Source organism: Elizabethkingia sp. YR214, from assembly GCF_003058195.1.
GTDB lineage: Bacteria > Bacteroidota > Bacteroidia > Flavobacteriales > Weeksellaceae > Elizabethkingia.
Genome location: NZ_QBUH01000003.1, coordinates 288,356 through 519,041 on the forward strand (window position 1 = coordinate 288,356; position 230,686 = coordinate 519,041).

A 230,686-nucleotide genomic window follows, 5' to 3' on the forward strand; every position below is an offset into this window, starting at 1 on the left:
TTCAGAATTTAGGTGATGATTTAGGAAGCCTTCCAGCAAAGGCAGAAACTATTATGGTAGAATATTCATCTCCGAATACGAATAAACCATTGCACTTAGGCCACGTAAGAAACAACCTTTTAGGTTATTCTGTTGCACAGATATTAAAAGCCGCAGGGTATAATGTAATTAAAACCCAGATTATTAATGACCGTGGTATTCATATTTGTAAATCTATGTTGGCATGGGAGAAATTCGGAAATGGTGAAACTCCTGAATCAACTGGGTTGAAGGGTGATAAATTAGTTGGTAACTATTATGTAAGATTTGATCAGGAATATAAGAAGCAGATTGAAGAGCTAAAAGCTCAGGGAGTAGCTGAAGAGGAAGCTAAAAAGAAGGCTCCAATAATGCTGGAAGCTCAGAAAATGCTACTAGACTGGGAAAATGGTGATGAAAAAGTACGCCAGCTTTGGGAAATGATGAACGGTTGGGTGTATAAAGGCTTCAATGAGAGTTATGCGCGTATGGGAGTTGATTTTGAGCAGCGTCAGTATGAAAGCAATACTTATCTTTTGGGAAAAGATATTATTCAGGAGGGGCTGGATAAAGGCGTTTTGTTCCGTAAAGACGACGGTTCTGTATGGATAGATCTTACAGAAGATGGGCTGGATCAGAAATTATTATTACGTTCCGACGGAACTTCTGTATATATGACTCAGGATCTTGGAACAGCTGTGGAGCGTTTTAAAGACAATGATATCCAGCAATTAATTTATACTGTTGGAAACGAGCAGGATTATCACTTCCAGGTACTATTTTTGGTACTTAAAAAGTTAGGATATTCATGGGCAGATCATTTACATCACTTATCTTATGGAATGGTAGAGCTTCCTAATGGAAAAATGAAATCCCGTGAAGGTACAGTTGTCGATGCTGATGAATTAATGGAGGAAATGTACCTTACTGCAAAAGAGAAAGCACAGGAATTGGGTAAGATGGAAGGTCTTACAGAAGAAGAAAAAGAGAAATCTTATGAAACTGTTGGGCTTGGTGCTTTGAAGTATTATATTCTGAAGATTGATCCAAAGAAAAAAATATTATTTAATCCGGCTGAAAGTATTGATTTTAATGGTAATACAGGACCGTTTATTCAGTATACTTATGCAAGGATTCAGTCATTGCTGAACAGAGCAGAGTATAAAGAGAGTGGTATTTCTGGAAATTACCAGTTAAATGCTTCCGAGAAAGAATTACTAGTAATGACTTCTCAGTTTAATGAAGTGATAGCTAAAGCAGCAGAAACATTGAGTCCTGCTCAGGTAGCAAATTATGTTTATGATTTAGTAAAATCTTATAACTCTTTCTACCAGAATAATCCTATCCTTAATCAGGATAATGAAGATGCAAAACAGCTTCGTCTGAAACTTTCCAAAGTAACGGGAGATATTATTCAGAAAGCATTAGAGCTTTTAGGAATAGGAACAGTCAACAGAATGTAATTTCTTAGATTTGAAATAATAAAAAAACCTGCTTTTAGCAGGTTTTTTTATTTACTTTGTTTTATTAGGTCCCAGTAAGAACTCTTTCGGGTGCTTTTTCCCCAGAAGATGAGCTGTAAAATAATCCCAACGGCGTCTCATCATATAATAGGTATGTTCTCCAAAACCATGAGCACTGTTAGGAAAAGCAATAAAATCATAATCTTTATTAGCTTTCTCTAAAGCTTCAATTACCAGTAATGCATTGTATGGAGGGACATTGTCATCCATCATACCATGTGCAATGAGTAACTTACCTTTCAGGTTTTTTGCATAAAGCTGATTAGCCTGCGATGCATAGTCAGAATTTTCTACAAGTCCGTTATATCTTTCACCCCAGTCATCTTCATAATTACGGTTATCATGATTACCAGATTCTGAGATACCAACTTTAAAGAAATCCGGATATCTGAACATAGCTGCTGCAGTTGCAAAGCCTCCACCCGAATGTCCCCAGATACCAACTTTATCCACATCTATAGAATATGTTGCTGCAAGTTGTTTAATCGCAGCGATTTGATCGGGCAAAGTATTGATGGACATATTTCCGTAGCTCATATCGTGATAAGATTTTGAACGATACGGATTACTGGTCCCTTCCAAAACCAAAACATAGGCACCTAGTTCAGCAAGAGCATTGTTATCTCCTTTAGATGCAGTGAAAGCCCAGCTCCCAACGCTTCCGCCTTGTGGACCAGGGTAAATGTAATCGATAATAGGATATTTTTTCCCGGCAACAATATTACTTGGTTGGAAGAGAAGACCATAAACATCAGTAACACCATCTCCAGCTTTTAATTTTACAGGTGTTGGCGCTTTCCAACCGGTAGCTTCCAAAGCTGTTAGGTTTGCTTTTTCCAAATCCATAACTTTTATACCATCCAGTTTTTTGACTAAAGAAACCGGTGCTACATTCGGTTGCGAATATTGATCTATGAAATGAGTGCCATCAGGTGAAAGTGTAATCTGGTGAGTGCCTGTTTCCGGAGTTAGATTTTTGAAGTTTTTTCCGGAAAAGTCGATTGAACAGAAAGAAATAAAATATGGGTTTTCTTTTTGCAAACCAGCCGCTGTGAAATATAATTTTCGATTCTTTTCATCCACCTTTAATAGGTTGGCAACAAGCCAGTCTCCTTTAGTAATCTGATGTTTCAGTTTTCCTGTTTTAGCATCATATAGATAAAGATGTCCCCAATTATCTCTTTCGGAATACCATAGTACTTCATTTGTTGCAGGTAAATAACGCCAGTTGATTGCGTTGCGTCCGGATTCAAATTGTGTAGCAACGGTTTCCTCAAAAACTTCACGAATAGAGCCATCCTTAGTATTGGCAATTCTTAATTTTGCATTTTTATGATCTCTGGAAGTAGATACAAAGGCAACTTCTGAACCGTTCGGATTCCAGTCAATATCATCAAAAGTCCCACTGGCAGCAATATCATCACTTAATGTTCCTCTGTGGAAATCAGGTTGCATTTTGAAACGAACTAAACTACCGCTTTCAGTATCAATAACAACTCTATGCAACATCGGAAGAACGGTGTCGCCGGGTAGTGGATATTTCCATGCTTTTAGTTGTGGATGACCTACATTGGTTGTCACCAGATACATCTCTCCAACATTCCTTTCATCCATTTGGAAAGTAGTAATTTTTTTAGAGTCCGGAGACCATCTTAGAATAGGAGCATCACTATGCTTCCAACCCGCATTATCGGTAGCATATCCAAAGTCTTTTATTCCGTCAGTGGTCAGTTGCTTTTTATCATGTGTGGTTGTGTCTTCTATCCACAGATTATAATTATCTATGTAAGCCAGTTTTTTTCCATCTGGAGAAGTTACTCCGGGTTTGTTATTCCTTTTTACCGGAGGCGTAATAGGAGAGTTGGGATTTTTTTGACCAGTCTGAATTACTGTTTCAGTTTTAGCCTTTTTTTCAAGAACCACATTAACATTAGTGAGCTCTCCTGCCGACGAAGTCTTGGTGTATTTAAAGCTTTTACCATCTTTATCCCATATAGGGCTGTTCATTACATCCCGGACTAGGGGTGCTGTTTTGTAAAACAATCTGCTTTCTGCTCTTTTGTAATCTGCAACCGTAACAGAATCCTGAGCGTAAAACATAGAAACAGATACCGACCCTAATGCAATTAGAGCCAATTTTGAATATTTCATATTATTACTAGTTAATTAGAATAACAAATATCGTAATATGAATGCTAATAATTTAATAAAAAGCAGATTAACTGAGGTTAATTATTATTTGTGATTAATTCTAAGATTTGGATTAATTCGGACTTTTAGTATAATTCCGATTCTATTCTTATCTTTAAACTATGAAAACAGGCTTACTCGCATCATTTTTTATCATATTCAACAGTTGTTATAATGCACAAATAAAGCCCGGTCTTAAAGTTGAGTCGGGTGTATCTTACGAACTGGCTCAGTTTAGAAAAAGTAAATTAAGCGATATTAAATACGAGTTAGATCTGGATATTCCTGAAAACAAAACCGAGAGAATTTCGGGAGCAGAAAATATTACTTTCAGCTATAAGAAACAGAGTGAATTACCTTTACAAATAGATTTTAAAGAAAATGCCGCGTCTTTGTTGTCTGTGACTGTAAATGGACAAATTATAAAGCCTGTTCTGGATCAGGAACATATTTTAATAGATCAGAAATATTTGAAATCAGGGTTTAACCAGATTGCTTTTAAATTCTTAGCAGGTAACTCTGCACTAAACAGACGCGATGGTTATCTGTACACTTTGTTTGTACCGGATCGTGCGCGAACCATGTTTCCGTGTTTCGACCAGCCTAATTTGAAAGCTAACTATTCTTTAACCCTTACGATTCCTGAAAAGTGGAATGCAATGGCCAACGGAAAGCTAAAGGAAACAACCGTAACACAAGGAAGGAAAAAACTGAGTTTTGCCCAGTCGGATCTGCTTCCTACCTACCTGTTCTCTTTTGCTGCAGGAGATTTTAAAAAAATTAAAGAGAAAATAGGAGATCAGGATGCTGGTATGCTGTATCGTGAAACCGATTCCGTAAAGATTAAAAATAGTATGGATTCTATTTATAGTATTTACAGAAATTCACTTGCTTATTATGAAAAATGGACAGGTATTCCACATCCTTTCCAAAAGCATGGTTTAGTTGTTGTTCCCGATTTTCAGTTTGGCGGAATGGAACATCCCGGGGCAATCCTGTTTCAGAATTCTACTTTATTTTTAGATAAAAATGCAACACAAAGCCAGCTGAATAATAGGTCTAATCTTCTCGCTCATGAGGTTGCACATCTATGGTTCGGAGATATGGTAACCATGGATTGGTTTAATGATGTATGGACAAAAGAAGTTTTTGCAAATTTTATGGCAGATAAAAGTACAGGAGCTTCCTCAGATAAAAGTATTTATGATCTGAAGTTTCTAACAACACATTTCCCTGCGGCATACTCAATAGACCGGACTATAGGCGCAAATCCTATTCGGCAGATCCTGGATAATTTGCAAAATGCAGGAATGATGTATGGGCCTATTATTTATAATAAAGCTCCGATTATGATGCGCCAGCTGGAACTGTTAATTGGGGAAGATAACTTCAGGAAAGGGGTGAGCGAATACCTTAAAAAATATGCTTATAACAATGCAACATGGCCGGATCTTATTGCAATTCTGGATAGTCATACACCGGAAGATCTGCAAAGCTGGAACAAAGTATGGGTGAATGAACCGGGAAGACCAGTCATTGACTACAAGGTAAAATATAAGGGAAATAAGATTGGAAGCTTTATAATTACCCAACATCCGGAACATGGTGAAATACAAAAGCTTTGGCCGCAGCAGTTTCAACTCAGCTTATTTTATCCGGATAGAATTGAAAAAATTAATGTAAAGCTTTCTGGGAAAGAACAGGAAATATCTGAACTACAAGGAAAACAAAAACCATTATTTATTCTGCAAAACTCATCGGGTATTGGCTATGGAGTATTCAGAACCGGGAAGGAAGTGATTTCTGATTTTTCATTGATAAAAGATCCGGTAAGCCGTGCAAGTGCTTATATCTCTTTGTATGAAAATATGTTGGGTGGATCAGGTATTAGACCGCAAGAATTATTGCATTTTTTTACCGGACAGCTGCAAAAAGAAAATACAGAGCTTAACCTAAGGCTTATTACAGGATATATTTCCGGAATATATTGGGGATTTTTACCCGAACGTATACGGAGCAAAGAATCTGAAAGCTTAGAAAATACAATATGGAGTGCATTGCAAGGGCAAGCGGCAACAAATAATAAGAAAATTTTATTCGATTGTTATCAGGGAATTTTCCAGTCCCCAAAAGCATATGATCATTTGTATAAAATATGGAAATCGCAGACTGCACCACAAGGTATTACTTTGAATGATGAAGATTTTACAAGCCTTGCATTAGCACTGTCATTACGTAATAATAACAATAATGACCTTCTGCAGGAACAATTAACCAGAATTAAAAATCCTGATCGGATTAATCGTTTCAAAATTATAATGAAAGCTGCTGCTTCAGATAAAAAAATTCGTGATGAATTTTTTTATAGCCTCGCAGAAAAGCAAAACAGAACTAATGAATCGTCTGTTGGTGCAGCATTGGGATATTTACACCATCCACTAAGACAACAAACCTCTGTTAATTATCTACCGAAGTCTTTAGAGCTATTGCAGGAAATACAGAAAACCGGAGATATATTTTTCCCGGATAATTGGCTTCGCTCTACTTTTGGTAGTTATCAGAATCCTGAAGCGCTTACTATTGTTAATCAGTTTATCCAGAAAAATCCTGATTATAATTCAATCCTGAAGAATAAAATTTTACAGGCAACTGAAAACCTGCGAAGAGCTCAGGTATTGGTAAAATAAAAGTCATGTTGTTCTGTGTAACAGATTGCTGTAAATTTGAAATATGAAGATTGATTTTTCAAGAAGCGTTGACATAGAGAACCTAAAGCCTCAAAATGATTTTGAAGTGAAGGTTAAAGACTTTTTATCAGAATGGTTCTCCGATTCCAAAACAGTTGAAGTGCAGACCTCTGGCTCTACAGGGATTCCTAAAAAATTCCCGATTGAGAAATCCAGAATGCTGAATTCAGCAGAAATGACGTGTGATTTCCTAAATCTTAAAGAAGGAGATACTGCATTACTTTGCCTTCCTGTAGAATATATTTCGGGAAAAATGATGATAGTAAGGTCTTTTCTCCGCAGGCTGGAACTTACCATTGCAGAGCCCAAATTGGATCCTCTTAAAAATATTGAAAAATCTGTTTGCTTTTGTGCAATGACGCCTTTGCAAGTTGAAAATTCTCTGGATAAAATACATTTGATAGAGAATTTAATAATTGGAGGAGCAGCTGTATCTGAAAGTCTGAAGAAAAAGCTGAGTGATATTTTAGACAGTAAACAGGCAATATCCAAAGTTTATGAAACATATGGAATGTCTGAAACTCTTTCTCATATTGGATTGAAACGGATTTATCCGGAAGGTGAAGATTATTTTACACTTTTCGATGGTGTGGATATTTCCCTTGATGATCGTGGTTGCCTTCGTATTTCTGCACCTAAGATTAATGCTGAACTACTACAGACTAATGATATCGTTGATGTACTGAATGCTAAACAATTCAGGTTTTTAGGCAGAGCGGATAATGTTATTAACTCCGGAGGGGCTAAGATATTTCCCGAACAGCTAGAGGCTCTTGTTAAAAAAGAAATTCCTAATGAAGCTGTTTTTCTGGGAATTCCACATGAGGTGCTAGGACAGAAGTTGGTTTTGGTTATTGAGGGAGATGAAAACGAAGTACTGAGATCCCAGATTTTGGATATTAAATTTGAAAAGCCCTTTCATAGACCCAAAGAAATAGTATTTGTAGCTGAAATTCCAAGAACACCTAATGGTAAGGTAAATCGAGGAAGGCTGCTAGAACTTATAACTACATAGTCTTTTATCTTTGCTATTGATTCTTGTATCTTTATAAAATGAAAGATTTCTCTTCAGAATTAAGCTTTAAAACTGCACGGAGTAGCGGTGCAGGAGGTCAGAACGTGAATAAAGTAGAAACTATGGTTACAGCCCGTTGGGCAGTATGGGATTCTAAATTCTTTTCGGATGAAGAGAAAAAACTGATTTTCGAAAAATTGAAAAATAAAATCAGCGCTGAAGGGTATTTGCAGTTGAGTGCTCAGGAGTCCCGCTCTCAGCTTGATAATAAAGAGAAAGTAATCCAAAAGTTATTGGAATTGGTGGACAAGGCGCTCTTTGTACCGAAGAAAAGATTCAAGACTAAGCCAACAAAGTCATCCAAAGAAAAAAGGCTGACCCAGAAAAAGCAACATTCCGAAAAAAAAGAAAACCGAAAATTTAGAATGTAAATTAAATGGGGTAGTTGGATGAAGCTAAATTTCTAATTACGAATCCCTATCTTTGCAGAAATTAAATAATAATAAAAATGAGCAATAGACCCATTTCTGATTTTATAGAAAAATATTATTTACACTTTAATGCAGCAGCTTTAGTAGATGCTTCTAAAGGTTATGTTGCCCACCTTAAAGATGGCGGGAAAATGATGATTACTTTAGCAGGTGCAATGTCTACTGCTGAATTAGGTAAAATTTTAGCAGAAATGATCCGTCAGGATAAAGTAGCTATTATTTCTTGTACAGGGGCTAACCTTGAAGAAGATTTAATGAATCTTGTAGCACACTCTCATTACGAAAGAGTTCCTCACTACCGTGATCTTACTCCACAGGAAGAATGGGATCTTTTAGAAAGAGGTCTTAACCGTGTAACAGATACTTGTATTCCTGAAGAAGAAGCTTTCAGAAGATTACAAAAACATATTCACGAGATCTGGAAAGATGCAGAAGATAAAGGAGAAAGATATTTCCCGCATGAATATATGTACAAAATGCTTCTTTCAGGTGTATTAGAGCAATACTATGAAATTCCTAAAGAAAATTCATGGATGCTGGCTGCAGCTGAGAAAAACTTACCAATCGTAGTACCAGGGTGGGAAGATTCTACAATGGGTAACATCTTTGCGTCTTACTGCATTAAAGGAGAATTAAAAGCTTCTACAATGAAGTCTGGTATCGAATATATGACTTACTTGGCAGACTGGTACAAAGGTAACAGTAGCGGGAAAGGAGTTGGATTCTTCCAGATTGGTGGAGGTATTGCAGGAGATTTCCCTATTTGTGTAGTTCCGATGATGTATCAGGATCTTGAAATGCACGATGTACCTTTCTGGTCTTATTTCTGCCAGATTTCTGATTCTACAACATCTTATGGTTCTTATTCCGGAGCTGTTCCGAATGAGAAAATTACATGGGGTAAATTAGATATTCACACACCTAAATTTATTGTGGAAAGTGATGCTACAATCTGTGCTCCACTAATGTTTACTTACATTCTTGAGAATTCTTAATAGAAACAGAATATAAATTTATTAATAAAAGGCTTATCCAATAAGCCTTTTATTTTTACAATGCAGTCTCCAAACACCGTTAAATACGATGCCCTTACAGGGATGCGCGCTATTGCAGCAATTATGGTATTCGTTTACCATAACCGAAAATATTGGCGCAATGATTTGCCATGGGCTGTAATGCGCTTCATCAGCGAATGGCATATTGGAGTAACTGTATTTTTTGTTCTGAGTGGTTTTTTGTTAGCATACCGTTATCAGGACAAGCCTTTGGAAAGCAAAAAAGACTACCTAAAATATATTCTGCTAAGAATAGCGCGAATATTTCCATTATACTGGATTTTGCTCAGCTTCTATTTCATGGATACAGAGTATTCTAAGAATGTGGATACCTATTTCCTGCAGTACTCGCTACTGTATTCATTGTTTGATAAATATGTTCTTACCGGAATTGTACAGGCTTGGTCACTCAATGTGGAATTCTTTTTCTATTTGCTCTCACCTGTACTATTTCTTTTACTAAAGAAAAGCTGGAAGTATTGTATCTCGCTAATGTTGGGAGTGTTCCTTCTCAGTTGTGCTATAGGCTATGGTTTGCATTGGTACAATGCGAATCCCAAAGGTTTTCTGTACCCGCTGAACTTTATTATGAGCAACACTTTTTTCGGGAGGAGTACAGAGTTCTTCTTCGGGATGTTACTGGCTTATATGATGAAGCAGGAAAGTAAAGTAAATACATTGTTGAAACTAAAGAACCCTACATTGTACGGAGGATTTTTGATAATGATGTTTACAGTTGCCATTGCTTTTTTTGCCAGAAATAATTTTGTACATGGAGTGGAGCGCTGGGAAGGCAGATTAATTCATGAGTTGTTTCTTCCTGTTGCTATAGCATTATTCTTTTGGGGATTAATGTCCGAAAAAACATGGGTATCCAGATTTTTATCCACAAAGCTTCTGGTTCTTTTGGGAAATGCCTCTTTTGTTTTTTATCTTATCCATATCAGTTACTTTAATCTGAAATTTAAATCCTTAATTTATTTACCCGATCGCAATTTTGTGTTACTTTGGATTTGCTCCATCATCATCTATCTATGGATAGAGAAGCCTCTTTACAAGCTGTGCAGAAATCTTATTGCTAAAATTTAGTTTTCCACATTGTGACCTATGTTTCCAAATAATTTTATCTTTTCTTTAGGATAAAGAAGTATACTATTGATTGTTCACCAATAACCAGTAACTTTAACCTCTGTATGAAGGAAAAAGTATTAATGAACTGGAGCGGTGGAAAAGACTCCGCAATGGCACTGTATGATATACTCAATAGCGAAGACTATCAGGTTGAAGGCTTGCTTACTTCTGTTAATGCTGCTAACCAGAGAATTTCTATGCATGGTGTAAGCGGAAGTTTGTTAGTGAAACAAGCTGAAAGTATGGGATTGCCACTCACTAAAATTAACTTACCCGAATCCTCAGATATGGCTGCCTATGAAAATATAATGGAGCAGACATTATCCACATTTACACAACAGGGTATCAAAACATCTGTATTCGGTGATATCTTTCTGGAAGATTTACGGAAATATAGAGAGCAACAATTGTTGAAAATCGGTTGGAAAGCTATTTTTCCGCTTTGGAAAAAAGATACGCGAAACCTTGTATACGAATTCTTAGAACTGGGCTTCCGTACCAGAATCTGTTGTACCAACAAGCAATATCTGGATTCTGACTTCTTAGGATGTGATCTGGATGAATATCTTATTGATAAGCTTCCGAAAAATGTAGATCCTTGTGGAGAAAACGGAGAGTTTCATACGTTTGTATATGCCGGGCCTATATTTCAGCAGAATCTGAATATTAGAAATGGAGAACGGGTAGAGAAATCTTATAATCACGATGGGAAGTCTTACGGATACGAGTTTTGCGATATCCTATTAGAGGATCATCAGTAGGTGTATTGTTAGTAAATATTTTTTTAACTTTAGATAAACATATTCTTCATGGATCAGCAATTTAAAGATCAGGTTTTTGAGATTATCCGGATGATCCCCAAAGGAAGGGTGACATCTTATGGGGCTATTGCAAAAGCTGTGGGTTATCCAAATCATTCCCGTCACGTAGGAAATGCATTGCGACATTATGATGCAGATTTTCCGGCACATAGAGTTTGTAATTCTTCCGGGGTGATTACAGCCGAATCCTGTATTCCTGATTTTACCAAGAAACTTGCTAAAGAAGGAGTTGCAGTAAAAGGAAACAAAATCCAGAACTTCAGAAAGATCTTTTGGGATCCGTTAAACGAAATTTAATAATGTCAGACTTTCTCAGAAAACATATAGAAAATATTGTCCGCTTATCCGATGAAGAATTTGAAGAAATCCTGAGTTTTTTTCAGTTCAGAAAATATAGAAAAAGACAATTCCTGATTCAGGAAAACCAATTGGTAGATGAATTATTTATTGTGAAATCGGGGTTGCTAAAATGCGGTATGATTGACGATTCCGGTAAAGAACAGATATTGCAGTTTGCCACAGAAGACTGGTGGATTTCTGATTATACAGCCTTTTATAAACATCAACCTGCCCGATTGGCGGTAGATTGTATAGATGACAGTGAGGTTTACTCTATTACTTATGCACAAATGAATGAAGTCTGCAGAAAAATACCAAAAGCAGAACATTTTTTTCGTGTAAAAAGTAATTTAGGCTATTGTGCACTACAAGACAGGGTTTTGGCACTTATGACTAAAACAGCAAAAGAACGATACGAGGATTTTATTTATCAATATTCAGAATGGAGTAACAGAATTCCCAAACAACTTATTGCCAGTTATCTTGGAGTGTCACGGGAAACACTAAGTAGGCTTTATACTTCCTGATATGTGACTTAGATCACAACTTTTTTTTGAGATATGTCCTGTGATAATTTTTAGTGCTAACCGAACTTTGTATCAGAAAATATTAATAATACAAAAGCAAAATATTATGGAACAGAAAAAAGCATTAATCGTTGTGACAAGTGTAGAGAAATATCCTAATATGGAAAGAGCGACAGGGCTTTGGCTGGGAGAAGCTGTACATTTTTATGATAAAATGGTAAAGGCCGGAAAAGAAGTCGATTTTGTTAGCCCCAGAGGAGGTTATACACCATTAGATCCGGTCAGTATTCAGCAATTTGTACAGCCTGTAGACTGGAAGTATTATGCTGATGATATCTTTAGGGGTAAGCTGGCGGATACTTTGAAGCCTGAAGAAGTAAATGCTTCGGACTATGATGTTATTTATTATGCTGGTGGACACGGAGTTGTATGGGATTTTCCCGAAGATAAAGGATTACAAAATATTGCAAGAACAATTTATGAAAATCAGGGAATTATATCCTCTGTATGTCATGGAGCGGTAGGGTTGTTTAATATTACACTTTCCGATGGTTCTTTACTAATTAAAGATAAAACACTTACAGGATTTAGTAATTCTGAAGAGATAGCGGCTGAGCTGGCAGATCATATGCCATATCTTACGGAAGATGTACTGAAAAGCAAAGGCGCAAATTATGTAAAAGCTGAACAAGACTTTACACCATTTGCAGTAACCGACGGCAGGTTGGTAACGGGACAGAACCCTCAGTCCGGCGGAGCTGTTGGAGATCAGGTATTAGAGATTTTAAATCAATAAGAATACTTAGTATAAAAGAGTTTAAAAGCCCTGCCAGAATTATAAACCCTGACAGGGCTTTCATTACGGGATATAAATAAAAGTCTAATTTCGAGTTTTCTCCATTTCTTTTTTACCCCATTTCTTTAAGTAAGTAATAAAGGGGATAAGTTCAGCACCCGTTTCAGTCAGGTAATATTCAACTTTTGGAGGTACTTCCTGATAGACCTTTCTATGCAGCAGGTTGTCATCTTCCAATTCGCGCAGCGTCTGGGTAAGCATTTTGGGAGTAATATCACTTAATGTTTTGCGCAATTCTCCATAGCGCATAATATTCTCCAGGTGTAAATGCCATAATATTCTACCCTTATATTTTCCACCAATTCGCTTAAAAGCATAGTCTACCGGACAGGATGCTTCATCGATATATTTGTTATTTTTCATTTTTATTAAAATTTAATTTACTGATAATCAGTATTAGTATATTTTTGGTATGTAGAGTACTAAAAAGTGCATACTTGACATAAAGATACTAAATAATCTACATTTGCTCCATTAATATTTAAAATAAAACTCAGATGAAAGCAATTCTTTTAAATGAAGCGGGCGGAGTAGAAAACCTGCAACAAACAGAAATAGACATGCCAACTGTAAAAAATGATGAAGTGTTGGTAAAAGTAGTATCAATTAGTATAAATCCTGTTGATGTAAAGGCGAGACATAATGATGGAGTATTAAGCTGGCTATTTGCAGAAAAGCGTCCTGCTATTTTGGGTTGGGATATTTCTGGTGAAATTAAAGAAGTTGGTAAAGATGTAAAAGATTTTAAATCCGGAGATAAAGTATTTGGAATGGTTAACTTCTTTGGAAACGGAAATGCTTATGCTGAATATGTGGCAGCTCCGGCAGATCATTTAGCCCATATCCCTTCAGAAATATCTTATCAAGAAGCTGCAGCTACAACATTAGCAGCTTCTACTGCTTATCAGGCGCTAACAGAAATCGGAAAAGTGAAAGAAGGTGATCGCGTATTAATTCATGCTGCTTCAGGAGGTGTTGGCCATTATGCGGTTCAGATAGCTAAGCATTTAGGCGCTCATGTTATAGGTACTTCATCTGCAAAAAATAAAGATTTTGTATTGTCGCTCGGAGCAGATGAACATGTTGACTATACGAAAGAGGATATCAGAGATGCGATTAAAAATGTTGATATTGTATTGGACGGAATAGCAGGTGAAACTTTGTTGAATTCGCTTGATGTAGTAAAAGAAAGTGGTACAGTTATCACGCTGCCTTCTGCTGACATTCCGGTAGAGGCTTTAGAAAAGGCTGCACAGCGAAATGTTAACTTACAGTTCTTTTTAGTTGATTCAAAAAAAGAAACAATACAAGCGATAGCAGATCTACTGGAAGCAAAGGTATTGCAACCACATATTCATCAGGAGTATAGTTTCTCAGAAATGGGAAAAGCTCATACAGAAGTAGAAACAGGAAGGGTAGTAGGTAAAGTAATTGTGAATATTTAAAAAACATTTAGGTTAGAATTTTTACCGTTCGGTATTTGAAAATAACTGTTCGGTAATATTCTTTTTCTTTTCTATAGCCGGTAGTGTAGCTTTGAACCATAATTAAAAAATCAAATATTATGAAAGCTATCAACATTTTCTCCGCTCTTTTTTTATTCTTATTAAGTTTTGCCCATGCACAAATGGACGATAAGTTTTATCAGCCAGGTAAAAAACTTAAGCCACTTGAATTTTCAAAGCTAGAGTATATTGCTTTTCCTATTGAACAAGATACAGTGACTGCTTATATTGCAAAACCAGAGACTAAAAAAATTAAAAAAACTATTTTATTTTTTCATGGTGCGGGAGGAAATGTAACAACCTATCAGTATATTACAAAGCCTTTGGTAGATGCAGGTTTTCAGGTTGTCATGATAGATTTCCGTGGTTATGGAAAATCAACAGGAAAACCTACCCACCTGAATGTGGCTGCGGATGGTCAGATGTTGTTTGATAAATTTATCAGCAGACCAGATATCAAAAATACTAAAGTTTACATCTATGGAGCTTCTTTAGGTTCACAGATAGCGACGCATTTGGCTAAAGATAATGTGGATAAAATTTCAGGATTAATTTTAGACAGTCCAATGGCTTCGTTTACAGATATTGCTGCTTTCTATGCACCTCAGTATAAGGATATGATTCTGAAAGGTATGGTTTCTCCTTATTCTGCAAAAGAAGATATCAAAGGATTAGGGACTTTGCCTAAAATAATTATCCACAGTAAAGAAGATAAAGAAGTTCCTTATGAACAAGGGAAATTAGTTTTTGATAATGCTTCAGAACCAAAGCAATTTATTGAATCTACTGGAGCCCATTTAGGTGGTATGCAAAATAACACTGCTGAGATCCTAAAAGCTATTAATAAATTGCCTTAGTTTTTAAATAATCTATAAATGACGGATAATGATATAGTTAAATAGTGTAATTTTATAAGTGTAGTAAAGAATACAATACATTTATATAAAATAGATATGGCTAGCAGACTGTTAATTATCTTTCTGATAATGATTTTCCCGGCTTTGAATGCTCAAATAGCTAAAGCTTCGGGAAAATTATTATTAAATCAGATGCAGAAAGCAATTGACCAGAATGAATACAGCGGAATCAATTCGGTGATTATAGCCCGAGGTTCTAAAATTGTGTATGAAAATTATTTTAACGGATACACGAAAGATTCCCTGCATGACTCCAGATCTTCCTTTAAATCGGTTACGTCACTATTAATAGGCATTGCTATTGATAAAGGTTTTATTAAAAGTGTTAATCAAAAAATTTATGAATTTTTTCCAAATAACCCGGTATTAAAAACAGATGCTCTTAAAAGTAAAATAACTATTAAAGACCTGCTTGAGATGAGATCCGGAATTGATTGTGAAGAATTTAATGAAACCAAAGTATGTGAAGACAATATGAGTCTTTCTCAGGACTGGTTGAAATTTTCTCTAGAACTTCCCATGAAGACTAAGCCTGGAGAATTATGGTCCTATACATCAATTAATACAATGATCTGTAGTGGTATTATTGCAAACGCTACGGGAATGAGTGTTCCGGAATTTGCCCAAAAATATCTATTTGATCCTTTAGGAATTATAAATTACAGATGGACTATTGATCCGTCAGGAAATACAATGACAGCTGGATCTTTTTATATTCTGCCAAAAGATATGTTAAAAATTGGACAGTTGATAAAGAATAATGGAAAGTGGAAAAATAAACAAATCGTTTCTGCTGATTGGATTAATGACTCTACAAAGTGTGATATCATTATTCCTGAATTTTCTTTTATGAAATCCAGCAGGAGCAAAATAGGTATTCCGCAGCCAGCATATTATGGATTTTATTGGTACAAAGAATTGTTAAAGACAAATGATTTTGTCGAAAATTTATTGTTTGCATCGGGTAACGGAGGTCAGTATATATTTATAATCAGAGATCTTGATCTAACGGTTGTATTTACTCAGAGCAATTATGGCAGTTATAAAGCAAAACAGGCATTTGAGATTATGGCTAAATATATATTACCGGCGGTAAGAATTGGTAGATTTTAAATTATTACAGAATTGTTTAAAATAAAAACCTCATAGGAGATTCTAAATCCTATGAGGTTTCATTGAATATATATGAAAAAAAAGATTACTTTTTTAGTTGTGCAAAGCTTCTTTGAATAAAGTCAGTAAGGTCTTTTCCTTTCAGTAAGTTTTGGGAAAGCTTAGCCAGATCCAGAGCCTGTTTTACTAAAGCATTTTTATCTTCAGTATTTTCAGTTTTCAGAATACCGGTAGCCAGATCACTATTGGCATTTACAACAAGGTTGTACATATCCGGGAAGCCTCCCATTGCAAACATTCCGCCGCCACCAGTCATCTGCATGTCTTTCATACGACGCATAAATTCCGGCTGGGTTATAATAAACGGAGCATCATCGCTGTCCATATCTTCTAATTGTACTGTGTAAGCCTGGTCGTTTACAGCTTTTTCAACAGATTTTTTTAAAGTCTCCTTTTCTGCATCATTTAATTTAGCAATTACAGGCTCATCTTTCTTAATAAGATTATTGATGTGGTCTGCATCTACTCTCGCAAAAGAGATGTTTTCTTTAGAAGATTCAAGTTTCTGGATCAAATGCGGGATAATAGGAGAGTCTAATAAAAGAACCTCGTATCCTTTAGCTTTAGCATTTTGAATATAACTATCCTGCTCGTTGGTATTGGATGCATATAGAATAACCAGTTTTCCGTCTTTATCGGTTTGTAATGGTTTTATTTTTTCAGTTAGTTCATCCCATAAGTAATGCTTACCGTCCGTTGTCGGATAAAGTGCAAACTTGTCAGATTTCTCATAGAATTTATCTTCAGAAATCATTCCATATTCGATAACCACTTTTATGTCACTCCATTTCTTCTCATAATCTTCACGGTTTTCATTGATTAATGAAACCATTTTATCTGCCACTTTCTTCGTGATGTAAGAAGAAATCTTTTTTACAGCCCCATCGGCCTGTAGGTACGAACGGGAAACATTTAACGGGATATCCGGAGAATCAATTACCCCACGAAGTAACATCAGGAAGTCCGGAACAATACCTTTTACTTCATCTGTTACAAAAACCTGATTCTGGTATAACTGAATCTTATCTTTTTCGATATTAAGATTGTTCCCTAGTTTAGGGAAGAATAAAATACCGGTCAGGTTGAATGGGTAATCAACATTCAGGTGAATATTAAATAAAGGTTCTTCAAACTGCATTGGATACAACTCGTGGTAGAACTTTTGATAATCTTCACTTGTAAGCTCACTTGGAGATTTTGTCCATGCCGGATTAGGATTATTGATGATGTTGTCTACTTCTATAGTTTCAGGTTTAGCATCTTCTGTAGCTCCTTCTGGAAGAGGTAGCGTTTCTGTTTTTATTCCGAATTTAATAGGAACAGGCATAAACTTGTTATACTTTAAAAGTAGCTCGCGAATACGGGACTCTTCTAAGAACTCAGTTGAGTCTTCAGCGATATGAAGAATAATCTCAGTTCCGCGATCTGTTTTTGCGGTTGTTTCTTCCAGTGTAAATTCAGGGCTTCCATCGCAAATCCAGTGTACAGCAGATTCTCCTTCTTTGTATGATTTAGAAATAATTTCCACTTTGTCTGCAACCATAAATGCAGAGTAGAATCCTAAACCAAAGTGTCCGATAATTCCGGAATCTTTAGCAGAATCCTTGTACTTTTCCAGAAACTCTTCGGCTCCGGAGAAAGCAACCTGGTTGATATATTTTTCTACCTCTTCAGCAGTCATACCAATTCCCTGATCTGTAATATGAAGTGTTTTGTTGTCTTTGTCTATTTTAACTTCAATCTTTGGATTGCCATATTCTACTTTGGCTTCACCGATAGAAGTAAGATGCTTTAGTTTTAGTGTTGCGTCTGTTGCATTAGAAATAAGTTCTCTTAAGAAGATTTCGTGATCACTGTAAAGAAATTTTTTGATAAGTGGGAAAATGTTTTCCACCGATACATTGATATTTCCTTTTGCCATAATTATTTAGATTTTTTTTATTTATGATTTACAGACGAATTTTTTCAAAAAAAATACCATCCTGTCAAAAGTGACAGAATGGCATTTTTTAAAGCTATATGAGAAATTAAAGGCTATGAGTTTTTAACTTCAAATTTCTAATTCCAGATTGTATTATTTTTCGTTGATCTTCTCCTTGATTTTTTCTTCTAATTCTTCCTGAAGTTCCGGATTGTCTTTGATAACGTCTTTTACCGCATCACGACCCTGACCTAATTTCGTGTCATTGTAACTGAACCAAGAACCGCTCTTCTGGATAACTCCTAATTCAACACCCTGATCCAGAATTTCTCCTACTTTGGAAACTCCTTCACCGTACATAATGTCGAATTCTGCTTGTTTGAATGGAGGAGCTACTTTGTTTTTTACAATTTTTACTTTTACACGGCTACCTACAGCCTCATCACCTTGTTTTATCGGTGCACTTGCCTTACGGATGTCAATTCTTACAGACGCATAGAATTTAAGAGCATTACCACCAGTTGTAGTTTCAGGATTACCGAACATTACACCGATTTTCTCTCTTAACTGATTAATGAAAATTACCGTACATTTTGTTTTGGCAATAGTAGCTGTAAGCTTTCTTAATGCCTGAGACATCAACCTGGCATGAAGACCCATTTTAGAATCTCCCATTTCTCCTTCGATTTCAGCTTTTGGAGTTAAGGCTGCTACAGAGTCTATTACAACAATATCAATTGCTCCTGAACGGATAAGGTTGTCAGCAATTTCTAATGCCTGTTCACCATTGTCTGGCTGAGAAATAATAAGATCTTCTAAGTTAATTCCTAGTTTGGCTGCATAATTTCTGTCGAAAGCATGCTCAGCATCAATAAATGCTGCAATTCCGCCTTGTTTTTGTGCTTCAGCAATTGCGTGAAGCGTTAGGGTTGTTTTACCTGAAGATTCTGGTCCATAGATTTCGATAATTCTTCCTTTTGGGTAACCACCAACACCTAATGCAAGGTCAAGTCCTAAAGAACCTGAAGGAATAACTTCGATAGAGTGGTCTACAGAATCCTCTCCTAAAGTCATTACCGTTCCTTTTCCGTAGGTTTTATCAAGCTTTTCCAGCACAAGGGCCAGCGCTTTTTTCTTATCGTCTGTATTGCTCATCTAAAATTTAATTTTTTCAAAATTACGGAAATAAATATACTAAAACCACTCTGTGGATAAAAATTACGATGTATTTTTTAATATTGAAATTCAACCGGATAGCGGTTTTCAGAGAAGAAAGAGCGTATTTTTTTTAGGAAAAACTTGCAAAGTAAAAAATTTGTTGTAAATTTGCACCACAATAAAACAGAGACCCATGGTGTAGCGGTAACACTACTGATTTTGGTTCAGTCATCTGGGGTTCGAATCCCTGTGGGTCTACAGTTTAAGGCAAGCAATCATCTGATATTCAGGTGATTGTTTTTTTATTTTGTCTGCTTTTTCTAAAAAGGTCAAGGTTGAGGTCAAGGTTGTTTTTAATATTTTAATAATTCCTAAAATAATGATTATTACTTGTGCTATAATCATACATCACGTTTCTTGCAGTACTTTCCCAATCAATACAAATGTAAGAAGGTATATTTTGTAGAATGTCTCCCGTTTCTTCTAAAAGCGACTGAACGAAAGTTTCATCATCTGAATGTTCACCTACGTAACACTCGTTAATTCGGTCAATAACCTCGTTTAAATCGCTTATTCCAAAGCAATCAATAAAAGATTCAATAACTTCTATATCATAGCCAGAATCGCTTATTTGACTTATTAAATCATAAATATCATTTGAGATATAAGATTCACTAATTAATCCTAAAGACTGAATAAAAGAAGGACACTCATAATCCTGAAACATAAACTCTGGATCTTCTTCATCCTGATGAAGTTCTTTCATTGCTTCTAATAATTCGTCATAATCTGAATAATCAGATAGATTAAGCCATTCACCAAATAAACTTCCTTCATTGTACTTTTTGTACGTTCCTACATAGATACAGATAGTATCAAGACAATTTAATAACTTTGTCATGTCGATGATTTTTAATGCGTTTAAAGATTTATTGATTTTGCCTTGTTGTGCTCGAACACTTCAAGGCTTTTTTATGTTTATATCTGTAGAAAAGTAGAACTGAAAATGTTCTAAGATACTGTAATAAAGTCAATAACCATGCCGGTTAGCAGGGTTTTTAATCTAAAAATTAAAGTTTTTAAACAAATTTTAAACAAATTTTTAAGTAAGATGACGGATATAAAATAAATCTCATAAAATTGTCAGTTTAGACAGAAAAACAGTAAGTGGAAAAATAAAATGATGACAACAAAAAGCTGGATTGCACAAAACAACTGCTCGAAAAAGATATGTAGATTGGTAGGGGGTAGCAGAAGAAGGTAATTCTCTGGGTACTATGAAGCTTATGGTAGGCTGCGTCTTTACACACTAGTTAGAAATGTATCTATACAGATCAGTTGGTATTGGTTTGGGGATACCGTCAAAATTGTCAGATTAAAACCAGTTTACACTGGATTTCTATATTGAATTTTTGAAAATGATTTGGTAGGGGGTAAAAACAATACTCGGGTTTAGAGTCTTTCTGTATGATCTAAATAGTAAAAGTAATATAGTATTTAGACGTTGTAGTATGCTTTTATTTTTAATGAACAGATGTCCTAATTTTTGACAAAGACTACTATAGGGTTCAGTTGGTTTTTTAAGAGGGTTGGTTTGGGGTGGTTGAGTTTTGTGTATATACCGGAATCTCTCTCTTTTGAGTTAAGTGCCTTATCTTATTTGTTTAATACGCTTTTTCCGTCATACTGTATACCTATTGCAGTGTTAATATATAATACACTATCACGGGAAGTTTTTAGAAGCCCCCAAAGCCAATCAACCTTATTAACCATTCATACCCTAAACCACTCTATCTACACATTAATACATTCAAGAGCTTTATAAAAAGTATAGTTCCATCTTATCCTTGTTATGTAGATAGGAGATGGTTATAAGTATAATGAATACTGATTTAGGGGAATGTTGAGATCAGTTTGATTTAAGATTGTTTGTGATGAGCCGGCTTTGGTATGATAATTCAAAAAGACTGCTCTGAAACGCGACATCTACCTGCCATAAGTACTTAACAGATATTTTGCAATCATATAATGATATAGTATATCCTGTTATTATTATCCTACCGTGTATATGTAAGGTATGATAGGCTGGTTTAGTATAGCATATTGGATATAGTGTAATGATATAGATTGTATTGAGGGCGGCGGTTTTATTTTGACGTAATGGAAATAGTATCTATGTGAAAGTGTTTGTCCATTCGATTAATCCCATTATCCTCTAAAACCAAATTTTGGAAGTTGTGGGTATCTATATATGCCTTCAAATAAGCCATTTAAAGGCTCTTAGAGTCGGATGTTCAAGAAAAGGAATCGATCTGTCAAATGAATACCTAGAATAGCCTTAAAAGGACCTGTTTTCGACTCTTTTCTCAATGATATTCAAAGATATTGTAAAGTAATAGTCGTTCGGGCAGTCTTTTTAGAGTTGCGTTTGGGTATTGGTTGTTGGGGGGATTTCATTATCCAACATTATTTTAAAACCAACTGCCCGAAAGTAGTTTAAAATCATTCTGTTTTAACAATTTGAAATAATAAGAACTTCGGGGTAGGTAAATAATTTTCATAAACTTTATAAAAATATTATAATTAACCCGTTCTGTATTTAAATAATACAGACTTTTAAATTATTAATATTAACTTTCTGAAATTTGTTGATGAACCTCAATTTCTTCAGATATAGAAAAATTTTTAACTGTATACTTTAATATTTGTTTTCCAGAGATATTACTATTTGTAGTAATACTAAAATTAGATATGTCACTTATCGGATACTCTTTGTCGAACTCAACTTTAATATTATTAAATTTTATTATACCGGAGTATGGTTTGAATTTAATAGTATATCCCTTAGTGTCTGAGCTCCTTTCTGGGATAATTTTTTCAGTATATGTATAATCTTGTCCTTTATATTGTTTATTTGAATTTCCTGTAGCATCAGGTAAAAATGTAAAACCAGATGGTATATAGTCTAAAATAAAAGTTTCAGTAAGGGATTGCCCCTTCTCATTTTTTACAGAAATTGACACATTGTGTATCCCCGCTTCCTTTCCGACATATTCCAAAAAATTATTTTGATTTTTTAATTGATATTCCTTGTTTTTTTCTAGTATTATATTATCAAGTTTTAATTCACTATCAAAATTACTGGAATACTTAATATACATCGGGACGGTATTGAAATTATAGCTAGCATTAATATTAAATACAATATTAGTAGTCTCACCACCAATTTTCCTTTGAAAATCACTATCACGAACAATAGTAAAATTATACTGATTGTTTTCGGTTTCTTTATCGGAGCGACAACTATTAGTGAATATAGTCAATGAAAATAGCGTGAAGAAGGTTAAATAAAATGTTCTCATGTGTGTTTTAAATTTATAAATAGAAAATAATCAAAGTATTGATAATATAATTATGGTGATTATCAAATATATAAATTTAAAACGTATAGTGATTTTATTTTTAATATTAATTTTTTTACCTGTTGTGAATTTTAAATAATATAGACTTTTAAATTATTGATATTTCAATTGAAATAGAATTTGTTGATGAATTAAACAACGGTTGGCAGTGTAAAATATAAAAATATGTTAAAACTAATTTAGTCCAGATTTCAATCAATGAATTTCCAGAATCAATCTGGCCGGGGTATAAAAAACAAGCCCACATTAATAATATACTTTTCAAACTGCATATAGTATTATATAAAAGCGGGGATGTCCAAAATTATTGCAAAGACATCTAAAGAGTTCTGTTTGGTTTTTGAGAAGATTTGGTTTGGGGGATAATGATATGAAAGGTGTACCGTAGTAAGTTTATGATAATTCTTTTGAAAGTTAGAAGGAGTAAGGTTTTGGGATTAGAAAAAAATATCCACTCTATTCATGTCCTAAAGTTTTTACTCTTTAATAGTATTGAAGTGGGTGCTTCTTCTGTCGTAATACCTATTATACTGTATTTTAATATATGTTGATTACTCCTAATTTAATTAAAGATTGCTGAACAATGATTACAAGTAGTTCTATTATATAAATTTATAATATATAGCTTGTAGGCTTGAGGCATATAAAGCAAAAGTCCAGAGGAATCTCTGGACTTTTTTTAAGATTAAATTACTAGTTAAGGTTTTTAAATTCTTGATCAGAAATTGTTCCTGTATAAATATCTTTTAATTCTTTCATATGAGCTTGTATTTTTTTATCTATACTGGCATCCGGGTTGAAGTTACTATCTGTTTCAGGGAATTCTTTATATCCAAGCACATCATTATAGTATTTAGAGAAATATTTGTCAAAATCCTCTACTTTCAATTTGTTTTCACCTAATAAAAAACCTAAACGAACGGCGAGTCTTCTTTGTGTTTTGGAACCATGGGGTAGATTGCTTGTGTCACTTTCTTCTGCCGGGAGATCTTCTATTGCAAGGCTTTGTAAGTATTCAATAGATGATGTCAGCTCTGGAAACTTAACTTTATTATAGCCCTCTGGTCTTCTTAAATAATATCCAGCAAAAGCATCCGCCATAAGTTCATTAGATTGAGTCTGTTTTGTTGTTGGATATTGGTTATCAGAAATTCCCTCAAGTTGATGGCCATATTCATGAGCTAATATAAGAGCAAGAGTTGTTTTATAATCGTTGGGTAACTTTTTCTTAATATCATCAAATAAAGTCATTCCAAAATCAATTCTGCCTACATAACTGGGAACATTTATTTTATCTTGATAAATAAAAAGCGATGTCGCATTCTTTGCATATTGTGGAAGTAATGGATTGTAAACAAAATAAAGCTCCGGAGAATAGGGTACTTCATATAATTTTGCATTGTTAACAATCTGATCTTTCATGAATTTTGTATCACTTGGATTAAGAAAAATATCCTTGGTAATTATTACTGATAGATAATTAACCATTATTATTAACTGTGATTTAGTTTCTACACCTAGTTTTTTCCAATCAATAAAACTATAGATATGCGCATTGGGCTGGCTGTATGCATTAATTGCTTCAGTACGTAAAGCATCATTGGATTCCGGCATAGAGGTGATAGAGGTGACCTCTTCTCTGCTTTCCTGACATGATGTAACTAATAATATACCCATTCCAAATATTGTAATGGATAATAGTTTGAATTTGTGAATAATTTTTTTCATTGTTAAATATTTTAATTTGGTTAACGCATTAAAAATAAGTACAAATGATTGGAAATTTTTGTAAAACAGACATTACTTATACCCTACACTTATCAAATTGTTATTATCATTGATATTTTTTGGATTTATTATCATTTAATAATATAGTTATATCATGGTTTTTATATCCTATAATAGGATATTTAATAAAATATTATTTAGAAATTATATACTTAATTATTTGACATATTATACATTGCAAAGAATATTTCTTAAAAATCTCTCTTTATGTTGAGAGTTCGGGTTAGTGGTTATTAATCCTAGTTGTCTTTAATATCATTATTAAAAAAGTATTGTATCGAAAGTTTATAATAATAGAGAATATTTCTCATAAAATTTGCTATATCCCTATTAGAAGTACTTGACAGGGATTTTATAAGCATGTAATGATATGGTGTATACTGTTAAATAATTATTGTTTATAGTTCGATTGAGTATATAAATACTATAGGGTTAGTATGTTGGTGGAATATTGCAGAATAAATAGATAGTTTCAGAGAGGGCGTTTATTTTAAAATTTATCAATAACTCTTCTTGGCAGGCTTGCATAGCCCCAAACCAATCAATTATACTACCTACTCTGCACTTTTGTTATACATAATAGGAATCTGAATATAGTTTTACTTTGAGACTGTTGTAGGTTTGATAAAGGGATGTGGTATTCAAGAAAAACTGTCCTAATCTATCTTGCTAGCTTTTAATATAAAGAACTGATTTAGGGAAATGTTTTGCGATCAGTTTTGTTTTGATGTTTGTTGTAGGGCGGTTCTAGTATACTCAGTTAACAGTGATTACAAGCTGTTAGAGACTGTTTTAAAACTAAAAGTCACAAAGACATTAATCTTCTATAAAAGTTATCTTAATCGCCTTCAAACAGGGTTTCATCCATGTTGTCTTAAATGTTTCAGGCAGTTGGTTTTGATGTGGATTATTGTAGAGTGGTTTTGGGGGAGTTAAAATATTCCTGCATCATATATTATAACCAAAAAGACTGACCAAAGTTTTAAAAGTGTCAGTTTTAAACCTTTTAGATTATAAAATCAGGGTAGGTAGGTAAGTAATTTTCATAAACTTCATAAAAAATATTATAATAAAATAATTTATAAAACTTTTAGTAGTTAATATCTTCTTACCTACCCTCCTCAACAACTATATTCAAAATATATTATCAATGCACTATTTAGAGTTTAAGTGTTTTTGAATTTTAGGTTAAACATATTGCTAAAGATTTCACGAAAATTTAATATCAGGAAGTAGAATTATATCTTAATATTAACTGATAATCAATGATTTAAAAATATATAGCAACTAGGGTGTTTAATTCTTTATATTTTTTTTTATAAGCGCAATAAGATAATTGGAAGCTGAAAATTGGGAATTAAAATAATAACGAATCGAATTTTAAAATTCTGAATATTAATTAAAATAATATAGTTATGAGTGAAGAAAGCAAAAATAAGTTGATTGAAACATTCAAACCTTATTCATTCGTTTTTTTAGAACTACCTGTTGAGGTAGTTGAATTAGACCCAAATCAACCCAGAAAAGCATTTGGACATAGAGCATATGTAGGAGACTATGGGCGTCTTTTAAATTCAATTGCACATTATGGTATTGAAGATCCTATTAAGGTATGCGAAATGACAGAAGGACGTTATATAATAATGGACGGACACAGAAGGTTTACTTGTGCCAAAGAACTAAAGTTCAAAACAGTTCCTTGCCGTATCTATCCTAAGATGTCCGAAGGCGAATTTGAAGCCCGAAGATATGAAATGCAAAATAATAGAAGAGGCTGGAAACCTATTGAAAGAGCCAATTCTATCCATAAAGTAAGAATAGAATATCCAAATGCTAGCAAAAAAGAAATTGCTGATATGCTAGGAATCACACAAACATCTTTAACGCACTTCACTGAACTAAGAAACTTACGAATGGAATATCTCGAACTAATGTCCGAATATAACTTGAAAGAACATCAAAGAGTTGGGTTTATGCGTTTATTACCTAAATTAAGAAAAATAAAAGATTATGAAATCGATGATATTGTCAGAATCTTATTTGAGAAAATAGATGGTAGCTTATTATATAGAATATGTGATTTTAATTCACTCTCAAAAATATTTATGAATGCCTCAATTAATGAAGAAGAGCTATTATTCTTTCTCCAAGAGCCGAAAGTATCAGTAGATGATCTTCTCGAGATGACACAGTTGTCTGGAATATCAGCACAACTAAAAAATCTAATAAGAGAAGTAAGCATGAAAGTAAGTCTTGACATAAAATTGACTGAAAAAGAAAAAGAATTAGCTAATGATCTTTTATTGCTTATGAGTAATGCTTTACAATAATGTTAGGCTTTTCTCATCACATAAATAAAAAAGCAATTGCATATTATCGACATTCGGCAGAAGACAAACAAGAAAATTCTGTAGCCATACAACGTGAACATACAGAAAACTTTGCTCGTGAGAATAATATTGACATAATTCATGAGGAATCAGACGAAGGAAAAAGTGGGCTTACCGCTAACCGACCAGGATTTGAACGATTGTTTGCAAATTGGGTTGAAAATAATAATGCTCCTTCATTTAGTTACGTTTTGGTATATGACGTTTCAAGATGGGGGCGTTTTCAAGATGGGGACCAAGCAGCATATTTCGTTCATTTATGTAAGAAGCATGGAAAGGAAGTAATATATGTTTCCCGAGGGTTTCCAGATCAGGCTAATCAATTATTCTCAAGTCTGGAGACATCGATCCAACGGTATATGGCAGCAGAATACAGCCGTCAATTGAGTGACAAAGTATTTCATGGTTGTATAAAAGTTTCACAACAAGGCTATTCAGCAGGAGGAAGTGCAGTCTATGGTATGACACGTCTGTTATTAGACGTTAATAAAGAAATTATACGTCCTTTAAAACTTGGAGAGCATAAACAAATAGCCAATGAGAGAGTCTCATTTGCACCTAAAAATGATGAAACAACCGTAGCGGTTAAAACCATATATGATTTATTTGTGAATAAACGGTATTCAATATCCGATATTGTAAATTTTCTTAATGAAAAAGAAATATTATCAGCTAATGGTAAATTATGGGACAGATCAAAAATTATTAAGGTATTAACCCAAGAAGCTTATATAGGAACTAGAATATATAATAAAACAAAAGGCAGGTTAAAACAAAAAATACACAGCAATCCCCGCTCAGAGTGGGTAGTAGTCCCTAAAGCATTTAAAGCAACTATTGATGAACAGGTCTTTATAAAAGCTCAGGAAAGGTTATATTGGATATTACCGAATAATTGGAGAAAAGGAATCAATGCTATTAAAAAAGCAAAAAAGAATTTATACCAAGATATTTTCAGATGGTTATTAAATAAAGGATTAACAGATTTTGATATAGATGAAATAGTACATAAACTACCTATTGTTTTTGGTATTAAAGTTGAGCAAGAATCTATTTCCAGATGGTGTTTTGTTATAACTGAAGATGCAAGAAAATATGATAATATATTAGGTGTAGGAGTTGTTTCCAATTCTAAAAAAGTGATTGATAATTTCTTCCTATTTTCCACTCAGGATTTCACAAAAACAAACTTTCTCATTTTTCAAAGCAATAGTCGGCTTTACCATAATTCAAGAATTGAAACTCAAAATATTGAATTAAGCATAGGCCTACTAATTAAACAACTGAAAAATTCCAAACAGAGATATAAAACCAAATATCGGTTTATTGAATGTTTATTATAAACTATCATTTAATACCGCGTATACTAATGATAAAGAATACTTCAGATTTTCGCAAATTCAAAATAGCCTAAACCAACGTTGGCAAAGAAAATTGCAATTCAATGAATTTTAGAATCAACCCCTTTTTATTCCCCCAAAACCAATCAATTAAACTATCTACCTTATACTTTTGTTATGCATATCGAAATCTGGTTATAGATTTACTTTGTAAAATATTACAATACTGCTTTTGGCTTGATTAAAAGTACGTGTAATGTAGTGGTGCGGGATTCAAAAACAACTGCCCAAACCAATCCATACATAATCGATACCTTATTAGTTTTTAATAAAAGAACTGATTGAGGGAAACATTTTGAGATCAGTTTGGTTTTGATGTTTGTTATAGGGCAGCTCTTATACACTCAAATAACACTCATATATAAGCTATTTGAGACTGTTTAAAAACTAAAAGCAAAGGGTATTAATTCTCTATAAAAGTTGCCTTAATAGCCTTTAAACGGGGTGTTTATCCATATTGTCTTGAATGCTTCAGGGCAGTCGGATTTTGAATAGTGGTCTGGGGGAGTTAAAATATCTCGGCATCATACAGTATAATATAAAAAAGACTGACTGAAGTTTTAAAAGAGTCAGTTTTAAACCTTTTAGATTATAAAATCAGGGTAGGTAGGTAAGCATTTTTCATAAACTTTATAAAAAATATTATAATAAAATAATTTATAAAACTTTTAGTAGTTAATATTTACTTACCTACCCTCCCCAACAACCAATATCCTCTGTTTAACCAGTTTCCAATAGTTGAACCTCTCCCTACAATAAAAAATCAAAAATATTTTCAGATAAAATATAATGCGTCAAGTTCTGTCGCATTAGCGATTTACATTTGCTTCACAGATGTACCAGATCGGTATGTAAAATAAAAAATACAAAAAAATCAAACGAAAATATAATACGACAAGTTTTGATGCCACGGTGGTTTAGCTTTGACCAATAGTAAGAAACCATCGATCAAAAACACAAAATATTAAAGATGAAAGTACAGGGAAAACACAATAAACAAGCACGGAGGAATCTGAACTTATCTCAGGTTCTCAGTGATCAGGATAAAGCTGAAATAGATTTTGATTTCTATCTGGATGAAGTGGAAGAATTCTTTACGGAAGATTTTAACATTGAATTAGATCAAAATGGAGAAAATACTGATGTAGAGGAATATTTAAGAGAAAAATGAAAAAAAAATCAAACAAAAATATAATACGACAAGTTTTGACGCCACGGCGGATGATCTTTGTCCCAGAAAGGAAAACATCAAACACAAAATATAAAAGATGTACATCAGAATATATTAAGAGCAAGTTTAATTCATTAAAAAACACAATTATGAAAGATCCGCCCGCTGAAATGAACTTCAGCTTATTAAAACACCAAAAAATCAATTTTAACAACCAATTTAAAAATTTACAATTATGACATCAAAAACAGAATTAAAAAGTTATTTCGAAAACGGGGATATCCCTAACCAAGAACAATTTTGGGCATGGATGGACAGCTACTGGCATAAAGAAGAAACAACTGATCCAAATGCAGTGCAGTATACCAGTTCACAGCCCACAGTATATAAAGTAGGCGGAGTTCCGACAGGTACAACCTTTGAGAACATGCCAATAAAGCAAGTCTTAGACTACATTTTCTATGGTAAAGTAGATTTATCCAGTACCGAGATTAAATTTAAAATCAGAACGACTCAGGCTAATGAAAGAGTACCTGTTGCTATGCTAAGAACTGCCGCAGAGGTTGCGCAGGCTAAAGTAAATTATGGTGATGGAAAAGAAGAAATGGTCGTAGTTCCTACTTATAATGGTTCAGAATCATGGACGGACGGAGACGGAAATACGCATTATATTGATGTAGGCAATACATTCTATCATGTATATGAAACAGCAGGCGATTATGAAATCACAATTAATGCAGAAGCCAATGTAAGTTATGCAAGATTCTGTGAAGGACTTACCAAAAATTCACAAGGTTACTTTGAGCCTACAACAAATAATTATATTGTAGAACTTTCCAAATTCAAATCTAACTCATTAACCAATCTGGATTATACTTTTGCAGGCTTATCACAGGCTAATGTAAGTAGTGATTTCAAACTGAAAACACCTGAGGTGACTACTATGAACTCAACTTTTTACGGTTTTGGAGAAGGTAGATATTTTGAAGCTTTCCCGGCGGATATGTTATCACAGATTACCAAACCAACAGGATTAAGAGGAACATTCTTCAGAGCAGGTCTTAAAAAGATCCTACCTGGATTCTTAGACAGTTTCTTCAACTTGGAAACGGTATGGGAGTGCTTTAAGAATTCAAAACTAGGATATGGACATTATAGTGGTGTTGAAGCTTGGATTTATACAGGGCAGGCTGTAGAAGGGACTAATGACTTTATACCAGTTTCCTTATTCTGGAAAAATCCAAAACTAAAAGATATATCGCACTGTTTTAACTATGTCGGAGAAGGCTGGTTTGGTAATGTAAATTCAGGATATTTGGCTTTTCATATTATTAGAAGAGAACTTTTCTGGAATGGTAAATCAGTCGGAAATACCTCTGGTACTATTGAAAATGCCTTCTATGCTTTCGCTAAAAACAACAGAGTTTTATGTGAGCCAAACTTATTGAAACATGCTCCAAATATGAAACATTTAGGTGGAATCTTTACCCAAACGAATCAGATACAGCATAATGTAGGTTGGGCAACAATGATTCCAGTAGCAGCAAGTGAAACAGAAGTATATGAGTTTTCAGAGTCTAGAGGTAATTATACCGCAATTCCAGTAGTCGGAAAAGGGTTAACCTATGACTTGAGAGTCATGTTCCCTGCGTCAAGCTATCCGAATATTCTTACATTGAATGGAGCCTTTACGGTAGCAGCTACTGGTAGTAATATGGGCTTCCAGCATGCAGTTGACTGTACGCCTAGTGGAATACCTGCTAAATTGGATTTAGGTATGAGTGGAGCTGACTTCCTAGCGAAGTTCCCGAATGCCAAAGCCGGAAGTGTGGATGATTATGCAAAAACGATGCTTGGGCAGTCCGGTGGTTCAGAAGCTGATAAAGCAGATGGTAGAAACGGTGTGTTCTTTATGTTGGATCAGGATACCAGAATCACAGACAAAGCTACAGTGCCTGCATTAGTATTCAATAACGCGATTCCGTATTAAAAATGTAGCAATGTAATAATGTAACAATATACCAATGAGATAATACCACAATAAATCAAAATTACTCATTGCCTATTGCTCATTATTTATTATCCGTTGTCCATTTTAAATCATCAATAAAATTTTAAAGCTTCCTTAAAAATTGGTCTTAGAAAAGGTCAACAGGGAGAACTATGTCTAAAAATTAAAAACAACAGTTATGAATACTAATAATCAAAATCAGGAATCGCCTGTAGTAGTGCGGGAAAAAACTGCTCTTGCAGTGAATGGTTTACCCGCAGAAGAGGTATTTAAAGTAGGTGTTAGCAAAATAGGATATGCTTATATCTATGAAAAGAAGAATATACCCATTCCATCTGATGCTGACCTGATCTTCATGTACGACGAAGCCGGAAATCAGATTCTTCGGGAGCTACAATTACAGTAGTAAAAACAACTGAATCAAGGGAGAATAAAAAGAATGGTAAGCAATAATTACCAAAAAGTGTTCTCCCGGATTCTTCAGTAAAATTTAACGAAAACAAAAAATTAATTAAAAAATCAAATTATGAAAGATTTACAAAAAGTCGCTCTTTCAAATAGTGTGACAAATACAAATGATATCAATATAGATGTAAATTGGGATGAACTTCCAGATACCCCTTATGGAACTATTGGAACAATTCCGTTTCACGATACTATAGGACAGATAGAAGTTAATGGAGGCGGTCAATTGCAATATACCCTGCCAATAGCACTGCCTCCGGGAGTAAAGAGCATTGCACCACAAATCAACTTAAATTACGCTAGTGGCTCTGGGAATGGAATTGCTGGTTATGGATGGGGACTTTCTGGTATTACCAGTATTTCCAGAATGGGTAGAACTATTGAGAAAGATGGAGAATTAAAAGAAATAAAACTAGATTATTCAGATTTCTATCAATTTAATGGGCAACGATTAATTCTGATATCAGGAGAATATGGAAAAGATGGAGCGGAATACGTGACCGAGAAATATTCTAATGTTAAAATAAAATCAATGGGGGTAAATGGTGAAGAAACCGGTCCCATCTATTTTGAAGTTACTTTTGAAGATGGTTCTCAGGCATGGTATGGAGATGCCCCTTTTGTAGATATTCCAGTAGATGGTTCCAGATCTTCCAGAACACCAACTGAATTTAATATTGTAAAATGGAAAGATGCTCAGGGAAATTATATTTCCTATCAGTACGTACAAGGGTTTAGATGGAGTGAGAATGTAGCTTCTATAAGTAGTATTCAATGGGGTGGCAATGAAAATCTTCGTACAAGTCACTTTAATCGTATTGAGTTTGCTTATCTCTCTCGGAATTTATATGAACTTTCCTATGTAGGAGGAAAGAAACTTATGCAGGGGCGTATTTTGTCCAGTATTGATGTATTTACCAATGGTAGCTTATTTAAAAAATATGATATTGAGTATACTGGTTATGACGGGCCAAATCTTTATGAATTTATTAAATCTATTACTGAGAGCAATTCTAAGGGAGAAAAAGCTACTCCGGTATTATTTACCTACGAAAAAGATGAAAAGTCACGTGATATAAAATGGGGAGATTCCAGATTTGATGATATCTTTAAAGAAGATGTTAGCGTAGGTGATTTTAATGGAGATGGTAAGCCAGATTTTCTCAGGGGTAATAAACTTGTTCTTAATCGATTAGATGGAAATAAGGAATTTATCAATGTTAATTATCAAGGTAAGGTCTTTACGGTTGGAATGGCACTAAAAGATCATATACTATTGAATAAACAAAGTATTTTTACGTGGGAGGTAGAAGATAGTGGAGTGTTAAACATTCGTTCTTATTCTTTCAACGGTATTGACTTTGAGCTTAATTTCTTGAAAAGCATTGATACAAAACAATATCCCGAGTTATTTATCAAAAAAAGAGATGATGATAAAAATTGGTCTTATAGCTATGATATCTCTCAATCTATTACAGAAGGAGATTTTGATGGAGACGGTATTTCAGATTTTATGATTTATATTGAACATTCTGAAATTGCATACCCTATGCTATTTGATGATTGGGGAAATCCTGCTGGATATAGTAGAGATGGACAGGCTACAATAACTAAAAACATCAATTTGTATTACAATGTAAGTAAAGATACCGTTAGTATAGTCAATAAGGATCTTAATTTCCGAAAAGTAGGAAACTTTACAGGTAGTGGTAAATCGAGTCTTTTAGAATTAAAGGATAGCATACTTAGTGTTTATGAATTCAATACTCAGAATCAGCTTGTTAAAGTGTCCTCTACTCCAGTAGATGCGAATCTGGATTATCCATATTATGGTGATTTCACTGGAGATGGAAAGACAGATATTCTGGCACCAGTTGCAAAAGATTCATCGGACTGGGTGATGTATGTGGCCACTGGAAAAGGATTTGTAAAGCATAATTACCCAGATCTTTATCTTTACCAACCTGATTGGAAAGGAAAACCGAGAAGGTCAACACATGTTGTTCGAAGCTATTTTACGCCAGATTTTAACAAAGATGGGAAAAGTGACTTTTTAGTGTTTGAATCAGAAGTATGGACTAGAGATGAGTGGGATGAATTGGGTAATAAAGATTCTACATATGGATTCTATTACTTTAGGAATGATGGTGTTGATAGCAATGGGAAACCAATTTTTACAAAAACAGATTGGATAGATCGTATAGATCTTGATATGAATGGAGAAGATATTAATTATTCAAAATATGGAGAACATTATATTCCACTTATTGGTAATTTCAGAATAGCACAGGTAAATACAGAATTTTCAATTGTACATAAAACCAAGTTGATTACCTGGGACTTTGGTAAAAAGCTTAATAAGATTTCAAGAATCAAGGAAATTCAACAAGGAGGTATCAAAACAGAAATTCATTATGCGCCTGCTACTGCTGAAAATAATTTTTATCTTTCCAGTAATACTGTACAATATCCTTATGCTATTATTAAGGAGAACTATAACCAATATCTTGTATCTCAGTTACTTCAGGAAGGAAGGAAACAGGATTTTAAATATCGGAATTTGATTTCTCATCTTCGTGGGAAAGGAGTTATTGGTTTTCAGCAGTCTGCCAGATCGTCATGGTACGCCGGTGGATATGAAAATACCAAAATCTGGAGCGGTGCTGAGATTGATCCATTAAACGAAGGACTTCCGATAAAGGAGTGGTCAGTAAAGACAGTTGATGATAATAACCTGATTTTCCCAAATGATATTTCAGTGAATAACGGTCAGCTTCTCTCTTTTAAATCTACTGAATATGATGTGTCAACTTCTGTATTGGGAGTTAAAGCTATTGTTCCGAAAAAGACAATTACCAAAGACTTTTTAAAAGACATTACCACAGAAAGCAGTATGATTTATGGAGATTATTATCTGCCGAAGGAAACTGTTACTAAAGTTAATGAGGATTTAGCAGTCACAACTGCGGTCATGAATTATGTTCATAACCCAAATGCAGTTGGTAAGAATTACTTTATAGGACGCCCAGCATCGAAAACAGAAACTGTACAAGCCTATGGAGATGTTAAATCTACTAAAGAAGAATACGTTTATGAAAACAATCTTTTAAAAACGCTTAAAACATATAATGAAGATAATAGTGGTTGGATACAGGAGAGTTACAACTATGATAGTTTTGGTAATATAACAGAAATAGCAGTTTCTAATAGTGAAGATACAATGGTTCAAACCCAAAAATCAGAATATGAATCCAAGGGACGATTTGTTGTAAAGAAAACTGATAATTTGGAGCTTGAAACCATGATCGAATATAATGATTGGGGGCAAGTAAAAATACAAACAGATCCATTGGGCAGTACCGTAAGTAATACTTATGATGGTTGGGGTAAGCTTTTAATGAGTAAAACAAACTTAGGAGGTATTGCAACCTGTACCTATGAGAAATTCTCTGATGGAGGTAACAGATTAATAGAATACGCTCCGGATGGTAGTCTAAAGGAAACCTATACCAATAAGCTAGGACAAAAGTATAAGGTAAGAACTAAAGGACTCGATTCAGATGGTGTAATTCGTTCAGCCGGCGGGTTTGATTATATGGATGGGGAACGGAAGAATACCTATATTTCTATAAGTACAAAATATGATATCCTTGGTCGTAAAATTGCAGAGTCAGAGCCTTACTTTGATATTTATCCTCCGGGTATTTATAATGAAACGCCAAAGTGGAATACCATTAGTTATAATGATAGCGTATTTCCACCGGAGGCAACTGCTAAAGCCTTCAATGGTAAAGAAATAGAGACTTCAGTTAATGGTCATACTACGATAATAGAGGAGCTTAATGGTTACAAGCGTATCACTAAGAAAACGACTGATGCTTTAGATAATGTTATTTCTTCCGAAGATAAGGGTGGGGTTATTCATTTCTCCTTTAATGCAGCAGGTGAACAAATCTCAGCTAAATATGGTAATAATACTGTTACGACGCAGTATGATGTATGGGGTAGAAAATCTAAATTTCATGATCCATCGAATGGATTGTATAGCTATGAGTACAACGGATCTGGTCAGATTAAAAAAGAGATCAGCCCAAGAGGTTACAAAGAGTATTCCTACAATGATAAAGGACAGTTGATTAATCTATTAGAAAAATCAAATATCACAGGTTTAACAGAGAAGAATATTAGCTTTAATTATAATGACAAGGGGCTTCTAATTGGTAAAACAGGTACCTCGAATGGCAAATCTTATTCTAATACTATTGTTTATGATGCATTTGGTAGAGTATTGGAAAGTACTGAAAACAGTAATGGTAGAACCTATACTCAAAAGGATATTGTCTATGACAATAAATCACGTGTAGTTTCCTATAAAAAGAGCCTTACATCATCTGGTGTTACTACAATGGTAGAAATAGAGAATATATATGAGGTATGGAGTGGTCAGTTGTATCAGGTAAAAGATAAAACCAATGGCAGATTGTTATGGGAATTACAAGATTCGAATGCTAAGGGACAGGTAGTAAGAACGCAGTTAGGAGCATCAACCATTGAGAATACTTATGATGCTAATGATTTCCTGAGCCAGACATTACATAACTCCTCAAAAGGTTTAATGTTCAGTAGTCAATATTCGTTTGATGCAATAAGGAATGAGCTGAAAGAAAGAACCAGACAGGGTAATTTTGTGATGAATGAAATTTTCACCTATGATGATAATAATAGGCTGATAAAATGGACAAACCCTAAAGCAGGTGGTTTTTCATCAAATAAGTATGATGGGCAAGGTCGTATTACTGAAAATGACCAGGTGGGAAGTATTCAATTTGAAAACTCTACAAAAGTATACCAGCCAACAGGTGTAAAACTAAATACAACCGGAAAGCAAAACTATCTTAATGCCCAGACTCAGAGGATTATTTATAATGAGAATAATGATCCTTTATACATTCAGGGTAAGAAAGGAGATATTCGTTTTGAATATGGCCTTACAGGATCCAGACAAGTTGTGACTTTTGGAGCAAAAGCTACAGGAACTATTGATGATTTGGCAGTTTCAACCTGGGAAGGAACTTTTACGAAGTATTATAGTGAAGATGGTAGTTTTGAGGTTGTGCACAATAACACAACCGGAGAGGAGAAGCATATTTTATATATAGGTGGTACACCATATGAAAGTAATGTAGTATATTTGAAAGACTTCACACAGAGCAGTGGTTCTTATAAATTTTTGCACAAAGACTACTTAGGTAGTATTTTGGCAATTAGTGATGAAGACGGAAATCTTGTAGAGGAAATGCATTATGATGCATGGGGTTTGTGCGCAAAGTGGCGAAAACCCGGAGGACTATCGGATCTGGCAGAAGGAGAGCGCCTTTTAAATAGAGGCTATACATCCCACGAGCATTTTGAGGATATTGGTATTATTCATATGAATGGCCGTCTATATGATCCACTACTTAGAAGATTCTTAAATGCGGATGAAAATATTCAGGATCCATATAATACTCAGGTATATAATAAGTATTCGTATGTAATTAACAATCCGTTAATTTATAATGATCCGAGCGGTGAGTCATTTGGGGTCGATTTATTAATAGCGGTTGCAATAGCAATATTTGTTTCAATTGCTACAGATTATTATTTTAATAGACCTATCAGTTTAGAGAATATGATAAGCTCTGCATTTATGGCTGTAGCTTCTGCAGGGATGGCGTATGGTATTGGAGATGTTTTCAGAGCCACAGGAAATGTTGCTGCGGCATTAGGTAAAACAGGAACAGAGATTGCCAGAGCGTTAGCACACGGAATCACCGGAGGCTTTATGTCAGTTATCAATGGAGGAAGTTTTGCCAGTGGTTTTTTAAGTGGTGCTTTTGCAAGTATAGGAGGCCATTTTGCTAATAAATATTTAGGAGGTAGCTTTGGGGCTCAGGCAGCATCCGGTATCATTTTAGGAGGTCTAGGATCTGTACTTGTTGGAGGTAACTTCTGGATGGGAGCGGCTCAAGGTCTAATTGTAACTGTGTTTAACCATTTGAAGCATATAATTGCCAAGCCCGAGTTTGTAATAGCTGGAATTTATGGAGCTGGAGGAGAAGGGGCTAGTGGTAATCCTGATTTAAAGGCATTAGTAAAACGAAAAGGAGGTGAAATGTTTACTAGTTCTGTTGGTGGTGGCGATGATGAGATTATAAAGTATTTAATAGAAGGGCATAAGGAAGGAAAGCAAATTATTATTTATGGACATAGTCGCGGTGCAGCAGCAGCTATTAGAATTTCAAATAAATTAGGAGATATGAATATTCATGTTGCTGAAGTGAATTTATATGATCCAGTGGGAATGTATTTCGGAGGAGATTTTGTATTTAAGCATCCTAATGTAATGAAAGTAAATAATTATTATCAAAGAAATCCTGTTGATGGGATTCTCTTCTGGGCAGATAACCCTTTTATAGGAAGTCCAGTAAGTGGTAAATTTCAATGGCCAGTAATTAAAAACGTTGATTTGACAGGTCATTATTATAGCCCTGGAGTATTAATGAATCATCTAAATATAACAGATTATGCAATCAAACATCCATAAAACAAAAACAGTTGTATATATTTCTATAATGTTTTTTTTTATTTTAAGTTGTACAAAAAAAACTGACCTAGAAAATCAAATTACCATAACAATAAAATCTATTAATAGTGGAACCAAACAGTCTAGAATTAATATGTTTGATACTATTGAAGTTAGAAAAAAAGAGAATGGGTATTTAACGAAAACTTTTGAAAAAGTTGGAGAATATAGAACGGATTCTACTGGTTCTATTAAAATTAAAATTGATCGTACTAAAGAATATAGGTTTATACTGAAGGGAATAGGTATTTATGGTTCTTCAAATTTTACTAGTGCATTTACTAAGGAGAACTTAAAAAATGGAGAAGAAGTAAATATAGAAGCGGTATCTGTAGAAAAAAAATAGAGATCACGCTAAAATATGGAACCGAAAATTGCATATCCAGAATTATCACTGAGTTTATCATTTTAAATGATATATTTTTCATTTCTTTTAAATAAAGTATGAAGCTATTTAGTGTAAAAGGAATGACAACTTCTTATAAATATTGTACGTGTAGCTTGATTTACATCTTTATAGCACGGAATTTTCCGTGCTATTTTTGTTTTATGGTTACATAGATATAACATTCCATAAATATTTTTAGGAACAAATTTTGCATTTTAGAATATAGTGGATTGTAAAAAGTTATATTTTTGCAATCAATTACATATCGAAAAAATATAAAGCGTTAGCTTTTATTCTGTAAACAGAAATCTGACAGTTTCAATCATAGCACAGAATAAACAGTTGATGCTCATGCCATGTGGCGTGGGCTATTCTTGTTTGTGCTATTAGGTTTTGTCAGAACCTCTGTTTGCAAATTAAGTTATAGTTCCACGCTTTCTTTGTATACAAACCCTCACTTCGGAACTAGGTGAATTAAAAACAATTCATCTTATCATGAAAAAAACATTATTACTACTAGGTGGTGCAACATCAATCCTTTTATCTAGCTGTGGAGTATCTCCAATTGGTCAAATGGGATATTCTAACGAAGAAGTTATCAAAACAGTAGCTATCGAACAGGACTGCCCCAAACAAGACGTCAAAATTATTGACAAAATCAACAGAATGGGACATGCTACTTATTCTATAGAAGCCTGCGGAAAACATTTTGTTTATAAACGTGTAGGCTCGGTGCTAATGGAATCATCAAAGCTTAACGAAACTGTTGAGAAAGCTCAGAAACCATAGTTATGGATAAGAAAGAGATTCAGATTAACAGAGGAGTTCTTACCCTGTTTAGATTATAGCTTCCCAGCATATAAGATACCTCTCCGCCGAAATAATCTTTTGGTTTTTTAGTAACCAGATTAATTAAACCTCCGAAAGAAGTTACTGAGCCGCCATATAATGTGCCAGAAGGTCCCTTAATTACTTCTATTCTTTCTATATCCGAAGGATCTATTTCTCCGTTTGTTGTTGCCGGAACCCCATCTACCATCGAAATTTTAGTAGGGAAACCTCTTAGACTGTAATAAAAACTTCCATCACCACTTCCTCTCCCGGGACTTCCCTGCATTTTCACCATACCGGGTACATTTTTAATAGCCTCCGAAACGTCAACCGTTAATTGTTCCTTTAATATCTGATGATTGATACTGGTATAGGCTTGTGGATTTTCCAGATTTTTCAGTGGCATTTTTGCAATCGAGGTACTGTCCCTGTCCAAAAATTTATTTCTGTTATAGGCATATACAGTAACCCCTTCTAATTCATCATTGTGTACTGTAGCGTATATAATTGGGATTTCTGATGTGTTTTTTTCAATCACGATTTTCTCCTGAAGAATCTCTATATCATTCAGAACAATCTGCATTGTGTATTCACCTGGAGGTACATGATCCAGATAGAAATCTCCTGAATTATTTGTTTTTGCCTGATACGATGTATTTAGTATTCTTAAAACTGCATTTTTTACAGGTTCCTGTTTAGAAAATAATATTTTTCCATGTATACGTTCCTCTTTTTGTGCAATGGCCATAAAGGGAAGTGTAATAAGAATAAAATAAAGAACAAATGTTTTAATTGTTTTCATGTTGAAGGTTTAGTTACAATAGATAATTTTTTTGTTGAATTATTATAATGAAGAGATCAGATATAAGGTTTTATTCCCCATATATAGATATATTTGGCGGCAAAGGTAATAAATGTTGTGATTAAATTTTTATTTAGTCTAAATTAATTTAAATTAATTTTAGCCTTGCTTCAGATTGTGCTCGAGGATAAATAAAATGTAGATTGGTAATTACAATAGATAATTGGGCATTTGTTTTCTGAATACCCTCTGATTATAGGGTATTCAATTCTTTTAAAAATGCTTATATTTAATAAGTATTAAATAATTGAGCTATGAAAGAGTCTGACAGAAATATACCAAACGGACTTGTGCTTGGTGTTATTGGGATACTTGTTGTGATGATCATTGTTTATCTCGTTATGGCTTTATTTTTTCCGGATGTTTTAACTTCTATGAGTGAAGCAAAATAATACGGGAAAATAATAAGTGATCGATACAACAAATACGGCCTTTACAACGTTATTAATGATGAAAATTAATAATGAGGAAATTATTTTTTGTTTTTTTAGGGGTACTGATCTGGACAGGAGGCAAGTCTCAGTCCGCCCGTTGTTATGATCTTAGTACGGTTCTTAAAGTGGAGCCAACCCCCATTTATAAACAACATCTCGATGCTTCGGCAAAGTTTAATATTAACATTCTGGAGAACTCCAAGAGTATACATAAGTACACTAAAAAAGGAAAGCTTGTCTCTATAGGAAATCTTGGGAAAGGTTACCGGATTCAGAAACTGGATTATAGCCGGGCTTATTTGGTTCCAAAAGCCAAAACTACACTTCGGGGTATCGCTAAAAAATTTAATGCAAATACAAAAGGGAGTACACTTACAATTACTTCCCTTACCAGAACTCTGGAAGATCAATGCCGCTTGCGGAGAGTGAATCCTAATGCCTCTTTAGGAATCAGTTCTCATAATTATGGTAACTCTTTTGATATTTCTTATGTCCGCTTCAATGACAGACACAAATCTAACCCTAGATTGGAAGCAGCGCTGGAAAAGGTACTGAATGTTTACAGGGACGAAGGGAAACTCTACTATATTAAAGAAAGACAACAAAGTTGTTATCATGTAACAGTACGAAACTATTAAACGAAAACGCCTTCAGATCATCTGAAGGCGTTTTCGTGAAATTTATTTTAAAGGCTTCTTTAGCTTAATGAAATAGATTGTATTTCTGTCGATAGTATTGGATGAAGGAAGTACCTTCTGTTCGTATTTTCCACTGCCGGTTACACCGAAGTCATCGTCATTGCTAATGGCTATTGTATTTTTATCAATTACAAAAATACCTTCAGCTTTGTCGTGTGGATAAATCGTATTCAGATCAGTCATCAGATCAAGAACAAGAGTTTTCTTTACCGGAACTATATTGTTTTGTTGTAGGCCACTTAAATTAATAAGTTGCTCCAAAGGTTTTCCATTATATAGTTTTCCGTTTTCACCATTATTAGGATCAGATACATCCGTAGCACCATCTAGTTCAATCTTGTATACCTTCTTGAAAACAGAACCTCTATTTGCTGAAGTAGCATACTCTCCGTCACGTTCCAGTACAATGAAGGTATTGTTATCCACAGCAGCTATCTCACTAACTGCCTGCAGATCTTTATTCTCCATAAGATATACAAACTGTTGTGTTTTGCCCGAAGCAATATCAAAAGTAATGATACGAATAATTAAAGAACCTTTCATATCAGTCGAAGATGGATTGTACAGTGGAAACTGCATAATGCCTACCAGTGTTTTACCATCCGGGGTAATACACAGACCTTCCATACCGCGATTAGGACGTCTTTTAGCAAAGACTTTTGGGATTTTTCTCGATGTATTAAATGGATTAATCTTTTCAATAGTATTTCCGTTTTTATCGAAATGGATAATATGCGGGCCATATTCATCACTTACCCAGAATGTTCCGTCCGGAGCTATAGCAAGTCCTTCCGAATCCAGACCGTCGATGTCATTGTTCAGAACATTTCCTTTAGTATCATAAGCAATTTCACCTGTTCCTCCCGAGCCCTTAGGATTAGGTAGCCCTGTAAGATTTTTTCCGGCCGCATTTTTTAACAGGATAGCACCTATTTGTACTAATTTTCCGTCTTTTAACTGAAACTTCCCGATTTGTGGTGTAAAGTCTGGGTTAGAGAATACTTTCGAATCTTTAACGGGTCCATCAATATTAGGACCCCTGTCTGTCAGCATATAGAAAACAGATTTGTCCTGTGGATCCTGTACAAGTGAAGATCCATATCCGCCATTATAAACCTTAACACCATTGATGTCGTTAATTATTTTTGGCTCAGAAGCCTCTGCCATATCAGGATAGCTAACAGATTTAAAAGGATTGTCGTCGTTGTTGCAAGAGCACAAAGCCACTAATACGGCCATGGATAAAAGTTTTTTTCTCATTATAATAGTTAATTAAGTTGCGGCAAAAATATTTTTTTAGTGTTTACAGTATTTTAATAGAATATTATCTTTTGATGAACAAAAAGAAAATCAGGGCTTTGGATAAAAAATAGATTTCCTATTTTTGCAGATTCTTAGAGAGAATCGTTTAATACAGAAAATTATTATGCTTTCAGTACAAAGTTTAGGACTGCATCATGCCGGAAATTATCTTTTCCAGAATGTGAATTTTACCATTAAGAAGAATGATAAAATTGGTTTGGTAGGTAAAAATGGTGCAGGGAAATCGACATTACTAAAAATGCTTTCCGGCGAAATTAACTTCTATGAAGGAGATGTTGTTCCGGATGGTAGTATTACTATAGGTTTCCTGAAACAGGATCTGGACTTTGTAAAAGGAAGAACAGTATGGAATGAAACCATGCAGGCTTTTGAAAGCATCAATGCAATGAAGACCGAACTGGAAGAAGTAAATGTCGGATTGGCAACACGTACAGATTACGAAAGTGAAGAGTATGCGAAGCTTATTGACAGAATGACGGAACTAAACGATCTTCTTGTTCATCATGATGCATATAATCTGGATGCTGAAATGGAGAAGGTATTATTAGGTCTTGGTTTTAGAGCAAGTGATTTCGAGAAAATTACAGATGAGTTTTCCGGAGGGTGGAGAATGCGTATTGAGCTAGCAAAACTTCTTCTGCAGAAGAATGATATTATGCTTCTCGATGAGCCTACCAACCACTTAGATATGGAATCTATTATCTGGCTGGAGAACTTCCTTAAAGATTATCCGGGAGCTATTGTGCTTGTTTCCCACGACAAGCAGTTCATGACATCCGTTTGTAACCGTACTTTTGATATCAATAATAGGAAAGTTGACGACTATAAATCTAACTATACCAAGTATCTTGAACTAAGAAAAGACAGAAAAGAAAAATTAATTCAGGCGAAGAAAAATCAAGATGCAGAGATTAAGCATACTGAAGATCTGATTAATAAATTCCGTGCAAGTGCTTCTAAAGCTGCTTTTGCACAATCCCTTATTAAAAAGCTGGATAAGCTGGAAAGAATTGAGGTAGAAAATGATGATGTTTCCAAATTCAATATTCGTTTCGTACAGTCCGTTGTTCCGGGGAAGGTAATTTTTGAAGCCAAAAAGCTAGGAAAAGCTTATGGTGAAAAACAGGTTTTCAATAACGTAGACTTTTTCATAGAAAGAGGAGCGAAGATTGCTTTATTAGGACAGAACGGGCAGGGGAAAACGACATTGGCGAAAATTTTAGCTGGTGAAATTCGTGATTATTCCGGAGAATGGAACCTTGGTCATAATGTAAACATCGGTTACTTTGCCCAAAATCAGGAAGAAGTTTTATCTCCTAATAAAACTGTTTTGGAAGAGGCTGAAGATGCTGCTACTGAAGAAACACGTCCAAGAGTTAGAGACTTGTTAGGATCTTTCCTTTTCCAGGGAGAAGATGTACAGAAGAAAACAAAAGTTCTTTCCGGAGGGGAGAGAAACCGTCTGGCTCTTTGTAAACTGTTATTACGTCCATTCAATACATTGATAATGGATGAACCTACCAACCACTTGGATATTCAGTCCAAGGAAATTATTAAGATTGCATTACAAAAGTTTGAAGGAACTTTGATTCTGATTTCTCACGACCGTGAATTCTTACAAGGATTATCGGATAAGATTTTTGAATTCAGAGACGGAAATATGAAAGAGTATCTTGGAAATATTGACGAGTATTTGGAGTACAGACAAAAAGAAAGTATTCGTGAAGTTTCGATTGAGAAATCTAAACTTGCAGAAGCGAAACAAGAAACTCCGGCTCCAAAGGTAAAAGAGGAACCAAAGCCTGTTGAATCTAAAAAGGAATTCGTAAGCAAAGAGAAAAAGAATATTCAGAATAAGATTTCTAAAACCGAGCAAAAAATCAATGAACTGGAAAGTCAGATAGAAGCTATGGAACAAGGATTCTCTAAAGAAAATCCTACAGAAGAACAATTGGAAAAATACCAAAAGCTGAAAGAAGATCTTGATCTTGCGCTGCAGGAATGGGAATTTTTAGCAGCTCAGCTGGAGGCTGAATAAATGTGTATATCACTACAATTCATGATAAAAAGCAGATGCATCGCATCTGCTTTCTTTGTTTTTAATGTTGTATCTTTGGGAGGATATTTTATAAGATAAAATAATGAAACATCAGCCTATAGAAGGCTTTTCAAAGCTTAGCAAACAAAAGAAAATCGATTGGTTAGTTAGTACTTATCTGGAAGGCAACCAACAATACACAGATATATTACAGCAATACTGGAATGACAATGCAGACCTTCAGAAACTTCATGAAGAGTTCTCAGAAAATACCATTTCCAACTTTTATATGCCTTATGGTATAGCACCTAATTTTCTGATTGATGGAGAATTAAAAGCAATTCCAATGGCTGTAGAAGAAAGTTCTGTAGTGGCTGCAGCCTCCAAGTCCGCAAAATTCTGGTTAGATAAAGGTGGTTTCAAGACTACTGTAATCAACGAGAAAAAACTGGGACATACCCATTTTACATTTAACGGAGAAAGTGTAAAACTTCAGTCATTCTTTAACCATGTCTTAAAGCAAAGATTATTTGACGATACTGAGGATATTACAAAGAATATGCGTTCGCGTGGTGGCGGAATTCTGGATATTGAGTTGGTTGACAAAACTGCACAAATGCAGGACTACTATCAGATAAAAGCTTCTTTCAATACCAAAGATAGTATGGGAGCTAATTTTATCAACTCGTGCCTGGAACAGTTTGGTAAAACCCTGAAAAAAGAAGTTGAGATATCTGATAAATTTACACAGGAAGAAAAAGATTCCCTTCGTGTTATTATGAATATTCTGTCCAATTTTACACCAGACTGCGTTGTCAGAGCTGAGGTTTCCTGTAAAATTGAAAATCTTATCGATGATAGTGGAATTGCTCCGGAAGAATTTGCTTGGAAATTTAAACAGGCTGTAAATATTGCAGAGATCGAGCCTTATCGTGCTACAACTCATAATAAAGGAATTATGAATGGGGTAGATGCGGTTGTTATTGCTACCGGAAACGACTTCCGTGCAACAGAAGCCTGTGCACATACTTATGCTTCCAAAGACGGCAGATATACAAGTTTAACGCATTGCTCAACCGATAATGGTGTTTTCAGATTCTGGTTAGATCTTCCTATCTCTGTTGGAGTTGTTGGTGGATTAACAAATCTGCACCCATTAGTTAAATTCTCATTAGCTCTTTTAGGGAAACCTTCTGCTACAGAACTTATGAGTATTATTGCGGTTTCTGGTTTAGCCCAGAATTTTGCAGCACTTCGTTCATTGGTAACTACAGGTATACAAAAAGGGCATATGAAAATGCACTTGTTCAATATCCTGAATCAGTTCGGTGCAACAGAAGCCGAGAAACAACATTTTGTAAATTACTTCAAAGATAAAACAGTGAGTCACCACGAGGTGATTGCTGAGCTGGAGAAATTGAGAAAGAAATAAAATTATAATGAAACATATTCTATACGTTTTTTTGTTCTGCTTTTTACTGATGAATTGTAGTAAAGACAGAGACGACCAATTTGATAAAAAGGAACAATGGTATGTGTTAGAATTAAACGGAGAAAAAATATCCGGAGAAAATACGGTTACTTATACAGTGAATCCCAAACCGAAGGATCCATTAAATAAAGATGAGGTGAGGGCTTATGTTAGGGATAAAGATGCTATATTTTCAGTTTTGATAAGTAATCTTCCTGAAAAAGGGACTCAGGCTTTTTGCCGACCAACAACAGAAAGAGGATGTGGTATGGGGCAAGGGGATTTAGTGATGAATGTGAATCTCATATCAGGGGAGAATCGTCAGGTACTATTCGCATTCGATGGAGAGGTTCAAAGAATCTCAGAAAATAGAATAAAATTTAGTGGCATTGATTTGAACACAAAAATCAAAGTTGCTGGTGAAATAAAATGGATTAAAAAATGAAAACAATAACTTTATTTTTCGGTGCTTTTTATGGAATGCTTTCAGTAATACTGGGCGCTTTCGGAGCACATGCATTTAAGAAGATTCTTTCAGTAGAAAGACTTGAAAGTTTCGAGGTGGGAGTAAAGTACCAAATGTACGCAGCATTATATCTCTTGATTATAGGGTTCTTCCTGAAATTCGATACCGGAATTGAAAAAAGTGCTGGCTGGTTAATGATCGCCGGAACATTCTTGTTCTCAGTAAGTATTTATTTCCTTTCTTTTCAGGAAGTATGGAATACCAATCTGAAGTTTTTAGGTCCAATTACACCTCTTGGTGGGTTATTGATGATCTTAAGCTGGTTGATGCTGATGATTATTATCTTTAAATCAAAATTTAATTAAACATAAAAAATGAAAAAATTACTTTTTACAGCGGCTTTAGTATTATCTGTCGGAGTATTTGCTCAGAAAAATATTACTAAGACTGTTGGAGTTCCTTTTGAAATAAGTTATCCTGAAAACTTTAAACAAGTAGAAGGGGAGCAGGAAAATGTTGTTTTCCAAATCTTTGATCAGCCAAATGATTTCACATTATATGTTATTCAGGATCCGATAGAAGACTGGAGAGAGACTCCTTTATTTGGATCAGCTGAAGATGTAATCAAGCATTACAACTCTACAGCAATTGAATCTTTAGAGAGAAATTCTGCTTTAAAGATTGGTGATATTAAAACCGAAGCTAAAAACGGAATGCAGTATGCTTACCAGAATTTCGAAGGAGATTATAAGTATTCCGATTACGACGATAATGGTAAAGAACAGACTAAGTTTTCTAAGTATGCTTATGTTACTGTAGGTATTAAAACTGCTAAGTCTACCTATTCCGTATATTCCTTCTGCCCGGTAAAAGATAAGGCGAAATTTGAAAAAATATTCAAAACTGTAGTAGCCTCAATTAAAGAAAAATAAACATTTCACCCTTCTTTAGTTTCGGGTCTATTTTGTACATTTGTAAATCTAAAAAAATAAAAATATAATCAAAACAATATGAATCTTCACGAATATCAATCAAAAGAGATTTTAGCGAAGTACGGTGTAGCTATACAACGTGGTTTTGTAGCTAATAATGTGGATGAAGCAGTTGCTGCTGCTGAAAAACTTACTGCTGAAACCGGAGCACAAGGCTGGGTTGTAAAAGCACAAATTCACGCCGGTGGTCGTGGTAAAGGTGGTGGTGTTAAGTTCTCTCCAAACATGGATAAACTTAAAGAAAATGCAGGTAATATTATCGGTATGCAACTTATTACACCACAGACATCTGCTGAGGGTAAAAAAGTTAATTCTGTATTGGTAGCTGAAGATGTTTATTATCCGGGAGAAACAGAAACTAAAGAATTTTATGTTTCTATTCTTTTAGACAGAGCATTAGGTAAAAACACTGTAGTATATTCTACAGAAGGTGGTATGGATATCGAGCACGTAGCGGAAGTTACTCCTCATCTTATCCACAAAGAAGTTATTGATGCTGCTTACGGACTACAAGGTTTCCAGGCTAGAAAAATTGCTTTCAACCTTGGATTAGAAGGAAACGCTTTCAAAGAATTCGTTAAATTCATTGGTAGCCTTTACAATGCTTATGTAGGTATTGATGCTTCTCTTTTCGAGATCAACCCTGTATTAAAAACTTCTGATAACAAAATTATCGCAGTAGATGCTAAAGTAACTTTAGATGACAACGCATTATACCGTCACAAAGACTTAGCTGAATTAAGAGATACAAGAGAAGAAGATCCTATGGATGTTGAGGCTGGTGAAGCTGGTCTTAACTTCGTGAAGTTAGATGGTAACGTTGCTTGTATGGTAAACGGAGCTGGTCTTGCAATGGCGACCATGGATATCATTAAGCTTTCAGGAGGTAATCCTGCTAACTTCCTTGATGTGGGTGGTACTGCTGATGCTCAGAGAGTACAAACAGCTTTTGGAATTATCCTTAGAGATCCAAACGTAAAAGCTATCTTAATCAACATCTTCGGTGGTATTGTAAGATGTGACAGAGTAGCACAAGGTGTTGTAGATGCTTACAAAGCTATGGGTAGCCTACCTGTTCCATTAATCGTAAGATTACAAGGAACTAATGCTGTAGAAGCTAAGCAATTAATCGATGATTCAGGTCTTCCTGTACATTCTGCTATTACATTAGAAGAAGCTGCAAATAAAGTAAAAGAAGTTTTAGGTTCTTAATTACATTTGCAATCGCATAAAAAAAGCCACTTCATTTGAAGTGGCTTTTTTATTTATGATTCTTTTTCTATACTTATACTCATCGGAGTGCTTAGCAGGATATTTTCCTGGTCCAGTTTTTCTTTTATTTTCACAAGAGCATCGCTTTTGGTATCGGCAACATTAGATCCGATAGCGATCCAGAATTTTACCTGAATATTGAATGTCCCCTGTATAAGGGAGGTGAATATAACATCTGCGCTTTCCAGCCGATCTGCTTTATCCATATTTTTAATAACCTCCAAAATACAATCTTTTGCCTTCTGTATATCCTGGCTGGCCGGAATATCGAAGTCGAAAATTATTTTCCGCTGTGGAGAAGCTGTAATATTATAGAACGGAGCGTTGAAAATTGTCTGATTCGGAATATAAACCTTTTTGCCTTCATCATTGATAAGTTTTGTGGTAAGGAAACCTATCTCGGTTACAGTACCGGAATGAGCGCCTAATGTAATGTAATCACCAACCTTAAAGGATTTATCTATGCCAACTAACATTCCGGAGAAAATACTGGATACAAGATCTTTTAAAGCAACCCCGGCAATAACCCCGGCAACTCCTAAACTTCCTATAAATTTCCATAAGAAACCACTAAAGTTCATTATTTCCAGGGAAATAAAAGTCCCCATCAGAATAATCAGAAAACGAAAAACCCCTACCAGGGCAACAGCTGTTCCCTGTTTACTGCTATCCGGGAAAAAGTTATTAACAAGTTTTACAGTTACCTTGCTTAGATACCTGCTTCCTTTTAAGAATAATATAAAAACCAATATCCCAATAATTAACCTTGGAGATAATTCAGCAAATTTCACATACCAGCTCTTCAATACAGCCAATACAATATCAATGTATTTCAATCCTTCGTTCATAATTGTAAATTTATGCAAAAATAAAAATGCCAGCCGGATTAGGGCTGGCATTTTGTATTAAAATATAAATTTTATTGTTCTCCTCTTGTAACTTGTTTTACTTTAGATGTCGGAAGATAAATCTGGAAACCTACATTAAAGCCAATGTTAGAAGTTGTACCATTATTTCCGAATCCGAAATCACCATTGTATTTTACAAGACCTTCTACAGCAACGTTAGGTGTAATGAAGTAAGCATAACCTGGACCAACTCCTAAGTTAAGACCAGTTGTAGAGTTACCTCCTTTAGTAGTACTTGTACCACCAATACCTGCATTACCTTCTACGAAGAATCTTCCGTGCTTCAATAGGCTGTCAACCTGATCATTGTTAAAATAATATCTAGCCATTGGACCTACACTGTACTTGTAAGTTGTAGGGCCATCCTTGGTTCCACTAAAACCAAAAGTAACCTGACCTCCAAGTGCAAAGTTATCATCAATAAAATAAGCTGCTTTTGGCTCTAAAGTAAAGTTGTAACCACCACCAGTGTTTAACCCGAAGCTGGAAGTGATAATGTTACCACCTACCATCCAGTTTCCTTTCTGTAGCTGAGCTTTTGTAACTGAAAATAATCCTGTTGCTAAAATAGCTGTACTTAAAATTAACTTTTTCATTTTTGTATGATTTTTTGTTATAAAAATAAATTTTTGAATTTTTTTGATTTGGTCATATACCAACTTTACAGGTTAAATATCTGCCGTTGGTATATTTATAACTTTTTAACGAAAATTATAAATACAATTATTGTTCCATTACATTATATTTTCAATAAAATGAGTTTGGCATTATAAACAAAAAAGCAGCAAATCTAGAATTTGCTGCTTTTTATAACTGAATAGAATCAGGATGTTTTTCCTAGAGTCTGTATGTTAAAGTAAAATAATAATTTCTCGGTGCAATAGGGTTTACAGAATAGTTTTCGTGTACATTGTAATTAACCGTATCGAATAAATTGTTCACCTTTGCCTGAATAGAAAACTTCTTCCAGTCGTATCCTAAAGAAAGTGCAAAAGTTGTATAATCTTTTAATGTGAAAATTCTGGATACACCGTTTCTGGTATTGTTGGTTGCTTTCGTATCATTCCATCCGGCAAGTCTGTCTCCAATGTAATAGAAACTTGTTCCTACTTTAAGCCCTTTAATATATTTTGGTAATGTATAGAAAGCTGAAAGGTTAGCAGTTGTAGCCGGAGTTCTTACAATTCTCTGCTTTTCTACATAACCAAAAGTATCCGGAGTATCTAAATAAACAGAGTTGTTATAAGAGATTCCTCCTATTAATGAAAGGTTTTTTGACGGGTTTCCTGTAATATCCAATTCTACACCACGGCTGCGCATTTTTCCGGCAAATTCTTTTAAGTCTGTGTCTATAGAAGCTCCATTTTTGTCCAGTATATTTTGGTAATAGTTTTTGTATAAAATTTGGTAAACACTCAAATTAATTGCGATTGCATTTTTCCACAGATTCTTTTTTACACCTATTTCGTACTGATCAATTGTGGTTGGAGTCAAGGCTACTCTTGGTAATGCACGAACTTTATTTACATAATCATTATTACTCAGATTAGGATCCAGATTTTGAATGCCATCTACAGTATATCCTGTATTTGCTGAGAAAGAGTTGGTATAAGTAGCAAATACTGATAGATTTTCATTTGGAGTATAAACTAAACCAAATTTTGGAGAAAAAGCATGGTCGCTGGTTGCAGTTCCTGTAGGTCTTGGATCTGAGTTGGTTACAAAATTCTTTGTTTGGGTAACTTTATTTTCTATATATGACCATCTTACACCGGCAAGTACTTTAAACTGATTTGTAATACTTATAAAATCCTGAATGTAGACTCCGTAACGGTAAGTCGGAATTCTGTTTCTTATATTTTTAGTCGCAGGAGGAATTATACTGCCGCTTGTCCAGGTACTCGGATCATCCAGATAAACTGATGGATCATTTGTATTTCCATTTGTTCCATACTTTGTAGGATTATTGAAAGTATATGTATCTGCTTGGTTGTAATCACCATCTGTTCCTACCAATACCTGATGTTTTAAAGATCCGGTATTGAACTCACCATTTATATTGATTTGAAAAGATGTATAATTCTGCTCAGTATATTGTTTATTTAATGGTCTGTCCCATTTTAGTCTTCCGTTTTTGTCATACCCCCACTGTACTCTTTCGGTCGAATAATAATCGCGGGTATAATTCTGATAAGATAGAACAGAGTTTAATGTCCATCTATTAGAAAACTGATGGTTGAATATAATGTCTGTAGATGCCTGCTTTACATCCTGATATTGCCAGCTTGCTCCAAGAAAAGCATTTCTTGGTAGCAGATTGTTCATAGAGTAACTACCATCTTTATTGGTAATAGCTCCAATACCAAAATCTGGAGTGAAATTATTGATTAAGTAATCACCTTCTACAATCAACTGAGATTTTTTTCCAATGTTGAAAAGTAAAGATGGGTTGAAGTAAATTTTTTCTGAAGAAACTCCATCTCTGAAGCTGTCAGCAGTTTCATAAGTTCCATTCAAGCGGAATGCAACACCTTTAGAAATTGGACCATAAACGTCGAAGGTTGGTTTATAAGTATTCCAGCTTCCTCCACTTAGACTAAAGCTTCCTCCGGTAGTAAATCTCGGTTTTTTTGTAACCATATTAATAATCCCGCCGGCAGCAGTATTTCCGTATAACATGGCATTAGCTCCTTTCAAAACTTCTACACGTTCTAAACCACTTACTTCAGGAAATACACCACTATTTACTCTTGCACCATTCTTGAAAATATTATCGTTCCCAAGGCTAAAACCTCTTCCTCCAAAGCTGTCCTGAGAATTACCTCTGGAAGATGTTACATAGATTCCGTTTACATTTTGCAGCACATCACTTAATTGCTTTGCCTGTTGTTGTTCTATGATTTCATGAGTAACAATAGCAATGGGTTGTGGTGTTTCCATTACCGTAAGGTTAGATTTGGTAGATAATGGTTTTGCCTTATTAGGATTTCCGGTTTTATGGAGATTAATATCTTCTATCTGCTGAACTTTAATAGTGTCAGTCTTGATGAATTTTCTTTTCTGTGCATGAGCAAAAGTAGCGCACAATAGGAGTCCCAGAGCAATAGTGCTTTTATTCATAAGTTGTTGAATTAAATCTATTTAGACTTATTTAAAATAATTTTGCAAAAGTAGAAATTTTTAGCATTAAAGCAATATTTTATTTAGAATTATTAAAAAAAATAGCATTTAATTTGTATTTATTTGATTTACAGTATTATATTTTTATTTATCGATAATTTTGCATTATTCTGTAATATCAGACAGTTGAATATGTAATATCTTTGATAAAAAATTGAAATGCAATTAGTAAAAGTTGGCCTTTGTGCATTCGGAATGAGTGGGAAAGTATTTCATGCACCATTTCTGAAAGAACATCCCGGATATTTTATGTCTGCGGTAGTAGAGAGATCTAAAAACGATTCAAAAGAGAAATATCCTGATGCAATTATTTACCGTTCGGTAGAAGATATGCTTGAAAATGCAGATATAGATATGGTGGTTGTAAATACACCTGTACAGACGCATTTTGAATATGCTAAAATGGCTTTAGAAGCAGGTAAGAATGTAGTTGTGGAGAAACCTTTTACAGTGAATACTTCCGAAGCCGAAGAGTTGGTAAAACTGGCAGAAGAAAAGGGATTATTTTTGAGTGTTTATCAGAATCGGAGATTCGATCGGGACTTTTTGCAAGTGAAAAACATTATATATGAAGGAAAACTTGGAAATATCAAAGAGGTTGAGATACGTTTTGACAGGTTCCGTACTACTGCAAGTGGTAAAGTACATAAAGAAAATCCGGACCTACCTGCATCAGGGGCATTACATGATTTGGGGGCACATCTTACAGATCAGGCTATTCAGCTTTTTGGAGCACCAGAAAAGCTATTTGCAGATGTATTCTCAATGAAAGGAACTGAGTATGCCAACGATTATTTTGAAATTCTTTTGTACTATCCGGATAGTCTGAGAATCCGTGTAAAAGCTTCTGTATTTACCAAAGAAGATCATTATGCTTATAAAATCCATGGAGATAAAGGAAGTTTTCTTCAGGAAAGAACAGATAATCAGGAAGCCGAACTTGTCGCTGGTGCTATTCCAGAGTATAATAAAGACTGGCAAAAACCTCTTAACGGAGATGATAGTATCCTGAATTATCTGGATGAAAGTGGTAATACAATTCGTATAACACAAAGTAGTAAGGCCGGAGATTATATGGATTATTACCAGGAAATATATGAACATGTAGTATTTGGTAATCCTTTGCCATCTCCTGGTAAAGAAGTTATACAAAATATGAAACTTATAGATAAAGCTATGGAAAGTGCAAAATCCGGACAGATAATTAATTTCTGATAAAAAAAATATTATTTCTTATAGAAGTGAATTAAAAATGTTTCTATTTTTATGCCAATAAATTATTGTAGTAAAAATGAAGCATTTTTTTTCTGTATCATTACTTTTTGTGATGGTTCTGTGCTTTTCCCAACAGAAAGTAACTGTTATTAAAGCAAATTCCAATAAGGCCAGAATCTATGAAGAAGATAATATGATATCTGGCTGGGGTATTAATCCAAAGGTAAAACCCGATATTCATACGACAGGTAGAATTACTAAGAGTAAAAAAATAGTATTCAAAACCGATATAGATTCTATAGTGGTAAACCTAAAACCCGGAGAGAAAAAAGACTTTATTGTTCTTTTAAATGGCAAAGATTCATGTTATACGAGAATTCAGGCGCCGGAAGTAAAAGACTTTAGTAAAACAAATCCGGAAATTCATGATACAATTCCTTTTATTGTGAATAAGTATAATACTAACCTTGTCAAGACATTCTTTAACCATAAAGATTCTCTTACTTTTAATTTTGATACCGGCGCTACGGAAATGTCTGTTACAAGAGATGCCTTGAAAAACAGAATAAAATCTAATCCTCAGCTTTATAATACGCATTACGATATACAAATTGGTAAAAGAACTTATAAAAGTGAGATCTACGATCATGAAATGGTAGGTCAGGAAGCTGATGGTTTATTGGGATGGAATATTTTCGATGGACTGTTAGTAGAATTGAATTATGATAAAGAGAAAATGATAGTACATTCTAAGATGCCTAAAAATATATTGAAGGATAAAGGTTATTCAAAGTTTAAAATCTGGTATTTTAACAACAAGCCTTTTATAGAATGCGATATGTGGGAAAATGGCACTTGGTATAAAGAATGGTTTCTTTTTGACTTAGGGTATCAGCGTTCTGTAATGTTGGATAATGACCTGCTGAAAGAGAAAAACTTTCCTGTGGAGAATTTGAAGATTATAAAGAAAACAAGCCTGCGTGGGGTTAGCGGAAAAGAAATTCCGGTAATAACAGCTAATTTACAAAAGATAAAGATTGGGAAAGCTGAGCTAAAAAATATTCCGGCACAGCTTCTGACAGCAAACAAACCTATGGGATCTGCTAAAATCCATATACTTGGAAATGATATGCTGAAGCGATTCAATACAGTACTTGATTTTCAAAATAATATAATTTATCTTAAACCAAATACCTTATTCAATAAAGAGCTAATAAACTAAGATAGAATTCGATATAAAAAAGCTGCATAACTCTGTTATGCAGCTTTTCTATTGTTAGTAACTATTAATTATAGTTTGATAGCTGTTTCTAAAGCTAACTCAATCATTGGCTTTAAAGCTCTTTCTCTTTCATTTGCAGAAATCTCTTCTCTTGTAGGAATAATGTCTGAAACAGTTAATATCGTTGCAGCATTTTTTCCTAAATGTTTAGCATTCGCAAATAAAGCAAATGCTTCCATTTCTACAGCAGAACAGTTGTATTTCTCTGCAACAGCAGGAATAGCAGGATTCTTGCGGTAGAAAATATCACTTGTATGGATATTTGTATTTTTAGTAATGATAGACTGAGCAGCAGCAGTTTCGTTGATCATATCAAAAACTTTCCCCTGGTGCGAAAGAATATCTCCTTCAATTTCCCACGCATATTTAGCATAAGTACTTTCACTTGCTGCATTTTCAACATTAAGAATATCGAAAAGTTTCAGATCTGTGTTGTAAGCACCACAAGTTCCGATTCGGATAATAGTATCCACATCATATTCAGTAAATAGTTCATAAGAGTAGATTCCGATGCTTGCACAACCCATTCCGCTGGCACCAACTGATATTGTTTTTCCTTTATATTCTCCGGTAAAGTAGAATATGTTTCGGGTTTTACTTACCAGTCTTACGTTTTCTAAAAAATTCTCTGCAATATATTGGGCACGTAACGGATCTCCCGGTTGTAATACAACTTTTGCAATATCTCCTTTATTAGCACTAATGTGAACGCTCATAATTTTATTTTTTGAAAAGACAAATATAGTGACTTTGATCGTATTGGGCTAAACAGAACTAGTTGCCGGAAGCTTCCTGTAGCTCTAGCCAACGCAGTTCATAATTCTCCAGTTTTTCCGAAACTTTCTCTAAATCAGCAGATAAAACAGATATCTTTTCATAATCTGCTTCATTATTTAATTTATCTAATATGATATTTCTCTGCTTTTCCAGTTCAGGCATTTCTTTTTCTATTGTTTCCAGTTCACGCTGCTCTTTAAAAGAAAGTTTCTTTTTAGCAGATGTCTGGTTGTTGATAACAGGTTTCGGTTCCTGAGGTTGTACTTCCGGAGTTTTGTCTGTTGTATCTTGTTTTTTATCCTGATTCTTTTTCCATTCTCTGTATTCAGAGAAATTACCAATAAAGTCTTTAATTTTTCCTCCACCCTCAAATGCCAAAACATGATCCACAATTCTGTCCATAAAGTAACGGTCGTGAGATACGATAATTAAACTCCCCTGAAAGTTTAATAAAAAGTTTTCCAGAACGGTAAGTGTTGGTAAATCCAGATCATTGGTAGGCTCATCAAAAATTAAGAAATTAGGATTCTGATAAAGCACATACATCAGGTGTAGTCTTCTTTTCTCTCCACCAGATAATTTAGATATTGGTGAATATTGGGTTTGATCATCAAATAAGAACAAACGCAAAAACTGAGATGCAGAAATTGTCCGGCCATTGGCAAGCGGGAAATTCTCGGATATTTCTTTAATAAAATCTATAACCCTTTCATCTTCCTTGTATTTTAAACCTTTCTGAGAGAAGTAACCGAATTTTATAGTTTCACCGGTTTCTATTTCACCAGAATCTTTAGGCTCTAATTCCTGAATAATATTGAGTAATGTAGATTTTCCGGCACCATTTTTTCCGATAATTCCAACCTTTTCACCACGTTGAAACTGATAACTAAAATCTTTCAGTAAAACTTTGTCTCCGTAGCTCTTATTGATATCTCTTAGTTCAAGAATCTTTTTCCCCAAACGTTTCATATCAAAATCAAGCTCCAGAGACTGTTTTCTGGTATCTGTTTTTGCTACTTTTTCAGTTTCGTAAAAAGAATCGATTCTGCTTTTGGACTTTGTTGTACGAGCTTTAGGCTGGCGGCGCATCCATTCCAGTTCTTTTCTGTATAGGTTGTTGGCTTTATCAATTGTTGCATCCAGATTCTCTTCACGGATCATTTTATTTTCCAGATAGGTAGCATATGAACCATTGTGAAGGTATAGTGCCTGATCTTCCATTTCCCAAATGGTATCGCATACGCTATCCAGGAAGTAACGGTCGTGAGTTACCAAAAGTAAAGTGATCTTGGCTTTACTCAGATAATTTTCCAACCATTCCACCATATCCACATCCAGGTGGTTGGTAGGCTCATCCATAATAAGAAGAGTGTGGCGGTGCTCTGCACGGGTTTCCGTAAGCAGCTTGGCAAGGGCAACTCTTTTAATCTGCCCTCCTGATAATGTTCCCATTTTAGCATCAAGATCTGTAATCTTTAGCTGAGAAAGAATTTGTTTCATTTCGTTCTCCAGATCCCATGCCTTGTGAGCTTCCATTTCAGCAAGTGCTTTTTCTATAAAATCATGATCTGTGGAATGAAGTGAAGCGTGGTAGTTTTTAAGAGCCATAATAGGCGCTGAATCCAGTGTCATCATAAACTCTTCTATAGTCAGGTCAGACTCAAAGTCTATCTCCTGATCGAATAAAACTACCTGAATGTCTTTGTTGATAACTACATTTCCGCTGTCAGCAATTTCTTTTCCCATCAGGATTTTCAACAATGTAGATTTTCCGCTTCCGTTTTTAGCAACAATAGCAATTTTATCTCCTTCATTGACGTTGAAAGAAATATTTTTGAATAAAACTTTAATCCCGTAAGATTTGGTAAGATTTTCTGCGGTAACGTAATTCATTCCTGATTCTAAATTTGAACTGCGAAAATACGAAAACTAAGAAGAAATTCAGGCTTTCTTAAGTTTTGTAAGAAAGCTTTGTTTTCCGATATTCGTAATGTAATTATTAGAACAAAATAATGAAAAAGAGAATTTTAGTAGATATGGATGGAGTACTGGCAGATGTATATCACCAGTTTATAAAATATGAAAAAAGAGATTCTGGTATCAGGATAGAAATAGAAGATTCAAAAGGACTTGATGAAACAATTGCTTTTCCCAATGTTGATAAACATTTGCATGAGCCTGGATTTTTCAGAAATCTACAGGTAATGGAAGATAGTATAGAAGTAATGGAATATCTTAATTCTAAATATGAGGTTTTTATTTTGTCTGCGGCAATGGAGTTTCCTAATAGCTTGCGGGAGAAATATGACTGGCTTGCAGAGCACTTTCCGTTTATTACATGGGAACAAATTATATTCTGTGGGAGCAAGAAAGCGGTAACGGGAGATTATATGATAGACGATTATCCAAAGAATCTGGAGACTTTCCAGGGAGAGAAATTACTTTTCACACAACCGCATAATCAGTCTGTGGATAATTCTGATTATAAAAGAATAGATTCCTGGAAAGAAATACGAACTATCTTGTAGCAATTTGTTATTTTGAATAATAGGGAAAATAAAAGTGAAGCTGACAGGCTTCACTTTTTTCTTTTATAAATCTAATATTTTAATCCAAGGTAAGGCCTTTTAGCTGCCACATATTTCCATTGAAGACATTAACATCTACTTTGGTATTGATACCATTAACAATGCCTTTTTCTGTAAACTGCCAGAATTTCCATTCTGCTTTATCTGATGGAACATCCACATCATTGTAATTGGCCAGCCAGAGAGGATAATCTTTAAAATCATCCTGAAGATAATCTCTGTAAAAATAATAATAGGTGTATATAATAGGTTTCTCACCATAAGCCTCTTCTACAATTTTTAGCCAAACTTTAAGGTCGTTTCTGAATTCGTCAAGACTCTTATTTCGGGGGATTTTTTCAATATCCAGAACGGGACGCATATCTCCGGATTCTAATTTTACCGTTTCAAGAAAATTATTGGCCTGTTGAACAGGGTCTTCTTTTGGACGATAAAAGTGATAGGCGCCGCGGATGAGCTCGTTCTTTTGAGAAGTTTTCCAGTATTCATCAAAATGTTGGTCTTTACCATCTTTGCCCATGGTTGCACGAAGGAGTATAAACCTTATATCTATCGATCCATTGGCTATAGTCAGTTTTTTCCAGTTAATATCTTCTTTCCGCTGGTAATGGGAAATGTCGATGCCGAAAACTTTATCCGAGTAAAGCGAAACAATTCTGTTTATCCGCTCTTCTTCTGTTTTAGGGTTTCTTAGGGAATGTTTTTCTTTGCCTTTGAAATGCATGGCATAGTAAAAAACAACCTGATCTTTCATATAGAAACCAATTCCGATAAGAGACAGAAAAAGAATAATAAATAATACCCAAAGTTTCTTTCGGGCATCTGTACGCTTTTTTGCAATAGTTTTTCTTCGCTTCTGTGTTACTTTTTTTGGCATAAATTCTGCTGCAAAACTATTAAAAGCTTTTTGTTTTTGGAAGTCTAAATAGTGATTTATTCCTAAAAACATCCTTTTTATTTTTGTAAATTTGATGCATATAAACAGTTTTTCCCCATACTTATGAGTGAAAAAATCCTTATTATAGGTGGTGGCTTCGCAGGGCTTCGTCTTGCCAGAACGCTAAACCAGAAAAGAGAAAAACGTATTACGGTGATTGATAAGGTAAATCATCATATGTTCCAGCCTTTATTTTATCAGGTTGCAAGTGGACGTATAGAACCTTCTAACATTTCGTTTCCTTTCCGAAAAATATTTCAAAAATCTAAAAATATTCAGTTTAGGATGACTGATATTGTAAAAATTGTTCCCGAGGAGAATAAGGTGATTAGTGAAGATGCGGAATTCAAATATGATAAACTGGTTATAGCAACCGGATGCAAGACTAATTTTTACGGAAATGAAGTTCTGGAAGGAAATGCATACGGAATGAAAAACACCCAGGAAGCAATTAGTATCCGGAATCATGTGCTCATGACTTTTGAACGTCTGATTATTGAAAGACAGAGAAGTGATGATGGTGACTGGAATCTGGTTATTGTAGGTGGGGGACCTACAGGAGCAGAGTTGGCGGGTGCTTTTGCAGAAATGAAACGCGATGTTCTGCCACGGGATTATCCTAAAATGAGCTTCAAAAACCTGAATATTATTCTTATTAATGCTACAGAGAAACCTTTGGCATCGATGAGTACAGAAGCACAAGATAAATCTGAAGAATATCTAAAGCAACTTGGAGTAATATTAATGAATAATACCCGGGTGGATGCTTATGATGGTGAAAATGTTACTTTACACGACGGGACTGTTATCCCTTCTAACAACGTTATCTGGGCGGCAGGAGTTACCGGAAATATTATAGACGGTATTTCGCAGGAGCATATTATGCGGAACCGTTATATTGTGGATGAATATAACAAAGTAAAAGGATACGATAATATATACGCTATAGGAGATATTGCCTATATGGAAACAGCAGAATATCCTCAGGGACACGCGCAGCTGGCCAGTGTGGCAATTGCTCAGGGAGAGCACCTTGGAAAAAATCTGTTAAAAACATCAGCGTGGGAACCTTTTAAATATAAAGATAAAGGTTCTATGGCAACGATAGGAAAACACAGAGCTGTAGTAGATCTCCGGGATTTTAAATTTCAGGGAAGGCTAGCCTGGTATTTCTGGATGTTTTTGCACCTCATGCTTATCCTGAGCGTAAGAAATAAAATTGCCATTTTTTATAACTGGGCGTGGGCTTATATAAATAAAGATTCGTCTTTAAGACTTATCATCGTTCCGCACAAAAAGAATAATACTGAACAATGAGAATTGATATAATATCTGTTTTACCAGAGTTAATGGAGAGTCCTTTTAAGGCATCAATCCTTAAAAGAGCAATGCAGAAGGAAATAGCGGAAGTACATTTCCATCATTTAAGAGAATGGGGATTTGGTAAACACCGCCAAATAGATGATGAACCATATGGAGGAGGAGCCGGAATGGTTATGATGGTAGAACCCATAGATAACTGTATTTCATCATTAAAAGCAGAAAGAAACTATGATGAGGTTATTTATCTGACACCTGATGGTGAAACACTGAATCAGAGAATAGCTAATACACTTTCCATTCAGGAAAATCTTATTTTTCTGTGCGGACATTATAAAGGAATAGATCAGAGGGTAAGAGAGCTGCATGTAACCAAAGAAATTTCTATTGGTGATTATGTTCTTACAGGCGGAGAGCTTGCAGCATGTGTACTTGCGGATTCTGTGATTCGTCTTATTCCGGGGGTACTGAATGACGAACAGTCTGCACTGACTGACAGTTTTCAGGATGACTTACTCTCCCCGCCAATTTATACAAGACCAGAAGAGTATAAAGGATTAAAAGTTCCGGATATCTTGCTTAGTGGGCATACGCAGAATATAGAAGATTGGCGATATGATGAGGCAGTAAGAATTACACAGGAAAAAAGACCTGATTTATTAAACAAATAAAAAGCATAATTTGGAATTATCCCCTGCAGTTTCGGAACTGGTAATGTTTTATAATACTGAAAATTTTTTTTCTCCACAGGAAGAACGGTATCATCGGAATTATATTCCAAAATCTGGTTTAAAAAACTGGAATGAAGAACGTTATCAGAATAAAATATTTAAATTTTCCAGAACTTTTGAATATATTCGTGAAGAAATTGGACAATTTCCAATGCTTATAGGTCTTGCAGAAGTAGAAAATGATAAAGTACTTCAGCATATAACAGAACAGGAGATCTTTGAAGGGAAATATGATTTTGTACATTATGATTCACTGGACGAGCGGGGTGTAGATACTGCATTATTGTATGATAAAAGTAAACTCGTACTGTTGCATTCCGAAGTCTATTCCGAAATATTTGATATTGAAGACGGACTACCCAACACATTTGATACAACAAGGGATGTTTTGTATTGTCAGTTCCGGTACGGAGTTACAGAGCTTAATGTTTATGTACTGCATTTACCTTCCAAACGGGAAAAAGATGTAAATGCTCCGAAACGTAAAATTATTCTGGACAAACTGAAGAAAAAGATACAAGATAAACTCTCTCAGAACCCTCAGGAAAATATTCTGGTGATGGGAGATTTTAATGAAAATCCTGTCGATGCTAATGTTCAAAACTTTATCCATTCCGGTGAGGAAAATGAAAAAATATTAGTAAATTCTTTTGAAGAATTATATAATAAAAGAAAATATTCTACGTTTCATAGAAGCGAAGGCCTATTATTTGATCAAATAATTTTATCGCCTTCATTTTTTAACTTAGAAAGTGATGTTAAGTTTATAAATGCTCAAGTTTTTAATTCAGAACATCTTAAAGAAAGAAGCTATCGATATCGGGGTCGCCCATTTAGGACATATGTAGGAACCCGTTATCTGGGAGGATATAGTGACCATTTTCCGGTGTTGGTAGCGCTAAAGTTGACAAAACAAATAGGAAATATATGAAAAATCTAGCAAGCGCAGGATATCATCTTGATGCTATTGACAAGGAAATTATCTACTTATTGATGGATAATGCCAAAACTTCTTTGGCACACATTTCATCTCACGTAGGTATTTCTACAACAGCAGTACATCAGAGGATAAAAAAATTAGAACAGGCAGGTGTAATTGAAAATTCGATTTCTTTCCTGAATCCGAGAAAAGTAGGGTACAAAGTAACTTCTTATATGGGAGTTTATCTTGATCAGCCTAGTCACTACAATGAAATTATCAAATCATTAGAACAAATTAATGAGGTTGTTGAGGCTCATTATACAACAGGAAACTATACTGTTTTCCTTAAAGTTCTTGCAAAAGACAATGACCATTTAATGGAGATCTTAAGCAAAATTCAGAAGCTTAAAGGTGTGATGAGAACTGAGACTTTCATATCTTTGGAGCAAAGTATTTCAAGACAGCTTAAAGTATAATAAACGTAATGAAGAGCATAAAAGATTATTTAGATTCTACTTATCTTAAAACATCTCAGCAATCTGGTCTTACAGAAGAGCAAACCCGTAAAACCGTACACAATCTTACACAAGAGGCTATAGATCACCAGCTTTTTGCTGTTATGATCCGCCCTGAATATGTAAAAGAAACAAAAGAGTTTCTTCAGCAGCAGGGAGCATCTGTAGTAGTAGGAACTGTTATTGGTTTTCATGAAGGAACTGCTTCGGTTGAGGAGAAAGTAGCGGAAGCCCAAAAGGCAATTGAAGACGGAGTAGATGAGCTGGATTTTGTAATCAATTATGAAGCTTATAAAAATGGAAATATCGATTTGGTACAGGAAGAAGTAATTACTTGTACCAGATTAGCATTAGAAAATGGTAAAATTGCAAAATGGATTATAGAAATTGCTGCATTAAGTAATGAACAGATTGCGGATATTACTAAAAAAATTGCTACATGGACAGAAGAAAATTTCTCTGAAAATGCGGATAATGTTTTTGTAAAATCCTCTACAGGTTTCTATAAAACCGAAGGCGGAAAGCCTAATGGTGCAACTGTAGAAGGTATCCAGATTATGTTGGAAAATGCAGGGAGATTACCAGTGAAAGCTGCCGGTGGAGTGAGAACTCCGGAGGAAGCTGAAAAAATGGTAGAGATGGGAGTTCAGCGTATCGGAACATCTTCAGCTTTAGCATTAATCGGAGAAAATACTTCGAAAGGAGATTATTAATATCCGTAAAGAATAAAAAAAGCCGCTTCTTAGAAGCGGCTTTTTTTATTCTTTCACAAGTTGTATTACCTGATCAATATTGTTGCTGAGTGTATACTTTATAAGATACTTTCCTGGTTTCAGTTGTTCTGTTGGTAATTTTACCATACTCAGATTAATATTCTTTAGCTCCATCACCGGTTTACCTATTACGGCATATATAGTAACCGATTTTAACTTGAAATGGGAGTCTTCGATTTGTAAATTTAGTTCATGATTGCCTGTAGGGATAAGGTTAACAGGGACACTTCTTTTTGAAGAATCATTTAATGAAGATGCCTGTTGTTTCTCAGGGTCACTATATACCAGATGTGGAACAAAGGATAAAACGGCAAACAGAAATAAATAAAATAAAAATACTCTCAAATGTCATGTTTAATTATAACGAAATTAGAAAAAACAAATCACAAAATAATAGGTTTACGGCTCTGGTATAGTTAAATTTGTATTAAAATTTTAAATAATTCATTCATGAATTTTAATAGAAACAGAAGACTGCGTACAAGTCAGTCTGTTAGAGATTTAGTGCGTGAAACTACACTAACGACCAACGATTTTGTGCTTCCTATTTTTGTAATGGAAGGTAGCGGAAAGAAAGAACCTATAGCTTCTATGCCAGGTGTGTTCAGGCACTCTTTAGACCTTTTGAAAGAAGAGATAAAAGATCTTTATAAACACGGTATAAAAGCGGTTAATGTTTACGTTAAAGTAAGCGATAACCTGAAAGATAATACAGGAAAAGAATCGTGGAATCCGAATGGTTTAATGCAGGCTGCAATTAAGCTTATTAAAGATACTGAACCTAATATGATTGTTATGCCAGATGTTGCTCTGGATCCATATTCAGTTTATGGTCATGATGGGATTATAGAAAAAGGAGAGGTTATTAATGATGCTACGGTAGATGCACTAGTAAGAATGAGTCTTTCTCATGCTGAAGCAGGTGCTGATTTTGTAGCTCCGTCCGATATGATGGATGGTCGTACTTTTGCAATACGTCAGGCTTTTGAAGAAAACGGATTTACCAATGTTGGTATTATCTCTTACGCAGCTAAATATGCAAGTGCTTTTTACGGACCGTTCAGAAGTGCTTTGGATAGTGCGCCGGTAGATAATCAGGAAATTCCTAAGGATAAGAAAACTTACCAGATGGATTTTGCAAACTCTCGTGAAGCTATCCGCGAAGTTTTGGATGATGTGGATGAAGGTGCTGATATTATTATGATCAAGCCGGGAATGCCAAATCTGGATATTGTAGCAAAAGTAAGAGAGATTATTACTCAGCCAATTGCTGTATATCAGGTGAGTGGAGAATATGCAATGCTAAAAGCTGCTTCTCAGAACGGATGGTTAGATAATGACAAAGTTATTCTGGAAAGTTTGCACAGCATTAAGAGAGCTGGAGCAGATTTAATCTTTACATATTTTGCTAAAGAAGCTTCATTACTTTTGAATAAATAAATCTGAGATTTTAAGATAAAAAAAGCTGTTTCATTTGAAACAGCTTTTTGTTTATAGAATGTTAACTTCTCTTTCTAATTCTATTCCGAATTTTTCCTTTACGGAATTAATAATCTGTGATGAAAAATCGAATACTTCTTTTCCTGTAGCCTTACCTGTGGCATTAATAATAACCAATGCCTGTAGTGGATGACAGCCAACATTATTAATTGTTTTCCCCTTCCAGCCACATTGTTCGATTAGCCAGCCGGCAGGAACCTTTACTTCAGCTCCGCTAGGATAGCTAGGGATATTTTCAAATGCTATTTTCAGACTGTTGAACTGTTCAGCCGGAATAACCGGATTTTTGAAAAAGCTTCCCGCATTTCCAGTTATAGCAGGATCTGGAAGTTTGCTCTGTCTTATGGCAATTACAGCATCCGAAATATCTTTTATAGTAATTGTAGTGATGTTATTCTTATCTAATTCCTGTTGAATAGCTCCATAAGTTGCAGAAATTTTGTGCTCATGGGTGGTAAGAAGGAAACTTACCTCCAGAATAATATAACGCCCTTTTGCCGTGCTTTTGAAGATAGAGTCGCGGTAATCAAAATGACAGTCTTTCAGATTTAGTATTTTTACGCTGAAATCTTCAGTATCCAAAACCTTACAGGAATGGAAAGTATCTTTTATTTCGGTACCATAAGCACCAATATTCTGAATAGGTGATGTACCCACATTACCCGGAATCAGAGAAAGGTTTTCCAGTCCGCCATAATTTTTAGAAATACAATAAAGAACGAACTGATGCCAGTTTTCACCTGCCTTTGCAGTAATCAGAGTATGGTTTTCATCGGTTTTTTCTTCTGTAATTCCTTTCAGGCGTAAGGCAATGATCAGGCCTTCATAATCCTTAGTTAAAAGCATATTACTTCCACCTCCAAGTATCAGATAGGGAATGCTTTTCTCTTTTGAAAAATAAAGTGCCTCTTTTAATTCTTCAATGCTATGAACTTCAATGAAAAATAAAGCTTTGACTTCGACCTGAAATGTATTGTATTGTTTTAATGAAAAATTTTCCTGTAACTGCATTATTTTTTTTGGATTAATTCCTCTAGCTGCGAATATACTGCTTCTAAAGATTTGTAATTATCTGTGCCCTTTTTTCCGTTAATAACACGATAAGTACGGGTGGAAGTTTTTATTTCCCATATATCATCTATTCCGTCAAAAGGCTGATAACTTGGACCATTTTTAATTTTTGATACTGAGGATAGATTAATTTCCGAAATTAATTTATTCCATTCTGTGGGTGTAATTGCTCTTTTGTGAGATTTATTCAGATTTTCAGTATCAGCTTGTCTTTGTATAGATGAAACAGAATCTTTATTTACTCGGATATTTCTGAAATAGCCTAAATTGCCACCTTCAGTTGTAATACTTATAGATTCTATTTTCTCAGAAGGGATTGCTATATTTTTTGAAATTTTTTCTTCTTTACATGAAAAAAATATCAGCAATAATGCCATTAATAATATGGTTTTCCATTTATAAAGCCTTATTGCTGACATCTTAAGTTTTATTTAAATTAGTCTTTGTAGACCTGAAGAGCATTCCTAAGAACCTCAACAGATTTTCTAAGATCTTCTTCTTTTAGCACGTATGCCATTCTTACCTGCTTTTTACCTAATGCAGGGTCAGAATAGAATCCTCCGGCAGGAGCAACCATAATAGTCTCACCATTGAAGTTATAAGATTCAAGTAACCATTGTGCGAAATCGTCAGTATCTTTCACCGGAAGCTCTACCATACAATAGAAAGCTCCTTTAGGATTAGGACAGATAACACCAGGGATGCTGTTTAACAAATCAACTAAAAGGTTTCTACGTTTTGTGTATTCTTCACGAACTGAACGGATATATGCATCATCATCAACGTGTGCAGCAGCAGCAATAATCTGACCGATAAGTACCGGGCTAAGTCTTGCTTGTGCAAACTTCATTGCTGCATCTAAAATCTTTTGTGAACGGGTAACCATGAAACCAATTCTTACACCACACATACTGTAACGCTTGGATTCCGAATCGATAATAATACAGTTGTCTGCAAGTTCAGGGAAAGCAAGCATAGATACCTGGCTTTTTCCGTCATATACATATTCACGATAAACTTCGTCGGAGATAACTACAATGTCATGTTTTAATGCAATCTCTGCAAGTTTAGCAAGCTCTTCTCTTGTGTAAAGATATCCGGTAGGGTTACCAGGGTTACATATAAGAATAGCTTTAGTTTTATCAGTAATTTTCTTTTCAAATTCTTCAATAGGAGGCAATGCAAAACCTGTATCGATAGAAGATGGGATAGATTTTACCACTACTCCTAATGCATTGGAAAATCCATTGTAATTTGCGTAATAAGGTTCAGGTACAATAATCTCATCATCCTGATCACAAAGTACAGAGATAGCAAAATTTAAAGCTTCAGATCCACCATTGGTAACAATAAAGTTTTTAGGCGTGATATCTGCAAAACCGATTTTGTTGTAATATTTTGCTAATTGTTCACGGTATTCAATATTTCCTTCGGAAAGAGAATATTCCAGAACTTTTAAATGAATATCTTTTAGAGCATCCAGTGCAGATTGAGGTGTTTCAATATCCGGTTGTCCAATATTAAGGTGATAAACTTTTATTCCTTTTTGCTTAGCAGCAATAGAGAAAGGAACCAATTTTCTGATTGGTGAGGCCGGCATATGTTCGGCTCTGTTCGATATTTTTGGCATTTCTAAGATTTATTTTCGAGTAACAAATTTACTAAATTTTAAAGGAAAAACTTTTCATTGTTCAACGAAATAAATTTGTTTATTTTTAAGAAAAATAAATAATGATGAGTAACCTGATACAAACATATCTGGAAAAAGTCCCTGATGAGAGAAAAATAGCTTTTGAGAAATTGTTTAATGCAATTCATGATAATCTACCTAAGGGATTTGAATTAACTGAAGCTTATGGAATGCTTACATGGGTGGTTCCATTGTCTTCATATCCTGCGGGTTATCATTGTGCCCCGGGTACACCGCTTCCTTTTCTGAGTCTGGCCAGTCAGAAGAATTTTCTGGCATTTTATCATATGGGTATATATGCGGATAAAGATCTGTTGGAATGGTTTCAGGAAAGTTATACACAATATGCAAAATTTAAACTGGACATGGGGAAAAGTTGTGTACGGTTCAAAAAAATGGATGATATTCCCTATGGCATAATTGCTGAATTGAGCGCTAAAATATCACCAGAAATGTGGATTGAAAAATATGAAACTGTTTTTAAAAAATAATTAAACTAAAAATAATCTTATGATTGCACTTATTGTTGTTATTGCACTTGTTGCTATCGTTTTGTTGTATGGAGTTTCTGTGTACAATAAGCTTGTTAAATTCAGAAATTTGGTTCAGGAAGCCTGGAGTAGTATCGATGTAATGCTGAAAAAGCGATATGATCTTATTCCAAATTTGGTAGAAACGGTAAAAGGATATGCTACACACGAAAGAGAAACATTGGATAGTGTAACACAGGCGAGAACTATGGCAAAAAATGCTGGTTCTGTACAGGAGAAAGAAGCTGCCGAGAAAAATCTTAATCAGGCTATGATGAATTTATTTGCTGTGGCCGAACAATATCCGGATCTGAAAGCTAATACAAATTTTCAGCAACTGCAAAATGAACTTTCTTCTTTGGAAAGTGATATCGAAAAATCCAGAAGATATTATAATGGTACCGCGCGGGAGAATAATACACTTGTGGAATCCTTTCCAAGCAATATTATTGCTAATATGTATAAATTCGAGAAAGCGCCTTTCTTCGAATTGCAGAATACCGCTGAAAGAGAAGTTCCTTCTGTAAAATTTTAAAAATTGAAGCGGTTATTTATATTTGTATTATTCTCTTTTTTTCTGCTTTTTAAAGCCCAGGAACAGGCTGAGGCTGCAGCTGCAGCCGCAATTGCAGATGCAGTAGGAGATAGTATAACAACAGAAAGTACAGAACCGACTGAACGGATTTTATCTTTTCATTCAGATATTACAGTTCATAAAAATTCATCACTTACAGTTACCGAAACTATAGTTATCAACAGTCTTGGGTATAACTTTAAAAGAGGAATTTTCAGAACATTTCCCTCTGTAAGAAATCTAAATGGGAAGACGAAAAAAGTAAAGTTTAAAATACTTTCTGTAAAGAAAGACGGAGTGACGGAGCATTATTCTACTACATATGAGAGCAGTCAAAAGACAATATATGTAGGGAATGAAGATACTTATCTGGATCCGGGAAAATATACCTATCAGATTACATATGAAACACCAGATCAGATAGGGTTCTTTCCTAAGTATGATGAGCTATACTGGAATGTAAATGGGATGGCCTGGGATTTTCCTATAGACAAAATTTCGGCAACAGTTCACTTACCTCAGGGAGCTAAAATGTTACAAAATGCTTGTTATTCAGGAATAGAGGGAAGTACGGCACAGAATTGTTCTTCAAAAATTATTTCTGATAATGAAATTGAATGGCAGGGTGGAAGTCTCTTGAGTCGGGAGAATCTGACTATTGCTGTTGGATTCCCTAAAGGAATTGTGATGCCACCACCACCGCCATCATTTTTAGAGAAATATGGGGTCAGTATATTTCTGTTATTGGTCTTTGGAGGTTTGTTGCTATATGGATATAATTCCTGGAAGAAGTATGGAGTGGATCCGGAAAAACCTGTAGTTTATCCACAATTTAATGCGCCAGAAGATATGTCTCCTGCAGAATTAGGATATATACATCATGAAGGTTACAATACCAATTACCTTACGGCGTCACTTGTAAACCTTGCTATAAAGAAGTTTGTTGTAATAAAAGAAATTACAAAGAAATCTCTTTTAGGAATGTCTTCCGGGAAAGAATATGAAATTACCAAGCTAAAGGAACCAAGTCCGAAATTGGCAAAAGAAGAGATTGGATTAATGAACGATCTTTTTAGTAAGTCTTCCACAGTAACCTTGGATGGCAGCTATAGCAGTAAAATAGAAAAAGCTGTGGGCAACTTTACCCATAATATGACTTTTCAGTACAAAGCCTTTATTAAAGAAGGGAATAATGCTAATAAAGTTGTACTTCCGGCTATAGTTGTTTTTGCAGTTTTTATATTGACGTTTATTGTAAGTAGTATTATCGGAGATTCTACAGAGCAATTGGTAATCGGAATGTTCGGACTAATCTTCGTTATTATTTTCTTTGTGGTTACAATGGTTCTTATCTCTAAAATGGAAGGACTGAATAAAGGATGTATTGTAGCTTTTATTGCAATATTTTTTCTCCCGTTCTTTATTGGTTTTATCGTATTTTTTATTGCAGGGAATTTTGATCAGAATACAAGATCTAGTTTTCTTTTTCTGATCGCTGGTATAGGTTTTCTTTTTGTTTACCGGTACCTTATCAAAAGACCTTCTGAAGAAAAACTACGTAAACAGTCACTTATAGAAGGCTTCAAAATGTATATGGGTGCTGCGGAAAATGAGGTGATTAAGTTCCACAATCCTCCGCAAATGACACCGGCTATATTTGAGACTTACCTACCATACGCAATGGTATTGGGTGTGGATAAAATTTGGGGTAAAAAATTCCAGGATATGTTGACGCAGATGTCTGTGGATTATACCAACGACTGGTATACCGGAAGTACGATTGGATTTGCCAGTCTGGGACATACACTTAATTCCAGCTTAACCAACTCTATCTCCTCAGGTTCAACTCCGCCCTCCAGTAGTAGTTCATCCGGAAGCAGTTCTAGCTTTAGTAGTGGCTCCAGTGGTGGTGGATTCTCCGGTGGCGGCGGTGGCGGTGGCGGTGGTGGCGGTTGGTAACCTCGCACATAAAAAAAGCATTCAGAGAATTCTGAATGCTTTTTTATTTGTTATTATATTCTCTGGATATCTGCTCCCAGAGCCTTTAATCTTCCGTCTATATTTTCGTAACCTCTGTCAATCTGCTCTATATTATGAATAATAGATTTTCCTTCGGCTGATAAAGCTGCAATAAGCAGTGCGTTTCCGGCACGAATATCCGGTGATGTCATTGTTGTACCTCTTAGTGGAGCTTCGTGATTTAGTCCTACTACTGTTGCTCTGTGCGGGTCGCAAAGGATAATCTGTGCTCCCATATCGATTAATTTATCCACAAAGAACAAGCGGGATTCAAACATCTTCTGGTGAACCAAAACAGTTCCCTTTGCTTGAGTAGCAACAACTAAAACAATAGACAATAAATCCGGAGTGAAACCTGGCCACGGAGCATCGGTAACTGTAAGGATAGAACCGTCAATAAATTTCTGTATCTTATAGTGTTCCTGTGCAGGAATGTAGATGTCCTCTCCGCTTCTTTCTAATTGTATTCCCAGTTTTCTGAAAGTATCAGGAATAATCCCTAATTGATTCCAGTTAACATTTTTAATAGTGATTTCAGACTTTGTCATCGCTGCAAGTCCGATCCATGAACCTATTTCTACCATATCCGGAAGCATTGTATGCTCTGTTCCGTGAAGATGATCAACACCCTCAATAGTTAATAAGTTTGATCCTACACCGGAAATATTAGCGCCCATTCTGTTTAGCATCTTACAAAGTTGCTGAAGGTAAGGTTCGCAGGCGGCATTGTAAATTCTGGTTTTTCCTTTAGCCAGAACAGCAGCCATTAGAATGTTCGCTGTACCAGTTACGGAAGCTTCTTCCAATAAGATGAATTTACCGTGAAGTTCTTTGGCTTTTAATGAATAAAAATATTGCTCTTCATCATAATGAAACTCAGCTCCTAGTTCAACAAATCCCTGAAAGTGAGTGTCTAGTCTTCTTCTTCCGATTTTGTCACCACCCGGTGTTGGCATATATGCCTCACCGAAACGTGCTAAAAGCGGGCCTAAAAGCATAACAGAACCTCTTAGCTTTGCTCCGTTCATTTTGAATTCCGGAGACTTGATATAATCGAAATTAATGTTATCTGCTTTGAAGGTATAGTCACCTTTACCATTTTTTGTAATAATAACGCCCAGGTCTCTTAATATGTCAATAAGCTGATTAACATCTTTAATGTCCGGGATATTCTTAATTCTTACTTCATCACCTGTTAAAAGCACAGCGCAAAGAATCTGCAATGCTTCATTTTTTGCACCTTGTGGAGTAATTTCTCCGGATAAAGGCTTTCCTCCTCGTATTTGAAATGCGTTACTCATTAATTCTTTCGGTTGTTTTTATGATTATTCTGGAAATTTCTTCTTTTCTGCTGGTTGTTTTTATTATTTTGATTCTGGTTTTGGTTTTTGTTTCTGTGGTTGTTGCCAGAATGATAAATCTTACTCTTTTCTAAAGAGTCAACACCTGTAATGTCTAGTTGTTCGTTGGAAAGCGTTTTTAGATGTCTGAAGATTACTTCATCCTGTACATGCTCTTTGTTATAAACATTATATGACTTCTTCATATTGTTAGCAATAACCTGAATCAAAGCCTCTTTTTCTTCACCTTCCGGAAGAGAAATTGCTTTATCTATAAGTTGCAGAATACTTTTACCATAAAACTTATACTCATTATCATAAGAAGGGTACTCCAATTTTTTAGGTTTCTGTTGTAATTCTTCAGCGGTAGGAATCGGGTATGGAGAATCTACATCCAGATTATAATCTGCAAGGATAAAAAGATGATCCCAAAGTTTATGATTATAATTTTCTTCATCACGAAGATGCGGATTTCTTTGCCCGATGAAAGCGATGATGGCATTTGCCATTTCGTTTCGTTCTTCTTTGGTAGGAAGTGCTTTACAATGCTCTACCAGAGATTGTATAAGGCGCCCATATTCAGGCATATATAGTGGTGTTCTTTCTGTATTGTATTCCATTGATAGACGGATGTAAAATAAGGGTCAAAGATAGTGTTTTTATTTTGGTTTTTATATTCCCAAAAGTATTCCGACTTAGGTCAGGAATGGCTCAGTTATAAACTTTTTTCTCTCCTCAATGGTCAGAATAGGGCAGGCTTCAACGTCTACTTTTTTCCGGTTTCGGGAAACAAAATCATAAACAGTATCAGAAATAAATTCGGGTATAAACTTCATCCATGATAATGGACGATATATACCACCTAGTAAAGAAAAGATCTTAAAGATTGCTTTAGATCTTACCAGATAGTATTGCTGAGGTTTTAACAGGTAAATTGTATTGAATACGATGTGGTTCAAGTTTCTCTTTTTTAGAAAATCCTGTCCGAAATCTGATTGGAGTGCAGCAAACATAAATTTGTTTTTATCGTCGCGTTTCAGAATAAAATTTACCCAGTAATTGCACATCGGGCAATCACCATCATACAGAACAATATGTTTATTTTGTATATGCATTTTTTTGTTACGGCTGTTCCTGTTCAGTCGTATTGTATTTGATTTCGGTATCTGTTCTGGCGTTTTTCAGATATTTGATCAGCATCTTTTTATCCGTGTCACTAAGTCTGGCATTTTGATGGGCCAGAAGGTAGGTTTCCAGAGGCATTTTATCTTTTTCAATCATCTCCACAGACTCGTCCAGCTTTTTGAGTTGTCTTTCTGTGTCATAAAGTGCAAAGGTAGAAAAATTAAGATGTTTTCTGCCATCAATAATATGATCTTTCATCCACCAGGATACAGGAGCAATATTACTGTACCATGGATATTTAGTTTCATTGGAATGACAGTCATAACAGGAATTTCTAATAACCTTACTGACTTCTTCAGGAGTTTTCTTTATAGTAAGAAAATCCATCCTTTCATTCACAGGTGGGTTGACTTTATCAATCGGAAAAAACTGAATGATAATGAAAGCAACCAGTAGTATAACCAAAAATTTTTTCATTGAAAGTGAAGTTTCCTTATCAAATTTATAAAAAATATTGCTTATATGTTCATCTTCAATATATAAACTTGTTCCCCTGTAAATATAAAGCTGGTAACAACAAACTAAATTCGTATCTTTGCAAAAATTTTTGGGCTCGGAAAGACCGGGTAACCCATTCTTTAACGTCTTCTTTTTCGCTCAGATTATACTATACGCTGAGTGAGGCCGAAGAGAAACAAAATTTTATGTCAAATATTGTTGCAATCGTTGGGCGTCCCAACGTTGGAAAATCCACCCTTTTTAACAGACTTTTAGAGAGAAGAGAAGCTATCGTAGATTCTACAGCCGGAGTAACCCGTGACCGTCATTATGGCAAATCGGAATGGAACGGAGTAGAGTTTACTGTAATCGATACAGGTGGTTATGATGTAGGTACTGATGATGTATTTGAAGAGGAGATTCGTAAGCAGGTACAGCTTGCAGTAGATGAAGCGACTTCCATTATCTTTATGATGAATGTTGAAGAAGGTCTTACAGATACAGATTATGAAATCTATCATTTGCTAAGAAGATCGAATAAACCTGTTTATATTGTTATAAACAAAGTTGATTCTTCGAGAGAAGAGCTTCCGGCAACGGAATTTTATCAATTAGGAATTGATAAGTATTTTACACTTTCATCTGCTACCGGTTCTGGTACAGGAGATTTGTTGGATGATGTGGTAAGAGATTTCCCTACAACAGAATATAAAGATCCGTTTGAAGGTCTTCCTAAAATTACAATTGTAGGTCGCCCGAATGTTGGTAAGTCTACAATGACGAATGCTCTTTTGGATAACGAACGTAATATTGTTACTGATATAGCAGGTACGACAAGAGATAGCATCCAAAGTTTGTATAACAAATTTGGACACGAATTTGTATTGGTAGATACTGCAGGGATGCGTAAAAAGAACAGAGTTTCTGAAAACCTAGAGTTCTATTCTGTAATGCGTTCGGTAAGAGCCATTGAGAATTCGGATGTGGTAATTATTATGGTAGACGCTGAATTAGGATGGGAAGCTCAGGATATGAGCATCTTTGGTATTGCACAGCGAAACAGAAAAGGTATTGTAATTCTTGTTAATAAATGGGACTTGGTTGAAGATAAGAAAACCAATACAATGCGTGATTTTGAACAAGCGATCCGTAATAAGATTGGTCAGTTCTCCGATGTTCCTATTCTTTTTGTTTCTGCTCTTACAAAGCAAAGAATTCTGAAATCTGTAGAAACAGCAATGGAAGTCTATGAAAACCGTCAAAAGAAAATCAAAACCTCTAAGCTTAATGAGGTGATGTTACCAATATTCGAAGGAACGCCACCACCAGCAATAAAAGGTAAGTACATAAAAATTAAGTATTGTGTACAGTTGCCAACACCTTCTCCACAGTTTGTATTTTTCTGTAACCTTCCACAATACGTGAAGGAGCCTTATAAGAGATTTACCGAAAATCAGCTGCGTAAAGAGTTTGGTTTTACCGGAGTTCCGATAGAAGTATATTTCAGACAAAAATAATAATGAAACCCTTGTTAAGATTAATCTTAGCAAGGTTTTTTTAAAGGGCTAAATAAATTAAATACTTTGTCGGATTGTATATGGGTTAATGATCAGAACTTTTTTCACAAACGAAGTTTTTATTTCAGAGCTTTATAAAGTTTTTGTAGCATCAGAAAATCCGTCTGAAAAATCGACATATACAATAGATCAATTGGTTAAACCTCTTCTGGAGGTAATTGCTATTTTCTTTTTTCAAATAACCATTTCGGAATCTCATCATTCAGTAGAAAAGGAATCATAATATTATTATGGTTAAGATATGTGTAAGTGGTAAATAAAAGATTTTTATTCCCAGTAAGTTTTTTGTAAAGCACCTCGCTTCCAGCATATGGATTTTCATTATCCTCACCTCCGTGAATCAGCCATATCTTTTTGTTTCTTATTTTATTAAGATTCGAAAAATTCGGAACAGCTGCAATGGAAACGATGGCTGCAAATGTTTCGGGAGCAATATTTAGTAGATCCTGAGCTGTAGAGGCGCCCATAGAATAGCCTATCAGGTATATTCTGTTCTTATCGATTTCCGGATATTCGGTTGTTATTTTCTTAATGAGTTCTGGTAATACCAATACTTTTTCGGAAGGTTTTGAGAAAAGAGTGCCCTCATTGTTTTCTGTATAATTAGATGAACGTTCTCCAAACTGAGGTGCCATAACAAAGCAATTGTATTGACTATAAATATCGTTCCTAAGCCATATTCTTGCGAGGTGTTCTAACTGATTTTCATTGTCGTTGCCAATTCTGGATGAATTGTGAAATGTAATAACCAGAGGATATTTCTTTTTGTTATCAATATTTTGAGGTATCAGAAATCTGTAAGGCAATTCTTTGTCTTTGTAGCTGAAAACCTTTTTTTGAAAATTCTCTGTAGAAAGATTATTTAATGCTTTTCTGGTATTAACAAATGTAAGACTGTCTATTTTAGTGTTGTTATATAAATGTGTTTGTCCCCACATTATACCCGATGTAGAGAGGCAAAGAAAAATAGTTCGCTGAATGATTCGGAAATATAGTCTAGTCATTTTTTGTATTGTAATTATATCCATTTTTCATATAAAATCCTTACAGGCTGAAGCCTGTTCATTCATCTCTCTTTTGGAGAAATGAAGTTCTCCTACCAACTCATCTACAATAGACAAATGCTCGTTAATTTTTATTTTCCCCTTACCGGGCTTCCGTGCCATGATGTATTATCGGAAAGTATTTCTCCTTTCATCACTAAAGATAAAGCGCCTACATGTGCATTGTCTCCGATTTCAGTATCATAGATAATAATACTTATGGGCTAATATCCATAAAAATCTGGTGGGGAAAGAATTAACTAAAGGTAATATTTTTTTGTGTCTGTAAAGCTTTTGATTCAGTTTTTTTAATCGTATTTTTGTTTAACTCAAAATAAAAATTCATGCTTTATATTTTATCAGAAAACTTTTCCCTTGTCAATTCGTGGATTAATGATTTAAGAAATGTTGATGTTCAAGGAGATAGGATGAAGTTTCGTAGAAATATGGAACGTATCGGAGAGATAGCAGCATTTGAAATTAGTAAGCAGCTTGAACAAAAAGAAGTTGAGATTGTAACACCATTGGAGACAATCACATCAAAAGAAATCGCAGTACAACCAGTGATTACTACAATCTTGAGAGCCGGAGTTCCATTATTTCAGGGAATTCTGAATTATTTGGACAAAGCTGATTGTGGCTTTGTGGCAGCATACAGAAAACACGACGCAAACGATTATTTTTCTATAAAGCAGGATTATCTTACTTGTCCGAATTTAACAGGTCGCCCATTAATTATTGCAGATCCGATGTTAGCAACCGGAGCATCTCTTATTGAAGCTATAAAAGATTTATTAACCCACGGTACACCATCACAAATGCATATTGTAGCAGCAATTGCAAGTAAAGAGGGAGTTGAGGTTATTCGTAAAGCTTATCCTGAAGCACATCTTTGGGTAGGTGTTGTAGATGCTGCCCTTACATCCAAAGGTTATATTACACCAGGATTAGGAGATGCAGGTGATCTTTCTTATGGAGAAAAATTACAACGATAAGCAAATTAATCAATTGCCATAACTAAAACGCTCAGCTTGCTGCCGGGCGTTTTTAATATCTCCCAGGCACAGGAAGTCAAAGTGCTTCCGGTAGTACATACATCATCGACAAGAAGAAAATGAATATTTTCAACAGGATTAGGAACTGTAAATATATCGCTGTTCTCCTTTCTGTGTATCAATTTTTTTCTGGCCTGGGCAGTACTATAAGCAGTTCTTTTTAAATAATGGTGATTGTATGGAATATCCCATTCCTTTGATAATACTTCTGTAAAGCGATGTAACTGATTGTAGCCTCGTTTTTTTAATTTTTTGAAATGTAGCGGAATATTAATTAGTATATCGGGTTTTGATTTTAGATTTATTTTTTCCACTGTCCACCGGGCTAGTGTATCCCCTATAATTTCTCGATTAGCATATTTGAGATTATGGATTAATTTTCTGCTAAGGCCTTCCTTCTCAAAATTCATCAAAGCATAAGAATTTTCGATAGGGAAAAGAGAAGATAATTTGCGTTGCAATGGTGCCTCCGGGAATGCCTCCCAATGGGTGAAATCTACTTGATCATAACATTCTTCACAAATAATGTCTTTTCCACCAATAATGTGATTGCATTGGAGGCATCGGTTTGGAAACAATATATCTGTAAATAAATTCATAACTCATATTGAGTCATTAATTTATGATTTATTTTTCATTTCTCTCAGTTTCTTTTCAACAGAGATTTGTATCTTTTCATTAAGTTCTTGCTTTTCCAGCTTTATAGCTGGAGCCTGACGTACTTCACAATCTTTTATAGAGCAGCTTTCACATGTAACTCCTACACTTTCTCTGGATATGTTTTTTAGAAATTTTATTTGTTTTGTCGTTTCAGGATTTAGTAAAATTCCCAGACAATAGCTTCTGTTATTACCATCGGCAAAAGGATTTTTTTGAGATGTGGATATCACCAGATAATTGAGACCTGAATTTTCGTATTCCGATATCTGTATAGCTGTCAGGCTCTTGGAATCGGAAAGGTTCTGCATGTTTTTTATAGCAATCCATCGGCGGCAATAATGTTCGTTGGTTGTATTGGCATGTGGGGCCTGATGCCTGTTGAGGTGCAGTTCTTTCAGGATATCTATTTTATCACTATTTTTTCTTTTTACAAAACACAAATAAAAGATGTCTTTCATCCCGAAAAATTCAGGAAGAATGTTAGTAAGCCTGTAAAAAAGTGTTTCTGGAGACTGTGTATAGTTTTCTATAAGGTGATCAAACTTTTCATTATTCCATTCCTTATCAGAAAATATACTTTTTGTTTCCTGTATCAACTGATCTTTCGGAATAAGAAGGCAGCCTGCAAAATAAGATGCATAAAAGTTGTTAACAAGACTATCAAAGTTGGTGAACTTTACCCAGGTATAAGTATTTGGACGAGATTGCAGATTTAAATACTGAAATCCGATTTCCTTTGCCAGAATAAAAAGTTTTTGTTGTTCCCCAAGTTTCTGATTAATAGAAAGAACTTTATGATCTGTAGAATATAAAGAACGCAGATGCTTTAGCTGTCCCTGTTCTTCGTAGTCTTCATAGTAAATCTGGTAACCTGATTCTTGCTTCAGTATATCCTCTAAAATCTGAATACTAATTGTCGTAAGTCCATATTTTTTTTTGAATTCGATGGCTTTTTCTTCAATTTCCGGGAAATAATTATTGTAAAGCTCCTGGAAGGATCGTAGTACTGAAAGATAGAAATGATCTTTATCAAAATTATATGTCTGTGCAATTTCTATAAGAGTGTTGATAAAGGCATTTACTTTTTTGGGCGCTTCACTTACAATGTTGATAAGTGAATTTTTATTGATTCCGAAAAGTTCCAGGGGAAGTTCTCTAAAGAAATCTTTTTGCATCAGTTCTCCAATTGGGGCCAGATTTTTATCGAGCTGGATAGAGACTAATTCATCGAAATTACAATCCAGAGCATCTGCCAGAGCTAATATTTTGTCGTGCTTGGGATATTTTTTTCCTTTTTCTATTTCGTTCAGGTAAGATTTGGACATGCCCGTTTTTTCAGAAATTTCCTGTAGTGACCAGTTTTTCTGCTGGCGGAGCTGTCTCAGCTTTACCCCGAAAATAGTACGTATATAATCGCTCTCGATATTCATAAAATAAATATAAAAAATAAAAGCGATTATTCGCATAATAATTTATTTTTATTTTTAGCGAAAATTCGCTGTTGGTGAAAATTTATTTTTACATTAGCAAAAAAATCAGACTCATGGAAAAATTTAGTATTCAACATTCAAAAAAGTATGAAGAGATCTACTCTGCTGAATTACAATCGTTTTTAACAGAGTTGCATGAGCATTTTAATGCTGAGAGACAAGCTCTTTTAGATAAAAGAAAGGTTTTGCAGAAGGAATTTGATCAGGGGATTTTACCTCGATTTTTGAAAGAGACCGAAGAAATAAGGGATGGAAACTGGGTATGTGAACCGCTGCCAGATTCTTTACAGGACAGACGGGTAGAGATTACTGGTCCTGTTGACCGTAAGATGATTATTAATGCTATGAATTCCGGAGCTAATTGTTTCATGGCTGATTTTGAAGACAGTAATTCTCCTACCTGGGAGAATGTAATGGATGGACAGGTGAATCTCAGAGATTTGAATAACAGGAATATTGATTTTGAAATCAAAGGGAAGCAATATATTCTGAATGATAAGCCTGCAGTTTTGCTGGTACGTCCGAGAGGACTTCATCTAAATGAAAAGCATATTCTTATTAATGGAGAGCAGGCGTCAGGTTCTTTAATTGATTTTGGAATCTTCCTTTTTCTGAATGCCAAAAAGCAATTGGAAAATGGAGTTGGGCCTTATTTTTACCTTCCGAAGCTGGAGAGCTATCATGAATCGGCATGGTGGAATAAAGTTTTTTTGTTCTCACAAAATTATCTTGGGATCCCACAAAATACGATTAAGGCAACTGTTTTAATCGAAACTATTACAGCAGCTTTTCAGATGGATGAGATTATTTATTCTCTGAAAGAGCATATGGCAGGACTGAACTGTGGGCGCTGGGATTATATTTTTTCATTTATTAAAAAGTTCAGAAAGCTCCCTGAATTTATATTACCGGACAGAGATCAGGTGACAATGACTATCCATTTTATGAGTTCGTATTCAAAGCTTTTGGTAAAAACCTGTCATAAAAGAGGTATTTCTGCAATGGGAGGTATGGCTGCACAAATTCCTGTCAAACATGATGAGAATGCCAACGAAGTAGCTTTTGCAAAAGTGAGGGCAGATAAAGAACGCGAAGTGAAGAATGGTCATGATGGAACCTGGGTGGCGCATCCGGCTTTGGTAAGTGTTGCCAAAGAAGTCTTCGATGCCGGAATGCCTACTCGAAATCAGATTGATCAGAAAAAAGAAGAATACAATATTGCTGAAGCAGATCTGCTGACTGTTCCACAGGGTACAATTACTGAAGCAGGTGTACGCAAGAATATCAATGTAGGAATTCTCTATATCGAATCCTGGCTGGTAGGAGTTGGTGCCGCGGCTATTTACAATCTGATGGAAGATGCTGCAACAGCAGAAATTTCCCGAACCCAATTGTGGCAGGTGTTCCATTCACAAAAGCCTTTAGAAGACGGACAATATCTTACAAAAGAAAATTATCTGAAATGGCAGGATGAAGAGTTGGTGAAAATAAAAGAATATGTAGGAACTGCACGATATGCTGATGGAAATTTTGCGCTGGCAACACAACTGCTACAGGATATGGTTTTTGAAGAAAATTTTGAGGATTTTCTAACATTAAGAGCCTATAAATACATCTGAAATCAAAAAATAAATCAAACCGAAAAATAAATATTATTATGAAAACTATTCAGAAACTACAACAGGACTGGAGTGAAAACCCAAGATGGAATGGTATAATTCGCCCGTATACACCGGAAGATGTACTTCGGTTACGTGGAAGTTATAAAATAGATTATACCATAGCACAGCTGATGGCTGAGAAGTTTTGGAACAAACTTAATAGCCAGGAGTACGTAGCCGGATTGGGTGCGTTAACCGGAAATCAGGCTGTACAGGAAGTAGATGCCGGACTGGAAGCAATTTATCTGAGCGGTTGGCAGGTTGCTGCAGATGCAAATCTTTCCGGAGAAATGTATCCGGATCAGTCATTGTATCCTTCCAATTCTGTTCCGGCAGTTGTGAAAAGAATTAATAATGCCTTGCTGCGTGCAGATCAGATTCAGTCTGTTAACAGAGTAAACGGAGATCAGTCGAAGCAGTACTTGGTTCCTATTGTGGCTGATGCTGAAGCAGGATTTGGAGGGAATCTCAACGCTTATGAACTGATGAAGCAAATGATAGAAGCCGGAGCAGCAGCAGTACATTTTGAAGATCAGCTTTCTTCTGCCAAAAAATGTGGTCATTTGGGCGGTAAAGTATTGGTGCCGACTCAGGAAGCGATAAATAAACTAATTGCAGCGAGATTGGCGGCAGATGTTTGCGGTGTATCTAGTATTATTATTGCGAGAACAGATGCTGATGCTGCAGATTTGCTCACTTCTGATATTGATGACAGAGACAAGTCTTTTATAACAGGAGAGCGTACCTCTGAAGGCTTCTTTAAAGTAAATGCAGGTGTACCGCAGGCAATAGCCAGAGGATTGGCTTATGCACCATATGCAGATTTGTTATGGATGGAAACCTCTCATCCGGATTTAGAAGAGGCACGGCAGTTTGCTGAAGCTATTCATGCTGAATATCCGGGAAAATTATTGGCATATAACTGCTCTCCGTCTTTTAACTGGGCTTCTAAGCTAAGTCAGCAGGAAATGGAGACATTCCGTGAAGACTTAGCAGTGTTAGGATTCAAATTCCAGTTTATTACACTTGCTGGATTCCATGCCCTGAATTATTCTATGTTTGAATTAGCAAGAGCATATCGTGAACATGGGATGGCAGGATATTCTCAATTACAAGAGAAAGAATTTGCATTGCAGCAGGAAGGTTTCCGCGCTGTAAAACATCAGTCTTTTGTGGGAACAGGTTTCTTCGATGAGATTCAGACTATCGTTACAGCTGGAGAAGCAGCGACGGTAGCTCTAAAAGGTTCTACAGAAGCTGCTCAATTTTAAAAAAAATAAGTGAGGGTAATGCCATCATTTCATGCAAGATAGGTTTTGTAACAAAAGCAAAAACACTATGGTTTGAATGTTAAAACAGCATAACATCTATCAGGATTGCAGAATATTTTTTACATTTGATAAACAAATATTAAAATATTAATGAAATGAAAAAATTATTCGCTGAGTTTTTTGGCACCTTTTGGTTAGTATTCGGAGGGTGTGGTAGTGCAGTATTTGCAGCCGGTGTTCCCGACATTGGTATAGGATTATTAGGTGTGGCATTAGCCTTCGGGTTAACAGTTGTTACAATGGCATATGCTGTTGGTCATATTTCCGGAGGACATTTTAATCCTGCCGTTTCTTTCGGGCTTTTAGCGGGCGGAAGATTTAGTGCAAAGGATCTTGTTCCTTATATTATTGCTCAGGTATTGGGAGCGGCAGCGGCGGCTGGTTGTCTTTACATTATCCTGAATGGTGCTGGTGCATTTTCTGCTGAAGGACCGGGAGCATTTGCAACCAACTTCTACGATATGCCAGGCTATAATGGAAGAAGTTATTCTATGGGTGCAGCTTTCCTTGCGGAGTTTTTACTAACCGCTTTCTTCCTGATTATTATTATGGGAGCAACAGATAAATGGGCTAATGGTAAATTTGCAGGATTGGCAATTGGTTTAGGATTAACACTGATTCACCTGATTTCAATTCCAATTACCAATACTTCTGTTAACCCGGCAAGATCTACTTCTCAGGCTTTATTTGTAGGTGGAGTAGCATTACAGCAATTATGGTTGTTCTGGGTAGCGCCAATTCTTGGTGGTATTGCCGGTGGACTGATCTACAAGTTTTTGCTTCAGCGCGACGGTGGAGAAGAAATTGCTAACTAAGCAGTAACAAAATATTGAATATCAAAAAAGACCTTCTGAAAAGAGGGTCTTTTTTGATTATTTGTCATTCTAATAATCAAATATTTTTTAGCTAACCAAAAGACTACAGCCTCTGATATCTGAGTGGTCTATTCTTCCCAGAACCTGAAATTTTCTTTTACCAGATGAATCAATATCAAAACGTCCCAAATCTTGTGTGGCAATAAATGCACAGCTATGCTTATTGGCTAGGTCAATAATATTGATAGCCCCGGTACGTCTCTCATCTATATACGAAAACGGATCTTCTGTATTACGGATCAGAATCCGCATCCAGTTCGGTGTTTCATATTCATTATTCCCTTTTGAATAAGCCTGTGATAATAATTCTGTCATGCTATATTCGGAGTAAATTTTCTCAGTACCAAAACCTGTTTGTAATTCCTGAAGAAGCTGATCTTTTGTGATCTCTTCTTTTCTACCTTTCATTCCTCCGGTCTCTATAACAATACCATTGGGGATTTTAAAGTTGGTTATATTAAGTTGTTGCAGGGTATCTAAGAAGTCCAATAAAGCGAAAGAAACTCCAAATACAATGTATTTTTTCTGTTCCTTTTCCAGATGCTGAATCTGCTTTAGAAGGTCTTCATGATTATATAAGAAGTAACCATTCTCAGGCTGATTAGAAACCTTCATCAGATAATCTACCATATAAACCAACGAAGAGTTTTGTCTTTCCAGATAATTGGGCAGAAGCCCCAGGAAAACAAAGTCTTCAGGTTTACCAATAAATTGCTCAAAGCTTTTATAAAGACTTTCTTCGTATAGCCTGGCATCATAAATCCAATGTTTGGAAAGGTTCATTTGTGTGGTACCACTACTTTGAAAATAAAATTGAGGTTTTTTGTTTTGATCAACTACTGTATGATTTTTAAACATTTCTATTGGTAGAAAAGGAATATCCTCTATCTGAGTAATTTCCTCGGGTTTGATATTCAGATAGTCTGTAAATTTTCTGTAAACTTCAATATTTTGATACTGATAACGAAATGTTTCCAGACAAGCCTGTGTGAAATCCTCTTCTGTTTTTATATTAAAAATGTCTAACTTCATAATACTAATGTCAAAAACGCTACAAATTTACGAAGTTTTTGTGGGAGCTATGAGGTTTTTAGAATTTCCTTTATTCCTTGTTTATAGGTTGTCGGTGTAAAGTTGAATTCCTGAACAAATTTTTCACTGTTAAAGAAATAGTCTCTGTCATTCTGGTATTGCATTTCTATAAGCTCTTTTATTGTTTTAGAAAATAAGCCTGCCAGTCTTAGCATAAAAGAAGATAACAAAGTATATTGAGGCTTTGTATTTAGTTCTGCCGCGACAAGTTCTATAAATTGTTTGCCGTTTAATCTTTCCGAAGAAGTTGGGAGGTGCCAGTTTTGCCCGTATGCGGAAACTGTATTACCTAATAATGCAAGGCCTTTGGCTGCATCAATGGTATAGGTGAAAGAATGAACTTTGGTAGTATCAGATTGCCATTGTGCCTTTTTACCTTTTTTAAAATTATCTATAACTAAAAGATTCAAAATACCATTTCTTGAATCAGGTCCATAGAAGTCAGCACTTTTAGCGATAATTAATTTTAATCCGTTATTTTTTTCAGCTTCATGGAGTTTTTTGATGAGTTGTTCCCTTATTTTTCCTTTTTTAGAAGGAGGATTAATGTGGCTGTCTTCATGCATGTTTCCGATTTCTTTTTCAGAGTATGCATATACATTGTCCAGAAAAACGAGTTTTGTACCATTGGTAAGGCATGCTTTTATTACATTTTGTATAATAACTGGCCACTGTTTCTCCCAAATTTTATAATCATAAGGAAGACCCACGGTAAGGTAGGCTACATCTGTGTTTTCCAAAGCCTGAATAACATTTTTTTCATCAAGTAAATCGGCGGCAAATAATTCATCATCCTGATTTACTTTTTTGGGATTTCGGGCAACAAGTCTGACTTTGTCAGTGTATTTTCTAAGTTCTTTTGCTAATGGAGTTCCTATATCTCCGCCGGCACCAAGTATTGTCTGCATAATTTTTTTGTAAAAATATTAGCAATGTTATACCTAAAACGATGACTTGGGTTAAGGTTTTAGGATTGTATCAGTCTTTTCCTGATTCTGCTCAGGCTTTCCGGGGCTATTCCCAGATATTGTGCAATATATCGTTGCGGAATTCTCTGCAGGATTTGTGGTTTCTCCTGTATCAGTTCCAGGAATTGTTTCTCCGGAGAAAAGGAGAGTAGTGATTTTGTTCTGCGCATACTTTCTGTAGCTACATTTTCAACAATAACTTTAAAGAAAGTTGCAATATTCTCAGACGCTCTCATTGCATTTGCAAGATTAACACAGCTGGTAACAAGGCAGGTAGTTTCTTCTTGGGTAATAATAAAGGATGTGGCCGGAATCTGTCTGGAAAAACTTTCTAAATCTGTCAGGAATTCATTTTCAAAAGCGAAATAACAGACTCTTTCATGTCCTTCTTCATTGATGTAGTATTGGCGTAAAGCTCCTTTGATAACAAAAAAGGCTTCATGAGCTGTTTTTCCGGCCTCCAGCAGAAGTGTGTTCTTTTTAAATTTTTTCTCTTCAAAAACAGATAAAAACAATCTGATATCTTCCTCCTCAAAAGGTGTTGTTTTGTTGATAACTTCTATGAGGGGATGATTTTCCATATTTTATCCTTCGTAGGTTTTTAATTCAAAATGATCTCCATCGAAAACACCATAAGTGAAATAGCCAATCCAGTCACCAAGGTTAATGTATTTTGATTGTCCGGCATTCAGATCCAGTACCATTGGCAGATGTCGGTGGCCAAAAATGAAATAATCGATCTTTTCAGTTTTTAATTTTTCCTTGGCGTAGATAATTAAAAACTCTTTTTCTTCACCCAGAAATTCTTTGTCTTCTTCACCGCTGATCATTTTATTTTTCTGAGAAAGGTATAATGCTATTCTCATGGCGATATCAGGGTGTAGCCATTTGAAAAACCATTGTGCTACAGGATTGGTAAAAAGTTTTTTCATTCTTTTATAGCCTTTGTCTCCGGGACCTAGTCCGTCGCCATGGGCTAAAAGAAAGTTCTTACCTGAAATTTCGTAGTATTTTTTTGTGAAATAAACCGGAACTTCCAGTTCGTCTTCAAAATAAGATTTCATCCACAGATCGTGGTTGCCTACAAAAAAGTAAAGTTCTATTCCGCTGTCTTTTAATTCGGCAAGTTTGCCTAAAAGTCTTACATAACCTTTAGGAATTACATGTTGCCATTCGTGCCAGAAATCGAAAAGGTCACCCATTAGGAAAAGAACCTGTGCATCCTTCTTTATTTCGTCCAGCCAACGGATGAATTTTGCTTCACGAACTTTGCTTTCTTTAGGAGTAGGAGCTCCAAAATGCTGGTCGGAAGCGAAATATATTTTTTTACCTTCTTGTAAATCAATTTTCATAAAAATTAATTTTCAGATTGATCCTCGGCAAACCATTCTCCATAAGAGTTTTCGGTTTCATGAAGCTTAAGATAAGCAAGAGAAATTTCCGAAGGAAGTTTTGCCTGTACTTTTGCAGCAATTTCATACAGCATGTTTTCACATGTAGGCTGAAAACCACAGTAAATAACTTTATGCCCTCTTCCTTCAAGCTCATTCCCCAGCTCCTTATGTGGAGAATTTGCATTGATTAGTACTGCGTGATCCCATATATCTACAACTTCTTCATTTACAATTTTTTTGATATCGCCGAAATCTACAACCATACCATTTTTAGGATTGTCTAAATCGTTAACAGGTTTCCCTTTTACGGTAACAAATAACTTGTAGGAATGTCCATGCATGTTTTTACACTTACCATCATAATTGTAAAGTACATGAGCAGTTTCAAACGTGAAAATCTTAGTAATACGAATCATGTGGCAAAGATACGAATATGAGTTGAGAGTTGACAGTAAAGCCTGTAAGTTACATGAAAGTGTTGCCCTGAATATAAGGGCGGGGTAATGTCATTTGTTTTTCCATGTATCCGGACTCACTGTCAACATCAACTCGCTCAAACTAATAACTGAAAACTAACTTCAAAGCAAAGTTCCTTCCCATATTATAAATGCCTCTGTGTCCTGTATTTATTGTTTCCTGTGGTTCAAAATATTTTAATCTGCTAAGATGTGATTGATAGGCTCTGTCAAAAACATTATTGACCTGTAAATTGCACATCAGACTGCTTTTGTTTCCCACTTTCCATTCTGATGAAATTCCGATGTTCATCAGGAAATATGACGGAGTATAAGATTCAGTCTGATTCAGACCAAGATATCTGTTCTGTTCAGCGTTATATTCTGCTTCTACCATCGGAGTAATATTTTTCCAGTTATTTTTCTGGAGCGTGAAATTTTTCTCCAGTTTACCCAGCCACTTTAAAGGTGCTATTAATGGTAGATATTCTCCGTTTGTGCCTTTATCTTTGAATTCCGGATTTTTATTAAAACCATATACCAATGCGATACTATTGCTTAGTGTCCATCCTTTTAGAGCTTGAGGGTGCAGGGCAAAGTATGCTTCTAATCCATATAGTCGGGCTTTTGCCTGTTGGTATTGGTAAGTACGATTTCCCTGTGCATCGGTTTGTGGTTTCCCATCTTTGTCCAATAGCATAGTAAGGTAAATAAAGTTGTCCATATTATTATTGAACGCATTAATTTCTCCGGAGAAATCACGGTAGCTGGCTATAAGGCTTAAATCCTGTTGGAATGAAAATTCGGGATCGAAGTTTTTATTTCCTAAATAAATGATGTGAGCACCCGGATCCAGACCGTTTGAAGCCATTTCTGTAATATTCGGCGCACGGTATGCTCTACCAATATTGGCTTTTATGTACAACTGTGAAGCCAGTTTGTAACTTGCTCCCAAACTTGCCGATACACCATTAAATTTTTTCTGGTACGCACTAAACTGATGATTTGCGTCTGGTGTCCCTGCAGAAACCTGTCTGTCAAAACCTGTAGTGGGATTAGCCGCAACATAGAAGTCATCCCAACGAAGATTTCTATGATCATATCTAACACCTCCACTCACATTCCAACGGTTTTTGGACCATTTTGCGTAAGCAAATACACCTGTATCTGTCAGGTTGTAATTGGGAATAGGAAAATCGGTTGCATCTTTATTTTTGTTGTTTTGCAACATTCCGTTTGCACCAAAGCTGAATTCAAAGTTCCCGGTATTGTTCGGAATAAACCTAAAACTATAATTTAAGGTGTTTAGTCTTACAAACATTCCGGCCTGGGATGTCTGAGTAGGGTGATTATATTCTATTCTGTTATTTCTTTGGTAACCAACGTTAGCATAAAAATCACCAATGGATGTCTCATAATGGTTATTGGTATAAATTCTCAGATGTCGTATGTTCTGGTGTAATGGTGACAAGCTGTAGGAATTTAGCTCTTTGTTGCTTACTATAGGTCTTTTCTCCATTACATCTTCTTCGGCCTCGTGAATCTGTTTTGTAAATTGTCGTGTTTCCGGATTTCTACTGCCATCAGGAATTCCCTGCTCATTGTCATAATAGGTTATATTGAAATGAGAATAATTATTCCCTTTCTGATAACCTAATAATAATGAGAAGTTCTTCTCATTAAATCCGGTATTATAAACTCTTCCGTCTACACTATTTCTATAGTTTTTTGCAAATCTTAGTGAAGTTGAAGTAGCAATAATCCAGTTGTTTTTATTAGCAGCCCAACGAAAACCTGCTCCCACCATACCATTGTTGGTCTGATATTCTGATGTGGCCTTCAGAGACTCTGTATTGGGTGTAACGGGAATGTAAGGGAAGAAACTAATAATTCCGGCTATGGCATCTGATCCGTACATTAGGCTGGATGGTCCTTTGATGACTTCTGCCTGAGCAATGTTGTAAGAGTCTACCTCTATTCCGTGCTCATCTCCCCATTGTTGTCCTTCCTGTCTGTGCCCATCATATAGAGTAAGTACTCTGTTATAGCCTAAGCCTCTTATAAAAGGTTTTGATACATTCGGTCCGGTTTTTACTGCTACCAGCCCGGGAGTGTTTTGTACCAAAGCATCTATAATATTCGTCTCATTTGTTTTCTCCATCATTTTGGCCGTAATTCTTTTGATAGGTAACGGATTATCTTTTACAAATGTTTTTTTGGAAAGCCCTGTCATTACAACAGCATCTATACTATTTTCTTTAAGACTGTCTTTTATAGAGCCTTGTGAAAATACATATTGACTGCATAATGCCAAAACTGAAACATAAAACTTCTTCATTGTTATATCTGTGTAGTTAAAAAGTTAGACAAATCTAACAAAAATATTTTAAAAGAAAAATTTATTTTTTTTTAATTTGAAATATTGAGATATAAAAAGAAAAAATGGCTTTGAAAGTTTTGTTCTATGGAATAAAAAAAACGCTTCCGAATGGAAGCGTTCTTTATCTGAATTCTGATCTTAATTATAAAGAAGCAGAGTGGATTAACATATCTGTTAACTTGTTAGAGTAACCAGTTTCGTTGTCATACCAAGAAACTAATTTTACGAATGTTGGAGATAACATGATACCAGCATCCTTATCGAATACTGACGTTCTCTTTTCTCCTACGAAATCCTGAGATACAACAGCATCTTCAGTATAACCAAGGATTCCTTTTAATTCACCTTCAGCAGCAGCTTTAATAGTAGCACAAATTTCATCGTAAGTTGTAGCTTTATCTAATCTTACAGTTAAGTCTACTACAGAAACGTCAGCAGTTGGTACTCTGAAAGACATACCTGTAAGTTTTCCGTTAAGAGAAGGAATAACTTTACCTACAGCCTTAGCAGCACCAGTAGAAGAAGGGATAATGTTGTTCAGTGCAGAACGTCCACCTCTCCAGTCTTTCATTGAAGGACCATCAACAGTTTTCTGAGTAGCAGTAGCCGCGTGAACAGTAGTCATTAGACCTTCAGCAATACCAAAGTTATCGTGGATAACCTTAGCTAAAGGAGCCAAACAGTTAGTTGTACAAGATGCGTTAGATAAGATTTTGATATCATCAGTTAGTTCGTTGTGGTTAACACCCATTACGAACATTGGAGTATCATCTTTCGGAGGTGCAGAAAGAATTACTTTTTTAGCACCAGCGTTAATGTGAGCTTGTGCACTTTCTTTAGTTAAGAATAAACCAGTAGATTCTACGATATATTCAGCCCCAACTTCATTCCACTTAAGGTTGTTAGGATCTTTTTCAGCAGTTACACGAATTCTGTTTCCGTTTACAACAAGGTCGTTACCTTCTACAGAAATCTCTCCTTTAAATTGCCCGTGTACAGAGTCATACTTTAACATGTAAGCCATGTACTCTGCATCGATTAGGTCGTTGATACCAACTACCTCAATATTGTCTCTTTCAGTCATTGCTTTGAATACAAGACGTCCGATTCTACCAAATCCGTTGATACCTACTTTGATTTTTGACATTTTAAAATAAATTTAATTGATTAGTAAATAATTTATATGGCAAGGATTTCGGCGATCTTCATTAAATCGCCATTCATTTCATTATGTTTTCTGATGGCTTCCTCTATAGGAGTATAAACCAATTCGTTGGCTCTTATACCAGCCATTACATTGGTGTAACCCTGCATAAGTCCTACTACAGCACCATATCCCAGACGACTTGCAAGAACTCTGTCTGCGCAGCTTGGAGAACCTCCTCTTTGGATATGCCCTAAGGTTGATACTCTGATATCGAACTCCGGGAATTCATCTTTTGTTTTCTGAGCAAGATCATATATGTTACCCAGTTTTTCTCCTTCAGCAACAACCACAATACTTGAAGACTTTCCGGTTCCTTCAGCTTTTCTGAAGTTTTCAAAAAGATCTTCAATTTTATCTTCTCTTTCAGGAATCAGAATATCTATAGCTCCGGTTGCAATACCACTGTTTAGCGCTATAAAACCAGCATCACGCCCCATTACTTCTACAAAGAATACTCTGTTGTGAGAAGTTGCGGTATCTCTGATCTTATCTATAGCCTCCATTGCAGTGTTTAGTGCAGTGTCATATCCTATAGTATTATCGGTACCGAAGATATCATTGTCAATGGTACCCGGTACACCGATTACTTTTATACCAAACTCTTCACAGAAGATTTTCGCTCCGGTAAAAGTACCGTCTCCACCGATACAGACCAATCCGTCTATACCAGCTTTCTGACATTGCTCAAAAGCTCTTTGTCTCCCTTCTTTAGTTTTAAATTCCAGAGAACGGGCAGATTTTAAAATAGTACCGCCCTGGTTGATGATATTTTTTACGGAACGGGCACCCATCTTGGTAAGATTGCCTTCCATTAAGCCTGAATAGCCTTCACGGATTCCGAAACATTCTAAATGATAATAATTAGCAGTTCTGACTACAGCACGAATAGCTGCGTTCATTCCCGGAGAATCACCTCCGGAAGTCAATACTCCGATTTTTTTAACCTGTGATTCAGTCATAAAAAAATATATAATGCGAATTTACGGATAAAAAAGGAATTTTTTTACACATTCCTTTGTCTATTTTGATGATTGTTTCGGTAAATATAGTGAAACTTAATTTATATACAAAAATATAAAAGTTTGGGTTTTGTATTGTCTATATGGCATTTTTGGGGATTTATTTTTTGCTAAAATGCATAAAATTGGTAAAAAACAAGAATATATGAAAATTGGGATATTGTTTTTTAGGCCATTATTTCAGGGGTTTGAATTTTACTAAAACGTTTTCGTAAAAAGTTAACGTAATGTTAATATTGGGGTTCGAATTTATTTAGATTGCGTTTAAAATTAACAAACTAATTAACCTAAAATTAACGAATTATGAGAATTCACCCAATGGTGCCTTCAAATTACCTGAAGGTTGCTATCGCCTTTTTTCTCTCTACTTCAGGAGTACAAATGGCCATGGCTCAGCAAACTCCTAATCGAAAAGAAAGTACGAAAAAATCGGACACTACTACGAAAGCAAAAACTATAGATGAAGTGGTTGTCGTCGGATATGGAAAGCAAAAAAAGACTAATCTGACTACTGCAGTTTCTACAATTGATAGTAAAATGTTAGAAGATCGACCGTCACCAACAGTTGCTAATATGATACAAGGTGCAGCACCAGGATTAACAGTAACTAGGACATCAGGGAAAGTTGGAGGACAAGGATTAAACTTACAAATCCGAGGTGTTACGTCTGCTAGTGGCAATGTTAATCCGCTATATGTAATAGATGGAGTTGTGAGCTCAGAGTCAACATTTGTTTCTCTAAATCCGGATGATATTGATAGTATTAGTGTGTTGAAGGATGGAGGAGCAACGGCTATATATGGAGCACAATCAGCTGGTGGTGTAATAGTAGTAACAACAAAAAGAGGAAAGAGCGGAAAAGCAAGAATTTCTTTTTCGAGTAATATGGGATTCCAAAGCCCTATGAATCTTCCAAAGCGTTTAACGCTAATAGAAGAAATGGAATACATGAATCTTGCAAGAAAAAATGCAGGATTGGCACCAGAATATAAAGATGATGATCTTGATTATGCTCGTAGGGGGATAGAGTTTGTTTTAGACCCTACAAATAACTTGTGGAGAACGTATAATCAGCAAGATTTTATAAAAGCTACCCTAAGAGATGTTTATACATTGATAAACAATAATGTACAGATCTCTGGAGGGAATGAAAAAGTTACTTACATGGCTTCCATTGGGAATATGCAACAAAATGGAATTTTTAAAGTAGGAGAGGATTTATTTTCCCGTTGGAATGCTAGAATTAATGTTTCTGCTAAAGTTAATGATTATCTTAAATTTGATATTAGTAGTGCTTATACATCACAAGCTACCGATAATCCACAAGATGGAGGTAATGGGTTAGAAGGTGGTGGAAATAGTATTTTTAGACAGATGTATAATTCAAGATTAAGATTTCCTATTTTTAATCCTGATGGTAGTTATTATATAAGTGGAACTTCATCTTATTTTGGATATGCCTTACTTAAAGATGGTGGATTTAACAGAGATAGAAAGGAAAACTTTTTTAATAATATCACTGCTACTATTACTAATATAGCTAAAGGTCTAGATTTTAAATTAGTTTATGGTAGAGAAACTACAGATCAAGAAAATAAGAATTTTAGAAGAACACTTTCTTATTATGCGGGACCAACAGCAAATTCTATTAAAAAGTTAAATGATCCAAATAATTATTCTGTTACTAATTATAAGACTGTTACCGAAAATTTTCAGGGAATGGTTGATTATGATTTGAAATTACAAGGAGGTCATAATTTCCACATTTTGGGAGGCTATCAATTACAGAAATATAGATATAGCTACTTACAGGGAAGTACTAAAAATCTATTTGTTAATGATAATCCAAGTTTAGGATTTACATCTGATGCTGCAAATAAGTCTAATGCAGAAGGCGTAAATTCTGATATTATGCAGTCTTATTTTGGTAGATTTAATTATAACTATAAAGAAAAATATTTATTCGAAGCAACGATAAGAAGTGATGAAAGTTCACGATTGACAGATGGTGATCGAATCAAAATTTTCCCATCATTTTCATTAGGCTGGAATATAGCAAAGGAATCCTGGTTTGATAAAATTTCTGGAAATATATTGAATGAGTTTAAGCCAAGAGTTTCTTGGGCAAAAGTAGGCTCTAATGTTGGTATAGGCTATTATGATTATATATCACAATTGTCTACAGGAACAAGTTTAGTTTTAGGGAATGGAAGGCAAACTTATGTATATCAAAATAGCCTTCCTGCATTATTACTAGGATGGGAAACTATTGAGACCAGAAATTTAGGAATCGATTTTTCTTTATTGAATCGCAAGTTAACAGGTTCTTTTGATTATTATAACAAGTATAATAACAATATGTTGGTGCCTGTGAGTTTGCCGGCAACAATTGGTATTAGCACTCCAAAGCAAAACTCAGGGAGATTAAAAGTTTGGGGCTGGGAAGCTACTTTAAACTACAAAGATAAAATCGGAAAAGATTTTGGGTATAGTATTACTGCAAATGTATCTGATAGTCAAAATAAATTATTATGGTATGGAGGAACAAGTAATTCAATTAACGCAGGTGTTAATAGTTTAGTAGAAGGGTACGCATTGAATTCGGTTTGGGGGTATAAGACTGATGGGTATTTCCAAAATCAAGGTGAGGTGGATAAAGCTCCTAGTTACAAAAAACTATTGAATAAAGCTGGAGTACCAGGAGTTGGAGATGTTCGTTATATAGATATCGATGGAAATGGGGAAATTAGTCCTGGAAAAGGAACACTAGCTGATCATGGAGATTTAGTTTATCTGGGAGATACAAATCCAAGATATCAATTTGGATTTAATGTTGCCATGAATTATAAGAATATTGATTTTAGTTTCTTTATTCAAGGAATTGCTAAACGGAGATTTAAACCTGGGAATGAATTAATGCAGCCTGCAATTCAACCTTGGAATTTACCAATGACATTCCAAATGGACTACTGGACACCTGATAATCCTAATGCTGCTTTCCCAAGACCTTATCTTACGGGGGATCATAATTTTGTAAATTCTGATAAATGGTTTATTAATGGAGCCTATGCAAGACTGAAGAATGTTCAATTGGGCTACTCTTTATCCAAAGAGGCATTAAAGAATATGCCGATTTCCCGTATGAGGATTTACATCTCTGGTGAAGATTTATTAACATTTTCTAAACTGGGGGTGTTTAAAGGAACTATTGATCCAGAACAACCTCAAGGAGTTGTTGGAGGCTATCCTTTCGCCCAAACAGTTTCTCTAGGTGTAAATATTGACTTTTAATTAGAAAAAAATGAAAAAAAATATTATATATATAAGTTTATTGACATTACCATTATTAACTTCGGTAGTGTCATGTAATACAGATAGATTCCCTGAAACTTCGGTTTCAGATGGTAACTTTTGGAACTCGGCATCTGATGTTAGGTTAGCAGCAAATTATTTTTATACAACGTTGCCAGGGCTTGCAGAAACAAATGATAACTGGTCTGCAGATGCCTATCCTAATAATAATGCTAATAATATAAGTGATGGGTCCAGAGTAGCTCCTACTACTACTGGTGACTATAGTTATTATGGTATTTTTCAAGCAAACAATTTAATAGAAAAAGCACCTAAAGTCATTGCTAAAGGTGCTGATGCTACAGTGGTGAATCAATATGTTGGAGAAGCTCGTTTTTTCAGAGCATGGTATTATTTTGAAATGTTTAAAAGATTTGGAGGAGTGCCTCTTATTACTAAGACCATGCAGATTGATGATCCCGATGTGTTTAAACCTCGTGCAACAAGAGATGAAATTTTAGATCTCATTTATAGTGATCTGGACTATGCAATAAGCGTTCTTAGAACGCCGGATCAGCTAAATACGGCGGGCGAATATGGTAGGATTTCGAATACTGCTGCTTTAGCATTCAAGGCTAGAATTGCATTGTTTGAAGGTACAAGAAGTAAATATCATGGCTATGGAACTCCCGCAAAACACTTGAATATTGCGAAGGAATGCGCTGAAAAGGTTATGAACTCCGGGCAGCATACTTTATTTAGTACTCCAACAGTTGGTACTAATGGACAGCAACTAAATGATGCGTATTATAATCTTTTCCAAGAAAAAGGAGATGGAAGAGCCAATAAAGAGAATATTATAGTACGTATTTATGGTGTGGATGCTAGTAATAATGTAGTTTCTCATCTTACACAACGTATTTATGAAGGTAGTTATATTGTGCCAACAAATAATTTTGTAAGCCGGTATTTAATGGCAGATGGATTGCCAATTACAAAATCATCTTTATATAAATCACCAGATGCAACGATGACACATGCTGATTTTTTTAAGAAAAGGGATCCTAGAATGTCATTTACACTTTTTAAACGCGGTGATGAGTTTATTGCAACATCTGATTATACAACTCCAAACCCAACATATCAGAGAAGTGGTTATGGTATTCGTAAATATGCTAACAAGAATGATTGGACTTATCAAAGATCATTCATAGATCGTCCGGTATTACGTTATGCTGAAGTACTATTAACTTATGCCGAAGCCATTTATGAACTTAATGGGACTATTTCGGACTCAGATCTTGATAGAACGGTTAACCAGCTTCGCGCAAGACTTCCACAGGTCAATATTGGAACAGATGCAGTTCCTAATTACGTTTCTATGGCTAAATTAAGCAATGCTTTTGTAACGGCTAATGGGCTAGATATGAAAGAAGAGATTAGGAGAGAAAGAAGAATAGAATTAGCCTATGAAGGTTTTAGTTATTGGGATCTAATAAGATGGAAAACAGCAGAAACAGAACTTCCTCAGACTTTATATGGTAGTTACTTATTTAATGAGTATATTACAACAGGAGGGTGGGATACATCTACTATCGTGGATTCAAATAAGTATATTATATTACAACCTTCTAGTGCAAGGAAATTTGACCCTAAGAAAGATTATTTATGGCCTTTACCAACAGTTGAAATTGCCAAAAATCCTAAAATTGAACAAAACCCAGGTTGGTAATTATAACAAAACCGCTTCTTTTGAAGCGGTTTTTATTTTTGATGTATTTATTGACTTATAGGTTTCTTCATAACTTCATCTAAAAGAGCAGCAAGTTCTTTTACCTTTTCGGAATGCTTTGCCGCAACATTTATTTTTTCTTCCTCATCGATTCGGAGATCATAAAGCTGAGGCTGGGGATTGTTACCTAATTCGGTTTCCGTTTCTTTTAGATACGAACTTCTGTTATTAGGCTTAATATACTTCCAGGAGTCTTTAATAATAGCAATTCCATATGCATCTTCTATCAGATATGGTCTGTTTTCTTTGCTTTTTCCTAATAACTGATTTAGCATATTGAAGCTATCAAAAGCCTGTCCTTGTTTCAGGTTTTGTTTATTCAGAGATGCAAAAGATGCGAATAAATCAATCTGACTGATAAGTGTGTTGGTTTCTCCTTTTTTTATTTTTTTAGGATAATTTACAATAAAAGGAATTCGGGTTCCACCTTCGAATATACTATACTTACCACCTCTAAGGTTTCCTGCCGGGCGGTGGTTGCCTAAAAGTTGCTTTGCCTGATCATTGTATCCGTCATCTATTACAGGACCGTTGTCACTACTAAAGACAATAAGTGTATTATCTCTAATGCCTAAACTATCCAATGTTTTAATTACCTGACCTACGCAATAATCCAATTCCAGAATGACGTCACCACGCGGCCCCATTCCGCTTTTTCCGGCAAACTTTTTATTTGGAGTTCTGGGTACATGGATATTCGGAGTAGCATAGTACAGAAAGAAAGGTTCATCTTTGTGTTCGGTAATGAATTTACTGGCCTTGTCGGCGAAATGCTCATTCATACTGTAGTCATCCCATATTGCAGCTTTTCCTCCGGACATATAACCAATACGTCCGATTCCGTTTATAACTGAGTTGTTGTGCCCGTTAGAAGAAGTCATCTCCAATAACTCCGGATGCTCTTTATAGGTTGGTATGTTAGCGTTCGGAATTGGACCTTTGTAATTAACCGTAATAGGATCGGCAGGATCCAGATTCTCTACCTGATGTCCATCTATATACACACATGGTACACGATCCTGAGTTGCAGCCATAATATAAGAATAATTAAAACCCAGTTCTAAAGGACCTGGTTTTAATGTACCGTTCCAGTTCGGTCCTTCTTTATCACCTATCCCGAGATGCCATTTACCAATAACTCCTGTAGCATATCCTGAATCTCTGAAGAGATCGGCTAATGTATAAGTGTCCTCGTTAATAATGAGAGAAGCATCACCATTTGCCACTCCGGTATCATTCCTGCGCCAGGAATATGTTCCTGTAAGAAGTGAGTAGCGTGATGGTGTGCAGGTAGCATTTGTAGCATAAGCATTAGTGAACTTTAGTCCATTATTAGCAAGAGCATCGATATTGGGTGTGTTAATAGATTTTGCTCCGTATGAATGGAGGTCTCCATAACCCAGGTCGTCTGTATAAATAATAAGGACATTTGGTTTTTTGCTTTTCTGGCCATTAACATTAGCTATTGTCAATAGGCCTAAAAGCAGAGTTAAGATTTTATTCATGGTTAATTAGTTTTATTTGGTTTCGAGATCTTTTACTAATCTGAAACCTGTGTGTACCATACCTGTGTCTTCTGAATAAGGCATTCTTGCTGAAACCCGATAGCTGGCACAGTAAGAATCATTACACAGGAAGCTTCCGCCACGTACGACTCTTTTGTTCGCAAAAGGTTCAGAAGGGTAATAAGGTTTCGATGGTCCTATAGGATTGTTGGTTATTTGATTTCCTTGCAAAGACTGATAGTAATTTTCACTAAACCAATCTGAGCATATTTCCCAGGCATTTCCGGCCATATCGTAAAGGCCGTAAGCATTTGGAGCATATGACCCAACCGGGGCAGTATAATAATAACCATCTTTTTCTGTGTTCTTTATCGGGAATGTACCTGTCCAGTAGTTGGCTTTCTGAGAGCCACTGCTTATGTGCTCATCGCCCCACGGGTAAATTTTGTTATCTAAACCACCACGTGCCGCCCATTCCCATTCAGCCTCAGTAGGGAGACGTTTTCCTATCCACTTTGCATATGCAACAGCGTCATAGTAGGAAACATGTACAACCGGATGATTCTCTTTACCTTTTATATTGCTTCCCGGACCAAGCGGATGCTGCCAGTCAGCTCCTTTTACCCAACGCCACCATTGTGAGTAATCTTCTAATCCGTTTACCGATTCAGGAGAAGCAAAAACCATAGATCCAGGCATTAAATCTTCATCTGAAGGTTTAGGAGTATCGGGCGGCAGTTCTTTTTTCAACGCTTCCCAGTCAACAGGTTTTTCAGCGGTAGTAATATAGCCAGTGGCAATTACAAATTTTTGGAATTCAGCATTGGTAACTTCATGTGTATCCATATAAAAGGATTTTACCGAAACTTTATGCTGAGGTGACTCCCAGTTACGGGACCATTCATCACCATTAGAACCCATCATATAAGTGCCGGCAGGAATTAAAGCCATTTTGTTCGTTACGTCTGCGGAGCTTTTATCTTTTAATGAAATTGTTGTAGCAGGTGAGTTTGCTTTTTTTTGTGAAGTAATTTGCCGGGCTTTGCTACCGGAAACTTCGCAGCAAGAAAGCTTTGTAGTATTTGTTTGTCCCATCGCAATGCCGGAGTATGCAACTCCTGTCAAGCTTATACAGACATAGATTAGCCGTTGAATAGAGGTCATGGTTTTTTTTCAAAAATAGCAAATATTCTATTAAATCTTGTTTTTCTACTTATCCACATTTTCAGGCTGTACATACTAAACTACGGTTAAAAGTGTTATTTTAGTAAAGAAATTTAAGTATGAAGAAAGGAATGCTCATCTTTTGGGGACTGTATCTTTTATTTTTTTGTATACCATTTCCCATTATTATCTATATGGCAACTGATGAATCATCAGATACCTATATGCCGGAGAGTTCATTGTTTTGGTCATGGTTCTGGTTAGGATTATCAGTTCTTATTTGGGGATATATCCTCTGGTTTTTCATTAATCAGTCTTTAATACAGCCTGTAAAAGATAAGAAAGTCATACAGAATATTGCTAAAAACGGTATTGAAAGAAAGGCCATTATTACAAGTCAGATTATACTGAAAAATGAAACATTAAAAAATCAACAATTACTACAGCTAAATCTTCGTTTTAATAATCTCAATAATTATCCTATTGAAGATAGTCATTTCTTTGTGGATATTAAACCCGAAGAAAACAGATTTGCAAAAGGTAAAGAAATAGACATTCTGCTGAACAGAAATGTAGAACATACACCATATTTTATTCTGAAAGGACAACAGACAAAATATAACAACAGCGGTATGCTGTATAGGTCACTGGGCTTTGTCTTATTGTTGGCTTATGTTGCGGGATTGTATATTTATTTTTACGATCGGGATTCAAAAGGACACGAATGGCAATTTCTTACTTTCATGCATCCGATTATTTTTACAGGTTTTATGATTTTGCTTTTTGTTGCTGTCTATCAGTTTTTACTCAAACCTTTGATGTTTGGGAAGAAATGGGAACAAAAATTATTGTATGCCGGCAAAATGGTTTCTGCAGAAATAAGAAATGTAAGACAAACCGGACTTCTGGTAAACGATCAGCCGGAAGTACGATTCGATGTTTCATACACAAATGAAAAAGGCATTGTTTATCAGGCTATTTACAAAAAGGTTGTACAACTGATTGATATACCAGCACTACGTCGGGAAGGCTATACTGATATTATGTATAGTGATGAAAAACCTGAAAAAATTGTAATTCCGAATATATTTAATCATTAGATTCTTCCGCAGATAGATATTACTCATATAAAGTTATTATATTTGTGCAATGCAAAAAGATTCCGGGCAATATAAAAAGCTTGTAGCAGGGATTATCGTTGGCATATATGCCTTCGTAGTTTTCTTTGCGGGATTTTTGCATACTCATAAAGCAGATATCACGTTTGGTACAGGAACGAAAGTGAAAATGGAAAAATCTTTCCAGCCAAATGTTAATGACTGTCTTTCTTGTCATCTTATGGGAAGTCATCAGATTTATGAATCTTTTGATTTTTCATTAGAGTTATTCAGTTCTCAGATTTTTGCAGAGCAGATTTATTTCTATCAGCAAAAATTCTTCTTAGAAGCAAAAACTTATTTTTCTTTACGGGGACCTCCATTTGTTTAGCGTATATAGCGGTTTGTATTCTTATAGTCGCATAAAGTAGAAACGTTGAATTGTGTATTGGTAAGATGTATTCATGTCGTAGTGTATGAATATGTAGTTTGCTCATTATTTCTATGAGTATAATAACATGGTTGTATACTCTAAATCAAATAAGCTATCACTAATGCTGGTGAATTTGATGTACATCATTACAACAGGCACATTCTAAAACAAATTAAGGTAAAATTATGTCAAAATTTATGACGACATTCCTGCTGCTATGTGGTATGGTAATGTCTTATGCGCAAAGTAGCTTTACTGTACAGGGGACGGTAAAAGATTCAGATAATCATTCTCCGGTAGGTCAGGCACAGATTAATATAGGAGGAGTTAAAGCGATATCTGATGCTAAAGGCGTTTTTTCTCTAAAAGTAAATAGTGGAGAATATGCAGTGGTGGTTACACATCCGAAATTCGATGCATTTAAAGAAAATCTGAAAGTAGATAAGCATCTTAAACTTGAGATCAATCTGGAGCATAGAGCTGAAGATATAGAAACAGTAGTACTGAATGTAAAACATCGTACTCCTGGTGCTATGATTGTGAGCTCTCTGGATAAAAATATGATTTCCAGAAACGTGGCTAGTAATTTGGGAAATTTGCTAACAAATATATCCGGAGTCGAAGGATTGAAAACTGGTAATAATATTGTAAAGCCTATTATCCATGGGATGTACGGAAGCCGTGTTGCAATCCTTAATAACGGGGTAAAGATGGCTGAACAGGAATGGGGTGTAGAGCATGCTCCAAATGTGGATATTAGTAATTACCAGCATATAGATGTTGTAAAAGGAGCTTCGGCGTTAAAGTTTGGTGGTGATGCTATTGGTGGAGTTGTATTGCTGGAACCAGCAATATATCCTAAAAAAGATACACTGGAAGGAAGTGTAACGCTGAATGGGCAGTCTAATGGCCGAGGCGGTGGTGTTAATGTAAACCTTTTGAAGCTATGGAAAAATGGCTGGGCAATTAATACTAACGGAGCCTATAATAAATTAGGAGATCTTAAGGCGCCTGACTATGGGTTAATGAATACCGGATTGGAATCGAGTTCTTTTAATTTCGGAATCCAGAAGAAAAATGCACATAGAGGATTTTCTATAGATTACTATCTTACAAATCAGAATATTGGTATCCTAAGAGCTTCACATATAGGAAGCCCACAGGATTTTTATGAGGCAATTAATGCACCTCGTCCAATCTTCGAAAGAAATTTTAGCTATGATATTGATAATCCTAAACAGGTTGTAGAACATCATCTGGTAAAGTTTAATGCTTATAATGATTTTAAAAACTTCGGTAAACTGTCTTTAACCTATAGTTTCCAGTACAATCACAGACAGGAGTACGATATTCGTCGTGGAGATCTTAAAGCGTTGCCAGCTTTGGATATGGAGTTGATTACAAATCAGGTTAATATTAATCACTTACTGAATAAAGACAACTGGAGTCTGGAATCCGGAATTGACGGGACCTATCAGAACAATTATTCAGATCCGGCTACTAAAGCCAGAAGATTGATTCCTAATTATGATAAATATGCTGCTGGTGTTTATTCCATATTTAAATATAAATTCAATTCAAAATGGAATACAGAAGCATCTGCCAGATATGATTTTAACAGATATGATGTAAACAAATGGTACGATACTTCAGATTGGAATAATCGTTATGCGGCTTTATATCCAGAATTTAAAGTAAAAGAAAAAGCAAACCGTACACTTACAAATCCGATTCTGAATTATCATAATTTTTCTTTCAGTGCCGGGGTAGAATATAAACCCTCTTCAACACTTAATTTGAAATTTAATTATTCCAGAGTAAGCAGAACACCAAATATTGCAGAACTATTCTCCGATGGATTACACCATTCTGCATCAGTGATAGAGGTTGGTGATATGAGTCTGAAAAATGAAACTGGTAATCAGTTTAATTTGTTAATCGAAAGCAAAATTAATGCTCTGCAAGGATTACAAATTTCACTGAATCCATATTTCTTTTATACCAAAAACTATATCAACGAAGTTCCTACAGGAATACAGAATACAATTCGTGGTGTTTTCCCAGTATGGAGTTATCAACAAATTGATGCCAAAATGTTTGGTGCAGACTTAGATGTTAACTGGAAGCTTACTTCTAATTTAACATATAAAGGTCGTGCAGCTTATTTATACGGACAGGATATGACGAATAATGTTCCACTAATCCTGATGGCTCCAACTAACGTTTACAATGCTATCGAGTTTAATAAACCAGAGTGGAATAATTTCTACTTCAATGTGAACAACAGGCAGGTATTCCGCCAGAACAGATATCCGTACAATCCTGTATACATTACTTTGTACAATGCAGAAGGAGAAGCTTATGAAGCTACACTGGATCTTTCAACTCCTCCAAAAGCATATAATCTTTGGGGGCTGCAGGCTGGAGTTGATATTTATAAGAACTTCTCTGTAGGGCTTACTGTAAATAATCTTTTAAATACTAACTATAAAGATTATCTCAATAGACTGCGTTTCTTTAGCTATGAAATGGGACGCAATTTTATCTTAAATATTAAATACAACTTTTAACCTCAGTTAAAGATTAAATATACACAGAGGTTATGTTAATTATAACCATGCATATTTCTTTCGATAACAAAAATAAATTTATAACAAAATGAAAAATATATTCAGAATATTCAATATCAGTGTTTTATTAGCAATTTTAAGCTTAGTGTCTTTGTCATGTAACAGAGGTTCCGTGGATGAGGATGATCTTCCTCAGGAAGAACTTTCCAATATTGTTTTGAATGTAACAGATGTTGCGGATAAAACAACTGCTGTTTACGATTATCAGGTGAACGGATCAGCTCTTCCGAATATCAAATTACAGGATGGACATACTTATGATGTATCTGTTGTTTTCTTAAACGGGAATGAAGATGCTACCCAGGAAATTAAATCAGCTAAAGATGAACACTTCCTGATTTATAATTTTCCAAAATCTGATATTACATTAACCAGAACAGACGATACTTCTTCAACACGTAAGGATGGTGCGAAAGTAGGCCTTAAAACACGTTGGGTTGTTAACAAGGCTCAAACTACAAATGGATCTCAGCTTATCTTAACATTGTATCATGAACCTAAAACAGTTGCAGAATCTAAAAACGGTACTGAATGGGGAAAACAAACCGGAGGAGAAACCGATGCTGTAGGGCAATATAATATTGTAAAGTAGTTTAATAGTAAATATATTTATGGTACAGGGTATGAAACATAGTTTCATACCCTTACTTTTTACCAGATGTTTCAAATTCGTATCTTTGCAAACTGAAAATTGACAAATGCGGACAAAATCTTCTAACAAAAAGAAAATTAATATTGTAACACTCGGGTGTTCCAAGAATGTATATGACTCCGAAGTATTGATGGGGCAACTTAAAGCCAATGGCAAAGAGGTGGTTCATGAAGACAAGGGAGATATTGTTGTAATTAATACCTGTGGATTTATTGATAATGCTAAAGAAGAGAGTATTAATACAATTCTGGAATATGTAGAACTTAAAAACCAGGGTGCTGTAGAAAAAGTTTTCGTTACAGGCTGCCTTTCCGAAAGATATAAGCCAGATTTGGTAAGAGAAATTCCGGATGTGGATCAGTATTTTGGTACCCGCGATCTGCCAATTTTGCTAAAACACTTAGGAGCAGATTACCGCCATGAATTGGTAGGAGAGCGTCTTACCACAACACCGAGACATTATGCTTACCTTAAAATTTCTGAAGGCTGCGACAGACCATGTACTTTCTGTGCAATACCTTTAATGAGAGGTAATCACATTTCTACTCCGATAGAAAACTTGGTAAAAGAGACTGAGAATTTAGCTAAGAATGGAGTGAAAGAATTAATTCTTATCGCTCAGGATCTTACCTTCTACGGATTAGATATTTATAAAAAACGTGCATTAGGTGATCTTCTGAAAGAGCTTGTAAAAGTGGAAGGAATTGAGTGGATTCGTCTGCACTATGCATTCCCTACTGGTTTCCCGGAAGATGTACTGGAAATTATAAAAGAAGAGCCTAAAATCTGTAACTATATAGATATTCCGCTTCAGCATATTAATAATGATGTTCTAAAGCGTATGAAGCGTGGAACTACTTTCGAGAAGACTAATGCTTTATTAGATAAGTTCCGTGAAAAAGTTCCGGGAATGGCCATTAGAACTACTCTTATCGTAGGTTTCCCTGGTGAAACTGAAGAGCATTTTGAAGAATTGAAAAACTGGGTAAGAGATCAGCGTTTTGACAGATTAGGCTGTTTTACCTATTCTCACGAAGAAAATACAGGTGCATTTATTTATGAAGATGATGTTCCTGCAGAAGTTAAAGAGCGTCGTGTAGAAGAAATTATGGAAGTTCAGCAGCAAATTTCATATGAGATAAATCAGGAAAAAATTGGTAAGACCTTCAAATGTATATTTGACAGAAAAGAAGGAAACTATTTTATCGGAAGAACAGAATTCGATTCTCCGGATGTGGATAACACTGTTTTGGTACCTGCCGAAAATATGTATATCAGTGTAGGAGAGTTTGTTAATGTGAAAATTACTTCTGCCGACGATTTCGATTTATACGGGGAAGTTGTAGACTAATACTTTAATCTGCATTTAAATAATAGAATCAAGGGATAGCCCTTTACCATAGCCGGAAGATTAGTCTTCCGGCTTTTTTGTTTGCTGTAAACGGTATGTTTTTTTTAATGAGAAGCCTGATAATCAGTTTCTTTATATGTGGACAAAGTGTGTGAAAACCTGTCAAAATAAAAATGCTTATTTTTGGCTCCTGTATGAAATTGATAAAACGAATGAGTAGAGTTATATTTCTGTTAACCCTGCTGCCGGCAATTGCTTGTAGTACGGTTAGTAATATGAAGTTAGGCGAAGAAAAGTCAACAACAGTTTCTTATTACAGCGATACGTTTAACGGACGCAAGACTTCCAGTGGTGAAGTTTTCGATAATGGTAAACTGACCGCTGCGCATGCAAATCTTCCTTTCGGTACCAGAGTATTGCTTACCAATGTTGCCACAGGAGACACCGTAACCGTAAAAGTAAACGACAGAGGATATCTTCATAAAGGAAGAGCCTTCGATATTACGAAGTCAGCTTTTAAGAAATTAGGAGATGTACGTAAGGGTGTGCTGAAAGTCACTTATAGGGTATTAGAATAAAGAAAAGCCTCGTATACAGAGGTTTTTTATTTAATACATACTAAATCAGAACTACAAGAAAATTAAATTATATTTGCAGGAGAGACAATTTTATGAAAGGACAAAATAAACTTTTTATTTCTATTATCGCTGCCCTTGTATTGGGTGTAATTATAGGAGCCATTGTTCACTTTAACTATCCAAAGGAAACTATTGATACTTTTTCCAAAAACATTAAACTTTTAGGTAGCTTATTTATTCGTCTGGTACAGATGATTATTGCGCCATTAGTATTCTCTACATTGGTAGTAGGTATCGCTAAAATGGGGGACATGAAAATGGTTGGACGTGTTGGTGCTAAAGCAATGACATGGTTCATTACAGCATCTTTAACATCATTATTAATAGGTCTGGTACTGGTTAACATTATGAAACCAGGTGAAGGAACTGATATTGTAATGAATGTAAGCGATGCAGGAGACTTATTAAAAACGCAAAGTGACTTTACGTTGGAACACTTTGTAAACCATATGGTGCCAAAGAGTATTTTCGAAGCTTTTTCCACAAACGAGATTCTGCAGATTGTAGTTTTCTCTGTAATTTTTGGGATTGCATTAGGTGCTTATGGTGAAAAAGGACAGATGGTAACAGATTTCCTGGATAAAATAGCTCACGTTGTATTAATCATGGTAAACTATGTTATGTGGTTTGCACCTTTAGGAGTATTGGGAGCCGTTGCAGCAGCCGTTGCAAAATATGGTTTCGAAATATTTACCCTTTATGCCCACTATTTACTGGCATTCGTTCTGGGGATTGCAGCACTATGGGCCGTACTACTTGGGGTTGGTTACCTGGTATTAGGAAAGAGACTAAAAGACTTATTAAGACATATAAAAACACCTTTATTAATTGCATTTACGACAACTAGTTCTGAAGCGGTTTTCCCAAAACTTGTAGAAGAATTAGAAAAATTCGGAGCACAGAATAAGATTATTTCATTTACACTTCCTTTAGGTTATTCTTTTAACCTGGATGGTAGTATGATGTATATGACTTTTGCATCTTTATTTATTGCTCAGGTATATGATATTCATATGCCTATTGAAAAGCAGTTACTAATGTTATTGGTACTAATGCTTACCAGTAAAGGTGTTGCAGGTGTGCCAAGAGCATCACTAATTGTTGTGGTTGCTACATGTTCTATGTTTGGTATTCCACCAGAAGGTATTGCCTTAATTCTGCCAATCGACCACTTCTGTGATATGGCGCGTAGTATGACCAATGTATTAGGAAATGCTTTGGCTACAACAGCTGTAGATAAGTGGGAGGGACACATTGCAGTAGAGCAGGAAAATATACATTAATAAATTAAAAATAATCATGTTAACACCGAAGAAGTGGTTGCTGGGAGTTCTTGTAGTATCAGGAATGCTGGGAGCCCAAAAAACTAATGCTGTACCAAGACCTAAACTTGTTGTAGGACTGGTAGTTGATCAGATGAGATGGGATTATCTTTACCGTTATTATAGCAAGTATGGTGAAGGAGGTTTTAAGAGAATGCTGAATACCGGTTTTTCGTTAAATAATGTTCATATAGACTATGTGCCTACAGTAACGGCAATTGGACATACCTCAATTTTTACAGGTTCGGTTCCTTCCATCCACGGAATTGCAGGAAATGACTGGTATGATAAAGAATTAGGGAAAAGTGTTTACTGTACATCCGATGAAACAGTACAACCGGTGGGAACTACTTCTAATGCTATAGGACAGCATTCACCAAGAAATCTTTGGTCTACAACTGTAACGGATCAGTTGGGGTTGGCAACAAACTTTACTTCTAAAGTTGTTGGTGTTTCATTGAAAGACAGAGCATCGATTCTGCCTGCAGGACACAACCCGACAGGAGCATTCTGGTTCGATGATACTACAGGTAAATTTATTACCAGTACATACTATACTAAAGAATTACCTAAATGGGTAAACGACTTCAACAATAAAAATGTTCCGGCTCAGCTGGTAGCTAATGGCTGGAATACATTATTGCCAATTAATCAGTATACAGAAAGTTCAGAAGATAATGTAGAATGGGAAGGCTTACTAGGAAGTAAAAAAACACCTACATTCCCTTATACAGATCTGGCTAAAGATTATGAAGCTAAAAAAGGATTAATTCGTACTACACCATTTGGAAACACTTTAACTCTTCAGATGGCAGATGCTGCTATTGATGGTAACCAAATGGGAGCTGATGATATTACGGACTTCCTTACAGTAAACCTGGCTTCAACGGATTATGTAGGACACAATTTTGGTCCAAACTCTATAGAAGTTGAGGATACTTATCTGAGATTAGACAGAGATTTGGCTGATTTCTTCAATAACCTTGATAAAAAAGTTGGAAAAGGAAACTACCTTGTATTCCTTTCTGCCGATCACGGTGCGGCACATTCTGTAGGCTTTATGCAAGCGCATAAAATGCCAACAGGCTTCTTTGTAGAAGATATGAAAAAAGAAATGAACGTTAAGCTGAAACAAAAATTCGGTGCTGATAATCTAATTGCAGCTGCAATGAACTATCAGGTTTATTTCGACAGAAAAGTTTTAGCAGATAGTAAATTAGAACTGGACGATGTACGAGATTACGTAATGGAAGAGCTTAAAAAAGAGCCATCTGTTCTGTATGTTCTTAGTACAGGAGAAATAGCGGAAGCTTCGATCCCGGAACCAATAAAATCCAGAGTGATCAATGGTTATAACTGGAAAAGAAGCGGAGATATTCAGATAATTTCTAAAGACGGATATCTTTCTGCGTATTCCAAAAAAGGAACAACACACAGTGTATGGAACTCTTATGACTCACATATTCCTCTACTCTTTATGGGATGGGGTATTAAGCAGGGAGAATCCAATCAGTCATACCATATGACGGATATTGCACCAACTGTTTCATCTTTACTTAAAATTCAGTTCCCCAGTGGTGCTGTTGGTAAACCAATTACCGAAGTTATAGGAAGATAAGCGATTAAAAATATTACTAAAATCCTGATGAGATATTTCTTATCAGGATTTTTTTATATTTAAATAACCAAATAACAGATAACGATGAAATATTTATATATTATTATAATACTATTATTGATTTCCTGGGCGCCGCAAGGCGAAATAAGTAATAATAAAGAGAAAGAGCAGCTGGACTGTTCCTGTTCAGAATATGATAATCACTCAGTTATCGGAACCAATATACATTTTGGCAAAAATGGAGTTTTGCTTCAGTGTGCTACTGTTATCCGTGCTTATGTGACAGATGAAAACGGGAAAAATGAACATGAAGAATCCCACATTAGCTGTATTGCTAAAAAAAATAAAACCTATAAGTTGGCAGACAGTATAACTTATTTTAATAAGAAGGATTGGGTAAAAGTACCCAAAGAAACATTTCTGAACAGGAAACAAACAATTATTGATAAACCTCATAGCAGTTTTTATCAGTTTGGATTGAATGAAAAATATCAAATAATTTCTGTAAATGAGTTTTATATCAATAAACGTTGATATATTTGGTTCTTAATTATTTCTACTTATTATATAAAACTAGACAAGACATCATATGAAAATAAAAAGTTTATTAGCTTTTCTTATCATCAGTATTATACTGGGATCATGCTCCAGTAAAGGAATTGAAGATATCGAAACAAAAGCTGATTATATCCAATCACGCTCCGGAATGTCTCAGAGCCAGTTGAAAGAGCAGCTAGATAAAGACGCAAAGTTTATAAAAAGCGTGATAGATACGGCTAACAGTGTTGAACTTTCCAGTAGTTTTTCCATGAGTGCCAAAGTCTCCGGGTCAGGAACTGGAGCTGTCAGAGATACTGCAAAAGCTTTTGGTTTGGGCTCCCCCGATTCTATCCGAAAAGATTTTAATGATATTAAAGAAGTCAATGCAGTTCAGTCTTTCAGATTGCCTGCTTCAGGATTTTCTTTTAATCCTTTGAAGGCAATGCAGAAAATAGACGCTTATGATGTCAAATACAAAATCAACAAAATCTTTGAAGGAAACAAAGAGATTACACCCGAAAACCTGAAATTAAAACAACCGGACAGTATAGCGGTAACGGCCAGCTATTCTTTTCCTGTAGCTTATGATACTTTGGTTATTAACAAGTCTAATCTTAAAGAGGCAACCTACAAGGGAACAAAAATTGAAATCGATAAGTTTGATGGGCAGTCAGCTGAAATTAGCATTCCAATCGAAATAGGTGCTAAGATTATTGGGCAGCAAGGCGTAACATCAAATGGTGTTTTGGTAGCAACCAGTAATTATTCGAGTTTCCCTTCTACAGGAATAAGCAATCAGGTGCTGGGAGAATTGCAGAAAATGCTAAATACTTTAAAGAAAGCAGGCGGAGAAGTTAATAAAGAAGCAGCGGTTAAAGACCTGCAGGAGCTTTCCGAAAAAGCCTTTACCTATAAAAACAAACTTCAGCAACTTACAAAAGATATTGATGAATTTGCCAAAGCAGACGATAAGAAACTGTCTTTTGCAAAAATAATGCGCATCATAGAAGAATTTACAAAAAAGTATAAGGATCTGATCGCTCCAAAAACCTCGAAAATAGAATTAGGATTTCCAGCAGAAGTAGACAAAATCTATTTTTATGTTGCTACAAAAGAAGAGATAATAAGTAAAGATTTAATGGCTTCTGCTTTGGTAAAACCTGAAGGCAATGAAGTATTCTTTGATGAAAAATCCGACCGATACGGAATCATAGACAAAAATTCCAATATTATCATTCCGGCAACTTATGAACAGTTAGAGAGAAAAGATGATCTGTATTTTACGAATCGTATAGATACAATAGAAACTTCTTATTTCCTGGATCTGAAAAATAAGAAATTGGAAAAACTGCCAGATGGTATGAATTATAAAAGAACCCTGAATAATGATTTTTCGTTATTTAACAATAAAGAGGATTATACAGGAGTTTTGAGAAATAATAAAGATGAGATTATTCCTTTCAAATACGATGATATTACAATGGCCGGAAATGTTTTTATAGCAAAAGCTACAAAAAGAGGACGACCATACTATGATTTCTATTCTATAAAAGGGAAAAAACTGGAAACACCATTTACCAAAGAAGTATCCACGACAGAAGGAAGTCCTAATATCGTTATTAAAGGAAAAGACAATAAGTATGGAGTGATAGATGAGAACGGAAAGCTGACGGTAGAAATGAAGCCTAATGAATTGCGGAGTATAGGACAAAATATGATTGCTTACAGAGAACTTCCGTCTAAAGAAATGGAGTATATGGATATTGAAAAGTTAGGAATTATGACAGGTGAAGGAAAAGTAATTTCACAACCACAGTACTCCTATGTTGGTAACTTCTCTAGTGGACTGGCTCCGGTAGCAATTTATGACTCGGGTAATTCTCCTTATTTCTATGTTAACACCAAAGGACAGCCTGTTTTTAATTATAAATTTGATGAAGCTTATCCTTTCTATAAAGGTTATGCACTTATTTTATCCAGCGGCGAATATTATTTAATCGATACCAAAGGAAATAAAGTTTTAACCTTCCCGGGAGGTGCCAATTACAAAGCAGATATTATAAATCATCCTACTGCACATTATAATATTAATGGGCAATACTACGATTACAAAGGAAATCCAGTTAAAATATAAAACATACTGAAAAATGAAAAAGATATTTATTATAATAACAGCCTTATTTCTGCTTGGTTCATGTAGTAAGGCTCCAGAGTATGGGAAGAATGTTTTAGATCTCAATAATTTTGACTTTAAATTAAACCTTGATAAATTTTTCAAAGATGAAAACGTATTTCGGGGTAAAACCGATTACTCAATTTCATCAGAAGAGCAAAGTATTAAAAACAGCACTGTACAACAAGACTATATTCAGTACAGTACAGTATCTATGAGTAAAAAGCGCCCGCTAGCCTCATTTGCAAATGTAAATTTTGAATCTTTAGGTCTATGTTCAGACGAAAATGATGAAAAGGTATTGTTAGTAAGTGCTCAGACTGATTATGCAACGTCAGCTGATATTATTAAAATTATTGATCAGCTGAACAAGGATTTTGGTGAAGCAGAGATTAAAGATATTGGTGGAAATGGTGATGAACTGATCCTGAGATGGGCAAAAGGAGATAAGGTAAGTATTTTCTCCGTGCGTATTCCGTTTACTCTGGAAAGTGCTTCTAATGAAGATAACACTAATAATTATTACAGTCAGAGCAATGAAGATAAAAAGAAAGAAATGTTCAATAATTCGCTATATCAACAGCTAAAAGATAAAATAAAAGAAGAGAAAGAGGTAAAATGTACACTTTTCTTTTCCAAGGCAGATTTTGATAAAGCTTTAGATCAGGCTTCAAGCTACTCAGGAGATTTAACTTCATACAGATAAAAAACGCCCCGGTTTTCCGGGGCGTTTTTTATACTCAAAAATTATGAATTATCTTTTGTTCTGCATCTGTTGCGGAGGATAATTTTTCAATACCTCAGTTACCATATTAGGGATTTGTTTAGCTTTGGTTTTAGGACTGTCTACATTCAATCCGCTACCGATTCCCTGCCATACTAATTTGTTGGTACGAGAGTCAACAAAATCCATTACCAGTGTACCTCTGTTATAGTAGTCTGTGTAGGTTCTGTTGTATCCCCAACCCATTCCCCAGTAAGGACCTCCCCAGCCCATTCCCCAGCCGTAGCCCCAAGGTGAAGTGGTTTGGATATCCTGGATTTCTTTATGTGTAGCTTTCAGATTAATTACAAGGTCTGCAGGAGAAGCTTCTGTCATTCCTTTAGCGTTCATCTGTTGTCTGATGGAGCCAATAACACGCTCCCTGTCAATATCATTCAGTTTAAGATCGTTCTGACGGATTTCATAAGTCCGGTATTGGTTGAAACTGGCACTCTGATCATAATCAGATCTTACATTGAAAGGACTACATGATCCTAAAGTAAGTATTGCTGCCAGAGCTATGATTACGTAATTTTTCATAATAGAGTCAATTATTTTTTCTTTTTGTTGAACGTATCTGTTTTTTTATCATACCCATACGGGCAGTGTTTACAACCATTCTTACAGCAATAACCACGCCTTAAATGGAATTTTTCAGTAAAAACTTTATAACCTTGTTCGTTATAATAAAAGTCTTCATTTTCTTTGATTGTATTCTCCTGCATAAGTTAAAATCTTAAATGATTTTTATCTTTGTCAAATGATTTTGGTATGTAAATCTTTACTCAAAAATACAAAAATTACGGCGATAACGTTATTCCCTTTTATTCTGTTGAAAAAAAAAGAATTGAAGGAAGATTTTGTATTGCTCAATCATGAGAAAATTCATCTGCGGCAACAGTTGGAATTGCTGATATTGCCGTTCTATATTTTGTATATGATAGAATACGGAATCAAGTATTTTAAACTGAAAAATGCACACAAAGCTTATCTTGCTATTTCCTTCGAGCGGGAAGCTTATGCAAAAGAAGATGATTTTGATTATCTGAAAAAAAGAAAATTCTGGAATTTTATAAAATACTGGTAGCATGCTGACACTTCCAAAAACTGAAATACCGATTCAGAAAATTAAATCCGGAGATGTGGAAATCTTTTTGAAAAGAGAAGATCTTATTCATCCTGATATTTCCGGAAATAAATACTGGAAATTATTTTATAATGTCAATGATTATTTAAATCAAAAAATAGAAAAGCCCTTTATCATTACATTCGGAGGTGCTTTCTCAAATCATATTGCTACAGTTGCAGCGTTTGGCAGGATTTTTAGTATTCCTACTATGGGGATTATCCGGGGGGAAGAACTGGAAACCAGATTTTTAGAAAATGTTACACTGAGAAAAGCGCATGAAAACGGAATGGACTTTAGATTTGTAAACCGAACGGGCTACCGGGATAAAGATGCAATAACAGAAAAACTCAGAAAAGAGTTTCCGGAAGCACTAATTGTACCGGAAGGAGGAAGTAATCTGCAAGCTGTTGAGGGTATGAAGTTTATGTTGACAGAACATACAAAAGATTTTGATTACCTTTGCACGGCTGTTGGTACAGGCGGAAGTATTGCGGGGATTTCTAAGTATGCGGAAGAGAACCAGAAGGTTATCGGATTTACGGTTGTCAGAGATGTTAGTCTCGAGCAAAGGATCAGAGAACTGAGTACTAAGAATAACTTTAATCTGATTGAAGCAGATTACGGTGGCTATGGTAAAATATCCAATGAAATTGTACGTTTTATAAACGATTTTTGGAAGCAATACAATATCCCGCTGGATCCTGTGTATACAGGTAAGATGATGATGAGACTCTTTCAGTTAGTCGAAGAAAGATTTTTTCCTACCGGCAGCAAAATATTGGCTTTCCATACAGGAGGTTTGCAGGGAATTGAAGGAGCCAACCAGTTATTAAGAAATAAAAACAGAAATACGATAGAGATTAGGTTATGAAGAAACTTTTAAGTATATGTCTTGTTGTTTTGGCATTTGCAGTAAAAGCCCAAACGTGGAATACAGAAGAGCAATATATCCAGAGATTTGCTCCTTATGCTGTAGAAGAAATGGAATTGTATAAAGTACCTGCAAGTATTACTCTTGCTCAGGGGCTTATTGAAACAGCTGGAGGGCAAAGCCGACTAGCTCAGGAAGGAAAAAACCACTTTGGTATCAAATGTAAAGAAACCTGGACAGGTAAGACAATGTCCCATACAGACGATGCTCCAAACGAATGCTTCAGAGTTTATGAATCTCCCAAAGATTCTTACAGAGATCACTCTCTGTTTTTAACAACCAGAAAGCATTACAGTCCACTTTTCCTTTTAGATGTTAAAGATTACAAAGCATGGGCTTACGGACTTAAAAGATCCGGATATGCAACTAACCCTAGCTACGCCCCGGCGCTAATCAGAAAAATTGAACAATACAGACTTTATGAGTTCGATAATATCTCGAGTGATAAAGTTTATGCAACCTTACTAAACAGATATCCAGACCTTAAAAATGATGCTGTATTTATGGCTCAGGTATCTCAGAATAAGAAAAATAAAGATATTCCTGTTCAGACAGTAGTTTATCAGGAACCTAAAAAGAAAGCTGAAGAAACAAGACTTGTTACACCTCAGGCTATCTTAGATAATATTCTGGTGAAAAATCACCCTAACGGAGATCTTAAATTCATCGTAATTCCTGAGAAAATAGATCTTTCTTATATTTCTCAGAAATATGGAGTTTCTGTGTCCAGATTAATGAAGTACAACGAATTGGACGGAACTCAGCTACAGAAAAACCAGATCGTATTTTTAGAATCTAAAAACTCTTCCGGAAATCAGAAAACTTACAATGCAAAAACAGGAGAAACGATGTATGATATCTCCCAGAAGTTTGCAATAAAATTGGCAAAACTTTATAAAAAGAACAGAATGTCTTTTGGAGAGCAGCTAGTAGCCGGTCAATTAGTGTATTTAGATTCTAAAAAACCAAGAAATTAATGTTATACCAAAGAAGTAGTGCTCTTTTTGATGAAGCACAACGCTATATCCCTGGAGGAGTTAACTCTCCCGTTAGAGCTTTCAGATCAGTAGGAGGAGTTCCGGTATTTATGAAGTCAGCAAAAGGAGCTTATCTTACCGATGCAGATGACAGACAATATGTGGATTATATCAACTCATGGGGGCCTGCAATTGTAGGACATACCCATCCTGTGGTATTAGAAGCAATTCAGAAGCAGGCAGAAAGTGGTTTTTCTTTCGGAGCACCGACTGAGTTGGAAACCGAAATTGCAAAACTTATTACAAGTGTTGTCCCGAATATAGATAAAATCAGAATGGTATCTTCCGGAACAGAAGCATGTATGAGTGCTATTCGTTTAGCACGTGGTTATACCGGAAAAGATAAATTTATAAAATTTGAAGGATGTTACCATGGGCACTCAGATTCATTCCTGATAAAAGCAGGAAGTGGAGCTGCAACCTTTGGAGATCCAAACAGTCCTGGAGTTACAAAAGGGACAGCTCAGGATACTTTACTGGCAAGATATAATGATATCGGGCAGGTAAAAGAATTGTTTAGCCAGAACGAAGGTCAGATTGCTGCGGTTATTGTAGAGCCTGTTGCCGGAAATATGGGGTGTGTACTTCCTGAAAATGATTTTCTGCAAAAACTAAGACAGGTTTGTGATGAACATAAAGCTTTGCTTATTTTTGATGAAGTAATGACAGGTTTCCGTCTGAGTATGGGGGGTGCACAGGAAGCTTTAGGTGTAAATGCTGATATCGTAACTTTTGGTAAAGTTATCGGAGGTGGGATGCCGGTAGGTGCATTTGCTGCACGTAATGAAATTATGGATAATCTTTCTCCTTTAGGAAGTGTATATCAGGCAGGAACTTTAAGTGGTAATCCGCTGGCAATGCGTGCAGGTTTAACAACATTGCAATTGATTAAAGAAGACAAAGACTTCTTCAACAGGATTAACAAAACAACAGAAACTTTGGGTCAGGAGATTACCAAAATTCTTACTGAAAAAGGAATAGCACATCATATTAATCGTTTTGGCAGTATGATGTCAGTATTCTTCAATACCAATAAGGTTTCTGATTTTGATGAAGCTGCACAGGCAGATCATACTACATTTAATAAATTCTTCCATCATCTATTGGCGGAAGGTATTTATTTGCCGCCAAGTGGATACGAAACATGGTTTATTTCTGATGCAATTAAAGATGCAGAAGTAGATAAAACATTGGAAGCAATCAGAAAGTTTTAAGATTAATACTTTATTGATAATAAAAACGAGCCTCAAAAGGGCTCGTTTTGTTTTTTTTGTTAGAATATACTCATTGCTTTCTCACATTGGATTTGCAGGGTATCTATAAGGTTCACCGAGCTATCCATTTGTTTGTACAAAAGGGGAATTTCTGTACAGCCTAATATAAAAGCATCCAGATGGCTGTATTTTTCATTAAGTTTTTCAAAATAAGCTATAGATTCTGGTGTTACAGGTTTTCCTGAGGAAAGCTGAATTTGTATTTTCTGGATTTCCGTTCTCTCTTCTTCGTCCGGAATTACAACATTAATATCAGCCTGAATGAGAGGTTCCTTAAAGAAATCGCTTTCCATTGTATACTTGGTACCGAGAAGTAAAACATTTTTATAGTTATTATTTAGAATATATTCTTTGGTAAGTTCTATAATATGGAATACCGGAACATTGATTTCTAATTCATGTTTTATAAGATCAAAAGCTTTATGTAAAGTATTGTTAGCAATCATCACACAAGATGGATTGCTATCCAATAATACCTGAAGTTCCTTTTTTAATAGTTGTGGAATTATGTCCCAACCGTCATTATAATTACTTTTGATTTCGTTGTAATCGATACTGTAGAGTAAAATCGGACATGAATGGAACGCTCCGAACTTTTGGTTGTAAAGCTTATTGAGGGTTTCATAGTATAATATTGTAGAAGGATAACTTGTACCTCCTAATATTCCTATTTTTTTCATTACTGAAGGGTATTTTAATTTTATGGTTAAGGTATAAAAACTTTTATAATCCGTTACTTTTCCCGAAATTCGGGCAGCAAATATAAGACTTGGAATTATCAACTCCTATAGAATACCTTAAAGGCATTGGGCCTGAGCGGGCGAAGCTCATTAAAAACGTTTTGGATCTCCATAAGGTAGAGGACTTTCTGACCTTTTATCCCATTCGTTATATCGACAAAAGTAAACTTTACAAAGTTGGTGAATTAAGAGAAATAAACAATGAAATTCCGCTGAAAGGCAGGATTACCGATATTCAGGAAGTAGCGTATGCCAAGGGAAGGCGTATGGTGGCCAAATTCAGAGATGAAACCGGAACAATGGAGCTTGTCTGGTTTAAATACTCTAAATGGCTAAAAGAACAAATTCCGCTCAATACAGAAGTTGTAATCTTCGGAAGAGTACAGGTTTTCAACAATGTATTCTCTATGCCGCATCCTGAAATTGAAAAAAATGAGAATAAAGAAAATTCTCCCACGCTTTTACCTGTCTATCCAAGTAGTGAAAAACTGACAAAGCGAGGGATTAATAATCGCTTTTTTCAGCAGATATTACTCGAAATTATCTCGAATGTTCCCACATTTATTGACGAAAATCTTCCTTCAGGTTTATTGAAGGGGCTTAAGCTTATATCCAGGGTAGATGCTTATCAGAATATTCATTTTCCTAAAAATAGTCAGTGGCAGAAGGCAGCAGACAGAAGGTTGAAATTTGAAGAAGCATTCTTTTTTCAGTTAGGTTATGGTTTGAAAAAGAAACATAACAAAACCTCATCTCTGGGTAATCCTTTTCCGTTGGTCGGAGATTATTTTACCGGATTTTATGAAAATAACCTTCCGTTCGAGCTTACAAATGCTCAGAAAAGAGTTCTGAAAGAAATAAGAAACGATATGAAACTTCCGGTGCAGATGAATAGATTGCTGCAGGGAGATGTTGGATCCGGAAAAACAATGGTTGCTCTTTTATCAATGCTTATAGCATTGGATAATGGGTTTCAGAGTTGTTTGATGGCGCCGACTGAGATTTTAGCTCAGCAGCATTTCAACGGAATCTCAGATCTTTTATATGGGACCGGCATCAAGGTAAAGTTATTAACGGGATCTACCAAAACATCCGAAAGGAAAGTTATCCACGAAATGCTGGAAAATGGAACTCTGCCTATTATTGTAGGTACACATGCATTACTGGAAGACAAAGTGAAGTTCAAAAAACTGGGGCTGGCTATTATCGACGAACAGCACCGCTTTGGTGTTGCACAGCGGGCAAAATTATGGGCAAAAAATGTGATACCACCACATATTCTGGTGATGACAGCAACACCAATTCCCAGAACATTGGCAATGAGTTTTTATTCGGATCTCGACGTTTCGGTAATTGATGAAATGCCAGTTGGAAGAAAACCTATTGTTACAGCACATCGTAAAGAAAAGGACCGTTTGTATGTTTTTAATTTTGCTAAAGAAGAGATTGCTAAAGGCAGACAGATTTATTTCGTTTATCCTCTGATCGAAGAAAGTGAAACACTGGATTATAAAAATCTGAGTGACGGTTTCGATGTTGTAAAAGAGTTTTTTCCGGTACCCGATTACGATGTGGTTATGCTTCATGGTAAAATGAAGCCCGATGAAAAAGATGCTGCAATGCAATATTTTGCCAGCGGTAAAGCACAGATTATGGTTGCCACTACTGTAATAGAGGTAGGGGTAAATGTACCAAATGCCTCGGTAATGATTATAGAAAGTGCTGAAAGATTTGGCCTGTCTCAGTTGCATCAGCTACGTGGCCGTGTGGGGCGTGGTGCCGAACAAAGTTATTGTATTTTGATGACGTCTGATAAGATGACACAGGACAGTCGGAAACGTATCAAAACAATGGTAGAAACTAATGACGGGTTCAGAATTTCTGAAGTCGATATGGAACTCCGAGGACCTGGTGACATATTGGGAACACAGCAGAGTGGCGTTATTGATTTTAAAAAATTAGATCTGATCCAGGATTCTAATATTATTAAAGCAGCAAAAGAATGTGTGGAAAAGTTATTGGAAACAGATCCGCTATTAGCTTTCCAGGAGCATCAGGGAATGAAAAACTATTATGTCCGCCAGTATAAAGGGAAAAATAAGTGGGCGAAAATTAGCTGATGAAACTGTAACCTATTTTACATTCAGCAGACTCTTTCGTCTTAAATAAATTTTTTCAAAAATCTTCGACAGGCCCAGAATGACTGAGTAACAGTATCTGTTATATTATATTGTCAGGCTGAGCCTGTCGAAGCTCTGTTTATTAAAAGAGTAGAAAAATATTTTATTCTACTTCAAAAATAGCCTGTATTTCTACAGAAGAATTTACCGGCAGGGAAGATGCTCCCAAGGTGCCTCTTGCATGTTTGCCTTTCTCTCCAAACACTTCAACAGTAAGATCAGACGCAATGTTCATAAGATCAGCATGCTTGGTATAATCATTTGGAGTATTAAAAATACCGGTTAGCTGCACACATTGTTTAACCTTGTTCAGATCACCGCCTGTAGCCTCTTTTAGAACGGCTAATACATTCAGCATCGTAACTTTTGTTGCTTCTTTTACCTGCTGTTCGTTTACTTCTGTTCCAAGTTTCCCGGGATTAACAATTTTGCCGTCTTTCAGGGCAACCTGATTAATGAATATTAGATTACCTGATCGTACATAGGGCTGATAATTTCCTGCAGGTTTTGGAACCAGAGGCAAAACAATTTGTTTTTGCTGTAGTAGAGTATTGATATCTATACCTTCTTGTTCTTGGGTGATCTCCTTTTGGGAAAATGTACCTTTTAGCGCCAATGACGCTTTTGCTATAGTTTTTCCTTGTAGCTCTGCCAGATAACGTTCACTTTGACTTGGACGTTCTGTATTTTTTACCGAACTAAGACTTGTAGTTCCTAATACAGTGTTTCCTTGTGGAATTTTTTTGTCAATATTTTCATTTCCTCTTATTCCGGTAGGTATCAAAATCATTCCGTGTACAGCAAGGCTATTCCAGAAAGATTGTATCGCCAGTTCTTTACCGGCTCCGCTGCCTGCAGACATAAATACAGTGGCAGGAATTCCTTCCAGGGCGTGGTTGGTCCACAGACTAACTGTTTTTGAAAGAAATTCACTCATTCCGGTACTTATATTACCAAAGTAAATAGGGGAACCAAAAGCAATACCATCGTATGAAGATAACTCGTTTACTGATGCTACGGGTATATTATTTAGTTTAGGGTTTGAAGATGCTTTTACTTGCCGTATTACCGCTTGTACATTTTTTACACTTTCAATACCTCTGGCTACCTCTTTTGCCAGTTCATAAGTGCCACCGTTATCCGAGTAAAATAAAACCAGTACTTTGGCTTTATGCTCTTGTGCTATAGAAATATTTATAGCGAGTATAGTGAGAATACCCGCTAAAATAATATGTAGCTTTTTCATTTTTTGTCTGTTAAGATTAGATTGCAAAAATAGCAACGCTGCTTTTATTAATTTTGACAAAAAATATATTTAAAACGACAAATGTGTTTATAATAACATTCCGGCTTTATTATATGCCTTATGAATAAGAGCCAAATATTTATTCGAATGTAATATTCTAAACAAAAAATTCCATTAGGTAATCGTCCATTACATAACCATTTCCGATGTCGAATACTCCTTCTTCATAAACTTTGAATCCCTGGGATTCATAGAAGTCTTTAGCGTTGTTATATTTGTTTACATTTAGGATAATACGCTCATTGTCATTGTCGGATACATGGTTCTTTAGATAATTTAGTGCAAACTTTCCCAGACCTTTACCTTTAGCTTCAGGTACCATGTATATGCGGTGAAGTTTAGTCGTTTTGGGTTCATAGTTGAACTGATATCCTATAAAGCCACCAAAATTCTCCTCATCATCTTTTATCAGAAAGTATCTCCAGTTAGGATCTTCCATCTGGGATGAAATTTCTTTTTCAGAATACATTTCGGCCATCATATAGCTGATTTGTGCAGGGCTAAGAATTTTTGAATAGGCCATTTCCCATGATCTTTTAGCCAAATCCTGAATCAACGGAATATCCTTTGGTGTAGCTTCTAATACTTTCATTTTGTTGTTATTTTGTTACGACGTATTTTCCCCATAGAATAGCGAGAATCGAAGCATAAAGATATAAAAAAAAGCACCCGGTGGATGCTTTCAGATAAATGTTTTTATTACATCAGATGACTAGATTTTAGTCATTTCTGCTTTTATTTTTTGTTCTAAACTTTCAGATGCAGTTACCAATGGTAATCTTAGATAGTTTTTAACAATCCCCAGTTCTGCAAGTACATATTTAACTCCTGTAGGATTTCCTTCTGAAAAGATCAAACGTGTAATTTCCACAAGCTTGTTATGGATTTTATATGCTTCCTTAGCATTGCCTTCGATACCTAATTGGATCATCTGTGCAAACTCTTTAGGGTAAGCCTGTCCAATTACAGAGATCACACCATCTGCGCCAGCTAAGGTTACAGGTAATGCAAATTCATCGTCTCCGGAAACAAGACTAAAGTTCTCAGGTTTTTGACGAAGGATGTCAAAATACTGGTTGATATTTGGAGCTGCTTCTTTAATCATTACAAGATTAGGAAACTCATTCGCTAAACGAAGAGTAGTTGATGCTTCAATGTTTTGTCCGGTTCTTCCCGGTACATTGTAAACAATAATATTTTTTCCTGTAGAAGCTAATGCTTTATAATGCTGATAAAGTCCTTCCTGATTAGGTTTGTTATAATATGGAGAAACTGAAAGGATTGCGTCGAATGCTGAAGTATCAGCTTCGTTAATTTGTTTTACAACTTCTGCAGTGTTATTCCCTCCGATTCCTAAAACCAATGGTAAACGACCATTGTTAACCTTTATAACGTGTTTGACTACCTTATCCTTCTCCTCATCATTAAGTGTAGCAGCTTCAGCTGTTGTTCCTAAAACTACTAAATAACTGGTTCCGTTTTCGATATTGAATTCTACTAATCTTGTAAGTGAATCAAAATCTACGGACAAATCTTCATTGAAGGGTGTGACTAGTGCAACACCTACTCCGGATAATTTATTCATAGTACGTTAAAAATTAAGTATTCAAATGTAGGGATTTTTTCTGTGTTTTCAGGTTATACGTGTATAAAAATCTATTATTAACTCCTATATTTGCAATCGGTTACTTGGCTATAAAGTAAAGAATAATGGTACAGGAGAAGGGTTTTCTTATTTCATATCTTAAATACGGAGAAAATGATGCCGTCCTTCATATTTATACACATAATGAAGGATACAAAAGCTATTTTCTGAAAGGAATTTACTCCAAAAGAAATAAAAAGAAAGCACTGTTACAGTTCTTGTTCGAAATACAGTTTACGACAAGCCCTAAAGCATCCGGTCTGCCATTAATTTCGGATTTGCAAGCTTATGGCCAACTTCCCGAATGGAATATTAAAACGAATGCTTTGCAGTTTTTTATTGCTGATGTACTGAGCAATATCCTCCGGAATGAAGCTCAAAATGAGAGTATCTATTCCAAAATTTCTGATTTTATAGACCAGCTGAAAAAAGAGAATATATCCGCACATGTTCATTTTTTAGTTATTCTGACAGAAGACTTCGGAATAAAGCCATTACTGAATGATGCTACCTATCTAAATCCTGAAAAAGGAGTATATGAGCCCTTTTCTTCACACCATTGTTTTGATGATAGTACTTCAGGATTGTGGAAAAGTATTTTAGAAGAGGGTTATTCCATAAAGCTGACGAATGTGGAACGAAGAAGACTTCTGGAAAGTATCTTGGTATATTATAGTATTCATATACCGGAATTTAAAAATCCAGCCTCACTGGAAGTTCTTCAGCAAATCTGGGCATAAAAAAACCTGCTGTATTAAGCAGGTTGTATTTTATTTCTGAGATTAATCTATTCTTCAGAAGATGTTCTTTCTTTGGATCCGTATAATTGGAAGTTGAAGAAGAAGCTGTAATCATTAAGAGATGCCCCTACATAGTTGTAATGAGGATCTTTAGCAAATGCCGCTCTGGAAGGGACGATAATTAATCCCTGAAGGTTATAATTATCTGTAACTTGTTTAGTAAAAGATTTGAATAATTTGATAGCCTCCTGAAAGCCTTCGATTTCGAAATAGCTATTTGTAACTTTTACCGTATTATTAGTAGTGGCAGCATCCAGTCTCTTTTGTTCAGAAGCAATTAATGCCTTTTTAGCATAGAACCATAATGGGTCATTTACCGGAACTCCACCCTGATCTACAGTATTGAAAAATGGAAGAGAACCTGTAAACATAATTTTATCGTCTGTACCTTTAATTGCGCGGGTTGCGAAACCTACCTGCATAATTTGTAATACATTTTTATCTTTTACATCAGTAGCACCATCAGTAGGTTGAGCATTTGGACGGATTACATAGATTACACCAGATGGTAATGTTTTCGCCAATGTGGATAACTTTATATTTTTGTCATCCGGCTTATTGGTATCATCAAATGTTTTGATCTTTCCTCTTTCATCAAAGTAATGGGTATCTAAGTAATCTTTTATCGCAGTATCATCATAGGAATTTTGCGTAGCCTGATCTACATTCGGGATAAGATTTTGATTGTAGTAATTGTCATTTCTACATGAATTTAGTACAGTAGAAGCTACCAACAAACCTAATAATAATTTTTTCATTGTATCTTTATAAAATTATTGACTATTCTTAAACGTATATAACTACGCAAAAGTATAAAAAAATATGAGAATTGATAAATTTTTATGGAGTGTAAGATTCTATAAGACCAGAAGTATTGCAACTGAGGAAATTAAAAAGAACAGAGTTAGTATTGGCGGGCAGGTTGTAAAGTCTTCTAAAGAGGTAACAGAGGGGGATGTGATCACGATCCGTAAAAACCAGATTGACTATAAAATAAAAGTAATACAGGTTCCTAAAAGTAGAATTGGGGCGAAACTAGTAACCCTGCACATTAAAGATATGACGGATTCCGAGCAATATGCACTACTGGAATCCCGTAGACTGGCTCAGGATTATTACCGTCAGAAAGGAGAGGGGAGACCTACCAAAAAAGACCGTCGGGAAATGGACGGCTTTCTTGATGTAGATGATGACGATGAAGAAGAAGCAGAACCATCAGATAAAGATTGGGACAACTTCTTTAATGATGAAGCTGAAGGTGATGAATAATCTCATTTGAGATTTCTTCATCAGTTTTATTATCCGTGTCTATAATAAACTCGGCTTCGTTATAGTAAGTATTCCTTTCAAATAAATGTTTTGCGATAAACTCCGGAAGATCTTCTTCACTTATTCTGGCAATAAGAGGACGTTTATCTTTTTGTTTCGATAGCCTTTCTGCTAGAGTACCCACTTTAGCTCTCAAATAAAAACTTTTAGAATGTCTGGTGATGGTATCCATGTTATTATAATAAACAGGGGTACCTCCGCCAAGGCTTAATATGATGTTTTCTTCCGAAGAAAGGAGTTGTTCCAATATATGTTTCTCCGCTTTTCTAAAACCCAGTTCCCCCATTTCTTTGAAAATTGTGGGAATGTCTTTTCCTAGGTGCAAAGAAATTTCTTTATCGAGGTCAAATAATTTAAAATTTATTTTCTGGGCGAGGGTTCTGGATATGTGAGACTTACCACTGCCCATGTAGCCTAATAGCGAAATGATCATGATTTTTTTTTAAACAAATGTCCAAAAAAATTTTGAGATATAAAAAAAAGCAGTATCTTTGCACCACTTTAGAAACAGAGATAAACACTGATTAATAAAGTGACCGACCTGGTAGCTCAGCTGGTAGAGCAATACACTTTTAATGTATGGGTCCTGGGTTCGAATCCCAGCCAGGTCACTACTCAAAAAAATGTCTCACTAGAGAAATTTTTTTGCCTGTGTGGTGAAATTGGTAGACACGCCATCTTGAGGGGGTGGTATCCAATAGGATGTGCTGGTTCGAATCCAGTCACAGGCACACAGAGAAAAATAATTTTGAATAATAAGTCTTTAGACTTTACATTCAAGACCTGGTAGCTCAGCTGGTAGAGCAATACACTTTTAATGTATGGGTCCTGGGTTCGAATCCCAGCCAGGTCACAATTTAATTTGAATTTTTTTCATATTAATATTTTGTGATTTGGTGTTTTAAAAGCCTTTCAGTAACCTGAAGGGCTTTTAATTTTTTTATGAAGTTCTCCTTTTTATCCCTATATTTACGCTAAAGTACTCCCTATGAAAAATGTATTGAAGATTGTATTTGGTATGCTGCTCTTTGTCGCTTTTGCTGCATGCAGAGGAAATGAAGATAGTTTGCCGCCAAGTAATAAAATACAGGGGGAATGGATATTGCAGAATACAGTAGCCGGCAGAACGGTTACCTATAACTTCAGGGCTAGCGATGTAGTTGTTACAGAATCAGGTTCTGTAACAAGTTCAAATACCTATTCGTATTCTGTAGTCTATGAAAACTATAAAGACCCTAAAAGCCAGGATCAGAAACAAGATGTTGTGTATATTGGAGGAAATAAATTTGTATTGACCTTTGAAGGGTCAGGCCGGATGATACTAACTAATCCTAATTCAACACCGATAGTGAAGCTGGAATTTGAAAGACGAAGATAACCTGGTTATAACAATAGAAAATAAAAAAAAGACAAATTACACAGGAATTTGTCTTTTTGCTTTTACAGATCTAACTCTACCATTACAGGGCAGTGATCGGAATGCATAGCCTCTGGTAGTATAATAGCTCTTTGGATTTTATCTTTCAGTGTATTGCTTACCATGTTGTAATCTAATCGCCAGCCTTTGTTGTTGGCTCTTGCATTAGCGCGATAGCTCCACCAGCTGTATTGTTGTGTTTCCGGATTTTTATAGCGGAAAGCATCGGTAAATTCTCCTTCGTCTAAGAATTTGGACAGATACTCTCTTTCCATAGGTAAAAAGCCAGATACACTAGCTAAACGAATCGGATCGTGAATATCAATAGCTTCGTGACAGATATTGAAATCTCCACAAACAATAAGGTTAGGAATCGTTTTACGGAGTTCCTGCAGATAGTTTAAGAAGTCATAACAGAACTGCATTTTCAGGTCCAGTCGCGAAATGTTAGTTGCGGAAGGCACATAAACAGAGATTACCGAAAAATTATCGAAATCCAGCCTTATTACCCGGCCTTCGAAATCTATATAATCTATTCCTGTTCCGTATTCTATATGATTAGGTTTGTGCTTTGTAGCGATACCTACGCCGCTGTAACCTTTTTTCTGTGCGGAATACCAGTAACTTTCATACTGAAGATCACTGAATGCTCCTATATTGATTTGTTCCGGTTGTGCCTTGCTTTCCTGGAAGCAAATAATATCAGGATTTGCAAAAGATAACCATGTAGTAAAGTCCTTTGCAAAAGCTGCACGAATCCCGTTAACGTTATAGCTGATAATTTTCATAAATTTAATTAGAGATTTGAGATCAGAAACAAATGTATCATTTAATTTACCTTTTACAGGTAAATCAATTGTTATGTCTCTGAATTAATATTTTGTGCTTCGTATCAGATTTCAACATTTTCAAACTGATTCTTAGCCTCGTTAATAAGTTCATTAAGTTCAATCAGCGTCAAAGCCTGAAGGAATTTGGATTTTAATTCTTTGAAATGAGGTATTCCTTTGAAGTAGTTATTGTAATGCTGGCGCATCTCTACTAATCCGGGTCTTTCACCTTTCCACTCTACAGACCATTCTGCATGTTGTTGTACTGCAAGAAGTCTGTCTTTTACAGTTGGTTTAGGCAAGTTTTCCCCGGTTTGGAAGAAATGTTTAATCTCATTAAAGATCCAAGGATATCCGATAGCACCACGGCCGATCATAATACCGTCGCAGTTGTATTTCTGCTTATATTCTAAAGCTTTTTCCGGTGAATCGATATCTCCGTTTCCGAAAATTGGAATCTCGATATTCGGATTGTTTTTTATACGGGAAATATGGTTCCAGTCGGCTTCACCTTTATACATTTGTGCACGTGTTCTTGCGTGGATGGTTAGTGCTTTAATCCCGGTTTCCTGTAGCCTTTCAGCTACCTCATCAATATTAATAGATTCTGTATCCCAGCCTAGCCTTGTTTTCACGGTTACAGGTAGGTGAGTAGAATTTACAACGGCCTTGGTAAGACGTACCATCAGATCAATATCCTTCAACACTCCTGCACCTGCACCTTTGCACACCACTTTTTTTACCGGACAACCAAAGTTAATGTCTACAAGATCCGGTTCTACAGTTTCTACAATTCTGGCAGACATTGCCATTGCCTCTTCATCTCCTCCAAATATCTGGATACCTACAGGCCTTTCGTAATCGAAAATATCTAATTTTTTTCGACTCTTTATTGCATCTCTGATCAATCCTTCGGAGGAAATAAATTCAGAATACATAAGGTCCGCACCATGCATTTTGCAAAGTCTGCGGAAAGGGGGATCCGAAACATCTTCCATCGGAGCTAAAAGCAGCGGGAAGTCAGGAAGTTCTATGTTACCAATTTTTACCATAAGTTGTGCAAAATTACGATTTTTAGATGAAATCAATAAATGAAACAGGTATAGTCGAAGACATAAATTTTTGAGATGTAGAGAGTAATTTCTATATTTGTTGACAGTAATATTTACGCTACCCGACATGCAAAACTACCTTCATTTACTTCAAGATATTTTAGATAACGGATCAGATAAAACAGACAGAACAGGTACAGGAACCAGAAGTTTATTCGGGTATCAGTTGCGTTATGACCTGTCTAAAGGCTTTCCATTAGTAACTACTAAAAAGGTTCACCTTAAATCTATTGTCTATGAACTGCTTTGGTTTCTGAAGGGAGATACAAACATTAAATACCTTAAGGATAATGGTGTTTCCATATGGGATGAATGGGCAGATGAGAACGGTGATCTGGGACCTGTATACGGTGCTCAGTGGAGAAGTTGGAGAGGAGCGGATAATAAAGTTGTAGATCAGATTTCTGAAGTAATCGATCAGATTAAAAAGAATCCTGATTCCCGAAGACTTATTGTTTCTGCATGGAACGTTGCTGAAATCCCAAATATGGCATTGGCACCTTGTCATGCAATGTTTCAGTTTTATGTAGCGGATGGAAAGCTGTCTTTGCAGCTATACCAGAGAAGTGCCGATGTTTTCCTGGGAGTTCCTTTTAACATTGCAAGTTATGCCTTGTTATTAATGATGGTAGCGCAGGTTACAGGGCTTCAGGTTGGCGATTATGTACATAGCTTCGGAGATGTACACATTTATAATAACCACTTTGAACAGGTAAACAGACAGCTGGCACGTGATCCGAGACCTTTACCGGTAATGAAGATAAATCCTGATGTAAAAGATATCTTCGATTTTAAATTTGAGGATTTCGAATTACTGAATTATGATCCGCACCCAGGTATTAAAGCACCTGTTGCTATTTAAAATAAATAAAAAAGTGAGACTGGTTCTCACTTTTTTTGTAACTTTTCCCTTTGTTTAAAGACAAATTCGCTAAAGTATACCCTTTGTAAATTCAATGTAAAATGAAAAAGATCTTTATTGCAGCCCTGTTTTTAGGAACGCTTTTAAATGCTAATATGACATTTGGCCAGACAGAAACATCCGGAAGAGATGGTGTTTATAGAGCTGCCCATACAAAAATGACAGAGCTGAAACATACTAAACTAAAAGTAAATTTCGACTATCAGAAAGAGCAAATGAATGGTGAAGAATGGCTTACAGCCTCACCATATTTTTATGCTACAGACTCTTTGGTTCTGAATGCTAAAGCTATGCTTATTCATGAAGTGGCTTTGGATAAAGGTGGTAGTAAAACTCCTCTGAAATTTGATTATAAAAACGATATCCTGAAAATTAATCTGGATAAAACTTATAACAAAAATCAGGATTATACAGTATACATTAAATATACAGCCCGTCCTAGTGAAGTAAAGCAAAAAGGAAGTTCAGCAATTAGTGATGCCAAAGGTTTGTATTTTATCAACGCTCAGGGAAAAGAAGCGGATAAACCGACACAAATATGGACACAGGGAGAGACGGAATCTTCTTCCGCCTGGTTCCCAACGATAGATAAGACCAACCAGAAAACAACTCAGGAAATCTATATGACGGTTCCGGATAAGTATGTTACATTATCCAACGGAATTCTGAAAGAATCCAAAAAAGAAGGAAACAACCTGCGTACCGATCATTGGGTAATGGAGAAAAGACATTCACCTTATTTATTCTTTATGGGTGTCGGAGATTATGCGGTTGTAAAAGATAAGTGGAGAAATATTCCGGTAGACTATTATATCGAGAAAGAATATGAACCATATGCTAAGCAAATCTATGGTAATACTCCAGAGATGATTGAGTTTTATTCCAAATATCTTAATTACGATTATCCATGGGCTAAATATGCTCAGATATCCGGACGCGACTATGTAAGTGGTGCTATGGAAAATACGACGGCTACTTTGCACGGAGATGCTGTACAGCAAAAGCCGGGTCAATTAGCTGATGAAAATAGCTGGGAATCTACAATTGCTCACGAATTATTCCACCATTGGTTTGGGGATTTGGTAACCGCTGAAAGCTGGAGTAATCTTACTGTAAACGAATCTTTTGCCAACTATTCTGAATACCTGTGGTTCGAACATAAGTATGGTAAAGATTTGGCAGACTATCATCTGATGAAGGATGTGGGGAATTACCTGCATAATCCAAATGATTATTCTAAGGATCTTGTACGTTTTAATTATGCTGATAAAGAAGATGTTTTCGATTTGGTAACTTATCAGAAAGGTGGCGGTATTCTTCATATGCTTCGCAATTATCTTGGTGACGATGCTTTCAGACAAGGTCTTACGGATTATTTGAAAACAAATGAGTACGGAAATGGTGAAGCTCATCAATTGCGTCTTTCATTTGAAAAAGTGAGTGGAAAAGACCTTAACTGGTTCTTTAATCAGTGGTATTTCTCAAACGGTCATCCAAAATTATCTTATAACTACAACTATGAGCCTGTTAAAAAGCAGGTAACCGTTACAATCAATCAGTCACAATCACCTTTATTCCAATTCCCATTGGCTATAGATGTGTACGATAATGGTAAACCGGTACGTCAGAATGTATGGGTAGATGCCAAAGCAAATAATTCATTTACATTCCCTTCATCCAAAAGCCCTGATTTAGTAAATATAAATGCGGATGGTATTTTGTTATCTACAATTACAGAAACTAAAACACCAGAGCAATATTTGTTACAGTACCAGGGTTCTAAAGAATTCTATGGCCGTTATAAAGCTGTTCAGGAGGCTGCTAAAAGTGCAGATAAGAACGATGCTGCTCTGAAAACATTATTGGCAGCACTAAAAGATCCTTTCTTCAGAGTAAGAATGAAAGCCCTAAACGGATTAGACTTGTCTAAACCTAATCAGGCAAAATTAGCGCTGGCTGAAGTAGAGAAATTAGCTTCGAATGATCCTAAGACATTGGTACAGGGAGAAGCAATTGCTGCATTGGCTAAAACAAAGGATAAAAAATATCAGTCCTTATACGAAAAAGGAATTACTGTAGTTTCAAATGCTGTAAGTGGAAATTCATTAGCTGCATTGGCAACTGTAGCACCAGATAAAATTGCAGCTTATGCAGATAAAATTGACTTGAATAATGCGAGTGAAGGTTTAATCTCTACATTGTTGCCTATTATTGTTAAAAATAAAATAACAAAACAAATGCCTGCAATTGCAGAGACGGCAGCATTTTATCCTTTCATAAAAATGCAGGATCCTGAAGAAGGTAAAGCTGCAGAAGATGCTTATAACTGGATTATGGGATCGGATAATACAGAAGCAACAAAACGTCTTACAAAAGTTTTAGGTTTAGCGAAAAGCCAGGTAGGAGAAAATCCACAGGCAAAGATGATGATTGTGAATATGCTGAAAGCCGGGCTTAATACAAAAATGGGAGTATTGAAAGCGGATCCGAAAAATGCAGAACTGCATAAACAAATCGAAATGATTAATAATGCTATAGAGACTTACAGTAAATAATTGCTGATTGTTTATCATAAAAAGCTGCATCAAAATCTGATGCAGCTTTTTTTATTTCTTAATATCCAGGTATTATCCTTTACAAGATTTCTTATTCTTATTTATGTTCCAAAAGGTTTTTGATTGCTACAAGTGATATTGTCACCAGGCTTTACATCAAAATATTTACAGAAATATTGATAATATTCGTACCTGTATTGGGTTTTGGGTAATGTTTTTCCCTGTCCGCATTCGATGCCACCATTAATGATGTTAACAGTTGTTCCGAATCCGGAAACTCTTCCACTTTCAATATCTTTTTCTGTAGGTTTCCATTTGCCGGTCATTACATCGTGACAAGATGGTTTCGGAGCCTGGGCTGTCATCCAAAACCAGATTGCAGAAGCAAAAGACAGTACATTGTCTTGCGCTAAAAGTCCCGGATTTTTTAAGAGCACGTTTTTATCACCAAACCACGCTTCACTAAATTGTCCATAATTATAATTCCAGCTAAGCTGCTTAGGGCCACGACCATAATAGGCTTGCCCATCAGTTGGTGGATAAGCTGTTTTTGAGGTATCGGTATAATTGTTCCCGTTTCCTTTATTATTTTCCTCTATAAAATAAAGTCCCCATGCGAAATATCCGCCGGGAGCATCATTCCATCCGCCACTGGTTTCCTGTGCAATATTAGCCAGAAAAGCGGCTAGTTCTCTTTTTTGGTCTTCGGTAGAACCTTCGTTTAGAAAAGTAGGGAAATGTGTTGCGGCTTTTATAAAAGCCTGATAGGAATAGAAATCCTTATGCTTGCTATCTTTTCCCTGAATGTTATTTCTGTTAGGAAATAATTTATTCCATGTTTTGGCATCTATAAGCCGGGCAATACGCTGAGAAGAATTGTTATCCACAATATGTTGTAAGCTTTTACTTTGGGTTTTCTGGGCACAAGACTGTCCGGATAATAAAAAAACTAAAGATATGCTTGTAATAAATGAGAGTTTCATATTAATTGTATTCTGTACTTTCCTTTACAAACTGGTTGAAAGGCAAAGCGATTTTGAACAGTTTACCAATTTCCTGTACAAATTTTGGAGAAGTAATTTCGGTATCTTCAAAAGAGTGGATAAGGATCATTTCTTTGTGCTTAAGATATTCAGCCATGGGGTCGTCTTTTTCAAATCCCTGCGGAATTTTTTTTAGTTTTTCACCTTCGATTTTAAAACTTTTTTTGAATACCGGTTTTTCTATAATACTCAGAAATTCTTCTTTATTATAACTGATTTCTTTTCGGAATTTTTTCAAAACATCAGAATTGGGCTGGTAGAGTCCGGCAGCAATAAAAGATTTACCAGACTCAAAATGCATATAGTATCCCGCTTCACCAATTCCTTTGCTCTGCCCCATAAAAAATGAAGCCCCGAAATTTGTTTTATAGGGTGTTTTATCTTTTGAAAACCGGGTATCTCTGTAGATGCGGAAAACACATTTTTTTGGATCTAGTCTTTCCATTTCCGGCTCTGTTTTTGCCAGTTCAGAGATTACCTGCTCAACAAGACTTATAAAATATTCATGTGCTTGCTGATACTGTGGTTTGTTTTCTGTAAACCATTCGCGGTTATTATTCTGAGAAAGCTGCTTCAGGAAATTTAATATGTAAGCTGTGTTTTCCATATTTGAGTGATTGTTTATATCAAAATTAACTAAAAGTTAGTTGTAAATAGTCTTTGATCTGTACTAATTTTGTGTTAAATCCGATAGATAAAGATTATAAATATTAGCTATAGATGAAATGATCTCTATCATCTGAAATTCTGTAAATAAATGCGTAAATTTGTAATTTATTTAGAATAATTATGATTAAAAAGGAAGCTGTTCAGGATTTCTTAAAAGAAGTTGAGGTAGACGATCTTGTGAAGAATATCCAGATAATGGGTGACAGTGTTTTTATAGATATGGTAGCTCATTCTCCGGCAATGCATGAAAAGAAAAAACTGGAGGTTGCAATGAAGCAGGCTTTTACAAGCCATTTTGGAGAAAATATAGTTTTAAAACTGAAAATTGAATCTCCGGAAGCTAGTGAGGTACAACAAAATCAGATAAAAGGAAAACAAATTCCGGGAATTAAAAATATTATTGCTATTGCATCTGGTAAAGGTGGAGTAGGAAAATCTACTGTAGCTGCGAATATGGCAGTAACTTTAGCAAAAATGGGATTTTCGGTAGGTTTATTAGATGCTGATATCTATGGGCCATCTGTTCCAACGATGTTTGATACTGTAGGTGCAAAACCTGTTTCTGTTGAAGAAAATGGTAGAAACCTGATGAAGCCAATTGAGAGCTATGGTGTAAAACTTTTATCAATAGGATATTTCTCAGGAGCTAATCAGGCTGTAGTTTGGAGAGGTCCAATGGCTTCAAAAGCACTTAACCAAATGTTGCGCGATGCTGCATGGGGAGAGCTGGATTTCTTGTTATTAGACCTTCCTCCGGGAACTGGAGATATCCATCTTTCAATTATCCAGGAAGTGCCGGTAACAGGAGCTGTAATAGTAAGTACACCTCAGCATGTTGCACTTGCAGATGTTAGAAAAGGAATCGGAATGTTCCAAATGGACAGCATTAATATTCCGGTGCTTGGATTAATAGAAAATATGGCGTATTTTACACCCGAAGAATTACCAGAAAATAAATACTATATTTTCGGAAAAGAAGGTGCTAAAAACTTAGCCGAAGATCTTGGAATTCCGGTATTAGGAGAAATTCCGTTGATCCAGAGTATCCGTGAAGCTGGTGATGTAGGCCGTCCGGTAGCATTACAGGAAAATACCGGAATAGCTGATATTTATACCAAAACGGCTCAGAATATGATTGAGAGCCTTGTAGAAAGAAATGAAAATCTTCCGCCAACGGAAGCAGTAAAAATAACAACAATGGCGGGTTGCTCGCCCAAAAAATAAGTTGAAATATGAGTGAGACTAAACACATCGAGACGGTAACAAAAGTAATGGAAGCCTTAGAAGAAATTCGCCCGTTTTTAAATAAAGATGGTGGTGATATTGAATTGATTGATGTAAAGGAGAATACTGTAATAGTACGTCTGCTAGGTAATTGCTCATCATGTCATATCAATACTTCAACACTGAAACTGGGTGTAGAGAATACTATTAAACAACACGTTCCTGAAATTGTTGAAGTTATTAATATAGATTAATATATTATCAGAATAAATTTTTTTAAAACCTCCCAAACGGGAGGTTTTTTTCATGAGTCTTATCATGTTGCTAATTAGAATAATTAAAAATAACTTTGCAGCAAATTAACACTATATGAATAAATACATTACTACTTCATTTTTCGTTCTTGGCGGATTGATGGTTAATGCGCAGACTAAAAAGACAGATACGCTGTCTTCTAATAAGCAGAAGGAGATTGAGCAGGTGGAACTTTTCGGTGAAAGAAAGAAGCAGCCTGAAGGTCTGGAAGTAATTACAAGATTACCTCTAAAGACCAGAGATCAGATTCAGAGTATTTCAGTGATTTCATATAAAGCAATTGAAACTTTAGGAGGTTTATCTCTAATTGATGTTGCTAAAAATGTTCCGGGAGTTACTTTATTCTCAAGCTATGGTGGCGGAAGTGAAAGTATGTCTATTCGTGGATACAGAGGTGTACCAGTACTAAAGAATGGAGTTTTATTAGACTCTGACTTCCGTACTGCTGGTATGATGACTGATATGCAGGGTGTAGAAAGTATTCAGGTAATTAAAGGTTCTGCAGCTGTAACACAAGGTATCGGAGACGGACTTGGAGCAGCAGGTGGTGTTATTAATGTAGTGACAAAAAGACCTCAGTTTGTTAACAGAACCAACGTAGGTTTCCGCTATGGCAGCTGGGATTTCTACCGTCCTACTGTAGATTTCCAGAGAGTTTTAGACAACGAAGGTAAAGTCGCAATAAGATTTAACGGAGCATATCAGAATAATAACTCTTTCAGATCTCATGTAAAAGGTGAAAGAATATATGTAAACCCATCCATTACTTTCCGTCCGGATAAGATGACCAATATTACAGTGGAAATGGATTATATGAATGACAGAAGAACTCCGGACAGAGGTACTGTTAACCTTGCTAACGGAAGTACTGAAGCATTGTATACTATGCCAAAGGGTAAGTTCTTAGGTTTTGCTGAAGACCGTGCGAAAACTGAGACTTATAACTTTATGACAAGCGTTGACAGAAAGATTAATGATAAATTCAAGGTAAGAGCAGCTTTTATTAATTCTGTAAGCAATACTGATACTCAGGCAATGTCTATTGCACCAAACGGTACAAATAATTGGACTGAGAGAAAAAGATCTTATGGTAAAAGTATGGGAGAAGATGTGAATAAAGTTTTTCAGTTTGACTTCATCGGACAAGATGTACAGACTGGCTTTATTAAGCATACCTTCCAGGTAGGTTTTGACTGGAAAGAAACAACCGTAACATCTACTTATTTTGATGTTTTTAAAAATGCATCTGATTTAAAAGATAAAAAGGTAATAAATACGAATAATCCTATAGATGTTATTAACGTTTTAGGTGATATTCCAAATGCGCTTCCTTATAATTTAATTTATAACAAAACAGGAAGCGGAGTGGTAAAGACTCCTACAATGGGATTAATGGCTCAGGATGTGATGTCATTCGGTAAATATGTGAAGGCACATTTAGGAATCAGGTACAGCAGATTAAATGGTTCTACAAAGAATGATGTTGCTACATGGAATCCATCTTTCGGATTAATTCTTTCTCCATTGGAAAATGTTAATGTTTTCGGATCATATACAACAACAACTTCATTAAGGTCTGCTAACAATGTATTACAGGCAGGTGGAACGGTAGGTCCTTCTAAAACTACACAATGGGAAGCAGGAATTAAATCAGATTGGTTTAATGAGAAGTTAAGGTTCAACGTTACTTTATTTGATATTAAAACAGATAATTTAGCTTACCAAATCTTAAATGACAAGTATGAGCCTATAAGAGATGCTAATAATAATGCACTTAACGGTTTAGCTGGTAACTTGAGAAGAAAAGGGATTGAGGTAGAGTTAATTGGTAGAATCTTACCAAACTTACAAATTATGTCTGGTTGGGCTTATTTAGATGCTCAGTATGAAGATAGCCCTGCTTACGTAAATGGTTCTGCTCCGATGAACTCTCCAAAACATACTGCAAATGCATGGTTAAACTACAAGTTTAATCAGGGAATTTTAGATGGACTTGACGTAGGTGCTGGTATTTATTATGTAGGAAAAAGACCAGTTGATGAATGGACTCAGAAAACCTTTACTGCCGGACACGTAAATAGTGTGAAAGCGGGTGATAGACCATTCGATATGCCAGAATATACTACTGTAGATGCTCAGGTAGGTTATGCATTGAAAAATGGTGTAGGAGTAAGAGTATTCTTTAACAATATCTTCGATTCTGTGGGATACAGCTCTTATTTCAGAGGTGGGTATATAGATCAGATTCAGCCAAGAAACTTTGGAGTACAATTAAATTATAAGTTTTAATAACCCCAACAATATTGATATTTTACAAAAAAGAAGCGCTGATATTATCAGCGCTTCTTTTTTATCTTATTGTAAAGTGAGTGGATTAAACCATCTGCAACCGAAATCTTCGGTACATAGATCTGTTTAATTTCTCCCCACAGCATAATTTTGTTGAATATTTCCAGTGCCGGAACCATTACATCGGCACGGTCTTCCCGGACGTTATATTTAATCATCCTTTCCTGTACACTAAGTGGTGCGGCTTCTTTATAATAAGTCTTTAGTAGATTTGCAGACATCGGTTTGCCATCCTTGGTTTTGCTCATCGAAAATATTTTGTTGATATTTCCTCCGGAGCCAATAGCGATAATAGGTTTTTTGCCGAAAATTTCATTTTTTATCTCAGATCTCATCTCTTCCCAGCTTTCATCTTTTACAAGATTGTTCAGGATACGGATAGTTCCGATATTAAAAGATTTTTTATACTTAAGCTTTTTGTTTTCGTAATAGGTAAGCTCAGTACTACCACCACCAACATCGATATACAGATAACCAAAATTATGATCCATATTTTCAGCAACATGGTTTTCATAGATCAGTGTAGCTTCCTCGTCTCCGGAAATTATTTCGATATTAATATTGGCTTCTTTCTTTACCGTATCTATAATATGCTTGCCATTTTTGGCATCGCGCATGGCACTCGTAGCACAAGCTCTGTAGTGTTCTACATTGTAAATTTCCATCAGGTCATGAAATACTTTCATAGAGCGGATGACCATTTTTTCTCTTTCAGGGCCAATTTCTCCTATCTTAAAAACATCCATACCAAGCCTCAACGGAACCCTTAGGAGGTTTAGTTTTGTAAATTCTGCCTGGCCATTTTCATTTTCTACCACTTCATTAATCAGAAGTCTTGCTGCATTACTTCCGATATCAATTGCTGCTAGCCTCATTTTCTGCTTTATGTTTTAAATAGTTATAAATTTCTATTTGGGAGCGGAAAGGTTTTCTATCGTTTTCATAATACTGGTTTTTTAGATTTTTACCAATATCACGGGCTTTTACATTATCATGCAACTGTATGTTCAGAATTTCTTTAAGTTCTTTTTTCAGATCTTTATTGTTAATTCTTACCGCGGCTTCAATTCTGTAATCCAGGTTACGCGTCATCCAGTCAGCAGAAGAAATGTACATAAGTTCTTTTCCGCCGTGGTAAAAATACATAATTCTGGAATGTTCGAGGTACTCATCGACAATACTTATAGCATGAATTTTCTTTTTGAAGGTTTTCTGATTCACCGCACAGTATATTCCACGGACAATTAATTTAATTGTAACACCCGCTTCTGCAGCTTCATATAGCTTTTTAATAAGCTCTTTGTCGCTCAGTGAATTTACTTTAACAATGATTTCAGCTTTCCTTCCCGCAATAGCTTCTTCTATTTCTTTGTCGATATAAAAAACTATTTTATTACGCATATGTTGCGGACATACCATTAGTGTTTTACACTTCTCTAATGCAAGAACAGGATCTTGTTTAGGCTTCTTCAGTAAGCTGAAAACTCTATTGATATCCGCCATTATAGTGCTATTGCTGGTCATCAGCATATTGTCACCATATACTCTGGCAGTTTTCTCATTAAAGTTTCCGGTGCTTATAAAGCCATATTGTGTCATTTTGTTATGAACACGTTTTTTTATAATGCACAATTTGGCATGAACTTTCTTGTTCGGGATTCCTACCAATACTTTTACACCTTCATCTTCCAATCTTTCTTTCCAGAAGATATTAGCTTCCTCGTCGAAACGGGCACGTAATTCCAGCATCACGGTTACTTCTTTTCCGTTTCTTACCGCATTGATAAGCGCATTGGCAATTTTAGAATTGGATGCCAGACGATAAGCTGTAATATGAATTGTGGTAACATCGGGATCCATAGCAGCTTCCCGTAAAAGATCGATAACCGATACAAAGGAGTGATAAGGGAAGTTAAGCAAAACATCTTTCTTTAAAATAACATCTGTTACTCTGCTTTTATTATCAAAGTCAGGGTGAATGAAAGATGTCCTTTCTATAGGTTTTATATAATTTTTAAAGACATCCGGAAAATCCATAAAATGTTTGAAATTGTGGATTTTTTCCCCGGGAATAAGACTGTCTTTCTTCGTTAAGCTTAATTTTTTAGTTAAAAATTCCAGTAATTGCGGATCTATATTTTTATCGTAAACAAAACGAGTAGGTTTTCCTTTTCTTCTGTTTTTCAGCCCTTTTTCTATTTTTTCTACAAAGCTGGTTCTTACGTCGTTGTCCAAATCAAATTCTGCATCTTTGGTGACTTTGAAGCAATGAGCGCTGAATTCGTCATAACCAAAATAGGAGAAAATATATGGAAGGTTTTCTATAATAACATCTTCCAGCAGGATAACATTTGTTTCACCATTGGTGGAAGGAAGGATAGTGAATCTACCAATTGTACGTGAAGGAACCTCAATAATGGCAAAATGCTTTTGCTTTTTGTCATTTTTATTCCACATGGCAATACCTATGTATAAACTTTTGTCACGCAGGAAAGGCATAGGTTTCTTCTCTTCCAGCAGGATCGGGATAACATTAGATTCAACATCCTCATCAAAGTAATTTCGGACAAAAGCCCTTTGCTGGAAGTTAAGATCAGAATTAGTGCGGATAAAGACATTTTGTTCTGCCATTTCCTTCTGGATCTTTTCCCAGATAATATTAAAATCGTCCTGTTGCTGTATAACCAGTTTGTTAATCTTATCTAAAATCTTCTGAGGCTCCTCGAAAAAAGACTCTGCAGTGATTTTAGATTTCATTTCCATAGCCCGTTTTAGCCCGGCGACACGAACCCGGAAAAATTCGTCCAGGTTGTTAGAGAAAATTCCCAGAAATTTAATTCTTAAAGGTAAAGGAACCTGTGGATCTGCGGCTTCCTGTAGTACTCTGGCATTAAAGGATAACCATGATATGTCTCTGGCATTAAACTGTGGCATATGTAATATTTGTGCTTCAAAAGTAGTTAAAGATAAGCCTTTTTAATGTCACTTTAATGAAAATTAATATAAAAGTTTCTGTGTGTTTAGCGTTGTTTGAAGAAGCATTGTGCCAATTTGTCATAAAAATTCCATTGGTATAGATATTGAGAAATAGCAGTCAAATATCAATATTAAATTTCAAGAAATAAAAAATACTAATTATGAGCAAAATAATCGGAATTGACTTAGGAACAACCAACTCTTGTGTTGCCGTAATGGAGGGGAAAGACCCTGTTGTTATTCCTAATGCAGAAGGTAAAAGAACGACTCCTTCGATCGTAGCTTTCACCGAAGATGGTGAAAGAAAAGTAGGTGATCCTGCAAAAAGACAAGCTGTAACCAATCCGGTAAATACAGTTTATTCTATCAAAAGATTCATCGGAACTCATTTTAAAGATGATGGTTCTGAAATATCAAGAGTTCCTTATAAAGTAGTAAGCGGACCAAACGATACTGTAAAAGTAAAAATTGACGACAGAGAATATACGCCACAGGAGATTTCAGCAATGATCCTTCAGAAAATGAAGAAAACAGCTGAAGATTACCTTGGCCAGGAAGTAACAAGAGCTGTAATAACTGTTCCTGCTTACTTTAACGATGCACAAAGACAGGCTACTAAAGAAGCTGGAGAAATCGCAGGTCTTAAAGTGGAAAGAATTATCAACGAGCCTACAGCTGCTGCTTTAGCTTATGGATTAGATAAGAGTCACAAAGATCAGAAGATTGCTGTATATGACCTTGGTGGTGGTACTTTCGATATCTCTATCCTTGACTTAGGTGATGGTGTATTCGAAGTATTATCTACAAATGGTGATACTCACCTTGGTGGTGATGACTTCGATGATGTAATCATCAACTGGATGGCAGACGAATTCAAAGCTGAAGAAGGTGTGGATCTTAAAGCTGATGCAATCGCTCTTCAACGTCTAAAAGAAGCTGCTGAAAAAGCTAAAATCGAGTTATCTTCTTCTTCTCAGACAGAGATTAACTTACCATATATTACTGCAACGGCTACAGGTCCTAAGCACTTAGTTAAAACTTTAACTAGAGCGAAGTTCGAGCAATTATCTGCTGACCTTGTAAGACGTTCTATGGAGCCTTGTAAAAAAGCTCTTCAGGATGCAGGACTTTCAACTTCTGAGATCGACGAAGTAATTTTAGTAGGTGGTTCTACACGTATTCCTATTATTCAGGAAGAAGTAGAAAAATTCTTTGGTAAAAAACCTTCTAAAGGCGTTAACCCGGATGAAGTAGTAGCTGTTGGTGCTGCAATTCAGGGTGGTGTATTAACGGGTGACGTAAAAGATGTATTACTTCTTGATGTAACTCCACTTTCTTTAGGTATCGAAACTATGGGTTCTGTATTCACTAAATTAATTGAAGCGAATACAACTATCCCAACTAAGAAATCTGAAGTATTCTCTACTGCATCTGACAATCAGCCGGCAGTAACTATCAGAGTGGGACAGGGGGAAAGACCAATGTTCAACGATAACAAAGAAATCGGTAGATTCGAATTAACAGATATCCCATCTGCACCAAGAGGAGTTCCTCAGATCGAAGTAACTTTCGATATCGATGCTAATGGTATCCTAAGTGTATCTGCTAAAGATAAAGGAACTGGTAAAGAGCAGTCTATCAAAATCCAGGCATCTTCAGGTCTTTCTGATGACGAAATCGAAAGAATGAAGAAAGAGGCTCAGGAAAATGCTTCTGCAGATGCTAAGAAAAAAGAAGAAGTTGAAGTATTCAACAAAGCTGATGGATTGATTTTCCAGACTGAAAAGCAATTGAAAGAGTTTGGTGATAAGCTTTCTGCTGACAAAAAATCTGCAATTGAAGCTGCAGCAGCTGAACTTAAAACTGCTTTTGATGCTAAAGACACTGAAGCTGTTAAAGCTAAAACTGAAGCTTTAGACGCAGCATGGATGGCAGCATCTGAAGAAATGTATGCACAACAACAAGCTAACCCGCAAGCTGGTGCTCAGCAAAATGCAGGTGGTGGTGCAGAAGATGTACAGGACGCTGACTTCGAAGAAGTGAAATAATTATTGAGTAGTCAATAATAAACAATAAAGAACCGCTGTAAATGGAATGTTTACAGCGGTTTTTGTTTTTATGTGGATTGTAGAGAACAAATATTAATATTGATTAATCTATAGTTTTTGTTTTAAAGATAAAGCTTAAGATTGGAATGTAAAGAGTACTTTTGAAAGATTTGTTACAGGTTATATATGATTAAAAATCTTTTGAAAGAAGAGGCTTCAGATTCTATTATTGCCAGAGTTAAAAATTTATCTGCAACTCACCAGCCCCAATGGGGAGAGATGACTGTTAGTGAAATGCTCCTTCATTGTAATTCCTGCAACAGACAAATTCTGGAAGAGAGCAGAGGAAATAAAAGAACAACTATAAAACAATATCTACTGAGGATCCTTGCGCTTTACATCGCACCTAATTTTAAAAAGAATATTAAAGGTGAGCTCAGACATATTACAAAGGGAAAAGCTAATATTTCTGATTTTGAAGAACAGAGAAATAAATTTATCCTATTAATTGGTGAATTTCCGGCTTCCGATCATCCTCTTACTCTTTCTCATCCTGCTTTTGGAAATATTTCAACAAATGAGTGGGGAATAGCAGCCTATAAACATATGGATCATCATTTAAGGCAATTTGGAGTGTAGCTATATTTGTAAAGAAGCAGAATAAAAGTTATCAACAATAGCAACTATCAAAAGGTATAAGTTAGAAATTTCATGAATAAATATTATTAAAATAATCATTTATATTTTTGATTATGAGTAACTTCATGTTCTAAATTATAATGTCATGCGAAAATTAAAACTGCAAATGCACATTTCTCTGGATGGCTATGCTGCAGGGCTTAATGGTGAAACAGACTGGATATTTTTATCGGGTAAACAGGATCCGGCTGCATTTCAATTTATTGTAGATCTTGCAGAGACTAGTGATACGCTCTTACTTGGCCGCAAAATGACCCCGGGATTTATTCAGCATTGGGAAAATGTATTCGATAACCAGGCTGATAGTCCGGCATATGCAATGGCTAAACCTATAGTTAATATGAGGAAAATAGTTTTTAGTCGTGGAGAAAACTCTGTTGCGGGACGTAATATTGAATTGGAAAATGGCGATTTGGAAACAGTTGTGAAAACGCTCAAAAATCAGCCGGGAAAAGATATTCTGGTGTATGGAGGCTGCAACTTTGTAAGTTCACTTATCAGCCTGGACCTTATTGATGAATATTACATGATTATCAATCCTATTGCACTTGGCAGTGGATTGCCTATTTTTAAAAATCAAAAAACATTGGAATTACAAAGTTCAACAGCTTTCAGTCATGGGAAGGTGATTAATAAGTATATTCCGGTATAATCTATAGCCTTTACAAAAATACCCCGGAGCTTCTCCGGGGTATTTTTATATTATTTTTTCTGAATGATAATTTCATCTTTTCGGATCTGTTCCAGATATATTTCCTGAAATCTTACCGGCATGTATTCGTACAGCTTGTCCCAGTGCTGATCTTCCGATATTCTTTTCATGCTTTCAAATGATCTCACAAAAAGACTTTCAATAATATATTTTATATAATTATTTCCGTTTCTGTAAAGCCATTCCATAGATTTTATATGGTAGGAAATCATATTGATTTTGGCTTCCTGTAAAAGAATTTTCAGGTGATTGATAACTGCCTGCATAATACCTGCAAAATTATTTTGAGCAGATAACTGAGTAATTTCGTTCCGAATGGAAGGGTAAGATATTTTTAAATATTCTGTAGCTATTTTCTTATTGATCGTTTGCATTTTGTCGTTCATCATAATCTTTAAGTTTTTAAAGCAATTTAAGTGTCGCGAAAATTATGCCATCATTAAATATAGGCAGCAAAGGCAAAAATGCCTACAATTGCAGCAACATGTACTGCCAGAATTTCAATATTGTGTCTGGTGTTAGAAGATTTCCATTCTTCTATGTCAAATTTTCTTCTTGTCTTTCTTTTCATAATTCTAGATGTTAGTGATAGTAGTTAAACGCCGATGTCAATCATAATATTTGTTAAAGAATAAAATTACATTCCCGGTTTGTAAATCTGCCGGAAGTATATCTTTTGCAAATCCGGAGAAATATTGCAAAAAATTACCCTTCTGTATTCTTTGTTACAGGAAGCTGTTAAATAATCCAGAGAATAAATAAAAATATTTTCTACAGCATTTTTTAGTGCGATATCTCCTTTTTTGTAAATATGATCCATCTTCTCCAGGCTCCTGAATAAAAGTCGATTTTCATTTTTACGAATCATCTCCCTTATTCTGTCTGTGAATATCTGAATAATACCAGAAGTGTTCTGATCGGAGAGTTCATTTTTTATTTCCGGAATAATGGCTGTGATTTCCTGTGTTGCTTCTAAATGATTCATTTTTTTTGAATTTTGAACGAGATATGCCAAATAATGTTCCTTTAGAATTGGTTTTATTGCAATTGGCTGCAAATCTGTTTATTAAACTTATTTTGGTTGGTTTTTAATAGATTAAATCCCTCTCAGTCTGATAGGTTTTTATCAAAACGAGAGCGCAAATAAATTAAATTTTGCTGCTAATTTTTACTAACAATTAGGTTTAATGAAAGTTGAGAATGAATATCTTTGCATCTCTCAAAAAATAAAAATATGAACGAAGATAATATCCGCAGACTGGAACATATTTCTGTACATTATGTACGCAATAAAATGAATGGTGAAGGGATGGTTCTGTCAGAAAGTGAACTGGAACTGGAACCTGACATGACAATTTTGCTGAAAGACTTTTTTCTTACGCCATTTAAGTCGGATGTATATTACCAATTTTACGATGAAGATGCACTTGAGAATAATGCGGTATTTTCAATAGCTGGTAAAATCTTCGAAAAACCGGAGTTTTGCCATGAGGAATCCAAAAACCTGGCAGAACATCTTCATAATAAAACCCTGCATAGTAATATTAAAGATGGTGAGTTTTATGTAACTTATTTCAGAGACTATGTTGTAGAAGGTAAAATTGTAGATGCTATTGGTCTGTTTAAAACAGAAAATAAAGAAACTTTCCTAAAAGTACTTCCCGAAGATGAAGGTTTCCAGATTCAGAAAGATCAGGGGATTAATCTGAGAAAACTGGATAAAGGCTGTCTTATTTTCAATACCGAGCAAGAAGATGGCTATATGGTTTCTGTAATCGATACGACCAAGGCCGGAGTAGAAGCCCGTTATTGGGTAGACGATTTTTTACAGCTTCAGCAGCGTAAAGATGAGTATTTCAATACCGAGCATACATTGTCTATGTACAAAAGCTATGTTACAGAACAATTACCACAGGAATATGAGGTAAGCAGAGTAGATCAGGCCGATTATCTGAATAAATCAATCAACTTCTTTAAAGATAAAGAAGAATTCGAGATTGAAGAATTTAAAAAGCAGGTTTTGGTGCACCCGGAAGTTATTGAAAGTTTCGACGAATATAAAAAGCAGTTCGAAGAAGAAAGAGATATTAAACTGGAAGATAGCTTTACAATTGCTACAGGTGCTGTAAAAAAGCAGCAAAGACACTTTAAAAGTGTTATAAAGCTTGATAAGAATTTCCATATCTATGTTCATGGCGATCGTCAGAAGCTGGAAACGGGGGAGGATGATAAAGGAAAATATTACCGTCTGTATTTCGAAGAGGAACAATAATCGGGAGATACCTGTTTTTGTGTTTAGAAAAAGTTATCCACATTCATTTCTCTGTTGTGGATTATCAAATAATAAAAATGACCGGATATTTTTCGGTCATTTTTTATGTCCTTTCCGAAAGTGTTTTTGTGAGTAAATCAGGTCCGAATTCTTTTTGTTCATCAGATAATTTATTATATTTGGTAGAATCATTAAAATACAAAAATATGAAAGTAACCGTAGTTGGAGCAGGAGCTGTTGGAGCAAGCTGTGCAGAATATATAGCCATGAAAAATTTTGCTGCCGAAGTTGTTTTGGTAGACATCAAAGAGGGATTTGCAGAAGGGAAAGCTATGGACCTTATGCAGACAGCTTCCTTAAATGGTTTTGATACCAAGATTACAGGAACAACAAACGATTATACAAAAACAGCAGGTTCTAAAGTAGCTGTTATCACTTCAGGAATTCCAAGAAAGCCGGGAATGACCCGTGAAGAGCTTATTGGGATCAATGCAGGTATTGTAAAAGAAGTTGCACAAAATATATTAAAACATTCACCAGAAGCTATTATCATTGTAGTAAGTAATCCTATGGATACAATGGCATATCTGGTACATAAAGTAACCGGTCTGCCAAAAAACAGAATTATTGGTATGGGGGGAGCGCTGGACAGCGCCCGTTTTAAATACAGATTGGCAGAAGCTTTGGAATGCCCGATTTCGGATGTAGACGGAATGGTTATCGCTGCACATAGCGATACAGGAATGCTTCCTTTAACGCGTATGGCTACAAGAAACGGAGTTCCGGTAACAGCATTTCTGAATGAAGAAAAGATTCAGTATGTAACTGAAGAAACAAAAGTTGGGGGTGCTACCCTGACTAAATTGTTAGGAACTTCTGCATGGTATGCTCCGGGAGCAGCGGTATCGGTAATGGTACAATCAATCTTGAATGATCAGAAAAAGATGATCCCATGCTCTGTTCTTTTAGAAGGAGAATATGGACAGCAGGATATCTGCCTGGGCGTTCCGTGTATTATTGGTAAAGACGGAATCGAAAGTATTGTAGCTTTGGATCTGAATGATGCTGAGAAAGAAAAATTCCAGACTGCCGCCGCTGCAGTAAGAGATGTAAACGGCGATCTGAAACTGTAACACAGTATATTATAAATGAAAAAAGCAACCCGGAAGGGTTGCTTTTTTGTTAGTTGAAATAATATAAGTTAATATGAATGTTGGTATCTATATGTCAAATAGAATGCCAAACTGAATCATTTTATCGTTCTTGAAAGTCTGATCCTTGAAGTAGTTGCTAAAGTCCTTTTTAATAAAGAAATTGAACTTGTTATAGGAAATATAAAATTGTGCACCGTATACAAAAGGATTCACATTGAACTCCTCGCGGTGGCGGTATTTTACATCATCACCTTTTACAATATTATTGGTAGACATCTGGATGCCGCCATATAGTCCTGCACCTACCTTGAATCCTTTGAAGTAGCTGCGGTATCTTACATCCTCACCTGCATTTTTAAGCGGAGAAAAATTATATTGTAAACCAATCGGAACCATAATGTATCCGGTTCTTAATTTACTTTTTTGAAGATCCCGGTTACTTTGTGCTATAATAATATTATTGTTGGCATCTTTTGCAAAGAATTTATCATTTTCAAGACGCAATGTCCTCCATGAAAATCCTAATCCTGATATAAGCCCCCACGGGCTGGTCATGCTAAATTGTCTGTTGTATTTTATACCAAATTCAAAATTGTTGGAAAAGGTTTTATTATTATCGAGATCGTTATTAGGAAGATTGTTAGTAAGTCCCATTACACCAAAAGAAGCATACAAAGTCAGGCTTCGCTCGGCACGGAACTTATACATAAGTTTCTGATGGAGATCCTTTACGCTTGTAGCATCAGTATTCAGTAAAGAATATTTTACCTGCTTCTGAATGATCTCGTCTACATTAAAGCCTAAATCATTGATGCGTTTATCAATCTTCTCGGAATACGAATCGGCAATTTTGGCTTTCTGTTCAGCAATTTCCTGATTGGATAAGCCATTTTTTTCAGCTTCCAGTGTCACCTTTTTTATCTCATTCTCCATTTTCACTTTTTCTTCCTGGATAATGGTATTGATCTGTCGGGCGTATTGCTCTATATTTTCCTTTACAATAGGGCTTACCGAAGTATCTTCTTTAGAAGGTAAATTCAGCTTAAAAGTTTTTTGTGCGAAATAAGAATTGGAAAAAAGGCACAATACTCCTGCTATAATAATTTTCTTTATCATAATTTTTCTTTTTTATAAAATGTGGGCTTATCTGTGGATTTCGACAGATGCTACATTCGATCCGTCTTTTGTCTTTTCTATAGCTTCTCTGTTTTCCACAGAGAACAAAAGAATTTTAGGATCTACATATTTTTTCTTTTTTGCTGTCTGTTCCTTGGTATCATCAGTCTTTACAAGCTGATTTTGAGGTGCAGGAATGTCTGTATCAATTTTTTCAGTACGTGTAATAAGAGTTTTAGGCAGGGGCTCCTGTTTTGGTGTTTTCTGAATTTTAGCCGGAGGTATTTGCTGCTGAGCCAGATTTTTTACAGGACTTTCTGTTCTAAGTACGGAGTCTGTTTTTATACTGGTTTCAGGTATACTTATTTCTTTAGGCTCTGAACTATCTACAGGTTGAGTCTGCTTTGCAATAATTGGAGTGCTGTTTTGTTTATCATTTTTGAAAATGAGAATGCCTGCAATACTGCATAACAAGATAACAGAAGCCGCAGCCAACCATATAACAGTATTGTTTTTGCGCTTTTTGGGAGCTTCTTCCAGATCTAACCGGATATCAGCCCAAAGATTTCTGGATGGAGTTATTTCTCTTTCCTCCAGCTGATTCTTTATATAGTTGTCCAGTTTATCGGATTTCATTTCTAATTAATTTTTGTTGTATAAATATTTCTTTCAGTTTTGCTTTCGCACGGAAAAGCTGTGTTTTGCTCGTCGATACAGATATGTTTAGCATTTCTGCGATCTCCTGATGTGGATAACTTTCCAGAACATAGAGATTAAAAACAAGCCTGTAATTTTCAGGTAACTGATCTAATAGTTCCTGTACATTGAAATCCTCGTAGATATTAACTTCTTCATGATCTTCTGCTGCATCGGCTATCTGGTTTTCGTCCAGATAAAAAATTGTTTTTTGTGATTTTAAAAAGCTTAGACATTCATTTACGACAATACGTCGTGCCCAGGCGTTTATGCTGCCATCGTTCCGGAAGCTTTCAATATTTTTAAAAATCTTGTAAAAAGCTTTTATCAGACAATCTTCGGCATGGTATATATCCCTTATATAGGTACGGCTTACACTCAGCAGCTTTGACGACTGCTCTTCGTAAAACCTTCGTTGCGCTACCGGATCGTGCTTTTTTAGCAGCGTTACGAGGTTATCTTTATGTTTAGATAATATTCTCACGGAAATGTTTTCTGTTAACAAGACTACAAAAAAACGAAAAGGTTACACTCTTCGATTATTTTTTTTGAAAAAATATGAAAAAGTTATTAATCAGCATTTTAAAGTGAGATAAAAAGGGGATGGTGATATTTTGTTTTATTATTTATAAAATAAGATCATAAATAATAAGAATTTTATTTTTCCCGGTGAAGCCGGAAGCTAAATAAAAATGGATAAAAAAATAAAAAAGCAACACTGCCGAAGCAAGTTGCTTTTTTACTAGTTAAAAAAATCTGTTAATATGAAGTATTTTATAATTCGCAAATAAGATGCCAAAAAATAAAAAATTAACAATTTTTAAGTAAGATTTATTTCATGTTATGAAAGCTTAACAAAATCAAAAATTTGTAAGGCTTTGTTTAACAAAATGTTTGGATAGATATTCAACAAAAAAGCCCCGGAATTTCCGGGGCATTATGAACAAAAATTTATTTTTATTGCTTTACTTCAAAGTCAGCTTTTATTCTTACAATGTCACTTAACATTGCATCCGGGAATTTTCCGCCGATTCCAAAGTCAGATCTTTTCACATCTCCATATACTTGTAGGCCTTTTGTTACTTTGCCAGTCTTTTTGTCTGTAAGTTCACCACGGTATACCATCGTCATGGTTACAGGCTTTGTTACACCATGCATAGTAAGGTTTCCTTTAAGAGTATAAGTATTAGTCTTATCTGCTTTTAGAGAAGTACTATTAAAGGTAATTTTGTCAAACTGAGCTGCATCGAAAAAGTCAGGACTTTTTAAATGATTATCGCGAGCATCAACATTGGTGTCAATAGAATTAACATCTACGCTGAAATTTACTTTGGCATCGCTAAAGTCTTTAGCTTGTGATGCAACAGCCAAGTCGAAATTTTTGAATATTCCGGATACATCTGAAATTCCCATGTGTACTACAGTAAATGCCACATGTGAATGTGCAGGATCAGCTTTCCATGCAGTTTGAGCAAAAATGAATGTACTAGCTATAAAAAAACTAAGAATTGAAAATAACTTTTTCATATTTATTGGTTTAAATTGATGTCTGCGAAGTTACATGATCATTAAAAGCCAGACATAGACATATGATAAGAAATGCTTCTTATAAATTTATAAGTCTATGAAATTGCAGTTTCATAAGCCTGCCATCCTCTTGTTCTGTAGGTTAGTGCAGCTTGCTCTACATCGTCAGCTTTATAAATACCTCGACCTACAATAATGAAATCGGTATGCAGATTTTTGAATACATGCTCTGGTGTGTTGTATTGCTGCCCTTTGCTGTCTCCTTCAGCAGAGATATTAACACCAGGAGTAAACAATAACAGATCATCCTGAATCTGGTTTTGTGCTACGCAACCCATAACGTTTGGCTCGTTGATAATAATCTTCATGGCCTCTTCACGGTAATGAGCATCGGTAAGTGTTCCTTGAGAGGACATTCCCAAAATTGTGATAATTCCGGCATTGTGGAAACCTTCTAATGCTTTGCTGCCTCCGATGGCATGAGCCGTAACCATATCTGCCCAATTTGCGATCTTGTATACACCATGTGAAAACTGTAATTCCTGAGTGTTTCCTATATCTCCGAACTTACGGTCTTCCATTAGTAAGAAATTGTGTTTTGCTGCAATATCTTTTAGAGGAATAATCGTTTTATCATAATCGAAGTCAGAAATAATATCGATATGTGTTTTTAATGCAGCAATATGTGGCCCTGCAACTTCAGCAAAGTCCAAAAGTTCCTGTGTTGTAATAACATCTGCAGAAGCAATAAGGTTACTGCGTTTTTGCATTGCTATTTCTAATAATTTTGTTGCTACAGGGTGGTCAATATTTTTAAGCTTCTCCTCGTAACGAACTTTTTTCTTTTCTTCGAAAGTGACAGTATTTCCGTTTAAGAAATCATTGATTCTTTCTACTTCATCATCAGTTAGCTGATTTTCTTCCTTAAGGATTTCAACAACTTCTGAGATTGTGAATAGGGTGTGTACGTTGTAGCCTTTTTCCTGTAACTTTTCGCGTCCTCCCTGTTGTCTGTCTAATACAACTACAATGTCGGATACATTTAAACCTTCATTTTCTACCTCATCAATAGTTTCTAAAAGAGATTTTCCGGAAGTAATAACATCTTCTACCAAAAGACAGTTCTGTCCTTTTTGGAAGATACCTTCAATCAGTTTTTTAGTACCATAAGCTTTAGCCTCTTTTCTTTTAATAATTAAAGGGATGTAACTTTCTAATGACATTGCTGTCGCCATAGGAAGAGCCGCATAAGGCACACCGCAGATCAGATCAAAATTATCCAAAGGAAGCATTTCCAGAAGATAATTAGAAAGATGCTTTAGGATTTTCGGATCGGATGCCAAAGGACGAAGATCTACATAGAATGGGCTTTCAATACCACTTTTCAGGGTGAATCTTCCGAATTTAATAATGCCTAGTTTGTAGGCCTCAAGAAAAAATGCTCTTTTAGTTTCCATTTACTTTTTTAGATTTCCGCAAAGATACGATTTAGTTGCCAGTTGTTCCGCATCGTAGATTATTCCCATCTATTCAGTGTTTAGACGTTGGTTGAGACTGATAACTAATTCTTATCTTTAAACTCAAAATAAATTTCATGAAAAATAAATTCTCTTTGTTCTTTTTTGTGGTATCTGTTGTTTTTATCAATGCACAGGTGCCAGATGCAAAACTCGATGAATTGGTAAAGAATACACTGAAGACTTTTGATGTACCCGGAATGTCTGTGGGTGTTGTAAAGGATGGTAAACTAATCTATGCAAAAGGATTCGGGGTAAGATCTCTGAATACAAAGGCTGCTATGGATGAGAATACACTTGTAGGAATCGCTTCTAATTCCAAAGGTTTTACCGCAACAGCATTGGCAATATTGGCAGATGAAGGAAAACTAAATTGGAATGACAAAGTGACCAAATTTATTCCGGAATTCAGAATGTATGATCCTTATGTTTCTCAGGAAGTGACTATAAAAGATCTTATTACTCACCGTGCCGGTTTAGGTTTGGGACAGGGAGATTTAATGTTCTTTCCGGAGGGTGGAAACCTTACAGTGAATGATATTGTACATAATGTACGTTATCTAAAGCCTGCAAATCCTTTCAGAACCAAGCTGGATTATAATAATATCATGTTTATTGTAGCAGGGGAAGTTATCCACAGAGTTTCAGGACTAAGCTGGGCAGAGTTTATTGAACAGAGAATTATGAAGCCTGTAGGAATGTCAAATAGTTTTGGATCTTATAACAGAGCAAAAGCGGTAACGAATAAAATTGATGCACATGCTCCTGTAAATGGTAAAGCTGTAGCTGTTCCACATGACTGGAATGAAACGGCAAATGCGGCAGGCGGAATTATGAGTAATATTCCGGATATGACAACATGGGCCAATTTTCTAATCAATGGTTTTGTAACTAAAGACGGGAAACGCCTGGTTTCTGAAAAGAATGCACACGAATTATGGAGTTTGCAAATACCAGAAAGTATAGCGGCTAAAAATCCATATGATTCTAATTTCTACGGATACGGAATGGGATGGTTTCTTAGCGATGTGAAAGGACATCTGCAGGTTCAGCATACAGGTGGGCTTATTGGTACTGTTACTCAGTTTACTCTGATTCCGGATCTTAAATTAGGAATAGTTGTATTGACCAATCAGCAATCGGGAGCAGCATTTAATACAATCACTAATACAGTAAAGGATTCTTATCTTGGAGTTCAGGGCAGAGACTGGCTGAAGAATTATGGTGATCGTATGGCAAAAGTAAATGCCAATTACGACAAAGAGAAAAATGAGGTGTATACAAAGGTAGAAGCTGCACAGAAAAATATTCAGCAGTTAGCAAAACCGGAACAATTCACCGGAACATATAACGATGTTTGGTTTGGTGATGTAATAGTGAAGCAGGAAGGGAAAAAGTACTTTATTTCCTGTGCAAACTCTCCAAGACTAAAAGGTGAGTTATTACCTTATTCTTATAATACGTTTGTAGCAAGATGGGATGACAGAAGCTACGATGCGGATGCTTTTGTAATCTTTAATTTTGATGAAACAGGAAAGGCACAGTCTGCAAGACTAAAACCTATTTCGGGAGTAACTGACTTCAGTTTTGACTTTGAAGATTTGGATCTGAAAAGAAAGTAATTCAGACTTGAATATATACAAAATAGTTTACGGTTTACAATTAGCTAAGATTATTATCTGAATTAATTGTAAACCGTTTTTTTATCACTTAGATTAGTCCAGTTCTTTTGGACTATAGAAATATTTTAACTGGCATTTATCTTCGTCGAAATGACTCCAGGAATCAATGTCTATTTCGATACCTGCAACACCACATGTTGGAAAACTAATGATATCATTGCCGGAAAAAAGATTGGTAAAATTAGAAATTCCGTTGTTGTGGGAGAAAAGTGCTACACTGTCGTGTACATCATCGATCTGATTAATGACGGAGACAAAGTCATTTTCACGGGCATTATAAAGTGCTGATGCAGTACTCATTTCTGCATTTTTGTAAGTCTTGTGGAAAAATAGACATGTACTGTAAGCTCTGTTTGCGGGGCTGGATATTAGCGCATCGATATCTATTCCTTTATCGTTGAGAAACTCAGCCATTCTCGGAGCATCCTCTTTTCCGCGTTCTGCGAGGGGCCTATTGAAATCGTCTATACCCTCGGGCCAGTCACTTTTTGCATGACGAACCAAAATTAATTTTTTCATATTAAATAATTGTACTGGTGGTGTAAAATAATGGTTAAGTTTTTTTGAGAAATTAAAGGTAGAAAAAAAATACAAATCCTGATGCAAAACTATATATGATAATTATGCAGGCATTAGGAGTTGGTGTCCATATTATTTGTTAAAAAATATTTGCAAACGGATTTCAGCTATTAGTATTCTTTTCGGCTATTTGCTTTTGTATTTTTGTTTTTGCTTGCTCCCATTCGTCATCTAATATACTGTAATAGGCAGCATTTCTTGTTGTTCCATCGCTTACTATTTTATCCTTTCTCAGAATACCTTCAAATACTCCACCTATTTTTTCAATAGCTTTTCTCGACCGGAAGTTGGTATCTTTGGTCTTCAGTTGTACCCTGTTTGTTTTTAGAGTTTCGAAGCAGTAGGTTAGTAATAATAATTTGCACTCCAGATTTATTGTTGTTCCCCAATAATCTTTTGTAATCCAGGTCCAGCCAATTTCAAGCTTTTTGTCAGCCGGATAAATTTCAAAAAGCCGGGTAGAGCCGATTATCTTATTTGTATCCTTATGTATTATGACAAAAGGATATTGGCTGCCGGCAGATCTTTCACCGATGGCAAATTCATAAGTTTTATAAAAAACCTCTCTTTCCGAGCAATCTGTCGGAATAAGTGCCCAGAGTTCTTTATCGGCAGCGGCAGTATATAATTCTTCAAGATGTTTTTCTTCTAATGGTACCAGATCTATGTTTGTTCCTTGTAGAATTACAGGATGATTTATCCAGGTGCTTTTCATGAGCTAAATGTTAATTTATTGCTGATAACATAATATTAAATACCCTGATAGTAAAAGATAATTTTTACTATCAGGGTACTTTTTATTCTTTAGAAAAAATTATTTAGTTTCCTCTTTTTTTATTTTTTTGTCTGAATCCTTTAACGTTATAGCATCTCTTAAAACAATATTTGCATCCTGTTGTCCTTTCTTATATCCTTCTCCCCATACTTGACTATAACCACTATTACTCTTAAATGCCGTTTGTCTAGTCTGATCAGTACTCGATTGCCAAACCTGATCAGTTGACTTTTGTTGCCAATTTGGATTTGTAGGTATCTTTGTTGGTGTTTTTCCTGTTACGCTACTGTAACCTCTGATATAGCCTTGCTCATAGTCTCCATCTGTAGTTTGTGCAGTTATATACAATGAAAACAATATCAACGGTAAAAACAATAATTTTTTCATGATGTTAAACTTTAAATTTGTTTTATTTTAACATAATTTGGTTGTTATAGCTAATTTAATGAAAAAAATAATAGGATTGCGATTTTTAATGTATAATTAACAAAATTAATAGAGCTGTCTAAAACTTAAAAAAAACACTAAATTTGCAAAATGGGACAAATAATGGCTGTTGATTATGGAAAAGCCCGTACAGGATTAGCTGTAACGGATGATATGCAAATTATAGCTTCAGCACTACAAACAGTTGAAACACCAAAGCTCATGGATTTTCTGAGAACATATTTTCAGCAAAATAAAGTGGAGGAAATTGTAGTAGGGCTCCCTACAGATTTAAAAGGCAATATGTCCGAGATAGAAACCGAAATTCAGAAATTTCTGGAACAGTTTCAGACAACATTTCCGCAGATAAAAATTAACCGCTTTGATGAGAGATTTACCAGTAAAATGGCTTCTTTCTTTATCAGTCAGAGTGGTAAAAGCAAAAAAGAAAGACAACAGAAAGGTTTAATCGATAAAATAAGTGCAACACTTATTTTACAGAATTTTTTAGAGACAAGATGATATTACCAATCCGCGCCTATGGCGATCCTGTTTTAAGGAAAAAAGCACACGATATTACAAAGGATTATCCGGAACTAAGCCAGTTAATCGATAATATGTTCGAAACGATGTATCAGGCACATGGCATAGGACTTGCAGCTCCACAGATCGGATTAGATGTTCGTTTATTTGTAATCGATGTTCGTCCTTTAGCAGAAGATGAAGATTATCTGGACATTCGTGAAGAATTAAAAGATTTTAAAAAAGTATTTATCAATGCAAAAATATTAGAATATGACGGAGAACCTTGGAAATTTAACGAAGGTTGCCTTAGTATTCCGGATGTTCGGGAAGATGTAAGTAGACCAGAAACCATCACAATGGAATATTATGATGAAAATTTTGTGAAACATACCGAAACTTTTTCGGATATTCGTGCCCGCGTAATTCAACATGAATATGATCATATTGACGGAGTTTTATTTACGGATAAACTAAGCGCACTAAAAAAGAAAATAATAAAAGGGAAGCTAACCAAGATTACTGCAGGTGATGTATCTGTAGATTATAAGATGAGGTTTCCTAAATAAAACAGAATATTAACTAAGATAAAAAAATAAAAATGCAGTTAGAAAGAATCATCTCGATTTCGGGTAAACCGGGACTTTTTAGACTTGTTTCTCAGCTGAGAACAGGTTTTATTGTGGAAGATATCACAACAGGAAAAAAAGCTAACATTTCCAATACAAGCCAGGTAAGCCTTTTGGATAACATCTCTATGTTTACTTTTGATAGCGAAGTTCCTTTATTTGAAGTGTTCCATAATATTGCAAAAAAAGAAGATTTCAAACCAACCATCAACCACAAATCTTCAGCTGATGAGCTTAAAACATTTATGGCTGATGTACTTCCTAACTATGATGTAGAAAGAGTTTACGAATCTGATATCAAAAAACTTGTACAATGGTATAATACACTTCAGAAAGGAGGATATATTACACCGGAAAGTTTTGTAGCTCCTGCTGCTGAGGAAACAGCTGAGGTTTCTGCTGAAGTTACGGAAGAGGTAAAAGAAAAGAAAGCTCCTGCTAAAAAAGCGGCTAAGAAAGAAGAAGTTGCTGAGGAAGAAAAGCCTGCAAAAAAAACAGCTAAAAAGAAAACTGAAGAGGAATAATATCTTCATTCATACAATAAAAAAACTCTGCTCTTATCGGGCAGAGTTTTTTATTGCAGTAAGATTAAATTAACTTTGTCTCTCCTGAAAATTGATAAATATGAATACAAGAGCTGAAAAACTGGAAGCATTTGGCCGACTTCTGGATATTATGGATGATCTACGCGAGAAATGCCCATGGGACCAAAAGCAAACCCTGCAGTCTTTGCGCCATCTGACATTGGAAGAGGTTTATGAACTTTCGGATGCTTTGCTGGAAGAAGATTTGCAGGAAATAAAAAAAGAGTTGGGAGATGTATTGCTACATTTAGTTTTTTACGCTAAAATAGGATCGGAAAAACAGAGTTTTGATATTGCAGATGTAATCAACAGTCTAAATGAAAAACTTATTTTTCGCCATCCACATATTTACGGAGATACCGAAGTTAAAGATGAAGAAGAAGTAAAGCAGAATTGGGAGAAATTGAAACTGAAAGAAGGGAATAAATCTATTTTGGCGGGTGTTCCCAATGGTTTGCCTCCAATGATTAAAGCGTATCGCATTCAGGATAAAGTAAAAGGAATAGGTTTCGATTTCCCTACAGTAGAGGAGGCTTGGAAAAAGGTTGAAGAAGAACTTTCCGAGTTTCATGCAGAAACAGATACGGATATGAAGGAAGCAGAACTGGGAGACCTGATTTTTTCTATTATTAATTATTCCCGTATTGCTGGTGTAAATACAGATACAGCACTGGAACGTACCAATCAAAAGTTTATATCCCGCTTTAAGGCTATGGAAGAGCTGGCTCACGAAAGGAATCTTGTTCTTTCAGAAATGAGTCTTGAGGAAATGGATCAGCTTTGGAATGAAGTAAAGAAAAAGCTGGAATATTAATTATATTTCTATATTTGTAGAATATTAGGTCACCAAATATAGAAATACTTATTATGAAAAAAGTTATAATCCTTTTTATAGCTGTATCGAGCTTTGTCTATGGACAAAAAGAAAAGAAATTGGACAGTCTGTTTACTTCATTATATACAGCCAAAGAATTTAACGGAAATGTCCTTATTGCAGAAAAGGGGAAAGTAGTGTATGAGAAAAGCTTTGGACTGGCTAATGAAAAAACAAAGCAGAAGCTGGACAAAAATACGGTTTTCGAATTAGCATCGGTTTCGAAACAATTTACTGCTATGGGAATCGTCCAGCTGGAGAAAGAAGGTAAACTTGGTTACAACGATCCTCTCACTAAATATTTTCCGGAACTTAGTTTTTATGAACCTATTACCATAGATAATTTGCTCTATCATACATCCGGACTACCAGATTATATGGGGCTGTTCAATAAAAACTGGGATAAAACAAAGTTTGCGACAAATAAAGATATCGTAGAAATGTTGGCAAAATATAAGCCAGAGCTTTTATTTATACCCGGAGATAAATACGAATACAGCAATACAGGATATGCTTTATTAGGCTTAATTATCGAGAAGACATCAAAACAATCTTATGGTGATTACTTGAGCAAAAAAATATTCAAGCCTCTTGGGATGACTAGTACCAGGGTTTATAGAAGTCGGTATAAACCAGAAAAGATTTCCAATTATGCACTAGGTTATGTTATAGACAGCCTTGGAAATAAAAAATTGTTGGATGATCTGGGGAAGGAATATTATACTTATTATCTGGATGGTATTGTAGGTGATGGTATGGTGAGTTCCACAACGGGTGATCTGCTGAAATGGGACAGAGCTTTGTATGGAGACAAGCTGGTTAATCAGAAAGATAAAGATCTTATTTTTAGTTCCATAATTACTAAAGATAATAAAGATACTCGGTATGGCTATGGCTGGGCTATTGATACAAAAGATCCATTTGGGAAAATAGCAAATCATTCCGGTGGCTGGGCAGGCTATATAACTTTTATCGAAAGAGATTTGGATCATGATAAAACGATTATTATGCTGCAAAATAATAATTCGGAAGCTACATCTTCACCAGTTAAACAGTTAAGAAATATTCTTTACGATATAAAACCAGTTAAGGTAGATATTAGTTTACTACAAAAATATGCCGGGAAATATATTAAGAAGAACAGCAAAACATTTGAGGTATTTTTTGAAAATAACAAACTGTTTGTACCGTTGAATCCGCAGATAAAGTTAGAATTGGAAGCTATCAGTACTAGCAAATTTAAAGTCAGAGATTTTAGCCCAGATGTTTTTTATGAATTTAAAATTCTGGATGATGGTAGTATAAAATGCAATATGTCGCAGCCTGCACATAATATGAATGAAGAGGGAGTTAAAAAAATATAATAAAATAAGCCGGTATAACACCGGCTTATTTCTTTTTAAATTATGTAAATTTGGTAGGCTTTACGGCGTTATTACTATACTAGGTAAGAAAACTAAATTAACATGAAGAAACAATTCCTTCTGGCCATTGCTATGGCCAGCACTGCTGTGGTGTTCTCACAATCCCGGAAAGAAGACTCTATTTACGTTCGGGAAAACTATACGAAAGTTGAAAAGCTAATCCCTATGCGGGATGGAAAAAAACTGTTTACGGCTATCTATGTGCCTAAAGATCAGAAACAGAAATATCCGGTACTGCTCAATCGTACACCTTATACTGTAGCACCTTACGGAGAAGATCAGTACAAACTGTCTTTGGGTAATTTCCCTGCAGAAATGCGTGAAGGCTTTATTTTTGTTTATCAGGATGTTCGCGGTAAGTGGATGAGCGAAGGAGAATTTGAAGATGTACGTCCAGCACTGAAGCCGGGGCAAAAAGGTATTGATGAAAGTACAGATACCTATGATACACTGGAATGGCTTTCTAAAAATCTGAAGAATTATAACCAGAAAGCTGGTGTATATGGTATTTCTTATCCCGGATTCTATTCTACAACAACATTGGTTAACTCACACCCAACGCTAAAAGCCGTTTCACCGCAGGCTCCAGTTACCAACTGGTATTTAGGTGACGATTTTCATCATAAGGGCGTTATGTTTCTGAATGATGCTTTTATGTTTATGACCGTTTTCGGTGTACCGAGACCAGAGCCTATAACACCGGATAAAGGTCCTAAGCGATTTATTCCCCCGGTAAAGGATATGTATAATTTCTTTTTAGAGTCAGGGTCTAATAAGGAATTAAAAGATAAATATATGGGGACAAACATTAAGTTTTTCAACGATATGTATGCACACCCGGATTATGATCAATTCTGGAAAGACCGCAATATATTACCTCACCTTACACAGGTAAAACCAGCCGTAATGGTCGTTGGAGGATTCTTTGATGCTGAAGATGCTTACGGAACTTTCGAAACTTATAAAGCTATTGAAAAGCAAAACCCTAAATCTAATAATATCCTGGTTGCAGGTCCATGGTTCCATGGAGGATGGGTAAGAGGTGATGGCAGACAATTCGGAGATATTAAGTTTGATCACCCGACAAGTATAGATTATCAGCAAAATCTGGAACTTCCGTTCTTCAATTATTATCTGAAAGGGAAGGGGCAATTCAAAGGTGGAGAGGCCAATATCTTTATTACAGGGAGCAACCAGTGGAAAACTTTTGATACATGGCCGCCGAAGAATACGGAAACAAAACAACTTTACTTCCAGCCAAATGGTAAGCTAAGTTTCGATAAGGTGCAAAGAACAGATTCGTGGGACGAATATGTTAGTGATCCGAATAAACCAGTACCTCATCAGGATGGAGTACAAACCAGCAGAACCCGTGAATATATGATAGATGACCAACGTTTTGCTTCCAAGAGACCCGATGTTATGGTATATCAGACAGATGCACTGCAGGAAGATATTACTTTAACAGGTCCGGTTATTAACCATTTATTTGTGTCGACTACCGGAACTGATGCTGATTATGTAGTAAAGGTTATCGATGTTTATCCGGAAACAGAAGCTGACTTCAACGGAAAAACAATGGCCGGATATCAGATGTTGGTAAGGGGTGAGATTATGAGAGGAAAGTACAGGAACGGATTTGATAAACCGGAAGCCTTCCAACCGGGATTTGTTACAAAAGTAAATTATGAAATGCCGGACATTGCACACACCTTTAAAAAAGGACACCGCATTATGATTCAGGTCCAAAATTCATGGTTCCCATTGGCAGATCGTAACCCACAGAAATTTATGAATATTTATGAAGCTACTTCGGCTGATTTTCAGAAGGCAACACACCGGATTTTCCATGATGTGAATAACCCGACTTCTGTAGAAGTAAGTGTTCTGAAAGAAAAATAAGAAAATTTAAATCGTTTCAGAAAAGGGATTTAGTATCCAATGCTATATAACCATTACAGGATTTCAAATTCTGTAATGGTTTTTTTATATCTTATTCTGTACAACTTTTTATCCACATTTTTATTGTTTGTTGGCGTGATCATTGCTACAGAAAATACTTACATTTGTTTATAAATAACCAGTTATGCTACGTACACTACTATATACACCTCTACTTTTTAGTCTTATTTTTTGTACCCCAAAAGCCCAGGAAACTCAAAACACATCAGAAAGCTTTGGACCATTACGTACAGTATCTAGATTTCCTAAGAAAATAAAAGAAGTTTCAGGAATACAGATTTCACCAGATGGTAAGGAATTTTACGTTCATGAAGACCAGGGAAACAGCAACGTGATTTTTGCAATAGATATGAGTGGAAACAATACCCGGACTATAACCATTGAAGGTATAGAGAATAATGACTGGGAAGATATTACACAGGATAAAAATGGTTTTACTTATATTGGTGATTTCGGAAACAATAATAATGATCGCAAAAATTTAGCTATCTATAAAGTGAAAATCGGCAAAGAAAATAGCACGCCTGTTTTGCAGGCGACCAAATTTTCTTATCCTGAGCAGACAGAATTTCCACCAAGTAAGAAAAACTTATTATACGACTGTGAGGCATTTATAGAACATAACGGCTACTTTTATCTCTTTACTAAAAACAGAAGTAAGAAATCTGATGGTACTTCGCTGGTATATAAAGTTCCGAATAAACAAGGTGAATTTAAAGCTCAGTTAGTTGGAAAACTAAAGCTGCCGGAGAAATATCATGACGGAGCTGTTACAGGCGCTGATATAAGTCCGAACGGGAAAAAAATAGCGTTAATAACACATAAGAATGTTTTTATCCTGGAAAATTTTGAAGGAGATAACTTTACGAATGCTAAAATGACCCAAATAGATTTGCAGAGTAACTCCCAAAAAGAAGGAATTTGTTTTGCAACCGATACAATACTTTATATTGGAGAGGAAAGAAACAATAAAGATGAAGGTATACTTTATTCGATGGAACTGAAGTAGATTTTCTGAATATATAATAAGATTATATATTCGGGAGTTTTCTAATCATTATTTCTTCCTGAACTACAGGCTGAAGTTCGGGAAAAGTTTTTTCAAGTTTTTTCACAGAGAGGGGAGTCATAATATTCCACATGAAGCGTGGTTTATCAAAGAAATAAAAAACTTCATTACTGGTTTTTATCTCGAAAAAATAGATCATTACTTTACCAATTAATGGGTTGTAATATAATGGAGTAATTGATGTTATTTCTGTCAATGGTAGCTTTTTTTCGTTATTTATATAGAGTTCTCTTTCTCTTATAAATAATGCTGACATTTTTGATTTCTTCTTTATAGAAATATATTCATGAAAAGAAATAATCAGGAATATGGTTAATATAAAGGTGAAAATAATAGCATAAAGAAATGGTGGGTATTGTTCATTTTCTCGCACAATATAGCTGATAATGCTTATGATCACTATTGGAATCAATGCATACTGAAAATATGCCCTCAGAAAATAATTAACCGGGCCAGAATCAATCCTCATTTTTACAATTTTAGAATCTTAGTCCTATGCCTGCAGAAAATCTTCCGCCATCGCTTCCTGTAAAATAAGTAGCCCGTGCAGAGAACGCTTCGAGTATACTTACCCATATTCCGCCACCTACAGACTGGTGCCATTTTCTGGAATATTCACCATCCATCCAGACACGTCCATAGTCATAGCCAGCTAAGATACCAAAATTTACCGGGATTACACGATTCCGCACTCTCCCGAAGTTCCAACGGATATCATTACTCTGAAATAATGAAGAATTACCCAGAAATCTGTTATTTCTGAAAGATCTTATATCATTGTTTCCACCTAAATCAGCGCCTTGGAAAAATTCGAAGTAGCGGTTGTTAATATAAACACCCTGTATCTTTGTTGCAAAGACAAATTTTCCATCATCATCTATCCGGTGTGTAACATTCAGACGTGCATCATAAGTCATGAAATTACGATTTGGATTATCAATGTTCATTCTCCATGCAGCAGAAACAGAAAAACCAAATGCCATAGTTGGGAAAGCAGCGTTGTCACTATGGTCGTAGCTGAAATTATATTTTGCACCTAAAAATTGCTGATTATCGAATACTTCGGGATTAATCTGACCAGACTGTGTAATAAAACGATTCTTATTATGATGTACCTTATAATCCTCATAGCCTAACTGAAATGTCTGAACAAATCCCATAAAACTTTTTTTAGATATGGAAGGTGCTATCTGCAGCTGTTGTATGTTTACCCTGTTGTAGTTTCTGCCCAGTTCATCATCGTAATTAGCCGTATTATTACCAAAACCAAAATAGTTTTGTGCAAAATCCGGAGTAGTAAAACGACCGTCTAAATGCAGTGTCCATTTTCCAATAGCATTAGGAAATATACCATTATAAATAAACTCTATTCCACTCGTAGCAAAGGAATAATTAGTTTTAAATGTGTGTCTGGATGTGTAAGGATCTCTTTCGAAACCATTATGCGTATAGTTGACAACAGCGCCAACCTTAACACCTTCATCGGGGTTATAGCCTATACTAGGATACCCCGCCCAGAAGTTGTACTGAGGCTTTTCAAAGTTATAGGTGTTAATATCATAATCATCTTTAATTTGTTTTGCTACATATCCGGTAATGTTATACGTGTTTTTCTGAGATTTAAAATCATATAACTTAACATTTCGGCCATCTTTAATATTGTATACATCATCATTAAGCCCACCGATAAGTCTTATTTTTATTCCGGAATTTTCTGAGCCAGATACGTCGAATATATCATCATCATCCAGTCCGTAAATCCAGATTTCTTTGGTGTCATGTTTAGAATATTCACGTTTGAAAACCAATTCGTTTCCTTCTTTCTTTACGCGGTATTGCAGAACACTGACTTTATGTTTTTCCTTTTTGATAACAAATCTGTCAATCTTGTTGGTACCGGTAATCATAACCGTTTTTTGTAAAGTTTTATAGTATTCCGCAGCATACTGAGCCATTTTATCTCTTCTGATTTTCAGATTTTGCTTTATGTGCCCTATGGTACCGTCTTGTACTTCTTTTGGAAGATTATGAAATGCATTGTCTATAACCTCATCGGTCATATTTTGCTGTATGTATTCTGCTTCTTTTTTCCAGTCTTCTTCAGTAGCATTTTTTAGGAAAGCCAGATCTAACGGATAAGGTTCTCTGTTTAGCCATTTTATATTACGAATATCTTCTTTGAAGCTCTGCATATGGCGTAATGGAGGCATTTGCATAATGAACTTAAATAGAAGTCCGTCGTATTTACTGAATGCCTGATCTCTGTCTTTTGGGATGGCTTTATACGCATAGGAGTTTCCATCTTTGTACTCTGCCCAGCGCCATTGATCGTAATGTCTGTCCCAATCGCCAAGAAGCATATCGAAAATACGGGCGCGGATATAGCTCTGCTGATCCACAGAATACTTTTCGGACTTCTGCAGATTATTCATCATATCCAAAGTATTCATCGTTGTGGTAGCTCCATTTAGCATTTTAAGATCATCCGGACTATCCGAGAATCGTTCTTCAATCATATAGAGTTCATCACCATAGTCGTAATTGAAATCTCCTAATGCCCTTTGTCTCGGAACATAATAAAGTAAAGGGTCTGAATGAAAGACATTGATACTTTCTGCGAGATTGCCTACAGCAAATGGAGTATACGGATGTGTTGTTGTATAAAAATCGAGTAGGAATTTTTCAGCGAAAGTTCCTTCCAGTTCATGACCAAAGCTTTCATTTTTAAATGCAACAGCATTCAGAAATCGAATAGCACTTTTCTTTACTCCTCTCATCGCATATTCCTGGTTGTTTGGTGCAGCTAAACGTAGTGAGTTAGATTGGTGTCCGCCACCAGCCCGGATAGGGCTAAGTCCGCCTTTTAGCGTGTCGAGAGTTGCAACCTTAGCTTCTATAGGCATACTGTAGTATTTCCTGTAATGGTCTCCCCAAAGCCAGGTATATACTTTTGATTTTTGAGTAAGTTTTTCCGGGTATACTGAAGTTTTTATTGAATCAGAAAACGTATCCGGATATTTTCCGGGAGCAGGTCTCTGTAGGTTTTCCAGAACTTTAATCTGAGTTAAGAAATTTTCTGTATTATTTTCTGTGCTATAATAAGATACATTGGCACTACCATCCTGGTTGATATCTAAAACAGCATAACCGTTACCCCCAAAAGTAAAGTCTTTCGGAGTTGTCGCTTTTGCTGCTTCGTTTTTAGAACCGGATCCGCTAATAATCTGACGGATATTTCTTTCCTCGAGGTATTGCAGATTGTGATCGTGACCGGATACAAAAATTACATTCTGATTATCCTGTGCAAGACTTTTCAGTCGCTTTACCAATGCTGTATATCTTGCATTATTAAGATCCTGAGGACTGATGCCGGATGTCGCACGAACTACATTGATAAATGAACCTATAACAGGAAGTGGAACTTTATCGCCAATAGGATAAAGCTGTTTTTTTAATGAAAAATACCCGGCATGGCTACCACTACTGATTAGCGGGTGGTGCAATGCAACCACAATAGGCTTATTCTGATTCTTATTCAGTAAGTTTTCGAATTCATCAAAAAAATCATCCCGTGTTTTGATGCTGCAATCTGCATTCATCCCTGGGTTTTCATCCCAGTTTTGCAGATACCATTCACTGTCAATGGTAATAAGGGTAAGATCATTATTTAGTTTTACCTTGTCTATTGGGCAACCCTTTTTAGGCAGAAAAGCTTTTTTATTATCCAGGTATTTTGCAACTGCTTTTTCCTGAGCTTTTAATCCATCTAAACCATAATACCAGTCATGATTTCCGGGGATTACAATTGTATTTCCTTTGTAGTCTTTGGTTATTTTTAGCTGATTTTCCAGTTTAAGATTTGCTAGGTCATAACCTGGATCTTTTTCACCAGGCATTCCCAAAGGATAAATATTGTCTCCGAGAAATAAAAGTGTAGAGTTAGGAGAAGCTTCTTTAAGCCTTTTCTGAAGGAGGTTTAGCGTATTCTGTGCCTGAGGTTCGTCTGCATTTCCGGCATCACCAATCAGGAAAAACCGATGGGCAACTTTAGAAGAATCCCGTACAGGTATTTCGGCGAGATTTTTCCCTTTTTGTACAGTATATGTGGCACATGACTGCAGTGTAATTCCAAAGATTGAAACTTTTAAAAAATTGGAAAGCGTATTTTTTAGCATATAAACTTTGAAATGCATAATTTTATCTAATCAAATTCGACAAAATGACTCTAGTTCAAAAAGCAGGTTTCTTTATCGAAAACTTATTCAAAGATAAGTTATCTCCGGCATTTCTTTATCATAATTATAAGCATACGCAGGAAGTTGTTGCAAATGCTGAGATTCTTGCGTATGCTGATAATCTGAATGAAGAAGAGAAAGAAATATTGCTGGTTGCATGCTGGTTTCACGACAGTGGCTATACAGAAGATATTATGCTGCATGAAGAAAAAAGTTGTGAGATTGCAGCAAAGTTTTTAAAAGCAGAGGGCGTAAACGAAGACTTTATCCGGAGGGTAAAGGAACTGATTATGTCCACAAAAATCTGTTGTAAACCGGATAACCGAATTGAAAATATTATCCGTGATGCAGACAGTAGTCATTTGGCAAGTGAAGATTATTTCACTTACTCGGATAATCTGAGAAAAGAATGGGAGCAAACGCTGGGGAAAGACTTCAGTAAAAAGAAATGGAATTTAGATAATTTACGTTTTTTCAGGTTTCATCAGTTCAATACAGATTATGCAAAGCAGAATTGGAACCCTATAAAAGAAAAAAACCTTCAGAAGATTGAAAATATGTTACAGGAGCAGGAAAATATAAAGAAAGATAAAAATAAGAAAGAACCTAAAAAGGAAGCTAAAGCAGACAGAAGTATAGATACAATGTTCAGAATTACGCTGAGCAATCATACAAGACTAAGTGATATTGCAGACAGTAAAGCCAATATATTGCTTTCGGTAAATGCTATTATTATTTCTATCGCATTATCTACACTCTTACCCAAGCTGGGATCTGAGAAGAATGAGTATTTGGTGATGCCAACCTTTATTATGCTGCTGTTTAGTGTTATCACAATTATATTTGCTATACTTTCTACAAAGCCTAAGGTTACCAGTGGTGAGTTTACGAAAGAAGATCTGAAAAACAGAAAGGTGAATCTTCTATTCTTTGGTAACTTCTACAAAATGAATCTGGACGACTATACACCGGCAGTACGGGAGATGATGGAGGATCGTGACTATCTGTATGATTCTATGATCAGAGATTTGTATTACCTGGGAGTTGTTCTAAACAGAAAATACAGATTGCTTAGTATTACCTACCAGATCTTTATGGTTGGAATTATTGTTTCTGTTGTCGCTTTTGTTTTTGCCTTTTGGACGAGTTAATCCGGAAGCTGGCAAGTTATTTCTATAGCTTTATTTCTGTTAAGACCTACGCGTAGCGCTTTTAGTCCACTTGCTCCCGGTAGTTCTTCTACTTCCAGTTTTTCAACTTCAGAAGTAAGATAGGCTTTTTCCTGTAGCCTTTGTATATAGGAATAGTATTCCTTTTCATCCTCGTTAGAAGAATATACGATACAGATTTTTCCGGGCTGTGTAATTCTTTCAGTTGTATTTTTAATATAAGCCTTGTCAATACGTTTCTTGATGACCTCGTAACGAGAATTGTATGCGCCGTCTACATCAAAACGTTTTTCGTCCATACGGAAGCGTATGGATAATGACACATTGAATACCAGTATAAGAGAATGTACATCAAGATTATAAGGCAGGCAGGATTTTATGGACTCATGGGATAATTCCATTTCACATAATGTTTCCAGTTGCCAGTATCTTAACTGATGTAAAATTTCTTTAGAGTAATTCTGTGTAGGATTTATGGATTGCCCTACATATATATTGTGCTCTACGCCATCGGTTTTGAAAAGTTCAAAATAATGTGGAAAAATAAGTTGAGCTTCCTGTTCTCTTTTTTCCAGAAGGCTGGCGAAATTTTTATTAACAGTACTAACTGTTTCATCAAAAGCCTTTCTTTTTTTATAAAGAAGTTGTCCGTTTGAATCTAGCAGGCTGAAATAATTTTTTATCTCAGGAGAATTATTTCCTTCCAGTTCAGGATGTACTTTATTGGCCAGAAAACGTATAACTCTCTGTTCTGTATCTGTTTTCATACCTATTTCAACCTCTTCTGTAAGAATTTTCAGTCCAAATAAGATTTTCTCATTGACTGCTTTTTCATCTTTTAGATTTTCATAAATAGAGATTAGTCTGTTCAGTTGCTCCAGAAGATCTTCCTGCTGAGCTTTGTTTCGTATACTGGATGAAGATTTGATGTCTGTTTGTCCGTATAAAGGATAAACATGATCGAAAGATATTTCTTTCAGACTATATTCCTCATTTCGCAAGTTTCCAAAGAACGCATTTTGCGCTTCGTCACGGAATTTCCAGGCAACACTTGGATGAAGGGAAGTATATTCCTGCTGAATAATAGCATCCAGTTTTGTCTGCCATTCATAATGAAATCTACTGATAGAAAATAATAAGAAAGGCGTAATAAAGTCCAGTTTTTTTACTTTCAGACTGTTAAATGCACCTTTAATGCCAGATGACATCTCCAGAATAGCGAGTAGCTGATTGTCCTTTACCACAGGAATCATAATGAAGCTATGTACATTATGTTCTATGAAATAACTGGAGATAAACTGAAATTTCTCCGAATCGGCATATTTATAAACATCAGAAACAACAATAGGTTTGTTGCTTTGTGCCAACGCTTCATAAGCTTCTTTACCAATTGCATCAAAGCCTAGTTTATCATAAAGAAATTCTAAAATAGAGCTGGAGAAAAGAGCGCGATTGTTTTGAAGTTTTTCCAGTCTGTTTTGTTCATGATTAAAGAACATAAACCCGGTGCGAAGATCCGGAATCTCGAAATAAGAACGCAGGATAGGTTCGAAGCTATTGTCCAAGGCTCCTGTTTCAGGATCTATACTCAGCAGATTCGACTTTAACTCGGAAAGAGAGAAATCTGGTGTTACATCTGTCAGACTAATAATGAAGAAACCTTTTAGTATCCAGCTTCCGGGAGGAAATTTGGTTTTCCAGAGATCTATATTTTCATAGTTGTCCAGAAGAAGCTCTATTTCATCATCATTCAGAAAATGTGCTTTTTCTGTAGGAATAGTTTCGGTAAAATCAGCATTTATGGTTAGGCGATAGTGTCTTACAATTCCTTGTTTATCAGGGATATCGAAATACAAAGGAGTCGTAGTTTTTATTTCTTTTTTGAAGTATGTATGAATAATCACAACACAATTCATAATGTAGAAATAATCATCATCTAAATCCCGTATTTTGATTTCGAAACTCTGGCCAGCATCTGACAATAGTTTTTTAAACCTTTCTGTGTAGTTAAATGTAAGATTGAAGAAAGGAATACTAGCTGCTTTTATTTCATTATTGGTTAAAGCAGTCGGGAATAGATCGGCAAGGAGTTGGTGTATAAGTCCTTCGTTATTACGAATAACATCTACATCATCGAAACCTTCTCTGAGTTCAGGAACTTTATCTACTTTATCTAAAAGCGCACGGGCGTATTCGGATCTGTAAGATTCCGGATCCTGATCCCGTATTTTTTCCAGCACCTCAATATACTTATGAAATGCGATACGCAGTATAAAAGGTGATTCTTTCTCCTGAAGCATAGCATGCAAATTTAAACAATAATAGGTAATTTATGAACTAAACGGTTGTTTAAATTCAGGAATTATGTTATAGATAAAAGCATTTGCAATTCGATTACAAGCCCTATAGGTATCAGGGATTTATAAGCTATTTGTCCTTGTTTGAAATCCTGGTAAGCAAGCATAATTAAGGAAAATAATCTGGAATTATAAATCGTCTGGAGAAAAAATAACCAATCTCTGAACTTGTTTTTATATGTTTTTTGGTTTTAATGTTATAAAAATATTTTAAATCGGGTAATATCGTATTGTTTGATAATATTTTGCATCGGTTTTATCTGCCCGGAATCCTTTTAGAAAAATATTTATTATATTAATACTAGGTAAAAAGTCTTTTGTTATGCGGTTTTACGAATGTTTATATTGATTAACAATGAAAAAAAATAAAAAATATTTGTTTTTGATAATTTTTATTTAATTTTATATAAAACTAAATCACAAAAATTAATTAGATGAAAACCGCAAATTTTTCTTTTGCATTATGCCTTTCTGTGGCTATAATGTTATTTATCAAATGTACAAGAAGCGAACAAGATCTGTCAGTAACTAAGGATACCTCTGCGCAGAAATCCGGAGTTACAGTATCAGCACTTAATCTAAGCGATCTTATTGCTTACAAAAACAGTGATCACCAGATTTCGGCTGGTTATTACAGAACATGGAGAGACAGTGCTACAGCAAGTGGCAATCTCCCAAGTATGAGATGGCTGCCGGATAGCCTGGATATGGTAATGGTTTTTCCGGATTATACTCCTCCGACAAATGCATATTGGAATACCTTGAAAACTAATTATGTTCCTTATCTTCATAAACGAGGAACTAAGGTTATTATAACATTAGGAGACCTGAACAGTGCAACAACTACGGGCGGACAAGACTCTATAGGTTATTCTTCATGGGCCAAAGGCATTTATGATAAATGGGTAGGTGAGTATAATCTGGATGGAATCGACATTGATATTGAAAGTAGCCCGAGCGGAGCAACGCTGACTAAATTTGTTGCGGCAACCAAAGCATTGTCTAAATATTTTGGTCCTAAATCAGGTACAGGGAAAACATTTGTATACGATACCAATCAGAATCCTACCAACTTCTTTATTCAGACGGCTTCCCGATACAATTATGTATTCCTTCAGGCATATGGAAGAAGTACAACTAACCTTACAACTGTCTCCGGACTTTATGCACCATATATCAGTATGAAACAGTTTTTACCTGGTTTTTCTTTTTATGAAGAAAATGGATATCCTGGAAATTATTGGAATGATGTAAGGTATCCTCAGAACGGAACAGGCCGTGCATACGATTATGCCCGCTGGCAGCCTGCGACAGGCAAGAAAGGCGGAGTATTCTCTTATGCTATAGAAAGAGACGCACCACTAACGTCTTCTAATGACAACACGCTTCGTGCACCTAACTTCCGAGTGACAAAGGATCTGATAAAAATTATGAATCCTTAATAAGTTTTATATCAACCTTGGACCAATTCCGATTTCAGAAATTTTTGCATTGAAATATTTTCATTGCAGCAAGGGTTGGTTTCTATTATAACACTAATTATTAAATAAAAACAGACTATGAAAAAAATCTTTTTTGCCCAGTGCTCAATACTTTTATTGATGCTGGGATCATGTTCCAAAATGACAGAGGATATAACACCTGAGTCAGTTAATAAAGAAGCATCAGCTAAAAGTACTGCTGCTTTGGCGGGCTCTAATGGTGTATGTATCGCTTATTATATTACTGACGGAAGAAATCCGACATTCAAACTGAAAGATATACCAGATAAAGTAGATATGGTAATACTTTTTGGACTGAAGTATTGGAGCCTGCAGGATACCACCAAATTAGCAGGAGGCACTGGTATGATGGGAAGCTTTAAATCCTATAAAGATCTGGACACTCAGATCCGTTCTCTTCAAAGCAGAGGTATCAAAGTGTTGCAGAATATAGATGATGATGTAAGCTGGCAGTCTTCTAAGCCGGGAGGTTTTGCTTCTGCTGCAGCATATGGAGATGCTATAAAATCTATTGTTATTGACAAGTGGAAGTTGGACGGGATAAGTCTGGATGTTGAACATACTGGGGCAAAGCCTAATCCGATACCAACATTTCCAGGTTATGCAGCAACAGGGTATAACGGTTGGTATTCCGGAAGTATGGCGGCAACACCGGCATTTCTGAATGTAATAAGTGAACTGACTAAATATTTCGGTACTACTGCACCAAATAATAAACAATTACAAATCGCTTCAGGTATCGATGTATATGCATGGAATAAGATTATGGAAAACTTCCGAAATAACTTTAATTACATTCAGCTACAATCTTACGGAGCTAATGTAAGCAGAACACAGCTAATGATGAATTATGCCACCGGTACCAATAAAATTCCGGCTAATAAAATGGTGTTTGGCGCTTATGCTGAAGGTGGAACTAACCAAGCCAATGATGTTGAGGTTGCTAAATGGACACCTACGCAGGGAGCTAAGGGTGGAATGATGATTTATACTTATAATTCTAATGTTAGTTATGCCAATGCTGTAAGAGATGCCGTAAAGAACTAACACCTATAAATAAAACATGGTTAACCAAACAGGTTAACATATAAAGCTAATACAATAATTCGTGAGTTTGTTAATAGAGTAGGGCTTCAGAATTTCTGAAGCCTTACTTGTTTATGATTATTAAGAAGTGACAAATAAAAAGGCTATCTTATTATAAGACAGCCTTTTTATTAGATAAGAATGGATTGATTATCCACCAAACTGTATATTAAAAAGATCAGGATAAACTCCTAATACAATAATTGCAATTGTAATAACTACTGCCAGGATGTTGTAAGTAAGGCTTACTTTTTCACTGGTTTTGAAAGTAGTTTCTTTAAAGAAGAACATCGCAATAATAGGTCTCAGGTAGTAAGCGATACTTAATGCAGAACCCAAGATTGCTACTAATACTAAGAATGCAGCACCATTCATTGCCTGGCTGAATAAACTGAATTTCCCAATGAAACCTGCCGTTAATGGAATACCAGCCATAGATAATAATGAAACTGTAGCTACAATAGCTAATAAAGGTTCTGTTTTAGCAAGACCTTTGAATGCATTGTAAGATACTTCTCTTTTTACTTTTTCTACCCAGATTAGTGTTAAGAAAGCACCAATAGTAGATAGAGAATATGCTAAAAGATAGAAAGCCATTTTCTCTAAAGAGTTTTCATTCATTCCGAAGAATATCAAACCGATATATCCGGCATGCGAAACACTGGAGTAAGCAAGCATTCTCTTCATGTTAGTCTGAGCAAGCCCCATACAGTTAGCCAATAGTAATGTAATGATTACGAAGCTTCCCATAATATTTAACCAGTTACCATACGTTCCTGCGAAACCAATAACCATTAACTTGAATAGCGCTCCGAAAGCCGAAATTTTAACTACGGTTGCCATAAAAGAGGTAATGATAGATGGTGCTCCCTGATATACATCCGGGCTCCACATATGGAATGGTGCTAAAGAAGTTTTAAATGCCATTGCACAAAGCATAAGGATAAAACCTAAAATAAACATTGGATTTTTCCCTGACTGAAGACTGAATTTGTGAATCTCTGTAAGATCAAATGATCCAGTACTTCCGTAGATCATAGCAATACCGAAAAGTAAGAATCCGGTAGCAAATGCTCCTGTTAAGAAATACTTCATAGAAGCTTCAATAGAACGAAGATCTGTTTTATTAGCTCCTGCCATTACATATAATGGGATAGAAAGAATTTCAATTCCTAAGAATAATGTAACAAGGTTTTTGAATCCAAATAATGTAATACCTCCACATAATGATAAAAGCATTAATGCATATAATTCAGACTGGTGACTTCTGTGATTGTTGAATGCAAATCCTCCAAGGAAGAAGATAAGCACCGTGACAACGATAGAAATCTGTGTTAATAGTCTTGCTGGTCCGTCGTACAAGTACATGTTGTCGTACTTCAGGAAAAAACTACAGTCTGGCATATAGCTTACATAGAAAGCTATTAAAAGCCCTAAAATACCAATATATCTTGAGAATTTGCTTTGGTTAAATACCCCGGCAAAAAGCGATAATACTGCTGTTATAAAAATTATAATAAATACCGTCATTTTCCTTTCAATTAATTATTCATTGATTTGAAGATAAACTCCAACGAACTATGTACCATCTCCAGAATACTATTTGGGAAGATCCCGAAAAGTATTACAAATACAACCAGCGAAGCCAGTACAGAGAATTCTACTCCTGAAACATCCTTCATGTTAGCAAGAAGAACCTCGTCTCCTTTACCAAACATTGCTTTTCCGTACATTCTAAGCATGTATACAGCACAAAGTATAACAGTAAGACCTGATATAATAACCGCTGTTGTATTATAATCTGAAATAGACTTTAATAAGATGAATTCACCGATGAAACCATTAGTTAACGGAACTGCCATAGATCCGAATACAATAATCAGGAACAGAACTGCAAACTTAGGCGCTACCTTAGCTAGTCCACCCATTTGTCTGATGTCTCTTGTTTTAAATCTTCTGTATAAGATATCCGCACAGTAAAATAAACCAACGATATTGATACCGTGAGCGAAAGCTTGTATAACAGCACCTTCAGCACCTTCGGTAGTGAAGCGCCCGTTAAGGGTAAGAATTGCAGAAGCAAAAATACCTGCTACGATTAATCCAATGTGAGAAAGAGAAGAATAAGTAATGATTCTTTTGATATCGTTTTTAACAATAGCGATTAATGCACCATAAACGATACCAATAATAGCCAATGTTAATACAATCTGACCTGAAATTCCCAGAATAGCTCCCGGTGCAATCGGAAGAAGATATCTTAAAACTCCGAAGATTGCCATTTTCAGCATGATACCAGACAGAAGCATTGTTCCTTCGGTAGGAGAGTAAGTATAAGTATCCGGCTGCCATGTATGGAACGGGAATACTGGTAATTTTACAGCGAATGCTACAAAAATAAACCAGAAAACTATAGTCTGTTGAGTAACGTTGAGATCTGAGTTATACATATCCAGTAGTGCAAAAGATGCAGAGTGATTGTATACGTAGATAAGACCACCTAACATGAATAACGAACCAATAAATGTATACACGAAGAACTTAGTCGTAAAACGAAGTTTCTGATCTTCCTGACCCCATAGTCCACAAATGAACCAAATCGGGATAAGAGTTACTTCCCAGAAAGCATAGAACATTAAACCATCTAATGAAGTAAATACTCCGATAAGACCAAACTGCATTAATAAGATCAGTCCGTAGAAAGTATTCTTGTATTTTACAGTCTGACTAAAAGAAGACAGTATAATTAATGAGGTTAATATAGTGGTTAATAAAATAAACAGCATGGATAAACCATCAACGCCTAAGTATAAAGAAGTCTTCAGGAATGAAGATTCCGGGGTGTTGATTTGATACTGTAAGTTCTGGCTGTCTATGGTTGCCGCAAAGTCTAGTCCTGAAAGCATATAGAATGACAAAGCCATTTCTAAAAATGCTAGTACTAAAGCTATGTACTTAGCGCTTGGACTTTTCCATGCAAAAACCAGAGCAGATCCAATAACTGGTATTAGTAATAGTGCTAATAACATCTTATGAATTCAATAAAAAGTTAACAATTAATATAATCCCTACGGCCAATGACATAATCAGCACATAAGTTTCTACATTTCCATTCTGAAGGCGCTTGAAAGATTTTCCAGAATCTTCAGCTCCGTTTGCAACAAAGTTTACAATACGATCGAGTACAGCTTTATCAAACATTGATGCTGCTTTACCCATTCCTTCAATAGGCTTTACAATCATTGCATTATAAATCTCATCAATTTTTAACTTCTGAGCAGAAAGTCTTTCCCATCCAACATATTTGCTGTCTGGTAATGCCATTTTCTTTTTGTTTACATAAGTATTTCTTACAATAAACCATACAATAAAGAACATGGCAACAGTAATGGCTAATAAAATCCATTCTGTAGCTACGCTTACTTCCGGTAATTCGATCGGAGAGATGATTACTTTGTTTAGCCAGTGTGCCAGTTTTTGAGAATGATCATGGGAAACAAAGTGCGGAAGGTTGAAGAAACCTCCAACAACTGAAAGAATAGCCAGTACAATTAGTGGTAAAGTCATATTCAGCGGACTTTCATGTAAATGATGTTCTTGTTCTTTTGATCCTCTGAACTCTCCAAAGAAAGTAAGGTATAAAAGACGGAACATATAGATAGCAGTCATGGCAGCACTTACAAAAGTAAAGAACCATACTACAGGGTTTTTAGCAAATGCAGTTACAAGGATTTCATCTTTAGAAATCATCCCCGATAAGAAAGGGAAACCTGTAATAGCAAGGGTACCGATAAGGAATGTCCAGTAAGTTACCGGGATTTTCTTTCTCAGACCACCCATGTGTCTCATATCCTGCTCTCCGCTCATTGCGTGGATTACAGAACCTGATCCTAAGAATAATAAAGCTTTAAAGAAAGCGTGTGTCATCAGGTGGAACATTGCTGTTGTATAAGATCCTGCACCTAAAGCGATGAACATAAAACCTAACTGAGATACAGTAGAGTATGCCAATACCTTTTTGATGTCGTTCTGTCTTAGTGCAATGAACGATGCAACTAAAGAAGTTGCTAAACCGATGTACATAATGAACTCCATTGTACTAGGCGCCAACGTATATAAGAAGTTAGAACGTACAACCAAGTAGATACCAGCTGTAACCATTGTTGCAGCGTGGATTAGTGCAGATACCGGTGTTGGACCTGCCATTGCATCCGGTAACCATGTGAATAACGGAATCTGTGCAGATTTACCCATTGCTCCAATAAACAGAGATACAGTGATGAAAAGAATAATACCACCATTGTATTCGAACTTAGAAGCATTCTGAGCAACTGTCAGATAATCGATTGCGTTAAGCTGGTAAGCGATAGCGAAGATACCGATTAGTAAACCAAGGTCACCAATACGGTTCATAATGAAAGCTTTTCTTGCAGCTTTCCCATATTCTACGTTATCATACCAGAAACCGATTAGTAAATAAGAACAAACTCCTACACCTTCCCATCCTATGAAAAGGATTAGGTAGTTACTTCCCATTACTAATAAAAGCATGGAGAAGATAAACAGGTTAAGGTAAGTGAAGAATTTGTAGAAACCTGCATCATGGCTCATATAGCCAATAGAGTACAGGTGTATTAAAGAACCAATTCCGGTGATGATTAATACCATCATCAATGATAATTGGTCTATTTGTAATGAAAAGTTAATTGGAACTCCGTCAATCTGAAACCACTTGAACAAACGTACAATAGTAACAGAAGAGTCCGCAGTATAATCGGAGAAAATTGAAGCAGCCAGAACAAACGAAACAAAAACAACAAGAGTTGCTAGTCCGCCCACTACTACTTTAGGCAAATGCTTTCCGAATAAGCCGTTAATCAGAAATCCTATTAACGGTAAAATAAGTATAGCTATAATCAAATTATCCATCAGCAATTATCCTTTTAATTTGTTAAATACACTTACATCCACAGAACGGGTGTTTCTGTACATCATCGTTAAGATTGCCAATCCTACAGCAACTTCGGCTGCGGCAACCACCATGATGAAGAATACCAATACCTGAGCATGCCCATCTCCTTTGTATGCTGAAAAAGCAGCTAACAGTAGGTTTACAGAGTTCAGCATTAGCTCAACACATCCAAGAATAATAATCGCATTTTTACGGATTAATACTCCTAAAACACCTAAACTGAACAACAGACTGCATAGAATAATATAATGTTCTATCGGAACAGCCTGTAACATCGAATTAGTTACTTCTCCCATTTTATATATCTTTTTTACCGATTAATACTGCACTGATAATTGCGGTAAGAATTAATACACTCGCAAGCTCAAATGGCAATACATACTCGTTAAACAATAATTTCCCTAGGTTTTTGGTAAGACCTACACCATTGTCGGAAACAGCTACTTTTGCAGTTCCCTGGATACCTCTGTAGGCTCCTAATAATCCTGTTAATAATATTCCTGCGGAAATAATCCCGATGAATTTCATATAGTTCTTCTTACTGGACTCGTCTTTTGCGTTCAGATTCAGCATCATCAGAATGTATAAGAAAAGTACCATGATGGCACCTGCATATACAATGATCTGTACAATCCCTAAAAACTGAGCATTCAGCAAAATATACATTCCTGCAATAGAGAAGAACGTAATAACAAGAGATAAGATGCTATATAACGGGTTCCTTGCAAAAACCATATAAACAGCGCTGGCTAACGCTAACAGTGCTACAAAATAAAAAATATACTGCTCCATTATTCCGGTTGGTTATAAGATTTCTTTTGACGATCAGAAATATCGATACGGTTGTTCATATCTTCTACCAGTTTGTCCTTTCCGTATACAAAAGAACCTCTGTTAGTTTCTACATCTACCAATCTGTCTGTTAAATAAATTGCTGATTTTGGACATGCATCTTCACACAATCCACAGAAAATACATCTCAGCATATTGATTTCATATACTGAAGCATATTTTTCCTCACGGTATAGATGCTTTTCCTCTTTTGTTCTTTCTGCAGCAGTCATTGTAATGGCTTCTGCAGGGCAAGCTACAGCACAAAGACCGCAGGCCGTACAACGTTCTCTACCCTCATCGTCTCTTTTCAGGACATGCTGACCACGCCATACTTTTGCAAAAATCCTTCTTTCTTCAGGATAGCTGAAAGTATTATTTTTCTGGAAAGCGTGCTTCAGCGTAATCCCCATACCTTTGAAAATGGCAGGCAGATAACTTCTTTCGGCTAAAGTCATCTCTTTATTGGAGACTACTTTTGATCTGTTCGTTAGTTTCATCTTATTGTAATTATCAGATGTCGGAGGTTAGTTTTCAGAGTTCAGAGCTTAGCCTTCTTTCTTCCAATTTATTTCCTTCACCACTAATTCAAAATTTAATAATTCAAAATCCAAAATTGTTTTATACAAACAATAATATTGCACCAGTTACCAATAAGTTAATTAGCGCTAACGGGATGAAAGATTTCCATCCTAAGTGCATTAACTGGTCGTAACGGAATCTTGGTAAAGTCCATCTTATCCACATAAAAATGAATACAAATAAGAAAGCTTTAGCTAAAAAGGCTACGATACTGATAATTCCAGCAGCATTTTCTCCCCAGTTTTCACCAACCCACTGAATTCCAGGATAGTTGTAACCACCAAAGAAAAGGGTAGTGATAAGTGCTGAAGAAATAAACATATTAACATATTCCGCAAAAAGGAATAATCCAAATTTCATAGAAGAGTATTCAGTGTGGAATCCATTAACAAGTTCAGATTCACATTCTGCTAAGTCAAAAGGTGCACGGTTACATTCTGCAAGGGAGCAAACAAAGAAAATAATGAATGCTACAGGTTGAAGAACGATATTCCACTTCATACCGCCCCATCCGGCTTGGTTTTCTGTAATAACACGAAGATCCAGAGATCCGTTCATTAATACTATAGAAAGAAGTGAAAGACCCATTGCCAATTCGTAAGAAATCATCTGTGAAGATGCTCTTACTGCAGAGATCAATGAAAATTTGTTATTGGAAGCCCATCCACCAATCATAATTGCATAAACACTAGTAGAAGCCATACCGATAAGGAAAAGAACTCCAACATCGATATTTGCTACCTGCACAGGCAAAGATTCACCACCAATGTTTAATGATTTTCCCCAAGGGATAACCGCTCCCGTAATCAGGGATATAAACATCAGAAGGCCTGGTGCCAGGATGAATAAAAATTTCTCGGCATTTTTCGGCATAAACTCTTCCTTGAAGAAAAGCTTACCACCATCTGCCAATGGCTGCAAAAGACCAAATGGTCCCGCACGGTTAGGCCCGATTCTGTCCTGCATAATAGCAGCAACTTTACGCTCTGCCCATGTTGAGTAAGCAGCAACTGCGATGCATAACACAAACAGAATAACGATAAGTATTGTTGTAAAAAGAATATTTGTCATGGTCTATTTTTCGTGTTTGCTATCTATTTCTATTACGGTTTCAGAATCAATGCGCTTATATGAATCTTGCAATGTTCCGTACTTGTTCGTTGAAATTACAGAATGACGGTCGATATGTCTTGGTCCTTCTATAGTCCAGTCTTTCGTATCTTTTCTTTCGAAACGACAGTCGTTACAGATAAATTCTTCTACTTCTCCGTAGATATCTTTTCTTGCTGTAACACGAAGAATCTCGTCTCCCTTCATCCAAAGAACAGCTTTTCCACTGCATTTCTCGCACTTACAAGTTGCATTTACCGGCTTGGTATACCATACACGGCTTGCGAAACGGAATGTTCTGTCTGTTAAAGCTCCTACAGGACATACATCGATAACGTTTCCGATAAAGTCATTATCCAAAGCTTTGTTCAGGTAAGTAGAAATTTCAGCATGGTCTCCTCTGAACAGGATTCCGTGTTCTCTTTCCGGAGTTAACTGATCAGCTAACAGAACGCAGCGTGCACAAAGGATGCAGCGGTTCATATTCAGCTTTATATATGGTCCGATATCATCGGCGTCAAAAGTTCTTCTTTCAAACTCAGTACGAGTTTCCTGAAGACCATTTTCGTAACTTAAATCCTGTAAATGACATTCACCTGCCTGATCACAGATAGGACAGTCTAATGGGTGATTTACCAATAAAAATTCGGTTACAGCATGTCTTGCTTCCTGTGTTTTAGGAGATTCAAGATTCTTCACTTCCATACCATCCATTACAGTTGTACGGCAGCTTGCTACTAGCTTAGGCATCGGTCTTGGATCTGCTTCAGAACCTTTAGATACCTCTACAAGACAAGTTCTGCAACGTCCACCACTTTTTTCCAGTTTGCTGTAATAGCACATTGCTGGCGGGACAGACTTTCCTCCGATTTGTCTGGCTGCTTCCAAAATAGTAGTGCCCGGAGCAACCTCAGTCGTTTGTCCGTCGATGGTTATTTTGAATTTTTTTATTTCTTCGCTCATATTATATGCTTTAAGCTATATGCATGAAGCAATAGGCTTTGTTATTTATTCTTCTTTGTATTAAATGTATAACCAATTCCGGCAAGAACCTGTCCGAAAACAAAATCCTGTTGAGCCTTGTCTGGCTTATTATTTAATGTTGTCTTAATATCCCACATGTTGATATAACCGGCTTTTCCTTCTAAACGAAGCATCCAGTGTTTAGCAAAAACAAGGTTGATACTCGCTCTGGCATCTGTACCTATCCCTGCCACATGGAAACGGTCACTTCTCTCATTTCCGAATAGTTTCACATTACTTTTCGGAAACATAAAACCTGCTCCAACTCCATAAGACCATACAATATCCCAGTTTTTGCTGGTACTGATCTTTTGGTATTTCTCAATACCTAAGTTTTCATAATTAAGACCATCTGTATGCTCGAAAGTCAGGAATTGTTCGTCCTGTAAATTTACCTGTCCGTTTTGTACCATTCCTGCATATTTCGGATCGGAAATGTGTCCGGAGAAATTCACAGTCTGGTTTTGGTCCATCACATACTTCATGTGATCAATTCCTAAAACAATCGCTAAATTGTCTTTAATAAAATAACCTGCTCTGAAATTATACTGTACTACAGTAAACCATCCCGGGTTAAAATAAACGATTCCGAATTTAGTTGGTCTATCCTGTGCTGATACATTGTTTAGTTGGAAGTTATAACCATTTCCTGAAAAACGGATATCGGAATTACTAAAAGCAGCTCTGTTCCATCCAAAGAAAACAAACATTTGTCCTTTTTTCGTTAGAGGAGTAGGCTTTTCTACAATACCTGTATTGCTGTCAAGACTTTGGGAAAAACCCAAACTTGTTCCTAAAAATAGTACTGCAAGCGCAAAAAACTTCTTCATTATCTTTCTAGCAATTTATTAATTTGTAACAGCTGGAGCTGGTAACGGATCCGCATAATGTGCCAGTCCGTAGTTTTGGGTTAAACAAAGTTCGGGGTTCTTCACATGCCATTCGAATTCATCTCTGAAGTGGCGAATAGCTGCTGCAACAGGCCAAGCCGCTGCATCTCCTAACGGACAAATAGTGTTCCCTTCAATCTTACGTTGGATATCCCAAAGTAGGTCGATATCTTCCATTGTTCCTTTTCCGCTGTCAATTTTCTTCAATATTCTGTACATCCAGCCAGTTCCTTCACGACAAGGTGTACATTGTCCACAACTTTCGTGGTTATAGAATCTTGCTAATGTAAGAGTGTGTTTTACAACGCACTGGTCTTCATCCAATACGATAAAACCACCAGACCCCATCATTGTTCCTGTTGCAAAACCTCCGTCCGCTAAACTCTCGTAATTCATATAACGAGGCTCGCCATTGATGGTTTTCAATAAAAGGTTTGCCGGAACAATTGGAACTGATGATCCTCCAGGAATACAAGCCTTAAGCTTTTTTCCGTTTGGAATACCACCACAATACTCGTCAGAATAAATAAATTCTTCTACCGTAATGGTCATATCAATTTCATAAACACCAGGTTTGTTGATATTACCACACGCAGAAATTAGTTTTGTACCTGTAGAACGGCCTACACCAATTTTAGAATATTCTGCTCCGCTGATATTGATAATCGGAACGATTGCTGCGATAGATTCCACATTGTTCACCACAGTTGGTCTTTCCCATAAACCTTTTACAGCCGGGAATGGTGGTTTCAAACGAGGATTTCCACGCTTACCTTCAAGAGATTCAAGAAGAGCAGTCTCTTCTCCACAGATATAAGCACCTGCACCTCTTTGTACGTAGATTTCTAAATCGTAACCTGTTCCTAAAATATTTTTACCTAAGAATCCTGCTTTTTTAGCTTCCTCGATTGCCTCTTCAAGAATATCAGGAATCCATGAGTATTCTCCACGGATATAGATATAAGAAGCATTGGAACCTAAACAGAAAGATGAAATAATCATACCCTCGATTAGTAGGTGAGGGAGAAATTCCATTAAATAGCGGTCTTTGAAAGTTCCCGGTTCAGATTCGTCAGCATTTACAACTAAGTGTCTAGGAACGCCATCTGGCTTAGCCAGGAAGCTCCACTTCATCCCTGTAGGGAAACCTGCTCCACCACGACCTCTAAGTCCGGAAGCTTTTACTTCCTCCAGAATTTCGTCCGGTGTCATTTTTAAGGCTTTTTCTACTGCATCGTAACCACCTTGCTTTCTGTAGGTGTCGAAGTAGCGGATACCTTCTATATGAGCGTCTTTAAGTAAAAGTTTTTTACTCATTTTATTATTTTTAATCTAAGGCAACAGCTCCCTGACGGCAAAGTTCAAGAATTTCGTCTACCTTTTCTTTTGTTAAATTTTCATGATAAAATTTCCCTAACTGCATCATTGGTGCATAACCACAAGCCCCCAGACATTCTGCCGGCTTTAAGGTAAACAGACCGTCTTCGGTTGTTTCTCCGTCCTTTATGTTCAGTGTTGTACGGATATGATCTAATATATCATCACTTCCTTTCAACATACAAGGACCTGTTCTGCATACTTCCAGTACAAATTTACCAACAGGTTTCATGTTGAACATCGTATAGAAAGTAGCTACTTCATAAACCTCGATTGGTCTTATGTTAAGCAGCTCTGCAACGTAATCCATTACCGGAACATCCAGCCAGCCGCCAAACTCTTTTTGTGCAACATGCAGCAAAGGAATAAGAGCTGATTTTTGTCTGCCCTCCGGATATCTTGCGATAATTTTATTTACCTGTTCTATAACTTCAGGTTTAAAAGCAATTGTTTCGCTCATTTTTGAAATTTTAGATTTTAGATTTTAAATTCTGAAATGAATTCAGCAGTCTAAAAATCAATTTATAATTTATAATTCAAAATTTATAATTCTTTTATGCATCCAATTCTCCTGCAATTACATTAAGGCTACTTAATGTTACAACTGCGTCAGAAATTAAAGAGCCACGTATCATTTCAGGGTATGCCTGGTAGTAAATGAAACATGGTCTTCTAAAGTGTAATCTGTAAGGTGTACGGCCTCCGTCGCTAATCATATAGAAACCTAGTTCTCCGTTTCCACCTTCTACACTGTGGTATACTTCTCCTACAGGAATATCCTGCTCACCCATAACAATCTTGAAGTGATAAATAAGAGCTTCCATCTTGGTGTACACGTCTGCCTTTTCTGGTAAGTAGAAATCTGGTACATCTGCGTGGTAAGATCCCTGAGGAAGATTTTCATAAGCGTTTTTAATAAGCTTATAACTTTCCATAATCTCAGTCTGGCGAACCATGAATCTGTCGTATGTATCTCCGGCAGTACCAATTGGTACGATGAAGTCGAAGTCATCATATGAAGAATATGGCTGTGCTACTCTTACATCATAATCAACACCTGCAGCACGTAAGTTTGGTCCTGTGAAGCTATAGCTTAGCGCTCTTTCTGCACTAATTGCTCCTGTACCAATAGTACGATCCATGAAAATTCTGTTTCTTTCCATTAGACTTTGGTATTCACCAAATTTCTTAGGGAAAGTTTTAAGAAAATCTCTTAGCAGTTCATGGAATTTTGGACTGAAGTCTCTTTCAAAACCTCCGATTCTTCCCATGTTAGTTGTCATTCTGGCGCCGCAGATCTGCTCATATATATCATAAATTTGTTCACGTACCTGGAACAAATAAGTAAATCCTGTTAAAGCACCAGTATCTACACCAATAACACCGTTACATACCATGTGGTCTGCAATTCTGGAAAGTTCCATCATAATAATACGCATATAGTCTACACGCTTAGGAACTTCGCAACCGATTAATTTTTCAACTGTCATGTGCCATCCGAAATTATTGATCGGGGCAGAACAGTAATTTAATCTGTCTGTTAAAGTTGTTATCTGGCCATAAGGTCTTCTTTCAGCAATTTTTTCAAAAGCTCTGTGGATATAACCAACAGTCTGTTCTGAATGAAGAATTCTTTCTCCGTCCATAGTCAGTACATTTTGGAAAATACCGTGTGTCGCCGGGTGGGTTGGTCCCAGGTTTAGCGTATAAAGCTGTTGGTCGATTTGCTCTTTCGACTCGTATTGGCTAAGTATATTTGATAAATTGTTATCTTTCATTTCGCTATAATTGATGGGCGATAATTGATAATTGATTTTTGGATCAGCAATCAATCATCATTAATCATTTATAAATTATCTTCCGAACATTGAATCGTTCTTGTCTGTACGTGTTCCGTCTTCAAGGCGATATTCTTTCAGCATAGGGTGATAACCCAGATCTTCCATGTTTAGAATAGGACGCATATCCGGATGTCCTTTAAAGTCTATTCCATAGAAATCAAAAGTTTCTCTTTCCATCCAGTTGGCTCCGGAATAAAGATCACTGATGGTTTCTATAGCGGCACTTTCTCTTGGCATGAAAGTTTTCAGTCTCAATCTGAAGTTATTTACCAAACTATGTAGGTGGTAAACTACTCCTAATTCCTTTTCCTTATTATCCGGGTAATGAACTCCACAGATATCGGTAAGGAATATAAATTCGTATGAAGATTCTTTAAGATAGTGGATAACCTTTTTAGTCTCTTCTTTCTTTAGCTCAATTGTCAGAAGCCCGTAAGGTTCTGATGAGTTTAGAACAGCTTCAGGAAACTCTCTTGAAATGGCTTCAAGTACTAATTCATTTGTTAGTTCCATGGGCTTATTTAATGTTATAAGATTCTAATAGTTCTTTGTACTCCGGAAGATCACGTCTTCTAAGGCTTTCGCTTTTAGCAATCGCCTGAACCTGCATAAAGCCTTCTAAGATTTGTTCAGGTCTTGGAGGGCATCCAGGAACGTAAACGTCTACAGGTATTACTTTGTCGATTCCCTGAAGAACAGAATAGGTATCGAATATTCCACCACTGGAAGCACAAGCACCTACAGCTACTACCCAACGAGGCTCTGCCATCTGGCTGTAAACTGTTTTTAAAATTGGAGCCAATTTTTTTGAAATGGTTCCGCATACTAATAATATGTCAGCCTGACGAGGGGAGAATACCATACGCTCACCACCAAAACGGGCAAGGTCATAAGTAGGGTTCATCATCGCCATAAACTCGATTCCGCAACAAGAGGTAGCAAACGGAAGCGGCCAAAGAGAATTTGCTCTGGCCATACCAATAAGGCTGTCTAGTTTCGTTGCAAAAAAACCTTCTCCGGCATGGCCTGGAGGAGGAGTTTCTAATATTTTAACTTCTTTTGACATCTCTTTTTTGTTTTAATCTTCTGATTAAAAATTTAATTATTTATCCCAGTCCAATGCGCCTCTTTTCAATACATAGAAAAATGCAATGAAGAAGATCGCCACAAACGTTACGATGGCCATGAAGCCTTCCACGCCAAACTCTCTGAAATTAACGGCATAAGGATAGAAGAATACTATTTCGATATCGAATAGTACGAAAAGGATTGCAGTAAGAAAATATTTTACAGAAAAAGGCGTTCTTGCATCACCTACAGACGTATAACCACTTTCAAAAGCTTGATCTTTTACTTCTCCTTTTACTTTAGGTCCCAATAAGCTGGATGCGATAATGGTAACTATCACAAACCCAAGTGCTACAGCAGCTTGTATTAATATTGGGATATAATTTTCTGGCAAGTTCATAATATCTTAATTACTAACTTGCAATAATACTAAAATTATAGGGAAAATTGAAATTACAAAGGCAATGTTTCTCGCTGAAAGCCAGCGGAAAAGGTAATTTAGAATGATTAAAAATAAATTACTTTTTGCCTTTTAAACGCTTCAAAATCACAAAGGCAATGTATGCGATGTATAGGAATAAAAAACTGGAGAAAATAATGTTAATTAAATCATTAAGCTGATCGTCTTTTACACGGAAAAACTGGTTGTAAGCAAAGAAGATAACAATAAGTATAGCGTATATGATAAGTTGCTTTTTCATGTCTTTTGTCTTGTGAAATTAATAGATTAAAATTCTTTGCTGTAGGTTCTTCTTCTTTTATGATTTACCGGACTGTAATCCTGCCATAGAAGCTGAATGTTTTTGTTCTCCTCAAGTTCGGGATTTGTTTCCAGAAATTTCACACCTTTCCTCTTGAAAATTTCATAAATTTCTTTGAAGATAATAGCAGTTACTCCACGGCGTTGATATTCCGGGTGTATACCTATCAGGTAGAAATTGGCGCGATCATTTTTCTTGCCTGCCTGTAAGAAATGCCACCATCCAAATGGGAAAAGCTTTCCGTTGGCTTTTTGTAAAGCTTTGGAATATGAAGGCATGGTAATAGCAAAGGAAATTAGTTTGTCATTGGCATCTGTAATGCAGACAATGAAATCTTTATCTATAAAGCCGAAATATTTCTCCTTATATGTTTGGATCTGTTGCGGAGTGATAGGGGTGTAGGTAGATAGTCCTTTGTAGGTTTCGTCCAGAAGTTGGAACATAGGTTCTACTAAAGGAAGTATCTCTTTTTTGTTATTAAATTTAAGGACCTTTAGCTGGTATTTTTCTTTGATAAGATCGTTGAACTTAATCACCTTTTCACTCAATACTTCAGGGAAAGCAAGTTCAAATTCTACCCATTCTTTCTCTTTTACCAGTCCTAGTTGTTCCAGATGTTGTGGGTAGTAATCGAAGTTATAGATGCCGATCATGGTTGCTAGCTTGTCAAAGCCCATTGTCAACATTCCTGCTTTGTCAAGATTGGTAAAGCCCATAGGACCTTCAATTTTATTTATGTTATGCTGTCTGGCATATTCTGTAGCTTTTTCTATAAGAGCTTTAGAAACATTAATGTCGTCAATAAAATCGATCCATCCAAAACGTACTTTATGGATCCCCAGTTCCTGGCCTTCTTTGTGGTTAATCATCACAGCTATTCTGCCAACAACCTGATTGTTTTTATAAGCAAGATATAGCTCGGCTTCACTGTAAGCGAGCGCTGGGTTTTCTTTTGGTTCCCATATTTGTTTCTCATCATTTATTAATGCAGGAACATAATTAGGGTTGTTTTTATATAGTGTCATCGGAAACTGAATAAAATCTGTAAGCATTTTATCATTAATGACTTTTTTAAGGGAGATTTCCGACATGTTTATTTTAATTTTCTGCAAATATAAAGAATTGCATTTTTTTACCTTGTTTTTGGCATGGTTTTTTCCTTCATAGGAAGTAAGATTTAGACAGAAATTACACAAATGCTTAGTTATTATTTTATATTATTAATCATATTCATAGCCAGCGTAATTGTGCAAAACAGGCTCAGATCGAAGTTTGATTATTATTCAAAACTGAGATTGCGCAATCATATGTCGGGCAAAGAAATTGCTGAAAAAATGCTGGCGGAGAATGGGATTCGGGATGTCGTTGTAACTTCAGTTCCCGGACAGTTGACGGATCACTATGATCCTACTAATAAAACAGTAAATTTATCAGAAGCGGTATACATGCAGAGGAATGCGGCAGCAGCAGCAGTAGCGGCTCATGAATGTGGACATGCAATACAACATGCGGAGGGTTACTCTATGTTAAGGCTGCGGTCCAAGCTTGTTCCTGTAGTGAATATTAGTTCCAGATTATTACAGTTTGTTTTATTCGCAGGGATTATTGTAATGGCTTCCAGTGGAAATAAAACATTGTTGGCGCTGGGTGTTTTACTATTTGCTGTGACAACAGTATTTGCATTCGTTACCTTGCCGGTAGAGTATGATGCAAGTAACAGAGCTTTGAAATGGCTTGAAAAGAGTGGAACGGTAACTGTAGATGAACAGGATGCTGCGCAGGATTCATTAAAATGGGCGGCAAGAACTTATGTGGTCGCGGCTTTGGGGTCTTTGGCTCAGTTGCTGTACTTTGCTTCTATGCTTTCGGGCGGACGAAGAGATTAAAATCATATTTATCAATAAAATAAAAAAAAGACTGTTTCGAAAGAAGCAGTCTTTTTTTGTTGTAAAATCTTAATTTTATTTTCGGTGGGTAAACCTTGTCATGATTTCTATTAGGCCTTATAGTAACCTTGATAAGGTAGTATTGTGTTTTGTAGTATCTCTTTTTGATAATAGAAAATATGATTTTCTCCTGTCTTTTTTATCAGAATAGGAAGTTAAAAAATAAAATAGCATCTTTGCGGCTATGAAAAATAAGGTTTCACAAAGCTTATTGTTATTTGTTTTGTTTTTAGTTTTTAGTGCAGCTGCTTTTGGTGTTAATTTTTTGTTGGCACAACAAGGTATAACTGTATCTTATAAACTACATTTCCTGTTTTTCTTTCTTCATTTTCTTAGTTTGGCTAGTATTATAGGTGTTAGCCTTATTAAAAAAGAACTTATTGCTTATGTATATGTGGCTTTTCTTATTGTGAAAATGGGCGGAGTTATATTTTTAGCATACAAGTTTCCGGAGATGAAGCAAAACCTGATGTTGTATTTTGGTTTTTACTGGTGTTACCTGCTTGTAGAAACAGCTTTAGTTGTTGCTTTAATCAGAATACAGGATAAAAATCATAAAATAAATAAATCTGACACGCTTTGATATGTCATTTAAATCCTTATTTTTGCAAAAAATTTAGAATTCTGGTATGAATGTAAAGAAGATCCTTTATTTGCTTACGTTTTTAGTCGCAGGACTTGTATTTGCCTCTTCCACAGAGGGTCAGCAAAAGCCTGAGAAGTATAACCCTGTGCCAGATATTATGCACCATATCTCGGATTCCCACTCTTGGCATTTCTGGGGAGAAGGTGAAAATTCAGTAAGTATTTCGCTTCCGATAATTTTGTTAGATAACGGACTAAAAGTCTTCTCTTCTGCAAAGTTCGGTCATCACGAAGATGAAGTAGCTGAAGTAGATGGTAACTATTATAAGCTTTACCATAATAAAATTTATAAAACTGATGCTGCGGGTACGCTTAACATGCACGAAGAGCACCCTACAAATGCACAACCTCTGGATTTTTCAATCACAAAAGTTGTTGCGCAGATGTTATTAGCGGCAGTTATCCTTATATTGATTGCATTTGCAACAAGAGGTAGCTATAAAAAATCTCAGGTTCCTTCAGGAATTGCAAGATTTATCGAGCCACTTATTATTTTTGTACGTGATGAAATCGCTTTACAAAATATTGGTTCTGTTAAATATAAGAGATTTGTTCCCTATTTAGTAACGCTTTTCCTTTTCATCTGGTTGATGAATATCTTAGGATTACTTCCGGGATCAGCTAACGTAACAGGAAATATCGCTTTCACTATGGTAATGGCAGTTCTTACTTTCATTATAGTGAATGTTAACGGTAGAAAAACTTACTGGTCTCACATCTTTGACCCGTTAGGAAACAATATGCCTTGGGCAGGTAAATTATTAGTATATGTAATCCTTGTTCCTGTGGAGATCTTGGGTATGTTTACTAAACCAATTGCATTAATGATTCGTCTTTTTGCTAACATGACTGCAGGACACATCGTAATCCTGAGTTTAGTATCATTAATCTTCATTATGGAGTCTTACGCTGTAGCTCCGGTATCAGTAGCACTAACATTGTTTATCAACGTGCTTGAAGTATTGGTAGCAGCATTACAGGCTTATATCTTTACATTGTTAACAGCATTGTTTATCGGTATGGCAGTTGAAGAGCCACACCACGCACACTAAGATTTTAGAAATAAGAAAATAAATTATAAAACAACCATTTTAATTATAAAGTTATGACAGGTAGTATCGCAGCAATCGGAGCTGGATTAGCAGTTCTAGGAGTTGGATTAGGTATTGGTAAAATCGGTGGTCACGCAATGGACGCTATTGCAAGACAACCAGAGCAATCAGGAAAAATCCAAACTGCAATGATTATCGCAGCAGCTCTTATCGAGGGTGCTGGTCTATTCGGTATCGTAGTAGCAATGCTAGGTAACGGATAAGAAAAATCTAGAAATTCTGTAAACGGTTGGTTTGCAGAATTTCTTTTACTTTTGAAAAATTAAACTGAATAGTATAAAAATATTATAAATGGATTTATTAACTCCTTCAATCGGTAACATATTCTGGACTACAGTAGTTTTCTTAATTTTAGTGATCTTACTAGGTAAGTTTGCATGGAAGCCAATTCTTTCTGCAATTAATACAAGAGAAACGAATATCGTAGATGCTCTTAACCAGGTTAAATTAGCGAAAGCTGAAATGGAAAACCTAAAGGCAGACAACGAGAGAATTATTCGTGAAGCTAAAATCGAAAGAGATGCTATCCTTAAAGAAGCAAGAGAGATTAAAGACAAAATCGTTGGTGAAGCTAAGGATGCTGCAAAAACTGAAGGTGATAAAATGATTGAGCAGGCAAGACAAACCATTAATGCTGAGAAAAATGCTGCTATGGCAGATATCAAATCTCAGATTGGTGAGCTTTCTGTAAATATCGCTGAGTCTATCCTTAAGCAAAAGCTTGATAACAACGACGCTCAGAACCAATTAGTAGAAAATATTCTTAATAAATCTAACTTAAACTAATATGCGTATATCCAAGGTAGCAAAGAGATACGCAAAAGGTCTGTTAGACTTTACTCAGGAAACAGGAAATACAGCTTCTGTTTTTGCTGAGATGAAGGATGTTGTAAAAGTTTTAAATGCTTCTTCGGAACTTAATAAATTTTTCGATAGCCCTTTTATTGAGGCAAAAAAGAAAATTAGTGTTACTGAACAGATTTTTGCACAGTTTTCTCAAACCAGCAGAAATATTATTGCATTAACTATTAAGCAAGGTAGAGAAAACCAGCTTAAAGGTATTGCACAAGAATATATCAATAATGTGGAAGACCTGAATGGTGTACAAAGAATTTCTTTGGTTACTGCTACTCAACTTACACAACAAAATATCGAAGATATCCTGAAAGGATCTTCATTGGTAGACCACTCTAAAACTTTTGATATTGAAACAAGTATCAAACCAGAAATTCTGGGAGGGTATGTCCTAAGAGTAGGTGACCAGCAAGTAGACGCTTCTGTAAGAACGAAGCTATCTAACATTAGAAAAGAATTTGAACTTAACTAAGATAATCAGACCAAAATGGCAGAAATAAATCCGGCAGAAGTATCTGCAATCTTAAAACAACAATTGGCAAACTTTGATACTCAGAGTGATGTCCAGGAAGTAGGAACCGTACTTCAGATCGGTGACGGTATCGCACGTGTTTACGGGTTAGAAAACGTACAATATGGTGAGCTTGTAAGATTTGAAAGCGGTGTTGAAGGGATGGTACTTAACCTTGAAGAAGACAACGTAGGTGTAGCTCTTCTTGGACAATCTAAAGCAGTAAAAGAAGGTGATACTGTAAAAAGAACCAATACTATTGCTTCTATTAAAGTTGGTGAAGGTTTATTAGGTCGTGTAGTAGATACATTAGGTAACCCTATCGATGGTAAAGGTGCTGTTAACGGAGATCTATACGAAATGCCTTTGGAAAGAAAAGCTCCGGGAGTAATCTTCCGTCAGCCTGTAACCGAGCCTTTACAAACAGGTATCGTTGCAATTGACTCTATGATCCCTGTAGGTAGAGGACAAAGAGAGCTTATTATTGGTGACCGTCAGACAGGTAAAACTACTGTGGCTATCGATACTATTCTTAACCAAAAAGAATTTTATGATGCAGGTCAGCCTGTATATTGTATATATGTTGCTGTAGGGCAAAAAGCTTCTACTGTAGCACAAATCGTAAAAACCCTTGAAGATAAAGGAGCTATGGCTTATACGGTAATCGTTACAGCTAACGCTTCAGATCCAGTTCCAATGCAGGTATATGCACCATTGGCAGGAGCTTCAATTGGTGAGTACTTCAGAGACACTGGTCGTCCTGCATTAATCATCTATGATGACCTTTCTAAGCAAGCAGTAGCTTACCGTGAGCTTTCTCTACTTTTAAGAAGACCACCGGGCCGTGAAGCTTATCCAGGTGACGTATTCTATCTTCACTCAAGATTATTAGAAAGAGCTGCGAAAGTTATTGGTGACGATGAAATCGCTAAGCAAATGAATGACTTACCAGAGTCTTTAAAGCCTCTAGTAAAAGGAGGAGGTTCTTTAACTGCTCTTCCAATTATCGAGACTCAGGCTGGTGACGTTTCTGCATATATCCCGACTAACGTAATCTCTATTACAGACGGACAGATCTTCTTGGAAACTGACTTATTCAACTCTGGTGTACGTCCGGCTATCAACGTAGGTATTTCTGTATCTCGTGTAGGTGGTAACGCTCAGATCAAGTCTATGAAAAAAGTATCTGGTACACTAAAATTAGACCAGGCACAATATAAAGAACTAGAAGCGTTTGCTAAATTTGGTTCTGACCTTGATGCTGCTACTTTAGCAGTAATCTCTAAAGGGGAAAGAAACGTAGAAGTATTGAAGCAAGGTGTTAACTCTCCACTTCCTGTTGAAGAGCAGATCGCTATGATCTACGCTGGTACTGAAAACTTAATGAGAAAAGTACCTATCAACAAAGTAAAAGAGTTCTTAAGAGATTATGTAGATTTCTTAAAAGCTAAACATGCTGATACTTTAGCAGCTTTAAAAGCAGGTAAATACGATAATAACCTAACTTCTGTTCTGAAGCAGGTTGCTGACGATATCGCTGCAAAATACAACTAAGATTTAGTTGATGGTTTCTGGTTGACAGTTATAAGCTGGCAGCCAGAAGCCAATAACCAACAAGTATATAAAAGAGAATGGCAAACTTAAAAGAAATACGAGGAAGGATTTCATCCATTTCATCTACAATGCAAATTACCAGTGCTATGAAAATGGTTTCGGCAGCGAAACTAAAGAAAGCACAGGATGCTATTGTGATGCTTCGCCCTTACTCCGAAAAACTTCAGGAAATAATAGAAAACGTTAGTTCTACACTAGATCAGGAAACGCTTTCGGTTTATGCACAACCAAAAGAGGTTAAAAGAATCCTGTTCATTGCAGTTACTTCTAACAGAGGTCTTGCAGGAGCTTTTAACTCTTCAGTTATCAAAGAAGTTAATGCTCAGTATCAACAAAATTCAGCTTTTGAAGTTGAAGTGTTGACTATTGGTAAAAAAGCATTTGATGCTTTCAGAGCTTCTAAGAAAATCTATGATAACCACAGTGATCTTTACGATTCTTTAACTTTTGAAGGCGTAGCACATGTAGCTGAGGATATCATGAGAGATTTCCGTCAGGGAGTTTTTGATGAAGTATACCTGGTGTACAACAAATTCCTTAATGCGGCAACGCAGGAAGTACAGACAGAAAAACTTCTTCCTATTACAATGCCTGAAAAGAAAGAAGCTGAGAAGAGTACAATCGAAACTGATTATATCTTCGAACCAAACCGTACCGAAATTCTGGAAACTTTAATTCCTAAATCTATTAAGACTCAGGTTTATAAAGCAATCCTAGATTCAGTAGCTTCTGAGCATGGTGCAAGGATGACTGCAATGCACAAAGCAACAGATAATGCACAGGCATTGAAGAATGATCTGGTTATCTTCTACAACAAAGCACGTCAGGCTGCAATTACCAACGAAATCTTGGAAATTGTATCTGGAGCTGAAGCTTTGAAAAACAGCTAGAAAAGTTCAAAAAAATAATTAAAAGCGCTTATTCTTTGGGTAAGCGCTTTTTTGTATTTTTATATATGCATATTCGAATTGTTGAAAAGAAAGATAAAGACTATTCCGTCATACAGGGAATCTATAATATGGTACGGAATGAAATGCCTTTTCTTTCTGAAATACCTGACATTAAAAATGTACTGACTGGTGAAGTGGTTTACGAAGCCATTGCAGAGGGAGAAGCAATTGCTTTTATATCCTTGTGGGAGCCGGATAATTTTATTCATTATTTATTTGTTAGTCCTTCATACCAAAGCAAAGGAGTAGGCTTACAATTGATTACCCATCTTTTAGAAGTATATGGGAAGCCCATGGGGCTGAAATGTCTGTTGGAGAATGCCAATGCAGTCCGTTTCTATAAAAAAAATGGTTTTGATGAAAAATACCACGGAACATCTGCTGAAGGCGAATATATTTACTTTGAACTCCAATAATAATAAAAAGTTAACACAGGAAGTACAGGAATTAAAAATGCGTATTAAAAAATAATACATATCTTTGCATTTGATTATATTATTAACAAATTAAATGGACCCCGATAGTTTTGTCAAACTTCTTATTGCCCTTTTCCTAGTATTACTTAATGGCTTCTTCGTAGCCGCCGAATTTTCAATCGTAAAAGTAAGATATTCACAAATTCAGATAAAAGCTGCAGAAGGCAATGCACTTGCTAAGAAAGCAGAATACATTATTAAGCATCTAGATGCATACCTTTCCGCCACACAGTTAGGGATTACTCTTGCCAGCCTTGCTTTAGGTTGGGTCGGAGAAAGCGCATTACACCATGTTTTCGAAGATCTGTTTCATCGTTTTGGTTTTGCTGTTGCAGACTCTACCATTACTACTGTTTCTGTAGTATGTAGTTTCCTGATTATTACAATTATGCACATTGTATTTGGTGAATTAGTTCCTAAATCTATTGCAATACGTAAATCGGAAGCTACAACTTTCTTTGTGGCTTACCCGATGATTTTATTCTATAACGTTTTCAAGCCATTTATATGGTTAATGAATTCTATTTCCAATGCATTTTTAAGACTGATTAAAATCCATCCGGCTTCTGAAAATGAAATCCACTCTACAGAAGAATTACAGCTTTTGGTAAAACAAAGTGCTGATAGCGGGGAAATTGAAGAAGAGAACTACGAGATCATTAAGAACGCATTTGACTTTACAGATCATAGTGCAAAACAGATTATGGTACCGCGTCAGAATATCTTTTCTATCAACATCAATGATGATAAGAAGGATATTGTTGAAAAAATGCTGGAAAGTGGTTACTCCAGAATACCAGTATATGACGGATCTATAGATAATGTTATTGGTATTTTTTATACCAAAGAATTTATCCGCGAATACATTAAGAACTTTGATGAATGGGATGAGTTCGACATCAGAACGCTTTTACATGAACCTACGTTTGTTGTAGGAAGTAAAAAAATATCCGACCTTATGAAGGTTTTCCAAACTAAAAAGCAGCATTTGGCTATCGTTATCGATGAGTTTGGTGGTACTGAAGGTATTATTTCCCTTGAAGATATTCTTGAAGAACTTGTAGGAGAGATCCAGGACGAAGAAGATGAGGAAGAAAAAATTGTCGAGAAAGTAGGAGAGAATGTTTATTGGGTACAGGCTTCTCAGCCATTGGAAGAAATAAATGAACACCTCCCTGTAGATTTGCCTGAAAATCCGGAACAATATAATACGCTGGCTGGTTTTATTTTACATGAGCTTAGTGATATTCCTGAAGAAAATCAGGAATTCGACCTCAACGGTTATCATTTTAAAATTCTTAAAATGCAGAACCGTGGTGTAGAGATGGTGGAGATGATATATTTGGAACCCGTAATTGAAGAAAGACTTGCAGATGAAATGGGAGAAGCTTAATTCACAGAGTTATGACAGTCCAAAACGAGAGTATGAAGAAGAAGTACTGGTTTTGGATCAGACGGATGATGTATATAAATTAGTTCTGCATAATGACGATGTCAATACTTTTGATTTTGTTATCGAATGTTTGATAGAGATTTGTAAACATACACCGGAACAGGCGGAACAATGTACCTTATTGGTACATTATAAAGGTAAATGTACCGTAAAGACAGGTGCAATGGATTTACTGAAGCCTATGCATCAGAAACTATTATCCAGAGGCTTGACTTCTGAGATTGTATAAAATAAAAAAAGAAAGGCTTTCCCAAAGGAAAGCCTTTCTTTTTTAGTTTGCTTTTAAAGTCAATGTTTTTCCTTTCGGAATTTCATAAACATAGACAGAATTAGTTTGTTGGATGAGATTGCCAGATCCTAATGCTGTAAACGGCCCTTCAAAATTTGGTTTTATTTTTATTTGGCCGCCTTTTTCGCTGTAAATACTTACTTCGGTATTTTTACTATTCTTTCTTACAGCTGAAATTAGAAATGCACCACTGGTTCTAAGATTTTTAAAAGATATATTTTTCCAGTCTTCCGGTACTGCGGGAAATATACGGGTAACTCCGTTCCAATGCTGCAGATAAAGCTCCTGAATACTCTGCATTCCTGCAAGAGGAGTTTCTATTACAGGACCGCTTTCTGCATATAATGTATTGGGTTTTACAAACTTTTGGATAAATGTTTTCATAATATCCCGGGATTCATTTCCATGTCCCATCATGGCTTTCATAGAGGCATGTCCTGTCAACGAATATCCTTGTAATGCTTCTGGCTTGCTTTGCCACGTATTAATGGATTTTTCAATAATATTATGATTTTCTGCCTGATCCCAGTTAATTTCGTAAAAAGGATATATCATCAGAAGATGTGAATAATGACGATGAGATTCGGAATAAGGTACGTCCTGGGCGATCATATAGCCGCCTTCATTTACCGGAAAAGGAATAAGGTTTTGTAATATGTCCTGCCACTGTGAGTGGAGCTTATCTTTTCTTCTCTTTTTAGAATCCATTTCGATAAGAGTTTTTAATCCCCAACGAAGTATAGAAAGATCATAATTGGTATTGAAGGCGTATCCCTTAGAATACTCAGGAGAATAAGTTTTGGCTTCCAGTTGGTATTTCCCATCTTTATTTTTTCCAAGAAGATGAAGGTAATAATTAATGCTCTTTTTCAGTAAATTATATACTTTATTCCCCAATGCTTCATCTTGGGTAAAATCGTAATGTTGATAATAATAATATAACAGCCAGGTAAGATTTCCTGTCTCTGCTTCGGAATTGGTAATGGGCTCACTATTGCCTTTTACGACTTTAACAGGAGCGTACATATCCGGGCCTCCGCTTCTGCCCAGTGCCATAGAATTGTATTGGTATTCTTTAGGAACATTTTTTATCAGACTATTGTAATTCCGGTCTATTGCTTTGACCAAAGATTCTGCTAATTCCAGATGGTTGGCTGTGTAGAGAGGTGAATAGGTTAGTTGCATATTGAGATTGTACCAATATCCCGGCCATGGTGTTTTATCTGTCCAGGGGCCTTGTAAATCAATAGCAGGTTTATTTGATCTGGTAGCAGATGCTAGTTTATAAAGCTGATAGTTGTAAAAGTCTTGTAGTTCCTGATCCGGAATATTGAAAGATGACTTGGTATAATATTGATGCCACCAATTTTGATGATTCTTTATTTTAGAAGAAACTTTGCTCCATTCAAAGTTGGCTAATCTCTTTCCAGCATTTTTTTCAGCCTCGTTATTATTGATCTGATAATCGGTAGCAATTAAAATATACTTCAGGTTATTCAATTTCTTTTCTGTATAAGCTACGCTGTAGCCACCGCCGGCTAGCATAGGCTGGTAACTGGTAATTATACTATTGTGATTTGTTATCCTTACTGCTGGATTGGGTAAATAGTTTTCAGGTTGTTTTGCGTAAGAGAAACTCCTTCTCGGGCTTTCAGATTTTTCAGGGACCCAAATAATTTCATATTTGTTTTTATAATTCTGGTCATCAACCCGCAATAAGATATAATCTTCTTCGGAAAAAGTAATAGCATTGATCCGGATACTCCCCGAATTGGTTTTTAGTTCTGTTGAGCTTTCAGCATTGTATAAATCGATTTTGCCTACTGCATCCGTAATATTGTCCGAAAGTTTTACTTCGAAGTATCCTAACGGAAGTCGAGGTCTTTCAAATAGGTTCTCTTCACCGTTACGGTGATCATATACATCCGTTCTTCCGATGGTAATTTTGCATGAGAAAGCATCTTTCAGATAAGTCATTGTTCCCAACAAACCGTTTCCGGTAAATACTCCCTGATAAATGGTCTTGCCTAGAGGAATAGTTTTGTGATCACCAGTATTCCGGATACTATGAATAAATAGTTCCTGTGGAGAATGGTTATTTGTTGTCTGACTGTTATAGGTTGTAATGAAGCATGAAAATAAGATGAGTTTTAAACATTTGATCATGGTTATATAGTTATGGTAGTTTTTCTAGAACGGATAACCAAATGCAAAGTTAAAGGTTGGTTGTAGTGGTTTTATCCTTTTAAAATTCCAACGATCTCCTTCTGGCATATTGGGGTCAAATATCTTATACGCAAGATCTAGCCTTAAGGTAACATAAGCAATATTAAATCTGAATCCGAATCCGGAGCCAATACCTAATTGCTTATAAAACTTATTGAATTTGAACTCGTCACCAATTCCAGTATTCTTCAGGCTCCAGATATTTCCGGCATCAGTAAATAATGCCCCTTCTACAATTTTGGAAATAGGAAAACGGTATTCGATATTGGTAGTTAGTTTTACATTATCCAACATATAAGAACGTACATTCTGATCAACCTGAATATCTGCAGGACCTAGACCTCCAAACGCAAGCCACGCTCTGATATCACTGGATCCTCCATTGAAATAAGACCTCATATAAGGCATAACATGAGAGTTTCCATATGGAATACCAACTCCAATGAATTGTCTGAAAACTAATGTTCTTCTGCTGTTTGAGAAACTAAAATATTTTCGGGCATCTATATCAAACTTCATGAACTGTGCATAAGGCACTCCAAATAGTCCTTTTTCTGAATTTTCACCTGCTATACCAGTGGTAAAGCTTTTGAAACTCTTGTCTATTAGACTTAGGAAATTACCAGCTGTTTCAAATTTAAAACTAAGATAAGAAGGATTAGGATAAGCTTTGTTACCAATCTCATTATAGGTGAAATTATAGATCATGGAATTGATCACTACATCCTGAGTTTGTCGCTCTTTGTTGAGCAATGATTGCTGGAAGTTGATGAAAACAGGATCGTTTTTAGCATCAATAGAATTCTGATAAGCTACATCGCTCATAATGATTTTACTAACCTCATCCGTAGTTATTCTTCCTGTAGAATATTGCTCAGCAAGTGCTAGATTTTGTACAAAGTATTTTCCGAACATTAAAGACCTATAGACATCATCCCTCGGGAATAATTCATAATATTTGTCTTTATTACGGGTAAAGTTAAACTGAGTGTTGAAAAGTGTTAAACGGTGTGTAATAATATCATTAACTGCAGCATTGTAATTAAGCCCCATATTAAAGCTTATTCTGCCCAAGCCAATGTTGTTTTGTATAGATGACCCTACAACAATAGATGAAGTAGGAGTATATCTTTTGGGAATAAATTTGTAATATTTAAACGGAACCAATAATCTTGGAACATTCAAAGCAACCTGTGCAGAAAGCTCGTAGGCATTAAAATAAGTGTTTGGGTTTGTAGCATTGTTAGTTGTTCCTATAATTCCTGAAAAACTTGTACTAAGGTTTTCCGCTCCGCCAAATATATTACGTGTAGTAAGCTCCACACTCGGGGAGAAACCTAAGTTAAGAATCTGGGAATAGTGAACATCCGTTGCAATTTTAAACTCATATTTTGGTAACGGAGTTAGATAGATATCGGTTTTTAATAAGCTATCCTGTTCCTGTACAATCTCGAACCTGTTGATATTGAAATTATTCATTCCCACAAGATTCCTTTTTGTAAGGTCTATTTCCCGTTGATTATATTTATCTCCTTCTCTTAGGACAACAGCCGTCCACAATGATCTGTTTTTATATTTTTTATCAGGGTTATAGAAATTTATCTTTCTCAGCGTTTCGTAGTTTTCAGGTTTCAGATCACCTTTATTTACCTGATCATCGGAGATATAAACATTAACATCCGAGAACTTACTGATTACGTAAGGATTTTTTTGCTTTCCATCCTGTGCGCTGTCTCTTTTGAATTCCAGAGTTAGGGGAACATCCTTTCTGCTCTTCAGTGAATCCGCAGTAAAGAATATTTCTTCATTAGAGCCATTAAAATTATAATAGCCATTACTCCGCATAATATCGTTAATACGAGCGACTTCTTTTTCCAGATTTTCCTGATCCAGCACTTTACCTGTTTTTATAAAACTCTTGGGATAATTTTGCTCATAAAGTAAACGGATAGGCTCTTCCGGAATATTATAGTAGTAATCCTTAACCAGAGTAGGGTCTTTATGTTCTATCTGGTATAGTGCAGATGCTTTTTTTCCTGTAGAATCTATTTTGTTAGTTCCGGTTACTTTAGCATCCCAGTAGCCTTTATAAACAAAGAATTTTCTGATTTTATCAGCGCTTTTTTCTGTTGCAGCCTCATTTAATATCACAGGCTGTTGCCCTACATTATGCAGGAATCTGTCCCAGAAGAGATTTTTACCAACAAGATTAGGGCGATTGTGCTTTAAGGCAATAGAATCCCTTAGCTTTTGTGTTCTCATCTGGCTAGGGTAGGTCATATACTCGTTGAGTATAGTATCCAGCTTTGGATTAGCCATATTATAAGCCCATAAGCCAATAGGAGCTACAAAAAGAAACTTTTTATTGGGTTTTTGATTAACATAGTCCGGAACTTTATCCTCGAATAATTTGCCGTCTTTGTACTGAAATTTATTAGAGGTTAGTAAATAGGAGTCTTCAGGTACTTTTCGGGTGGAGCATGCATTGAGCAAAAAAAATGCAATTGCAGGTGCCGAAAATAAGTAATATTTTTGAAAATATTTTGAAGAATGCTTACCCATAATACCATTAAAACTTTACAATCTCTAGATAAAAAGAAATTCAGACAAAAATACAATTTGTTTTTAGTTGAAGGTAATAAAATCATTAGAGAATTACCAAATTCAGCATTCAAAATTCAGACCGTTTACTCTGTAAATCCCAATGAATTAGCTTTTAAAGATGTAGAGGTTTGCCAAATTACTGAACCTGAGTTAAAAAAGATAAGTTTCCTTCAGCATCCGAAAGATTCTGTAGCAGTGTGTATTCCTGCAGAACAAAAACTAAATAAGGAAAAGAAAATACGTCTGGTTTTAGATGGTATTCAGGATCCCGGAAATATGGGAACTATTATTCGTCTTGCAGACTGGTTCGGGATTGAAGAGATTGTATGCAGCGAGGATACGGTAGATTTTTATAATCCTAAAGTAATACAAGCTTCCATGGGATCGTTTACCCGTGTGAATATTGTATATACAGATCTCTCAGAATTTTTACAGGATAAGAACACGCCCAATTATATCACTGATATGGATGGAGAAAATGTTTTTCAATCAGACTTTCCGGAATCATTTAATCTTATTTTAGGAAATGAAGGAAATGGAATCCGTCCTGTAACAGAAGAGCTTGCCGATAAAAAAATTAGCATTCCGCGCTTTGGTAGCAAACAGAATACCGAAAGTTTGAATGTAGCGATGGCTACCGGAATTATTCTAGGTCAGATTTTTGGCTCAAAATAAAAGCCTTACTATACAGTTTTTTTTGTATAATTTAGTTCTACACGAAATCAAAAAATCTGTCAGTAATGAAAAACTTATCAACATTTTTATTCATATTGCTTTTTAGCATTGCATTTTCACAAACGCATAGGTTTGTCTATGAATTGCAGATGAAGAGAAATGACAAAGTCCAGAAAATTAATATGACACTGGATATTGATAAGGATTATGTACATTTTTACGATTATGACTTCCTGAAGAATGATTCACTTCGTAAAAAGGATGGTGGAAACTGGCAGACCAATACGAAATCGGAGCAATTGGTTCTAAGAAAACGCAATAGCTTTGATAATAAATCTTTCCACGACAATATGTTCGATTATTTTGTTGTAGATTCTAAAGGCGAGATGACTTGGAAAATAAAAAATGAAACAAAGAAATCCGGAGAATATACATTACAAAAAGCAGAAACCAATTTTGGTGGAAGATCTTGGGAAGCCTGGTTTAATCCAGGGATTCCTTTTCAGGAAGGTCCTTATAAGTTTCGCGGATTGCCTGGATTGATTTTTGAAATCAGAGATAGTAAGGGCGATTATGTCTACTCATTAATTAAAAGTACTAATCTTCCGAATACTTTTGATACCAGCGATTTTCTGGAAACGCACTTTGGCAAAAAGCCTGTTCCTGTTACATTAAAGCAATACCACAAAGTAAAACTGGATTACTACAATGATCCGGTTGCTGATATGAGACGATTACTAAAAGATGGTGGTACTGTAATTATCGGAGGAGATAAAATCACCAGCCAGGAACAACTCGATCAAAAAAGGATTTTTATACAAAATAGTATTGTAAAGAACTACAATCCAATAGAGTTGGATCAGTCAATACCTTATCCGGCAAAATAGAGTTTGTCTAGATTAAAGAATCTTTACTATCTTCTTGCTGCTGAGCTTCTTTTTCCTGCCAGTCTTCTATTAAAGAAGTCACTTTTCTCAATAAAATAGGTGCTCCATAGATAATGGCAAGTCCAAGGACCTTCTTTTTCCAGTTGCTGTGGTAAAGATTTTTCTTTGCAAAATTAGTAACTAAAGCAACAGTCCCAAGACGTATAGCATTGTCAACCATTGAATCTTTAATCGATTCGGCGTTTAGTTTGATACCTGTTTTGTGGGTAGTTTCTCCTTTAGAGTTTATGATAGGTTTTTCAACAAGAAATTTATCAGTAATACCGCCAGTAATTACACTAAGCGACTCTTTTACATTATTAAAACGGAGAAGATTTTCCATGTCTTTTACCTCTCCTTTCATAATCGCTTTTTTCTTTGCTAATTCATCAAGACTGTTATACTTAGCTCCCATTTTTTAATCGTTAAAAGATTTTAAAATAAAATTGGCAACGGTTCTCTTTATATTGTTTCTGAAGATAACAATTAATATAAGACATAGCAGATAAAAACCAGAAACAGCGAAGAAGCCGTAAGAATAATTTCCCATCATTTTGCCCAGCCAGAAGGCCAGCCCAATGTTAAACAGAACTACGAAGAAGATAAGAGCAATCAGAGCACATGTCAGAAAGGTCATAAAACCTGCCGAAATGACTGTTTTTTCACTTACTTCTAACTTTAAGAGGTCAATTTTTTTCTCTATATAGTCGAAAATAATGTCAAACATAAGGAAGTGTTTTGTGTAAATATACAAAAAGATAATAAAAAAGGGACTTGAAAAAGTCCCTTTATATTTTTAAATTCAGGTTATTTAAGACCATCTAATTCAGTTTCAATATCTTTTGCTACTTCTTTAGCTTTATCTGCAGCCTGAGTTTTGTATTTATCTAAACCCTCTTTTACGCTTTCTGTTACTTTGTTATAAGTATCTTTAGCCTGAGAAGCGAAAGTATTGTACTGATCTTTTACTTTCTCAGAAACATCTCCGTATTTATCTTTAGCCTGATCTTTCAGATCGTTTGCTTTTGATCTTATTTTTTTACGTGTTGCTTTTCCTTCTTCTGGTGCGTAAAGCATTCCTAAAACAACTCCTGCTGCTGCACCTGCTAATAATCCTGCTAATATTCCTGCTGTGTTCTTTCCTTTTGCCATTTTAAATAATTTTTAGAGTTAGTATTTTGTTGTATGGTTGAAAAATTAATTTGATGATGATATTTAAACAATTAATATACCAAAGAAAGTATTGGGATCTTAAATTTTGTTAAATATTATTAATAAGTCATCAAACAAATAATCTTTCTGTTTAAAGGTAAGAAATTTATCGGATATAAGACAATATTAAAGCAATAGTTTCTTCTTTGTTTAAATAGGTATTATCTATAAGAATAGCATCGTCAGCCTGTTTCAATGGTGAAGTTTCACGTTCACTGTCAATTTTGTCACGCATCAGCAAATTAGCTTTTACTTCTTCAAAATCGGCTTCTGTACCACCTGCCAATAATTCCTTATATCTGCGTATCGCACGCTCGTCTGGACTTGCTGTCATAAAAAATTTGTAATCAGCATTAGGCAATACCACAGTACCAATATCTCTTCCGTCCATTACAATACCACCATTTTCTGCCATTTGTCTTTGCATAGACAACAAAAATGCTCTTACTTCAGGTTGTTTTGCCACCTCGCTTACATAGTCGGATACTTTCGGATCTCTTATTTCAGCGTCAATATTCTTGTTGTTTAAAAATAGCTGAAGATTCCCGTCAATATTTCTAAACTCTAAGTTGATGTCATTAAGATGACTGATAAGTAAAGGGATATTAATGCTGTTGTTTTCCAGATAATGCTGAATAGCAAATACTGTAATACCACGATAAAGTGCGCCGGTATCCATGTGGATAATTCCTAATTCCCTGGCGATAATTTTGGAAATTGAACTTTTTCCGGTGGATGAAAATCCGTCTATGGCAATTACAGGTTTCTTCGTCATAAGTTTGTGTAAATATTAGTAAAAGAACTCTAAAAGTTCTCAGACAATCCTTTTCTCTGGTACAAAAATAAATTATTTTGAAGCTTCTTCAAATAAATAATTTTACCTGTTGCATTTCGTGAGATTTCATTAAATTTGCTACCGAAAAAATAAAAATGAAAATTCTGTGTTTTTATTTATAGTAACGATCCGCACAGGGGTTACATTTTAATGAAATACAGGCTGCTAAAGAGCAGTAAAATAAAATCTTAACGAATGAAATATAAAAGAATTCTCCTAAAACTAAGTGGCGAAGCCCTTATGGGAAATCAGGAATATGGTATCGATAGCCAGAGACTGAAAGATTACGCAACGGAAATTAAGAAAGTAGTAGATTTAGGTTGCGAGGTTGCAATTGTAATAGGAGGAGGAAATATTTTCAGAGGTGTATCTGGTGCAGCAGCAGGAATGGACAGAGTACAAGGTGACTATATGGGAATGCTGGCAACTGTTATCAACGGAATGGCATTACAGGGAGCTTTGGAAGATCAGGGGATTAAAACACGTCTTCAGTCTGCTATTGAAATGGATAAGGTTGCAGAACCATTCATCAAAAGAAGAGCAGTAAGACATCTTGAAAAAGGTAGAGTGGTAATCTTCGGTGCCGGAACTGGTAACCCTTATTTCACAACTGATACAGCGGCAACATTACGTGCTATCGAAATCAATGCAGATGTTATTCTTAAAGGTACGCGTGTAGATGGTATCTACGATAAAGACCCTGAGAAAAATGAAAATGCTGTTAAGTTTGAAAACCTTAGCTTCGAAGAAGTTTTCGCAAAAAACCTTAAAGTAATGGATATGACAGCATTTACTTTAAGTCATGAAAATAAATTGCCTATTATTGTATTCGATATGAATAAAGAAGGTAATCTTACACGTTTGGTAGAAGGTGAAAATGTAGGAACACTAGTAAACTAAACAAATCGGATATTAAAATTATTAGCGGTTAGTGATTACCGTAAACTATTAAACTAAATAATATTATGGAAGAATTAGAACTCATCGTAGCATCGGTAAAGCAGGAAATGGATGCTGCAATCAAGCACTTGGACTATGCTTTTCAGAAAATCAGAGCGGGTAGAGCTTCTACTGCTATGGTACAGGATGTTATGGTAGAGTACTATGGTGCTCCGACTCCTCTTAATCAGGTTGCTAATGTTTCAGTTCCGGATGCAATGACTATTGCAATCCAACCTTGGGACAGAACAGCAATTAATGCTATTGAAAAAGGAATTATTGTTTCCAACTTAGGTTTTGCACCTTCTAACAATGGTGAAATGATTATCCTAAATGTTCCGCCTTTAACGGAGGAAAGAAGAAAGGAACTTGCAAAGCAGGCTAAATCTGAAATGGAGTCTACAAAAGTTACTATCCGTAATGCACGTCAGGACGGAAACAAAGAGCTAAAAAGACTTGAAGGCGTTTCTGAAGATGTTATTAAGAGTACTGAAGCTGAAATTCAGGATCTTACTGATGCTTATATTAAAAAAGCTGAAGAGCTATTAAAAGTGAAAGAGGCTGAAATTATGAAAGTATAATCATAATTGCTATTCTTATAAAATAAAACCTTCCATCCGGAAGGTTTTTTTATTGCTTTTGATTTACTTATTTTGTTAAAAATTATAACCATGAATATAAATGCTAATCGGATTATCCTTGGGCTTGTACTCTTTACCACAAGTGTACACGGGCAGGATAAAAGTAATGTAAGCAGTAAGGAACAGAAGCCGAATATTATTTTTATTATGACGGATGATCATTCTAAAAGAGCTATGAGTGCTTATTCACATGATCTTATAGAAACACCTCATCTGGATAAAATAGCAGAGAAGGGAATTAAATTTAACAATGCATTTGTAACCAATTCTATATGCGGACCATCGAGAGCTGTTTTTTTAACAGGAAAATTCAGCCATATCAATGGCTTTAAATCCAATGATGAAGATGTCTTCGACGGAAGTCAGCCCACACTGCCGAAATATCTGAAAGAAGCCGGTTATTATACTTCAATTATTGGCAAATGGCATTTGGGATCGGTACCTCAGGGATTTGATAAATTTGATATACTAATTGATCAGGGAGAATATTATTCTCCACGTTTCTTTAACGGAAAAGATACAGTGGTAGTTCCGGGTTATGCAACAGAGCTGATTACTGAAAAAGCAATTCAGCTTTTCGAAGAACAAAAGAATTCAGGTAAGCCTATATTTTTGATGCTGCATGAAAAAGCACCACACCGTAACTGGCTGCCGAACACAAACGACCTGAACAATGTAAAAGATAAAGAATTTCCTTTGCCTGAAACTTTTTTTGATGATTATAGCACGCGTTCGCAGGCAGCATTTAAGCAGGATATGAGAATTGAAAATATGTTTTTGGGATACGATCTTAAAGTTTACCTGAAACAGGCAAAAGATGAAACCGGAACAGGTGGTGATTCTCGTAATAATTCTTTTACATGGTTGGGAGCAGATTTATCCAGAATGAACAAAGAACAACGACAGGCATGGGATCAGTATTATAAGCCGATTTCAGATGCTTATTACAGTAATAAGCCTATTGGGACAGATCTACTCAAATGGAAATACAACAGGTATATGAATGATTATCTGAAGACTGTGAAATCTGTTGATGACAACGTAGGTGAGCTTATGGAGTATCTGAAAAAGAACGGACTGGATAAAAACACACTGATTATTTATACATCAGATCAAGGCTTTTTCCTTGGAGAACACGGTTGGTATGATAAACGTTTTATGTATGAACCTTCGCTTCAGATACCTTTGGTGATGAGCTATCCTGGACATATTAAAGAAAACATAACAGAAAATGCTTTGGTACAGAATGTAGATCTGGCACCGACTATACTGAAGGCCGCAGGTTTGCCTGTTCCGAATGACATGCAGGGAAATTCCCTTACGCCATTCTTTTCAGGACAGAAAGTAAAGAAATGGAAAGATAAATTGTATTATCATTATTACGAAAATACGGTTCATCATGTTGAAAAGCATCTTGGAATCCGGACAAAACAATATAAGCTTATCTATTTTTATGATATTAAAGACTGGGAGCTTTATGACCTGAGTAAAGACCCTAATGAGGTTAAAAACCTGTATCATGATCCGCAATATAAAAAGACTGCAGATAAGCTAAAGCTGGAATTAAAAGGACTAATCAAAAAGTATAAAGATACTACGGCTGTAAATTTTTAGTGGTTAGTATCCCAATGCTTTTTTAGCCTCGAAAGCAGTTTTGTTTAATGTAAGAAGAAGATTGTTGAAGTTTTTTGCTTTTTGACTGAGGTCCCAGAAAGGCAAAAGAACAATGGTTGTAATGTCTGTGTCAGGATCATGCAGCATAAGAGAAAGATAGCCTTCTGTTGCTCCATTGTGTCCGTATCCTATACCAGGAATATGGAAGCAGCCCAAAGAATAGTTATTATCTTGTGGCGTAGTTGCCTTTCCAATGCTATTTTTCATAAGTTGAACAGACTGAGCAGTCAGTATATTTTCTGCTTTCATGGTTGTACGGATGTATTTGGCAAGTTCTGCCATGGTACCAATACCATTGCCTTCAGCGATATGAGCTGTTGCATTTTTTTTATCGGTTCTTTCATTGCGATCGTCGTAATGGATATATCCTGTGATGTATGGTGATGGTAGTTGCTGATCGGAAGCCTCTTCTACAAACTTAATATTCAACGGGATTCTGGCAGATGAACCTATGATTTTGTCGTTCATATAATTGCCATAAGTTTTGTTGGTATTGGTTTTAGCTGAATAAATTCGAGCAATGATTTCGCCAAGAATAGAATAACCGGTATTAGAATAATGGTATACTGTGTCAGGTAATCCGTAGCTAAGTTTTTTCTCTGTCAATATTTTTACATATTGTTCGGTAGTGAATTGCATGTTTGGGAAGTTTTCCAACATATATTCATCATAGCTTTTATTATCAATATTGTATTTAGAAGTATCGTTTGTTAAATCGTATATGCCTGCATTGTGTTGTAACAATTGTTTTATAGTAATTACGTCTTTGTTTGGAAAATTCCATTCGGCGGTATTCGGGACGTATGGAATGTTAGTTCCGGGGATATTCCCAATAATTTTATCATCAAGATTTAGCCAACCGTCCTGCATCATACTCAGAATAGCTGTAGCGGTGAAATTTTTGGTATTACTCGCGAACCGGAAATAAGTGTTTTTTGTGACCGAAGTTCCGTTTTTTCCCGTTACGCTACTAAAATAAGTGCCTTTAGGTGAAATGACGTATACACTCAATGACGGAACATCGGTGGAAATAGCCTTTTCCAAATCAGTATGGAGTGCTGCTATTGCTGTGTTTAGCCTCGTTTGAGGGTTGGTGTCACTATTGCTTCGACATGAAGATAATGAAATTAATATTGAGAAAAATGAAAGAGTAGAAAGTTTCATAAAACTACGTTTATCACGAAGTTAATTATTAATATTTTATGCATAATTAAAATTAACGTTATTTTTCTGTTATAACGGAATATGGGTTCCACCATTAGGATTATGGCTGCATTTGCCTACGCATAAAACCGTTAAACTGGAAGATTTGGCACTACAGTATTCGCAATGGTACTGGGTTTTCTGTCCGCCTTCATAAAGCAAATGTCTTCTTTCCGAAGGATTGCTGTCACAACGTCTGGAAAGCAGAGATGATATACTATTGGCTTTGGTACCGCAACATTTACAAAAATAATTTGCCATAACTGATTTAGATTTGGGTGTTGATTTATACGAACAAAAATATTAGCGATGAACGACAAAACATGTCGTTCATTTTTTTATTTTTGGTTTTTATAAAAAAATGGCAAAACGGGAACAAATGCTTCGACTGAAGCTGATAGAAGAATTTATACGAAGGAAGAAGGGAGCTTCTTTCCATGATATTTATGAATTTCTGATTGAAAAGTTTCAGGAAAAGGACCTGGAACTAAGTTTTACTGAGCGTACTTTTCAGCGGGATAAAAAACTTATCGGTGAGATATCCGGAAAGGAAATACGCTATAATAAGGCCCGTAATATTTATTTTCTGGAAGATTCGTCCGAAGAAGATATATTTGATACCATATTGCTAATGGAAGCCTATCGGGAAACAGAAGGGAAAGCAGATATCATGTTGTTTGAGAAAAGAAAGTCCCGTGGGCTGCATAATCTTCAGGACTTGGTACAGGCCATAAAGCTGCATAAATGTGTAAGTTTTACTTACCGGAAGTTCAATGATGATAAAGGAACTAAAAAACTGGTGCAACCTTATGCTCTGAAAGAATTTAAGAACCGTTGGTATCTTCTGGGAAACGAAACCAGTGGGAAAAACTTTTTTATAAAAACGTACGGCCTGGACAGGATGACAGATTTGCAAATTACCTCAACAGGGTTCAATAAGAAAGATTGTGATCTTGAAGCAGCTTTTGAGAATTCATTTGGTATTATTTCCAGTTTGGGAAAAGAGCCTGAAAATATTATTTTGTCTATGGATGCTGTTCAGGGAAATTTTCTAAAATCATTACCAATACACCATTCCCAGAAAATAATTTTGGATAACCGTGAAGAAGTAAGAATAAGTCTTACGCTTGTTCCCAGCTATGATTTCATTCAGGAGCTTCTTACGTTGACAGGATTAGTGAAAATACTAGAACCTGAGAGTTTAAAGGTGAAGATGAATGAATTATTGAAAACGGATTTTTAAATATTCTAAATAGTGGCTTTATTTGCGTTTATATTATTGATAATTAGTTGTTTATAATATTTGTTTTTCTATTGTATACAAGGTTTATTATATTTTTTTGTCACGATTTTGAACATTTTAAATCTATTTTTTGATATATAAAACATTAGATTTCTTTCTACTTTTACATCGCTAATGAAGAGCCTTAAAAAATTACATTTATCCTTTTTTATCGTGTTTTTTTTCACGATGTTGTGTGCTGGTCAGGTACATAAAGGGAATGCTCTTGTTCATTTTAAAGCTTCTGGTAAAAACGTCCAGAAAACAGACAAAATCTCTCAAAGTTCATTTGATCTTTATAATTTATCAGATGATGATCATGATGAATCATTACTGGATGAAATAGAGAAAGTAAAATTAGATCTTGATCATGTAGTAGAAAACTGGATCAGCATCCTTTACAATGCTTTTTATACTTCTGATAAACCAGTAGTAGCTCATCATCATCCGTATATAGATATACCGAAGTATATCCTATACCATTCTTTGCAGATTGCATACTGCTAGTAATTATTATTTTACAGATTTCCTGAAGAACCCTGATTTATATCTATAATCTATGGGGTTCCGGCGGAATAATTTCCGGAATTTAAATTTCGTATAAGACAATATTTGCCCTTCGGGAAAGGGCAGGTTATAGATCTATGTCTAATTTTTAACAAGAAAACAATGCATTTAACACCGAGAGAAACCGAGAAGCTTATGCTGTTCATGGCAGGAGAGCTTGCGCTAAAAAGAAAGGCCAGAGGCCTGAAACTAAATTATCCAGAATCAATAGCTCTTATCAGCCATTTCCTACTGGAGGGAGCACGGGATGGGAAAAAAGTAGCTGAACTGATGCAGGAAGGAGCACAGATTCTTACCAAGGATGATGTGATGCCAGGAGTGGCCGAAATGATCCACGATGTGCAGATCGAAGCAACATTCCCGGACGGGACAAAGTTGGTAACCGTACATAATCCAATCCGTTAAAAAACCAGTAGTATGATACCAGGAGAAATTTTTGTAAAAGAAGGGACGATCATCTGCAACGAAGGCAGAGAGACCGTAAAAATAAAAGTGATAAATACAGGTGACCGACCTATACAGGTAGGTTCTCACTACCATTTTTTTGAAGTGAATAAAGCGATGAGCTTCGATCGTGAAAAAGCTTTTGGCAAAAGACTGAATATTGTGGCCAGCACAGCTGTTCGTTTTGAACCGGGAGAAGAAAAAGAAGTAGAGCTTGTAGAAATCGGTGGAACCAAAAAAGCAATGGGCTTCAATAACCTTGTAGATGGTTCTGTAGATTCAGTTGCTCAGAAAGAAGAAAGCTTAGCTAAAGTAAGTCAATTAAATTTTAAAAATCTGTAACAATGAGCTTAAACGTAGACAGAAAGCAATATGCAAATATATTAGGACCTACAACCGGAGACAGAATCCGTTTAGGGGATACAGAAATAATCATTGAGATCGAAAAAGATTTTACCCATTATGGAGATGAAGCCGTATTTGGCGGTGGTAAAACCGTACGTGATGGTATGGGGCAAAATGTAACCAATAAAAGAGATGAAGGCGTATTGGATCTTTGTATTACTGGAGCAGCAATTATCGATCACTGGGGTATTGTAAAAGCAGATATCGGTATTAAAGATGGTAAAATCGTAGGTATTGGTAAAGCCGGAAACCCGGATACAATGGACGGTGTAACACCAAATTTAATTATCGGAGCTTCTACCGAAGTCCATGGAGGTAAAGGATATATTGTGACTGCAGGAGGTATTGATACACACATCCACTATATCTGCCCACAGCAAATAGAAACTGCTTTGTATAGCGGTGTTACAACAATGATTGGTGGCGGAACGGGTCCTAATGACGGAACCAATGCGACAACAGTTACTCCGGGGAAATTTAATATTCAGAAAATGCTGGAAGCAGCTGAAGAATATCCGATGAATTTAGGGTTCTTTGGTAAAGGAAACTGCTCTGCAGAAGATCCGATTGCAGAACAAGTAGAAGCAGGTGCATTAGGGGTGAAGATTCATGAAGACTGGGGAGCAACACCGGCAACTATAGATGCAGCACTTAAAGTAGCAGATAAATATGATGTGCAGGTGGCAATCCACACTGATACATTAAATGAAGCTGGCTTCCTTGAGGACACCATGAGAGCTATTGACGGAAGAGTTATCCATACTTTCCACACAGAAGGTGCAGGAGGTGGACACGCGCCGGATATTATAAAAGCAGCGATGTATCCTAATGTATTACCAGCATCTACTAACCCAACACGTCCATATACCATTAATACAATTGATGAGCATTTGGATATGTTGATGGTTTGCCACCACCTTAGCAAAAATATTCCTGAAGATGTAGCATTTGCAGATTCACGTATCCGTCCGGAAACTATTGCTGCAGAAGATATTCTACACGATATGGGAGTATTCAGTATTATGAGTTCCGACTCTCAGGCGATGGGGAGAGTAGGTGAAGTAATCACCAGAACATGGCAGACTGCCAGCAAAATGAAAGATCAGAGAGGTCAGCTGGAAGAAGATAAAAATACAGAGAGCGATAACTACCGTGCGAAGCGTTATGTAGCAAAATACACGATTAATCCTGCAATTGCACATGGTATTTCTGAATATGTTGGATCCATTGAAGAAGGGAAATTAGCCGATTTAGTAATCTGGAAGCCTGCATTATTTGGTGTTAAGCCAGAAATGATTTTCAAAGGCGGAATGGTGGTTGCAAGTAAAATGGGAGATGCTAATGCTTCTATTCCTACACCTCAGCCAATTATTTACAAAAATATGTTTGGGTCTCACGGTCGTGCAAAATTTGGTACTTGTGCAACTTTTGTTTCCCAGGCTTCTATTGAAAACGGATCTATCGCTGAATATAAATTAGAGAAAATGATTCTTCCGGTAAAAAACTGCCGTAACATTTCCAAGGCAGATCTTATCCATAATGATAAGACTCCGGTTATTGAAGTAAACCCTGAAAACTATAAAGTAACAGTAGACGGTGTGCATGTAACCTGCGAGCCAGCAGAAAAACTTCCTTTAACACAGTTGTATTATCTGTTCTAATCCGTGAGGATCAATTTTTCATCAATTCTATATAGTGTTAATGAAGAGCCTGGTGAAGGCCAGGCTCTTTTAAAAAAAAGTAAAGTTTAAAATGAAATTTCTGAATAAAATAATTTTCCCTTTAGCTGTAGCTGGTGCTTCCTTGTTTTCTACAATGGCACATGCACAGTTTCTGGGAGGAAGAAGATTAAAAAATGATGAAGACGGTCCAAAAGGACAATGGATGATTTATGGTTCACTGGATTATTCTAAAACAAACAGCCCCACGGGCAGTACCAGTTCTTTCGGAACAAGCTCCAATGCAGGAGTACCAATAGGAGTGGGGTATTTTATTAACAATAACGATGTAATTGGGGTTAACTATGCTTATGCCAGCGATCGTGTAAACGGAAATACCGTATACAAACAAAACGAAACCGGTTTATGGTACAGCCCTTCTGTAACCTTAGGTAAATATTTTGCCCTTATAGCACAAGTAGATGCTCATTATGTATGGGGGCAGAAGATGGCAGAAAACGGAATGGTAAATCCTGGGATGGAAGCCTTTAACGGATTTCGTCTGAGAGCTTATCCTATGCTTGCGATATTCTTAGGCGGTGGCTGGGCACTGAAATTCAAGTTTGCTGAATTATCTATGCTACAGACAAAAGCTAAAGGCGAAGGCTGGACGAAAAGTTATGTTACGGGAATCAGCGGTTCTACTTTTGGCGTAGGTATATCCAAGAACATTGACTTCAGAAAAAAAGCACCTAAAGATGATAATTAATGAATGTGTAGGAAATATTAAAGATATTTCTGTTGCCGGTAAAACAATTGACTATCTGGATCTGGAATGGTTTGAAACCACCAAAAGGATTCAGCGCAAAAAAACCAGACAAGGAGTTGATGTTGCCATCAAATTTCTTCGCGAAGGACAAAGACTCCGTGAAGGAGATATCTTATATGAAGATAGTGAAAAGGCAATTGTAGTAAATGTACTGGAAACCGAAGCTATAGTTATTACTCCTACGTCTATGCTGGAAATGGGAACAGTATGTTATGAAATTGGTAATAAGCATATCCCATTATTTATCCAGGAAGATAAAGTGTTACTGCCTTTTGAAATGCCTATGTACAGATGGCTGGAAGCAAGTAATTTCCATCCGGAGAGACAAACCGTGAAATTGCTGAACCTTCTGAAATCTAATGTAGAGCCACACGGGCATGGTAGTATAGGATCTTCCTTATTTACTAAAATTTTAAAAATGGCAGCTCCAAAAGATGAATAATAAGAATTTTAGCTATTTAGCCAGCTTACTGCATATTGCGGATCCTACATTGCCCATCGGTGGTTATACCCATTCCAACGGCCTGGAAACTTATGTGCAAAACAGAATTGTGCATAATGTGACAACAGCACGGGAGTTTGTGGAAAACATGCTGAAATATAATCTGAAATATAATGACGGAGCATTTGTAAAACTGGCTTATGAAGCAACTCAGAAAGAAGACCTGGATGCTTTATTGCGGCTGGATCAGGAGTGTAATGCACTGAAGTGTCCTAAAGAGATTCGGCAGGCAAGCCAGAAACTTGGATTACGTCTTATTAAGATTTTCAAAAGAAAAAAACAGTCTTCTTTTATGGAAGCTTATGAAGAAGCAATCCGAAACCGTAAGGCAACTTCACACTACAGTTTAGTATTCGGGATTTATACCTGTCTTCTGGATATTCCTTTATACGAAGCCCTTTTCGGGTTTTATTATACTTCTGTTGCAGGGATGATTACCAATGCCGTGAAACTGGTTCCGCTGGGTCAGTTGGACGGTCAGGATATACTGTTTGATCTTTATCCTGTAATAGATAAAACAGTTCAGGAAACGATAGAACTGGAAAGAGACTATGTCGGGTTGTGCAATACTTCATTCGATATCAGATGTATGCAGCATGAAAGACTTTATTCCAGACTTTATATGTCTTAACTCAATTCTCAATATTTAAAATTATACAAAAATGGAAAACAGAAAATATATCAAAGTAGGAGTTGCAGGACCTGTAGGTTCTGGTAAAACTGCTTTATTAGAACGTTTAAGCAGAAAATTATATGGTACTTATGATCTTGGTGTAATTACCAATGATATTTATACCAAGGAAGATGCAGAATTCATGGCTAAAAATAGTCTGCTTCCTAATGACAGAATTATTGGTGTGGAAACCGGAGGATGCCCACATACAGCTATCCGTGAGGATGCAAGTATGAATCTGGAAGCTGTAGATGAATTGGCAGCACGTTTTCCGGATATCGAACTGGTACTAATCGAAAGTGGAGGTGATAACCTTTCAGCTACTTTCAGTCCGGATCTTGCAGATGTTACGATCTTTATTATCGACGTAGCAGAAGGAGAAAAGATTCCGAGAAAAGGAGGACCTGGTATTACAAGATCCGATTTGTTAATCATCAACAAAATAGACCTTGCTCCGCATGTAGGTGCAAGCCTTGAGGTAATGGAAAGAGATGCCAGAAGAATGAGAAACGGAAATCCTTTCGTATTTACAAACCTGAAAACAGATGAAGGTCTGGATAAAGTAATCGGCTGGATTAAAAAATATGCATTACTGGAAGAGTGCGAAGAACCGAACCTGGTAAGATAAATGGATAGTAGTTTAAGCATTATTGCAGGATACAAGCAGGGCGCTTCTTATGTGAAAGACCTCTATGTATCACTTCCTTTTCGGGTAGTGTCGGTGGGACAGCGTAAGAATGATAACAAGCTTTACCAGATGGTAATGTCCTCTTCACCCGGAATTCTGGATGGGGACCGTTACCATTTGGAAATCTCCCTGGAAGAAGGTGCTGCTCTGCAGCTTCAGTCGCAGTCTTATCAGAGACTCTTCAATATGGAAGATAAAGCGACCCAGCAGCTGAATATCACTATGCAGGATAATACCTCTTTCGCTTATGTACCTCATCCTGTTGTACCCCATGAAGATTCCAATTTCCAGAGCAAGGCAAATATCCGTATCGGTAAAAATAGTCAGGTTATTATCAGTGAAATTATTACCTGCGGAAGGAAACATTACGGAGAAGTTTTCAAACTGAAACGCTTCCAGAACCTTACCGAAATCTATCATGAAGATAAACTGGTTGTAAAGGATAATGTACTGATTCAGCCGGATCTTATTCCGATTAATAGTATCGGAAATCTGGAACGGTATACCCATCAAGGAACACTGATCTTTTACAGTACAAAAGAAAATACGGATAGAGACGGACTGATAGAAACTGTTGTAGAACTTGCTGAGGATAAAAAAGAGGATTTGGAGATTGGAGTGTCGGCAATGGAAGACAACGGATTTATTGTAAGAGCGCTAGGCCACGGCGGAGAGTCAATGTATAATTTCTTTCTCAGCGTTCAGGACTTACTCTGGGAATCAGAATAAAAAATTAATAAAATGAATACCACTATTTGGGCACTTATGCTAAGTGCTGTATCTATAAGTTTTATCCATACAGCTTCGGGACCAGATCATTATCTGCCTTTTATTGTGCTGTCAAAATCCAAAAGATGGAGCAGAAGTAAGACTATTATGCTGACGATAGCCTGTGGATTTGGACATGTTCTGAGCTCTCTGGCTATTGGTGCCGCAGGTGTTTTTCTAGGATGGCAGCTTAATAGATTTTCCTGGTTTCAGGAGCTAAGGGGCAATATTTCCGGGTGGGCATTACTTATTTTTGGGTGTGCGTATCTTATTTATGGACTGATACAGGCTGTAAGAAATAAACCACACAAGCATTTTGATGTGATGGGTGATGATGTCTATGTTTATGAACACAATCATACCGAAGTGGTAATGCCACAGACCCGTATAAAAGTAACACCCTTTGTGTTGTTTATGATTTTTGTAATGGGGCCTAGTGAACCGCTAACGCCATTGCTTTTCTATTCCGGACTGAACAGATCTGTTGCCGAAATTCTGGCTCTTGTTGTTCCGTTTACGCTTACAACAGTAGCTACAATGTTGGGGATGGTATTATTGGGACGTTATGGATATTCAACTTTATTCAATACCGAAAAACTGGAGCGCTATATGGGCGTAGTAAGTGGTGCTGTTGTAACAGTGTGTGGTATTGGGATGGTGTTTTTAGGATGGTAAAATAATTAAACTGTTATTTATGGATAAACTTTTTGCAAAAATTCCTTTTGTAGACAATGTATTAAAAGGAGTAGGGCAGATTATGCTTCAGGAAAACAGCTGGACGGGACTTCTGTTTCTTGTTGGACTTTTCCTTGGGAGCTGGCAATGTGGAGTTGCAGCTATTCTGGCAACGGCAGCCGGTACCTTTACTGCCATGAAATTAAATTATGATAAATCACAGATTAATGCCGGATTATATGGCTTTAGTGCTGCTTTAGTAGGAGTTGCATTGGCCTTTATATTTCAGGCAACAATCCTTATATGGGTTCTGATTATATTGGGAGGTGCATTGGCCAGCATTATCCAGCATTTCTTTATTCAGAAGAAAATCCCGGTATTTACCTTTCCGTTTATTATCATTACCTGGGTATTGGTATTTCTATTACATCAGTTTACTCATATTCAGCCATCTGATCTTATCAGTGCGGAAATTGTACATACAGATTATGATGACTTTTTAACCTGTACCAATGGTTTCGGGGAAGTGATTTTTCAGGGAGGTGTACTTTCCGGTATTATTTTCTTTGTGGCTGTATTTATCAGTTCGCCTGTTGCAGCCTTATACGGACTTATAGCTTCTATTCTGGGTGCCGGATTGTCACAACTGAACGGAGAGCCTATTCAGGAGGTGCATATGGGGCTATTTGGCTTTAATGCTGTTCTTTCTGCAATTGTTTTTTCCGGTGTCAAAAAAACAGACGGATTATGGGTACTGATTGCCGTAGTATTAACCGTAGTTATCGACGATGTCCTTATAGATAATAATATACTTAATGTTGTAGGCGGGGTATTTACATTCCCTTTTGTAGTCGGTACGTGGATAACTTTACTTATCCAAAAACTATTTGTAAAGAAGGCTCAGTAATTTTTCTGAGCCTGCTAATTGTAATAAATGTTCTGTACTTCTACAGAGCCAGAGAATATATTAAAAAAATGAAGAAATCGAAAATGATGGTTGCCTTACTTGCAATGGTGGTCAGTGGACTAGCCCATGCACAAGAAGTGGCAGCTGAAAAAAAGATACTTGTAAAAGATGTAGACGATAAATATCCTATCAGAGATGCATTGATTAAGTTTAACAGAGGCGAAAGCCATACCCACTCCAGTGCAGACGGCTCTTTTGTAGTAGGGATAAAATCTTATCCTGATACGCTGAGTATAAGCCATAATGGGTATGATGAAGTGAAGTTTGTAATCAACGGAACAGAAGATAAAAATAACATTATCCTGCTTCAGCACAAGCCATTACAGATTTCGGAAGTAGCTATTAATCATAGTTCTTTCCTTTCGGCTATGACAAAAGTAGACCTGAATAAATTTCCGGTTAACTCAGCTCAGGATTTGTTGCGTAAAGTTCCAGGCTTATTTATTGCCCAGCATGCTGGTGGTGGAAAGGCAGAACAATTGTTTTTAAGAGGTTTTGATGCGGATCATGGTACAGATGTAAGTGTAAATGTAGACGGAATGCCGGTGAACATTGTTTCCCATGCTCATGGACAGGGATATTCGGATCTGCATTTTGTGATTCCGGAAACGGTGAATAATATCGACTTTGGTAAGGGGGCATATTATATCGACAGAGGTGACTTTAATACAGCGGGATATGTTGATTTTAAGACCTTTGATCATCTTAATAACAGCATGATAAAGCTGGAAGGCGGCTCTTTCAATACCAAAAGGATTATGGGCATGTTCAACATTATTAATGACCCTACCAACCGTAAAAATGCATACGTAGCAGCGGAATATAACTATACAGACGGACCTTTTGATGTAAAGCAGAACTTTAACAGAGTTAATATTTTTGCGAAATACAATCAGTGGTTAACAGATAACGATTATTTCAATATTCAGTTTTCAACATTTAATTCTTCATGGAATGCATCCGGACAAATTCCTGAGCGGGCAGTAGATGAAGGAATTATCGGACGTTGGGGAAGTATAGATCCTACCGAAGGTGGCAAGACTTCCAGAACCAATCTTCAGATGAATTATAAGCATATTATTTCTTCTTCAGAGCAGATTGATGCTATGGCCTGGTATTCCCGTTATAACTTCAACTTATATTCTGACTTTACATTCTATCTGAAAGATAAGGACCATGGTGATGAAATCCAGCAGAAAGATGGCAGAAATGTTTATGGTACCGAAATCAAGTATACCAAGACATTCAGCTTGCCAAACGGAACAATGGATTGGATTTCGGGAGTAGGTTTCCGTAATGACGATATAGGAACATTGCAACTAAATCATGTATATCACAGAGATTTGCTCTTGAATCAGTTATCCGATGTTACCGGTACAGAAACAAATCTGCACGTATATTCCGGTTTGGTATGGAAAACCGGGAAATGGACAATTAATCCGGGATTGAGAGTTGATCATTTTATTTTTAATATGCACAATTTACTGGATTACGAGACGCTCCCTTCCGGTCAGTCTACCGAGGCAACAAGGGTAAGTCCAAAGCTTAATTTCTCTTATGCGGCAAGTGATAAAGTAATGTGGTTCCTGAAAACCGGTATGGGCTTCCATTCAAATGATATGAGGGTGGCCGTAGTACAAAAAGGTCAGAAAACTTTACCATACTCCATAGGCGGAGATTTTGGTGTAAGATTGCACCCTTTCAAATCATTGATTATTACCCCTACACTTTGGTACCTTCAGTTGCAGCAGGAATTTGTGTATGTAGGAGATGATGCCGTAGTAGAACCTTCCGGAAAGTCCAGACGTTACGGATTCGATTTGGGTATCCGCTACCAGCCGATGGCTAACCTTTATCTGAATGCTGATATCAATTATTCTCATGCAAGATTTGTAGATGAGGCAAAGGGAGAAGATTATATACCACTGGCTCCTATAGTAACGAGTACAGGATCTGTAAACTGGGATTTTCTTAATGGCTTTTCACTAGGACTTCAGTACAGGTATTTGGGTGGAAGGCCAGCAGTAGAAGATAACAGTATTAAAGCAAAATCTTATTTTGTAAACGATCTTGTATTGTCTTATAACCGTGCGAAATGGGGAGCGAATTTTCAGGTTAGTAACCTGTTTAACGTAAAATGGAATGAAGCGCAGTTCGCTACTGAAACCCAATTGAGAAACGAACCTAATCCAATCACGGATCTTACCTATACTCCGGGAACACCGTTCGGTGTGAAAGTAGGAGTTTATTATAAATTTTAAAAAAAAATAATGCAGGGAATATGTACTCTGCATTATTTTTGTATAATTCATAAATGATTATTCATAGAATAAATGGAAGTATTATCTAGTTTTCAGTATAAAAAGCAGTTTCTTCCGAATATTACGGAAAAGATTCTGGAAAATAACGCTGATATACAGCTTTACAGAATTGAAGACTATCTGAAAGGAATTCTCATGCCGGTTATACCTTACCGCACGACATTCAATTTTATGATATTTGTTACCAATGGTCGTATCAAGCAATATCTGGATACAACCGAATACGTAGCAGAAAAAGGTGAGGTAATCTTTATAAAACAGGGAACTATTACCGCAACTATAGAGCTTTCTGATGATATCGAAGGTTTTTTTCTGGCTTATGAAAACAGTATCCTTTCCGAGCAGGAACTGCCCAAACATAAGACCAGTATATTCTTTATGACACCATTTCTGCATCTGGATAATCTTACCTATACTACGATTACTCAGCTTCTGGTTATTCTGGAGCAGGAGCTTTTGCTGAATAACCTGGATGTAAATGATGTTACCATAACCATGCTTCACCTTATTCTGGTAAAAATGCTAAGCTCAGATTCCGGCAGCCATCACAAAATGGCAACAAGACCCATGGAACTATCACTCCAGTTCCGGGACTTACTGTTCAAGCATCATATTACCGAAAAGCGTGTTGTATTTTATGCCAATAAGCTTTCTGTTACCGAAAACTATCTGAATAAATGCATTAAAAGCGTTACCCGAAAGTCGCCGAAACAATGGATTAATGAAATTGATATTAACTACGGAAAAGCATTACTATATTCTACAAGAGATATTGCGGAAATAGCCTATGAGCTTAATTTTCAAACAGCCTCACATTTTACCCAGCTTTTTAAAAAAATTACAGGAATCACACCTAAAGAGTACAGAACGTTATTTCTGAAGGACAGAACTGCTGTAGATTGATTTTAAAATTCGGTATGGGCCAATTTGAAAATTATAAATGACCTTCATTCATCTTCATCACCGAAAGCCATTTCAATAGCGATATACTGAACAACCAGTTCACATATATTTCCGTTTTCGTCATAGCCAAAATATGCAGGGTAAACGCCATCTCCGAAGCCTGTCTGTATCATAGGAATGTTTAGATCAGTATCCGGGATTTTGAAATTGATCCAGTCACCATCTGTTCTCTGGAATTCCGGATTTTTTTCATAGCTGTTCTTAAATTCTTGTGCGAAGAAATTGTCATAGATATTACCTTCCGGATTTTCTTTTTCCCACTTATCCACAAAGCTGCAATAAAGGTCTCTAGTCTCGGTATCTACAATTGTAGCAAGACCGGCATCGACATTGAAACCAAAATATTCTCCTGAATTAAGGGTGCTTATATCTTCATTACCGATCAAGGCTTCTGTATAAGATACTGCTTTGTTTTCTGTGAATTTTACACGTGTAGCAACATATCTGTGGTGTTCTTCATCTACCTCAACCACCAAAGTAGTTAAAGGAAATGTTCCTGTTGGTACTTTTATGAAGTACGGAAGTTCTTCCTGATGTAGGTATACCAAAGGATCTCTTACCATAATATTGCCGGTAGGAATAACTATCTCTCCCATATCCAAACGATATAATTTTTTATTACTAATCTCATCCTGAGTAAAATACTCATTGAAGTCGCTAACAGGAGATAATAATATTTTTTTTTCGTCGTAGTTGTATAGCCATTCTTGGGTTGGTGTAAAATTCATGTGATTTGTTTGTGATGTTGTTTAATATTTCTTTTGTTAAATATATATATTTAATCTAGTCTTCGGGAAATAATTATGTTAATCTTTCATTAATCTTTAATCTATGTTTGGTGAATAATTATAGATAAATTGTGGATTCTAGTAAATATAAATTCGAATTTTTCTTTTATGGTAAAAAATATAATTTATTGATGTTTTTTTGTTTGTATTTCACAAATGTAAAAAGATAAAAATACATAATATATTATCTGTCCGGAAATTAGTTGCTTTAGAACATAACCTTATTTTTTTTGTTAATATAGTCCGAATTATTATGCATAGCTCAATATAAGGCTGTGAAGCCTGGATTATTAACATTGTTTTAATTAGAATTAATATACATTATTTAATTTGTTAAAATTTTATTAAAACCGGATATTATTTTTTTGCGGAATTTTGACAGAATAAAAAAAACATAACCATGAACTCCCTGAAGATCTGTTTATTTATTCTTATTTCTTTTTTTAGCTGTGGCATTTCTGCCCAGAAAAAAACACCAACAAAAAAAGTAGTTTTTATTATTGTAGATGGTATTGCAGAGGATATGCTGGATAAAGCAGAAATCCCCAACCTTAACAGAATTAAAAAAGACGGTGCTATGCTGAAAGCTTACGTTGGGGGAGAAAAAAGCGGCTATAGCGAGACGCCAACTATTTCCGCAGTGGGTTATAATAGCCTTTTAACAGGAACGTGGGTGAATAAACACAATGTTTTTGGTAATGATATTAAAGCACCTAACTATAATTATCCAACAATTTTCAGACTTTTTAAAAATCAATTTCCGAATAAAAAGACAGCGGTATTTTCTACCTGGGAAGATAATCGTACAAAGCTTATAGGTGAAAATCTGGATGCTACCGGAAAAATAAAGATGGATTTTGCCTTTGATGGAATGGAAAAAGATACGGTACGTTTTCCACATGATAAACAGAGCGGATATATCCGTAAAATTGATAGTGTAGTTACGGGGAAAGCTGCCAGTTATATCAGACAAAATGCTCCGGATGTATCCTGGGTGTATTTAGAATTTTCTGATGATATGGGGCACCGCCATGGTGATGGTGATATTCTGTATAAAGCCATTTCTTTTGAAGACAGATTAATCGGGCAGATTTATGATTCTGTAAAAGAGCGTGAAGCAAAGTACGGAGAAGATTGGTTGGTTGTTGTAACAACGGATCACGGAAGAACTGCAAATAACGGAAAGGGGCATGGAGGCCAAAGCGACAGAGAGCGCAATACATGGATAGCGGTTAATAAACCCAATATTAATACTTATGCGAAGAATAATCGTGTAGCGGTTACGGATATACTACCAACGATGACAGATTTCCTGAATCTGAAAGTACCTGTGGATGTTCAGCAGGAAATTGACGGTGTAGATTTACTGAAAAAGATAGCAGCTTATCATCTTAAAGCCAGCCTGTCATCCGATAATACATTGGAGGTTAGCTGGAAGACAACAGAGCCGTCTAAAGAAATAGGTGAGGTATATATTGCCGATACCAACAACTTCAAAAACGGAGGTAAAGACTCCTATCAGTTACTGGGCAAAGTGAACCTCAGCAATGGAAAGTTTACGTCTAAACGCAAGACTGCTAATTCCAATATTTACAAAATAGTTCTGAAGACCAAGGCCGGTTTTCTGAATACATGGATCAGAAGATAAGACACACTAAATAAGAATCTATTCATGAAGTTACAACTTTTAATTGCACTGGGGCTGGTCTCCGGTCTGGAAGCGTATGCTCAAAATGTACCCAGAACAAGTGGTACGGACACTCTGAAAACAGGAGAGAAAAAAATTGATGAGGTTGTTATTACAGCTTTGGGAATCAAAAAAGAAAAGAAAGCATTAGGTTATGCTGTTCAGGAAGTAAAAGGTGATGTCTTTGAGAAGGCAAAAGAACCGAATTTTATTAATTCCCTTTCGGGGCGTGTTGCCGGATTGAATATTCGGAACAGTACCGATCTTTTCCAAAATCCGGGAATTAATCTGAGAGGAACAACACCATTAATTGTTATAGATGGGATACCGGACAGAACTGCAGATTTATGGAGAGTTAATGCGGATGATATCGACAATATCAGTGTACTGAAAGGACCAACTGCCTCCGCACTTTACGGTTCTGTTGGTAAAGATGGAGCGATTATGATTACCACTAAAAAAGGAAAGAAAGGAAAGCTAACGGTTTCTTTTAATAATTCTACCATGTTTCAGACTTCCTTTATCCGTATTCCTGAAGTTCAGACGACTTATGGTGGCGGGAATAATGGAAAATATGCGTATATTAATGGTCAGGGATCAGGTAGTGAAGGCGGTGGATGGATTTGGGGTCCTAAGCTGGATCAGAGAGATCCAAATACTCCCAGTGGATATTTCGAAACTCCTCAGTATAACAGCTCTGTAGATCCGGTTACCGGAAAATTGATTCCGTTACCCTGGATTTCCCGTGGTAAAAACAATATTAAAAACTTCTTTGAAACAGGTCTTATCCAGTCCAATAATGTAAGTGTAGACTGGGGTAATGAGAAGGCAACTTTCAGGCTTTCACTTTCCAATATTTACCAGAAGGGTATTGTTCCGAACACGAATCTGAAAACGACATCTATCAGTTTGGCAGGATCTGTAAACCCAGTTAAAAACCTGACAATCAATACAGCTTTAACCTACAATAAAACATATACTTCCAATTTTCCGGAAGTAGGATACGGACCTACCAACTATCTGTATAATCTTGTTTTGTGGACAGGAGCAGATGTAGATGTAAGAGATCTAAGAAATTACTGGGTGCCTGGCAAAGAAGGTTACCAGCAAAGACATTACAATGTGTCTTATTATAATAATCCGTATTTCCAGGCTTATGAATATCAAAGGCCTTACTACAAGGATAATGTTATGGGGAATGTAAATCTGGAATATCAGATTGTTCCGAAATTAACAGCCAAAGCACGTGTTGGTATTAATGTTTATAGCCTGAATCGTGAGTATCGTGAGCCTAAAAGTTATATCGGCTATGGAAATAAGTCATTAGGAAACTACAGTCAGGTTAGTAATAATTACTTTGATATCACTTCAGAGTTAGGTCTGAAATATCAGAACAACTATTCGGATAATTTTACACTGAGTGCGGAAGGTTATGTAGCGAACTATTACAGAGAAATGAAAAATAGTGAAATACGTACTGATGGTTTGGTGACTCCGGGTTGGTATAATCTTTTTAATAGTATTGGGCCATTATTTATTCCGACAGATGGAGATAGAAACAGGAAAGAGTATGAACAAATTAACAGTGTATACGGTTATGTAGATATGGAATTCTACAAAACATTCTTCCTGAATATGACAGCGCGTTATGATAAAATATCGACCCTGCCAAAAGGGAATAATGAGTATTTCTATCCATCGGTTTCCGGATCATTATTGCTGAACCAATTGTTTAATCTTCCATCGTGGATTAATCTGGCAAAAGTGCGGGGATCTTATGCTAGTGTTACGTCAGGGAAAATAGCAGATGATAATTATGGATATATTTCTGCATTCGATAAAAGAGTGAGTTGGAACGGGCAATCGGCATTTGGTTTTGGGAATATACTAATCGATCAGAATATAAAGCCACAAACAACTGATTCGTGGGAAATAGGAACTAATCTTGTTTTCCTTAGAAACAGAATTAATTTGGATGTCGCTTATTTCAATGCCAGAGATTACAATCAGTTGGAAAGAGTCCCATTATCTGAGGGATCCGGGTACAAATTTTTCCAAACGAACGGAAATGTTTATAAAAGAAAAGGTATAGAATTTACACTAAGTGCAGATATATTTAAAAAGACAGATTTCAGATGGAGTACACAAGTTAATTTTAGTCAGTACAGACGATATTTATCGGAAATTTACAAAGGAAAGGATATGACCAATGAATATGTTCGTGAAGGTGAACGTACAGACAAGTTGACAACTAGTGGGTATGAAACATCACCAGACGGAAAATTGGTACTGCAAAATGGTTATCCTGTGAATAATACTTCTCCTATTCCAATTTTTATGGGATATTCGAATCCGGACTGGACCTATGGCTTCTCTCATAATTTCAGTTATAAAAACTTCTCACTCTCTTTATTATTTGATGGTAGAATTGGAGGGATGATGTATTCTACAACCAACCAGAAAATGTGGTGGGGTGGTATTGCGCCGGGAACGGTTAATCAGTTCCGGGATGATGCTAATGCCGGGAAAAATACCTATATCGCACCAGGGGTTAAAGTTACAGAGGGTTCTATCACCTATGATAAAAATGGTAATGTAGTATCTGATACCCGAAAATTTGCACCAAATGATGTTGCAGTGAATTACAATGCTTATATGCAGAGTACAAGTAATGCATTTGAAAGCAATTATCATTACTATAAGCAAACGTTTATTAAGCTGAGAGAGGTAACGTTGACTTATAACTTCGGAAAATCTTTTGTTGACAAGTTAAACTTGTCTGCAGCAAGTATTTCCTTAATAGGGAGAAACCTTTGGTTAGCGTCAAAAATTAAGAATATCGATCCGGATTCAGGACTAGATAATCTTCAGACGCCTGCAACGAGAAGCTTTGGGGTAAACATCAACGTGAAATTCTAATTAAAAACACAACAGAAATGAAATTAACTAAAATATACTCTTTAACATTAATCACGGTATTAGGTTTGTCAGGTTGTAGTAAAGTCGAAGATTATCAGGATGATCCTAATCGTGTCGTGCGTGTAAGTCCGGATTTCCTGTTGCCTGATATCGAGGTGAATGCTTTTAAAAATATTGATGCAGGTGCAGCATTAGCATCCAGACAACTGGCTTATATAAATGGCGTTAATGCTCAGCAATATTATAACTGGCAGCGTGGTTCATTTGGTAATTATGACAATATCAAGCAGGTAGAAAAAATGGTACAGGAGGCCGACAGAACAGGTAATCCGGTTTATAAGTCACTGGCTCGTTTTTTCAAATCTTACTTTTTTATCTCGCTTTCAGAAACTTTTGGTGATATTCCATATAGCGAAGCAGTGAAGGAAGGTGTTTTCTATCCAAAATATGATGATCAGAAAAGTGTTTACAAAGGAGTGCTTAATGAATTGGCTTTAGCCAATACAGAGCTTTCTAAGTTCAATACAAGTATTAGTGGTGATATTATTTATAATGGTGACCTGCTTAAATGGAGAAAACTGATTAATTCTTACAGATTAAGAATTTTAATGGATTTATCCAAAAGAGCTGATGATTCGGATCTGAATGTAAAACAGACTTTCGCTGATATTGTGAATAATCCGTCTCAGAACCCTATTATGGAAGGAAGTGCGGATAGTGGTGCTTTGCCGTTTTATAATCTGGTGAATAACCGGTATCCTTATTTTAACAGCAATGATCTGAAAACAGCCTATTATATGGAGGG

Annotated in this window: 212 protein-coding genes and 4 tRNA genes (2 of these 216 cut by a window edge); 125 read left to right on the forward strand and 91 right to left on the reverse strand. The window is 35.8% G+C overall.

Annotated features, from left to right (window positions below; genetic code table 11):
• A protein-coding gene (argS, locus tag C8J95_RS07480; RefSeq protein ID WP_107807806.1) for an arginine--tRNA ligase crosses the window boundary here: on the forward strand, positions 1-1,481 show its 3' portion. 283 nt of this gene lie to the left of the window's left edge; only the last 1,481 of its 1,764 coding nucleotides appear in the window; its start codon lies beyond the left edge, outside the window; it ends in the stop codon at positions 1,479-1,481.
• Positions 1,482-1,532: 51 nt separating this feature from the next.
• Here argS and C8J95_RS07485 read toward each other — a convergent pair whose 3' ends face one another.
• A complete protein-coding gene (locus C8J95_RS07485) occupies positions 1,533-3,692 on the reverse strand; it encodes a DPP IV N-terminal domain-containing protein (RefSeq protein WP_107807807.1) in 2,160 nt (719 codons plus the stop codon).
• Positions 3,693-3,853: 161 nt separating this feature from the next.
• On the opposite strand from C8J95_RS07485, the gene C8J95_RS07490 reads away from it, so the two are divergent.
• From C8J95_RS07490 to C8J95_RS07530, 9 genes are all read left to right on the forward strand, one after another.
• Positions 3,854-6,418, forward strand: a complete 2,565-nt coding sequence (locus tag C8J95_RS07490) for a M1 family aminopeptidase (protein WP_107807808.1) — start codon at positions 3,854-3,856, stop codon at positions 6,416-6,418.
• Between the two features lie 43 nt (positions 6,419-6,461).
• On the forward strand, positions 6,462-7,493 hold the full coding sequence (locus C8J95_RS07495) for an AMP-binding protein (RefSeq protein ID WP_107807809.1): 1,032 nt from the start codon (positions 6,462-6,464) through the stop codon (positions 7,491-7,493).
• Positions 7,494-7,531: 38 nt separating this feature from the next.
• On the forward strand, positions 7,532-7,924 hold the full coding sequence (gene arfB, locus C8J95_RS07500; protein WP_078795953.1) for an alternative ribosome rescue aminoacyl-tRNA hydrolase ArfB: 393 nt from the start codon (positions 7,532-7,534) through the stop codon (positions 7,922-7,924).
• A 77-nt stretch (positions 7,925-8,001) separates the two neighbouring features.
• Entirely contained in the window at positions 8,002-8,979 is a 978-nt protein-coding gene (locus C8J95_RS07505) for a deoxyhypusine synthase family protein (RefSeq protein ID WP_034870957.1), read from the forward strand.
• A 60-nt stretch (positions 8,980-9,039) separates the two neighbouring features.
• The gene (locus C8J95_RS07510) at positions 9,040-10,128 is read left to right on the forward strand and encodes an acyltransferase (protein WP_107807810.1); all 1,089 of its coding nucleotides are present in this window, start codon (positions 9,040-9,042) and stop codon (positions 10,126-10,128) included.
• 104 nt (positions 10,129-10,232) lie between these two features.
• Positions 10,233-10,931: a diphthine--ammonia ligase gene (locus C8J95_RS07515; protein ID WP_107807811.1), complete on the forward strand. Its 699-nt coding sequence runs from the start codon at positions 10,233-10,235 to the stop codon at positions 10,929-10,931.
• A gap of 48 nt (positions 10,932-10,979) precedes the next feature.
• On the forward strand, positions 10,980-11,288 hold the full coding sequence (locus tag C8J95_RS07520; protein WP_107807812.1) for an MGMT family protein: 309 nt from the start codon (positions 10,980-10,982) through the stop codon (positions 11,286-11,288).
• Between the two features lie 2 nt (positions 11,289-11,290).
• The gene (locus C8J95_RS07525) at positions 11,291-11,857 is read left to right on the forward strand and encodes a Crp/Fnr family transcriptional regulator (protein WP_107807813.1); all 567 of its coding nucleotides are present in this window, start codon (positions 11,291-11,293) and stop codon (positions 11,855-11,857) included.
• Positions 11,858-11,963: 106 nt separating this feature from the next.
• A complete protein-coding gene (locus C8J95_RS07530; RefSeq protein WP_107807814.1) occupies positions 11,964-12,653 on the forward strand; it encodes a type 1 glutamine amidotransferase domain-containing protein in 690 nt (229 codons plus the stop codon).
• Between the two features lie 84 nt (positions 12,654-12,737).
• On the opposite strand, the gene C8J95_RS07535 is transcribed toward C8J95_RS07530, so the two are convergent.
• On the reverse strand, positions 12,738-13,076 hold the full coding sequence (locus tag C8J95_RS07535; protein ID WP_107807815.1) for a helix-turn-helix domain-containing protein: 339 nt from the start codon (positions 13,074-13,076) through the stop codon (positions 12,738-12,740).
• Positions 13,077-13,210: 134 nt separating this feature from the next.
• On the opposite strand from C8J95_RS07535, the gene C8J95_RS07540 reads away from it, so the two are divergent.
• The 3 genes from C8J95_RS07540 (at position 13,211) to C8J95_RS07550 (ending at position 16,248) form a co-directional block, all read left to right on the forward strand.
• The gene (locus C8J95_RS07540) at positions 13,211-14,158 is read left to right on the forward strand and encodes an NADP-dependent oxidoreductase (RefSeq protein WP_107807816.1); all 948 of its coding nucleotides are present in this window, start codon (positions 13,211-13,213) and stop codon (positions 14,156-14,158) included.
• A gap of 119 nt (positions 14,159-14,277) precedes the next feature.
• Entirely contained in the window at positions 14,278-15,075 is a 798-nt protein-coding gene (locus tag C8J95_RS07545; RefSeq protein ID WP_107807817.1) for an alpha/beta hydrolase, read from the forward strand.
• Positions 15,076-15,171: 96 nt separating this feature from the next.
• Positions 15,172-16,248, forward strand: coding sequence for a serine hydrolase (locus C8J95_RS07550; RefSeq protein WP_107807818.1), 1,077 nt, complete (start codon positions 15,172-15,174; stop codon positions 16,246-16,248).
• Positions 16,249-16,333: 85 nt separating this feature from the next.
• On the opposite strand, the gene htpG is transcribed toward C8J95_RS07550, so the two are convergent.
• Positions 16,334-18,229, reverse strand: coding sequence for a molecular chaperone HtpG (gene htpG, locus C8J95_RS07555; RefSeq protein WP_107807819.1), 1,896 nt, complete (start codon positions 18,227-18,229; stop codon positions 16,334-16,336).
• Positions 18,230-18,382: 153 nt separating this feature from the next.
• On the reverse strand, positions 18,383-19,384 hold the full coding sequence (gene recA / locus C8J95_RS07560) for a recombinase RecA (protein WP_107807820.1): 1,002 nt from the start codon (positions 19,382-19,384) through the stop codon (positions 18,383-18,385).
• Between the two features lie 190 nt (positions 19,385-19,574).
• Between recA and C8J95_RS07565 the strand changes: the two genes are divergently transcribed.
• Positions 19,575-19,645: transfer RNA gene (locus C8J95_RS07565), tRNA-Gln, on the forward strand.
• A 103-nt stretch (positions 19,646-19,748) separates the two neighbouring features.
• Here C8J95_RS07565 and C8J95_RS07570 read toward each other — a convergent pair.
• The 3 genes from C8J95_RS07570 to C8J95_RS07580 all read right to left on the reverse strand — a co-directional run bounded on the left by C8J95_RS07570 (position 19,749) and on the right by C8J95_RS07580 (position 24,537).
• Positions 19,749-20,288: an antirestriction protein ArdA gene (locus tag C8J95_RS07570; RefSeq protein WP_107807821.1), complete on the reverse strand. Its 540-nt coding sequence runs from the start codon at positions 20,286-20,288 to the stop codon at positions 19,749-19,751.
• Between the two features lie 1,729 nt (positions 20,289-22,017).
• A complete protein-coding gene (locus tag C8J95_RS07575; protein WP_107807822.1) occupies positions 22,018-22,749 on the reverse strand; it encodes a hypothetical protein in 732 nt (243 codons plus the stop codon).
• A gap of 753 nt (positions 22,750-23,502) precedes the next feature.
• Positions 23,503-24,537 (reverse strand): hypothetical protein, encoded by a 1,035-nt coding sequence (locus C8J95_RS07580; RefSeq protein WP_107807823.1) that lies wholly within the window; start codon positions 24,535-24,537, stop codon positions 23,503-23,505.
• 1,475 nt (positions 24,538-26,012) lie between these two features.
• On the opposite strand from C8J95_RS07580, the gene C8J95_RS07585 reads away from it, so the two are divergent.
• From C8J95_RS07585 to C8J95_RS07625, 8 genes are all read left to right on the forward strand, one after another.
• Positions 26,013-26,927 carry a ParB/RepB/Spo0J family partition protein gene (locus C8J95_RS07585; protein WP_107807824.1) on the forward strand — a complete coding sequence of 305 codons (915 nt, stop codon included), beginning with the start codon at positions 26,013-26,015 and terminating at the stop codon, positions 26,925-26,927.
• Positions 26,927-28,330, forward strand: coding sequence for a recombinase family protein (locus C8J95_RS07590; RefSeq protein WP_107807825.1), 1,404 nt, complete (start codon positions 26,927-26,929; stop codon positions 28,328-28,330). Before C8J95_RS07585 ends, C8J95_RS07590 begins: the two co-directional genes overlap by 1 nt.
• A gap of 1,027 nt (positions 28,331-29,357) precedes the next feature.
• Complete coding sequence (locus C8J95_RS07595) at positions 29,358-29,558, forward strand: hypothetical protein (RefSeq protein WP_107807826.1); 201 nt, start codon at positions 29,358-29,360, stop codon at positions 29,556-29,558.
• A gap of 235 nt (positions 29,559-29,793) precedes the next feature.
• Positions 29,794-31,548, forward strand: a complete 1,755-nt coding sequence (locus tag C8J95_RS07605) for a hypothetical protein (protein ID WP_107807828.1) — start codon at positions 29,794-29,796, stop codon at positions 31,546-31,548.
• A gap of 199 nt (positions 31,549-31,747) precedes the next feature.
• Complete coding sequence (locus C8J95_RS07610; protein ID WP_107807829.1) at positions 31,748-31,975, forward strand: hypothetical protein; 228 nt, start codon at positions 31,748-31,750, stop codon at positions 31,973-31,975.
• A 120-nt stretch (positions 31,976-32,095) separates the two neighbouring features.
• On the forward strand, positions 32,096-38,620 hold the full coding sequence (locus C8J95_RS07615) for an RHS repeat-associated core domain-containing protein (protein WP_107807830.1): 6,525 nt from the start codon (positions 32,096-32,098) through the stop codon (positions 38,618-38,620).
• Positions 38,601-39,005 carry a hypothetical protein gene (locus tag C8J95_RS07620; RefSeq protein ID WP_107807831.1) on the forward strand — a complete coding sequence of 135 codons (405 nt, stop codon included), beginning with the start codon at positions 38,601-38,603 and terminating at the stop codon, positions 39,003-39,005. The genes C8J95_RS07615 and C8J95_RS07620 overlap by 20 nt, the downstream gene beginning before the upstream one ends.
• A 537-nt stretch (positions 39,006-39,542) precedes the next feature.
• On the forward strand, positions 39,543-39,836 hold the full coding sequence (locus C8J95_RS07625; RefSeq protein WP_107807832.1) for a hypothetical protein: 294 nt from the start codon (positions 39,543-39,545) through the stop codon (positions 39,834-39,836).
• A gap of 19 nt (positions 39,837-39,855) precedes the next feature.
• On the opposite strand, the gene C8J95_RS07630 is transcribed toward C8J95_RS07625, so the two are convergent.
• Positions 39,856-40,680 carry a carboxypeptidase-like regulatory domain-containing protein gene (locus C8J95_RS07630; protein ID WP_221407237.1) on the reverse strand — a complete coding sequence of 275 codons (825 nt, stop codon included), beginning with the start codon at positions 40,678-40,680 and terminating at the stop codon, positions 39,856-39,858.
• 314 nt (positions 40,681-40,994) lie between these two features.
• On the opposite strand from C8J95_RS07630, the gene C8J95_RS18660 reads away from it, so the two are divergent.
• Positions 40,995-41,132: a hypothetical protein gene (locus C8J95_RS18660; protein ID WP_155604411.1), complete on the forward strand. Its 138-nt coding sequence runs from the start codon at positions 40,995-40,997 to the stop codon at positions 41,130-41,132.
• A gap of 71 nt (positions 41,133-41,203) precedes the next feature.
• Positions 41,204-41,812 (forward strand): DUF5715 family protein, encoded by a 609-nt coding sequence (locus tag C8J95_RS07635; protein ID WP_107807833.1) that lies wholly within the window; start codon positions 41,204-41,206, stop codon positions 41,810-41,812.
• A 42-nt stretch (positions 41,813-41,854) separates the two neighbouring features.
• On the opposite strand, the gene C8J95_RS07640 is transcribed toward C8J95_RS07635, so the two are convergent.
• Complete coding sequence (locus tag C8J95_RS07640; RefSeq protein ID WP_185124591.1) at positions 41,855-43,132, reverse strand: esterase-like activity of phytase family protein; 1,278 nt, start codon at positions 43,130-43,132, stop codon at positions 41,855-41,857.
• A 166-nt stretch (positions 43,133-43,298) separates the two neighbouring features.
• Here C8J95_RS07640 and C8J95_RS07645 point away from each other — a divergent pair, with 166 nt between their 5' ends.
• From C8J95_RS07645 to sucC, 6 genes are all read left to right on the forward strand, one after another.
• Positions 43,299-45,233 carry an ABC-F family ATP-binding cassette domain-containing protein gene (locus C8J95_RS07645; protein WP_107807979.1) on the forward strand — a complete coding sequence of 645 codons (1,935 nt, stop codon included), beginning with the start codon at positions 43,299-43,301 and terminating at the stop codon, positions 45,231-45,233.
• A gap of 103 nt (positions 45,234-45,336) precedes the next feature.
• Complete coding sequence (locus C8J95_RS07650; protein ID WP_107807834.1) at positions 45,337-46,665, forward strand: hydroxymethylglutaryl-CoA reductase; 1,329 nt, start codon at positions 45,337-45,339, stop codon at positions 46,663-46,665.
• Between the two features lie 7 nt (positions 46,666-46,672).
• Positions 46,673-47,149, forward strand: coding sequence for a hypothetical protein (locus C8J95_RS07655; RefSeq protein WP_146165447.1), 477 nt, complete (start codon positions 46,673-46,675; stop codon positions 47,147-47,149).
• Positions 47,146-47,535 carry a DUF423 domain-containing protein gene (locus C8J95_RS07660; RefSeq protein WP_009084999.1) on the forward strand — a complete coding sequence of 130 codons (390 nt, stop codon included), beginning with the start codon at positions 47,146-47,148 and terminating at the stop codon, positions 47,533-47,535. Before C8J95_RS07655 ends, C8J95_RS07660 begins: the two co-directional genes overlap by 4 nt.
• Positions 47,536-47,544: 9 nt before the next feature.
• Positions 47,545-48,102, forward strand: a complete 558-nt coding sequence (locus C8J95_RS07665; protein ID WP_107807836.1) for a PsbP-related protein — start codon at positions 47,545-47,547, stop codon at positions 48,100-48,102.
• A 78-nt stretch (positions 48,103-48,180) separates the two neighbouring features.
• Entirely contained in the window at positions 48,181-49,374 is a 1,194-nt protein-coding gene (sucC, locus tag C8J95_RS07670) for an ADP-forming succinate--CoA ligase subunit beta (RefSeq protein WP_107807837.1), read from the forward strand.
• A 53-nt stretch (positions 49,375-49,427) separates the two neighbouring features.
• On the opposite strand, the gene C8J95_RS07675 is transcribed toward sucC, so the two are convergent.
• The 3 genes from C8J95_RS07675 to C8J95_RS07685 form a co-directional block, all read right to left on the reverse strand.
• Positions 49,428-50,282 carry a mechanosensitive ion channel family protein gene (locus C8J95_RS07675; protein WP_107807838.1) on the reverse strand — a complete coding sequence of 285 codons (855 nt, stop codon included), beginning with the start codon at positions 50,280-50,282 and terminating at the stop codon, positions 49,428-49,430.
• Positions 50,283-50,353: 71 nt separating this feature from the next.
• The gene (locus C8J95_RS07680) at positions 50,354-50,938 is read right to left on the reverse strand and encodes an outer membrane beta-barrel protein (protein WP_107807980.1); all 585 of its coding nucleotides are present in this window, start codon (positions 50,936-50,938) and stop codon (positions 50,354-50,356) included.
• A gap of 241 nt (positions 50,939-51,179) precedes the next feature.
• Entirely contained in the window at positions 51,180-53,462 is a 2,283-nt protein-coding gene (locus C8J95_RS07685) for a TonB-dependent siderophore receptor (RefSeq protein ID WP_107807839.1), read from the reverse strand.
• A gap of 219 nt (positions 53,463-53,681) precedes the next feature.
• Here C8J95_RS07685 and C8J95_RS07690 point away from each other — a divergent pair, with 219 nt between their 5' ends.
• Complete coding sequence (locus tag C8J95_RS07690) at positions 53,682-54,737, forward strand: Gfo/Idh/MocA family oxidoreductase (protein WP_107807840.1); 1,056 nt, start codon at positions 53,682-53,684, stop codon at positions 54,735-54,737.
• 76 nt (positions 54,738-54,813) lie between these two features.
• Complete coding sequence (locus tag C8J95_RS07695) at positions 54,814-55,959, forward strand: hypothetical protein (RefSeq protein ID WP_107807841.1); 1,146 nt, start codon at positions 54,814-54,816, stop codon at positions 55,957-55,959.
• A 68-nt stretch (positions 55,960-56,027) separates the two neighbouring features.
• On the opposite strand, the gene deoD is transcribed toward C8J95_RS07695, so the two are convergent.
• A complete protein-coding gene (deoD, locus tag C8J95_RS07700) occupies positions 56,028-56,735 on the reverse strand; it encodes a purine-nucleoside phosphorylase (RefSeq protein WP_107807842.1) in 708 nt (235 codons plus the stop codon).
• A gap of 58 nt (positions 56,736-56,793) precedes the next feature.
• Positions 56,794-58,689 (reverse strand): ABC-F family ATP-binding cassette domain-containing protein, encoded by a 1,896-nt coding sequence (locus C8J95_RS07705; protein WP_107807843.1) that lies wholly within the window; start codon positions 58,687-58,689, stop codon positions 56,794-56,796.
• 119 nt (positions 58,690-58,808) lie between these two features.
• Here C8J95_RS07705 and C8J95_RS07710 point away from each other — a divergent pair, with 119 nt between their 5' ends.
• Complete coding sequence (locus C8J95_RS07710) at positions 58,809-59,324, forward strand: 5'(3')-deoxyribonucleotidase (protein WP_107807844.1); 516 nt, start codon at positions 58,809-58,811, stop codon at positions 59,322-59,324.
• Between the two features lie 79 nt (positions 59,325-59,403).
• Here the strand turns inward: C8J95_RS07710 and C8J95_RS07715 are convergent, their stop codons facing one another.
• The gene (locus tag C8J95_RS07715; protein ID WP_107807981.1) at positions 59,404-60,261 is read right to left on the reverse strand and encodes a glycoside hydrolase family 25 protein; all 858 of its coding nucleotides are present in this window, start codon (positions 60,259-60,261) and stop codon (positions 59,404-59,406) included.
• Positions 60,262-60,384: 123 nt separating this feature from the next.
• On the opposite strand from C8J95_RS07715, the gene C8J95_RS07720 reads away from it, so the two are divergent.
• The 5 genes from C8J95_RS07720 to deoC are packed head-to-tail and all read left to right on the forward strand — an operon-like array spanning position 60,385 to position 64,522.
• Positions 60,385-61,638 (forward strand): NAD(P)/FAD-dependent oxidoreductase, encoded by a 1,254-nt coding sequence (locus C8J95_RS07720; RefSeq protein ID WP_107807845.1) that lies wholly within the window; start codon positions 60,385-60,387, stop codon positions 61,636-61,638.
• Positions 61,635-62,312 carry a tRNA (guanosine(37)-N1)-methyltransferase TrmD gene (gene trmD / locus C8J95_RS07725; RefSeq protein ID WP_107807846.1) on the forward strand — a complete coding sequence of 226 codons (678 nt, stop codon included), beginning with the start codon at positions 61,635-61,637 and terminating at the stop codon, positions 62,310-62,312. Before C8J95_RS07720 ends, trmD begins: the two co-directional genes overlap by 4 nt.
• 10 nt (positions 62,313-62,322) lie before the next feature.
• On the forward strand, positions 62,323-63,303 hold the full coding sequence (locus C8J95_RS07730) for an endonuclease (RefSeq protein ID WP_107807847.1): 981 nt from the start codon (positions 62,323-62,325) through the stop codon (positions 63,301-63,303).
• Entirely contained in the window at positions 63,300-63,770 is a 471-nt protein-coding gene (locus C8J95_RS07735) for an Lrp/AsnC family transcriptional regulator (protein ID WP_009087955.1), read from the forward strand. The genes C8J95_RS07730 and C8J95_RS07735 overlap by 4 nt, the downstream gene beginning before the upstream one ends.
• A gap of 8 nt (positions 63,771-63,778) precedes the next feature.
• Complete coding sequence (gene deoC / locus C8J95_RS07740; protein ID WP_107807848.1) at positions 63,779-64,522, forward strand: deoxyribose-phosphate aldolase; 744 nt, start codon at positions 63,779-63,781, stop codon at positions 64,520-64,522.
• A gap of 45 nt (positions 64,523-64,567) precedes the next feature.
• Here the strand turns inward: deoC and C8J95_RS07745 are convergent, their stop codons facing one another.
• The gene (locus C8J95_RS07745) at positions 64,568-64,927 is read right to left on the reverse strand and encodes a T9SS sorting signal type C domain-containing protein (protein ID WP_107807849.1); all 360 of its coding nucleotides are present in this window, start codon (positions 64,925-64,927) and stop codon (positions 64,568-64,570) included.
• A gap of 105 nt (positions 64,928-65,032) precedes the next feature.
• Between C8J95_RS07745 and hemB the strand changes: the two genes are divergently transcribed.
• Positions 65,033-66,022 (forward strand): porphobilinogen synthase, encoded by a 990-nt coding sequence (gene hemB / locus C8J95_RS07750; protein WP_059156911.1) that lies wholly within the window; start codon positions 65,033-65,035, stop codon positions 66,020-66,022.
• Between the two features lie 51 nt (positions 66,023-66,073).
• Here hemB and murB read toward each other — a convergent pair whose 3' ends face one another.
• The 3 genes from murB to C8J95_RS07765 are packed head-to-tail and all read right to left on the reverse strand — an operon-like array spanning position 66,074 to position 68,783.
• Positions 66,074-67,093, reverse strand: a complete 1,020-nt coding sequence (gene murB / locus C8J95_RS07755) for a UDP-N-acetylmuramate dehydrogenase (RefSeq protein ID WP_107807850.1) — start codon at positions 67,091-67,093, stop codon at positions 66,074-66,076.
• Positions 67,093-67,572, reverse strand: a complete 480-nt coding sequence (locus C8J95_RS07760) for a hypothetical protein (protein ID WP_107807851.1) — start codon at positions 67,570-67,572, stop codon at positions 67,093-67,095. The genes murB and C8J95_RS07760 overlap by 1 nt, the downstream gene beginning before the upstream one ends.
• 17 nt (positions 67,573-67,589) lie before the next feature.
• Positions 67,590-68,783: a pyridoxal phosphate-dependent aminotransferase gene (locus tag C8J95_RS07765; RefSeq protein ID WP_107807852.1), complete on the reverse strand. Its 1,194-nt coding sequence runs from the start codon at positions 68,781-68,783 to the stop codon at positions 67,590-67,592.
• A gap of 104 nt (positions 68,784-68,887) precedes the next feature.
• On the opposite strand from C8J95_RS07765, the gene C8J95_RS07770 reads away from it, so the two are divergent.
• Genes C8J95_RS07770 through C8J95_RS07780 form a run of 3 tightly spaced genes read left to right on the forward strand, consistent with a single transcriptional unit; the run spans position 68,888 to position 71,906 of the window.
• A complete protein-coding gene (locus C8J95_RS07770) occupies positions 68,888-69,334 on the forward strand; it encodes a DUF1801 domain-containing protein (RefSeq protein ID WP_107807853.1) in 447 nt (148 codons plus the stop codon).
• A 19-nt stretch (positions 69,335-69,353) separates the two neighbouring features.
• Positions 69,354-69,908, forward strand: coding sequence for a LemA family protein (locus C8J95_RS07775; RefSeq protein ID WP_059156916.1), 555 nt, complete (start codon positions 69,354-69,356; stop codon positions 69,906-69,908).
• Positions 69,909-69,911: 3 nt separating this feature from the next.
• Positions 69,912-71,906 carry a DUF2207 domain-containing protein gene (locus C8J95_RS07780; RefSeq protein WP_107807854.1) on the forward strand — a complete coding sequence of 665 codons (1,995 nt, stop codon included), beginning with the start codon at positions 69,912-69,914 and terminating at the stop codon, positions 71,904-71,906.
• A 53-nt stretch (positions 71,907-71,959) separates the two neighbouring features.
• On the opposite strand, the gene murA is transcribed toward C8J95_RS07780, so the two are convergent.
• From murA to C8J95_RS07800, 4 genes are all read right to left on the reverse strand, one after another.
• The gene (murA, locus tag C8J95_RS07785; RefSeq protein WP_034868590.1) at positions 71,960-73,267 is read right to left on the reverse strand and encodes a UDP-N-acetylglucosamine 1-carboxyvinyltransferase; all 1,308 of its coding nucleotides are present in this window, start codon (positions 73,265-73,267) and stop codon (positions 71,960-71,962) included.
• Positions 73,267-73,926 carry a DUF4290 domain-containing protein gene (locus C8J95_RS07790; protein WP_034868592.1) on the reverse strand — a complete coding sequence of 220 codons (660 nt, stop codon included), beginning with the start codon at positions 73,924-73,926 and terminating at the stop codon, positions 73,267-73,269. The genes murA and C8J95_RS07790 overlap by 1 nt, the downstream gene beginning before the upstream one ends.
• 75 nt (positions 73,927-74,001) lie before the next feature.
• A complete protein-coding gene (locus tag C8J95_RS07795; RefSeq protein ID WP_107807855.1) occupies positions 74,002-74,421 on the reverse strand; it encodes a thiol-disulfide oxidoreductase DCC family protein in 420 nt (139 codons plus the stop codon).
• A gap of 7 nt (positions 74,422-74,428) precedes the next feature.
• Entirely contained in the window at positions 74,429-74,908 is a 480-nt protein-coding gene (locus tag C8J95_RS07800) for a heme-binding domain-containing protein (protein ID WP_107807856.1), read from the reverse strand.
• Positions 74,909-75,135: 227 nt separating this feature from the next.
• Here C8J95_RS07800 and der point away from each other — a divergent pair, with 227 nt between their 5' ends.
• Positions 75,136-76,446 carry a ribosome biogenesis GTPase Der gene (gene der, locus C8J95_RS07805; RefSeq protein ID WP_034868925.1) on the forward strand — a complete coding sequence of 437 codons (1,311 nt, stop codon included), beginning with the start codon at positions 75,136-75,138 and terminating at the stop codon, positions 76,444-76,446.
• 221 nt (positions 76,447-76,667) lie between these two features.
• Here der and C8J95_RS07810 read toward each other — a convergent pair whose 3' ends face one another.
• Together C8J95_RS07810 and C8J95_RS18920 are read right to left on the reverse strand one after the other, a co-directional pair.
• Positions 76,668-77,510: a phospholipase gene (locus C8J95_RS07810; RefSeq protein WP_107807982.1), complete on the reverse strand. Its 843-nt coding sequence runs from the start codon at positions 77,508-77,510 to the stop codon at positions 76,668-76,670.
• Between the two features lie 27 nt (positions 77,511-77,537).
• Complete coding sequence (locus C8J95_RS18920) at positions 77,538-77,672, reverse strand: hypothetical protein (protein WP_255412745.1); 135 nt, start codon at positions 77,670-77,672, stop codon at positions 77,538-77,540.
• Between the two features lie 221 nt (positions 77,673-77,893).
• Between C8J95_RS18920 and upp the strand changes: the two genes are divergently transcribed.
• On the forward strand, positions 77,894-78,544 hold the full coding sequence (gene upp, locus C8J95_RS07815) for a uracil phosphoribosyltransferase (RefSeq protein WP_059154291.1): 651 nt from the start codon (positions 77,894-77,896) through the stop codon (positions 78,542-78,544).
• A 5-nt stretch (positions 78,545-78,549) separates the two neighbouring features.
• Here upp and C8J95_RS07820 read toward each other — a convergent pair whose 3' ends face one another.
• Both C8J95_RS07820 and C8J95_RS07825 read right to left on the reverse strand, forming a co-directional pair.
• Complete coding sequence (locus tag C8J95_RS07820; protein ID WP_107807857.1) at positions 78,550-79,203, reverse strand: ComF family protein; 654 nt, start codon at positions 79,201-79,203, stop codon at positions 78,550-78,552.
• Positions 79,204-79,224: 21 nt separating this feature from the next.
• Complete coding sequence (locus C8J95_RS07825; RefSeq protein WP_107807858.1) at positions 79,225-80,730, reverse strand: helix-turn-helix domain-containing protein; 1,506 nt, start codon at positions 80,728-80,730, stop codon at positions 79,225-79,227.
• Positions 80,731-80,807: 77 nt separating this feature from the next.
• Here C8J95_RS07825 and aceB point away from each other — a divergent pair, with 77 nt between their 5' ends.
• From aceB to aqpZ, 3 genes are all read left to right on the forward strand, one after another.
• The gene (gene aceB / locus C8J95_RS07830; protein WP_107807859.1) at positions 80,808-82,373 is read left to right on the forward strand and encodes a malate synthase A; all 1,566 of its coding nucleotides are present in this window, start codon (positions 80,808-80,810) and stop codon (positions 82,371-82,373) included.
• 38 nt (positions 82,374-82,411) lie between these two features.
• The gene (aceA, locus tag C8J95_RS07835; protein WP_107807860.1) at positions 82,412-83,686 is read left to right on the forward strand and encodes an isocitrate lyase; all 1,275 of its coding nucleotides are present in this window, start codon (positions 82,412-82,414) and stop codon (positions 83,684-83,686) included.
• 155 nt (positions 83,687-83,841) lie between these two features.
• Positions 83,842-84,561: an aquaporin Z gene (gene aqpZ, locus C8J95_RS07840; RefSeq protein WP_009087912.1), complete on the forward strand. Its 720-nt coding sequence runs from the start codon at positions 83,842-83,844 to the stop codon at positions 84,559-84,561.
• 87 nt (positions 84,562-84,648) lie between these two features.
• On the opposite strand, the gene C8J95_RS07845 is transcribed toward aqpZ, so the two are convergent.
• The 8 genes from C8J95_RS07845 to pfkA form a co-directional block, all read right to left on the reverse strand.
• Complete coding sequence (locus C8J95_RS07845) at positions 84,649-85,653, reverse strand: acyl transferase (RefSeq protein WP_107807861.1); 1,005 nt, start codon at positions 85,651-85,653, stop codon at positions 84,649-84,651.
• 47 nt (positions 85,654-85,700) lie between these two features.
• Positions 85,701-86,621: an NAD-dependent epimerase/dehydratase family protein gene (locus C8J95_RS07850; protein ID WP_107807862.1), complete on the reverse strand. Its 921-nt coding sequence runs from the start codon at positions 86,619-86,621 to the stop codon at positions 85,701-85,703.
• 59 nt (positions 86,622-86,680) lie between these two features.
• Positions 86,681-87,262 (reverse strand): Crp/Fnr family transcriptional regulator, encoded by a 582-nt coding sequence (locus C8J95_RS07855; RefSeq protein WP_059324215.1) that lies wholly within the window; start codon positions 87,260-87,262, stop codon positions 86,681-86,683.
• A gap of 3 nt (positions 87,263-87,265) precedes the next feature.
• Positions 87,266-88,033, reverse strand: coding sequence for a UDP-2,3-diacylglucosamine diphosphatase (locus C8J95_RS07860; protein WP_107807863.1), 768 nt, complete (start codon positions 88,031-88,033; stop codon positions 87,266-87,268).
• Positions 88,034-88,038: 5 nt separating this feature from the next.
• Positions 88,039-88,491, reverse strand: coding sequence for a 6-carboxytetrahydropterin synthase (locus tag C8J95_RS07865; protein ID WP_059343671.1), 453 nt, complete (start codon positions 88,489-88,491; stop codon positions 88,039-88,041).
• Between the two features lie 142 nt (positions 88,492-88,633).
• The gene (locus tag C8J95_RS07870; RefSeq protein ID WP_107807864.1) at positions 88,634-90,868 is read right to left on the reverse strand and encodes a TonB-dependent siderophore receptor; all 2,235 of its coding nucleotides are present in this window, start codon (positions 90,866-90,868) and stop codon (positions 88,634-88,636) included.
• A gap of 184 nt (positions 90,869-91,052) precedes the next feature.
• Positions 91,053-92,057: a type I glyceraldehyde-3-phosphate dehydrogenase gene (gene gap / locus C8J95_RS07875; RefSeq protein WP_009087903.1), complete on the reverse strand. Its 1,005-nt coding sequence runs from the start codon at positions 92,055-92,057 to the stop codon at positions 91,053-91,055.
• 32 nt (positions 92,058-92,089) lie between these two features.
• Entirely contained in the window at positions 92,090-93,076 is a 987-nt protein-coding gene (gene pfkA / locus C8J95_RS07880) for a 6-phosphofructokinase (protein ID WP_107807865.1), read from the reverse strand.
• Between the two features lie 363 nt (positions 93,077-93,439).
• Between pfkA and C8J95_RS07885 the strand changes: the two genes are divergently transcribed.
• Entirely contained in the window at positions 93,440-96,427 is a 2,988-nt protein-coding gene (locus C8J95_RS07885) for a TonB-dependent receptor (protein WP_059324219.1), read from the forward strand.
• Between the two features lie 40 nt (positions 96,428-96,467).
• Positions 96,468-98,159 carry a RagB/SusD family nutrient uptake outer membrane protein gene (locus tag C8J95_RS07890; RefSeq protein WP_255412747.1) on the forward strand — a complete coding sequence of 564 codons (1,692 nt, stop codon included), beginning with the start codon at positions 96,468-96,470 and terminating at the stop codon, positions 98,157-98,159.
• A 47-nt stretch (positions 98,160-98,206) separates the two neighbouring features.
• Here C8J95_RS07890 and C8J95_RS07895 read toward each other — a convergent pair whose 3' ends face one another.
• Both C8J95_RS07895 and C8J95_RS07900 read right to left on the reverse strand, forming a co-directional pair.
• Positions 98,207-99,724: an arylsulfatase gene (locus C8J95_RS07895; RefSeq protein WP_107807867.1), complete on the reverse strand. Its 1,518-nt coding sequence runs from the start codon at positions 99,722-99,724 to the stop codon at positions 98,207-98,209.
• A 12-nt stretch (positions 99,725-99,736) separates the two neighbouring features.
• Positions 99,737-100,888 (reverse strand): formylglycine-generating enzyme family protein, encoded by a 1,152-nt coding sequence (locus C8J95_RS07900; protein WP_107807868.1) that lies wholly within the window; start codon positions 100,886-100,888, stop codon positions 99,737-99,739.
• 119 nt (positions 100,889-101,007) lie between these two features.
• Here C8J95_RS07900 and C8J95_RS07905 point away from each other — a divergent pair, with 119 nt between their 5' ends.
• The 11 genes from C8J95_RS07905 to C8J95_RS07955 all read left to right on the forward strand — a co-directional run bounded on the left by C8J95_RS07905 (position 101,008) and on the right by C8J95_RS07955 (position 114,048).
• The gene (locus tag C8J95_RS07905; RefSeq protein WP_107807869.1) at positions 101,008-101,988 is read left to right on the forward strand and encodes a hypothetical protein; all 981 of its coding nucleotides are present in this window, start codon (positions 101,008-101,010) and stop codon (positions 101,986-101,988) included.
• A gap of 49 nt (positions 101,989-102,037) precedes the next feature.
• Positions 102,038-102,376 carry a hypothetical protein gene (locus C8J95_RS07910; protein WP_078722174.1) on the forward strand — a complete coding sequence of 113 codons (339 nt, stop codon included), beginning with the start codon at positions 102,038-102,040 and terminating at the stop codon, positions 102,374-102,376.
• A 227-nt stretch (positions 102,377-102,603) separates the two neighbouring features.
• A complete protein-coding gene (locus tag C8J95_RS07915; RefSeq protein WP_107807870.1) occupies positions 102,604-104,988 on the forward strand; it encodes a TonB-dependent receptor in 2,385 nt (794 codons plus the stop codon).
• An 88-nt stretch (positions 104,989-105,076) separates the two neighbouring features.
• Entirely contained in the window at positions 105,077-105,640 is a 564-nt protein-coding gene (locus C8J95_RS07920; protein ID WP_107807871.1) for a hypothetical protein, read from the forward strand.
• Positions 105,641-105,746: 106 nt separating this feature from the next.
• Positions 105,747-107,051 (forward strand): 30S ribosomal protein S12 methylthiotransferase RimO, encoded by a 1,305-nt coding sequence (gene rimO / locus C8J95_RS07925; protein WP_107807872.1) that lies wholly within the window; start codon positions 105,747-105,749, stop codon positions 107,049-107,051.
• Positions 107,052-107,263: 212 nt separating this feature from the next.
• Positions 107,264-107,629, forward strand: a complete 366-nt coding sequence (locus C8J95_RS07930; RefSeq protein ID WP_255412748.1) for a septal ring lytic transglycosylase RlpA family protein — start codon at positions 107,264-107,266, stop codon at positions 107,627-107,629.
• 92 nt (positions 107,630-107,721) lie between these two features.
• Positions 107,722-108,972 carry a dicarboxylate/amino acid:cation symporter gene (locus C8J95_RS07935; RefSeq protein ID WP_107807874.1) on the forward strand — a complete coding sequence of 417 codons (1,251 nt, stop codon included), beginning with the start codon at positions 107,722-107,724 and terminating at the stop codon, positions 108,970-108,972.
• Positions 108,973-108,988: 16 nt separating this feature from the next.
• Positions 108,989-110,629 carry an alkaline phosphatase PafA gene (gene pafA, locus C8J95_RS07940; protein WP_107807875.1) on the forward strand — a complete coding sequence of 547 codons (1,641 nt, stop codon included), beginning with the start codon at positions 108,989-108,991 and terminating at the stop codon, positions 110,627-110,629.
• Positions 110,630-110,713: 84 nt separating this feature from the next.
• On the forward strand, positions 110,714-111,163 hold the full coding sequence (locus C8J95_RS07945; protein WP_107807876.1) for a hypothetical protein: 450 nt from the start codon (positions 110,714-110,716) through the stop codon (positions 111,161-111,163).
• Between the two features lie 55 nt (positions 111,164-111,218).
• Complete coding sequence (locus C8J95_RS07950) at positions 111,219-113,303, forward strand: WG repeat-containing protein (RefSeq protein ID WP_107807877.1); 2,085 nt, start codon at positions 111,219-111,221, stop codon at positions 113,301-113,303.
• A 13-nt stretch (positions 113,304-113,316) separates the two neighbouring features.
• Positions 113,317-114,048, forward strand: coding sequence for a membrane lipoprotein lipid attachment site-containing protein (locus C8J95_RS07955; protein ID WP_107807878.1), 732 nt, complete (start codon positions 113,317-113,319; stop codon positions 114,046-114,048).
• Between the two features lie 48 nt (positions 114,049-114,096).
• Here C8J95_RS07955 and C8J95_RS07960 read toward each other — a convergent pair whose 3' ends face one another.
• Together C8J95_RS07960 and C8J95_RS18665 are read right to left on the reverse strand one after the other, a co-directional pair.
• Positions 114,097-114,645, reverse strand: coding sequence for a DUF4136 domain-containing protein (locus C8J95_RS07960; RefSeq protein ID WP_107807879.1), 549 nt, complete (start codon positions 114,643-114,645; stop codon positions 114,097-114,099).
• An 11-nt stretch (positions 114,646-114,656) separates the two neighbouring features.
• Positions 114,657-114,830, reverse strand: a complete 174-nt coding sequence (locus tag C8J95_RS18665) for a DUF5522 domain-containing protein (protein ID WP_021348876.1) — start codon at positions 114,828-114,830, stop codon at positions 114,657-114,659.
• A gap of 35 nt (positions 114,831-114,865) precedes the next feature.
• On the opposite strand from C8J95_RS18665, the gene C8J95_RS07965 reads away from it, so the two are divergent.
• The 4 genes from C8J95_RS07965 to hemL are packed head-to-tail and all read left to right on the forward strand — an operon-like array spanning position 114,866 to position 118,416.
• Positions 114,866-115,192 (forward strand): hypothetical protein, encoded by a 327-nt coding sequence (locus C8J95_RS07965; RefSeq protein WP_059324233.1) that lies wholly within the window; start codon positions 114,866-114,868, stop codon positions 115,190-115,192.
• A gap of 1 nt (position 115,193) precedes the next feature.
• Complete coding sequence (locus C8J95_RS07970; protein ID WP_107807880.1) at positions 115,194-116,105, forward strand: 1-aminocyclopropane-1-carboxylate deaminase/D-cysteine desulfhydrase; 912 nt, start codon at positions 115,194-115,196, stop codon at positions 116,103-116,105.
• Positions 116,102-117,142, forward strand: coding sequence for a glucosaminidase domain-containing protein (locus tag C8J95_RS07975; protein WP_107807881.1), 1,041 nt, complete (start codon positions 116,102-116,104; stop codon positions 117,140-117,142). Before C8J95_RS07970 ends, C8J95_RS07975 begins: the two co-directional genes overlap by 4 nt.
• On the forward strand, positions 117,142-118,416 hold the full coding sequence (hemL, locus tag C8J95_RS07980; RefSeq protein ID WP_107807882.1) for a glutamate-1-semialdehyde 2,1-aminomutase: 1,275 nt from the start codon (positions 117,142-117,144) through the stop codon (positions 118,414-118,416). The genes C8J95_RS07975 and hemL overlap by 1 nt, the downstream gene beginning before the upstream one ends.
• 59 nt (positions 118,417-118,475) lie before the next feature.
• On the opposite strand, the gene C8J95_RS07985 is transcribed toward hemL, so the two are convergent.
• Positions 118,476-119,156 (reverse strand): aspartate/glutamate racemase family protein, encoded by a 681-nt coding sequence (locus C8J95_RS07985; protein ID WP_107807983.1) that lies wholly within the window; start codon positions 119,154-119,156, stop codon positions 118,476-118,478.
• Between the two features lie 89 nt (positions 119,157-119,245).
• Here C8J95_RS07985 and recG point away from each other — a divergent pair, with 89 nt between their 5' ends.
• Positions 119,246-121,336, forward strand: coding sequence for an ATP-dependent DNA helicase RecG (gene recG, locus C8J95_RS07990; RefSeq protein WP_107807883.1), 2,091 nt, complete (start codon positions 119,246-119,248; stop codon positions 121,334-121,336).
• A gap of 163 nt (positions 121,337-121,499) precedes the next feature.
• Here recG and C8J95_RS07995 read toward each other — a convergent pair whose 3' ends face one another.
• The 3 genes from C8J95_RS07995 to dapA all read right to left on the reverse strand — a co-directional run bounded on the left by C8J95_RS07995 (position 121,500) and on the right by dapA (position 124,287).
• Positions 121,500-122,642, reverse strand: coding sequence for an Atu1372/SO_1960 family protein (locus tag C8J95_RS07995; RefSeq protein ID WP_107807884.1), 1,143 nt, complete (start codon positions 122,640-122,642; stop codon positions 121,500-121,502).
• A gap of 157 nt (positions 122,643-122,799) precedes the next feature.
• The gene (locus C8J95_RS08000) at positions 122,800-123,294 is read right to left on the reverse strand and encodes an N-acetyltransferase (protein WP_107807885.1); all 495 of its coding nucleotides are present in this window, start codon (positions 123,292-123,294) and stop codon (positions 122,800-122,802) included.
• A 120-nt stretch (positions 123,295-123,414) separates the two neighbouring features.
• Positions 123,415-124,287: a 4-hydroxy-tetrahydrodipicolinate synthase gene (dapA, locus tag C8J95_RS08005; protein ID WP_107807886.1), complete on the reverse strand. Its 873-nt coding sequence runs from the start codon at positions 124,285-124,287 to the stop codon at positions 123,415-123,417.
• Positions 124,288-124,412: 125 nt separating this feature from the next.
• On the opposite strand from dapA, the gene C8J95_RS08010 reads away from it, so the two are divergent.
• A complete protein-coding gene (locus C8J95_RS08010; protein ID WP_107807887.1) occupies positions 124,413-125,087 on the forward strand; it encodes a DNA repair protein RecO in 675 nt (224 codons plus the stop codon).
• A gap of 47 nt (positions 125,088-125,134) precedes the next feature.
• On the opposite strand, the gene C8J95_RS08015 is transcribed toward C8J95_RS08010, so the two are convergent.
• A complete protein-coding gene (locus C8J95_RS08015) occupies positions 125,135-125,905 on the reverse strand; it encodes a hypothetical protein (RefSeq protein ID WP_107807888.1) in 771 nt (256 codons plus the stop codon).
• Positions 125,906-125,969: 64 nt separating this feature from the next.
• On the opposite strand from C8J95_RS08015, the gene C8J95_RS08020 reads away from it, so the two are divergent.
• Positions 125,970-126,416, forward strand: coding sequence for an RNA-binding S4 domain-containing protein (locus C8J95_RS08020; protein ID WP_065081278.1), 447 nt, complete (start codon positions 125,970-125,972; stop codon positions 126,414-126,416).
• On the opposite strand, the gene C8J95_RS08025 is transcribed toward C8J95_RS08020, so the two are convergent.
• A complete protein-coding gene (locus tag C8J95_RS08025; RefSeq protein WP_034868706.1) occupies positions 126,388-126,909 on the reverse strand; it encodes a shikimate kinase in 522 nt (173 codons plus the stop codon). The genes C8J95_RS08020 and C8J95_RS08025 overlap by 29 nt on opposite strands.
• Positions 126,910-127,014: 105 nt before the next feature.
• On the opposite strand from C8J95_RS08025, the gene C8J95_RS08030 reads away from it, so the two are divergent.
• From C8J95_RS08030 to C8J95_RS08045, 4 genes are all read left to right on the forward strand, one after another.
• Positions 127,015-127,087, forward strand: a tRNA-Lys gene (locus tag C8J95_RS08030).
• A 36-nt stretch (positions 127,088-127,123) separates the two neighbouring features.
• Positions 127,124-127,207 (forward strand) — tRNA-Leu (locus tag C8J95_RS08035).
• Positions 127,208-127,256: 49 nt separating this feature from the next.
• Positions 127,257-127,329, forward strand: a tRNA-Lys gene (locus C8J95_RS08040).
• A gap of 135 nt (positions 127,330-127,464) precedes the next feature.
• Positions 127,465-127,854 (forward strand): hypothetical protein, encoded by a 390-nt coding sequence (locus C8J95_RS08045; RefSeq protein WP_107807889.1) that lies wholly within the window; start codon positions 127,465-127,467, stop codon positions 127,852-127,854.
• A gap of 62 nt (positions 127,855-127,916) precedes the next feature.
• Here C8J95_RS08045 and C8J95_RS08050 read toward each other — a convergent pair whose 3' ends face one another.
• Positions 127,917-128,681, reverse strand: coding sequence for an exodeoxyribonuclease III (locus C8J95_RS08050; RefSeq protein ID WP_107807890.1), 765 nt, complete (start codon positions 128,679-128,681; stop codon positions 127,917-127,919).
• Positions 128,682-128,785: 104 nt separating this feature from the next.
• Entirely contained in the window at positions 128,786-129,775 is a 990-nt protein-coding gene (dusB, locus tag C8J95_RS08055) for a tRNA dihydrouridine synthase DusB (protein ID WP_107807891.1), read from the reverse strand.
• Positions 129,776-129,902: 127 nt separating this feature from the next.
• Between dusB and C8J95_RS08060 the strand changes: the two genes are divergently transcribed.
• On the forward strand, positions 129,903-130,697 hold the full coding sequence (locus C8J95_RS08060) for a thymidylate synthase (RefSeq protein WP_107807892.1): 795 nt from the start codon (positions 129,903-129,905) through the stop codon (positions 130,695-130,697).
• Positions 130,698-130,798: 101 nt separating this feature from the next.
• On the forward strand, positions 130,799-133,312 hold the full coding sequence (locus C8J95_RS08065; RefSeq protein WP_107807893.1) for a M1 family aminopeptidase: 2,514 nt from the start codon (positions 130,799-130,801) through the stop codon (positions 133,310-133,312).
• 101 nt (positions 133,313-133,413) lie between these two features.
• Here C8J95_RS08065 and C8J95_RS08070 read toward each other — a convergent pair whose 3' ends face one another.
• Together C8J95_RS08070 and C8J95_RS08075 are read right to left on the reverse strand one after the other, a co-directional pair.
• Positions 133,414-134,295 carry a chitinase gene (locus C8J95_RS08070; RefSeq protein ID WP_107807894.1) on the reverse strand — a complete coding sequence of 294 codons (882 nt, stop codon included), beginning with the start codon at positions 134,293-134,295 and terminating at the stop codon, positions 133,414-133,416.
• Between the two features lies 1 nt (position 134,296).
• Entirely contained in the window at positions 134,297-134,962 is a 666-nt protein-coding gene (locus tag C8J95_RS08075; protein WP_107807895.1) for a DUF2461 domain-containing protein, read from the reverse strand.
• A 182-nt stretch (positions 134,963-135,144) separates the two neighbouring features.
• Between C8J95_RS08075 and C8J95_RS08080 the strand changes: the two genes are divergently transcribed.
• The 3 genes from C8J95_RS08080 to C8J95_RS08090 all read left to right on the forward strand — a co-directional run bounded on the left by C8J95_RS08080 (position 135,145) and on the right by C8J95_RS08090 (position 138,852).
• Positions 135,145-136,248 carry an Mrp/NBP35 family ATP-binding protein gene (locus C8J95_RS08080; RefSeq protein ID WP_059324251.1) on the forward strand — a complete coding sequence of 368 codons (1,104 nt, stop codon included), beginning with the start codon at positions 135,145-135,147 and terminating at the stop codon, positions 136,246-136,248.
• 8 nt (positions 136,249-136,256) lie between these two features.
• Positions 136,257-136,502 (forward strand): NifU family protein, encoded by a 246-nt coding sequence (locus C8J95_RS08085; protein ID WP_009087823.1) that lies wholly within the window; start codon positions 136,257-136,259, stop codon positions 136,500-136,502.
• A 115-nt stretch (positions 136,503-136,617) separates the two neighbouring features.
• A complete protein-coding gene (locus C8J95_RS08090; RefSeq protein ID WP_107807896.1) occupies positions 136,618-138,852 on the forward strand; it encodes a TonB-dependent siderophore receptor in 2,235 nt (744 codons plus the stop codon).
• A gap of 47 nt (positions 138,853-138,899) precedes the next feature.
• Here C8J95_RS08090 and C8J95_RS08095 read toward each other — a convergent pair whose 3' ends face one another.
• Positions 138,900-139,787, reverse strand: coding sequence for an exopolyphosphatase (locus tag C8J95_RS08095; RefSeq protein WP_107807897.1), 888 nt, complete (start codon positions 139,785-139,787; stop codon positions 138,900-138,902).
• Positions 139,768-141,846: a polyphosphate kinase 1 gene (gene ppk1 / locus C8J95_RS08100; RefSeq protein ID WP_078778044.1), complete on the reverse strand. Its 2,079-nt coding sequence runs from the start codon at positions 141,844-141,846 to the stop codon at positions 139,768-139,770. The genes C8J95_RS08095 and ppk1 overlap by 20 nt, the downstream gene beginning before the upstream one ends.
• A gap of 203 nt (positions 141,847-142,049) precedes the next feature.
• Between ppk1 and dnaK the strand changes: the two genes are divergently transcribed.
• The 3 genes from dnaK (at position 142,050) to C8J95_RS08115 (ending at position 145,287) form a co-directional block, all read left to right on the forward strand.
• Positions 142,050-143,936, forward strand: a complete 1,887-nt coding sequence (gene dnaK / locus C8J95_RS08105; RefSeq protein WP_034868725.1) for a molecular chaperone DnaK — start codon at positions 142,050-142,052, stop codon at positions 143,934-143,936.
• Between the two features lie 186 nt (positions 143,937-144,122).
• Positions 144,123-144,575: a DUF1569 domain-containing protein gene (locus tag C8J95_RS08110; RefSeq protein ID WP_107807898.1), complete on the forward strand. Its 453-nt coding sequence runs from the start codon at positions 144,123-144,125 to the stop codon at positions 144,573-144,575.
• Positions 144,576-144,720: 145 nt separating this feature from the next.
• Positions 144,721-145,287, forward strand: coding sequence for a dihydrofolate reductase family protein (locus tag C8J95_RS08115; protein ID WP_249077604.1), 567 nt, complete (start codon positions 144,721-144,723; stop codon positions 145,285-145,287).
• 50 nt (positions 145,288-145,337) lie between these two features.
• Here C8J95_RS08115 and C8J95_RS08120 read toward each other — a convergent pair whose 3' ends face one another.
• The 3 genes from C8J95_RS08120 to C8J95_RS08125 form a co-directional block, all read right to left on the reverse strand.
• Positions 145,338-145,736: a hypothetical protein gene (locus tag C8J95_RS08120; protein ID WP_059154236.1), complete on the reverse strand. Its 399-nt coding sequence runs from the start codon at positions 145,734-145,736 to the stop codon at positions 145,338-145,340.
• 50 nt (positions 145,737-145,786) lie between these two features.
• On the reverse strand, positions 145,787-145,918 hold the full coding sequence (locus C8J95_RS18925) for a hypothetical protein (RefSeq protein WP_255412749.1): 132 nt from the start codon (positions 145,916-145,918) through the stop codon (positions 145,787-145,789).
• Between the two features lie 66 nt (positions 145,919-145,984).
• Positions 145,985-146,332, reverse strand: coding sequence for a hypothetical protein (locus tag C8J95_RS08125; RefSeq protein WP_107807899.1), 348 nt, complete (start codon positions 146,330-146,332; stop codon positions 145,985-145,987).
• A gap of 249 nt (positions 146,333-146,581) precedes the next feature.
• Here C8J95_RS08125 and C8J95_RS08130 point away from each other — a divergent pair, with 249 nt between their 5' ends.
• Positions 146,582-147,619: a nucleoid-associated protein gene (locus C8J95_RS08130; protein WP_107807900.1), complete on the forward strand. Its 1,038-nt coding sequence runs from the start codon at positions 146,582-146,584 to the stop codon at positions 147,617-147,619.
• Between the two features lie 206 nt (positions 147,620-147,825).
• A complete protein-coding gene (locus C8J95_RS08135) occupies positions 147,826-148,752 on the forward strand; it encodes a malate dehydrogenase (protein ID WP_009087802.1) in 927 nt (308 codons plus the stop codon).
• A gap of 87 nt (positions 148,753-148,839) precedes the next feature.
• Here the strand turns inward: C8J95_RS08135 and C8J95_RS08140 are convergent, their stop codons facing one another.
• The 5 genes from C8J95_RS08140 to pyrF form a co-directional block, all read right to left on the reverse strand.
• Positions 148,840-149,889 (reverse strand): outer membrane beta-barrel protein, encoded by a 1,050-nt coding sequence (locus C8J95_RS08140; RefSeq protein WP_107807901.1) that lies wholly within the window; start codon positions 149,887-149,889, stop codon positions 148,840-148,842.
• A 27-nt stretch (positions 149,890-149,916) separates the two neighbouring features.
• Positions 149,917-150,525, reverse strand: a complete 609-nt coding sequence (locus C8J95_RS08145) for a hypothetical protein (protein ID WP_107807902.1) — start codon at positions 150,523-150,525, stop codon at positions 149,917-149,919.
• Entirely contained in the window at positions 150,512-151,069 is a 558-nt protein-coding gene (locus C8J95_RS08150) for an RNA polymerase sigma factor (RefSeq protein WP_107807903.1), read from the reverse strand. Before C8J95_RS08150 ends, C8J95_RS08145 begins: the two co-directional genes overlap by 14 nt.
• A gap of 473 nt (positions 151,070-151,542) precedes the next feature.
• Positions 151,543-152,112: a YceI family protein gene (locus tag C8J95_RS08155; RefSeq protein ID WP_078778038.1), complete on the reverse strand. Its 570-nt coding sequence runs from the start codon at positions 152,110-152,112 to the stop codon at positions 151,543-151,545.
• Positions 152,113-152,207: 95 nt separating this feature from the next.
• Positions 152,208-153,569 (reverse strand): orotidine-5'-phosphate decarboxylase, encoded by a 1,362-nt coding sequence (gene pyrF, locus C8J95_RS08160; protein ID WP_107807904.1) that lies wholly within the window; start codon positions 153,567-153,569, stop codon positions 152,208-152,210.
• Positions 153,570-153,706: 137 nt separating this feature from the next.
• On the opposite strand from pyrF, the gene C8J95_RS08165 reads away from it, so the two are divergent.
• Positions 153,707-155,251: a serine hydrolase gene (locus C8J95_RS08165; RefSeq protein WP_107807905.1), complete on the forward strand. Its 1,545-nt coding sequence runs from the start codon at positions 153,707-153,709 to the stop codon at positions 155,249-155,251.
• A gap of 93 nt (positions 155,252-155,344) precedes the next feature.
• Here the strand turns inward: C8J95_RS08165 and C8J95_RS08170 are convergent, their stop codons facing one another.
• The 3 genes from C8J95_RS08170 to C8J95_RS08180 all read right to left on the reverse strand — a co-directional run bounded on the left by C8J95_RS08170 (position 155,345) and on the right by C8J95_RS08180 (position 157,052).
• Positions 155,345-155,830 (reverse strand): histidine phosphatase family protein, encoded by a 486-nt coding sequence (locus C8J95_RS08170; RefSeq protein ID WP_107807906.1) that lies wholly within the window; start codon positions 155,828-155,830, stop codon positions 155,345-155,347.
• A 163-nt stretch (positions 155,831-155,993) separates the two neighbouring features.
• Positions 155,994-156,605, reverse strand: a complete 612-nt coding sequence (locus tag C8J95_RS08175; RefSeq protein ID WP_107807907.1) for a GNAT family N-acetyltransferase — start codon at positions 156,603-156,605, stop codon at positions 155,994-155,996.
• A 99-nt stretch (positions 156,606-156,704) separates the two neighbouring features.
• The gene (locus C8J95_RS08180) at positions 156,705-157,052 is read right to left on the reverse strand and encodes a hypothetical protein (protein ID WP_107807908.1); all 348 of its coding nucleotides are present in this window, start codon (positions 157,050-157,052) and stop codon (positions 156,705-156,707) included.
• Between the two features lie 150 nt (positions 157,053-157,202).
• On the opposite strand from C8J95_RS08180, the gene ruvX reads away from it, so the two are divergent.
• The 7 genes from ruvX (at position 157,203) to C8J95_RS08215 (ending at position 164,095) form a co-directional block, all read left to right on the forward strand.
• A complete protein-coding gene (ruvX, locus tag C8J95_RS08185) occupies positions 157,203-157,613 on the forward strand; it encodes a Holliday junction resolvase RuvX (RefSeq protein WP_107807909.1) in 411 nt (136 codons plus the stop codon).
• Positions 157,610-158,182, forward strand: a complete 573-nt coding sequence (gene def / locus C8J95_RS08190) for a peptide deformylase (protein ID WP_107807910.1) — start codon at positions 157,610-157,612, stop codon at positions 158,180-158,182. The genes ruvX and def overlap by 4 nt, the downstream gene beginning before the upstream one ends.
• Before the next feature lie 32 nt (positions 158,183-158,214).
• Positions 158,215-158,766, forward strand: a complete 552-nt coding sequence (locus tag C8J95_RS08195; RefSeq protein ID WP_107807911.1) for a DUF5606 domain-containing protein — start codon at positions 158,215-158,217, stop codon at positions 158,764-158,766.
• 100 nt (positions 158,767-158,866) lie between these two features.
• Positions 158,867-159,640, forward strand: coding sequence for a nucleoside triphosphate pyrophosphohydrolase (gene mazG / locus C8J95_RS08200; RefSeq protein ID WP_107807912.1), 774 nt, complete (start codon positions 158,867-158,869; stop codon positions 159,638-159,640).
• A gap of 53 nt (positions 159,641-159,693) precedes the next feature.
• Positions 159,694-161,064, forward strand: coding sequence for a serine hydrolase (locus C8J95_RS08205; RefSeq protein WP_107807913.1), 1,371 nt, complete (start codon positions 159,694-159,696; stop codon positions 161,062-161,064).
• 102 nt (positions 161,065-161,166) lie between these two features.
• On the forward strand, positions 161,167-163,026 hold the full coding sequence (locus tag C8J95_RS08210) for a CocE/NonD family hydrolase (RefSeq protein ID WP_107807914.1): 1,860 nt from the start codon (positions 161,167-161,169) through the stop codon (positions 163,024-163,026).
• A 184-nt stretch (positions 163,027-163,210) separates the two neighbouring features.
• Entirely contained in the window at positions 163,211-164,095 is an 885-nt protein-coding gene (locus tag C8J95_RS08215; protein ID WP_107807915.1) for a hypothetical protein, read from the forward strand.
• Between the two features lie 22 nt (positions 164,096-164,117).
• On the opposite strand, the gene C8J95_RS08220 is transcribed toward C8J95_RS08215, so the two are convergent.
• A complete protein-coding gene (locus C8J95_RS08220; protein WP_107807916.1) occupies positions 164,118-164,624 on the reverse strand; it encodes a hypothetical protein in 507 nt (168 codons plus the stop codon).
• A gap of 10 nt (positions 164,625-164,634) precedes the next feature.
• Complete coding sequence (locus tag C8J95_RS08225) at positions 164,635-168,348, reverse strand: metallophosphoesterase (RefSeq protein ID WP_107807917.1); 3,714 nt, start codon at positions 168,346-168,348, stop codon at positions 164,635-164,637.
• A gap of 26 nt (positions 168,349-168,374) precedes the next feature.
• Between C8J95_RS08225 and C8J95_RS08230 the strand changes: the two genes are divergently transcribed.
• The gene (locus C8J95_RS08230; protein WP_107807918.1) at positions 168,375-169,541 is read left to right on the forward strand and encodes a Pycsar system effector family protein; all 1,167 of its coding nucleotides are present in this window, start codon (positions 168,375-168,377) and stop codon (positions 169,539-169,541) included.
• Here the strand turns inward: C8J95_RS08230 and C8J95_RS08235 are convergent.
• On the reverse strand, positions 169,538-171,859 hold the full coding sequence (locus tag C8J95_RS08235) for a GAF domain-containing protein (RefSeq protein WP_107807919.1): 2,322 nt from the start codon (positions 171,857-171,859) through the stop codon (positions 169,538-169,540). The two genes, C8J95_RS08230 and C8J95_RS08235, sit on opposite strands and share 4 nt — an antisense overlap.
• Positions 171,860-172,350: 491 nt before the next feature.
• Here C8J95_RS08235 and C8J95_RS08240 point away from each other — a divergent pair, with 491 nt between their 5' ends.
• Positions 172,351-173,358, forward strand: coding sequence for an endo-beta-N-acetylglucosaminidase family protein (locus C8J95_RS08240; RefSeq protein ID WP_107807920.1), 1,008 nt, complete (start codon positions 172,351-172,353; stop codon positions 173,356-173,358).
• 117 nt (positions 173,359-173,475) lie between these two features.
• Complete coding sequence (endOF3, locus tag C8J95_RS08245) at positions 173,476-174,465, forward strand: endo-beta-N-acetylglucosaminidase F3 (protein ID WP_107807921.1); 990 nt, start codon at positions 173,476-173,478, stop codon at positions 174,463-174,465.
• Positions 174,466-174,654: 189 nt separating this feature from the next.
• On the opposite strand, the gene C8J95_RS08250 is transcribed toward endOF3, so the two are convergent.
• From C8J95_RS08250 to C8J95_RS08330, 17 genes are all read right to left on the reverse strand, one after another.
• Entirely contained in the window at positions 174,655-176,034 is a 1,380-nt protein-coding gene (locus C8J95_RS08250; RefSeq protein WP_107807922.1) for an NADH-quinone oxidoreductase subunit N, read from the reverse strand.
• A gap of 11 nt (positions 176,035-176,045) precedes the next feature.
• Complete coding sequence (locus C8J95_RS08255) at positions 176,046-177,533, reverse strand: NuoM family protein (protein WP_107807923.1); 1,488 nt, start codon at positions 177,531-177,533, stop codon at positions 176,046-176,048.
• Position 177,534: 1 nt separating this feature from the next.
• On the reverse strand, positions 177,535-179,433 hold the full coding sequence (gene nuoL / locus C8J95_RS08260) for an NADH-quinone oxidoreductase subunit L (RefSeq protein ID WP_009087748.1): 1,899 nt from the start codon (positions 179,431-179,433) through the stop codon (positions 177,535-177,537).
• 6 nt (positions 179,434-179,439) lie between these two features.
• Positions 179,440-179,772 (reverse strand): NADH-quinone oxidoreductase subunit NuoK, encoded by a 333-nt coding sequence (gene nuoK / locus C8J95_RS08265; protein ID WP_009087746.1) that lies wholly within the window; start codon positions 179,770-179,772, stop codon positions 179,440-179,442.
• 1 nt (position 179,773) lies between these two features.
• Positions 179,774-180,268: an NADH-quinone oxidoreductase subunit J gene (locus tag C8J95_RS08270; protein WP_034868780.1), complete on the reverse strand. Its 495-nt coding sequence runs from the start codon at positions 180,266-180,268 to the stop codon at positions 179,774-179,776.
• On the reverse strand, positions 180,268-180,807 hold the full coding sequence (locus C8J95_RS08275) for an NADH-quinone oxidoreductase subunit I (protein WP_034868781.1): 540 nt from the start codon (positions 180,805-180,807) through the stop codon (positions 180,268-180,270). The genes C8J95_RS08270 and C8J95_RS08275 overlap by 1 nt, the downstream gene beginning before the upstream one ends.
• A 121-nt stretch (positions 180,808-180,928) precedes the next feature.
• Positions 180,929-181,960 carry an NADH-quinone oxidoreductase subunit NuoH gene (nuoH, locus tag C8J95_RS08280; protein WP_034868783.1) on the reverse strand — a complete coding sequence of 344 codons (1,032 nt, stop codon included), beginning with the start codon at positions 181,958-181,960 and terminating at the stop codon, positions 180,929-180,931.
• A 3-nt stretch (positions 181,961-181,963) separates the two neighbouring features.
• Complete coding sequence (locus tag C8J95_RS08285; RefSeq protein WP_059323516.1) at positions 181,964-182,962, reverse strand: 2Fe-2S iron-sulfur cluster-binding protein; 999 nt, start codon at positions 182,960-182,962, stop codon at positions 181,964-181,966.
• Between the two features lie 41 nt (positions 182,963-183,003).
• A complete protein-coding gene (locus tag C8J95_RS08290; RefSeq protein WP_107807924.1) occupies positions 183,004-183,852 on the reverse strand; it encodes a hypothetical protein in 849 nt (282 codons plus the stop codon).
• An 18-nt stretch (positions 183,853-183,870) separates the two neighbouring features.
• Positions 183,871-185,229: an NADH-quinone oxidoreductase subunit NuoF gene (nuoF, locus tag C8J95_RS08295; protein ID WP_107807925.1), complete on the reverse strand. Its 1,359-nt coding sequence runs from the start codon at positions 185,227-185,229 to the stop codon at positions 183,871-183,873.
• Positions 185,230-185,239: 10 nt separating this feature from the next.
• Positions 185,240-185,749 (reverse strand): NAD(P)H-dependent oxidoreductase subunit E, encoded by a 510-nt coding sequence (nuoE, locus tag C8J95_RS08300; RefSeq protein ID WP_034868788.1) that lies wholly within the window; start codon positions 185,747-185,749, stop codon positions 185,240-185,242.
• A gap of 94 nt (positions 185,750-185,843) precedes the next feature.
• Positions 185,844-187,067, reverse strand: coding sequence for an NADH-quinone oxidoreductase subunit D (locus C8J95_RS08305; protein WP_059154209.1), 1,224 nt, complete (start codon positions 187,065-187,067; stop codon positions 185,844-185,846).
• Between the two features lie 75 nt (positions 187,068-187,142).
• A complete protein-coding gene (locus tag C8J95_RS08310; RefSeq protein WP_059323514.1) occupies positions 187,143-187,643 on the reverse strand; it encodes an NADH-quinone oxidoreductase subunit C in 501 nt (166 codons plus the stop codon).
• Positions 187,644-187,647: 4 nt separating this feature from the next.
• Complete coding sequence (locus C8J95_RS08315; RefSeq protein ID WP_009087725.1) at positions 187,648-188,196, reverse strand: NADH-quinone oxidoreductase subunit B; 549 nt, start codon at positions 188,194-188,196, stop codon at positions 187,648-187,650.
• A 36-nt stretch (positions 188,197-188,232) separates the two neighbouring features.
• Positions 188,233-188,598 (reverse strand): NADH-quinone oxidoreductase subunit A, encoded by a 366-nt coding sequence (locus C8J95_RS08320; protein ID WP_009087723.1) that lies wholly within the window; start codon positions 188,596-188,598, stop codon positions 188,233-188,235.
• 118 nt (positions 188,599-188,716) lie between these two features.
• Positions 188,717-188,899: a hypothetical protein gene (locus tag C8J95_RS08325; protein WP_009087720.1), complete on the reverse strand. Its 183-nt coding sequence runs from the start codon at positions 188,897-188,899 to the stop codon at positions 188,717-188,719.
• A 26-nt stretch (positions 188,900-188,925) separates the two neighbouring features.
• A complete protein-coding gene (locus C8J95_RS08330) occupies positions 188,926-190,050 on the reverse strand; it encodes a GNAT family N-acetyltransferase (protein WP_107807926.1) in 1,125 nt (374 codons plus the stop codon).
• A gap of 105 nt (positions 190,051-190,155) precedes the next feature.
• On the opposite strand from C8J95_RS08330, the gene C8J95_RS08335 reads away from it, so the two are divergent.
• The 11 genes from C8J95_RS08335 (at position 190,156) to C8J95_RS08385 (ending at position 198,750) form a co-directional block, all read left to right on the forward strand.
• Positions 190,156-190,845: a zinc metallopeptidase gene (locus C8J95_RS08335; protein ID WP_107807927.1), complete on the forward strand. Its 690-nt coding sequence runs from the start codon at positions 190,156-190,158 to the stop codon at positions 190,843-190,845.
• A gap of 244 nt (positions 190,846-191,089) precedes the next feature.
• The gene (locus C8J95_RS08340) at positions 191,090-191,488 is read left to right on the forward strand and encodes a hypothetical protein (RefSeq protein WP_107807928.1); all 399 of its coding nucleotides are present in this window, start codon (positions 191,090-191,092) and stop codon (positions 191,486-191,488) included.
• Between the two features lie 46 nt (positions 191,489-191,534).
• The gene (gene atpB / locus C8J95_RS08345; protein WP_107807929.1) at positions 191,535-192,602 is read left to right on the forward strand and encodes a F0F1 ATP synthase subunit A; all 1,068 of its coding nucleotides are present in this window, start codon (positions 191,535-191,537) and stop codon (positions 192,600-192,602) included.
• A gap of 53 nt (positions 192,603-192,655) precedes the next feature.
• Entirely contained in the window at positions 192,656-192,865 is a 210-nt protein-coding gene (atpE, locus tag C8J95_RS08350) for an ATP synthase F0 subunit C (protein WP_009087709.1), read from the forward strand.
• An 88-nt stretch (positions 192,866-192,953) separates the two neighbouring features.
• Positions 192,954-193,448, forward strand: coding sequence for a F0F1 ATP synthase subunit B (locus C8J95_RS08355; RefSeq protein WP_059154203.1), 495 nt, complete (start codon positions 192,954-192,956; stop codon positions 193,446-193,448).
• Position 193,449: 1 nt separating this feature from the next.
• Positions 193,450-193,989: an ATP synthase F1 subunit delta gene (atpH, locus tag C8J95_RS08360; RefSeq protein WP_107807930.1), complete on the forward strand. Its 540-nt coding sequence runs from the start codon at positions 193,450-193,452 to the stop codon at positions 193,987-193,989.
• Positions 193,990-194,004: 15 nt separating this feature from the next.
• Positions 194,005-195,582, forward strand: coding sequence for a F0F1 ATP synthase subunit alpha (atpA, locus tag C8J95_RS08365; protein WP_059154201.1), 1,578 nt, complete (start codon positions 194,005-194,007; stop codon positions 195,580-195,582).
• Positions 195,583-195,659: 77 nt separating this feature from the next.
• Complete coding sequence (gene atpG / locus C8J95_RS08370) at positions 195,660-196,532, forward strand: ATP synthase F1 subunit gamma (protein ID WP_107807931.1); 873 nt, start codon at positions 195,660-195,662, stop codon at positions 196,530-196,532.
• A 65-nt stretch (positions 196,533-196,597) separates the two neighbouring features.
• A complete protein-coding gene (locus tag C8J95_RS08375) occupies positions 196,598-197,008 on the forward strand; it encodes a GNAT family N-acetyltransferase (RefSeq protein ID WP_107807932.1) in 411 nt (136 codons plus the stop codon).
• Between the two features lie 94 nt (positions 197,009-197,102).
• Positions 197,103-198,461: a hemolysin family protein gene (locus C8J95_RS08380; RefSeq protein ID WP_059323508.1), complete on the forward strand. Its 1,359-nt coding sequence runs from the start codon at positions 197,103-197,105 to the stop codon at positions 198,459-198,461.
• Positions 198,442-198,750: an ATP-dependent Clp protease adaptor ClpS gene (locus tag C8J95_RS08385; protein ID WP_107807933.1), complete on the forward strand. Its 309-nt coding sequence runs from the start codon at positions 198,442-198,444 to the stop codon at positions 198,748-198,750. Before C8J95_RS08380 ends, C8J95_RS08385 begins: the two co-directional genes overlap by 20 nt.
• Positions 198,751-198,792: 42 nt before the next feature.
• Here C8J95_RS08385 and C8J95_RS08390 read toward each other — a convergent pair whose 3' ends face one another.
• Positions 198,793-200,976 (reverse strand): glycoside hydrolase family 95-like protein, encoded by a 2,184-nt coding sequence (locus C8J95_RS08390; RefSeq protein ID WP_107807934.1) that lies wholly within the window; start codon positions 200,974-200,976, stop codon positions 198,793-198,795.
• Positions 200,977-201,000: 24 nt separating this feature from the next.
• The gene (locus C8J95_RS08395) at positions 201,001-203,598 is read right to left on the reverse strand and encodes a BamA/TamA family outer membrane protein (RefSeq protein WP_107807935.1); all 2,598 of its coding nucleotides are present in this window, start codon (positions 203,596-203,598) and stop codon (positions 201,001-201,003) included.
• On the opposite strand from C8J95_RS08395, the gene C8J95_RS08400 reads away from it, so the two are divergent.
• Complete coding sequence (locus tag C8J95_RS08400; protein WP_185124592.1) at positions 203,587-204,315, forward strand: RNA methyltransferase; 729 nt, start codon at positions 203,587-203,589, stop codon at positions 204,313-204,315. The genes C8J95_RS08395 and C8J95_RS08400 overlap by 12 nt on opposite strands.
• 65 nt (positions 204,316-204,380) lie before the next feature.
• Complete coding sequence (locus C8J95_RS08405; RefSeq protein WP_107807936.1) at positions 204,381-205,202, forward strand: GLPGLI family protein; 822 nt, start codon at positions 204,381-204,383, stop codon at positions 205,200-205,202.
• Between the two features lie 7 nt (positions 205,203-205,209).
• On the opposite strand, the gene C8J95_RS08410 is transcribed toward C8J95_RS08405, so the two are convergent.
• The 4 genes from C8J95_RS08410 to cmk form a co-directional block, all read right to left on the reverse strand.
• Positions 205,210-205,656, reverse strand: a complete 447-nt coding sequence (locus tag C8J95_RS08410) for a hypothetical protein (RefSeq protein WP_107807937.1) — start codon at positions 205,654-205,656, stop codon at positions 205,210-205,212.
• Positions 205,657-205,659: 3 nt separating this feature from the next.
• Complete coding sequence (locus tag C8J95_RS08415) at positions 205,660-205,968, reverse strand: phage holin family protein (protein WP_107807938.1); 309 nt, start codon at positions 205,966-205,968, stop codon at positions 205,660-205,662.
• 80 nt (positions 205,969-206,048) lie between these two features.
• Entirely contained in the window at positions 206,049-206,393 is a 345-nt protein-coding gene (locus C8J95_RS08420) for a YtxH domain-containing protein (protein ID WP_009087681.1), read from the reverse strand.
• Positions 206,394-206,559: 166 nt separating this feature from the next.
• Positions 206,560-207,228 (reverse strand): (d)CMP kinase, encoded by a 669-nt coding sequence (gene cmk / locus C8J95_RS08425; RefSeq protein WP_107807939.1) that lies wholly within the window; start codon positions 207,226-207,228, stop codon positions 206,560-206,562.
• Positions 207,229-207,483: 255 nt separating this feature from the next.
• Here cmk and pyrH point away from each other — a divergent pair, with 255 nt between their 5' ends.
• The 3 genes from pyrH (at position 207,484) to C8J95_RS08440 (ending at position 210,482) form a co-directional block, all read left to right on the forward strand.
• Positions 207,484-208,188 carry a UMP kinase gene (gene pyrH / locus C8J95_RS08430; RefSeq protein WP_009087679.1) on the forward strand — a complete coding sequence of 235 codons (705 nt, stop codon included), beginning with the start codon at positions 207,484-207,486 and terminating at the stop codon, positions 208,186-208,188.
• A gap of 65 nt (positions 208,189-208,253) precedes the next feature.
• Positions 208,254-208,808: a ribosome recycling factor gene (frr, locus tag C8J95_RS08435; protein ID WP_107807940.1), complete on the forward strand. Its 555-nt coding sequence runs from the start codon at positions 208,254-208,256 to the stop codon at positions 208,806-208,808.
• Between the two features lie 90 nt (positions 208,809-208,898).
• Positions 208,899-210,482 carry a sulfatase gene (locus tag C8J95_RS08440; protein ID WP_107807941.1) on the forward strand — a complete coding sequence of 528 codons (1,584 nt, stop codon included), beginning with the start codon at positions 208,899-208,901 and terminating at the stop codon, positions 210,480-210,482.
• A gap of 3 nt (positions 210,483-210,485) precedes the next feature.
• Here C8J95_RS08440 and C8J95_RS08445 read toward each other — a convergent pair whose 3' ends face one another.
• Together C8J95_RS08445 and C8J95_RS18590 are read right to left on the reverse strand one after the other, a co-directional pair.
• The gene (locus tag C8J95_RS08445; RefSeq protein ID WP_107807942.1) at positions 210,486-211,706 is read right to left on the reverse strand and encodes a serine hydrolase; all 1,221 of its coding nucleotides are present in this window, start codon (positions 211,704-211,706) and stop codon (positions 210,486-210,488) included.
• A gap of 69 nt (positions 211,707-211,775) precedes the next feature.
• Positions 211,776-212,006 carry a hypothetical protein gene (locus C8J95_RS18590; protein WP_078403612.1) on the reverse strand — a complete coding sequence of 77 codons (231 nt, stop codon included), beginning with the start codon at positions 212,004-212,006 and terminating at the stop codon, positions 211,776-211,778.
• Between the two features lie 100 nt (positions 212,007-212,106).
• Between C8J95_RS18590 and C8J95_RS08450 the strand changes: the two genes are divergently transcribed.
• From C8J95_RS08450 to C8J95_RS08515, 14 genes are all read left to right on the forward strand, one after another.
• Positions 212,107-212,988 (forward strand): WYL domain-containing protein, encoded by an 882-nt coding sequence (locus tag C8J95_RS08450; protein WP_107807943.1) that lies wholly within the window; start codon positions 212,107-212,109, stop codon positions 212,986-212,988.
• Positions 212,989-213,162: 174 nt separating this feature from the next.
• A complete protein-coding gene (locus tag C8J95_RS08455) occupies positions 213,163-213,534 on the forward strand; it encodes a hypothetical protein (protein ID WP_146165448.1) in 372 nt (123 codons plus the stop codon).
• Between the two features lie 162 nt (positions 213,535-213,696).
• Entirely contained in the window at positions 213,697-213,999 is a 303-nt protein-coding gene (gene ureA, locus C8J95_RS08460) for an urease subunit gamma (RefSeq protein ID WP_034868837.1), read from the forward strand.
• A 12-nt stretch (positions 214,000-214,011) separates the two neighbouring features.
• Complete coding sequence (gene ureB, locus C8J95_RS08465; RefSeq protein WP_107807945.1) at positions 214,012-214,380, forward strand: urease subunit beta; 369 nt, start codon at positions 214,012-214,014, stop codon at positions 214,378-214,380.
• Between the two features lie 2 nt (positions 214,381-214,382).
• Positions 214,383-216,104: an urease subunit alpha gene (gene ureC, locus C8J95_RS08470; protein ID WP_107807946.1), complete on the forward strand. Its 1,722-nt coding sequence runs from the start codon at positions 214,383-214,385 to the stop codon at positions 216,102-216,104.
• Between the two features lie 91 nt (positions 216,105-216,195).
• Positions 216,196-216,870, forward strand: coding sequence for a hypothetical protein (locus C8J95_RS08475; RefSeq protein WP_107807947.1), 675 nt, complete (start codon positions 216,196-216,198; stop codon positions 216,868-216,870).
• Positions 216,860-217,372, forward strand: coding sequence for an urease accessory protein UreE (ureE, locus tag C8J95_RS08480; RefSeq protein ID WP_107807948.1), 513 nt, complete (start codon positions 216,860-216,862; stop codon positions 217,370-217,372). Before C8J95_RS08475 ends, ureE begins: the two co-directional genes overlap by 11 nt.
• Positions 217,365-218,063, forward strand: coding sequence for an urease accessory protein UreF (locus tag C8J95_RS08485; RefSeq protein ID WP_107807949.1), 699 nt, complete (start codon positions 217,365-217,367; stop codon positions 218,061-218,063). The genes ureE and C8J95_RS08485 overlap by 8 nt, the downstream gene beginning before the upstream one ends.
• Before the next feature lie 31 nt (positions 218,064-218,094).
• Complete coding sequence (gene ureG / locus C8J95_RS08490) at positions 218,095-218,733, forward strand: urease accessory protein UreG (protein ID WP_034868849.1); 639 nt, start codon at positions 218,095-218,097, stop codon at positions 218,731-218,733.
• Entirely contained in the window at positions 218,734-219,522 is a 789-nt protein-coding gene (locus tag C8J95_RS08495; protein ID WP_107807950.1) for an urease accessory protein UreD, read from the forward strand. It abuts the gene before it with no gap.
• A 12-nt stretch (positions 219,523-219,534) separates the two neighbouring features.
• Positions 219,535-220,236 (forward strand): hypothetical protein, encoded by a 702-nt coding sequence (locus C8J95_RS08500; RefSeq protein WP_045181634.1) that lies wholly within the window; start codon positions 219,535-219,537, stop codon positions 220,234-220,236.
• A 19-nt stretch (positions 220,237-220,255) separates the two neighbouring features.
• Positions 220,256-221,143: an urea transporter gene (locus tag C8J95_RS08505; RefSeq protein ID WP_107807951.1), complete on the forward strand. Its 888-nt coding sequence runs from the start codon at positions 220,256-220,258 to the stop codon at positions 221,141-221,143.
• A 68-nt stretch (positions 221,144-221,211) separates the two neighbouring features.
• Positions 221,212-223,464, forward strand: a complete 2,253-nt coding sequence (locus C8J95_RS08510; protein WP_107807986.1) for a TonB-dependent receptor — start codon at positions 221,212-221,214, stop codon at positions 223,462-223,464.
• 72 nt (positions 223,465-223,536) lie between these two features.
• Positions 223,537-224,427: an AraC family transcriptional regulator gene (locus tag C8J95_RS08515; RefSeq protein ID WP_059323491.1), complete on the forward strand. Its 891-nt coding sequence runs from the start codon at positions 223,537-223,539 to the stop codon at positions 224,425-224,427.
• A 44-nt stretch (positions 224,428-224,471) separates the two neighbouring features.
• Here C8J95_RS08515 and C8J95_RS08520 read toward each other — a convergent pair whose 3' ends face one another.
• Positions 224,472-225,215, reverse strand: a complete 744-nt coding sequence (locus tag C8J95_RS08520; RefSeq protein ID WP_107807952.1) for a DUF4241 domain-containing protein — start codon at positions 225,213-225,215, stop codon at positions 224,472-224,474.
• Between the two features lie 460 nt (positions 225,216-225,675).
• On the opposite strand from C8J95_RS08520, the gene C8J95_RS08525 reads away from it, so the two are divergent.
• The 3 genes in view from C8J95_RS08525 to C8J95_RS08535 are tightly spaced (at most 24 nt apart) and all read left to right on the forward strand, a layout consistent with a single transcriptional unit that may run on beyond the window.
• On the forward strand, positions 225,676-226,923 hold the full coding sequence (locus C8J95_RS08525) for an alkaline phosphatase family protein (protein WP_107807953.1): 1,248 nt from the start codon (positions 225,676-225,678) through the stop codon (positions 226,921-226,923).
• A gap of 24 nt (positions 226,924-226,947) precedes the next feature.
• Complete coding sequence (locus C8J95_RS08530; protein WP_107807954.1) at positions 226,948-229,881, forward strand: SusC/RagA family TonB-linked outer membrane protein; 2,934 nt, start codon at positions 226,948-226,950, stop codon at positions 229,879-229,881.
• Positions 229,882-229,898: 17 nt separating this feature from the next.
• Positions 229,899-230,686: the 5' portion of a SusD/RagB family nutrient-binding outer membrane lipoprotein gene (locus tag C8J95_RS08535; protein ID WP_107807955.1), read on the forward strand. Its footprint extends 667 nt past the window's final position; only the first 788 of its 1,455 coding nucleotides appear in the window; it begins with the start codon at positions 229,899-229,901; the stop codon falls past the right edge of the window.

Bases quoted from the DNA above. Each gene is read 5' to 3' on its own strand.
- C8J95_RS07655 (WP_146165447.1), top strand. From the start codon at position 46,673: ATGAAACATATTCTATACGTTTTTTTGTTCTGCTTTTTACTGATGAAT.
- C8J95_RS07535 (WP_107807815.1), bottom strand. From the start codon at position 13,076: ATGAAAAATAACAAATATATCGATGAAGCATCCTGTCCGGTAGACTAT.
- C8J95_RS07790 (WP_034868592.1), bottom strand. From the start codon at position 73,926: ATGGAATACAATACAGAAAGAACACCACTATATATGCCTGAATATGGG.
- C8J95_RS07525 (WP_107807813.1), top strand. From the start codon at position 11,291: ATGTCAGACTTTCTCAGAAAACATATAGAAAATATTGTCCGCTTATCC.
- sucC (WP_107807837.1), top strand. From the start codon at position 48,181: ATGAATCTTCACGAATATCAATCAAAAGAGATTTTAGCGAAGTACGGT.
- C8J95_RS08475 (WP_107807947.1), top strand. From the start codon at position 216,196: ATGAAATTTCTGAATAAAATAATTTTCCCTTTAGCTGTAGCTGGTGCT.
- C8J95_RS07675 (WP_107807838.1), bottom strand. From the start codon at position 50,282: ATGAACGAAGGATTGAAATACATTGATATTGTATTGGCTGTATTGAAG.
- C8J95_RS08500 (WP_045181634.1), top strand. From the start codon at position 219,535: ATGAATACCACTATTTGGGCACTTATGCTAAGTGCTGTATCTATAAGT.
- C8J95_RS07610 (WP_107807829.1), top strand. From the start codon at position 31,748: ATGAATACTAATAATCAAAATCAGGAATCGCCTGTAGTAGTGCGGGAA.
- C8J95_RS07950 (WP_107807877.1), top strand. From the start codon at position 111,219: ATGAAAATAAAAAGTTTATTAGCTTTTCTTATCATCAGTATTATACTG.
- C8J95_RS08195 (WP_107807911.1), top strand. From the start codon at position 158,215: ATGCAGTTAGAAAGAATCATCTCGATTTCGGGTAAACCGGGACTTTTT.
- C8J95_RS08320 (WP_009087723.1), bottom strand. From the start codon at position 188,598: ATGAACTTGCCAGAAAATTATATCCCAATATTAATACAAGCTGCTGTA.
- C8J95_RS07520 (WP_107807812.1), top strand. From the start codon at position 10,980: ATGGATCAGCAATTTAAAGATCAGGTTTTTGAGATTATCCGGATGATC.
- C8J95_RS08505 (WP_107807951.1), top strand. From the start codon at position 220,256: ATGGATAAACTTTTTGCAAAAATTCCTTTTGTAGACAATGTATTAAAA.
- C8J95_RS08380 (WP_059323508.1), top strand. From the start codon at position 197,103: ATGGACCCCGATAGTTTTGTCAAACTTCTTATTGCCCTTTTCCTAGTA.
- C8J95_RS07690 (WP_107807840.1), top strand. From the start codon at position 53,682: ATGCAATTAGTAAAAGTTGGCCTTTGTGCATTCGGAATGAGTGGGAAA.
- C8J95_RS07775 (WP_059156916.1), top strand. From the start codon at position 69,354: ATGATTGCACTTATTGTTGTTATTGCACTTGTTGCTATCGTTTTGTTG.
- C8J95_RS08330 (WP_107807926.1), bottom strand. From the start codon at position 190,050: ATGTCGGAAATCTCCCTTAAAAAAGTCATTAATGATAAAATGCTTACA.
- C8J95_RS07590 (WP_107807825.1), top strand. From the start codon at position 26,927: ATGTTAGGCTTTTCTCATCACATAAATAAAAAAGCAATTGCATATTAT.
- C8J95_RS07965 (WP_059324233.1), top strand. From the start codon at position 114,866: ATGATTTTGGTATGTAAATCTTTACTCAAAAATACAAAAATTACGGCG.
- C8J95_RS08255 (WP_107807923.1), bottom strand. From the start codon at position 177,533: ATGTTATTAGCACTATTACTAATACCAGTTATTGGATCTGCTCTGGTT.
- C8J95_RS08355 (WP_059154203.1), top strand. From the start codon at position 192,954: ATGGATTTATTAACTCCTTCAATCGGTAACATATTCTGGACTACAGTA.
- deoD (WP_107807842.1), bottom strand. From the start codon at position 56,735: ATGAGCGTTCACATTAGTGCTAATAAAGGAGATATTGCAAAAGTTGTA.
- C8J95_RS08520 (WP_107807952.1), bottom strand. From the start codon at position 225,215: ATGAATTTTACACCAACCCAAGAATGGCTATACAACTACGACGAAAAA.
- C8J95_RS08065 (WP_107807893.1), top strand. From the start codon at position 130,799: ATGAAAAAGATCTTTATTGCAGCCCTGTTTTTAGGAACGCTTTTAAAT.
- C8J95_RS07760 (WP_107807851.1), bottom strand. From the start codon at position 67,572: ATGTCAGCAATAAGGCTTTATAAATGGAAAACCATATTATTAATGGCA.
- C8J95_RS08525 (WP_107807953.1), top strand. From the start codon at position 225,676: ATGAACTCCCTGAAGATCTGTTTATTTATTCTTATTTCTTTTTTTAGC.
- C8J95_RS07910 (WP_078722174.1), top strand. From the start codon at position 102,038: ATGCAAAAAGATTCCGGGCAATATAAAAAGCTTGTAGCAGGGATTATC.
- C8J95_RS07895 (WP_107807867.1), bottom strand. From the start codon at position 99,724: ATGAATAAAATCTTAACTCTGCTTTTAGGCCTATTGACAATAGCTAAT.
- C8J95_RS07765 (WP_107807852.1), bottom strand. From the start codon at position 68,783: ATGCCAAAAATATCGAACAGAGCCGAACATATGCCGGCCTCACCAATC.
- C8J95_RS08390 (WP_107807934.1), bottom strand. From the start codon at position 200,976: ATGATCAAATGTTTAAAACTCATCTTATTTTCATGCTTCATTACAACC.
- C8J95_RS08180 (WP_107807908.1), bottom strand. From the start codon at position 157,052: ATGAAAAAATTATTGTTTTTACCGTTGATATTGTTTTCATTGTATATA.
- nuoK (WP_009087746.1), bottom strand. From the start codon at position 179,772: ATGGGAGAAGTAACTAATTCGATGTTACAGGCTGTTCCGATAGAACAT.
- C8J95_RS07575 (WP_107807822.1), bottom strand. From the start codon at position 22,749: ATGAGAACATTTTATTTAACCTTCTTCACGCTATTTTCATTGACTATA.
- C8J95_RS08170 (WP_107807906.1), bottom strand. From the start codon at position 155,830: ATGAAAAAATTAATTTTGGTTCGTCATGCAAAAAGTGACTGGCCCGAG.
- ureC (WP_107807946.1), top strand. From the start codon at position 214,383: ATGAGCTTAAACGTAGACAGAAAGCAATATGCAAATATATTAGGACCT.
- C8J95_RS07975 (WP_107807881.1), top strand. From the start codon at position 116,102: ATGAAGAAACTTTTAAGTATATGTCTTGTTGTTTTGGCATTTGCAGTA.
- C8J95_RS07850 (WP_107807862.1), bottom strand. From the start codon at position 86,621: ATGCAGACAATACTTGGTGCCGGCGGAGATATAGGAACTCCATTAGCA.
- C8J95_RS07935 (WP_107807874.1), top strand. From the start codon at position 107,722: ATGAAAGGACAAAATAAACTTTTTATTTCTATTATCGCTGCCCTTGTA.
- C8J95_RS07810 (WP_107807982.1), bottom strand. From the start codon at position 77,510: ATGACTAGACTATATTTCCGAATCATTCAGCGAACTATTTTTCTTTGC.
- C8J95_RS08340 (WP_107807928.1), top strand. From the start codon at position 191,090: ATGAAAAATAAGGTTTCACAAAGCTTATTGTTATTTGTTTTGTTTTTA.
- C8J95_RS08165 (WP_107807905.1), top strand. From the start codon at position 153,707: ATGAAAAATAAATTCTCTTTGTTCTTTTTTGTGGTATCTGTTGTTTTT.
- C8J95_RS08220 (WP_107807916.1), bottom strand. From the start codon at position 164,624: ATGAGGATTGATTCTGGCCCGGTTAATTATTTTCTGAGGGCATATTTT.
- hemL (WP_107807882.1), top strand. From the start codon at position 117,142: ATGTTATACCAAAGAAGTAGTGCTCTTTTTGATGAAGCACAACGCTAT.
- C8J95_RS07605 (WP_107807828.1), top strand. From the start codon at position 29,794: ATGACATCAAAAACAGAATTAAAAAGTTATTTCGAAAACGGGGATATC.
- C8J95_RS07540 (WP_107807816.1), top strand. From the start codon at position 13,211: ATGAAAGCAATTCTTTTAAATGAAGCGGGCGGAGTAGAAAACCTGCAA.
- ppk1 (WP_078778044.1), bottom strand. From the start codon at position 141,846: ATGCCACAGTTTAATGCCAGAGACATATCATGGTTATCCTTTAATGCC.
- C8J95_RS07660 (WP_009084999.1), top strand. From the start codon at position 47,146: ATGAAAACAATAACTTTATTTTTCGGTGCTTTTTATGGAATGCTTTCA.
- C8J95_RS08400 (WP_185124592.1), top strand. From the start codon at position 203,587: ATGCTTACCCATAATACCATTAAAACTTTACAATCTCTAGATAAAAAG.
- C8J95_RS07620 (WP_107807831.1), top strand. From the start codon at position 38,601: ATGCAATCAAACATCCATAAAACAAAAACAGTTGTATATATTTCTATA.
- C8J95_RS08045 (WP_107807889.1), top strand. From the start codon at position 127,465: ATGAAAAATGTATTGAAGATTGTATTTGGTATGCTGCTCTTTGTCGCT.
- C8J95_RS07625 (WP_107807832.1), top strand. From the start codon at position 39,543: ATGAAAAAAACATTATTACTACTAGGTGGTGCAACATCAATCCTTTTA.
- C8J95_RS07855 (WP_059324215.1), bottom strand. From the start codon at position 87,262: ATGGAAAATCATCCCCTCATAGAAGTTATCAACAAAACAACACCTTTT.
- C8J95_RS08095 (WP_107807897.1), bottom strand. From the start codon at position 139,787: ATGAGGCTAGCAGCAATTGATATCGGAAGTAATGCAGCAAGACTTCTG.
- C8J95_RS08230 (WP_107807918.1), top strand. From the start codon at position 168,375: ATGACTCTAGTTCAAAAAGCAGGTTTCTTTATCGAAAACTTATTCAAA.
- C8J95_RS07485 (WP_107807807.1), bottom strand. From the start codon at position 3,692: ATGAAATATTCAAAATTGGCTCTAATTGCATTAGGGTCGGTATCTGTT.
- C8J95_RS08515 (WP_059323491.1), top strand. From the start codon at position 223,537: ATGGAAGTATTATCTAGTTTTCAGTATAAAAAGCAGTTTCTTCCGAAT.
- C8J95_RS08405 (WP_107807936.1), top strand. From the start codon at position 204,381: ATGAAAAACTTATCAACATTTTTATTCATATTGCTTTTTAGCATTGCA.
- C8J95_RS07710 (WP_107807844.1), top strand. From the start codon at position 58,809: ATGAAAAAGAGAATTTTAGTAGATATGGATGGAGTACTGGCAGATGTA.
- C8J95_RS07705 (WP_107807843.1), bottom strand. From the start codon at position 58,689: ATGAATTACGTTACCGCAGAAAATCTTACCAAATCTTACGGGATTAAA.
- dapA (WP_107807886.1), bottom strand. From the start codon at position 124,287: ATGAATAAATTATCCGGAGTAGGTGTTGCACTAGTCACACCCTTCAAT.
- C8J95_RS08310 (WP_059323514.1), bottom strand. From the start codon at position 187,643: ATGGAACTAACAAATGAATTAGTACTTGAAGCCATTTCAAGAGAGTTT.
- C8J95_RS08250 (WP_107807922.1), bottom strand. From the start codon at position 176,034: ATGACGGTATTTATTATAATTTTTATAACAGCAGTATTATCGCTTTTT.
- ureE (WP_107807948.1), top strand. From the start codon at position 216,860: ATGATAATTAATGAATGTGTAGGAAATATTAAAGATATTTCTGTTGCC.
- C8J95_RS07585 (WP_107807824.1), top strand. From the start codon at position 26,013: ATGAGTGAAGAAAGCAAAAATAAGTTGATTGAAACATTCAAACCTTAT.
- aqpZ (WP_009087912.1), top strand. From the start codon at position 83,842: ATGAAAAAATTATTCGCTGAGTTTTTTGGCACCTTTTGGTTAGTATTC.
- C8J95_RS07860 (WP_107807863.1), bottom strand. From the start codon at position 88,033: ATGAAAATTGATTTACAAGAAGGTAAAAAAATATATTTCGCTTCCGAC.
- der (WP_034868925.1), top strand. From the start codon at position 75,136: ATGTCAAATATTGTTGCAATCGTTGGGCGTCCCAACGTTGGAAAATCC.
- mazG (WP_107807912.1), top strand. From the start codon at position 158,867: ATGAATACAAGAGCTGAAAAACTGGAAGCATTTGGCCGACTTCTGGAT.
- C8J95_RS07630 (WP_221407237.1), bottom strand. From the start codon at position 40,680: ATGAAAACAATTAAAACATTTGTTCTTTATTTTATTCTTATTACACTT.
- trmD (WP_107807846.1), top strand. From the start codon at position 61,635: ATGAGAATTGATATAATATCTGTTTTACCAGAGTTAATGGAGAGTCCT.
- C8J95_RS08495 (WP_107807950.1), top strand. From the start codon at position 218,734: ATGGATAGTAGTTTAAGCATTATTGCAGGATACAAGCAGGGCGCTTCT.
- C8J95_RS07685 (WP_107807839.1), bottom strand. From the start codon at position 53,462: ATGAATAAAAGCACTATTGCTCTGGGACTCCTATTGTGCGCTACTTTT.
- C8J95_RS08085 (WP_009087823.1), top strand. From the start codon at position 136,257: ATGAGTGAGACTAAACACATCGAGACGGTAACAAAAGTAATGGAAGCC.
- C8J95_RS08140 (WP_107807901.1), bottom strand. From the start codon at position 149,889: ATGATAAAGAAAATTATTATAGCAGGAGTATTGTGCCTTTTTTCCAAT.
- C8J95_RS08205 (WP_107807913.1), top strand. From the start codon at position 159,694: ATGAAAAAAGTTATAATCCTTTTTATAGCTGTATCGAGCTTTGTCTAT.
- C8J95_RS08530 (WP_107807954.1), top strand. From the start codon at position 226,948: ATGAAGTTACAACTTTTAATTGCACTGGGGCTGGTCTCCGGTCTGGAA.
- aceB (WP_107807859.1), top strand. From the start codon at position 80,808: ATGGAAAAATTTAGTATTCAACATTCAAAAAAGTATGAAGAGATCTAC.
- arfB (WP_078795953.1), top strand. From the start codon at position 7,532: ATGAAAGATTTCTCTTCAGAATTAAGCTTTAAAACTGCACGGAGTAGC.
- C8J95_RS08090 (WP_107807896.1), top strand. From the start codon at position 136,618: ATGAATAAATACATTACTACTTCATTTTTCGTTCTTGGCGGATTGATG.
- C8J95_RS07845 (WP_107807861.1), bottom strand. From the start codon at position 85,653: ATGAAGTTAGACATTTTTAATATAAAAACAGAAGAGGATTTCACACAG.
- C8J95_RS08010 (WP_107807887.1), top strand. From the start codon at position 124,413: ATGGTACAGGAGAAGGGTTTTCTTATTTCATATCTTAAATACGGAGAA.
- C8J95_RS07885 (WP_059324219.1), top strand. From the start codon at position 93,440: ATGAGAATTCACCCAATGGTGCCTTCAAATTACCTGAAGGTTGCTATC.
- nuoE (WP_034868788.1), bottom strand. From the start codon at position 185,749: ATGAGCGAAACAATTGCTTTTAAACCTGAAGTTATAGAACAGGTAAAT.
- C8J95_RS08215 (WP_107807915.1), top strand. From the start codon at position 163,211: ATGCTACGTACACTACTATATACACCTCTACTTTTTAGTCTTATTTTT.
- ureB (WP_107807945.1), top strand. From the start codon at position 214,012: ATGATACCAGGAGAAATTTTTGTAAAAGAAGGGACGATCATCTGCAAC.
- C8J95_RS08155 (WP_078778038.1), bottom strand. From the start codon at position 152,112: ATGAAAAAGTTATTTTCAATTCTTAGTTTTTTTATAGCTAGTACATTC.
- upp (WP_059154291.1), top strand. From the start codon at position 77,894: ATGCTTTATATTTTATCAGAAAACTTTTCCCTTGTCAATTCGTGGATT.
- ureA (WP_034868837.1), top strand. From the start codon at position 213,697: ATGCATTTAACACCGAGAGAAACCGAGAAGCTTATGCTGTTCATGGCA.
- gap (WP_009087903.1), bottom strand. From the start codon at position 92,057: ATGTCAAAAATCAAAGTAGGTATCAACGGATTTGGTAGAATCGGACGT.
- ureG (WP_034868849.1), top strand. From the start codon at position 218,095: ATGGAAAACAGAAAATATATCAAAGTAGGAGTTGCAGGACCTGTAGGT.
- nuoL (WP_009087748.1), bottom strand. From the start codon at position 179,433: ATGGATAATTTGATTATAGCTATACTTATTTTACCGTTAATAGGATTT.
- C8J95_RS08120 (WP_059154236.1), bottom strand. From the start codon at position 145,736: ATGATGAACGACAAAATGCAAACGATCAATAAGAAAATAGCTACAGAA.
- C8J95_RS08060 (WP_107807892.1), top strand. From the start codon at position 129,903: ATGCAAAACTACCTTCATTTACTTCAAGATATTTTAGATAACGGATCA.
- C8J95_RS07510 (WP_107807810.1), top strand. From the start codon at position 9,040: ATGCAGTCTCCAAACACCGTTAAATACGATGCCCTTACAGGGATGCGC.
- C8J95_RS07645 (WP_107807979.1), top strand. From the start codon at position 43,299: ATGCTTTCAGTACAAAGTTTAGGACTGCATCATGCCGGAAATTATCTT.
- C8J95_RS08125 (WP_107807899.1), bottom strand. From the start codon at position 146,332: ATGAATCATTTAGAAGCAACACAGGAAATCACAGCCATTATTCCGGAA.
- C8J95_RS07530 (WP_107807814.1), top strand. From the start codon at position 11,964: ATGGAACAGAAAAAAGCATTAATCGTTGTGACAAGTGTAGAGAAATAT.
- murA (WP_034868590.1), bottom strand. From the start codon at position 73,267: ATGAGTAACGCATTTCAAATACGAGGAGGAAAGCCTTTATCCGGAGAA.
- pafA (WP_107807875.1), top strand. From the start codon at position 108,989: ATGTTAACACCGAAGAAGTGGTTGCTGGGAGTTCTTGTAGTATCAGGA.
- C8J95_RS08015 (WP_107807888.1), bottom strand. From the start codon at position 125,905: ATGAAAAAATTATTATTAGGTTTGTTGGTAGCTTCTACTGTACTAAAT.
- atpH (WP_107807930.1), top strand. From the start codon at position 193,450: ATGCGTATATCCAAGGTAGCAAAGAGATACGCAAAAGGTCTGTTAGAC.
- C8J95_RS08395 (WP_107807935.1), bottom strand. From the start codon at position 203,598: ATGGGTAAGCATTCTTCAAAATATTTTCAAAAATATTACTTATTTTCG.
- C8J95_RS07930 (WP_255412748.1), top strand. From the start codon at position 107,264: ATGAGTAGAGTTATATTTCTGTTAACCCTGCTGCCGGCAATTGCTTGT.
- C8J95_RS07920 (WP_107807871.1), top strand. From the start codon at position 105,077: ATGAAAAATATATTCAGAATATTCAATATCAGTGTTTTATTAGCAATT.
- C8J95_RS07680 (WP_107807980.1), bottom strand. From the start codon at position 50,938: ATGAAAAAGTTAATTTTAAGTACAGCTATTTTAGCAACAGGATTATTT.
- atpB (WP_107807929.1), top strand. From the start codon at position 191,535: ATGAATGTAAAGAAGATCCTTTATTTGCTTACGTTTTTAGTCGCAGGA.
- C8J95_RS08210 (WP_107807914.1), top strand. From the start codon at position 161,167: ATGAAGAAACAATTCCTTCTGGCCATTGCTATGGCCAGCACTGCTGTG.
- atpE (WP_009087709.1), top strand. From the start codon at position 192,656: ATGACAGGTAGTATCGCAGCAATCGGAGCTGGATTAGCAGTTCTAGGA.
- C8J95_RS08145 (WP_107807902.1), bottom strand. From the start codon at position 150,525: ATGAAATCCGATAAACTGGACAACTATATAAAGAATCAGCTGGAGGAA.
- C8J95_RS07820 (WP_107807857.1), bottom strand. From the start codon at position 79,203: ATGAATTTATTTACAGATATATTGTTTCCAAACCGATGCCTCCAATGC.
- C8J95_RS08510 (WP_107807986.1), top strand. From the start codon at position 221,212: ATGAAGAAATCGAAAATGATGGTTGCCTTACTTGCAATGGTGGTCAGT.
- C8J95_RS08275 (WP_034868781.1), bottom strand. From the start codon at position 180,807: ATGAAACTAACGAACAGATCAAAAGTAGTCTCCAATAAAGAGATGACT.
- endOF3 (WP_107807921.1), top strand. From the start codon at position 173,476: ATGAAAAAAATCTTTTTTGCCCAGTGCTCAATACTTTTATTGATGCTG.
- C8J95_RS07825 (WP_107807858.1), bottom strand. From the start codon at position 80,730: ATGCGAATAATCGCTTTTATTTTTTATATTTATTTTATGAATATCGAG.
- C8J95_RS08410 (WP_107807937.1), bottom strand. From the start codon at position 205,656: ATGGGAGCTAAGTATAACAGTCTTGATGAATTAGCAAAGAAAAAAGCG.
- C8J95_RS07870 (WP_107807864.1), bottom strand. From the start codon at position 90,868: ATGAAGAAGTTTTATGTTTCAGTTTTGGCATTATGCAGTCAATATGTA.
- C8J95_RS08415 (WP_107807938.1), bottom strand. From the start codon at position 205,968: ATGTTTGACATTATTTTCGACTATATAGAGAAAAAAATTGACCTCTTA.
- C8J95_RS08020 (WP_065081278.1), top strand. From the start codon at position 125,970: ATGAGAATTGATAAATTTTTATGGAGTGTAAGATTCTATAAGACCAGA.
- C8J95_RS18925 (WP_255412749.1), bottom strand. From the start codon at position 145,918: ATGAAAAGAAAGACAAGAAGAAAATTTGACATAGAAGAATGGAAATCT.
- atpA (WP_059154201.1), top strand. From the start codon at position 194,005: ATGGCAGAAATAAATCCGGCAGAAGTATCTGCAATCTTAAAACAACAA.
- C8J95_RS08175 (WP_107807907.1), bottom strand. From the start codon at position 156,605: ATGAAAAGCACCTGGATAAATCATCCTGTAATTCTACAAGGAACAAAC.
- C8J95_RS07970 (WP_107807880.1), top strand. From the start codon at position 115,194: ATGCTGACACTTCCAAAAACTGAAATACCGATTCAGAAAATTAAATCC.
- C8J95_RS08455 (WP_146165448.1), top strand. From the start codon at position 213,163: ATGAAGAGCCTTAAAAAATTACATTTATCCTTTTTTATCGTGTTTTTT.
- atpG (WP_107807931.1), top strand. From the start codon at position 195,660: ATGGCAAACTTAAAAGAAATACGAGGAAGGATTTCATCCATTTCATCT.
- hemB (WP_059156911.1), top strand. From the start codon at position 65,033: ATGAATTTTAATAGAAACAGAAGACTGCGTACAAGTCAGTCTGTTAGA.
- pyrF (WP_107807904.1), bottom strand. From the start codon at position 153,569: ATGGAAACTAAAAGAGCATTTTTTCTTGAGGCCTACAAACTAGGCATT.
- C8J95_RS07495 (WP_107807809.1), top strand. From the start codon at position 6,462: ATGAAGATTGATTTTTCAAGAAGCGTTGACATAGAGAACCTAAAGCCT.
- C8J95_RS07640 (WP_185124591.1), bottom strand. From the start codon at position 43,132: ATGAGAAAAAAACTTTTATCCATGGCCGTATTAGTGGCTTTGTGCTCT.
- dnaK (WP_034868725.1), top strand. From the start codon at position 142,050: ATGAGCAAAATAATCGGAATTGACTTAGGAACAACCAACTCTTGTGTT.
- C8J95_RS07545 (WP_107807817.1), top strand. From the start codon at position 14,278: ATGAAAGCTATCAACATTTTCTCCGCTCTTTTTTTATTCTTATTAAGT.
- C8J95_RS18660 (WP_155604411.1), top strand. From the start codon at position 40,995: ATGAAAGAGTCTGACAGAAATATACCAAACGGACTTGTGCTTGGTGTT.
- C8J95_RS07945 (WP_107807876.1), top strand. From the start codon at position 110,714: ATGAAATATTTATATATTATTATAATACTATTATTGATTTCCTGGGCG.
- C8J95_RS08375 (WP_107807932.1), top strand. From the start codon at position 196,598: ATGCATATTCGAATTGTTGAAAAGAAAGATAAAGACTATTCCGTCATA.
- C8J95_RS08290 (WP_107807924.1), bottom strand. From the start codon at position 183,852: ATGAAGAAGTTTTTTGCGCTTGCAGTACTATTTTTAGGAACAAGTTTG.
- C8J95_RS07995 (WP_107807884.1), bottom strand. From the start codon at position 122,642: ATGAAAAAGCTACATATTATTTTAGCGGGTATTCTCACTATACTCGCT.
- C8J95_RS08450 (WP_107807943.1), top strand. From the start codon at position 212,107: ATGGCAAAACGGGAACAAATGCTTCGACTGAAGCTGATAGAAGAATTT.
- C8J95_RS08235 (WP_107807919.1), bottom strand. From the start codon at position 171,859: ATGCTTCAGGAGAAAGAATCACCTTTTATACTGCGTATCGCATTTCAT.
- C8J95_RS08080 (WP_059324251.1), top strand. From the start codon at position 135,145: ATGATTAAAAAGGAAGCTGTTCAGGATTTCTTAAAAGAAGTTGAGGTA.
- C8J95_RS07665 (WP_107807836.1), top strand. From the start codon at position 47,545: ATGAAAAAATTACTTTTTACAGCGGCTTTAGTATTATCTGTCGGAGTA.
- nuoH (WP_034868783.1), bottom strand. From the start codon at position 181,960: ATGACAAATATTCTTTTTACAACAATACTTATCGTTATTCTGTTTGTG.
- C8J95_RS07635 (WP_107807833.1), top strand. From the start codon at position 41,204: ATGAGGAAATTATTTTTTGTTTTTTTAGGGGTACTGATCTGGACAGGA.
- C8J95_RS07550 (WP_107807818.1), top strand. From the start codon at position 15,172: ATGGCTAGCAGACTGTTAATTATCTTTCTGATAATGATTTTCCCGGCT.
- ruvX (WP_107807909.1), top strand. From the start codon at position 157,203: ATGGGACAAATAATGGCTGTTGATTATGGAAAAGCCCGTACAGGATTA.
- pfkA (WP_107807865.1), bottom strand. From the start codon at position 93,076: ATGACTGAATCACAGGTTAAAAAAATCGGAGTATTGACTTCCGGAGGT.
- C8J95_RS07615 (WP_107807830.1), top strand. From the start codon at position 32,096: ATGAAAGATTTACAAAAAGTCGCTCTTTCAAATAGTGTGACAAATACA.
- C8J95_RS07770 (WP_107807853.1), top strand. From the start codon at position 68,888: ATGAGTAACCTGATACAAACATATCTGGAAAAAGTCCCTGATGAGAGA.
- C8J95_RS18590 (WP_078403612.1), bottom strand. From the start codon at position 212,006: ATGGCAAATTATTTTTGTAAATGTTGCGGTACCAAAGCCAATAGTATA.
- recA (WP_107807820.1), bottom strand. From the start codon at position 19,384: ATGAGCAATACAGACGATAAGAAAAAAGCGCTGGCCCTTGTGCTGGAA.
- C8J95_RS07650 (WP_107807834.1), top strand. From the start codon at position 45,337: ATGAAACATCAGCCTATAGAAGGCTTTTCAAAGCTTAGCAAACAAAAG.
- C8J95_RS08445 (WP_107807942.1), bottom strand. From the start codon at position 211,706: ATGAAACTTTCTACTCTTTCATTTTTCTCAATATTAATTTCATTATCT.
- C8J95_RS18920 (WP_255412745.1), bottom strand. From the start codon at position 77,672: ATGGCACGGAAGCCCGGTAAGGGGAAAATAAAAATTAACGAGCATTTG.
- C8J95_RS07595 (WP_107807826.1), top strand. From the start codon at position 29,358: ATGAAAGTACAGGGAAAACACAATAAACAAGCACGGAGGAATCTGAAC.
- C8J95_RS08485 (WP_107807949.1), top strand. From the start codon at position 217,365: ATGAATAATAAGAATTTTAGCTATTTAGCCAGCTTACTGCATATTGCG.
- C8J95_RS08325 (WP_009087720.1), bottom strand. From the start codon at position 188,899: ATGAAAAAGCAACTTATCATATACGCTATACTTATTGTTATCTTCTTT.
- C8J95_RS07915 (WP_107807870.1), top strand. From the start codon at position 102,604: ATGTCAAAATTTATGACGACATTCCTGCTGCTATGTGGTATGGTAATG.
- def (WP_107807910.1), top strand. From the start codon at position 157,610: ATGATATTACCAATCCGCGCCTATGGCGATCCTGTTTTAAGGAAAAAA.
- C8J95_RS18665 (WP_021348876.1), bottom strand. From the start codon at position 114,830: ATGCAGGAGAATACAATCAAAGAAAATGAAGACTTTTATTATAACGAA.
- C8J95_RS08440 (WP_107807941.1), top strand. From the start codon at position 208,899: ATGAATATAAATGCTAATCGGATTATCCTTGGGCTTGTACTCTTTACC.
- C8J95_RS08075 (WP_107807895.1), bottom strand. From the start codon at position 134,962: ATGGAAAACACAGCTTACATATTAAATTTCCTGAAGCAGCTTTCTCAG.
- C8J95_RS07515 (WP_107807811.1), top strand. From the start codon at position 10,233: ATGAAGGAAAAAGTATTAATGAACTGGAGCGGTGGAAAAGACTCCGCA.
- C8J95_RS08385 (WP_107807933.1), top strand. From the start codon at position 198,442: ATGAAATGGGAGAAGCTTAATTCACAGAGTTATGACAGTCCAAAACGA.
- deoC (WP_107807848.1), top strand. From the start codon at position 63,779: ATGAAGAGCATAAAAGATTATTTAGATTCTACTTATCTTAAAACATCT.
- C8J95_RS08115 (WP_249077604.1), top strand. From the start codon at position 144,721: ATGCGAAAATTAAAACTGCAAATGCACATTTCTCTGGATGGCTATGCT.
- nuoF (WP_107807925.1), bottom strand. From the start codon at position 185,229: ATGAGTAAAAAACTTTTACTTAAAGACGCTCATATAGAAGGTATCCGC.
- C8J95_RS08285 (WP_059323516.1), bottom strand. From the start codon at position 182,962: ATGAGCGAAGAAATAAAAAAATTCAAAATAACCATCGACGGACAAACG.
- C8J95_RS08240 (WP_107807920.1), top strand. From the start codon at position 172,351: ATGAAAACCGCAAATTTTTCTTTTGCATTATGCCTTTCTGTGGCTATA.
- C8J95_RS08130 (WP_107807900.1), top strand. From the start codon at position 146,582: ATGAACGAAGATAATATCCGCAGACTGGAACATATTTCTGTACATTAT.
- C8J95_RS08000 (WP_107807885.1), bottom strand. From the start codon at position 123,294: ATGAAAGTATTAGAAGCTACACCAAAGGATATTCCGTTGATTCAGGAT.
- frr (WP_107807940.1), top strand. From the start codon at position 208,254: ATGGAAGAATTAGAACTCATCGTAGCATCGGTAAAGCAGGAAATGGAT.
- C8J95_RS08315 (WP_009087725.1), bottom strand. From the start codon at position 188,196: ATGTCAAAAGAAGTTAAAATATTAGAAACTCCTCCTCCAGGCCATGCC.
- C8J95_RS08420 (WP_009087681.1), bottom strand. From the start codon at position 206,393: ATGGCAAAAGGAAAGAACACAGCAGGAATATTAGCAGGATTATTAGCA.
- C8J95_RS07570 (WP_107807821.1), bottom strand. From the start codon at position 20,288: ATGACAAAGTTATTAAATTGTCTTGATACTATCTGTATCTATGTAGGA.
- C8J95_RS08335 (WP_107807927.1), top strand. From the start codon at position 190,156: ATGCTTAGTTATTATTTTATATTATTAATCATATTCATAGCCAGCGTA.
- C8J95_RS08025 (WP_034868706.1), bottom strand. From the start codon at position 126,909: ATGATCATTTCGCTATTAGGCTACATGGGCAGTGGTAAGTCTCACATA.
- C8J95_RS07580 (WP_107807823.1), bottom strand. From the start codon at position 24,537: ATGAAAAAAATTATTCACAAATTCAAACTATTATCCATTACAATATTT.
- C8J95_RS07900 (WP_107807868.1), bottom strand. From the start codon at position 100,888: ATGACCTCTATTCAACGGCTAATCTATGTCTGTATAAGCTTGACAGGA.
- C8J95_RS08135 (WP_009087802.1), top strand. From the start codon at position 147,826: ATGAAAGTAACCGTAGTTGGAGCAGGAGCTGTTGGAGCAAGCTGTGCA.
- cmk (WP_107807939.1), bottom strand. From the start codon at position 207,228: ATGACGAAGAAACCTGTAATTGCCATAGACGGATTTTCATCCACCGGA.
- rimO (WP_107807872.1), top strand. From the start codon at position 105,747: ATGCGGACAAAATCTTCTAACAAAAAGAAAATTAATATTGTAACACTC.
- C8J95_RS07865 (WP_059343671.1), bottom strand. From the start codon at position 88,491: ATGATTCGTATTACTAAGATTTTCACGTTTGAAACTGCTCATGTACTT.
- C8J95_RS07490 (WP_107807808.1), top strand. From the start codon at position 3,854: ATGAAAACAGGCTTACTCGCATCATTTTTTATCATATTCAACAGTTGT.
- C8J95_RS07715 (WP_107807981.1), bottom strand. From the start codon at position 60,261: ATGCCAAAAAAAGTAACACAGAAGCGAAGAAAAACTATTGCAAAAAAG.
- C8J95_RS08225 (WP_107807917.1), bottom strand. From the start codon at position 168,348: ATGCATTTCAAAGTTTATATGCTAAAAAATACGCTTTCCAATTTTTTA.
- murB (WP_107807850.1), bottom strand. From the start codon at position 67,093: ATGCAGTTACAGGAAAATTTTTCATTAAAACAATACAATACATTTCAG.
- C8J95_RS07905 (WP_107807869.1), top strand. From the start codon at position 101,008: ATGAAGAAAGGAATGCTCATCTTTTGGGGACTGTATCTTTTATTTTTT.
- C8J95_RS08110 (WP_107807898.1), top strand. From the start codon at position 144,123: ATGATTAAAAATCTTTTGAAAGAAGAGGCTTCAGATTCTATTATTGCC.
- C8J95_RS07735 (WP_009087955.1), top strand. From the start codon at position 63,300: ATGAAAAATCTAGCAAGCGCAGGATATCATCTTGATGCTATTGACAAG.
- C8J95_RS07695 (WP_107807841.1), top strand. From the start codon at position 54,814: ATGAAGCATTTTTTTTCTGTATCATTACTTTTTGTGATGGTTCTGTGC.
- pyrH (WP_009087679.1), top strand. From the start codon at position 207,484: ATGAAATATAAAAGAATTCTCCTAAAACTAAGTGGCGAAGCCCTTATG.
- dusB (WP_107807891.1), bottom strand. From the start codon at position 129,775: ATGGTAAAAATTGGTAACATAGAACTTCCTGACTTCCCGCTGCTTTTA.
- C8J95_RS08305 (WP_059154209.1), bottom strand. From the start codon at position 187,067: ATGAAAGATAACAATTTATCAAATATACTTAGCCAATACGAGTCGAAA.
- C8J95_RS07720 (WP_107807845.1), top strand. From the start codon at position 60,385: ATGAGTGAAAAAATCCTTATTATAGGTGGTGGCTTCGCAGGGCTTCGT.
- htpG (WP_107807819.1), bottom strand. From the start codon at position 18,229: ATGGCAAAAGGAAATATCAATGTATCGGTGGAAAACATTTTCCCACTT.
- C8J95_RS07955 (WP_107807878.1), top strand. From the start codon at position 113,317: ATGAAAAAGATATTTATTATAATAACAGCCTTATTTCTGCTTGGTTCA.
- C8J95_RS08070 (WP_107807894.1), bottom strand. From the start codon at position 134,295: ATGAAACTCTCATTTATTACAAGCATATCTTTAGTTTTTTTATTATCC.
- C8J95_RS07795 (WP_107807855.1), bottom strand. From the start codon at position 74,421: ATGCATATACAAAATAAACATATTGTTCTGTATGATGGTGATTGCCCG.
- aceA (WP_107807860.1), top strand. From the start codon at position 82,412: ATGAAAACTATTCAGAAACTACAACAGGACTGGAGTGAAAACCCAAGA.
- C8J95_RS08270 (WP_034868780.1), bottom strand. From the start codon at position 180,268: ATGGAGCAGTATATTTTTTATTTTGTAGCACTGTTAGCGTTAGCCAGC.
- C8J95_RS08050 (WP_107807890.1), bottom strand. From the start codon at position 128,681: ATGAAAATTATCAGCTATAACGTTAACGGGATTCGTGCAGCTTTTGCA.
- C8J95_RS07960 (WP_107807879.1), bottom strand. From the start codon at position 114,645: ATGAAAAATTACGTAATCATAGCTCTGGCAGCAATACTTACTTTAGGA.
- C8J95_RS07985 (WP_107807983.1), bottom strand. From the start codon at position 119,156: ATGAAAAAAATAGGAATATTAGGAGGTACAAGTTATCCTTCTACAATA.
- C8J95_RS07505 (WP_034870957.1), top strand. From the start codon at position 8,002: ATGAGCAATAGACCCATTTCTGATTTTATAGAAAAATATTATTTACAC.
- C8J95_RS07800 (WP_107807856.1), bottom strand. From the start codon at position 74,908: ATGAAAAAATTTTTGGTTATACTACTGGTTGCTTTCATTATCATTCAG.